The 230686-nt window shown below is 46.7% G+C and carries 222 protein-coding genes, 11 tRNA genes and 1 pseudogene (2 of these 234 only partly in view); 207 read left to right on the plus strand and 27 right to left on the minus strand.

From position 1 onward, the window contains the following. From L7H18_00255 to L7H18_00355, 21 genes are all read left to right on the plus strand, one after another. Window positions 1-775, plus strand: partial view of a class I tRNA ligase family protein gene (locus L7H18_00255; protein UMX47965.1) — the end only. It extends 2714 nt beyond the left edge of the window; 775 of the gene's 3489 nt are visible here — the last part of the coding sequence; the start codon falls outside the window, past its left edge; its stop codon occupies window positions 773-775. 168 nt (window positions 776-943) lie between these two features. Then, window positions 944-1963, plus strand: coding sequence for a hypothetical protein (locus L7H18_00260; protein UMX47966.1), 1020 nt, complete (start codon window positions 944-946; stop codon window positions 1961-1963). A 4-nt stretch (window positions 1964-1967) separates the two neighbouring features. Continuing rightward, window positions 1968-2681: a hypothetical protein gene (locus L7H18_00265; GenBank protein UMX47967.1), complete on the plus strand. Its 714-nt coding sequence runs from the start codon at window positions 1968-1970 to the stop codon at window positions 2679-2681. 8 nt (window positions 2682-2689) lie between these two features. Then, window positions 2690-3337, plus strand: a complete 648-nt coding sequence (gene recO, locus L7H18_00270; GenBank protein UMX47968.1) for a DNA repair protein RecO — start codon at window positions 2690-2692, stop codon at window positions 3335-3337. Between the two features lie 128 nt (window positions 3338-3465). Beyond that, window positions 3466-5142 (plus strand): hypothetical protein, encoded by a 1677-nt coding sequence (locus L7H18_00275; GenBank protein UMX47969.1) that lies wholly within the window; start codon window positions 3466-3468, stop codon window positions 5140-5142. A gap of 110 nt (window positions 5143-5252) precedes the next feature. Next, complete coding sequence (locus L7H18_00280; GenBank protein ID UMX47970.1) at window positions 5253-6644, plus strand: glycine--tRNA ligase; 1392 nt, start codon at window positions 5253-5255, stop codon at window positions 6642-6644. A 14-nt stretch (window positions 6645-6658) separates the two neighbouring features. After that, on the plus strand, window positions 6659-7267 hold the full coding sequence (locus L7H18_00285; GenBank protein UMX47971.1) for a prepilin-type N-terminal cleavage/methylation domain-containing protein: 609 nt from the start codon (window positions 6659-6661) through the stop codon (window positions 7265-7267). A gap of 4 nt (window positions 7268-7271) precedes the next feature. Then, on the plus strand, window positions 7272-7508 hold the full coding sequence (locus tag L7H18_00290; GenBank protein UMX47972.1) for a hypothetical protein: 237 nt from the start codon (window positions 7272-7274) through the stop codon (window positions 7506-7508). 6 nt (window positions 7509-7514) lie between these two features. Next, window positions 7515-8066 carry a type II secretion system GspH family protein gene (locus L7H18_00295; protein UMX47973.1) on the plus strand — a complete coding sequence of 184 codons (552 nt, stop codon included), beginning with the start codon at window positions 7515-7517 and terminating at the stop codon, window positions 8064-8066. Window positions 8067-8117: 51 nt separating this feature from the next. Next, on the plus strand, window positions 8118-9389 hold the full coding sequence (locus L7H18_00300) for an insulinase family protein (protein UMX47974.1): 1272 nt from the start codon (window positions 8118-8120) through the stop codon (window positions 9387-9389). Between the two features lie 5 nt (window positions 9390-9394). Then, the gene (locus L7H18_00305; GenBank protein UMX47975.1) at window positions 9395-10426 is read left to right on the plus strand and encodes an AI-2E family transporter; all 1032 of its coding nucleotides are present in this window, start codon (window positions 9395-9397) and stop codon (window positions 10424-10426) included. Window positions 10427-10469: 43 nt separating this feature from the next. Further along, window positions 10470-11156 (plus strand): 16S rRNA (cytidine(1402)-2'-O)-methyltransferase, encoded by a 687-nt coding sequence (gene rsmI / locus L7H18_00310; GenBank protein ID UMX47976.1) that lies wholly within the window; start codon window positions 10470-10472, stop codon window positions 11154-11156. A gap of 22 nt (window positions 11157-11178) precedes the next feature. Continuing rightward, window positions 11179-12627 carry a methionine--tRNA ligase gene (gene metG, locus L7H18_00315; protein ID UMX47977.1) on the plus strand — a complete coding sequence of 483 codons (1449 nt, stop codon included), beginning with the start codon at window positions 11179-11181 and terminating at the stop codon, window positions 12625-12627. Between the two features lie 772 nt (window positions 12628-13399). Next, window positions 13400-13798 (plus strand): hypothetical protein, encoded by a 399-nt coding sequence (locus L7H18_00320; protein UMX47978.1) that lies wholly within the window; start codon window positions 13400-13402, stop codon window positions 13796-13798. 25 nt (window positions 13799-13823) lie between these two features. Next, window positions 13824-14027, plus strand: a complete 204-nt coding sequence (locus L7H18_00325) for a hypothetical protein (protein ID UMX47979.1) — start codon at window positions 13824-13826, stop codon at window positions 14025-14027. A 204-nt stretch (window positions 14028-14231) separates the two neighbouring features. Then, window positions 14232-14483: a hypothetical protein gene (locus tag L7H18_00330; protein UMX47980.1), complete on the plus strand. Its 252-nt coding sequence runs from the start codon at window positions 14232-14234 to the stop codon at window positions 14481-14483. Between the two features lie 608 nt (window positions 14484-15091). Beyond that, entirely contained in the window at window positions 15092-16375 is a 1284-nt protein-coding gene (locus tag L7H18_00335; GenBank protein UMX47981.1) for an NAD+ synthase, read from the plus strand. Window positions 16376-16438: 63 nt separating this feature from the next. Continuing rightward, complete coding sequence (locus L7H18_00340) at window positions 16439-17395, plus strand: DUF475 domain-containing protein (GenBank protein ID UMX47982.1); 957 nt, start codon at window positions 16439-16441, stop codon at window positions 17393-17395. Continuing rightward, on the plus strand, window positions 17379-18218 hold the full coding sequence (locus L7H18_00345) for a TatD family hydrolase (GenBank protein UMX47983.1): 840 nt from the start codon (window positions 17379-17381) through the stop codon (window positions 18216-18218). The genes L7H18_00340 and L7H18_00345 overlap by 17 nt, the downstream gene beginning before the upstream one ends. A gap of 83 nt (window positions 18219-18301) precedes the next feature. After that, a tRNA-Ser gene (locus L7H18_00350) sits at window positions 18302-18387 on the plus strand. 301 nt (window positions 18388-18688) lie between these two features. After that, window positions 18689-19774 carry a Fic family protein gene (locus L7H18_00355; GenBank protein UMX47984.1) on the plus strand — a complete coding sequence of 362 codons (1086 nt, stop codon included), beginning with the start codon at window positions 18689-18691 and terminating at the stop codon, window positions 19772-19774. A gap of 302 nt (window positions 19775-20076) precedes the next feature. Here L7H18_00355 and L7H18_00360 read toward each other — a convergent pair whose 3' ends face one another. Continuing rightward, the gene (locus L7H18_00360; protein UMX47985.1) at window positions 20077-20217 is read right to left on the minus strand and encodes a hypothetical protein; all 141 of its coding nucleotides are present in this window, start codon (window positions 20215-20217) and stop codon (window positions 20077-20079) included. 115 nt (window positions 20218-20332) lie between these two features. Here L7H18_00360 and L7H18_00365 point away from each other — a divergent pair, with 115 nt between their 5' ends. From L7H18_00365 to L7H18_00540, 36 genes are all read left to right on the plus strand, one after another. Beyond that, entirely contained in the window at window positions 20333-20689 is a 357-nt protein-coding gene (locus L7H18_00365; GenBank protein UMX47986.1) for a hypothetical protein, read from the plus strand. A gap of 301 nt (window positions 20690-20990) precedes the next feature. Then, window positions 20991-23543 carry a cation-translocating P-type ATPase gene (locus tag L7H18_00370; GenBank protein ID UMX47987.1) on the plus strand — a complete coding sequence of 851 codons (2553 nt, stop codon included), beginning with the start codon at window positions 20991-20993 and terminating at the stop codon, window positions 23541-23543. A 67-nt stretch (window positions 23544-23610) separates the two neighbouring features. Next, a tRNA-Ser gene (locus L7H18_00375) sits at window positions 23611-23698 on the plus strand. Between the two features lie 102 nt (window positions 23699-23800). Further along, the gene (locus L7H18_00380) at window positions 23801-24151 is read left to right on the plus strand and encodes a hypothetical protein (GenBank protein UMX47988.1); all 351 of its coding nucleotides are present in this window, start codon (window positions 23801-23803) and stop codon (window positions 24149-24151) included. A gap of 94 nt (window positions 24152-24245) precedes the next feature. Then, the gene (locus L7H18_00385) at window positions 24246-25082 is read left to right on the plus strand and encodes a Bro-N domain-containing protein (protein UMX47989.1); all 837 of its coding nucleotides are present in this window, start codon (window positions 24246-24248) and stop codon (window positions 25080-25082) included. A 280-nt stretch (window positions 25083-25362) separates the two neighbouring features. After that, window positions 25363-25710, plus strand: coding sequence for a DUF1801 domain-containing protein (locus tag L7H18_00390; protein UMX47990.1), 348 nt, complete (start codon window positions 25363-25365; stop codon window positions 25708-25710). A 24-nt stretch (window positions 25711-25734) separates the two neighbouring features. Continuing rightward, window positions 25735-26046 carry an AraC family transcriptional regulator gene (locus L7H18_00395; protein UMX47991.1) on the plus strand — a complete coding sequence of 104 codons (312 nt, stop codon included), beginning with the start codon at window positions 25735-25737 and terminating at the stop codon, window positions 26044-26046. Between the two features lie 163 nt (window positions 26047-26209). Further along, window positions 26210-26719, plus strand: a complete 510-nt coding sequence (locus L7H18_00400; protein UMX47992.1) for a hypothetical protein — start codon at window positions 26210-26212, stop codon at window positions 26717-26719. 8 nt (window positions 26720-26727) lie between these two features. Next, the gene (locus tag L7H18_00405) at window positions 26728-27675 is read left to right on the plus strand and encodes a hypothetical protein (GenBank protein UMX47993.1); all 948 of its coding nucleotides are present in this window, start codon (window positions 26728-26730) and stop codon (window positions 27673-27675) included. Window positions 27676-27956: 281 nt separating this feature from the next. Next, on the plus strand, window positions 27957-28352 hold the full coding sequence (locus tag L7H18_00410) for a cupin domain-containing protein (GenBank protein ID UMX47994.1): 396 nt from the start codon (window positions 27957-27959) through the stop codon (window positions 28350-28352). Beyond that, on the plus strand, window positions 28291-29130 hold the full coding sequence (locus L7H18_00415; protein UMX47995.1) for a DUF4111 domain-containing protein: 840 nt from the start codon (window positions 28291-28293) through the stop codon (window positions 29128-29130). Before L7H18_00410 ends, L7H18_00415 begins: the two co-directional genes overlap by 62 nt. 59 nt (window positions 29131-29189) lie before the next feature. Next, on the plus strand, window positions 29190-29660 hold the full coding sequence (locus tag L7H18_00420; protein UMX47996.1) for a type II toxin-antitoxin system RelB/DinJ family antitoxin: 471 nt from the start codon (window positions 29190-29192) through the stop codon (window positions 29658-29660). Window positions 29661-29693: 33 nt separating this feature from the next. Beyond that, complete coding sequence (locus L7H18_00425; protein ID UMX47997.1) at window positions 29694-30224, plus strand: HD domain-containing protein; 531 nt, start codon at window positions 29694-29696, stop codon at window positions 30222-30224. 155 nt (window positions 30225-30379) lie between these two features. Beyond that, window positions 30380-30958 carry an HAD-IA family hydrolase gene (locus L7H18_00430; protein UMX47998.1) on the plus strand — a complete coding sequence of 193 codons (579 nt, stop codon included), beginning with the start codon at window positions 30380-30382 and terminating at the stop codon, window positions 30956-30958. A 9-nt stretch (window positions 30959-30967) separates the two neighbouring features. Then, a complete protein-coding gene (locus tag L7H18_00435) occupies window positions 30968-31555 on the plus strand; it encodes a nucleotidyltransferase domain-containing protein (GenBank protein ID UMX47999.1) in 588 nt (195 codons plus the stop codon). After that, a complete protein-coding gene (locus tag L7H18_00440; GenBank protein ID UMX48000.1) occupies window positions 31556-31963 on the plus strand; it encodes a hypothetical protein in 408 nt (135 codons plus the stop codon). Window positions 31964-32145: 182 nt separating this feature from the next. Continuing rightward, window positions 32146-32415, plus strand: a complete 270-nt coding sequence (locus tag L7H18_00445; protein UMX48001.1) for a zinc ribbon domain-containing protein — start codon at window positions 32146-32148, stop codon at window positions 32413-32415. Window positions 32416-32438: 23 nt separating this feature from the next. Then, window positions 32439-33221, plus strand: a complete 783-nt coding sequence (locus L7H18_00450; protein UMX48002.1) for a DUF333 domain-containing protein — start codon at window positions 32439-32441, stop codon at window positions 33219-33221. A 6-nt stretch (window positions 33222-33227) separates the two neighbouring features. Beyond that, window positions 33228-34205 (plus strand): hypothetical protein, encoded by a 978-nt coding sequence (locus L7H18_00455; protein ID UMX48003.1) that lies wholly within the window; start codon window positions 33228-33230, stop codon window positions 34203-34205. A 63-nt stretch (window positions 34206-34268) separates the two neighbouring features. Then, window positions 34269-34496, plus strand: coding sequence for a type II toxin-antitoxin system prevent-host-death family antitoxin (locus L7H18_00460; protein ID UMX48004.1), 228 nt, complete (start codon window positions 34269-34271; stop codon window positions 34494-34496). A gap of 2 nt (window positions 34497-34498) precedes the next feature. Continuing rightward, window positions 34499-34744, plus strand: coding sequence for a hypothetical protein (locus tag L7H18_00465; protein ID UMX48005.1), 246 nt, complete (start codon window positions 34499-34501; stop codon window positions 34742-34744). A gap of 44 nt (window positions 34745-34788) precedes the next feature. Further along, window positions 34789-35061, plus strand: coding sequence for a hypothetical protein (locus L7H18_00470; protein ID UMX48006.1), 273 nt, complete (start codon window positions 34789-34791; stop codon window positions 35059-35061). Between the two features lie 6 nt (window positions 35062-35067). Then, window positions 35068-35667 carry a ribonuclease H family protein gene (locus L7H18_00475; protein UMX48007.1) on the plus strand — a complete coding sequence of 200 codons (600 nt, stop codon included), beginning with the start codon at window positions 35068-35070 and terminating at the stop codon, window positions 35665-35667. 171 nt (window positions 35668-35838) lie between these two features. After that, window positions 35839-36552, plus strand: a complete 714-nt coding sequence (atpB, locus tag L7H18_00480; protein ID UMX48008.1) for a F0F1 ATP synthase subunit A — start codon at window positions 35839-35841, stop codon at window positions 36550-36552. Between the two features lie 85 nt (window positions 36553-36637). Next, on the plus strand, window positions 36638-36868 hold the full coding sequence (locus L7H18_00485) for an AtpZ/AtpI family protein (GenBank protein UMX48009.1): 231 nt from the start codon (window positions 36638-36640) through the stop codon (window positions 36866-36868). A gap of 29 nt (window positions 36869-36897) precedes the next feature. Beyond that, window positions 36898-37125 (plus strand): ATP synthase F0 subunit C, encoded by a 228-nt coding sequence (gene atpE / locus L7H18_00490; protein ID UMX48010.1) that lies wholly within the window; start codon window positions 36898-36900, stop codon window positions 37123-37125. 193 nt (window positions 37126-37318) lie between these two features. Continuing rightward, on the plus strand, window positions 37319-37825 hold the full coding sequence (gene atpF / locus L7H18_00495; protein ID UMX48011.1) for a F0F1 ATP synthase subunit B: 507 nt from the start codon (window positions 37319-37321) through the stop codon (window positions 37823-37825). Between the two features lie 92 nt (window positions 37826-37917). After that, window positions 37918-38316 carry a F0F1 ATP synthase subunit delta gene (locus L7H18_00500; protein UMX48012.1) on the plus strand — a complete coding sequence of 133 codons (399 nt, stop codon included), beginning with the start codon at window positions 37918-37920 and terminating at the stop codon, window positions 38314-38316. 101 nt (window positions 38317-38417) lie between these two features. After that, a complete protein-coding gene (gene atpA / locus L7H18_00505) occupies window positions 38418-39926 on the plus strand; it encodes a F0F1 ATP synthase subunit alpha (protein ID UMX48013.1) in 1509 nt (502 codons plus the stop codon). A gap of 5 nt (window positions 39927-39931) precedes the next feature. Next, window positions 39932-40804 (plus strand): ATP synthase F1 subunit gamma, encoded by an 873-nt coding sequence (gene atpG / locus L7H18_00510; GenBank protein ID UMX48014.1) that lies wholly within the window; start codon window positions 39932-39934, stop codon window positions 40802-40804. A 120-nt stretch (window positions 40805-40924) separates the two neighbouring features. Next, on the plus strand, window positions 40925-42286 hold the full coding sequence (gene atpD, locus L7H18_00515; GenBank protein UMX48015.1) for a F0F1 ATP synthase subunit beta: 1362 nt from the start codon (window positions 40925-40927) through the stop codon (window positions 42284-42286). Window positions 42287-42399: 113 nt separating this feature from the next. Beyond that, window positions 42400-42639: a hypothetical protein gene (locus tag L7H18_00520; GenBank protein ID UMX48016.1), complete on the plus strand. Its 240-nt coding sequence runs from the start codon at window positions 42400-42402 to the stop codon at window positions 42637-42639. Window positions 42640-42778: 139 nt separating this feature from the next. After that, window positions 42779-43420, plus strand: coding sequence for a DUF47 family protein (locus tag L7H18_00525; GenBank protein ID UMX48017.1), 642 nt, complete (start codon window positions 42779-42781; stop codon window positions 43418-43420). Window positions 43421-43442: 22 nt separating this feature from the next. Beyond that, window positions 43443-44435, plus strand: coding sequence for an inorganic phosphate transporter (locus L7H18_00530; GenBank protein UMX48018.1), 993 nt, complete (start codon window positions 43443-43445; stop codon window positions 44433-44435). 71 nt (window positions 44436-44506) lie between these two features. Beyond that, complete coding sequence (locus tag L7H18_00535; GenBank protein UMX48019.1) at window positions 44507-45136, plus strand: HAD family hydrolase; 630 nt, start codon at window positions 44507-44509, stop codon at window positions 45134-45136. A 74-nt stretch (window positions 45137-45210) separates the two neighbouring features. Then, a tRNA-Ala gene (locus tag L7H18_00540) sits at window positions 45211-45281 on the plus strand. Window positions 45282-45850: 569 nt separating this feature from the next. Here the strand turns inward: L7H18_00540 and L7H18_00545 are convergent. After that, complete coding sequence (locus L7H18_00545) at window positions 45851-46039, minus strand: hypothetical protein (protein ID UMX48020.1); 189 nt, start codon at window positions 46037-46039, stop codon at window positions 45851-45853. 899 nt (window positions 46040-46938) lie between these two features. Between L7H18_00545 and tnpA (L7H18_00550) the strand changes: the two genes are divergently transcribed. From tnpA (L7H18_00550) to ligA, 33 genes are all read left to right on the plus strand, one after another. Then, window positions 46939-47388, plus strand: coding sequence for an IS200/IS605 family transposase (gene tnpA, locus L7H18_00550; GenBank protein UMX48021.1), 450 nt, complete (start codon window positions 46939-46941; stop codon window positions 47386-47388). Window positions 47389-47481: 93 nt separating this feature from the next. Then, window positions 47482-47679 carry a helix-turn-helix domain-containing protein gene (locus tag L7H18_00555; GenBank protein ID UMX48022.1) on the plus strand — a complete coding sequence of 66 codons (198 nt, stop codon included), beginning with the start codon at window positions 47482-47484 and terminating at the stop codon, window positions 47677-47679. A gap of 9 nt (window positions 47680-47688) precedes the next feature. Then, complete coding sequence (locus L7H18_00560) at window positions 47689-48225, plus strand: SHOCT domain-containing protein (GenBank protein ID UMX48023.1); 537 nt, start codon at window positions 47689-47691, stop codon at window positions 48223-48225. Between the two features lie 154 nt (window positions 48226-48379). Next, window positions 48380-48943 carry a hypothetical protein gene (locus tag L7H18_00565; protein UMX48024.1) on the plus strand — a complete coding sequence of 188 codons (564 nt, stop codon included), beginning with the start codon at window positions 48380-48382 and terminating at the stop codon, window positions 48941-48943. A gap of 401 nt (window positions 48944-49344) precedes the next feature. Next, entirely contained in the window at window positions 49345-49851 is a 507-nt protein-coding gene (locus L7H18_00570; protein UMX48025.1) for a hypothetical protein, read from the plus strand. A gap of 71 nt (window positions 49852-49922) precedes the next feature. Beyond that, the gene (locus tag L7H18_00575) at window positions 49923-50465 is read left to right on the plus strand and encodes a hypothetical protein (GenBank protein ID UMX48026.1); all 543 of its coding nucleotides are present in this window, start codon (window positions 49923-49925) and stop codon (window positions 50463-50465) included. A 713-nt stretch (window positions 50466-51178) separates the two neighbouring features. Then, window positions 51179-52420, plus strand: coding sequence for a tRNA guanosine(34) transglycosylase Tgt (gene tgt, locus L7H18_00580; protein ID UMX48027.1), 1242 nt, complete (start codon window positions 51179-51181; stop codon window positions 52418-52420). A 101-nt stretch (window positions 52421-52521) separates the two neighbouring features. Further along, window positions 52522-52597 (plus strand) — tRNA-Phe (locus L7H18_00585). 183 nt (window positions 52598-52780) lie between these two features. After that, entirely contained in the window at window positions 52781-53083 is a 303-nt protein-coding gene (locus L7H18_00590; protein UMX48028.1) for a metalloregulator ArsR/SmtB family transcription factor, read from the plus strand. Window positions 53084-53086: 3 nt separating this feature from the next. After that, complete coding sequence (locus L7H18_00595; protein ID UMX48029.1) at window positions 53087-53788, plus strand: MTH895/ArsE family thioredoxin-like protein; 702 nt, start codon at window positions 53087-53089, stop codon at window positions 53786-53788. A gap of 10 nt (window positions 53789-53798) precedes the next feature. After that, complete coding sequence (locus L7H18_00600; protein UMX48030.1) at window positions 53799-54779, plus strand: permease; 981 nt, start codon at window positions 53799-53801, stop codon at window positions 54777-54779. A gap of 9 nt (window positions 54780-54788) precedes the next feature. After that, on the plus strand, window positions 54789-55292 hold the full coding sequence (locus tag L7H18_00605) for a nitrophenyl compound nitroreductase subunit ArsF family protein (GenBank protein UMX48031.1): 504 nt from the start codon (window positions 54789-54791) through the stop codon (window positions 55290-55292). Then, window positions 55289-56002 carry an aromatic aminobenezylarsenical efflux permease ArsG family transporter gene (locus L7H18_00610; GenBank protein ID UMX48032.1) on the plus strand — a complete coding sequence of 238 codons (714 nt, stop codon included), beginning with the start codon at window positions 55289-55291 and terminating at the stop codon, window positions 56000-56002. The genes L7H18_00605 and L7H18_00610 overlap by 4 nt, the downstream gene beginning before the upstream one ends. A gap of 389 nt (window positions 56003-56391) precedes the next feature. Then, window positions 56392-57807, plus strand: coding sequence for a transcription termination factor NusA (nusA, locus tag L7H18_00615; protein ID UMX48033.1), 1416 nt, complete (start codon window positions 56392-56394; stop codon window positions 57805-57807). A 30-nt stretch (window positions 57808-57837) separates the two neighbouring features. Further along, entirely contained in the window at window positions 57838-58773 is a 936-nt protein-coding gene (locus tag L7H18_00620) for a hypothetical protein (GenBank protein ID UMX48034.1), read from the plus strand. Window positions 58774-58892: 119 nt separating this feature from the next. After that, window positions 58893-59477, plus strand: coding sequence for an ATP-dependent Clp endopeptidase proteolytic subunit ClpP (gene clpP, locus L7H18_00625; GenBank protein ID UMX48035.1), 585 nt, complete (start codon window positions 58893-58895; stop codon window positions 59475-59477). Between the two features lie 159 nt (window positions 59478-59636). Continuing rightward, window positions 59637-60644, plus strand: a complete 1008-nt coding sequence (locus L7H18_00630) for a hypothetical protein (GenBank protein ID UMX48036.1) — start codon at window positions 59637-59639, stop codon at window positions 60642-60644. 208 nt (window positions 60645-60852) lie between these two features. Continuing rightward, on the plus strand, window positions 60853-64092 hold the full coding sequence (locus L7H18_00635) for a hypothetical protein (GenBank protein ID UMX48037.1): 3240 nt from the start codon (window positions 60853-60855) through the stop codon (window positions 64090-64092). A gap of 129 nt (window positions 64093-64221) precedes the next feature. Next, entirely contained in the window at window positions 64222-65748 is a 1527-nt protein-coding gene (gene rny / locus L7H18_00640; GenBank protein UMX48038.1) for a ribonuclease Y, read from the plus strand. Window positions 65749-65865: 117 nt separating this feature from the next. Beyond that, on the plus strand, window positions 65866-66075 hold the full coding sequence (locus L7H18_00645; protein UMX48039.1) for a hypothetical protein: 210 nt from the start codon (window positions 65866-65868) through the stop codon (window positions 66073-66075). A gap of 22 nt (window positions 66076-66097) precedes the next feature. Then, complete coding sequence (locus L7H18_00650; GenBank protein UMX48040.1) at window positions 66098-66919, plus strand: hypothetical protein; 822 nt, start codon at window positions 66098-66100, stop codon at window positions 66917-66919. Window positions 66920-67233: 314 nt separating this feature from the next. Next, window positions 67234-67398 (plus strand): hypothetical protein, encoded by a 165-nt coding sequence (locus tag L7H18_00655; protein ID UMX48041.1) that lies wholly within the window; start codon window positions 67234-67236, stop codon window positions 67396-67398. A gap of 6 nt (window positions 67399-67404) precedes the next feature. After that, window positions 67405-67761, plus strand: a complete 357-nt coding sequence (locus tag L7H18_00660; protein UMX48042.1) for a hypothetical protein — start codon at window positions 67405-67407, stop codon at window positions 67759-67761. Between the two features lie 8 nt (window positions 67762-67769). Continuing rightward, the gene (locus L7H18_00665) at window positions 67770-70616 is read left to right on the plus strand and encodes a hypothetical protein (GenBank protein UMX48043.1); all 2847 of its coding nucleotides are present in this window, start codon (window positions 67770-67772) and stop codon (window positions 70614-70616) included. A 10-nt stretch (window positions 70617-70626) separates the two neighbouring features. Beyond that, a complete protein-coding gene (locus L7H18_00670) occupies window positions 70627-70917 on the plus strand; it encodes a hypothetical protein (protein UMX48044.1) in 291 nt (96 codons plus the stop codon). 1 nt (window position 70918) lies between these two features. Next, window positions 70919-71098 carry a hypothetical protein gene (locus tag L7H18_00675; GenBank protein ID UMX48045.1) on the plus strand — a complete coding sequence of 60 codons (180 nt, stop codon included), beginning with the start codon at window positions 70919-70921 and terminating at the stop codon, window positions 71096-71098. A 22-nt stretch (window positions 71099-71120) separates the two neighbouring features. Beyond that, on the plus strand, window positions 71121-71414 hold the full coding sequence (locus L7H18_00680) for a hypothetical protein (protein UMX48046.1): 294 nt from the start codon (window positions 71121-71123) through the stop codon (window positions 71412-71414). Window position 71415: 1 nt separating this feature from the next. Next, window positions 71416-71601 (plus strand): hypothetical protein, encoded by a 186-nt coding sequence (locus L7H18_00685; GenBank protein UMX48047.1) that lies wholly within the window; start codon window positions 71416-71418, stop codon window positions 71599-71601. Between the two features lie 13 nt (window positions 71602-71614). Next, complete coding sequence (locus L7H18_00690; GenBank protein ID UMX48048.1) at window positions 71615-72052, plus strand: hypothetical protein; 438 nt, start codon at window positions 71615-71617, stop codon at window positions 72050-72052. 43 nt (window positions 72053-72095) lie between these two features. Beyond that, complete coding sequence (locus tag L7H18_00695; protein UMX48049.1) at window positions 72096-72611, plus strand: hypothetical protein; 516 nt, start codon at window positions 72096-72098, stop codon at window positions 72609-72611. A 257-nt stretch (window positions 72612-72868) separates the two neighbouring features. Beyond that, window positions 72869-73528: a prepilin-type N-terminal cleavage/methylation domain-containing protein gene (locus tag L7H18_00700; GenBank protein ID UMX48050.1), complete on the plus strand. Its 660-nt coding sequence runs from the start codon at window positions 72869-72871 to the stop codon at window positions 73526-73528. Between the two features lie 74 nt (window positions 73529-73602). Continuing rightward, window positions 73603-74046, plus strand: a complete 444-nt coding sequence (locus L7H18_00705; GenBank protein ID UMX48051.1) for a hypothetical protein — start codon at window positions 73603-73605, stop codon at window positions 74044-74046. A gap of 77 nt (window positions 74047-74123) precedes the next feature. After that, the gene (gene ligA / locus L7H18_00710) at window positions 74124-76184 is read left to right on the plus strand and encodes an NAD-dependent DNA ligase LigA (protein UMX48052.1); all 2061 of its coding nucleotides are present in this window, start codon (window positions 74124-74126) and stop codon (window positions 76182-76184) included. 60 nt (window positions 76185-76244) lie between these two features. On the opposite strand, the gene L7H18_00715 is transcribed toward ligA, so the two are convergent. Continuing rightward, a tRNA-Gly gene (locus L7H18_00715) sits at window positions 76245-76315 on the minus strand. 84 nt (window positions 76316-76399) lie between these two features. Next, a tRNA-Pro gene (locus tag L7H18_00720) sits at window positions 76400-76470 on the minus strand. Window positions 76471-76617: 147 nt separating this feature from the next. On the opposite strand from L7H18_00720, the gene L7H18_00725 reads away from it, so the two are divergent. From L7H18_00725 to L7H18_00740, 4 genes are all read left to right on the plus strand, one after another. Further along, window positions 76618-77616, plus strand: a complete 999-nt coding sequence (locus L7H18_00725) for a HAMP domain-containing histidine kinase (protein UMX48053.1) — start codon at window positions 76618-76620, stop codon at window positions 77614-77616. Window positions 77617-77772: 156 nt separating this feature from the next. Beyond that, window positions 77773-78153 carry a response regulator gene (locus tag L7H18_00730; protein UMX48054.1) on the plus strand — a complete coding sequence of 127 codons (381 nt, stop codon included), beginning with the start codon at window positions 77773-77775 and terminating at the stop codon, window positions 78151-78153. 9 nt (window positions 78154-78162) lie between these two features. Further along, window positions 78163-79944, plus strand: coding sequence for a GspE/PulE family protein (locus L7H18_00735; GenBank protein UMX48055.1), 1782 nt, complete (start codon window positions 78163-78165; stop codon window positions 79942-79944). A 214-nt stretch (window positions 79945-80158) separates the two neighbouring features. Then, window positions 80159-80989 carry a hypothetical protein gene (locus tag L7H18_00740; GenBank protein ID UMX48056.1) on the plus strand — a complete coding sequence of 277 codons (831 nt, stop codon included), beginning with the start codon at window positions 80159-80161 and terminating at the stop codon, window positions 80987-80989. A gap of 228 nt (window positions 80990-81217) precedes the next feature. Here L7H18_00740 and L7H18_00745 read toward each other — a convergent pair whose 3' ends face one another. Next, complete coding sequence (locus L7H18_00745; GenBank protein ID UMX48057.1) at window positions 81218-83998, minus strand: ADP-ribosylglycohydrolase family protein; 2781 nt, start codon at window positions 83996-83998, stop codon at window positions 81218-81220. 297 nt (window positions 83999-84295) lie between these two features. Here L7H18_00745 and L7H18_00750 point away from each other — a divergent pair, with 297 nt between their 5' ends. The 18 genes from L7H18_00750 (at window position 84296) to L7H18_00835 (ending at window position 98886) form a co-directional block, all read left to right on the plus strand. Continuing rightward, complete coding sequence (locus tag L7H18_00750; GenBank protein UMX48058.1) at window positions 84296-84916, plus strand: hypothetical protein; 621 nt, start codon at window positions 84296-84298, stop codon at window positions 84914-84916. A 41-nt stretch (window positions 84917-84957) separates the two neighbouring features. Beyond that, complete coding sequence (locus tag L7H18_00755; protein ID UMX48059.1) at window positions 84958-85602, plus strand: hypothetical protein; 645 nt, start codon at window positions 84958-84960, stop codon at window positions 85600-85602. Window positions 85603-85860: 258 nt separating this feature from the next. After that, on the plus strand, window positions 85861-86637 hold the full coding sequence (locus L7H18_00760) for a hypothetical protein (GenBank protein ID UMX48060.1): 777 nt from the start codon (window positions 85861-85863) through the stop codon (window positions 86635-86637). 32 nt (window positions 86638-86669) lie between these two features. Continuing rightward, window positions 86670-87239 carry a S26 family signal peptidase gene (locus L7H18_00765; GenBank protein ID UMX48061.1) on the plus strand — a complete coding sequence of 190 codons (570 nt, stop codon included), beginning with the start codon at window positions 86670-86672 and terminating at the stop codon, window positions 87237-87239. A 119-nt stretch (window positions 87240-87358) separates the two neighbouring features. Then, entirely contained in the window at window positions 87359-88204 is an 846-nt protein-coding gene (locus tag L7H18_00770; GenBank protein UMX48062.1) for a hypothetical protein, read from the plus strand. Window positions 88205-88246: 42 nt separating this feature from the next. Further along, window positions 88247-89473, plus strand: a complete 1227-nt coding sequence (locus L7H18_00775) for a type II secretion system F family protein (protein ID UMX48063.1) — start codon at window positions 88247-88249, stop codon at window positions 89471-89473. 42 nt (window positions 89474-89515) lie between these two features. Next, window positions 89516-91288: a prepilin-type N-terminal cleavage/methylation domain-containing protein gene (locus tag L7H18_00780; GenBank protein UMX48064.1), complete on the plus strand. Its 1773-nt coding sequence runs from the start codon at window positions 89516-89518 to the stop codon at window positions 91286-91288. Further along, on the plus strand, window positions 91281-92396 hold the full coding sequence (locus L7H18_00785; GenBank protein UMX48065.1) for a prepilin-type N-terminal cleavage/methylation domain-containing protein: 1116 nt from the start codon (window positions 91281-91283) through the stop codon (window positions 92394-92396). The genes L7H18_00780 and L7H18_00785 overlap by 8 nt, the downstream gene beginning before the upstream one ends. A 26-nt stretch (window positions 92397-92422) precedes the next feature. After that, window positions 92423-93952 carry a hypothetical protein gene (locus L7H18_00790; protein UMX48066.1) on the plus strand — a complete coding sequence of 510 codons (1530 nt, stop codon included), beginning with the start codon at window positions 92423-92425 and terminating at the stop codon, window positions 93950-93952. A 132-nt stretch (window positions 93953-94084) separates the two neighbouring features. Then, the gene (gene pilM / locus L7H18_00795; GenBank protein ID UMX48067.1) at window positions 94085-95296 is read left to right on the plus strand and encodes a type IV pilus assembly protein PilM; all 1212 of its coding nucleotides are present in this window, start codon (window positions 94085-94087) and stop codon (window positions 95294-95296) included. Window positions 95297-95313: 17 nt separating this feature from the next. Beyond that, on the plus strand, window positions 95314-95844 hold the full coding sequence (locus L7H18_00800; GenBank protein UMX48068.1) for a hypothetical protein: 531 nt from the start codon (window positions 95314-95316) through the stop codon (window positions 95842-95844). After that, window positions 95831-96385, plus strand: coding sequence for a hypothetical protein (locus L7H18_00805; protein UMX48069.1), 555 nt, complete (start codon window positions 95831-95833; stop codon window positions 96383-96385). Before L7H18_00800 ends, L7H18_00805 begins: the two co-directional genes overlap by 14 nt. Continuing rightward, a complete protein-coding gene (locus L7H18_00810) occupies window positions 96375-96701 on the plus strand; it encodes a hypothetical protein (GenBank protein UMX48070.1) in 327 nt (108 codons plus the stop codon). Before L7H18_00805 ends, L7H18_00810 begins: the two co-directional genes overlap by 11 nt. Window positions 96702-96785: 84 nt before the next feature. Then, window positions 96786-96857 (plus strand) — tRNA-Arg (locus L7H18_00815). A 90-nt stretch (window positions 96858-96947) separates the two neighbouring features. Continuing rightward, window positions 96948-97020 (plus strand) — tRNA-His (locus tag L7H18_00820). Between the two features lie 183 nt (window positions 97021-97203). Further along, a complete protein-coding gene (locus L7H18_00825) occupies window positions 97204-97677 on the plus strand; it encodes a hypothetical protein (protein ID UMX48071.1) in 474 nt (157 codons plus the stop codon). A gap of 249 nt (window positions 97678-97926) precedes the next feature. Beyond that, the gene (locus L7H18_00830) at window positions 97927-98304 is read left to right on the plus strand and encodes a helix-turn-helix domain-containing protein (protein ID UMX48072.1); all 378 of its coding nucleotides are present in this window, start codon (window positions 97927-97929) and stop codon (window positions 98302-98304) included. Between the two features lie 63 nt (window positions 98305-98367). Then, window positions 98368-98886: an ImmA/IrrE family metallo-endopeptidase gene (locus L7H18_00835; protein ID UMX48073.1), complete on the plus strand. Its 519-nt coding sequence runs from the start codon at window positions 98368-98370 to the stop codon at window positions 98884-98886. A gap of 198 nt (window positions 98887-99084) precedes the next feature. Here L7H18_00835 and L7H18_00840 read toward each other — a convergent pair whose 3' ends face one another. Continuing rightward, the gene (locus L7H18_00840; GenBank protein ID UMX48074.1) at window positions 99085-99426 is read right to left on the minus strand and encodes a hypothetical protein; all 342 of its coding nucleotides are present in this window, start codon (window positions 99424-99426) and stop codon (window positions 99085-99087) included. 133 nt (window positions 99427-99559) lie between these two features. Here L7H18_00840 and L7H18_00845 point away from each other — a divergent pair, with 133 nt between their 5' ends. Then, on the plus strand, window positions 99560-99820 hold the full coding sequence (locus L7H18_00845; protein ID UMX48075.1) for a hypothetical protein: 261 nt from the start codon (window positions 99560-99562) through the stop codon (window positions 99818-99820). A gap of 43 nt (window positions 99821-99863) precedes the next feature. Here L7H18_00845 and L7H18_00850 read toward each other — a convergent pair whose 3' ends face one another. Further along, complete coding sequence (locus L7H18_00850) at window positions 99864-100514, minus strand: hypothetical protein (protein ID UMX48076.1); 651 nt, start codon at window positions 100512-100514, stop codon at window positions 99864-99866. 159 nt (window positions 100515-100673) lie between these two features. Continuing rightward, a complete protein-coding gene (locus L7H18_00855; protein UMX48077.1) occupies window positions 100674-100907 on the minus strand; it encodes a hypothetical protein in 234 nt (77 codons plus the stop codon). A gap of 432 nt (window positions 100908-101339) precedes the next feature. Between L7H18_00855 and L7H18_00860 the strand changes: the two genes are divergently transcribed. From L7H18_00860 to L7H18_00870, 3 genes are all read left to right on the plus strand, one after another. Next, window positions 101340-101732 carry a hypothetical protein gene (locus tag L7H18_00860; GenBank protein UMX48078.1) on the plus strand — a complete coding sequence of 131 codons (393 nt, stop codon included), beginning with the start codon at window positions 101340-101342 and terminating at the stop codon, window positions 101730-101732. A 97-nt stretch (window positions 101733-101829) separates the two neighbouring features. Beyond that, entirely contained in the window at window positions 101830-102093 is a 264-nt protein-coding gene (locus L7H18_00865; GenBank protein UMX48079.1) for a ribbon-helix-helix domain-containing protein, read from the plus strand. Further along, window positions 102078-102440: a type II toxin-antitoxin system PemK/MazF family toxin gene (locus L7H18_00870; GenBank protein UMX48080.1), complete on the plus strand. Its 363-nt coding sequence runs from the start codon at window positions 102078-102080 to the stop codon at window positions 102438-102440. Before L7H18_00865 ends, L7H18_00870 begins: the two co-directional genes overlap by 16 nt. Window positions 102441-102471: 31 nt before the next feature. On the opposite strand, the gene L7H18_00875 is transcribed toward L7H18_00870, so the two are convergent. Both L7H18_00875 and L7H18_00880 read right to left on the minus strand, forming a co-directional pair. Beyond that, entirely contained in the window at window positions 102472-103053 is a 582-nt protein-coding gene (locus L7H18_00875; GenBank protein ID UMX48081.1) for a hypothetical protein, read from the minus strand. A gap of 295 nt (window positions 103054-103348) precedes the next feature. Next, a complete protein-coding gene (locus L7H18_00880; protein UMX48082.1) occupies window positions 103349-104632 on the minus strand; it encodes an ISNCY family transposase in 1284 nt (427 codons plus the stop codon). 185 nt (window positions 104633-104817) lie between these two features. On the opposite strand from L7H18_00880, the gene L7H18_00885 reads away from it, so the two are divergent. The 11 genes from L7H18_00885 (at window position 104818) to L7H18_00935 (ending at window position 113235) form a co-directional block, all read left to right on the plus strand. Then, on the plus strand, window positions 104818-105420 hold the full coding sequence (locus tag L7H18_00885) for an NYN domain-containing protein (protein ID UMX48083.1): 603 nt from the start codon (window positions 104818-104820) through the stop codon (window positions 105418-105420). Between the two features lie 191 nt (window positions 105421-105611). Further along, entirely contained in the window at window positions 105612-106742 is a 1131-nt protein-coding gene (locus L7H18_00890) for a Fic family protein (protein ID UMX48084.1), read from the plus strand. A gap of 289 nt (window positions 106743-107031) precedes the next feature. Further along, a complete protein-coding gene (locus L7H18_00895) occupies window positions 107032-108090 on the plus strand; it encodes a Fic family protein (GenBank protein UMX48085.1) in 1059 nt (352 codons plus the stop codon). A 179-nt stretch (window positions 108091-108269) separates the two neighbouring features. After that, window positions 108270-109043 carry a class I SAM-dependent methyltransferase gene (locus L7H18_00900; GenBank protein ID UMX48086.1) on the plus strand — a complete coding sequence of 258 codons (774 nt, stop codon included), beginning with the start codon at window positions 108270-108272 and terminating at the stop codon, window positions 109041-109043. 209 nt (window positions 109044-109252) lie between these two features. Beyond that, window positions 109253-109741 (plus strand): hypothetical protein, encoded by a 489-nt coding sequence (locus tag L7H18_00905; protein ID UMX48087.1) that lies wholly within the window; start codon window positions 109253-109255, stop codon window positions 109739-109741. A gap of 314 nt (window positions 109742-110055) precedes the next feature. Beyond that, window positions 110056-110448, plus strand: a complete 393-nt coding sequence (locus tag L7H18_00910) for a response regulator (protein UMX48088.1) — start codon at window positions 110056-110058, stop codon at window positions 110446-110448. Window positions 110449-110457: 9 nt separating this feature from the next. Next, a complete protein-coding gene (locus tag L7H18_00915; GenBank protein UMX48089.1) occupies window positions 110458-110655 on the plus strand; it encodes a hypothetical protein in 198 nt (65 codons plus the stop codon). 137 nt (window positions 110656-110792) lie between these two features. Further along, a tRNA-Gly gene (locus L7H18_00920) sits at window positions 110793-110864 on the plus strand. 164 nt (window positions 110865-111028) lie between these two features. Then, window positions 111029-111934, plus strand: a complete 906-nt coding sequence (locus tag L7H18_00925) for a DUF1795 domain-containing protein (GenBank protein UMX48090.1) — start codon at window positions 111029-111031, stop codon at window positions 111932-111934. 48 nt (window positions 111935-111982) lie between these two features. Beyond that, window positions 111983-112180: a hypothetical protein gene (locus L7H18_00930; GenBank protein ID UMX48091.1), complete on the plus strand. Its 198-nt coding sequence runs from the start codon at window positions 111983-111985 to the stop codon at window positions 112178-112180. Between the two features lie 17 nt (window positions 112181-112197). After that, window positions 112198-113235 carry a hypothetical protein gene (locus L7H18_00935; protein ID UMX48092.1) on the plus strand — a complete coding sequence of 346 codons (1038 nt, stop codon included), beginning with the start codon at window positions 112198-112200 and terminating at the stop codon, window positions 113233-113235. A 25-nt stretch (window positions 113236-113260) separates the two neighbouring features. On the opposite strand, the gene L7H18_00940 is transcribed toward L7H18_00935, so the two are convergent. Next, entirely contained in the window at window positions 113261-113896 is a 636-nt protein-coding gene (locus tag L7H18_00940; protein ID UMX48093.1) for a hypothetical protein, read from the minus strand. Between the two features lie 182 nt (window positions 113897-114078). On the opposite strand from L7H18_00940, the gene L7H18_00945 reads away from it, so the two are divergent. The 5 genes from L7H18_00945 (at window position 114079) to L7H18_00965 (ending at window position 128852) form a co-directional block, all read left to right on the plus strand. Then, window positions 114079-119022, plus strand: a complete 4944-nt coding sequence (locus tag L7H18_00945; GenBank protein ID UMX48094.1) for a hypothetical protein — start codon at window positions 114079-114081, stop codon at window positions 119020-119022. 88 nt (window positions 119023-119110) lie between these two features. Further along, the gene (locus L7H18_00950) at window positions 119111-122131 is read left to right on the plus strand and encodes a hypothetical protein (protein ID UMX48095.1); all 3021 of its coding nucleotides are present in this window, start codon (window positions 119111-119113) and stop codon (window positions 122129-122131) included. Between the two features lie 56 nt (window positions 122132-122187). Then, complete coding sequence (locus tag L7H18_00955) at window positions 122188-122928, plus strand: hypothetical protein (protein ID UMX48096.1); 741 nt, start codon at window positions 122188-122190, stop codon at window positions 122926-122928. Continuing rightward, window positions 122925-127187 (plus strand): M64 family metallopeptidase, encoded by a 4263-nt coding sequence (locus L7H18_00960; protein UMX48097.1) that lies wholly within the window; start codon window positions 122925-122927, stop codon window positions 127185-127187. Before L7H18_00955 ends, L7H18_00960 begins: the two co-directional genes overlap by 4 nt. 18 nt (window positions 127188-127205) lie before the next feature. Beyond that, window positions 127206-128852 carry a hypothetical protein gene (locus tag L7H18_00965; GenBank protein UMX48098.1) on the plus strand — a complete coding sequence of 549 codons (1647 nt, stop codon included), beginning with the start codon at window positions 127206-127208 and terminating at the stop codon, window positions 128850-128852. Window positions 128853-129025: 173 nt separating this feature from the next. Here the strand turns inward: L7H18_00965 and L7H18_00970 are convergent, their stop codons facing one another. Next, complete coding sequence (locus L7H18_00970) at window positions 129026-129502, minus strand: GreA/GreB family elongation factor (GenBank protein UMX48099.1); 477 nt, start codon at window positions 129500-129502, stop codon at window positions 129026-129028. Window positions 129503-129769: 267 nt separating this feature from the next. On the opposite strand from L7H18_00970, the gene L7H18_00975 reads away from it, so the two are divergent. The 8 genes from L7H18_00975 (at window position 129770) to L7H18_01010 (ending at window position 137346) form a co-directional block, all read left to right on the plus strand. Continuing rightward, the gene (locus L7H18_00975) at window positions 129770-130411 is read left to right on the plus strand and encodes an MFS transporter (GenBank protein UMX48100.1); all 642 of its coding nucleotides are present in this window, start codon (window positions 129770-129772) and stop codon (window positions 130409-130411) included. A 145-nt stretch (window positions 130412-130556) separates the two neighbouring features. Continuing rightward, complete coding sequence (gene polX / locus L7H18_00980; GenBank protein UMX48101.1) at window positions 130557-132299, plus strand: DNA polymerase/3'-5' exonuclease PolX; 1743 nt, start codon at window positions 130557-130559, stop codon at window positions 132297-132299. Window positions 132300-132515: 216 nt separating this feature from the next. Next, window positions 132516-133163 carry a DUF3800 domain-containing protein gene (locus L7H18_00985; GenBank protein UMX48102.1) on the plus strand — a complete coding sequence of 216 codons (648 nt, stop codon included), beginning with the start codon at window positions 132516-132518 and terminating at the stop codon, window positions 133161-133163. A 447-nt stretch (window positions 133164-133610) separates the two neighbouring features. Beyond that, window positions 133611-134057 (plus strand): NUDIX domain-containing protein, encoded by a 447-nt coding sequence (locus L7H18_00990; GenBank protein ID UMX48103.1) that lies wholly within the window; start codon window positions 133611-133613, stop codon window positions 134055-134057. Beyond that, window positions 134054-134977, plus strand: a complete 924-nt coding sequence (locus L7H18_00995) for a tRNA 4-thiouridine(8) synthase ThiI (GenBank protein UMX48104.1) — start codon at window positions 134054-134056, stop codon at window positions 134975-134977. The genes L7H18_00990 and L7H18_00995 overlap by 4 nt, the downstream gene beginning before the upstream one ends. Window positions 134978-135334: 357 nt before the next feature. Continuing rightward, the gene (locus L7H18_01000) at window positions 135335-135907 is read left to right on the plus strand and encodes a hypothetical protein (protein UMX48105.1); all 573 of its coding nucleotides are present in this window, start codon (window positions 135335-135337) and stop codon (window positions 135905-135907) included. 150 nt (window positions 135908-136057) lie between these two features. Further along, complete coding sequence (locus L7H18_01005; protein ID UMX48106.1) at window positions 136058-136906, plus strand: radical SAM protein; 849 nt, start codon at window positions 136058-136060, stop codon at window positions 136904-136906. Between the two features lie 65 nt (window positions 136907-136971). Next, entirely contained in the window at window positions 136972-137346 is a 375-nt protein-coding gene (locus tag L7H18_01010) for an MGMT family protein (protein UMX48107.1), read from the plus strand. Here L7H18_01010 and L7H18_01015 read toward each other — a convergent pair. Next, window positions 137290-137976, minus strand: coding sequence for a ComF family protein (locus L7H18_01015; GenBank protein UMX48108.1), 687 nt, complete (start codon window positions 137974-137976; stop codon window positions 137290-137292). The genes L7H18_01010 and L7H18_01015 overlap by 57 nt on opposite strands. Before the next feature lie 157 nt (window positions 137977-138133). Here L7H18_01015 and pilM (L7H18_01020) point away from each other — a divergent pair, with 157 nt between their 5' ends. The 30 genes from pilM (L7H18_01020) (at window position 138134) to recA (ending at window position 179167) form a co-directional block, all read left to right on the plus strand. After that, a complete protein-coding gene (gene pilM, locus L7H18_01020) occupies window positions 138134-139231 on the plus strand; it encodes a type IV pilus assembly protein PilM (protein UMX48109.1) in 1098 nt (365 codons plus the stop codon). Window positions 139232-139440: 209 nt separating this feature from the next. Further along, on the plus strand, window positions 139441-139968 hold the full coding sequence (locus L7H18_01025) for a hypothetical protein (protein UMX48110.1): 528 nt from the start codon (window positions 139441-139443) through the stop codon (window positions 139966-139968). 189 nt (window positions 139969-140157) lie between these two features. After that, window positions 140158-140787, plus strand: coding sequence for a hypothetical protein (locus tag L7H18_01030; protein ID UMX48111.1), 630 nt, complete (start codon window positions 140158-140160; stop codon window positions 140785-140787). Between the two features lie 47 nt (window positions 140788-140834). Then, complete coding sequence (locus tag L7H18_01035; protein ID UMX48112.1) at window positions 140835-141164, plus strand: hypothetical protein; 330 nt, start codon at window positions 140835-140837, stop codon at window positions 141162-141164. Window positions 141165-141215: 51 nt separating this feature from the next. Next, window positions 141216-142976 (plus strand): GspE/PulE family protein, encoded by a 1761-nt coding sequence (locus L7H18_01040; protein UMX48113.1) that lies wholly within the window; start codon window positions 141216-141218, stop codon window positions 142974-142976. Window positions 142977-143049: 73 nt separating this feature from the next. Next, on the plus strand, window positions 143050-143472 hold the full coding sequence (locus L7H18_01045) for a response regulator (GenBank protein ID UMX48114.1): 423 nt from the start codon (window positions 143050-143052) through the stop codon (window positions 143470-143472). Between the two features lie 143 nt (window positions 143473-143615). Continuing rightward, window positions 143616-144677: a type IV pilus twitching motility protein PilT gene (locus L7H18_01050; GenBank protein UMX48115.1), complete on the plus strand. Its 1062-nt coding sequence runs from the start codon at window positions 143616-143618 to the stop codon at window positions 144675-144677. A 154-nt stretch (window positions 144678-144831) separates the two neighbouring features. Continuing rightward, window positions 144832-146037, plus strand: a complete 1206-nt coding sequence (locus L7H18_01055; protein UMX48116.1) for a type II secretion system F family protein — start codon at window positions 144832-144834, stop codon at window positions 146035-146037. 97 nt (window positions 146038-146134) lie between these two features. After that, window positions 146135-146548 (plus strand): hypothetical protein, encoded by a 414-nt coding sequence (locus tag L7H18_01060; GenBank protein ID UMX48117.1) that lies wholly within the window; start codon window positions 146135-146137, stop codon window positions 146546-146548. A 140-nt stretch (window positions 146549-146688) separates the two neighbouring features. Further along, a complete protein-coding gene (locus L7H18_01065; GenBank protein ID UMX48118.1) occupies window positions 146689-147204 on the plus strand; it encodes a type II secretion system GspH family protein in 516 nt (171 codons plus the stop codon). A gap of 136 nt (window positions 147205-147340) precedes the next feature. After that, complete coding sequence (locus L7H18_01070) at window positions 147341-147811, plus strand: type II secretion system GspH family protein (GenBank protein ID UMX48119.1); 471 nt, start codon at window positions 147341-147343, stop codon at window positions 147809-147811. Between the two features lie 203 nt (window positions 147812-148014). Continuing rightward, on the plus strand, window positions 148015-148176 hold the full coding sequence (locus tag L7H18_01075; GenBank protein ID UMX48120.1) for a hypothetical protein: 162 nt from the start codon (window positions 148015-148017) through the stop codon (window positions 148174-148176). A gap of 25 nt (window positions 148177-148201) precedes the next feature. Beyond that, complete coding sequence (locus L7H18_01080; protein UMX48121.1) at window positions 148202-148633, plus strand: hypothetical protein; 432 nt, start codon at window positions 148202-148204, stop codon at window positions 148631-148633. A gap of 136 nt (window positions 148634-148769) precedes the next feature. Beyond that, complete coding sequence (locus L7H18_01085; GenBank protein UMX48122.1) at window positions 148770-148970, plus strand: NYN domain-containing protein; 201 nt, start codon at window positions 148770-148772, stop codon at window positions 148968-148970. A 200-nt stretch (window positions 148971-149170) separates the two neighbouring features. Then, window positions 149171-150010, plus strand: coding sequence for a prepilin peptidase (locus tag L7H18_01090; GenBank protein UMX48123.1), 840 nt, complete (start codon window positions 149171-149173; stop codon window positions 150008-150010). Between the two features lie 116 nt (window positions 150011-150126). After that, window positions 150127-150708 (plus strand): prepilin-type N-terminal cleavage/methylation domain-containing protein, encoded by a 582-nt coding sequence (locus L7H18_01095; GenBank protein UMX48124.1) that lies wholly within the window; start codon window positions 150127-150129, stop codon window positions 150706-150708. Next, window positions 150698-151258, plus strand: coding sequence for a prepilin-type N-terminal cleavage/methylation domain-containing protein (locus L7H18_01100; protein UMX48125.1), 561 nt, complete (start codon window positions 150698-150700; stop codon window positions 151256-151258). The genes L7H18_01095 and L7H18_01100 overlap by 11 nt, the downstream gene beginning before the upstream one ends. Before the next feature lie 115 nt (window positions 151259-151373). Further along, window positions 151374-153638, plus strand: coding sequence for a peptidoglycan-binding protein (locus L7H18_01105; GenBank protein ID UMX48126.1), 2265 nt, complete (start codon window positions 151374-151376; stop codon window positions 153636-153638). A gap of 3 nt (window positions 153639-153641) precedes the next feature. Continuing rightward, window positions 153642-156134 carry a fibronectin type III domain-containing protein gene (locus L7H18_01110; protein ID UMX48127.1) on the plus strand — a complete coding sequence of 831 codons (2493 nt, stop codon included), beginning with the start codon at window positions 153642-153644 and terminating at the stop codon, window positions 156132-156134. Between the two features lie 69 nt (window positions 156135-156203). Continuing rightward, window positions 156204-159059, plus strand: a complete 2856-nt coding sequence (locus tag L7H18_01115) for a hypothetical protein (GenBank protein ID UMX48128.1) — start codon at window positions 156204-156206, stop codon at window positions 159057-159059. Window positions 159060-159315: 256 nt separating this feature from the next. Continuing rightward, entirely contained in the window at window positions 159316-160392 is a 1077-nt protein-coding gene (locus L7H18_01120; GenBank protein ID UMX48129.1) for an FtsW/RodA/SpoVE family cell cycle protein, read from the plus strand. An 84-nt stretch (window positions 160393-160476) separates the two neighbouring features. Next, a complete protein-coding gene (locus tag L7H18_01125) occupies window positions 160477-162747 on the plus strand; it encodes a tetratricopeptide repeat protein (protein UMX48130.1) in 2271 nt (756 codons plus the stop codon). A 551-nt stretch (window positions 162748-163298) separates the two neighbouring features. After that, window positions 163299-166493 carry a DNA-directed RNA polymerase subunit beta gene (locus L7H18_01130; GenBank protein UMX48131.1) on the plus strand — a complete coding sequence of 1065 codons (3195 nt, stop codon included), beginning with the start codon at window positions 163299-163301 and terminating at the stop codon, window positions 166491-166493. Further along, window positions 166484-170248 (plus strand): DNA-directed RNA polymerase subunit beta', encoded by a 3765-nt coding sequence (gene rpoC, locus L7H18_01135; protein UMX48132.1) that lies wholly within the window; start codon window positions 166484-166486, stop codon window positions 170246-170248. The genes L7H18_01130 and rpoC overlap by 10 nt, the downstream gene beginning before the upstream one ends. A gap of 25 nt (window positions 170249-170273) precedes the next feature. After that, complete coding sequence (locus tag L7H18_01140) at window positions 170274-173498, plus strand: hypothetical protein (GenBank protein UMX48133.1); 3225 nt, start codon at window positions 170274-170276, stop codon at window positions 173496-173498. Between the two features lie 5 nt (window positions 173499-173503). After that, window positions 173504-174013 carry a hypothetical protein gene (locus tag L7H18_01145; GenBank protein ID UMX48134.1) on the plus strand — a complete coding sequence of 170 codons (510 nt, stop codon included), beginning with the start codon at window positions 173504-173506 and terminating at the stop codon, window positions 174011-174013. 142 nt (window positions 174014-174155) lie between these two features. Continuing rightward, a complete protein-coding gene (locus L7H18_01150) occupies window positions 174156-174620 on the plus strand; it encodes a hypothetical protein (GenBank protein ID UMX48135.1) in 465 nt (154 codons plus the stop codon). Between the two features lie 232 nt (window positions 174621-174852). Next, complete coding sequence (locus L7H18_01155; protein ID UMX48136.1) at window positions 174853-175347, plus strand: hypothetical protein; 495 nt, start codon at window positions 174853-174855, stop codon at window positions 175345-175347. Window positions 175348-175389: 42 nt separating this feature from the next. Further along, window positions 175390-177672 carry a DNA translocase FtsK gene (locus L7H18_01160; GenBank protein UMX48137.1) on the plus strand — a complete coding sequence of 761 codons (2283 nt, stop codon included), beginning with the start codon at window positions 175390-175392 and terminating at the stop codon, window positions 177670-177672. Between the two features lie 439 nt (window positions 177673-178111). Next, window positions 178112-179167: a recombinase RecA gene (recA, locus tag L7H18_01165; GenBank protein ID UMX48138.1), complete on the plus strand. Its 1056-nt coding sequence runs from the start codon at window positions 178112-178114 to the stop codon at window positions 179165-179167. A 71-nt stretch (window positions 179168-179238) separates the two neighbouring features. On the opposite strand, the gene rpsR is transcribed toward recA, so the two are convergent. The 3 genes from rpsR to rpsF all read right to left on the minus strand — a co-directional run bounded on the left by rpsR (window position 179239) and on the right by rpsF (window position 180814). Further along, entirely contained in the window at window positions 179239-179424 is a 186-nt protein-coding gene (gene rpsR / locus L7H18_01170) for a 30S ribosomal protein S18 (protein ID UMX48139.1), read from the minus strand. 159 nt (window positions 179425-179583) lie between these two features. Further along, window positions 179584-180090 (minus strand): single-stranded DNA-binding protein, encoded by a 507-nt coding sequence (locus tag L7H18_01175; GenBank protein UMX48140.1) that lies wholly within the window; start codon window positions 180088-180090, stop codon window positions 179584-179586. Between the two features lie 130 nt (window positions 180091-180220). After that, the gene (gene rpsF / locus L7H18_01180) at window positions 180221-180814 is read right to left on the minus strand and encodes a 30S ribosomal protein S6 (protein UMX48141.1); all 594 of its coding nucleotides are present in this window, start codon (window positions 180812-180814) and stop codon (window positions 180221-180223) included. Window positions 180815-180971: 157 nt separating this feature from the next. Here rpsF and L7H18_01185 point away from each other — a divergent pair, with 157 nt between their 5' ends. Next, entirely contained in the window at window positions 180972-182387 is a 1416-nt protein-coding gene (locus L7H18_01185) for a phosphomannomutase/phosphoglucomutase (protein ID UMX48142.1), read from the plus strand. A gap of 68 nt (window positions 182388-182455) precedes the next feature. On the opposite strand, the gene trpS is transcribed toward L7H18_01185, so the two are convergent. From trpS to L7H18_01220, 7 genes are all read right to left on the minus strand, one after another. Then, window positions 182456-183436, minus strand: a complete 981-nt coding sequence (gene trpS, locus L7H18_01190; GenBank protein ID UMX48143.1) for a tryptophan--tRNA ligase — start codon at window positions 183434-183436, stop codon at window positions 182456-182458. A gap of 144 nt (window positions 183437-183580) precedes the next feature. Further along, window positions 183581-185614: a ribonuclease J gene (locus tag L7H18_01195; GenBank protein UMX48144.1), complete on the minus strand. Its 2034-nt coding sequence runs from the start codon at window positions 185612-185614 to the stop codon at window positions 183581-183583. Window positions 185615-185813: 199 nt separating this feature from the next. Continuing rightward, a tRNA-Leu gene (locus L7H18_01200) sits at window positions 185814-185898 on the minus strand. 165 nt (window positions 185899-186063) lie between these two features. Further along, a complete protein-coding gene (locus L7H18_01205) occupies window positions 186064-186966 on the minus strand; it encodes a UTP--glucose-1-phosphate uridylyltransferase (protein UMX48145.1) in 903 nt (300 codons plus the stop codon). A 120-nt stretch (window positions 186967-187086) separates the two neighbouring features. Then, on the minus strand, window positions 187087-189045 hold the full coding sequence (locus L7H18_01210; protein ID UMX48146.1) for a peptide ABC transporter substrate-binding protein: 1959 nt from the start codon (window positions 189043-189045) through the stop codon (window positions 187087-187089). A gap of 128 nt (window positions 189046-189173) precedes the next feature. Next, a complete protein-coding gene (gene secG / locus L7H18_01215; GenBank protein ID UMX48147.1) occupies window positions 189174-189395 on the minus strand; it encodes a preprotein translocase subunit SecG in 222 nt (73 codons plus the stop codon). Continuing rightward, window positions 189362-189721 (minus strand): phage holin family protein, encoded by a 360-nt coding sequence (locus L7H18_01220; GenBank protein ID UMX48148.1) that lies wholly within the window; start codon window positions 189719-189721, stop codon window positions 189362-189364. Before L7H18_01220 ends, secG begins: the two co-directional genes overlap by 34 nt. Before the next feature lie 440 nt (window positions 189722-190161). On the opposite strand from L7H18_01220, the gene L7H18_01225 reads away from it, so the two are divergent. The 8 genes from L7H18_01225 (at window position 190162) to L7H18_01260 (ending at window position 197380) form a co-directional block, all read left to right on the plus strand. Next, window positions 190162-190458 carry a co-chaperone GroES gene (locus L7H18_01225; protein ID UMX48149.1) on the plus strand — a complete coding sequence of 99 codons (297 nt, stop codon included), beginning with the start codon at window positions 190162-190164 and terminating at the stop codon, window positions 190456-190458. A gap of 102 nt (window positions 190459-190560) precedes the next feature. Continuing rightward, the gene (groL, locus tag L7H18_01230; protein ID UMX48150.1) at window positions 190561-192204 is read left to right on the plus strand and encodes a chaperonin GroEL; all 1644 of its coding nucleotides are present in this window, start codon (window positions 190561-190563) and stop codon (window positions 192202-192204) included. Between the two features lie 98 nt (window positions 192205-192302). Next, complete coding sequence (locus L7H18_01235; protein ID UMX48151.1) at window positions 192303-192536, plus strand: type II toxin-antitoxin system HicB family antitoxin; 234 nt, start codon at window positions 192303-192305, stop codon at window positions 192534-192536. 1 nt (window position 192537) lies between these two features. Continuing rightward, a complete protein-coding gene (locus tag L7H18_01240) occupies window positions 192538-192762 on the plus strand; it encodes a type II toxin-antitoxin system HicA family toxin (GenBank protein ID UMX48152.1) in 225 nt (74 codons plus the stop codon). A 164-nt stretch (window positions 192763-192926) separates the two neighbouring features. Beyond that, window positions 192927-193325, plus strand: a complete 399-nt coding sequence (locus L7H18_01245; GenBank protein UMX48153.1) for a ParB N-terminal domain-containing protein — start codon at window positions 192927-192929, stop codon at window positions 193323-193325. A gap of 355 nt (window positions 193326-193680) precedes the next feature. Next, window positions 193681-195636 (plus strand): CehA/McbA family metallohydrolase, encoded by a 1956-nt coding sequence (locus L7H18_01250; GenBank protein ID UMX48154.1) that lies wholly within the window; start codon window positions 193681-193683, stop codon window positions 195634-195636. A 189-nt stretch (window positions 195637-195825) separates the two neighbouring features. Beyond that, window positions 195826-196392 carry a LemA family protein gene (locus L7H18_01255; GenBank protein ID UMX48155.1) on the plus strand — a complete coding sequence of 189 codons (567 nt, stop codon included), beginning with the start codon at window positions 195826-195828 and terminating at the stop codon, window positions 196390-196392. 91 nt (window positions 196393-196483) lie between these two features. After that, entirely contained in the window at window positions 196484-197380 is an 897-nt protein-coding gene (locus L7H18_01260) for a M48 family metallopeptidase (GenBank protein ID UMX48156.1), read from the plus strand. Between the two features lie 61 nt (window positions 197381-197441). Here the strand turns inward: L7H18_01260 and L7H18_01265 are convergent, their stop codons facing one another. After that, entirely contained in the window at window positions 197442-197924 is a 483-nt protein-coding gene (locus L7H18_01265) for a hypothetical protein (GenBank protein UMX48157.1), read from the minus strand. 286 nt (window positions 197925-198210) lie between these two features. Here L7H18_01265 and L7H18_01270 point away from each other — a divergent pair. The 12 genes from L7H18_01270 (at window position 198211) to L7H18_01325 (ending at window position 211699) form a co-directional block, all read left to right on the plus strand. Continuing rightward, window positions 198211-198298 (plus strand) — tRNA-Ser (locus L7H18_01270). 28 nt (window positions 198299-198326) lie between these two features. After that, on the plus strand, window positions 198327-199058 hold the full coding sequence (locus L7H18_01275) for a hypothetical protein (GenBank protein ID UMX48158.1): 732 nt from the start codon (window positions 198327-198329) through the stop codon (window positions 199056-199058). A 257-nt stretch (window positions 199059-199315) separates the two neighbouring features. Beyond that, window positions 199316-200488 (plus strand): S8/S53 family peptidase, encoded by a 1173-nt coding sequence (locus L7H18_01280; protein UMX48159.1) that lies wholly within the window; start codon window positions 199316-199318, stop codon window positions 200486-200488. Window positions 200489-200970: 482 nt separating this feature from the next. Beyond that, the gene (locus tag L7H18_01285; GenBank protein UMX48160.1) at window positions 200971-201354 is read left to right on the plus strand and encodes a DUF4870 domain-containing protein; all 384 of its coding nucleotides are present in this window, start codon (window positions 200971-200973) and stop codon (window positions 201352-201354) included. A gap of 167 nt (window positions 201355-201521) precedes the next feature. Further along, complete coding sequence (locus L7H18_01290) at window positions 201522-202760, plus strand: glycosyltransferase family 4 protein (GenBank protein ID UMX48161.1); 1239 nt, start codon at window positions 201522-201524, stop codon at window positions 202758-202760. Between the two features lie 123 nt (window positions 202761-202883). Continuing rightward, window positions 202884-204113 carry a glycoside hydrolase family 57 protein gene (locus L7H18_01295; protein UMX48162.1) on the plus strand — a complete coding sequence of 410 codons (1230 nt, stop codon included), beginning with the start codon at window positions 202884-202886 and terminating at the stop codon, window positions 204111-204113. 135 nt (window positions 204114-204248) lie between these two features. Beyond that, complete coding sequence (locus L7H18_01300; protein ID UMX48163.1) at window positions 204249-204563, plus strand: hypothetical protein; 315 nt, start codon at window positions 204249-204251, stop codon at window positions 204561-204563. 16 nt (window positions 204564-204579) lie between these two features. Then, a complete protein-coding gene (locus tag L7H18_01305; GenBank protein ID UMX48164.1) occupies window positions 204580-206403 on the plus strand; it encodes a glycogen/starch synthase in 1824 nt (607 codons plus the stop codon). A gap of 337 nt (window positions 206404-206740) precedes the next feature. Further along, a complete protein-coding gene (locus L7H18_01310) occupies window positions 206741-208558 on the plus strand; it encodes a hypothetical protein (protein UMX48461.1) in 1818 nt (605 codons plus the stop codon). Between the two features lie 352 nt (window positions 208559-208910). Then, a complete protein-coding gene (thrS, locus tag L7H18_01315) occupies window positions 208911-210710 on the plus strand; it encodes a threonine--tRNA ligase (GenBank protein UMX48165.1) in 1800 nt (599 codons plus the stop codon). Between the two features lie 121 nt (window positions 210711-210831). Next, window positions 210832-211281 carry an IS200/IS605 family transposase gene (tnpA, locus tag L7H18_01320; GenBank protein UMX48166.1) on the plus strand — a complete coding sequence of 150 codons (450 nt, stop codon included), beginning with the start codon at window positions 210832-210834 and terminating at the stop codon, window positions 211279-211281. A gap of 76 nt (window positions 211282-211357) precedes the next feature. Continuing rightward, window positions 211358-211699 (plus strand): hypothetical protein, encoded by a 342-nt coding sequence (locus tag L7H18_01325; protein ID UMX48167.1) that lies wholly within the window; start codon window positions 211358-211360, stop codon window positions 211697-211699. Between the two features lie 223 nt (window positions 211700-211922). Here the strand turns inward: L7H18_01325 and L7H18_01330 are convergent, their stop codons facing one another. Both L7H18_01330 and L7H18_01335 read right to left on the minus strand, forming a co-directional pair. Continuing rightward, complete coding sequence (locus L7H18_01330; GenBank protein UMX48168.1) at window positions 211923-212753, minus strand: metallophosphoesterase; 831 nt, start codon at window positions 212751-212753, stop codon at window positions 211923-211925. After that, a complete protein-coding gene (locus tag L7H18_01335) occupies window positions 212750-214300 on the minus strand; it encodes a L,D-transpeptidase family protein (protein ID UMX48169.1) in 1551 nt (516 codons plus the stop codon). The genes L7H18_01330 and L7H18_01335 overlap by 4 nt, the downstream gene beginning before the upstream one ends. Before the next feature lie 614 nt (window positions 214301-214914). On the opposite strand from L7H18_01335, the gene L7H18_01340 reads away from it, so the two are divergent. The 8 genes and pseudogenes from L7H18_01340 to L7H18_01375 all read left to right on the plus strand — a co-directional run bounded on the left by L7H18_01340 (window position 214915) and on the right by L7H18_01375 (window position 222075). Beyond that, window positions 214915-216627, plus strand: coding sequence for an ATP-binding cassette domain-containing protein (locus L7H18_01340; GenBank protein ID UMX48170.1), 1713 nt, complete (start codon window positions 214915-214917; stop codon window positions 216625-216627). A 188-nt stretch (window positions 216628-216815) separates the two neighbouring features. Next, window positions 216816-217382 (plus strand): hypothetical protein, encoded by a 567-nt coding sequence (locus L7H18_01345; protein ID UMX48171.1) that lies wholly within the window; start codon window positions 216816-216818, stop codon window positions 217380-217382. Between the two features lie 215 nt (window positions 217383-217597). Beyond that, the gene (locus L7H18_01350) at window positions 217598-217960 is read left to right on the plus strand and encodes a DUF4180 domain-containing protein (GenBank protein ID UMX48172.1); all 363 of its coding nucleotides are present in this window, start codon (window positions 217598-217600) and stop codon (window positions 217958-217960) included. 286 nt (window positions 217961-218246) lie between these two features. Then, window positions 218247-218399 carry a hypothetical protein gene (locus L7H18_01355; protein UMX48173.1) on the plus strand — a complete coding sequence of 51 codons (153 nt, stop codon included), beginning with the start codon at window positions 218247-218249 and terminating at the stop codon, window positions 218397-218399. Window positions 218400-218440: 41 nt separating this feature from the next. Then, a complete protein-coding gene (locus L7H18_01360; protein ID UMX48174.1) occupies window positions 218441-219316 on the plus strand; it encodes an SIMPL domain-containing protein in 876 nt (291 codons plus the stop codon). A 69-nt stretch (window positions 219317-219385) separates the two neighbouring features. Beyond that, a complete protein-coding gene (locus L7H18_01365) occupies window positions 219386-219916 on the plus strand; it encodes a hypothetical protein (protein UMX48175.1) in 531 nt (176 codons plus the stop codon). Between the two features lie 105 nt (window positions 219917-220021). Continuing rightward, window positions 220022-221263, plus strand: a pseudogene (locus L7H18_01370) (NAD(P)/FAD-dependent oxidoreductase). Window positions 221264-221454: 191 nt separating this feature from the next. Further along, the gene (locus L7H18_01375) at window positions 221455-222075 is read left to right on the plus strand and encodes a hypothetical protein (protein UMX48176.1); all 621 of its coding nucleotides are present in this window, start codon (window positions 221455-221457) and stop codon (window positions 222073-222075) included. 462 nt (window positions 222076-222537) lie between these two features. Here the strand turns inward: L7H18_01375 and L7H18_01380 are convergent, their stop codons facing one another. After that, complete coding sequence (locus L7H18_01380; GenBank protein ID UMX48177.1) at window positions 222538-222951, minus strand: four helix bundle protein; 414 nt, start codon at window positions 222949-222951, stop codon at window positions 222538-222540. Window positions 222952-223056: 105 nt separating this feature from the next. Here L7H18_01380 and L7H18_01385 point away from each other — a divergent pair, with 105 nt between their 5' ends. The 8 genes from L7H18_01385 to L7H18_01420 form a co-directional block, all read left to right on the plus strand. Beyond that, window positions 223057-223935: a reverse transcriptase/maturase family protein gene (locus L7H18_01385; GenBank protein ID UMX48178.1), complete on the plus strand. Its 879-nt coding sequence runs from the start codon at window positions 223057-223059 to the stop codon at window positions 223933-223935. A 171-nt stretch (window positions 223936-224106) separates the two neighbouring features. Next, window positions 224107-224559: a transcription elongation factor GreA gene (gene greA, locus L7H18_01390; GenBank protein ID UMX48179.1), complete on the plus strand. Its 453-nt coding sequence runs from the start codon at window positions 224107-224109 to the stop codon at window positions 224557-224559. 127 nt (window positions 224560-224686) lie between these two features. Continuing rightward, window positions 224687-225619 carry a hypothetical protein gene (locus L7H18_01395; protein ID UMX48180.1) on the plus strand — a complete coding sequence of 311 codons (933 nt, stop codon included), beginning with the start codon at window positions 224687-224689 and terminating at the stop codon, window positions 225617-225619. A gap of 219 nt (window positions 225620-225838) precedes the next feature. Continuing rightward, window positions 225839-226417 carry a sigma-70 family RNA polymerase sigma factor gene (locus L7H18_01400; GenBank protein ID UMX48181.1) on the plus strand — a complete coding sequence of 193 codons (579 nt, stop codon included), beginning with the start codon at window positions 225839-225841 and terminating at the stop codon, window positions 226415-226417. Beyond that, complete coding sequence (locus tag L7H18_01405; GenBank protein UMX48182.1) at window positions 226410-227144, plus strand: hypothetical protein; 735 nt, start codon at window positions 226410-226412, stop codon at window positions 227142-227144. The genes L7H18_01400 and L7H18_01405 overlap by 8 nt, the downstream gene beginning before the upstream one ends. 219 nt (window positions 227145-227363) lie before the next feature. Continuing rightward, window positions 227364-229133, plus strand: a complete 1770-nt coding sequence (locus L7H18_01410) for an efflux RND transporter periplasmic adaptor subunit (protein UMX48183.1) — start codon at window positions 227364-227366, stop codon at window positions 229131-229133. Between the two features lie 45 nt (window positions 229134-229178). Next, window positions 229179-229916, plus strand: a complete 738-nt coding sequence (locus L7H18_01415) for an ABC transporter ATP-binding protein (GenBank protein ID UMX48184.1) — start codon at window positions 229179-229181, stop codon at window positions 229914-229916. A 2-nt stretch (window positions 229917-229918) separates the two neighbouring features. Beyond that, window positions 229919-230686: the 5' portion of an ABC transporter permease gene (locus L7H18_01420; GenBank protein ID UMX48185.1), read on the plus strand. It continues 456 nt past the right edge of the window; only the first 768 of its 1224 coding nucleotides appear in the window; its start codon is at window positions 229919-229921; its stop codon lies beyond the right edge, outside the window.

The raw sequence follows: 230686 nt of genomic DNA on the forward strand, positions 1-230686 counted from the left end.
CGCGGCGCGGGCGCTTGAATCGTTTGCGATCAATGATCTGTCGTTGTGGTATGTGAGGCGGTCGCGCCGGCGTTTGCAGCAGCCGGTAAATCCGGCCGAGTTGAAACAGGCGGCCAAGATATTCGCCCATGTGCTGGCGAATTTGGCCAAAATCACCGCGCCGTTTACGCCATTTTTGAGCGAGGAAATCCATCAGAAATTAAGCGGCAATGATTTTGCCAAACCCAAATCGGTGCATTTGGAAGAATGGCCCCAAGTTTCGGAAAAATTAATCGACAAAAACCTTGGCGTACAAATGGCGCGGGTGCGCGAGTTGGTGGCCGCGGCTTTGGCCGAGCGCGCCAAGCGGGGCGTCAAGGTGCGCCAGCCGCTGGCAAAAATGATCGTTGCCGGAAAACCGCTGGATGAAGAATTGATCGGTTTGCTGGCGGGCGAAGTGAATGTGAAAGCAATCGAATTCAATCCGGAATCAAAGACGCCGATGGAATTCGACTGGACGATCACCCCCGCGCTGGAAGAGGAGGGCAATGTGCGGGAAACAATGCGCCAGATACAGGAATTGCGTAAAACCGCCAAGTTTACGCCCGGCGACAAGATCGTCATTTATGTCCAAGCGGAGGGAGAATTGAAGCTCGCGATCGAGAAAAATCAATCAATGATGGCCAAGGAAACCAAAGCCGTCGGGATCGAATTCGGAAAGCCGGCCAAGCCGGCCGCGCAAATCGAAGCCAAGGTCGGCGGCCGGCCGCTATGGATCGGCATTAAAAAATGTTAAACTAAAATAAAGAAATCCAAATATCGAATATCGAATATCGAAATTCAAAACAATATCGAAATTTGAATTTTCAAATATCAGAAACGAAGTTTCGTTTTTGTTTTGAACATTCTAATTTTGAAAATTAGAATTTGTTTCGGATTTCGTGCTTCGTGCTTCGAATTTTGAATGTTTGAACTTTTAATTTGGTCGGTTATATTTATTGTCGCGGCGGCCGCCTTGATTAAAGCGGCGGATTGGCTCGCGGCCGGCGCGCAAAGGCTCGCGGCCGGCGGCAGGGAGCCGGATCTCGCGGCGGCTTCGATTGCTTTGGCGTTGCCCGAATTGGCGCTGGCGCTGGCGGCGGTGACTTTGGGATTGCCCGAATTGGTGGTTCCGCTGGCGGTTGGCTCGACAATCGCCAATATTTTGCTGGTGGCGGGCGCGAGCGTTATGGCGGCCAAGGGTTTGCCGGTCAAGAAGGAATATATTGATTTGGACGCGCCGTTGCTGGCCGCGGCCGCGGCGATCTTTTTTACGGTTGCTTGCGACGGCGAAGTGAATCGGTTCGAGGGATTGTTGATGGCGGTGATATTTTTTGTTTATACGATTTATATTTTTTCCCGGAGCAACCGGACCGGTTTGACCCCGCGCGACATCATTACTCCCGCGGCGATAGCTTCAAGCGGCCAAAAATTGGTTGAGGCGGTGGGCGCGCGCTTTGACCGGGGATTTGAAATGATTAAAAACGCGTCCCGGCAAAATTTTTTCAAAGCTCTGTTTTTATCGCTGGCCGGCGCGGGATTGCTGGTCTTCGCGGCGAATGTCGCGATTAAGTCGCTGATAAGCGTTGCCGCGATCATTCAGATTTTTCCGGCAATGCTGGCGATGACGGTTTTGGCCGCGGCGACATCCTTGCCCGAACTTTTTTCAAGTTTGGCGACAATCCGGCGCAAGCGCTACGAAATGTCGCTGGGCAATGTTTTTGCCAGCAATACCGTGAATTTGCTTTTGGTGTGCGGTGTCGCGGCGATGTTTTTGCCCTTGCCTTTCGAGGGCGCGGCGTTAACGGTCGGTTTGCCGTTTTTGGCAATTTCGGTCGGTTTGCTGATAATCTCCTCGTTTTCGCGCAAAATCAACTTTGGCGAAGGCATAATGTTTTTGTTCCTGTATTTCCTGTTTATCGTGAAAATTTTTAATTTATTTTAAAAAGATGAATGAATCATATTCAAGCAAATTAAATTTCGGTTTAAGCGGCCAGTCAAAATCGGATAAAGTTTTAGGCAAGGGCGCGATTGACGAAGCCAATCCCCTTCGGAGCGAAGAGATAAAAGAAAAAGTTCGGCCGGGTTCTTCTTTATCCAACAATTCAATATTCAATCGCCGCGGTTCCATGGCGGCGGGTGACGCGGCCGCGACGGGCGGAAATGGTTTGGGAATCGGGCGACAGAGCGATCTTGACCGCGTTATATCCCGCGCGCGGGAAAACGCGGCGTTAAAGGCCGCAAAAATGGAAGCGGCCAAAAAAGCCGAAAAGGCGGAATCTTTAAAAGATAATTTAAAGAAATCGGGTGTTTTTACTGGAGGGGATTTCAACTCTACGGGAATAAAAAAAATAGGATCGGCGGTGGGCGAGAATTGGAAGAATGCCCTTCCTAATTCTTCCGTGGGTACAGGAGAAAAAACCAAAAAAACATTTGGAAGGATGTTTGGTGTCTCCAGTTCGGATGCGCGGGTGAAAAAAGATTTGTTGATAAAAATGGGTAAAGCGATAGAAGCGGGAAGGCGCGACGATCCGTCTTTGAAAGGATGGAGCGAAGAAGAAAAAAAATATGTTTTTAACAGTTCTGAAAGAAGGCGCGGCATATTGGGAGGCATTGGCGGCGCGCTGGGAGGAGAACACGCGAAGAGATGGAAAAATAATTAATTTATGGAATGTTCACGCATTATCGGACGCAGGGAGTGATTATTAAAAAAATCGATCGGGGTGAGGCGGATCAGCTTCTGGTTGTTTACACCAAAGATTTTGGCCGGGTCGAGGTGACGGCGCGGGGGATTCGCAAGATCACTTCCAAATTGCGTCCGGCGGTCGAATTCGCTTCCGTTGCCGAGATTGAATTTATCCAGGGGAAAACTTGCAAAACATTGACTGATGCGTTAATTATGAATTTATTGGCGGATTCGCGGAAAGATTTGCGAAAATCAGCCGCTTTGCGCCGGATATGCGGTTTTGCGGAAGAAACAATCAAGGATCGGCAAGAAGATTCGCGGATATGGGGATTGTTGCGTTCGGCGCTGTTTTTCGTTGAATCCGCCGATGCCGGATGCGCCGCGGCGATTTGCCACTATTTCGTTTGGCATTTGTTGGATGTGGCCGGTTGGCGGCCCGATTTTGGAGGCGAAGCTCGCTTTGACGGGCGGCCGGAGCCAAACGAGCGAAGCATCGGGGTTCAAACCTTGGCGCTGGCGAAATTTTTTTGCGATGCCAATATCGAGCGCGGCAGTTTGATGCGGCTGACCGACCGGCAAAACGATTTGTTGCTGGCGGCGGCGCGCAACCATTTGGCGGCGGTTACCAAATAAAAATAATTAAAAATTAAAAAATCAAAGATCAAAATGACAGTGCAAAATGTTAAAATGTCTGTATTTATAATTTTGTAATTTTACATTGTCATTTTTCATTTTGATATTTACATTTTAAATTAAATTCGATGAGTAAATTTTTAAAAATATTAATCGTTTTTACTTTGGTTCTGGCGGCCGTGGGCTATGGTTTTTGGCGCAAAAACATTTACTCCAAAGAGGAGTTGAAACTGGAAATGATGGGGCCCAAAGAAGCCCAGTTGGGGCAGGAAGTCGAATATGTGGTTAAATACAAAAACAACGGCCAGTTTCGGCTGGAAAATCCCACGCTGATGTTTGTCGCGCCGGATTTTTCGATAAAAGACAACAAAATATACACCCAGGAAGTGATCGATTCGAACAAACTCGGCGGCGCGATTTATCCGGGAGAGGAAAGAAGTTTCTCTTTCAAGGTGAGGCTCGTCGGCAAAGCGGGCGATGCCAAAGTGGCCAAAGCCACGCTTTCGTACCAGCCCAAAAATTTGACCGCGCGCTACGAATCAACCACCACTTCGACCACGGTGATGCAGGAGGTGCCGTTAAATCTGGATATGGATCTTTCGTCAACGGTGGAGGCCAACAAAGATTTTCATTTCAAAATCAATTATTTTTCAAATGTTGACTGGCTGTTGACCGATTTGCGGGTCAATATCGATTATCCGTCGGGATACGCTTTCTCGCAATCGACTCCCAAGTCGCTGGACAAGAATGAATGGAGCGTGCCGGTGCTCAACAAGAACCAATCCGGAACCATTGATGTGACCGGCCAGCTTTCGGGAAATTTGGGCGAAGGCAAAGTTTTCCGGGCGCGGATCGGGATGTGGAAAGACGGCCAGTATGTGCCGTTAAAAGAAATTGAGAGAGGCGCCAAGATCGTTAAACCCACGGTCGGTTTGAGGCAAACTATCAACGGCGAGGCCGATTACACGGCCAAGCCCGGCGAATGGCTTCATTACGAAGTTTATTACCGCAATATAAGCGACAGCGAACTTTACAACTTGGTGATGGTGGACAAGCTGGACGGCGATTTGTATGATTTTTCCACCATCAAATCCGATACCGGAAATTTTCAGTCGGGAGACAATTCCATCGTTTTTGATTGGAAGCAGAACAATCAACTGGCCTATTTGGCGGTTATGGACGAAGGTAAGGTCGAGTTTTGGATAAAATTGAAAGACGATTTGAGCCATTTGAGCCAGCCGGAACTGGATAACAAAGTGATGATCGGGCCGGCGCGGGAGGATTTTATCACCAAGATCAGTTCCAAATTGGAGCTGGCGCAGAGAGTTTTTTTCGGCGACGAGATATTCGGGAATTCAGGACCGTTCCCTCCGCAAGTCGGGTTGCCGACGACCTATACGGTTACTTGGCAGGCGAAAAATTATTATTCCGATGTGAGGAATGTTATTGTCAAAGCGGTTTTGCCTCCGGAAACGCAATTCAACGGCGGCAAAGTGTTCCCGGAGAACCAAGTGGGCAAGCTTGTTTATAATGAAGGCGCTCGGGAGTTGGCGTGGAATATCGGCGATATGACCGCGGGACAGGGATTGATTTCCAATCCGCTGAATATCTCATTTCAGGTTACGGTGACACCGATGAGCTCGCAGGCTTTGGGCAAGGCGGGGATCATCGGCGAAGCGATGATCATCGGCGACGACAGCTGGACCGACACCACATTGGAATCGAAAGTTCCGGCGGTGGATACCGCCTCGATTTCCGACCCGGGGATGTCCGAAGACAGAGGGACGGTGCAACCCAAGAACTAATTTAAAGTTGAAAAATCAAAGATCAAAATTAAGGAATGGTATATTGTTGAATTTCAAAAAACTCAACTCCGAAATTTTTTATTTTGATATTTAAATTTTTCATTTGGATTATGGATTACTTGCAAAATATAATTTCATTGGCCAAGCGGCGCGGATTTGTGTTTCCGTCCTCGGAAATATACGGGGGTTTTGCCGCGGTTTATGACTACGGCCATTATGGCACGCTTTTGAAAAACAACATTCGCGACGCGTGGTGGCGGCATATGGTGCAGTTGCGCGACGATGTCGTGGGTTTGGACAGCGCGATTTTTATGCATCCGACGACATGGCTCGCGTCCGGGCATGTGGACAGTTTCGACGATCCGCAAGTCGATTGCAAAAAATGCAAAGCCCGCTGGCGCGCCGATCATATTTTAGAGCAATTCGGCGTGTCGGCCGACAAACAGCCGCTGGAATTTCTCAATGCCGAATTGGACAAACTGCGGAGCGAAAAAAAACTCAAATGCGCCAATTGCGGGTCGACGGATTTAACCGCGGCAAAAAGATTTTCATTGATGGTCAAGTCGAATCTGGGATCTCCCACCGACGCGTTGAGCGAAGAAAATGTGGTTTATTTGCGGCCGGAAACCTGCGGCGGCATTTATTTGGAATATAAAAACACTGTTGACACGGCGCGGGTGAAGCTGCCGTTTGGCATCGCGCAAATCGGCAAGGCGTTCCGCAACGAGATCGTGGCGCGGCAGTTTATTTTCCGCACGCGCGAGTTTGAACAGATGGAGATGCAGTATTTTTTGCATCCGTCGATGATGAAAGAAAAATATGACGATTGGAAACAAACTCGTTGGAGCTGGTATTTAAATTATGGGATGGATGAAGGCGATATCCGCTGGTACAAGCACGAAAAATTGGCGCATTATGCCAGCGAGGCATACGACATTGAATATAATTTTAAAGCGCTGGGCGGATACAAGGAAGTGGAGGGTATCCACGCGCGCGGCGATTGGGATTTGAGCCAGCATTCCAAATTTTCCGGCGCTGATTTGAGTTATGCCGATCCTCAAAGCGGCGAAAAATTCATTCCCCACATTATGGAAACTTCCGTGGGTTTGAACCGGCTGTTTTTTATGTTTTTGGACAAAGCCTATACCGAAGAGGAAGTTAACGGAGAAACGCGCGTAGTTCTTAAATTCGACAAACGGCTCGCGCCGATTAAAGTTGCCGTGTTTCCGTTGTTGAAGAACAAACCCGAGCTTGTCGCCAAAGCGCGTGAAATTTATGAAGCGTTGCGCGAGGAATTTATGTGCGAGTTTGACGACTCCGGCAATATCGGCAAACGCTATCGCCGCCAGGACGAGATTGGCACGCCCTATTGTGTAACCGTGGATTTTGATTCGCTTGCCGGCGACGATGCCACGGTGCGCGATCGCGACACCATGGCGCAGGCGCGCGTTAAGACGAATTTGCTTGCCGATTATATCAAGCGCGGGTTATATTCGGAATAAAGAAAGGTTAATTTGTGCCGCGGGAAACCGGATTCGGCGAAGTCGGGTTTTGCGTGACCGCGGGGCGAGGGCGGATGTTCGAGCTTTTTGCCAAGTTAAAACCATGCAAGGACGGTTTTACCCTGATCGAACTTCTGGTGGTGATTTCCATCATCGGCACGCTGTCGGGGATGGTGCTGGTGGCGATGGGAGGTGTTCGGGCGCAGGCGCGGGACGCGCGGCGGGTGAGTGATATCACCCAAATCCGCAAGGCGCTGGAATTATATTATGCCGATAATAACCAATATCCGTCTTCGGGCGGAACCGGTGCGGTACAACCCAATACCGGATGGTCAAACAGCCGGGATGAAGTTTGGCATTCGCTTTCTTTGACGAATTCATTGGCCTATCAATTAAAACCTTATCTTTCTTTACCTCAGGATCCTTTAAATAGCGGGTCGAATTGGCAAACATATTATTATTCTTATTATTCAAGAAGTTATGGATGCGACCGCCAATGGTATATGCTTGTGTATAAGCTTGAAAAAATGCCGATGCAAAGCCCGGGAATAACCGCGTGCAATGGCACAACATTCAATTATTCAGGCACAATCACAGTCGGAATGCGCCAGAATAATTTTTAAAAATATGAACTCAAATCAAAATAAAGGCATTGATTTCAGTGATTATACCGCCAAGCCGCAAGTCGGGATTGCCGCTCCGCCGGATTTGGACCGGGGCGCGAAAAAGAAAAAAATTCAAATCGTTATTATTGTCGTGTGCCTGATTTTGACCGCTGTATTTTGGGGGTATTATTTTTACCGGCAGAATGCCAAAAATCAAACCGTTAATTACGATGTTTCCGGGGGGATGATTCCTGAATAAAGTATAATGCCGGATTTTTTTGCCAAGTTAAAAACAAACAAGAATGGTTTTACTTTAATCGAACTTTTGGTGGTAATTTCCATCATCGGTGTGTTATCGGGGATGGTGTTGGTGGCGATGGGAGGTACCCGGGCGCAAGCGCGCGACGCGCGGCGGATGAGCGATATGCGGCAGATTGTGCTGGCGCTTCAGATGTATCACGCCAAATATGAAAGATTTCCCGCGATTTCCGGCGACGCGTGTTGCGATGGCTGGGACCAGGGGCCGTGCAACGACGGCAATAACAATTCGTTCATCGGCGCGCTGGAAACCGAAGGATTGCTGGCGACTCCGGTTGATCCGGCGGGCGGCTCCGGAACCGGTTGCTACGGCTATCGTTATTATGTATATCCTGCGGGATATACGGGTTGCGACTTGGCGCGCGGGAATTTCTTTGTCTTGGGAATTACCGATATGGAAACCAGCGTTGGGCGGCATCCGGCAAGCCCGGGGTGGAATTGCCCGAGCCGGAACTGGCAGAATGAATTTGAGTGGGTTGCCGGCGCGTTTGAAAAATAAGCGTAAAAATTTTAAAGTAATACATTTGTTAATTATTCGGCGGTAAATTATATGTATAAAAAAACAACATTGCCCAACGGGTTGAGGCTGATCACGGTAAATTCCGCGAACACCGATACGGTAACGGTTTTGACGCTGGTGGGTACGGGTTCCAAATACGAAACCAAAGAGATCAGCGGTATCTCCCATTTTCTGGAGCATTTGCAATTCAAGGGCACCAAAAAGCGCTTGACGGAAATGGCTGTTTTTTCGGAAATTGACGGGCTGGGCGGCGTTGCCAACGCGTTTACTTCGCAGGAGATGACCGGTTATTACGCCAAGGTGCAAAGCAAAAAATTTGAAGCGGCGTTTGATTTGGTGGCCGATATTTTTCTCAATTCCACTCTGCCCGCGCCCGAGATCGAAAAAGAACGGGGCACGATTATCGAAGAGTTGAATATGTTCTACGACCATCCGATGCGCTATATTTGGACGGTTTGGAATGGCGCGCTTTACGGCGATCAGCCGGCCGGATGGGATATCGGCGGCACGATTGAAACGGTAAATCAAATCAGCCGCGATCAGCTTTTGGATTATCGCGACAAAAACTACGCGGCGAAAAACACGATTATTTGCGTTTCCGGCAACTTTGACGCCGTTGGCGCCGAAATCCTGGCAAAAAAATATTTCGGAGATTTTTCCGCCAAAGATCCGGCAAAAAAAATGCCGGTTCGCGAGAGCCAAAGCTCGCCCAATGTTTTGATCTATAAAAAAGATACCAACCAAACGCAGATCGCGCTGGGCGCGCGGGCGTTTGATTATTCCTATCCCAAGCGCTACGCGCTGGAATTGTTGGAAACGATTTTGGGAGGAATGTTTTCCTCGCGGTTGGCCGAAGAGGTGAGGTTTAAGCGGGGGCTGGTTTATGATGTGCACACCGAGCTGGCGATGGACTCCGATTCCGGATCATTGGCGGCAACGGCCAATTTGGACAGCGCGCGCCTTGACGAAGGAATCAAAGTGATTTCAAGCGAGTTTAAAAAAATCAGGGAGGTGAAAGTGTCCGCCGATGAATTGCGCAAAGCCAAAGACCACTATATCGGCAAAAGCTCGATTGTTTTGGAATCGTCCCATGCCAAGGGATTGTTCTATGGCGAGCAAGAATTGCTGGAAGGCCGGATATTGGAGCCCGAAGAAATCTATGAGAAAATAAAGCAAGTGACCGTTGATGATATTCAAGAGGCGGCGCGCGATATTTTCAAACCCGAAAAGTTAAATCTGGCGGTGATCGGACCCTACGACGGCAAATCAAGGTTTCAAAAATTGCTCGATAACGCTTTATAAAAATTATGTTTGGCATTGGCGAAAATAACCGGGCAGTCGATATTTCCTGGAGCGCGATCTTTAAGGCGGCTTTGGCTTTGGCCGTCGGTTACGCGATATATCTGGCGCGGGAAGTCTTGCTCTTGGCGCTTTTCGGGTTGATTATTTCCGTGCTTTTCAACCCCGCGATAGATTTTTTGTTGCGGCTGAAAATTCCAAGGACCGCGGCGACTTTGTCGGTTTATTTTTTGGTTCTGGGAGTGTTGGGGACGATGATATATCTCGCCGCGCCGTTTTTTATGATTGAAACCCAGCAGTTGGGCCAGTTGTTCCCGGTCTATTTCCAAAAAATCGCGCCGTTTTTGTCGGGATTGGGGTTCGTGATTTTTCAGAGCATGGACGCGTTCGTCGCCGCCGTCAGGGATTGGTTTGTCGGCGCGTCGTCAAGCATCGTCGGTTCGCTGGCGTCGGTGTTTGGCGGCATATTGGTGACTTTCACGGTTTTTACCATCGCGATTTTCTTCTCGCTGGAGGGAAAAGGAATTGAAAAATTCATAATGCTGGCGGTACCTAAAAAACACGAAAAAACCGCTTTGAGCTGGTGGGAAAAAGCGCAGGTGAAAATTTCGGGATGGTTCGCGGTGCGTTTGGCGGGAATGATATTCGTCGGTTCGTTCACCGCGCTTGCTTGTTGGGCGCTCGGAGTTCGCTATCCGATATTTATGGGTTTTATCGCGGGAGCGGCCGATATTATTCCTTTCGTCGGGCCGCTGGTCGCCGCCGCGGTGATCGCGCTGGCGGCGCTGATCGATTCATGGCAGAAAGCGGCGCTGGCCGTGGGAATTTTCGCGCTTATCCAGCAACTTGAAAACAATTTGATGATTCCGCTGTTGACCAAGAAATTTATGGAATTTCCCGCGATTCTGGTTTTGATTTCGATTTTGGTGGGCGACGCGCTTTGGGGTTTGGCGGGCGCGATTCTTGCGATTCCGCTGTTCGGGCTTTTATATGATTTTACCCGCGATTACCTGATGAGAAACAAAAAATTAAGCGAATAATTTCGGCCGCCGTATTTAAGTTAAGTTGCGTTTAATGAAAATTATGACGGGAATTTTATACATCGCGGCGACGCCGATCGGCAATTTGGGCGATATAACGGTTCGGGCGGTTGAAGCGCTGAAAAGCGCGGATTTGATATTGTGCGAAGACACGCGCGTGACCAAAGTTTTGCTTGATAATTATGAAATCGCAAAGCCGATGTTGAGTTACCACCAGCATTCGGACGCGGAAAAGACCGGCGAAATTTTAAAATTGCTCAAGGATGGAAAAAACTTGGCGTTGGTCTCCGACGCCGGTACGCCCGGTATCAGCGACCCGGGCAACCGGCTGGTGGAAGCGGCGGTGGAAGAATTCGGCGATAGCGTTAAAATCATTCCCGTTCCGGGCGCGAATGCCGCGATCGCGGCGTTGAGCGTTTCCGGTTTCGCCACGGACAAATTTATGTTTGCCGGTTTCCCGCCGGCGAAAAACAAACGCAAAAAATACTTTGAAGACCTGCTGGCAAACGAATTCACCGCGGTGTTCTACGAATCCAATTTCCGAATTTTAAAAACCCTGTCCGAAATCGACGAATTGAATCCCGACAAAACCCGTCGCATTGTTGTTTGCCGCGAACTGACCAAAACCTTTGAAACCATCTATCGCGGCACGATCGCCGAAGTGATCGCCAAAATCAAAAAAGACCCTTTGAAGGGCGAATTTGTCGCGGTACTTGAAGGGAGGCGTTAATTTTGATAAGGTTTTATTTATTATGGCTTCAAGATATTATATCACCACCACTTTGCCCTATGTGAACGCCAAACCGCACATTGGTTTCGCGCTGGAGATCATTCAGGCGGATGTTTTGGCGCGATGGCATCGCTCGCAAGGAGCAGAGGTGTTTTTCAATACCGGTACCGACGAGCATGGCGCTAAAATTTATCAACGCGCCGCCGAGCTTGGAAAAACCCCGCAGGCGTATTGCGATGATTCCGCGCGGCCGTTTTTGGCGTTAAAAGAAAAACTTGATTTGTCGTTTGATAATTTCATCCGTACCACCGACGCGCATCATATCGCGGCGGCGCGGGAGTTTTGGAAGCGATGCGACAAGAACGGCGATATTTACAAAAAAACCTATCGCGCCAAATATTGCGTGGGTTGCGAATTGGAAATTACCGATTCGCAACTGGTCAACGGCCGGTGTCCGATCCATCCCAATAAAGAAATTGAAATTATTGAAGAAGAAAATTATTTTTTCCGGTTTTCAAAATATGAAAAACCGCTTTTGGATTTTTATGAAAAAAATCCGGATTTTGTTTTGCCGGCGGGCCGTTTTAACGAGATCAAGAATTTTGTCGCCGGTGGATTGCGGGATTTTTCCATTTCGCGCGTCAAAGAAAAAATGCCTTGGGGAATCGCGGTTCCGGGCGATGAAAACCAGGTGATGTATGTGTGGTTTGACGCGCTGGCGAATTATATTTCTTGTTTGGGCTGGCCCGAAAATGAAAAGAAGTTCGCGGATTTTTGGGGGACAAAAGAAAATCGCAATGCCATCCAAGTGGCCGGCAAGGATAATTTGCGCCAGCAAGCCGCGATGTGGCAGGCGATGCTGATGTCAGCCGGGTTGCCTAATTCCAAACAGGTGTTCATCCACGGGTTTATCACCGCCAACGGCCAGAAAATGTCAAAATCATTGGGCAATGTGATCGATCCGGCGGAACTGGTGGATAAATACGGAACCGACGCGACGCGCTACTTTATGTTGCGCGAATTACCGCCCGACGAAGATGGCGATTTTTCCTATGAAAAATTTGAAGAACGCTATAACGCGGATTTGGCCAAAGGCATTGGCAATCTGGCCGCGCGCGTGACGGTAATCGCTCAAAAAATCGGCGCGCCAATGTCTGTGGAAACCGCGCTCAATCCGGAAGTGAAGGCCGAAATTGATATCGCGAAAAACGCGGTTGCCGCCGCGCTGGCGGAATATAAATTCAACGAAGCTTTGGCCGCGGTCTGGAAAGCGATCAATTTTGGCGACAAATACATAGAAAAAACCCAGCCGTGGAAAACCAAAGACACCGCGGCCGTGGGTGATTTGCTGTTCGCGCTTTCGCAAATCGAAAAAATGCTTGCGCCGTTCATCCCACAAACCGCGCAAAAAATCAAAAAACTGCTGGCGGGCGAAGCAACCGGCATTTTATTTCCGCGGTTGGAAGAGTGAGTTTGCGTCTTCAGTTTTCTTTTGGCAGATTGGGAATATAAATTCAATGGCAAAATTAACCGCGAAAGAAAAAGAAAAAATAATGAAACTGCGGTCTCAATTTCCGCGACAGCTCAATATCTCCGTCCACTGTTGCGAGGAGGGGGGTTGCGGCGCGGATAAATGATTCTCCGGGTTGTATAACTGAAGGAAATACTTTTTCAGAATTGATTGAAATGGTAAACGATTGTCTTTATACTTATTTTGGAATACCGTTAAAATATCTTGGGTTTATGCCGACCTATTTGCCGCGGATATAGAAATTTGCTAAAAAATGCAATCACTCACTGGGAAGTAAAATAGCGAATTTGGAGGTCAATCCTCGGCTTGCGAGAGGTTTGACCTCCAAATTCGCGCCAGCCCTTACCGCAAATTCGTTGAGGATTGACCTCAAAATGCAAGTTCTCGAGGTCAAACCTTAACAAATTTGCTCCCCAGTGAGGGGTTACAAAAAAATATCTTGACGCCAAAGAATAAATTTTGTATATATTTAAACATAATCGAGATTATATTCAAATATAACTTTTTCAAGGTGAACAATCCGGCCGCGTTAAACAATCCAAACTTTAACTTTTTCTTTAGCCCCTCTCGGAGTTCGGGAATTTTTCGTTTGCGCGGTTGATTTGAATTGTTGATAACGCTCAAAGCAAATGGCAAATTCTCGGACAACGAGATTTTTTGTTTTTATAAACGCTTGTTGCCTTATAGATCGTTTAAAATTTGGAGAATCGCTATGGAAATTGGAAAATTCCCGAACGCCATCAGGATGATGGCAGGTATAGAAGAAAATGAAACCGCGATAAACCGGCTTGGGGTTTTTGTTTTGTCGAACCCCGATATCTACAAAGAAATAGCTGGTTTATTCCGCGAAAAATGTATCGGCCTTTTCCGTGAAAATTATTGCTGTGCGGAAAAGTGGACTCTTCAAGGGGTAAGTGGGTACGGCAGCTTCATTTCTTTCGGGGTGGGCGAGAGAATAAAGAGGCAAGAGAAGCTTATTGATGAAGAGCTCAATGATTTTCTATGCCAGAAGAGAAAGTCCGGCGAAAAAGATTTGGCTGTTTATTATTGCACAAACGGCAATAAAGAACGCCATATTATTATCACGACAATAACATGCCCGCAGGTTTAATCCGCGGGCATCATTTTTAAAACTATTGGCAGCTTTTTCTGTTGAAGTTTCTGTTGAAGTTTCTGTTGAAATGTCTGTTGAAATCAAATTTCAACAGAAAATTTTTGCCATGTATGGTGATTTGGACAAGATGACCAAGGTTTACCATTCTGATATGGATGATATCTTGCAAATAAGGGAAAAATATCTCTTGGAAGCCGTTGCTTTGCTTGGTAGATCATTTGATTGATTTCAATTTATCGGCTAATCATTGACGCGGGTTTGGTGTTTTGGTATTATTTAAATACAAATTTATGAATTGCCAAACATGGGAAACGAATATTGTGTTGATGGCGGCGGCACTTCTTTCTTTTAAGGAGGGTCTTTTGTTTGGCAGGGAATAACGGAAAATCAACGAACAAATCCAAAACTCTCCGAAAGGAGGGTTTTTTGTTTGTTGCAAAGCGGAACTTTTACAAATAAATATTGCGGAGTGATGCGCGTGGTCGACGGGAAAAAAGATGAACAAAGAGTTTTTTGGACTAAGACATCAAAAAAGGACGAAGATTATTTGGGCGGAAGTTGCAAGGCGAGACATCCTGTTCTTTCGGGCCAGGATTGCGCTTACGGCGATCCCCGAGATAAGCCGCCCGAAAAAACAGGGTGGGGACATTGTCCGTATTCGCGGGAAAACGAAAATAAATAAAAATGGGGCAGTCGCTTGATCGCCCTTTTGTTTTGCTGTCTTGACGGGTTTGCATCGGTTTGATATATATTAAATATAAGAATATGAAAAACCAGAATCGACAACTGAATAGCAATGGATTGTTGTTGGTCAGCCTGGTCCTTATTATTAAGGAGGGCTTTTTATTTGGCGCAAGTTAAAGAAAATAAAATTTGTTCCAAATAAAAAGCCCTTCCGCAAGAAGGGTTTTTAGTTGTTTAAAAATATAAGACCGAGGTTATCACCGAATTGCGCTGAATCAATGATCCAGCATAGTTCGGTGGTAACCATAAAAATCTTTTCCAATGGATTACCCCCCCAGAGATATGGGGGGGTTAAGAAAGGCGATGGCGATAGCTATCGTGATGGAGATAGAGATGGCGATCACAAGGATAATCCTTTTTGATCGCTTATTTTTTATGTTGAGGTTTGACCTCAACACAACCTCAACACAACCTCAACAAATTGGCTTACTTTGTGTTTTATACGACAGGCGGGCGTTTTGCTTGAAAATTGGAACATTGAAAATTAATTGAAAATTGAAAATTGAAAATTGAAAATTTGCGCTCATTGGATTAGAATATAACATTATGGAAAATACAGATTATACCATCCCCAAAGGGAAGAAGGTGGTGTTTGTGGGGCGGTTCCAGCCGTTTCATAACGGGCATCTGGAGGCGATCAAGTGGATTTTGGGTCAGACGGGCGAGGTTAGCATTGTGATCGGCAGTATGCAGGAATACGGGCAGGCCAATAATCCGCTGGATTTCAAAGAGCGGAAAGAAATTTTGGAAGCGGCGTTAAAAGAAGCCGGGATCAAAAATTACAAGATTTTTGGGTTGCCGGATTTTCGCAATAACGCGGCCTGGTCAAAAAAGTTGTTGGAGGTCGCCGGACTTGACGCCGGCCGGGCGGTTTTAGTTTCTTTAAATGACTGGGCGCGGGAGAGCGCGCGCGAGATTGGCATCGAAATCGCGGATCATCCAATGTTTTTCGATAACTTGTCGGCCACGCAAGTGCGGCAAACCGTTGCCGCGGGTTTTGAATGGGATAAATTGGCGCCGGTCGCGGTTGCTCGCCATTTAAAAAATAACGGCGGGCTGAAAAGGATCGCCGACAGCCAAGTATTGCCCGAAGATAGAATAATCGGCTTCATTAAAGATAAAATGGCCGTGGCCGGATTGGAACGGTTGGTTTTGGGCGTTTCAGGCGGGATTGATTCGGCGGTAACCGCCGCGCTGTTGCAAAAGGCGTTCAAGAAAAAAATAACATTCGTCTGGATGCCGTTCGTGCGCAAGTGCCCGTTTGGGAAAAATGTGGCGCGTCTGGAAGAGGCGTTCAAGATCAAGGTTGAAAAAATCTATCTGGACAAGATGATCCAAACTTTCGTCAAGGCCTTGCCCAACGGCGGCAATTTGGTCTATGGCAATTTAAAGCCGCGGATTCGCATGGCCACGCTTTATTATTTCGCCAATTTAAGAAAGGGGATGGTGGTGGGTACCACCAATCGCACGGAGCTGGAAATCGGTTATTTCACCAAGTACGGCGACGGCGGCGTGGATATCGAGCCGATCGCCGATCTTTACAAGAGCGAGATATATGATATGGCCAAACGGTTGAAAATTCCTTCCGAGATCATCGAAGCCGCGCCCACGGCCGCGTTATGGCCGGGGCAGACCGATGAAAAAGAGCTTGGCTTGAGTTATTTTCAATTGGATACGGTGTTGAAGCTGTTGAGTCAGGGATTTCTTCCCGAAGAGGTTTGCCGCCTCACGAATACCGACGCTAAAAAGATGCGAAAGATCCTTGATCGGAAAAAGAATAACGCGCACAAGCTGGCGATGCCTCCGGTGTGCGTATTGAAAAGCGAATAACATTATTTTGCGGGGGTCTAACCCCTGCGATTACACAGGGGATAGACCCCAAAAATAGAAATTATGGATATTATCAATATTCTTTTGGTTGTCGGCGGCTTGGCGATTTTTGAGATCGTCAACAGTATCGATAACGCCATTATCAATGCCCATGTTTTGAAAACGATGAGCGTCAAATGGCGCAAGATTTTTCTGTTTTGGGGATTGATATTCGCGGTGTTTGTGATCCGCGGGGTTTTGCCGTTTTTGATCGTATGGATCACGGTGCCCGGGATTTCGATCGTTGAAGCTTTCCAAGCGATGTTTTCCGGCGCGCCGGAAGTCGTCGAGGCGATAAACGCGGGCAAACCGCTGATTTTGATGGGGGCCGGAGTTTTTCTTTTGCTTTTATATCTTCACTGGCTGTTCCTTGAAGAAAAATTGCCGCTGTTCGTGGTCGACAAACTGATCAAGCCGCATTTTGGAATATGGTTTTTCGCGTGCGCGGCGGTTTTGCTTACCGCTTTGCTTTATTTTGCCAAAGCCAACCCTTTATTGATGCTTTCGGCGGCGATTGGCAACGCGATGTTTTTTATTCTCTACGGGTTCCGCGAGCAAGCCGAAAAGGGAAGCGAACGATTGCTGGCCGGCGGCGGCGGGATGGGCGATCTTTCCAAATTCTTATATCTGGAAGTTTTGGACGCGTCATTTTCTTTTGACGGAGTTTTGGGAGCGTTCGCGTTCACGACATCGATTCCATTGATATTGATCGGCAACGGCGTTGGCGCGTTTGTGGTGCGGGAAATGACCATCAGAAGCATTGATAAGGTGGCCAATTACAAATTCCTGAAGAACGGCGCGATGACATCAATCGGGATATTGGGAGCGATCATAATTTTTGAGAGTTTCTCCGAGAGTTTGAAATTGGGTTTTGACATCCCCGACGCGGCCGCGCCGTTGATAACTTTCGCGCTGGTGGGCGTGGCATTTTGGGAATCCCATAAGTTATTAAAGAAAGAAAATCATGCCGCGGCTGGTTGACACTCACGCGCATTTGAATCTGGAGGTCTTTGACGGCGATCGCTGGCAGGTGATCGAAAATTCCTTGAGCGAGGGGGTTTTTATGATCAATGTCGGAGTCAACTACGCTTCGTCTTTGCGCGCGGTGGAAATCGCCGAAGATTCCGGCAAAGGGGTTTGGGCGGCGATCGGCTTGCATCCGGAAAATATCGACGACGATTTCCACCCCGATATCAAAGATTTCCGGCGGCCCGAAGACATCAAGGAACCGGCGTTTGATGCCAAACTTTATCGTAAGCTGGCGCGATCATCCCAAAAAATTGTTGCCATCGGCGAGATCGGTTTGGATTATTTGCATTTGCCCAAAGACCAAATTAAAGCGCCGCGCGTCCGCGACAAGCAGGCGGATATTTTCAAACGACAACTGGCGCTGGCCCGCGAACTTGATTTGCCCGCGATTATCCATACGCGCATCGCGCATAAGGACACGATCGGGATTTTGCGCGAATTCGCGGAATCGGAGGGAAGCGTTAAAGGCGTGATCCATTGTTTCACCGGCAACGCCAAAGAAGCGCGTCAGTATTATGATTTGGGATTGCATTTCGGATTGAACGGCATTATTTTCAAGCTCGATTTGAATGAGGTGATCGCAAAAATGCCTTTGGACCGGATTTTGCTGGAAACCGATTGTCCGTTTCTGTCCCCTTCGCGTGAAATCAAACGCAACGAACCGAAATATGTTTTGAATATCGCCGAGCGCGTGGCGCAAATTCGCAACGATTCGGTTGAAACCATCATCGAAGCCGCTACGGTAAACGCGAAAAAACTGTTTGGTATCGGTTGATTTTATTTTGATTTAAGCTATTATTGGAATTGTTCGAAAATTGATAATTGGAAATTGGAAATTCGCCGCGTTAGGCGGTTTTCGGAGGGATCGCATAGTGGCATTGCAAGAGGTTGCTAACCTCTGACGGTCTTAAAGCCGTCCGTGGGTTCGAATCCCGCTCCCTCCGCTTTCACCCGCCGTAGCTTTATGCGCTGGCGGGTTTTGCTTGAATCTACCGCGGGCGATAGCGGATAAGCCCGCTCATAAAAATAGAACTGCCGAGGAATAAGTGATGATGCGCAAAAAAGACTAAAGACTGGTTCTGACGGGATCGTGTTTTTGTTGGGTCTTGTTTAATCTTAATTGAGCGTAGCGAAATCAAGATTAAACAAGCACTCTTGTTGAATCTTACATAATCTTATATAGTTAAAATAGAAGATTAATTTTTTTATTTACTTTTAATTGCGAAATCATTATTTATTCAAAAAATGGAAAATAAATTTAATGTTCGTTTGGAGAATTTGCCGGCGGAGATTTGGCGGATGGTGAGCGAAATTGACGAGTACAAGGGCCGGTGGATTGCCGGGGCGCAGTTGAACCCGCAGGTGCTGGGACGCTTGAAACGGTCGGTTCTGATTACTTCCACCGGCGCTTCCACGCGGATTGAGGGCTCCAAGCTCTCCGACGAAGATATTGAAAAAATGATGCGAGGGATAGATATTCAAAAATTTGCCGATCGCGACAAGCAGGAAGCGCGAGGATATTATGAATTGTTAGAGAATGTTTTTAATTCTTGGCAATCGCTTAACTTTTCGGAAAACACCATCAAACATTTTCATAAGGAGCTTTTGAAGTATGTGGCCAAGGATGAGGGGCATCGAGGAGAATATAAAAAACAAGACAATAAAGTGATTATGGTTAACGGTGCCGGGCAGTCGGTTGGCGTTTTATTTGATACTACTTCGGTTCATTTGACGCCCAAGGAAATGCAGGAGCTGGCGGAGTGGGCACAGGTTGCGTTTAAAGAAAAGAAATATCATCCGCTTTTAATAATCGCGAATTTTATTGTTGAATTTTTGGCAATTCATCCATTCCAAGATGGAAATGGCCGGCTTTCCCGTGTTCTTACCAATTTATTGCTTTTGAAAAGCAATTATCAATACGCGCCCTATGTTTCTCACGAGAAACTTATTGAGGATAACAAACCGGAATATTATCTGTCGTTGCGGAAAAGCCAAAAAACATTTTTGTCTGCCAATGATTTAGCTATGGAGGATAAGACGCCAAAAGAGGATATTGCTTCTTGGTTGGAGTTTTTCTTGGGAATTATTTTGAAGCAATCGCGGATGGCGATTGATTTGCTTTCAAGGGAGAATATCGAAAAATTGCTCTCGCCCAAACAACTTAAAGTTTGGGAATATTTTCAGCAGGCAAACGAAGCGACGCCGGCTCAAATCGCCGCCGCCACCGGTATCGCTCGCCCCACGCTGAACCAATCGCTCGATAAACTTCTGCGTCTGAAAAAAATTGAACGCCTGGGCCAGGGCCGCGCCACTCGCTATCGCAAAATATAGTGAGCCGCGCAACGGGGTACAGATCATCCGGCCGGGTATTTATTAATAATCTTGGATTGCGAAACCCTTCAAAGCATTTGGATTTAATGGTTTCGTAATTCAAAGTAATAAACATTTAATTTGAGAGTGTAGAAAAACTATTTTCGGAACGAAATTTTCAGATTTCGAGCGAGAAAAATGAGGAAGGAGAAGGCATACTTGACTTAAAGTCTGCCGCCGACTGACGAATTTTTCGTAGCCGAAAGATGGAAATTGCAGTTGAAATATAGTTTTTCTACACTCTCAATTTAACTTTGGCTCGTTCATCTGCTTTGATAAAGTATCGTCCAAAACCATGATGGCTTTAATCCATTTCCTTGAAACTTAAACGCATTGAGGATAATATCCAAAACCTTGCGAACCCTATTTCTATTTTCAAGTGAAAGATTGTCAAATTTAGCCATATTTTTTCATTACTTTTTTATACCCGACTGGTTGAGGCAATCTTAATGGTTCCGTCGATTTATTTCAAGATTAAAGCAAATCAACCTTGACAATGACCAATAATTTGGTTAGGCTTTGGTCAGAAAAATTTTTGGAGGTATATTAGTGCCTTTTGTAGAAAATTCACAACAAGCAACCAAGGAAAGGGTTATGGAAGGAAGTATCAGCGATACCGCGATGGAGCTTATGAACAGACTTCACCTGCTTGGAAATGGAAGCACAGAAGAAGAACTTTCTTGGCTTTGCACCGCAATCAATAGTAAATACAATGAAGGTGACATAGAGAGTATTTACGGATTGCCGGATATTCTGCTCGCAAAAGTCATAGAGCATAATGATGGTAAACTTCTATCGTGCGCGGCAATTATTGCCAAGGCACTCCATTTGCCAGTCTTCGAAGCAAAAAAGGCTATTGAAGCATTAGAGGAATAAATTTATTTTAATTTATTTTCTTTTTTTTATACGCTTATTGGTCTAACAATTTCTTATTCATCAGGGACTTCCTTTTTTATCGTTTTATCTTATCGGGACGAGATTAAGTCTTTCCAGTTCTATACCGACTGTTTTCCAATCTACCGTTCTAAACTCATTCACTAACGCCCGCCTTCACCCCGCCGCCGCTTTATGCGAAAGCGGGCTTTGTTTTCAGAGGGTCTAACCCTCTGAAACCTTCTGAATTTTAAGTGAGGCGGTTTTGCTTTCGCGAAATCGTTTTTTATTCTAAAATGGAAAAATGGAAAATAATTTGAAAGATATAAAAGGGTTGTCTTCCCGGGAAGTTGAGGAAAGATTGAAAACCGATGGTTATAATGAAATACCGGCGCAGGGGAAGCGCGGATTTTTTGCGATATTCGTTGAGGTTTTGAAAGAGCCGATGCTTTTGATTTTGGTGGCCGCGGGAGCGATCTATTTCTTTTTGGGCGAGCCGCGGGACGCATTGATGCTTTCCGTTTTTGTGGTGTTTATCGTGGGGATAACTTTTTACCAGCAGCGCAAAACCGAGCGCGCTTTGGAGTCGTTGCGCGATCTTTCCAGTCCGCGCGCGCTGGTGATTCGCGACGGGGCGCCGCGCCGCATTGCCGGAAGAGAAGTGGTGGTCGGCGATATTTTGGTTTTGCGCGAAGGCGACCGGGTGGCCGCCGATAGCGCGGTTTTGGAGTCGGTAAATCTGATGGTTGACGAGTCGTTGTTGACCGGAGAATCGCTGGCGGTGGCCAAATCAATTTGGGACGGCAAAGAAGATGCCGCGGCGCATCGCCCGGGGGGTGACAGCCAGCCGTTTATTTATTCGGGGACATTGATTACCCGCGGCCACGGCTTGGCGCGGGCGCTGGCGATCGGCGCGGCGACGGAAATGGGCAAGATCGGCAAATCGCTTCAGGGGATTAAAGAAGGGGAAACTCTTTTGAGCAAGGAAACCGGGCGTTTGGCCAGGATATTCGGGATTATCGGATTGTCATTGTGTTTTCTGGCGGTGGTATTCCGATATCTTTCCAGCAATGAACTGCTTCAAAGCATTTTGTATGGCTTGACCATCGGAATGTCGATGTTGCCCGAAGAATTTCCGGTGGTGATGCTGGTGTTTTTGGCGCTGGGCGCGTGGCGTATTTCCAAGCGCAAAGTTTTAACGCGCAACGCGTCCGCGATCGAAGCGCTGGGCGCGGCCAATATTTTGTGCGTTGATAAAACCGGCACATTGACGCTAAACCAAATGCGGTTGCAGCAGTTATCGTCGGGCGTTGCCAACATCGATCTTGCCGAATATGAGAGCGGCGAAAAAGATTTGCCCGACCATTTTAAAAAATTGCTGGAATACGCGATGCTGGCGAGCCAGTCGGACCCTTTTGATCCGCTGGAAAAAGAAATAAAAAGGACGGGAGATTCATTTCTGTTCTCGGTTAATCGTTTGCAAGAATCATGGAAGCTGGTTAAGGAATATCCGTTTGCCGGAAATCTTTTGGCGCTTTCCCATGTTTGGGAGCCGGGTGACGGCGATCGTTATGTGGTGGCGGCCAAGGGCGCGCCTGAATCAATTATCGATCTTTGCCATTTAAGCGCCGCCAAGAAGGCGGCGGTTGAAGAACGGATGAAGCCGCTGCTTGAAAAAGGATTGAGATTGATTGCCGTGGCGGCGGCGAGCGCGGAAAAAACAAAATTGCCGGATTGCGGCCAGCATGATTTTGATTTTGAGTTCGTGGGGTTGCTTGGATTTTGCGATCCGATCCGGCCGTCGGCGGCGCGCGCGATAAAAGAATGTTATGACGCGGGAATCCGCGTGTGTATGATCACCGGAGATTATCCGGGAACGGCGCAGCACGCGGCGCGCGCGGTCGGGCTTAAAAATCCGGATGAATATTTGACCGGCGACGATCTTGGCAGTTTCAGCCATGAACAGTTGCATAAGCGTTTGAAAACAGTGAATATTTTCGCGCGCGTGGCACCCGAACAAAAAATGCTGATCATCAACGCGTTTAAGGAAGGCGGAGTTGTTATCGCGATGACCGGGGACGGCGTGAACGACGCGCCGGCATTGAAATCCGCCAATGTGGGCATTGCCATGGCCGAGCGGGGAACCGATGTGGCGCGCGAAGCCGCGGATTTGGTTTTGTTAAACGATGATTTCGCGTCGATCGTGGCTGCGGTGCGGATGGGCCGGATGGTTTTCGACAACATTAAAAAAGCGATCAGCTATATTTTCGCCGTGCACATTCCAATCGCGGGAATGTCGTTTTTGCCCGTGGCGCTGGGAATGCCGGTGGTTTTTTATCCGGCGCATATCGCGTTTTTGGAATTGGTGATTGATCCGGCGTGTTCGGTGGCGTTTGAAGCCGAACCCGAAGATGAAAATGTAATGAGCCGGCCGCCGCGAAAATTGGACGAGCCGCTGTTCGGCAGAAAAGAGATTTTGAGAAGTTTGATGCAAGGCTTGGGAGTGTTGGCCGCGGTATTTTTGGTTTTTCTTTTCGCCATCTGGTCGGGCCGGAGCGAAGGGCAAACGCGCGCGCTGGCGTTTTTAACCATCGTTATCGCCAATTTGTCATTAATCATTGCCAATCTTTCTTCCGGCAATCCGTTCAAGGTTTTTGCCAATGGCAACAAAGCGTTTCGATTCATATTCCTCGCCACTTTAATCACGCTGACTTTGGTATTGTGCGTTCCGGCGTTGCGAAGCATTTTCCATTTTGATCCGATCGCCGCTTCCGATATTATTCCGGCAATCGCCGCCGGCGTTTTGGGCGCTTTCTGGTTGGCGCCGTTGAAAATATTTTTTAAACGAAAATCTTGATTTTTAGCGTTTAAAATGGTTTAGTAAGGATGAAATGTTTTGTCGGCGCAAAGCCGCGGCAAGACGAGGAGGGTTGGCTGAGTGGCCTATAGCGCTGGTCTTGAAAACCAGTTGGGGGCAACCCCTCGGAGGTTCGAATCCTCCACCCTCCGCCATGACGATGTCAGCCTGTTTGCCTACGACGGATGCCGCGATCCGAATATTTTAGGAAAAATCGCTCTTTGGGCGATTTCTTAGTATAATCAAATTAAATATTTATGGGTAATGTATTAAAAAACAACCCAAAAGCATACTTGCAGATAATAACATTCGCAATCTTGCTTTTTGTTTTTTATAAACTGGGCTTCCCATCGTATTTTATTGTTGGGATGGGGATTTTTATTTTACTGCTCATTTTGTTAAAGGGAAAACTTTTTAATAAGATTGATTCTTTTTTGACCGCCAGATTGCCTTTTCTTTCCAAGCAAAGCCCGCGCGTTAAAAAGCTGATTATCGCGATTGCTTTTGTTATCGCGTATATTTTTTTGAAACAAATCGCCTTTTTTGTTTTGTCGCGGTTCGGGGTTGATGTTCAAAAAATAATAATGGATGGCGTTAATAATAATTGAAAAAGGTAATTGGAAAAATACCATGGCGGATTTTATTAAAACAATTTAGAATACCATCGTAATAAAATATTTATTCACGGCTAGCTTTGATTTTATGAATAAAGAGATTATAACAACAAAAATAGCGATTTTCCGAAAAAAAGAGATACGCAAAATCATTCATAATAACGAGTGGTATTTTTCAGTTTCTGATGTAATCGAGGCATTAACCGATACTGTCGATGTCAGAGATTACATAAAAAAAATGAGAAAGCGTGATGTTAAGTTGGATGATTACTGGGGGACAAATTGTCCCCTGCTTGGAATGATTGCGAAAGATGGCAGAAAAAGGAAAATTACCAGTGCGAATACAGAAGGAATTTTTCGTATTATCCAGTCAATCCCGTCTCCAAAAGCCGAACCATTCAAGCGTTGGCTGGCAAAAGTGGGATATGAAAGAGTGCGGGAAATTGAAGATCCGGAATTGGCAACCAAGAGAACGAGGGCGCTTTATAAACTCAAAGGGTATTCTGAAAGTTGGATAGAAAAACGAATGCGCGGAATTGCCATTCGCGAAGAATTGACGGATGAATGGCAAAAATGCGGCGTAAAAGAGCAAAAAGAATATGAGATTTTGACCGCCGAGATTTCCAAAGCCACTTTCGGCATGACTCCGAGTGAATATAAAAAGCTGAAGGGGCTAAAAAGACAGAATTTACGCGACCACATGAATGATCTGGAATTGATTTTTAATATGCTTGGTGAGCGGGTGACAACAGAAATATCGCAACAAGAAAATCCGGATACTTTTGTAAAAAATAAAAAAGTGGCAAAAAGAGGCGGTGGTATTGCCGGAAATGCCCGCAAACAAACAGAAAGAGAATTGGGCAGGCCGATTATATCAAAAGAAAACTATTTGCAAAAACCAGAAGAAAAGAAAAGGTTGAAATAAGAATCGATGCTTTGCCGAATTTAAATGGTCGCCAATAAATAATGATTTTTGTAAAAAATTAGTTTGCGAACAAGGGAAAATTTAGGTGGCAGGTATCGATTCCAATAAATTTCATTTATAATTCACTTAATAATAAACTTATAAAAAAAGTTGGTTCCGCGAATTGCGAACCCGTTACCGGCAAATCATTGACCTGGCAAATCACCGGAGCGGTGTTTTTATTATTGGCGTATTGTTAATTTACAAAAATATTAAAAAGCAAAAAATATGAACAAACAATATGGATGAAAAAGTAAAACAATACATAGATAAACAAAAATCTCCGCAAAAAGAGATTATTATGGCTGTCCGAAGAATATTTTTTAAAACCTTGAAAAATTGCGGGGAAAAATTTGGTTGGGGTGTAATTGTCCTATGCGGGGGCAAGTTTTATATTGCGGCCATGGAAAGCAGGGTGCATGTCGGTTTTTCCATCCTTGGCTTAGACAAGGAAGAAATTAAATTTTTGGAAGGAGGGGGCAAAACAATGAGACATATTAAAATTCCGGATTTAGCCAGCATTGACGAAGAAAAATTAAAAAAATTAATTAAATTGGTCGATAAAAATGCCAAGTGTGTTGAGTGTTGAAATTATTATTAATATAATTAAACTATGAATAAATTTTGTGGAAGCTGCGGAATGCCATTAACTAAAAAAGAAGATTTTGCGCAAGGAGACGAAAATTCAAATTTTTGCCTGTATTGCGCCAATGCGGACGGTAGCGTTAAAACTTGCAAAGAGATTTTTGAAGGCGGTGTTCAATTTTTTCTGAGTCAAATCGGCGGCGACCGAAAAATGGCGGAAAAAATTACCCGTAAAAATATAAGCGGATTGCCGTATTGGCAGAACAAAGATTGCCCGATTCTTCAGGGAGAAATGGCAACCGATGAAGAATTTGCCGAAGTAATGAAGAAATTGGGGTAAATGGAGGTTTGAATTTTAACCGCCGCGCAATTCGGAATGTTTTAAAGAAAAATCGCTCTTTGGGCGATTTTTTAGTACAATCAAGTTAAATGCGAATATATCCTATAAAAGATAAAGCATTTAACCAATCTAAATGGCGGATTTGATAAATTATAAAAACATTATGAGAAAAATCATTTTGGGAGCGGGGGTTCTGCTGGTTATCGGCGGGGCGGTTTATTTTGCCGGCAATTTGCCAAAATCGGAAAAAGAGCCGGACGCGGCGGCGGATTCGCGGTGCGTTCAAATATGCGATGAGGCAAAATCAATCTGCCCTTCTTTGACGCAATCCGCCGATTGCGCGGCCGAATGCGCCGGTTGGAGCGAGGAAGTGAAAAATAAAGTTGCCGCGGCCGGAACTTGCCAGGATTTATCCGGCATTCCCGAGCTGGTGTCGGTGTTAATTCCGGAAATGAACGCTCCCGAGCCGATAAATCCGAGCAATGATTGCGAGGCGGCGTGCGGCAGTTATGTTTCAAAATGTTTGAGCTTGGTGCCCAATGCCACCCCGGCATTGTTTGAAGAGGGGCAGTCGTCTTGCATGGACGAATGCGCCGGCTGGAACGCGGCAAAAGTGGAATGTATGATTTCCGCTTTTGATTGCGAGGCAATGACTGATGTTTGCGGGTTATAACCAAACTTATGGATAAAAAACTTTTAATCGGTTTGGGAGGGATTGCCGCGGCCGGGCTTATCGGCGGCGGAGTATATTTGGCGAGCAATGAATTTGATTTTCTCAAACAATCGGACGCGGAAGTGGAAGAAGAGCGCCGCCAAACCGCCCAAAAAATCGACAATCTCTATTTTGAAGAATTGAAAAACACGGAGCGATATTCTTTTTGCGTCGGCAAAGAAAAAATCACCGGCACCTACAAAAGCACGATTATGGGCGGCGAGCGAGGCGAGGTGAACTATTCTTCGGATGACATCAGCTTGTTTGACAAAGAGCAGAACAGGATTTATGTCTTGGGGCGGACGATTGATTATCAATATAACGGAGAGGCGCGATATGATGTTGCCCCCGGGGTTGGCACGGTCAAGATCAAAGAAAGCGGGCAAACAACCGAATATTACCAAAAAAACACCGCGCCTCTCCGCTTGGATTATTCGGCCAACACGCTTTTTCCCGCGCCCGAACGCAAACAAAAAGATTGGGTGGCGATTAATACTGATATGTTTGGCGCGGTGATGAGCGCGTCGGGAGAAAGAAATGAGAACGACCGGGGAGACGCCAAAACATTTTGTTTGCCGGTGAATTTGAATTCCCGATTTTTAGCCAGCGGTTTTTCGGCGGATTCCGCCAGGGTCATTTATAACGGCGATTGCGACACTCCGGCAGTCAACGACGGGGTGAGTTTTTCCGGCCGCTATAACTACACTTGCGATTTTATTGATTACGGGCAAGCGTTTGTTTTGATGGAAGATTATCGCGCCAAAGAATCCGCGTCCGCGCGCGCCCAAGACGCGTCTTTGGCGGAACAATTGGAAATGCAAGCCGAAGACGAGGAAAGCCGCCCCTCCGATGAGGAAATGCGCCAACGGCTTGAAGAATTGAAGCGCGAGATGCAAGCCGATGTGTCGGCGCAATAGAAACAAAACAGTAATCATTGGAACCCGTTTATTGAGTTTTGTATTTTAAGGGTCTATCCCCTGCGACTTCTCTTGAGGCTTTTGCGAATGGCGATGTTTATTTTGGATTCATTAGCAATCACAGCCAACTCTGTAAAAAATAAGATTATGTAATGAAACTATATAAAAATTGCGGATTTCGACAAACTATATATAGTTTGTCATTGGACAATTATAACGGGACGGGTTAGCCTTAAATAAAGGTCATAATTTAAAAATAATTAAAATTTAAAAACAAAAATATGAAAGGTTTTTCAATCAATATAGAAGACGCGGCAAAAGAAAATGAAAATTTTCGCAAGGTGCTTTATACCGGCAAATTCAGCCAGCTGGTGGTGATGAACCTAAAACCCGGCGAAGAAATCGGCGCGGAGGTTCACGAAACGCATGATCAATTTTTTCGCTTTGAAAAAGGGGAAGGCAAGGTAATAATTGATGATAACGAATACGCGGTGGAAGATGATTTTGCCGTGATCGTGCCCGCGGGCGCCAATCACAATGTGGTCAACACCGGCGGTGAGGATTTGAAACTCTACACGATTTATTCTCCCGCCGAACATCGCGAAGGAGTGGTTCATGCCACCAAAGAAGAAGCGGTGGCCGACGATGAACACTTTGATGGCGTCACTACCGAATAATTTCATTGTTCCATATCGCGATATTGGCGATTTGCCGGATTTTTTGGCGCAGGGCGTCCAAAATATCTTCGGTGGCGATTTGACCGGTTTTTATCTCACCGGTTCTTTGTCTTACGGCGATTTTGAACCGGGGCGCAGCGACATTGATTTGGCCGCGGTTTTGGAAAAACCGGCGCAACCCGATCAAATCGACAAAATCAGAAAATTGCATCAGGCGGCCGAACAAAAATTTAATCAATGGGCGGGAAGAATCGAATGTTCTTATGTTCCGCGATCGATGCTGGCCGAGGTTTTGCCGCCGAAAGAGCCGCGGCCATACTTTGGCGCCGGTATTTTTTATCCCGCCGCGCCTTACGGCAACGAATGGCTTATCAACCGGCATTTTCTTTACCAAAACGGGATCGCGCTTTTGGGGCCGGATTTTAGAACGCTGGCGGCGCCGGTGGCAACGGCGGATTTAAGAGAGGCGTGCGTTCGGGATTTGCGCGAAGAGTGGGCGCCCAAAATCAACGACGAGAATTTCTTGAATAACAGCCATTGCCAATCGTATGTTGTTTTGAATTTATGCCGGATTCTTTATGCCGTTGCCAACGGCGAAGCGGTTTCCAAAAAAGCCGCGGCCGAATGGGCAAAATCCGAATATCCGCAATGGAAAGATTTGGTAGAAACCGCCGAAAGCTGGGGTTATGGAATAGAAATGGAACGCCAAAATGAAACAATCGGGTTTATAAAATTTGCCGTCGCCAAAGCGAATCCGTTGAATAGCGGCAGTTCTTGACAATATTGAGTGGTGATATACAATGTAATTATATTGTATATATTATAATCAAAACCAATATGAGCGAGGTAATTAATTTTCGAGTTGATAAAAAAGTGAAAAGCGAAGCGCAAGCGATTGCCAAAAAAATGGGGCTTAATTTGAGCGATGTAATGAATCTTTTATTGCGCCAGATAGTTCGCGATAAAACGATTGAAATTAGACCAAGAGAATTGACTAAAAAAGTGAAATTGGCGGTGCATGTGCCGGTGGCGCACGCCGATGTTGTGCGCCGGGCGCTGGGGGTGGCGGGCGCGGGGAGGATCGGGAATTATGGTTTTTGCTCGTTTTCATGCCGGGGAACGGGGCGGTTTTGGGGAAACGAAAAATCCCATCCGGCCATCGGCAAGGCAGGCAAGCTGGAAACCGCCCAAGAAGAACGGATCGAAGTCACGGTGCCGCGCGCGATTTTGCAAGAAGTGATCGCGAAGATGAAATCCGTCCACCCTTACGAAGAACCCACATTCGATATTTACCCGATTGAAAACTGATTATGAACGGAATTAATCAACCAAATCAAAAAATTGATAAAAAAGGAATGTTTTGCGAATGGGAGCGAATGGTTTTACAGTATTCATTTGTTGGCGGTGGAAAAATTTGCCAAGGAGCTTTTGGGAAAATTGCCCAAGGCGGATAAAGAATTGGTGATGCTGGGGGTTTGGTTGCACGATTTGCAACGGGTGCGTGGAATAAAAGGTGATCATGTGAAAATTGGCGCGACAGAAGCGGGCAAGACCATGGAACAAATTGGATATGGGCAAGAAGCGATTGAGCGCGTTAAGGAAACAATTTTGGCGCATAGCTACGATGGCAAAGTCCGGCCCAAAACATTGGAAGGCAAGATTTTGGCGACCGCGGACGCGATGTCGCACTTTACCAATGATTTTTATTTGGAAATTGCGGTTATGGGTCGGCGTGATGTAAAAGGTTTCAAAAAATGGGCTTTGGAAAAAATAGAACGCGATTATCACAAAAAAATATTTTTCCCTTTTGCCAAAAAAATTGTCGCCAAACACTATCGTGCTTTGAAAGAATTTCTAACGATGGGAGGATGAGGTTTGTTTTCCGCTTTGTGATGAAAATATAGGATAACTTTTAATTACGAAACCGTTGAATTCAAATACTTTTAAAGGGGTCTAACCCCTGCGATTACACAGGGGATAGACCCCAAAATACAAAGCGTTTCGTAATTTAAGGAAATAAATTGGATATGGCGCAACAAACAAAAATCAAGGCGATACTTTTTGATTTTCACGGGGTGCTGGTTTTTCGGAAAAAAGATTACCGGCCGGATTCTGTGGCTGACGGGATTGATTCGATGATCGGCGATTGCGTTAATGACGCGGAATTCAAGGCGCGGGCGATGGGAAAATATGGATTGAACGAAAAAGAATTCCAATCGGTTTTGGATCGGATTGTCGACAAATATGAAAAATTTGCGGAATTATGGGAATTGTTGCCTCAATTGAGGAAAAAATACAAATTGGCGATAATCAACAACGGGACTTTTTTGACAGTGCCAAAATTTGACGCCAAATTTTCGATTTACGGCAGTTTTGATCTTTTCGTGTCGTCGGCGCTGGAAGGCGTGAAAAAACCGGATGCCAGAATTTTTTTGCCGACCGCGCAAAAATTGGGCGTTGTTCCCGAAGAGTGTTTGTTTATGGATGACACGAAAATAAATATCAAAGGCGCGGCGGCGGTTGGTATGGAAACGATATGGTGGGAGAACAAGGAAACCGGTTTCGAGAAATTTTTGGAAACCATAGGGGTTGACAAATTATTGTAATAAATTACAATGATTATTGTATATAATTACAATAATACCGATCCTATGATTTCTTTCAAATCGCAGATCGCGGTTAAAGTGTTGGGATATTTCTTTTTAAACCCCGAAAGCCGCCGTTATATCAACGAATTGGCGGATTTGCTGGCAGTTGATCCGGGGAATTTGTCGCGTAAATTAATTGAATTGGAAAAAGAAAAAATTATGGCCAGCGACCGGCGGGGAAACCAAAGATACTATTTTTTAAACAAGGATTATCCTTTGCTGCGGGAAGTAAAAAAAATGTTTGATGTCGATTTTGGATTGCCGCGCATCATTGAAAAAAAACTTGGGAAATTAAAAGGATTGGATCATGCTTATATTTACGGTTCTTGGGCCAAAAACGCGATGGATAAGGAAAGCGATATTGATCTTTTGCTGGTTGGCTCCCATTCTTCGTTGGAAGCCAAGAGGCGTTTGTTGCCTTTGCAAAAAGAAATTGGACGGGAAATCAGCGTGGTTGATATGGGCCAAAAGGAATTTAAACAAGCGATGGTCGAAGGCGATCCGTTTATTAAAAACATATTTTCGGATAAAATAATTGAATTGGCGACAAAGTAAATGTTTGAGCGTTTTAAATTCACCGCCGTACAGATCGCGAATTACCGCCGGTCGGCCGAACGCGATTTGGCAATCGCCCGCAAATCGGATATCTCCGAGGTTGCTTTCCGGTTTTCTTATGACGCGTTGTTGAAACTGGCCACTGCGATTTGCGCGTACAAATCTTTACGGGTGAAGGCGCGGCAGGGCCATCATATCGAGTTAATCAAGAAATTGGCGGAAATCATCGGCGATTCGGAAATCGAAGTTTTGGGAAACCAAATGCGGGCCAAACGGAATTGGGATTTGTATGGCGGCGGCGCGCTGATCTCAAAAAAAGAGGCCAAAGAATATTCCGATTGGATTGCCTTAATATTCGTCAAAGCCCAAGAATATTTTGATGGCAAAAACCAAAGGTTGGGATTATAAGATACGGTCGTTGTTGAAAGCGGGATTTTTTTGATATACTATTGATTAACTTGAATATCACTCAACCCTAAAATAAAGCTAAATTTAAGGGTTCGGCTATTCAACTTAATTAGAGAGGGTCAATAATAAAAAACATGAGTTTTTTGTTGTTCAAATAAACACAAACAAATAACTAAAAACAAATGGATATTGAACAAGTTAAAATTTGCCAGAGTTGCGGCATGCCGATGGAATCCGCGGAAGATTTCGGTCTCAATGCCGATGGAAGTAAAAACAAGGAGTACTGCCAATTTTGCTGGCAGGACGGTGAGTTTACCGCGAAAGTTGAATTGCCGGAATTTATTGACGCGCAAGTCAAGATCGCGGTGGAAAAAATGGGAATGGATGAATCCGAGGCCCGCGCCGTGGCCGAGACGACTTTGCCCGAGCTTGATCGCTGGCGCGCCATTTAGAATTTTTTTTAAAAAATAAATATATGAAGACAATATTTAAGGTTTTGGTTTTTGTTTTGGCGGTAATGTTGTTGGGGGCGTTGGCGATATTTTTCGCGCCCGGGAAAAACGCGCCGGTGGTTGAAGCGCCCGAACAAACGGGAAACGGCGGCGGCGATGCGGCCGCCGATGAAATTTATTGCAATCAATATGATCCCCAAGATTGCCCGCAAAAATGCGTTATTTGCCCGCCATGCGAGGTTTGCAGTTCAATCCAATGCCGCGCCAAAGCGTCTTGCGCGGCAATGGGTTTTGACGAAAATTGGTACAAGGAAAATGTAGCACCCGTTGAAAAACCGGCGCCGGATGGCGGCGGGCAAGCGCCGAATGCCGGCATGGCCAATCCGGCGTCGGTTTATTGTATCGATCAAGGCGGCAAACTGGAAATTCGCGAAGGCGGCGGCGGGCAATACGGCGTTTGCGTGATGCCCGATGCCACCGAATGCGACGAATGGGAATTTTTCCGCACGCAAAAATGCGGCGGAAGCGCCGGCGGCGATAATGGTTCGGCCGGCCAAACTTGCGGTCGGGAAAATTGCCACGGTTTGGAAATTGTTTGCGGGTCCAATCCGGCCGAAATTTGCACCATGGAATATCGATTGGGCGACAAATGTCTGCGTTATGTGAATTGCGGCATTGTTGACGGCGTTTGCCAAGAAATTAAGAACGCGGCGTTTGACGCGTGCAAAGTCTGCGTCCAAAAATGCGAAACCGATTTTGCCAACGACCCGCAAAAATCTTTTGATTGCGAAAGCAACTGCGAATAGAAAAATATGGAATATATCGACAGAATATATGGAAAAACGGAGATTAACGATCCGGCGGTATTGGAATTGGTCGGCTGCCCGACAATCCAGCGGTTGAAAAAGATCGACCAGGCCGGATACTTCACGCCTTTCTACCCGGGAACCGAACAAAGCCGGTTTGAACATTCGGTGGGGGTTTATTTGTTGTTGAAAAATTACGGTGCGCCAATCGAAGAACAGATTGCCGGACTGATCCACGACGCGTCGCATTCGGCGTTTTCGCATTGCGTGGATTATGTTTTGGCTGCGGGATCGGAATCCGAGCAAAGCCATCAGGATAATGTTTTCGATGAGTTCGTGCGGCGGTCGGAAATTCTGTCGATACTGAAAAAATATTCAATCGATCCGGAATATATTCTTGACCAAACCAATTTCCCGCTTGAAGAAACCGATTTGCCCGATCTTTGCGCGGACCGCATCGATTATTCCTTGCGCACCGCGCGGGTTTTCGGTGAAATCGAAAGCGCGGATTATTTTTTGGAGAATCTGGAAGCGGAAAAGCAAAAATGGGTTTTTAAAGACTTTGAAAGCGCCAAAGGTTTCGCGAAGATGTTTTTTAAAATGAACGCGAGGTATTATTCCGGTCTGTTTTCCGCGGTAATGTTCCGCGCGGTGGGCGATTATCTGCGTTACGCGCTGGAAAAGGGATATATCAACGAGGCCGATTTGTATTCCACGGATGAGGAAGCGCTGGCCAAGATCGCGCGGTTCCACGACAAGGACGGGGAATTGTCAAAATTGTTCGACCGGATGAACAATAAAATCGGATTCAGAAACGATCCCGCCGACTATGATGTCTTAGTCGCTTGCAAGTCGCGCGCGGTCGATCCGCTGTTTCGCGCGGATGGCATAATCAAAAGAGTTTCGGAAGCCGATGGCGAATGGAAAAAGATATTGGAAGCCGAATCCAAGCCCAAAATATATTTCATCAAATTCGACAAATGAAATGTTCTGATTGACATAAACTTTGGCATGGGGTAAATTAAAGTTAATCTTAAGATAAACTTTATGGAAACAAAAAATCAAATAATCGGCCTTAAAGAATTGCGCGAAAATACGGATTTTTATATTAACGCCGTTAAAAATGGCGGGTCTTTCGTCGTGGTCAGGAAGTCAAAGCCAGTTTTCAGAATATCCTCCGCGGATGAAGACGAGGGTTTATGGGAAACGGCGATTGATTTTACCAAAATCAAAAAGGGTGGTGTTCATATTGATGAAATTTTATCTCGCTTATAAATATGGTGGATAAAATTCGGAAAGCTTTGGATAAATTATCGTCCAAAGAAAGAAAAGCCATTGATGGGTTGCTGGTTAAGATGAAGAATGGGCAATTTGACGGTTTGGATTGGAAAAAATTGAAAGGACGGGATGGCATTTACAGGGTTCGGAAAGGCGAAATTCGAATAATTTACCGATTGGATGCAAGCGGCGGTATTGTTGTATTGGAAATTGGCAGAAGAAATAACAAGACCTATAATTTTTAATTAAAAAACATTTACGATTGGAATCTGTTTGTAAATTGAAATTTATGCAAGATATTCTGATTCAAGCGCTTACGCTGGCGTATGGAAGCACCGGGATTGTCGGGGTGGCGGCTTATTGGCCGACGATAAAAGACCTTTGGCGCGGGAAACCGAGCGCCAATGTGTCGTCTTATTTTATCTGGGTGGCGACAAACGGCATTACTTGGTTGTACGGATTGTTGATCTTGAAAGATGCTCCGTTCATTTTTGTTTCAAGTTTATATTTGTTTGCCAACGGACTCACATTATTTATGCGGTTAAGATTAAGAAAAAAGTAATTTATTATGGCCAAGAAGAAATTTTACGCGTATAAAGCGGGGGACGAAAAAGGCGTCACGGACAATTGGAACGAGTGCGCCGAGATTGTGGGCGGGCAATCGGGAGCGAGATACAAGTCGTTTGAAAGCGAAGGCGAGGCGCGGCGATGGCTGGACGCGGGCGCGGATTACGCGATCAAGCACATTGCTCTTGAGCCGGGGATTTATTTTGACGCGGGCACGGGCGGCGGCAACGGCGTGGAAATCAGCGTTACCGACAGCCGGGGGCACGGCTTGCTTCATCGGGTTTTGCCCGAAGACGAATTGAGCGCGCGCGGCCATTATCTGCTTGAACGCGGCCGGACGAACAATTTCGGCGAGCTTTTGGCGTGCAAATACGCGTTGCAAATCGCGCTGGAAACCGGGATGGAAAAAATTTTTGGCGACAGCAAATTGGTGCTGGATTTTTGGTCCAAGGGACATATTAAAAAAGAAATGGACGGCGAGACAATCGCGCTGGCTAACGAAGTCGCCAAATTGCGGCGGAAATTTGAACGGCTCGGCGGCCAAATCGGGCGAATTTCGGGCGGCGCCAACCCCGCGGATCTGGGATTTCATAGGGGGTAATTGGCAAAGGTTAAAAATTAACCGGAAATGATCGGATTTTGACCGAAGCGCGGCGGGTACGGGTCTAAAATTTGACTTTGATCGCAAGAAGCGGTAAATTTATATCATACCCGATTCGGCGGGTGTTTTTTTGAGGGTAAATAAAACAAGGGTTAGACCCTTGTTAAAAAGATGGAAGAAATATCCGTGGCGGCGCCGGTGTTGTTCGAGATTGCCGGCATTGCCGTTACCAATACGGCGTTTTGGATCGTTTTGATTGCTATCGGGCTGGCGGTTTTTTTCGCGTCGGTGTTCGGTAAAGCCAAGATCGTGCCGGGCAAGGTTCAGAACTTTTTGGAATTCATTCTGGAAACTTTTCTTGATTTTTGCGATTCGATCACCAATTCCCGGTCGAAAACTTTGCAGATATTCCCGTTCGCGATGACTTTATTTTTATTGATTTGGGCTTCAAATCTGCTGGAATTGGCGCCGGGATTGGGAGTTTTTCCGATTTTGCGTTCGCCCAGCTCCGATCTTAATTTTACATTCGGATTGGCGGCGTTGTCGATGTTCTATGTTAATTATCTGGCGTTGAGAAATTTGGGGCTTGTACCTTATTTGGGCAAGTTTTTTAATTTTAAGAGTCCGGTGTCGCTGTTTGTGGGATTGTTGGAATTGATGGGCGAATTTACCCGCATTATTTCATTATCAATGCGGCTTTTTGGCAATTTGTTCGCCGGAGAGGTGCTGTTGATGGTGGTTTCCAGCGGAATCCATTGGGCATTGGCTTATTTCGTTCCGCTGCCGTTTTTGGGGTTGGAAGTGTTGGTGGGATTTTTGCAGGCATTCATCTTTTCTTCGTTGATTGTGGTATTTTATTCCACGGCCACGGAAGCGCATGCCTGACAAATTAAAGTTTAAAATTAAAAATATAAAGACATTTTAAATTTTACATTGTAATTTTGATTTTTGATTTTTACATTTTAAATTTATGAATATGTTGGCGCGGGCGATGGCGGTGGGATTGGAGCTGGGATTCGCAATTGCGATTCCTTTGGTGGGGTTTTTGCTTTTCGGATTGTGGCTGGACCGCAGAATTGGCACAACGCCGCTATTTATGATAGTATTCTTGCTGGCGGGGCTGGCGGTGGTTGTTATCGAAGTGAAGCAGTTAATTTTGCCGTTTCTTGAAAAAAGGTCAAAAAAGAATGATAAATTATAAATTATCATTGATAAATTAAATAAAAAAATATGGAATTAGAAGTAATGAGACAGTTGGCCGCGGCGATTGCCATCGGCGTGGGTGCCATTGGGCCCGGTTTGGGCATCGGTTTTATCGGCCGGGGAGCTATGGAAGCTATCGGCCGCAATCCGGAAGCCGCGGGCAAGATCAGTACGAATATGATTTTGGCCATCGCGTTCACGGATGCCATCGCGATTTTCGCGCTGGTGGTGGCGTTGATAATTCGCTTTGTTTAATTGTTTTGGCGGAGTTTTATGCTCCGCGGTTTGCCGGTTAATTGGCGGGCAAACCATAGAGCGTAAGAATAATTTTCAATTTTCAATTTTCAATTTTCAATAAAATTACAATGTTCCAATGTCACAAACAAAATGCGAATCCGGTATTTTGTTTGGATATTGAATTATCGGAACATTCATTGAAAATTGGAGTTTGAAAATTGAAATTTGCAAGGTTATGGAAGGTTTAGGTATTGATCCAAAAATTTTGATCGGAGATATCGCCACATTCGTTGTTTTGGCGGTGATTCTTAAAAAATACGCTTATAAGCCGTTTTTGGCGGTTTTGGAGGCGCGCCGGAAAAAAATTGAAGAAGGCGTGGCCAAATCCGAAGAAGCTGAAAAATCGCTGGCCAAGATCCGCGGTTTGTCCGAGGAAGTGAAGGCCGCCGGGGAGAAAAAAGCCAAAGAAATGATTCTTGCCGCGGAAGCCAAAGCGCAAGAAAAAGCCAAAGCGATTTTGGCGGCCGCCGAAGAAGAAAAAAAGAATGTGATCGCCAATGCCAAGATTGTCATGGAAAAGGAGCGGACGCGGGCCGAAGAGAATCGCCAAAAAGAAGCGATGGATCTCGCTTTCGCGGTTTCGGAAAAGTTTTTGGCCGAGAAGATCACCAAAGAGCAGGACAAAAAGATTATCGAGCGGCTGGCCGCGGGATTGTAGAATTTAAGCAGCGATTGCGATAGTTAAAGGATAATAATCGGGCTCGTGTTGCAAGGGTCTAACCCTCGCGATTACACGAGGGATAAACCCTTATGAACAGCAAAAAGACAATTAAAATCTGGACTATGGTGCTGATCAAAGAGTGCGCGGGAAAAACCGCGGTTGAACAGAAAAAGATCATTTTGCGCCTGAAAGAAATTTTAAAGAGCAAGAAGCGGGGATATTTGCTGCGAAGGATCGTGCGCGACGCTTTGAACGCGATGAAAAAACAGGCCAGATTTGAAATCACCATGGCACATCCGCAATCGGCGGAAGCGGTTGGCAAACTGAAGGATAAACTGGCAAGCCGATTTGGCGGCGATGAGGACGCGGATGTGGATATTAATCCGGCGATCATCGGCGGATTCGTCGCCCGAACCGATCGGTATCTTATTGATGCCTCGGTCAGGGGATTTTTGGAACAATTGAAAAAAACTTATCAACAAGATTAAAAATCGGAGAATCAAAATGAAAAATGTCGGTATCTTAAAATTTTAACATTTCACACGGTCATTTTTCATTTCGGTTTTTACATTTTGAACTAAATATTATTATGGATAAAATTGAACAATTCAAACGCCAGCTCGAAGAGACGGAATTGTCGCCCAAGCTTGACGAGATCGGCGAAGTGGTTGAGGTGGGCGACGGCGTGGTTAAGGCGTCGGGTTTGCGAAATGTGGAGAATTTCGAATTGGTCGAATTCGAGCGCGCGAAGGTTTTTGGTTTGGCGATGAACCTTGAGGAATACGAAACCGGCATTATTGTTTTAGGCGACGATTCGGGCATCAAGGAAGGCGATATCGTGAAGCGCACAAAGAAGACGATTTCCGTGCCGGTGGGCAAAGAATTGGTTGGCCGCGTAGTCGATCCTCTCGGCCGCCCGATCGACGGCAAAGGACCGATCAACGCCAAAGAAGAATATTTGGTTGAAAGGCCCGCGCCGGGCGTCATTGATCGCCAGCCGGTGAAAACGCCGTTGCACACGGGGATTTTGGCCATCGACAGCTTGGTTCCGATCGGCCGCGGCCAGCGCGAACTGATTTTAGGCGATCGCGGCTTGGGCAAGACCGCCATCGCGGTCGATATGATTTTAAACCAGAAGAACGACAAGAATCGGCCGGTTTGTATTTATGTCGCCTGCGGCCAGAAGAAATCCAAGGTTAAGCGGATGGTGAAGATATTGGAAGATGCGGGCGCGATGGAATACACGATTGTGGTCGCGGCATTTGCCGACGATCCGGCGGCGTTGTTGTATTTGGCGCCTTACGCCGGTTGCGCGATGGGCGAGTGGTTTCGCGACAACGGCCAGGACGCGATAGCGGTTTATGATGATTTGACCAAGCAGGCTTGGGCGTGGCGCGAAATATCTTTGGTGTTGCGCCGGCCGCCGGGAAGGGAGGCGTATCCGGGAGATATTTTTTATTTGCATTCGCGCTTGCTTGAGCGCGCGGCGCGGATGTCCGCGGCGAAAGGCGGCGGTTCGCTGACCGCGTTGCCGATCGTGGAAACGCAGGCCGGCGATATTTCCGGGTATATTCCCACCAATGTCATTTCGATTACCGACGGCCAGATATTTTTGAGTCCGGCGCTGTTCTACAAGGGTCAGCGGCCGGCGATCGATGTGGGTACTTCGGTTTCCCGCGTGGGATCCAGCGCCCAGTTGCCGGCAACCAAGAAAGTGGCCGGGACTCTGAAGCTTGATTTGGCGCAATTTCAGGAATTGGAAAGGTTTTCCGAATTTACCGAAGAACTTGATCCGCAAACCCGCCAAATGCTGGAACGCGGCAAGCGCATGCGCGAACTTCTAAAACAGGCCGATCTGCAGCCGTTGCCGTTTGAAAAGGAAACGGCGATCATTTTTGCGGGAGTAAAAGGTTTTTTGGATGATATGCCTCTTGAGCGGTTGGCGCAATTTAAGATTGATTTGATCGCTCGCATCGAGGACGATTCCCCTGAAATTTTGAAAACTATCCGCGAAACCGAAAAACTTGAATCCGCCATCGAAGCCAAGCTTGAGGAAGTGATCAAGAATGTCAAGAAGACAAAATCGGAAAGTAAATAATTATTATGGAATTAAAGGAGATCCGCCTAAAAATCCAATCGGTTTCCAACATCTGGAAGCTGACCAGCGCTCTTGAAACTTTGTCGGCGCTGAAAATGAAAAAATCCCAGAAATTCGCTTTGCTGTCGCGGCCGTTTGCCCAAAAGGTGGGGCGGCTGGTGCGCCGGCTGGAACCGATGTTGAGAGACAGTGTTTCGCTGCGCAAAAGAAAATTGCGGACGGCGCTGGCGGTGGTGATCGCCAGCGACCGGGGTTTTTGCGGATCGTTTAACCAGAATATTTTAAAGACTGCCCAAATTGAAATTGAAAAACTTGAAAAGAAATCGGATGTCGCGGTTTTTCCGATCGGAAAGAAGGCGGTGGCTTTTTTCAAAAAGCGCGGCCGGAATTTCGATCAAAGTATGACCGGTATCGGGGATTACGGATCGCTGGAGGAAATAAAACCGGTTTCCGATTTCATAATCAGATCCTACATCGAAAACAAGTACCAGCGGGTTTACCTTGTATGGACCGACTTTATTTCCACATTCAACCAGAAGCCGCGGTCAATGCAGCTTTTGCCCCTGGAATGGAACGAACTTAAGGAATTCGCGCAGGAAAGCGACAAGGAAGCGATGGACACCGAAACCTTGATCGAGCCGTCGCCGCAAACGCTGGTGAAAGAAATTATTCCCCAACTGGTGGAATATTTGATTTACCAGTGCATTTTGGAAAGCAACGCTTCGGAACATTCGGCGAGGATGACGGCGATGCGCAACGCTTCGGATAATGCCCATGAGCGGGTCGGCGAATTGACTTTGGATTATAACAAGGCGCGCCAGGAACAGATTACCAATGAGGTCTGCGAAATTTCTTCGGCGAAAGAAGTGTTGGGTTAAATCAAAATGTAAAAATCAAAATGAAAAATGACAATGTAAAATTAAAAAATGAAAGGCTAAAAATTTTAACATTTTAAACCGTCATTTTTAATTTTGATATTTAAATTTTAAATTTATAACATGGCAAAAATAATTCAGATAATCGGTCCGGTGGTGGATGTGGAATTCGAGGAGAACAAACTTCCGTCGCTTGGTAACGCGTTGAAAGTGGCCGGCAAAAATCTTATTCTGGAGGTCCAGCAGTATGTGGGCGGCGGCGGCGTGCGCTGTTTGGCTATGGGCCCGACCGAAGGGTTGAGGCGCGGCGAGGAGGTAACGGATACGGGAAGCCCGATCACGGTTCCGACCGGAAAGGCGGCGTTGGGCCGGCTCTTTAATGTGTTGGGCGAACCGATCGATGAGATGGGCGCGGTGGTTAGCGAAAAACGCTATTCTGTTTTTAAGGAAGCCCCGAATTACTCCCAGCAAAAAGGCGAAGTGGAAATTTTGGAAACCGGGGTGAAAGCAATCGATCTTCTGTGCCCGATTCCGAAAGGCGGCAAGATCGGCCTTTTCGGCGGCGCGGGCGTGGGCAAAACGGTATTGATCCAAGAGCTTATCCGGAATATCGCCAAAGTGCACAAGGGCGTGTCGGTGTTCGCGGGCGTGGGCGAACGGACGCGCGAAGGCAACGACATTTATATTGAAATGAAAGATTCGAAAACTTTGGATAACACGGTGCTGTACTTCGGCCAGATGTCGGATCAGCCGGGCGTGCGTTTCCGCGTGCCGTTTTCGGCCGTGGCAACTTCGGAGTATTTTCGCGACGAGGAAAAAAAGGATGTTTTGCTTTTTGTTGACAATGTGTTCCGTTTTGTGCTCGCGGGTTGCGAAGTGTCGGCTTTGATGGGCCGCATTCCTTCCCAGACCGGCTACCAGCCGACGCTGTTTACGGAAATGGGCGCGCTTGAGGAGCGTATCACTTCGAACAAGGAAGGTTCGATTACTTCGATGCAGGCGGTTTATGTGCCGGCCGATGACTATACCGACCCGGCCGTGGTGGCAATCTTTTCGCATTTGGATTCATCGCTTGTTTTGAGCCGCCAGATAGCTTCGCTGGGTCTTTTCCCGGCCGTTGATCCCCTGGTAACCACTTCATCGATATTGAATCCCCATATTGTGGGCGAGCGGCATTATCGCGTGGCTTCCGGCGTGGCCCAGATTCTTCAGCGCTACAAGGAATTGCAGGATATCATCGCGATTCTGGGCGTGGAAGAATTGGCCGATGAAGACAAGCTGGTGGTGAGCCGCGCGCGCAAAATACAAAAGTTTTTATCACAGCCTTTCTTTGTCGCCGAGGCGTTCAGCGGCAAGTCGGGCAAATATGTCAAACTGGCCGATACCATCGAGGGTTTTGAGAGGCTGATCTCCGGCGAATTTGACGACCGCAACGAATCGGATTTCTATATGAGAGGCGCCATTGATGAAGTCGTTAATAGTTAAAAATTGAAAAATCAAAATGAAAAACGACAATGTAAAATTTAAAATGCATTTCATAATTTTACATTTTGAATTGTCGTTTTGATCTTTGATATTTATATTTTCAATCAATCAAAATGAAAGTCGAAATATTAACTCCGAAAGGAATGGAATTTTCCGGCGAGGCGAAAGAACTGATTTTGCCGACGCGCGAAGGGCAGATCGCGGTGTTGCCGCGCCATGTGCCGTTGATTTCGGTTTTAAAACCCGGCAAGATGAAAATCATTACCGCCGAAAAACGGATTGACAGGGAAATTGAAGGCGGTATTTTGGAAGTGGGCAAAAACAAGGCGGTGATATTATTGAAGAAATTCTAAGAAAACTTTTATATGGGAGAAATCGCGGCTAAATTATTGTTGCAAACTTTAATGGCTAAAATAAACAAAATTAGCGCAATTGGCGTTTATCAACCTAATTATTGAATCGGCCCCGCAAGGGCTGGTTTTTTGGAAGATTATGTTTAATTTATTTCCCAAGGACGGCGTTTTTTATCAGCTTTTTGAAAAACAAACCGAAAAAATAGATGAGGCGGCGAAACTTTTGAGAAAGCTTTTGGAAGAACCGGAGAAGTTGAATGAAATTTCTTTACGGCTGAAAGAATTGGAAATTGAGGCGGACAATGTGGGCCACGAGGTAATGGATCATTTGAGGAAAAATTTCATTACTCCCATGGAAGGGGAAGACATTGATCTCTTGCGGCAAAACCTCGACGATATAATGGATTTTATCGAAAGATCGGTTAATCGCATCGGTCTTTACCGCATCCGGCCGCCGTTTCCGAAAGAGATTGCCGAATATGTCGGCGTCATCAGCGGGGCGGTGGCCGAGATTAGCGAAGGAATGAAGGAACTCAAGAACATCAAGAAATTCGGTCCGTCGCTGCAAAAGCGCTGCGAGCGCCTCAACGAATTGGAAAATGTGGGCGACGATATCAATCGCAAGGCTTTGGGCGGATTGATGGGCATACAAAGCGTTTCTTGCGACAAATTGATGGAAGTTATCAAGCTCAAGGAAATATATGAAACGCTGGAAAATGCCATTGATTGTTGCGAAAATGTGGGCAATATGTTCGAATCGATCCTGATAAAAAATCAGTAAGACATAAGACCGTTTAAACATAATGGTGCTGGAAACCGCGTTCATTGTTTTTATCATTTTTACGGCATTGGCGTTTGATTTTACCAATGGCATGCACGATGCCGCCAATTCGATTTCGACGATTGTGTCAACGAGGGTATTGCCGCCCAAACTGGCCGTTTTCTGGGCGGCGCTTTTCAATTTTATCGCGTTCGCGATTTTTGGCACGGCCGTGGCGAAAACGATCGGTTCGGGAATGATCGATATTAAAACCGTGACCCCGCAGGTGATCTTTTGCGGTTTGCTCGGCGCGATCGGATGGAATATTTTCACATGGTTGAAGGGTCTTCCCACCAGTTCGTCGCACGCTTTGATCGGCGCCTACGCGGGCGCGGCGGTGGCTAACGCCGGGATGGAAGCGATTATTCCGGGCGGCTGGACAAAGACTTTGTTGTTCATAATTATGGCGCCGGCCATCGGTTTGGCGCTGGGTTATTTTTTCAAAGTGCTTTCGTCGTGGATCGCGTATAATCATTCGCCGGCCGGCGTGAGCAAATGGTCCCGGATATTGCAGTTGTTTTCCGCCGCGCTTTACAGTTTGGGCCATGGCGGCAACGACGCCCAGAAAACTATGGGAATTATCACCGGTTTGCTTTTCGTGGGAGGTTTTGTGCCGAGTTTGGATATTCCTTTATGGGTGGTTTTGAGCGCGCATGCCGCGATCGCTTTGGGGACATTGAGCGGCGGTTGGCGTATTGTGCGAACCATGGGAACCAAAATTACCAAGTTAAAACCGATTGACGGCGTGTGCGCCGAAGGCGCCAGCGCCATCAGTATTTTTTGGGCTACGCATCTGGGCGTGCCGGTGAGCACCACTCATGTGATCACCGGAGCGATTTCGGGCGTGGGCGCCGCCCACCGTATCACCGCGGTGCGCTGGAATGTGGCGTTTAACATTGTCTGGGCATGGCTGTTTACCATTCCCGGCGCGGCTTTGATCGGCGCGATCGCGTTTTTATTATTGAAGAATTTCTGAAGGTGTCTGAAAGGACAGCTTGCTTTGAAACTTGTTTTTTGGTATCGTGGTGATGTGCTAAAGTGGAACTAATGATAAAGCTTGTTATTTTTGATTTTTTCGGCACTTTGGGTTATTATGATTCCGCCGAGCATCGGCGGGTGTTTGAAAAGCTGAAAGAATTCAATTTGCCGGTTGACGAAGAAAAAGTTGTCGCGAAGCTGTCCGAAGTTTTGCCGGATTATTTTTCGCGCGCCGAAAGCTGGCAGGGAGTCGCCGACAAGATCATTCAGAAGCTGGGCATTGTTTTGGAACTTGACCGGCGCGAAACACTGGCCGCGTTTCTGGAAAGAAAATTGGCCTGCAAGCTGTTTTGCGATGCCAAAGAGGTGTTGAATCTTCCGCAGGATAAAGCGATTTTGACTTTAAGCGCTAAATTTCTGATCGACAGCATTTCCGCATTGCGCCATTTCGCGGTGTTTACGCCGAAAACCGCGGGCGCGGCTAAACCCGAACTTAAGGCTTTTTTGGCGGTACTGGCAAAAATGAAGGTCGATCCCGAAGAAGCGGTGATGGTGGGCGACAGTTTGGAAAATGACATTCTGCCCGCGTTGGCGCTGGGCATCAAACCGATATTGATCGATAGAAAAGGAGAGATTGAAATTGATAATCCGGCAATCACCAAAATTTCTTCGCTGAAAGAACTGAAAAAGTGTCTTTAGTTCGTATTTCGTTTTTAATTTTGATATTTGATATTTGAAAATTGGTTATTGAAAATTGCGCGTAATCGCGCCTTGGGCCCGTAGTACAGTGGTACCACGCGGCATTCGCATTGCCGAGACGCGAGTCCGATTCTCGCCGGGTCCACATTTCTGTTTCGGAGGGTAAATTTTCGCCCGCCCCGCCTTCGGCGGGGTTTTGTTTTGCCAATTTTTCGAGGGAAATCCACGGCATTTTCAATTCCACGGCGAGGGTTTGGTTTTGAATTCGGCGGTTCGATCCGATCTTTTCAAGAAATGCGCGCATTTCTTGAAAATCATTACCCAGAGCTAATTTTTCCGCTTGGTTTGCCTCTAAAACCCACTTTCGCGCGAGTTCGAGCCAACGATTGCCTTTTCGCTCAAAATCGGACAATTTTTCTTCAAAATCTTTTCTTTCGGCCATCAATTTGTTCTTTCGCTCCTGATATTCGGACAATCCCAAGCCGCCGTCCAGATAAGCGTCAGTCAGGCGGTTGATTTTTGCTTTTAAGGCCAAAAGCTGGCTTTGGAGATTTTGAGCGAAAAGTTCCGATGGTTGCTGGTTTTCGTTTTCCCATTGGTTCAATCTCTCCAGATATTTTTCGCGCCATTCATCGGGCAAAGAAATTTTTTGAACACAGCTCTTAACCTGTTCGGCCAATTCTTCCTCCCGCAAAAAGCGGTGCTGTCCGCAAGTTATCGTTTTGCTTTTGTGAGTGCAACGATAATAAATATATATCTTGCCGCTCTTTTTGGTTTTTCTTTCTGCGGTGATTGAATAGCCGCAATCTCCGCAAGCGGCAAAATTAAGGAAATAAAAGCCTTTGTTTCCGCGCTTTTTGCGGGGTTTGCCGTTATCAGCCAAAGCCTGCTGGATTTGATCAAAAAGTTTTTTTGAAATCATCGGCTTGTGCGATCCTTGATGTATTTCTCCGCGATAGCGGAAGTATCCGTAATAAAAGGGATTTTCAAGAATATGGCGGACGGAAGCTATATGCAAACGATTCCCGTTATGGCTGGTTAAACCAGCGGAAAACATTTTTTTCTGCATTGCCGTCAATGTATATTTTCCGGTAGCAAAAGCCTCCAAGCATTCTTTAACCTTTTTAAAAGTTTTTATATCAGGTTCAATGGTTCTTAACTTGGGTTCATTAAAATATCCCAAAGGGGCTTTTGCCGACAGTTCACCGCGCCGTATTTTTTGCCTTATGCCGCGCAAAATATTTTCTCGAAGATTATCTGTATAATATTTAGCCTGCCCAAAAGCCACGGAAAGCATAAATTTTCCTTGCGGCGTTGGCTCAAACCAAAAAGTAGGGAAGCGCAAAGCAACGATCTTGCCAATATCCACAAGATAAATGATCCGCCCGCCGTCAATGGAATTGCGGGCTAAACGGTCGGGGTGCCAAGCCAAAATGCCAACGCCGTTCGTTTTCTCGATCTTTGCGATCATCTCCCCGAACTTCTCGCGACCCGGAATCTTCGCGCTTTTGGCTTCGGTGATTTCTTCGACAATCTCAAAACCTTCTTTTCGAGCATATTCCCGTAGCTCGCAAAGCTGTGCCTCAATACTCATTATTTGATGATCTTCGTCTTCGGTAGATTTTCGGGCGTAGAGGTAAAATTTAAGATTGGACATAGGTTTTTAATGTGATAAACTGTATTTTAATAATGTTTTCACCCTGTCGGTCTTGCCGCAGGGAACAACTTAAGGGGGTGGTTTGGTAGGGGGATATCCCCCTACCATCACGCGCGAAAGCGCGTCCGTGTTACAATAAGCCAATATGGAGCAAGAAAAGCGGGATATCTGGCGTTGGTACCACAATGTTTCCGAATGTTATTACCACATCCAGATTACGGTCAAATATCGCAAAGCATTACTGAACGAAAAGGTGATTGCCGCAATTGTCGAGAGCCTGAAAGGATTTATGGAACGGTACGCCATTGAGATCAGCCATGTGGGATTCGACCAAGACCACGCCCATATTCTGGCAAGATTCCTGCCGAAGTATTCCGGCGGCCAGGTTATCAAAATAATAAAAAGCATTACCGCGCGCGAGGTGTTCCGGCAAGTTCCCGAAATTAAAAAAGAACTCTGGGGTGGAGAGTTCTGGACAGACGGCTATTATATCGCTACGATCAGCGCACGCGGTAATAGGAAAGTTATTGAGCGATACATTCAAAACCAAGGCAGACCAAAAGATGTGAGCCAGTTACGATTGTTTGAATTGTAGCTGCGAACGCCCTGCGGTCTTGCCGCAGGGTCATTTACAGCAGAAATAAAGTTGTCTATTATCAATTAAAATTCTACTACTTTAACTTAGTATATGTCAAACCTTGCCGAAAATTTAAGGCGGCTTAGAAAAGCCAAAGACTTAACCCAAGAAAAGCTGGCGCGGCTTGCCGATCTTACCAATAACACAATAATTAAAATTGAAGCTGGTAAAAACCAAAATCCAACGCTCGACACTCTCAAAAATATCGCCAAAGTTCTTGAGGTTAGCGTTGATGAATTAATAAAATAATTAAAAACTATGGACAATTTAATGCAAAATTTCGGCGATAGAGGCGAAAAAATATTGAAAGAAAATATTGTCAATAACGAGGAAAAAATATTTGTAAAACTACAAGGTTCATTCGGGGAAGGATTAGTAATCACAGACAAAAGACTTTATGTTTTAAAATGGGGATTTATGACAGGGAATCTTATAGGCGGAAGATGTAATGTTTTTGAGTTTGGCAATATTACAGGCATAGAGATTAAAAAAGGTTGGACTGGCACTTTTGAAGTATTAACGCCAGCGACTCAAAACACTCAAAAAAGTTATTGGGGCAAGGACAATAATAGTGCGATTAAAAGTGATAATATTGTTACTTTCCAACAGGATAAATTTAATCTTTTCCAAGAAGCTACAAAAATTGGCAGAGAAATGATAAGCAATTTTCATTCAAAAGGAAGTGTTAAAACCACTGATTATTCGGAATTAGAAAAATTAGCAGAGCTTAAAGAAAAAGGTATAATTACGCAAGAAGAATTTAATGCCAAGAAAAAATCTATTCTTGGGTTATAAATTAAAATAAAAAAATATGATGGACTCTTTATTTCGGATTTTATTTTATGTTTCATTTGTTTGTCTAATAATCGGCCTAATTAAACCAACCATTTTTTCGCGCTTCATAAAAGGAGGATCAACGAGAAAAAAAGTTCTGATAATTTTCGGAATTATGGCACTCGTTTTTGCTTTTTTGTTTGGGGTAACGACTGATACATCGAAAAATAATCAAGCGACGGAAAATACACAAAATACTTCCCAAACCGAAGTCAAAGAATCAAATATTGATGGATTGTCGCCAAAATTAGAGAAAATTGAAAATATAGAAGAAAGAACGGCGGCTATAAAAAAAGTAAAAACATCGGCAGATCAAGAGATGCTGGCAAGAATGGGATCGCTTATATCATTCATAGATGTTTATAAAAATCCTAAGGGCGAAGGAGCAATAGTTTGGATGGGGAGCATAGCGCGTCCTAATAGTGGCTTTATATATTTAATTTCGGATAGTTCTGTTTATGCAGTCAATGGAGATGCTTCTGTTTTGTCGCCTGATATACCATCATCTAAAAATCTCGCGTTTGAAGATTTAAAGGAAATAGGAGAAATGAGATCTTTGGATTATAAAATGCTCTTAGAGGCGTGTTTAAAAGACGTAGAAACATTAAAAGAAAACGGATTGGTTGAAAAAACAATCAAAGAGGCAGAAGATAAGTGTTATTTAAAATACGAAAAATAACCTTATAAAATCAGTAAAATTCAAAACCAAACCCTCGCCGTCGCATTGAAAGAGCCGTGGATTTCCCTCGAAAAATTGGCAAAACAAAACCCCGCCGAAGGCGGGGCGGGCGAAAATTTACCCTCCGAAACAGAAATGTGGTCTTTACTGAAAGAAGTTTGCACTTTCTACCAGCAAAATCCTGAATAGTTTGAGAATACCAAAACCCAGTCCAAAATGCCAGCTTCTGACCCCCGACTAAGCTCACTTCACCCTGTTTTGGAGTACCAACCCAGGGCTTCGCTCGCAAACCGGCAGCCGGCTTGGGAATCGGGCTTGGCACAACGCATTTTAGCCGAAAAGATGGGGGGTGAAGGGAAAAGAATTTTAAAATTATTTATTAAAATTTTAGCATTAAAATTATGGACACTGTATTAGCTTTTTTCTTAATTTTTCTTTCACTCGTTATTGGATTTGTCGTGCGCCATCTACTACCTTCATATTTTTCAGAGAAAGGGAAAAATTTAGCTACAAAAGAAGATATATCTGAAATCACTAAAAAGATAGAGGAAGTAAAAATGGAATTTTCCAGCAAATCTCATACCTTAATAAAGAAAAGAGAGAGCTATGAAAAAATATGCAATGGTATGCAGGTATTTGTCGTCGGTCAACCGCAAGATCAAGCCAAAAAGAATGAAATGCTGGAGGCATATTCTACGGCTTGGTTATGGGCAAATGATGATGTTCTGAAAAAATTAAATGAACATATTAATTTCCAATTGAAAAATAGCAGTTGCCCGGGATCGGTAGATCAAGCAGGCCTTAAAGAAAGTTATATAAAATGTATTTTGGAAATGAGAAAAGATTCAGGCTACAGTAATACAAATCAAAAATTATCTGATTTCCAATTCATTTCTTTTAAACCATAAGTCGAACGCTTTACTTTTTGTTAGAATTTGATAGTCTGGCAATTAGCAATTTAAGTATGAGGTGAGATTATATGACGGAAGAGAGGAGCGGCCTTAGAAACACATACCAAGAAGTTAAAGACGAAGATCGTCTTGAGCGTGGCTTAGAAAAAATAATTGACGGCCATTTGCTTATACAGCGGGAATTTCCCAATCCCGACCATCCAGAATCATCCTGCAAAGAGGTAGTTGTAATCTTTGAAACAAACCGCGGAATCCCTGTTGCGGTACAGGTAAAACTGGTAGAAAAATACCAAAAAGCGGGATGGCAACTAAAATTTGGCAAAGACTGGAGATCGGGCGGCCCTTGGGTAATCTGCAACTACTTGGAAAGCGATAATCGAAGGATGGCCAATACAAAGAAAATAATGGAAGGTGTTGGCCATAGAATGTCGCCGTGGGAAAAAGAGCAAGGAGGGCACAAATGTAAATGTACGGAGCTAGGTTGTGAGCTTGAGATATTTTTTAGAAAAGATCAGAGACCTGACCAATGGATATACTGGTGTGGCAGTTCTCCGGTGCAACGGCTTTTGAAGTGTCCCTGTACCGAAGAGGATACCATCGCCAACTTATAAGGAGAGGATTAAATTATAGACCTTTAGTCCTTTTTTATTTACCAAAAAACTCGTCATTCTAGAATGACGACTAAATGTCGAGTTAATGCCAACTTTTTGGCTCGAATTTTGCCTATTTTTTGGCGATATTTCAGCTACCCAAACTCTGCATTCCTTAGAATGCAGAGTGAATGCAGACTTTTTGCCCCTGTTTTGGAATGAATCCGGCCGTTCGGATTGGCAGCCGGCAGACCTGCCCAAAGGCACAGGCTATGATTTAACAACAGCAAGGCGTTGTTTTGCCAAGGTATGACCACAAACCAGTGTATTACCGCCAAAACAACGCCGTAGAAAAGGGCTCAAGCCTTGGCCTTACCGCTTGGGAATCGGGCTTAAAAACTTGTCATTTATAGAATGCCAACTCAATGCCAACCAAATGACAAGTTTTTAACTGCACAACGCACACCTTCACCCCCCATCTTTTCGGCTAAAATGCGTTGTGCCAAGCCCGATTCCCAAGCCGGCTGCCGGTTTGCGAGCGAAGCCCTGGGTTGGTACTCCAAAACAGGGCGAAGTGAGCTTAGTCGGGGGTCAGAAGCTGGCATTTTGGACTGGGTTTTGGTATTCTTAAACTATTCAGGATTTTGCTGGTAGAAAGTGCAAACTTCTTTCAGTAAAGACCACCCATAAGATAATTTGAAGATTGCACAGGTTAAACCTGTGCGATTGCGTATATGGCCGAGTTTAAATTTGAAATAATAAAACAGGATAAAAATTCGCGCGCGCGCGCCGGGGTGATCCATACGCGCCGGGGAGATATTGAAACGCCTTATTTTGTGCCGGTGGGGACTTTGGCGTCGGTGCGCGGTTTGGATTCATCCGACCTTGGAATGTTGGGCGCGCAATGCGCGCTGATCAACACTTACCATTTGCATTTAAAGCCGGGCGACGAAACGATCAAGAAATTGGGCGGAACTCATAAATTTATGAATTTTGATTTGCCCTTGTTTTCGGATTCGGGCGGCTTTCAGGCGTTCTCGCTGGGATTGGCGCGCGAGCACAACATCGGCAAGATCGGCGTTTTCCCGGAAGAAACCGCGAACAGTGAACTTCTCGGAAATTTTAAAAGGGTCCGACCCTTTTTAAAAGGGTCCGACCCTTTTAAAAAAAATCTGGTACGAATCACCGGCGGGGGTATTGAATTCCGATCAATCTATGACGGATCGCGGCATTTTTTCGATGCCAAGAAATCGATGGAAATACAATCAAATTTGGACAGCGATATCATTATGGCGTTTGACGAATGCACCTCGCCGCTTTCGGATTATGATTATACCAAGATCGCGATGGCGCGGACTCACGATTGGGCCGAGCAATCGCTGGAATACCACAATAAAGACCAGGCAATCTACGGCATAATCCAAGGCGGTTATTTCAAGGATTTGCGCGATATTAGCGCGAAATTTATCAATGATCTGCCTTTTGACGGGATTGCCATCGGCGGGTCGCTGGGAAAAACAAAAGCGGATATGCACGAAATTATTGATTGGGTGATTCCGCAATTGGATGTCCGGCCGCGCCATCTTTTGGGAATTGGAGAGATTGATGATATTTTTAAATCCGTGGAACAAGGAATCGACACTTTTGATTGCGTGGCGGCCACGCGCAACGCGCGGCGCGGCTGTTTGTTTGTATTGCCCGAATCGGGCGGAAGTTTGGCCAACAAATTCCGCCTCAACATTTCCGGCGCGAAATATAAAAACGACAGCGATCCGATTGACGCAAACTGCCATTGCCCGGTATGCGAAAATTACTCCCGCGCCTATTTGCGTCATTTGCACAACGCGCGCGAATTAAGTTATTTTCGCCTGGCGACGATCCATAATTTGTGGTTTATGCTTCGCCTGATGGAAAAAATCCGGGAAAGCATAGAAAACGGCAGATTCGCGGAACTGAAAAAAGAATGGTTGGGATAATGGACAAAATCAATAATTTTTGGTATGAATAATTTGTTTGAGGTGCGGTCGGGTTGATTTTTATCAGAAATTCATTAACCTATCGCTTATCGCTATTTGTCGCCGAGTTAGCCAAGTCGGTCACGGCGGATGACTGAAAATCATCAAATCTCGGTTCGATTCCGGGACTCGGCACCACGATTTCACTTTCCGGCACTTTGCCGGGCATGGAACTATTCTTGATAAGATTTTGCTTGCTCCTCTCCGGATTACCTCCGAGGGGCGGCGTTCGCGAATGTGCCACCGGGATCGGATTTTGGTTCCGCGTTTTTGGTTTGACGAACACCTCGGAGGTGATAGAATATCAATATAGATTGATATATGGAAACTCCCAAATGCTGCAAAGGCAAAAAGAAAACAAAGGAGATCGCTGGCGTTGCGGTCATTTTAAAATTGCTGGCCGAAGAAAACCGGCTGAAAACCCTTTGCATACTCCAAAACGGCGAATATTGCGCCTGCCAGATCATAAAGCACCTTGGCCTGCCTCAAAACCTGGTGTCGCACCATTTAAACAAGCTAAAAGAATCTGGCTTGATCCAAGGCCGCAAAGAGGGGGTCTGGATTCATTATTCGCTAACCGAGAAAGGCCAGCGCATAACCAAAGCCGTGCTTGAATTAAATTAGACTATGATAAAACTTTTAATCGAATGGAAGCATTTAAGCGTGAGCGGCAAAACTTGCCAGCGTTGTTCTGATACCGGCAAAAACATTATCCAGGTTTTGGAAGATTTAAAAAACGACTTGCAATTTAAAGAAATCAGTTTTGAATTTGTAGAAAAAGAGCTTTCAGCAAAAGAGATCAAACACTCCAACGAAGTGCTTTTCAACGGCCTGCCCATCGAAAGCCTTATATCCAACTCCAAGGCAGGGGAAAGCGATTGCCAATCTTGCGCCGATCTGGTGGGCCAGCCGGTAAAATGCCGCACAGTATGTTGCGAAGGGAAAACTCTGGAAGCAATTCCAAAAGAAGTAATCAAAGAGGCCATATTAAATTGGCTTAAGCAAAGCGATAATTTAAAAATCATGGAAAACAAAATCACTAAAATCGAAGTCATCGGTTCCGGCTGTGCCAACTGCAAGAAGTTGCACGAATTGGCGATAGCCGCGGCTAAAGAATTGAATATCAATGTTGAAATTGAATATTCCAATGATATTCAAAAAGCTCTTGCAATGGGCGTAATGCAATTTCCGGTGCTGGCGGTAAACGGCAAGGTCGTGCTTACCGGCCAGGCGGATCTGAAAAAGGTTAAGGACGCGTTAAGCAAAGAGGATAAAACCGACAACCAGTCTGGTTGCTGCCCCTGCGGCGGCGATTGCGGTTGTCTTTAATTAAGGCTTTATGGATATTTTTTACCCCATTCAAGCGTTTGCCGACCTGGCGGTAAACAACTGGCTTGGCATAACCAATGAATATTGGGCCAAGGCTTTAAACTTTTTTATTTACGACACTATAAAGATCGGCTTGCTTTTAGTGGCCATCAATTATTTGATGGCCATAGTGCGTTACTATTTTCCGGTAGAAAAAGTCAGGGATATTCTATCCAGCCGCAAGTGGTACGGTTTTGATTACCTGCTGGCCGCTTTGCTGGGAACGATCACGCCGTTTTGCTCCTGTTCTTCTATCCCGCTGTTTATCGGTTTTGTAAGTGCGGGCATACCTTTGGGCGTAACTTTTGCCTTTTTGATCGCTTCGCCATTGGTAAACGAAGCTTCGCTTTTTATCTTTCCTTCAATTTTTGGGCTGAAAATGGCATTGATGTATAACGCTCTGGGCATAATTGTAAGCGTTTTGGCCGGAATGGCGATTCAGCGATTGCGCATGGACAAAAATGTAAACCCCGAATTTTTAAGATTCAAAACTCAAAAGCGGGCGATTGAAGAAAACGGCGGCCAATCGATATCGATCAAAAAAAAGCTTTTGATCTGGTGGCGGGACGGAATAGGTGTTTCAAAAAGCATTTTTCCCTATGTTTTGCTGGGTGTCGGCATCGGCGCGCTGATCCATGGTTTCATTCCGCGCGATTTTGTGGAAAACAGCTTGGCGGTTCGGCAATGGTGGGCGGTGCCTTTGGCGACGATCCTTGGTTTGCCGCTCTACGCCAACTCGGTGAGCGTGATTCCGGTGATTGAGGCTTTGACGCAAAAGGGCGTGCCGCTTGGCACTTCGCTTGCTTTCATGACCGCCACCGTTACCTTATCCATTCCCGGCCTTTTGATACTCAAAAAAGCGATGAATTGGAAATTGTTGTCGGCTTTCGCGGTTGTTGCCACCATCGGCATTATGGCCATCGGTTATTTTTTCAACTGGATTCAGCCTTAAAAACAAGAAATGAGAAAAACAATCTATATCTTCTTAATAATTTTGGGCATTGGCGGAGTTTTGGGGTTGATGTCGGCAATACCCAAAAAAGACGCGGCCGGCGAACAATCGGCGAATTTTGATTCTGCGTCTAACCTCCAAAAAAACACCGGCAATATGTCGATTGCGGTCGCGCCCGCCCAAAAAGTGGAAGTTTTTCTGTTCCACCGTACGCAAAGATGTGCCACCTGTATTGCCATCGGCAAGTTAAGCGGCCAAACGGTTGAAGAAGAATTTGCCCCGGAAATTTTAAAAGGCAAAGTGGTATTCCTGGAGGTTAATGTCGATGAACCGCAAAACAAAGCTTTAGCCGAGAAATTCCAAGCCCGCGGTTCATCTTTGTTTATCAATGTTGTCAGGGGAGGAAGCGATAACATCCAAGAAGATATGGAGGTATGGCGGTTGACCAATGACCCGCAAGCTTTTAAAAATTATCTGGCAGGCAAGATCAACAGACTGCTGGGCAAACAATGATGGAATTTTTAAACGCATTTATGGATAATAGCTCGATTTCTGCCGTTACTGCCATCCTCTTGGGCGTCTTAACTTCGATCAGCCCTTGCCCGTTGGCAACCAATATCGCGGCCATTGCCTACCTTTCCAAAAATCTAAAAACTATCAGAGGCACTCTGTCCAATGGCATATACTATGCCCTGGGTCGGGCGGCTAGCTATACTTTGCTGGCCATTTTAATTTATTACGGATTATCGGCTTTTCAAGTTTCTAAATCCGTCCAGGAGTGGGGCGAAAAGCTTTTGGGCCCTTTGCTTTTGTTTATCGGCTTGGCAATGTTTGATGTGATAAAAATCAAGTTTCCCTCCGGCAACGGCCAACTGGAAAAAATAAAGTTTTGGCTGGCGGGAAAGGGAAGCCGGGGAGCCTTCCTCTTGGGCGCGATATTTGCCCTGGCCTTTTGTCCTTACAGCGCGGTACTCTTCTTTGGCGCGCTTATTCCACTGGTGCTAAAATCTTCCGGCGGCCTGCTTTTACCTTCTTTATTCGCCCTAGGTACCGGCTTGCCGGTTATTATTTTTGCCTTCTTAATCGCTTTTAGCGCGCAAAAGATCGGGGCAATGTTTAAAGTAATGCAAAGAATCGAAAAGATTATGCGCTATGCTGTAGCCATAACTTTTATTTCAGTCGGCATATATTATCTGCGTTTTGCGTTTCATGCCAATGGTTGACCATTAAAACTCGCGAAATATTTTTATAAAGGGTTCGACCCTTTGGATTATGTCTCGGGAATACTTGGGACGGGCGATAAGACTAGACCTTTGAAATGAGAAAACACCCCGAATGCTTTCTTGCCAGGGGCTAACCCCTGCGATTACACAGGGGATAGACCCTTAAAATACAAACCCCAGTGAGGGGTTACGCCGCGCGCTATTGACATTGAAAAATTTGAAGAGTATGATTAAGGCAGTCCGATGAAAATCGGACATTAGTTTTAATTAAAATGTAAAAATCAAAAATCAAAATGACAATGCGAAATTTAAAATTAGATAATTTTTAAATTTGTTCAATTTTTAATTGTCATTTTTCATTTTAATTTTTAAATTTTACATTTACTATCGTGGATCTAAAATCATTCGCGTCGGCGGTTAACCAGTTGGCGCAAGAAAAGGGGCTGGCGCCGGAAAAAATAATTGAAAGCATTGAAACCGCGCTGGCGGCGGCTTACAAAAAAGAATACGGCGAAAAAAGCCAGATAATCAAAGCCAAGCTTGATCCCAAAACCGGTCACGCGGATTTTTGGCAAGTGAAAACAGCAATGGATGATTCGATGATCTTTTCCGAGGAGGAATTGGAGGAGATGAAGACGGCGGCGAGCGAAGGCGGGGAAACTTATTCGAAGGAAAAAATCGGGGAAGCAAAATCCGTTCCCTTTGTCGAAGGCTCCGGCGAGCCGACGGAGAAGGTGAAGTTCAACCCGGAAAAACATATCATGATCGATGACGCAAAAAAGGACAATCCCGGAATTGCCGTCGGAGAAGAAATAATCATTCAATTGGAGGAAAAACAAGATTTTGGCCGGATCGCGGCGCAGACCGCCAAGCAGGTGATCATCCAAAAAATTCGCGAGGCGGAAAAGGAAACAATTTTCGCCGATTTCAAACTTAAGGAGGGCGAAATAATTTCGGGCGTGGTGCAAAGAATCGAAGGCCGGTCGGCGTTTATGGATATTGGCAAGACCACGGGCGTTTTGAACCGCGAAGAGCAGGTGCCGGGCGAATTTTACCGTCCCGGACAAAGGCTGAAGGCGTTTGTGCTCAAAGTGGAACAAACTTCCAAGGGACCGATTATCTTTTTATCGCGCGCTTATCCAAAGTTTGTTTCCAAGTTGTTTGAATTGGAAGTTCCCGAGATCGGTTCCGGACAGGTGTTGGTTAAATCGATCGCGCGGGAAGCCGGATCGCGGACAAAGATCGCGGTGGCGTCAACGATGGAAGGAATCGACCCGATCGGCGCGGCGGTGGGACAGCGCGGTACGCGCGTGACCGCGGTGATCAATGAATTGGGCGGCGAAAAAATCGACATTATCGAATATTCGGATGATCCGCAAAGATATATTATCAACGCTTTGTCGCCGGCGAAGATTATGGAGGTGAGGGTCTTGCCCAAGAATAAAGCATTGGCGGTGGTTCCCGACGATCAGTTGTCGCTGGCAATCGGCAAAGACGGCCAGAATGTTCGTTTGGCGGCAAAGCTGACCGGTTGGAAGATTGATGTGCGCAGTCCGGAGAATTTGAGCGAAGCATTAGCGCAGGCCGAGGAAGACGCTGAAGAAATCGTTATTGCCGACCGAACAGAAGAGAAAAACGAATCGGCTAAAACCGCGGTTTTGGAAATCGCCAAGGACGGAGAAAAAGATAAAGAAACAAAGAAAGCAAAAACCAAAAAACCCGCGCCGGAAGCTAAAAAGGAGAAAAAAGCCGCGAAGCCGGCCAAGAAAACAGCCGCGAAAGCAAAAAAAGCGAAAAAGGAATAATTTGCAACAGAAACGCAATTGATCAAAAAAATGAATAAAATTATTGTTACAAAATTACCCAAATCAAAAGTTGAAATCGCGGTTGAAGTTCCCGCCGAAGAATTCGCGATATTTTTCGATAAAGCTTTGGCTGAAATCGCCAAAGAGGCGGAGATCAGCGGTTTTCGGAAGGGCGCCGCGCCCAAGGAAATGGTGAAGAACAGAACGGGGGCGGCGAAAATTATGGATCGCGCCGCGAGTTTGGCCATCGAGGCGACTTTCCCGGCGGCGATTATTGAAAACAAACTGGAACCGCTGGGTTATCCGGAGGTCAGTATCACCAAATTGGCCGAGGGCAATCCTTTGGAATACAAAGCGGTTGTCGCGGTTTATCCGCACGCCGAATTGCCCGATTACAAACAGATTGCCGCGGGATTCAAATTGGAAGAAGTCAAAGTGACCGATGAGGACATCAAAAGGTTGAAATCGGAGAAAGAGCGGCATTTGCGCGAGCATTTGCGCGAGGATGCGCTTGAGGCGGTGGCGCAAAAAACCGCGATTGAGATTCCCGATATTTTGATTGAACGGGAAACCGAAAAGATGATGCGCCAGCTCAAAGAAAAAACGCCCCAAGTGCTGAATATGAGTTTTGACGAATACTTGAAAAAATTGGGCAAGACCGAAGACCAGCTGCGGGAAGGTATTGCCAAAGACAATGAGCGGAAAATAAAAAATTATCTGATTTTGCAGGAAATCTCCAAGCGCGAGAATATCGCGGCCAGCGACGGGGAAGTGGAGTCCGCGGTGGTTAAGGCTCTGGCCGACGAAGCCGCTTCCGCCGAGCCGGGAACCGCGGCGCGAAAGGAAGGGAACGGCGATGAAGACGCCAAGCCGGTTGTTGACGAGCAAATCAGGGAATATTATCGCGAAAACATCAAGACCGAGAAAACTTTCCAGTTTCTTGAAAGCAATTTCAAGAAATCCTAATTAAAAATGTAAAAATCAAAAATCAAAATGACAATGTAAAATGTTAAAATTATTTAACTTGGCATTTTACAATTTTTAATTGTCATTTTCCATTTTGATTTTTCATTTTTACATTAATTATGAATCTCATTCCCACCGTTATTGAAAAAACCCAATATGGCGAACGGGCCTATGATATTTACTCGCGTTTGCTCAAAGAAAGGATTGTGTTTTTGGGCGGCGCGGTTAACGATTCGGCGGCCAATTCGATTATCGCCCAATTCCTTTTTCTGGCGTCGAAAGACGAAAAAAAGGATATTCAGCTGTATATCAACAGTCCGGGCGGATCGGTGACCGCGGGGTTGGCGATTTACGACACGATGCAGTTCATCAAATGCCCGGTGGCGACGACTTGCGTGGGTATGGCCGCGTCAATGGGCGCGGTGCTGCTCGCCGCGGGCGCCAAGGGCAAGCGGTTTGCTTTGCCCAATTCCGAGATTATGCTGCACCAGGTTGCCGGCGGCGCCGAAGGCGTGGCCGCGGATATCGAGATCAACGCCCGACAGATATTAAAAATAAAGGAAGTGCTCAACGGCATTATCGCCCGGCACACGGGGCAAAAAATCGAAAAGATCACCAATGACACCGACCGGGATTATTATCTGACGGCCGCGGAAGCCAAGGACTACGGCATTATCGACGGAGTGATTAAAACCAAAGTATAGGGCGGAAATCATTGAATTATCAAAACAAAATTCGCCCAAAAGGCGAATTTTGTTTTGCGCGGTATTGTATAGTACTTGGCTTATTGTTTATAATTAAAAATATCAAAAACATTGAGTTTGCCGTTGGTACATAAAAAGGTCGAAATAAAATAAAAACATATGAAAATGTATTTAATTGCAACAATATGCGGGCTTTTAATGTGCGCCAGTTTGGTTTTTTTTGCAACAACCAGAGTATCGGCGCAGGCAATGACAGAGTCGCAACGGCTTCAATTGGAATCATTGGCCGGTTTAATCAGTAAAATGCAGAAACAGGCCGTTGATCTGCAAGATTTGGTGGACAAGGCAACCGTAAGAGAAACAAGTAGTGCCAATACGACCGCGTCTTCTGCCGCCGACGCAATTTGCGGATTGGCGGGAGAAGTGTTGAAAATGGATATTGTCGGCAGGTCGGGGATAAGCATATATACTAGCATCCGTGAATGTTGCGGGGGGTTGACCAAGCTTCCGATATATACAATAGATAATTTGGGCAATTGCAAATCCGTGGGTTCTAGCGTGGGAAATGGTTCTATGCAGACGAAAAATCCGTTAACAGGCGAATGGATTTCCGATTCAACTAATTTCTATTGGAGCAACCGTGTTTGCGCGAAAGTTGGCGATGGAGTTTGCGGGACAGGAGAAAACAAATGTAATTCTACGGATTGTAAAACTGCGACTACCGACGCGAGAGGCAATGAAACATGCTATGTTTCGAATGGCAGGAGCTATTTGAAAGGTAGCCATGCATCTTCAAGTTTTTATTATCCGTCTGGTTTTGATAGATGTTGTATCGGCAGAAGCCAGAACAATTGTACGACATTGAGTGGCGCATCGTCATGCAACGGAATCGCTTCCGTCAGGGGGTGCGATGTTGATTGCAAACCGATATTAAAGTGCGCCAGATTTGTTGCCAATGGTTCGGCCTGCAATATGAATTTAGATTGCAAATCCGGAAATTGCGCCGAAGGAGTGTGTTGCAACGATACGCAATGCGGGTGGGGACCTGGTTATGGGGGGGCAACTCTGGAATGCGTTAATGTCGGAGAGCAAAGATCCAGTGATTTATTTAGCGGAACTTGTATATTTTCGGATGAATATGGAACTGGAGTTTGGGTAGCCAATTAGATAACTTGGCAGGTGCTTTGCAAAAGAAAGGGTACCGCCCTTTCTTTTGTTATGCGGAGCTCTGTCTGCGGAGCTCTTTTCAAAAAAAGCGGATGTGTTATAATTTATTTAGGTTAGCAAAGTTTGCGTTTAAGCGTTTTTTTAGCACAAATCCATAACCGCATCGCGTCCGCTTTAATTCGCGAAAGCGCGACGTTGTCTGACTCCAATGTTTAAACCAATCACAATTAAGAAAATCTTTTTAACAGCGTTTTTCTTGGCGGTTGCGATTAGCATTTGGCAAGGACAAAATGGCATTTCCGTGTTTGCCGCTGATCCGCAGAGTTGTAGCGGTTGGGGGGATTATCGGGATGCTTGTCCATCGGGAACAAGTTGCAACAACTATGTCTGTTGCCCTCCGGGGTATTGCGGCTGGGGTAACGGGTTTGATTTTTCACGGGCTTGCGTTGCCAACGGCCAAACAATGGGGACTCATCGAAACAAAGCGATTTGCCGTAGCGGAGATTGGAAAACGCAATTGTACGGTTATGGATGCGAGCGCGAGGGTTACGAATGTGACAGCGGTACATGTCATGACGAGGGGTGGGATTTTCATTATTGCCGTGATTTTGAAGCCGTTGATCGGGGAGTTTCACAAAGTTGCGCCGACGGCGAAACCTGTCCCTCGGGTACGAGTTGTTATTATACGCAGCCCGGTAATCCCACAATTTGTTGTCCGCCGGGTTATGGTGCTTATGGCGGCGGGAACTTTGCCAAGACGTGCTTGGCTGCCGGCGAGATCCGGCAAAATATCTGGGCGCAGCAAAAGTTTAACGGCAGTACTTTTGTGATGCATGACACCGGAAGCTGGGGATGCCATGTACATGGCGTCTGCCCGGCGGGAACTAGTTGCCAGTTTATTAACGATGAATATCATTGCCTAGGTTCCGTTCCGATGCCCGCATCTTATTTCGCTAACGATAATTATATTTCTGGAATATATCCGGCGGGAACCTGCAAAAGCTGCTTGGCGCAGGGAAAAAATTGCGGCATTGTTTCGGATAGATGTGGCGGTTATATTTATTGCGGCGAGTGTGCGGCGGGATCGCAGAGTTGTGTTGATAATGTATGCACTACGGCTGGCGTGTGCGCGGGCGACAACAATGTGTCCGGCTGGGCGTGGTCGGAAAATATCGGCTGGGTAAGTTTTAACTGCGCGGATATAAACGCAAGTACGGGCGGCGGTAGTCCCAGCCCGGAGTTAGGGTTGGTTAGAATAGATTCTATATTAGGAATTACTCAACAGGTGGCGATGTCGGATAATGGCCAGTATCAAATTGTGTCAGGGGATTGGGAGTATAAGGAAGGGGAACAAAAGTGGACATTTTACACATCCAACGATTATGGTAAAACATGGATTAGGCAGGTTGATAATGCAGGTGCTTATCTGGTTTATGGCGATGCCGCGATATCGGATGACGGCCAATTCCAGATAGTGGTTGCCGGTAGTCGAGGGGTATCTTACGGTGAAATGTATATTTCCACCGATGGCGGTGAATCTTGGTCTAAAAACGCAAGTTATAGCAATATACCATGGTCATCGGTGGCGATGTCGGGAGACGGTAATTATTTAATCGCAACCAGTTATGATGGTTTTTATGTCTCGCTTGATCAAGGATTGACATGGTCGAATTGTATGCCTATAGGCAGTTGGTCTGGAGCGGCTTTATCAAGCAACGGCAAGTATCAAATTGTTACGGACGAGCATTTTCTTGGTTATAGATATTCTTCTGATTACAGCAGCGGGACTAAAGGTGGTTGCGGATTTGTTACCGGTGATTTTATTTTGGGACCGATAGAAGATTATATAGGAGATCGATCGGTGGCGATGTCGGATAGTGGCCAATACATTACTGTCGCGATGAATTCATCTACGAATAATTCCGATTATCTCTATGTTTCGTCAAATAACGGAGTTAGTTTCGAGAAAAAGGGGTTGGAAATAGGGTGGGATTCTGTGGCGATGGAAGATGATGGCAAACATCAAATAGCGGTTGGCGGACCAAGCGATAGGGAGTGGGGAAGTCGGGAAATATATGATTCGTTTGATTATGGCAATACTTGGACGAAAAGATCGGATGGCGCGATACCGTCCGGAACGAGAGTTGATGTCGCCGTATCCGCAGACGGAAGTTGTGAATTATATGCGTCAGGTAGATTATACAAAGTTGGGTGTGATGGTGCGGGCGGCGGGTCTGGGGCCGAAATATCTAACATTGATTATGGGGTGGATATTGACGAAGACACGGGTTATATGTCAGGCTATGCCTGGTCGGAGAATATCGGCTGGATATCCTTTAATGAATCGGATATCGCCGGATGTCCTTCGGGTGTTTGCAAGGCAAAAATGGCGACTGTGCCTTCCGACGGAAAATATGCGATAACCGGCTGGGCGCGGGTTTTATCGGTGAAAAACGAGCCGGCGAATAACGGCGGCTGGGAGGGATGGATAAAGCTTGACGGAACCTATATAGATTCCGTTGGCGATTTCCATGAATTCGCGTGGTCGGATATGGTTTTGGGGTGGTTGAGTTTTAACAGCGCCGATTGCGACGGCACCAGATGTACCGCGGTTGGATCATACAAGGTTCATGTTGATCTGCCGCCGAAAGCGAAAATAAGTTGTGGCGGAGATTGTCAAGGAGGGCTTTGCGACAGCGATCCGGTTTCGGAATGGGTGATGTACCAGCCGATCGGCTGTCCGGCCTGCCAATTTAGGGTTAAAAGCACTGAATTGTCAAGCGGAAACATAGCGTGCACGAATTGGAAATTGATAAATGCGAGCACCAATGCGGTGGAGTGGCAATCCAATGTCAGCGATCTGACTTTCCCGGTGGGCGTGCCGGTCGGACATTTTAGATTGCAGCTGACGGTGAGCGATGACAACAGTAATTCCGATTGCACCGCGGGAAGTTCTTCGACCGATACCCATTTGATATGGATAAAGCGCGAAGTTCAAGCGGGTTTTATGTGTTCGTTTGAAAGTCCGTATCCGACCGAAGATGTTCCCGAACCCGATCCGAATTGGATGGATTGCAACAGCAGCGCTTTCAAGAAATTGGCAAAAAACCAAACGGTGTATGTAACCGACGATCCGGCGAAAAGCATCCATTCGACGAAATCGGAAGGCGCGGGCAACATATCTTCGCGAAAGTGGACATTTACGATTGACGGGGCGGCTTCAAGCACCATCGGCACGACCGCCAGTTTCAACGCGGGAAAAACCAATAAGATCGATCTTAAAGTGACAGATGACAATCTTCCCGGGCAGGAAGGCTTCGGGCGGCAGGGCTGCATGTCGATTTCGGCCAATGCCAAATCGTTGCCCAAATGGCAGGAAGTCAGTCCGGTGGGGATGATCTGGAATTATTTGGTTGCCAGTATCTCAAAAGTTTTCGCCACTCTGTAGGGAAGAGAAGCGGTTTTCATTGAGCTGATTATAAATACCTCGCGAACCGATACGCGACAACGCAAAAGATTGTCCGCGGGCAGTTTTTGATTTGAAAAAGAACGGTTGTCGGTTTGCGGCGGCAAGAATATGGATGTAATTATGATAATTGAGTTTGTGTTCGTGTTGGCAACCGGCGCCACCATCGGGTATTATTCGCGCCAGGCGCTTGCCAAGAAACGCGCCGGCACCATCGAAAAAAACATTGCCGGAAAATTGGCCAAGGCTAAAATTGAAGCGCAAAAAATTGATCAGGAAGCGCAAACAAAGGCGCAAAAACTTTTGGAAGCGTCGCGTCAGGAAATAATTTTGCGCCAGCGGGAAATCGGCAAGACCGAGACATCGATTTTGAAACGGGAAAGCGTGTTGGAGCAGAAGATTGCCGAATTCGAAGTTGAAGAAAAGGAATTCCAGGAAAAAGTTAAAAAATTAAAATCGTTAAAAGAAACGCTTGACGAATTAAACAAGCAGGCGGTGGAAAATCTTGAGCGCACGGCCGGATTGACGAAAGTTGACGCCCATAATGAGCTTTTGGATACTTTGGAAAAAGAATACGCCAAAGATTTGTTGGAAAGAACCCGCAAGCTTGAAACCGAAGGTATGGAGCCGTTCAAGAAGCGCGCCCGGGAGATTCTGGTGGGCGCGATACAGAAATTCGCGCTTTCGCAGGCGCAGGAAGTGACCACTTCGGTGGTGAGTTTGCCCAACGATGACATTAAGGGCCGGATTATCGGCAAAGAGGGGCGCAATATCAGGACTCTTGAACGATTGACCGGGGTGGAAATAATTGTCGATGAAACACCCGAAACCGTGGTGATTTCGGGATTCGACCCCACGCGCCGGCAGATTGCCAAAATTGCGTTGGAGAAATTGATCCAAGATTCGCGCATCCAGCCGGCGCGGATCGAAGAAACCGTTAAAATAGCCGAAGAAGAGATTACCACGCAAATCAAAGAAGCGGGCGAACAGGCTTGTTATGATGTCAACATTCCCGATCTTAACCCGCGGCTGGTGCAATTGCTGGGAAGATTGAAATTTCGGACCAGTTACGGCCAGAATGTTTTGCTTCATTCCGTTGAAGTTTCGCATTTGGCGGCGGCGATTGCCGCGGAAGTGGGCGCCAATGTGAAAATCGCCAAGCGGGCGGGATTGTTGCACGATATCGGCAAGTCCGTCGACCAGCAGATTGAGGGGACGCATGTCGAGATCGGCGTTAAAATTCTTGAAAAATTCAATGTTGATCCGGCCGTGATTTCGTCGGTGAGATCGCACCATGAAGATTTTCCCTATGAAAGCATCGAAGGCGTGATCGTGCAGGCCGCCGATCAAATTTCGGGAGCGCGGCCGGGGGCGAGAAAAGATACGGTGGAAAATTATTTAAAGCGTTTGGGGGAGTTGGAAGGCATTGCCACCTCGTTTGGCGGCGTGGAGAAAGCTTGGGCGCTGCAAGCCGGCCGCGAAATTAGAGTGTTTGTCCGGCCCAAGGATGTCGATGATTGGGGCGCCAAAAAAATGGCCAAGGATATCGCCAAGCGCATTGAAGAAGAATTGCGCTATCCGGGCGAAATTAAAGTCAATGTGATCCGTGAAACCCGCGTTATCGAATACGCCAAATAATCGAACCGAAAGATATTCCAAAAGGCGGCCTCGCAAGGCCGCCTTTTATTAACTGCGCAACTTGAATTTTTTTATTGAGGTTGATAAAATGAAATAATTTTGCCGGTAATTTGCAATATGCGCGGAAATAAAATCATAATTATAGTCATTGGCGTTGTTTTTGCGGTTATGGCGGCAATCGGGTTTTGGGAGTATGCCGGCGGTTTTCTTGGCGGGAATGATCAAAAACCGCAATTTCAACCGTTGCCAAAAACCGAATCCGTTGAAAATGAAAACAAAAACAGCGGTTCCATCGATCTCGTCCGTCCGCCCTTCCTTGATGAATGATCGAGAAATTAAATTAAAAAATATGAAAATGAAAAATTTTTACCAGTTATTTGCCACGGCCGCAGTTCTTGGTTTTTTCGCCGCAATGCCGCAGGTTTCAAACGCCCAAACCGCGACCACAACCTTTCCGGTCGATCAGGCCGGCATCGCTGCCTATGTGAAACTCGGCCAATTGAGTTTGGATAATTTCGAGAACGCGAAAAATAACCTGTTTGATTATGTGGAAAATGCCGGAAGCGCTTACCTGATTGGCGTCAAAAAATATCCGGTTAGCGATATTGAGATTACCAACAATACGATTGATGTCCGCCTTTATCTTGGCGCCAACGGCTGGCTGGTGGCCTATCTTCCGAAAGACCAGGAGCCGAGCCGGATCGTTAATTGGCATTCGGGCCAGCCGTTGAGCAATACGATTCTGAAGGTTGCCGTTGACGACGCGGTCCAAAAAATCGGCGCGGCCGCGGCCGGGCCCGTGAACTACTATGATTTTGTCTATCCTGGTGCCAACAAAATGACTTTTGCCCGGCAAAACCTGAGCGATACGCTCGAAGGCGCCAATTCCGATTTGTCCAAAACAATCAGCATTTTTGTTCCCGGAACTTTGTTGCAAGCAACCTATGCCATCAAGAGTTATGCCTCGGAGTGGGTGCCGAACAACGGTCCCCGCGCAGTATTGAATTTGAACAATGAACAAGTTGCCGTTTGCAACCCCGGTTCTTTTGGATACGGAACCTATCCCGGCGCTTTGTTCGCTTCGAACGCGAACAACAGCATCGAGCTGGCGCGGGGCAGCGGCATAAGGTATGTTTCGGCAGCGACCGCGCTGATCTATAAAACAAATTAACCAAAAATGTCAAAGAAACAAAAAATCTGGTTTGCGGTATTTCTGGCAATGTTCGCGGTGCCGGAAGTGCTGTGGGGATTGGTGAATACATTTTTGTTTAAAATGTCATTGTTCCCGCCGCTTCAATCAAATAAGTTGAATGCTTTAATAGTTAGTATCGAATTTGTTGGTATTTTATTCGCTACCATTATTTCTTTTCTGTTTTATACCCCCCCAAATATTTTCTTAAGGGCCACGATAAGAATTGTTTTTTTGATTTTGTTGTTGTTAACTTTTTATCTTTTATTGTTTTCTTTTAATTTTAATCCGCAAATTTGAACAATGAACAAGTTGCCGTTTGCAACCCCGGTTCTTTTGGATACGGAACCTATCCCGGCGCTTTGTTCGCTTCGAACGCGAACAACAGCATCGAGCTGGCGCGGGGCAGCGGCATAAGGTATGTTTCGGCAGCGACCGCGCTGATCTATAAAACAAATTAACCAAAAATGTCAAAGAAACAAAAAATCTGGTTTGCGGTATTTCTGGCAATGTTCGCGGTGCCGGAAGTGCTGTGGAGTCCGATAGCGAATTTTTATTATGGTGTTATCCGGGACAGCAATCCTGGCAGTTATTACCACGAATTTCGTGATAATTTTTTGACAAATGGAGATAATACAGGAAGTCTAAAACTTGTCATAGTAACTCAATTTTTAGCTTTAATGGTTGTTTTTGTTATTTTAATAAAGTCTAAATTTAGCAATAGTGTTGCTAAAATAATTGCAATCCTATTATTAAGTCTTTTAATTTTTTGCGTTGGGTTTGTCACTTTGTTTATGATGAGTTTTAATCTCCAAATAGGTTGATTATACCCATGGAATTTAATCAGAGAATCTTTTTGTTTTTGGTATCGATTTGTTTGGTTTGCCAACCAATTTTTGCGTTTGATCAGGGAAGGATTAGCGATGCGGACGAAGAATGGTCAACGGATAGCGGTCGAATAGATCAATCTATCATCGATTCTTCAGGCGCAAATTTCAATTTATTCAATGAAGCGGTGATTTGCCACGCTGATGAGGTTTGGAGCTATGAGTTTGGAACAGTACCTAATGGCATGATCGATTCTTCAGACGCAAATTTTACTTTGCCCAACGAAGCGGTGATTTGTCATGCGGATGAAATCTGGAATAATGAATTGGCTGGTGTCCAGTTAAACGACGGTTCCGCGATTCAACAGGAAATAATTACCGGCGAGCAGGAGTGGGCGGAGAGCAGGTCAATTGACAAACAAGTTGTCATCAACGCCGGCGCGCGGCTGACGATCAAGAAGGGCGTGAAAATAACTTTTCAAAACAATGGCTCGATTCTGGTCAACGGCGATTTGCTGGCCAAGGGAACCGTGAAGAATCCCATAGTTTTCAATGGTATGAACGGATACGCCGGAAGAATAATCACCGTGGGAGAATCGGGCAAGGCCGATTTCAGAAACGCGGAGATTTCCACGAGCGCGATTGACGGCGGATTGCCGCCGCGGCAAACCGCGGTTTCGGTTTCCGGCGCGGGAATCTTGGAGATGCAGGCCTGTAACATCAACGGCAACGCGGCGGGAATCGAATTAAACCGCGTGAACGGCGGCAATATAAAAATCAATCGTTCGAAGTTTTTCAACAATATCGTTGATGTTGCCAATAATGATCCCGCCGCCGCAGTCTTGCCGGATTTCAAATGGAATTGGTGGGGAGATTCCGACGGACCCAATCAATCGCGCGTTACGGGAGTTGTCGATTCCGCCAACTGGGTCGCGGAAGAAAGCTTCCGCGACCCGGTAGTGGTGGTGCCGGGAATCCTTGGTTCGTGGATGAAGGATGGCAAATATGAAATTGATCCAGTGTTGCATTCTTTCGACGACTTGATCGCGCAACTGAAAGCCGCCGGTTATGTTGATGGCGTTGATTTATTTGAATTTCCCTATGAATGGCGTCAAAGCAATATCGACAGCGCGCGATTGTTGCGCGATAAGATCAATGAAATAAAAATCGAAAATAATAATTATCCCAAGATAGATATTGTTGCTCATTCCATGGGTGGACTGGTGGCGCGGCAATATATTGAATCCGCTGATTATCAAAACGATATTGATCAATTGATTACTATAGCAACGCCAAACAATGGATCGCCCGAAGTTTATTTAATACGGGAAGCGGGAGATTTAAAGCCGGGATTATTTGAATTTTTCGAAAAAAATGTTTTTATTCACGAAGCCAAAGAAAATGGATTTCCCGATGTTTTCCCTTATGTGCGCGCTCGCATATCTTCGGTTTCGCAGATATTGCCGATTTATGATTATTTATACGAATCCGATACGGGCGCGTTGCGTCAATATCCGGTTGGCTATCCTCGAAATGATTTTTTGGAGAATTTAAACCAAGTTGAAAAAATTAAAAAAATCAACGCGATAGAATATGATAAAATTATTGCCAATCTTAACGAGAGCAATAGCACAATTACTGGATTTTTCATTGAGCCGACCCAGCAATATCCCAAATGGGAGCATGGCTATCCGGTAAATTACGATATTTTGGCTGGTTCAAGAGGTATGATTAAAGGAGCTGGCGACGGCACCGTGCCAATTGAATCAAGCCAGAGCGCCAATGTTCCTCAAGACGAAATTCTTGTTGAGAATTCGGAGCACATGCACGCTATCAGCAATAGCCGCCAAGATATAATTGAATTTTTGCTTGGTTATCGTATGCCCGCGGTTGGCGTTGAATGGAAAATGCCGAATTTAATGCTGGTACAGGTTTTTTCACCAGTGGACATTCAGGTGGTTGCGGCTGATGGCAAATGGGTTGGCAAAAACATTTCCAATTTACCGGTAACCGATAGAATTGCCGAGGCGTATTATACCGGTTATGATGCGCAAGCGGAATTTATTGCCATTCCCAATCCGAGCGGCGAATATAAAATTATTACACAAGGCACAAACACCGGCGATTATTCCGTGGAAGCAACGGTGATTTCGCAAAATAACGGAAATGGCCAAGCCCAAGAAGCAACGACCACGATTCAAGGAATGGCGGTCTTGGGGAAAGTTGATCAAATGGAAATTGAAGTGAGCGATGGAAAAGTTATCGTTAATAGCGATATTTTAGCGCCGGTGATTAAAATAAACTTGCCGGAGAATGGTAAATCATATCTTAATAACCAAATTTTGCCGATAAATTATCAGGTAAGCGACAATAAAACCGCTACGGATACAATTGAAGTCGGTATTTTTTTGGACAATGCCACAACAACCGGCAATGTTATTGATCTTGCTTTCCAAAAAACAGGCGATCACGCGTTGAAAATTGAAGCAAAAGATGAGGCGGGCAATGCAACTTCGACCGTAGCCACATTTGAAGTGTCGGCTTCAATTGATTCGATCATCGCCAATATCAATCGTTACGCGGCTATGGGTTTGGTTAACAAGGCTGAAAAATCCATTTTGAATGTTCAAACGCAATTATTGAAAACGCAATTCCGCCTTTTGGAGCGAACCAAGAACAACCCCAGACTTTCAGTCAAGGCCAAGGCTCTTGCGGTTTCTATTATTAGATCAACAATCAATTCGCATATTGACATAATGATCAAAGGAATCAAGAAAACAACCGCTAAGATAATTGATGCGAATGCCGCATTTTTGCTTATTGATAACTTGAGGTATATTAAGATAAAATAATTATAAAAAAATGATGGATGATATTGGTTTGGGCAGGGCATTGGCGAATGCGGCTTATTTGTTTCTTTTTTCTACAGCGCTTATCGGAGTATTGATTTTTTTAAAATTTGGAAAGAGGTTGTTTGCTTTTTGGTGGGTGTCGGCGATGGCCAATATTTTTGCATTTTTATATCTTTTGGGCGGGTATGGCGATTTTGTCTATATGATGCAGATAGTTGCGATGATTGCGTGGCCGATAATCAATATTGCTTGGCTATTGGATTTGATTAGAGATTATTTAAAGAACAAAAAACACAAATAAATTGAAACAAAATAATTCTCTGCCAACAAAAACCAGATTGGCTTTGATAAAAACCGCTCGAATCGCGATCAACAAGCAAATTGATTTGCTGGTAAAAGAAATAAAAATGAGCGATAAGGGAATTGACGCGAAAATTATAAAACTGCTTATTGATTCGCTGGAGAATGTTAAAATAAAATAAAATTAACAATAATAAATAAAGTATGCTGGGAATATATGAAGGTATCGGCCGCATTTTAGGTATAGCGACTTATATTTTAATCTCTCTCTTTGCTTTAATCGGCGGTTTAATTTTTTGGTATAAGAAAAAAATTTCATGGGCTTTTTGGTGGCTATCGGCGATGGCCAATATTTTTGCATTTTTATATCTTTTGGGCGGGTATGGCGATTTTGTCTATATGATGCAGATAGTTGCGATGATTGCGTGGCCGATAATCAATATTGCTTGGCTATTGGATTTGATTAGAGATTATTTAAAGAACAAAAAACACAAATAAATTGAAACAAAATAATTCTCTGCCAACAAAAACCAGATTGGCTTTGATAAAAACCGCTCGAATCGCGATCAACAAGCAAATTGATTCGCTGGTAAAAGAGATTCAAAAATCGGCGGGCAAGGGGATCAAAATCGATATCGTAAATTTGTTGGTGGATTCGTTGAAATACATTAAAATAAAACCATAGCAATTTAAAATATATGAATTTATTGGGTTTTTATCCCGACAAGGAGTCTGATTTTAAATTTACGGTTTTTCTTTTTGCGATCGCGGCAATGGTTTCGATTTTTGTTCTTATAAAAACTAAGGATAGAATAAAGGCCGGCAAAACTTTTTCGGTTTTGGGCAATCTTGCGTTGTTGCCTGCCGGTTGCGCGGGAACATTATCGATTTTCGGCATGTGGTGGCTTGGACTTTTTGCGGTTTACATCTGGCCGATAATCAACATTATGCTTTTCGTAAAAAGAAAAATTCTGGCATTATTCCTATGTTCAACGGCACTGAATGTGTTTTTTGCATATGTTTTCTTCGATAATCCTCCTTATAGGCTTGGATTGTTCAGCGGTATTCTTTGGCCCGCAACCAATATCTTGCTACTGGCTTACATTCTAATCAAAAGGAAACGGAAAGGCGGATGAGGCAGTCTCGCGCGCATTAAAACAAGTTAAGATTGGAAACCAAATGAACAAAAAAATCAAAACCACTGTAATAGCCGCGGCCATTCTGGGATTGCTGGCGTTGATATGGTTTTTCGCCGCGGACTATCTGTTCGCGTTCATTCTTTCAAAGATTTTCCCGCCCGGCCCGCCGGCGCCGACAACGCAACTGCTTCCCTGCGACGGCAATCCGGCCAGCCAAGTGGAGTTGGGGTATCCTCATATTGGCGGTTTGACCGCGGAATTTACCACTTCGGGCGGCGAAATTTATGTTGTTGCGCGAAGGTATGAACACGGAATTTTGCTCCCGAACAGAGGGGGAACCGGTATTTATGTTGGGGTTTCTACTGAATTGCCGGTTTGGGATAAGCAAAGAAGCACGATAAGTAATGTTTACCAAGAGGTAACTGCTTTGGAAAAAGGCTACGCCGCATTAACTTTGCCCGCCGGCCGTTATTGGCTTTGGTCAAGCGCGGGCGGCGATATCGTGGTCTACAGTTGCGATCCCAATGGCGTGAGCGATCCCAAGCCGGTGCGGTAGGAAATAAATTTGTTTTGGTCGGAGTTGTTGGTTTTTATTCCGAAAACAAAAAAGTAAATGATGTTTTAAGTTTTTTACAAAGAGAGGGGGTGAACCCGCTTTTAGGCGGCTTTCCAAAATAACTTCCATACCATGCCCGCATCTTTGTTCCAGATTTAAAATTTCCTCGGTCGCAATATTTTCAATGTAGCGATCGCCACACCTCAAATATTGCTCGGTCGGAAATTTGAAATCTGGGACAAATCTGCGGGTAATATATGGAAGTTATTTTGGAAAGCCGCCTTAGGCTGTTGCGGCTCTTTTTTTTGGTGTATAATCGAATAATGACGGGTATTATAAAAAAAATTAAAAATCGCGCGGAAAATTTTTCATTGCCGGCCGCCCGCGGTTTCACGCTGGTGGAGATGCTGGTGGCGATCACGATATTTTCCATGTCTATGGGCGTGGTGATGGAATTATTTCTTCATTCAATGCGTATCCAGAGAACTTTGGTGGCGCACGCCCAGCTGATCAACGAGATGTCTTACAACTTGGAACATATCAGCCGCGGCTTGAGAATGGCGAAAAAAAGCGCGGATTCGGCTTGTTTGTCGGCGCCGGGAAAAAATTTTGAAATAACCGCTTCCGGCGTCAAATTTCTGAATCCCAAATTGAACGGCGGGACTGAATGCGTGGAATATTATTTGAGCGGCCAAACTTTATTTGAAAGGCGCGATGCCGGGGTATGGTCTTTTAATTTGCCGCTGACTTCGCCGGATGTCAAGGTGTTGTCTTTTTCCGCGGCGGGATCGGGCTGGTCCCAGGAAGATTTTTTGCAGCCGCGGGTTACGGTGTATATCAAGGCGCAGAGCAAGGAAAACGAGATTTTGGAAAATCAAATCACGGTGTCGCAGCGCGATATTGATATCAATGAATAAATTCGCGACAATTCGCCGGGGCGGCCTCGGTTTGTTTACCGGCGGCGGATTATATAAATTTACCGATCCAAATTATGTTAAATTTTGGCAAAAAAATTAATTTATTTTTGGAATTCAACCGCCGCAACGGCAGAAGAGGAATCGCGATTTATCTGGCCGCGGTGGTTCTGACGATAATCCTGGCGGTTGCTTTGGGGGTGAGCTTGCTGTCGGTTTACCAGTTAAAAAGTTTGAACGAGGCCGGAGCTTCGGTAGTGGCTTTTGCCGCGGCGGAAACCGGAGTTGAATGGTCCCTTACTTCGTGGATATCGGGTAGTTATCTGGACACGACGAATTACCAGTCGGCTTGTCCTTGGGACGCTGCAACATCAAAATATATTTGCGCCCGGAACATCGCGTTGGGCGACGCCAGTTATACCGTCGACGCGTCATTATGCGGTCCGGCCAACGAGTATTTGTGCGTCAGATCGCTGGGAAGCTATCGCAATACCCAGCGGGCGATCAGAGTCCAGATGTAAATTTTGATTCTTTTGGTTGATGGCGGGGTTAATACCCCGATCGCGGACTCGAATGGAAAATATAAAATTTATTTTGCATGTCTAAACAAGAAGCTAAAGAACGGATCGCGAAATTGGCCAGACTTATCAATCATTACCGCTACGCGTATCATATACTTGACAAGCCGGAAATTTCGGATGAGGCGCTTGATTCCTTGAAAAAGGAACTTTTTGATTTGGAGGCGCTTTGGCCCGATCTTGTTTCGCCGGATTCGCCGACGCAGCGCGTGGCCGGACGGCCTCTGGCGAAGTTTACCAAATACAGCCATAAATCGCCGATGATTTCATTTAACGACGCGTTTTCCGCGCAGGATATAAACGATTGGCTTGATCGCGCCAAGCGATTGTTATCGGACGCCGAAATCAAAAAAATCGATTTTTTTTGCGAGCCGAAACTCGACGGATTGGCGATAGAGCTGATTTATGAGAATGGCAGTTTGAAAGTCGGCGCCACCCGCGGCGATGGCCGTATCGGCGAGAATGTCACTCAAAATTTGAAAACGATCGAAGCCATACCCTTGCGTTTGCGTTCCGCCGATGAGATTGTCGCCGGATTGCGCGCGAGCGGATTGAAAAAAATGGCCGCCGCCGCGGGCAACGGATTGAAAGAAGTGATTGTGCGCGGCGAGGTGGTTATCACCGCGCGCGAGTTCGACCGGATCAATAAAAAACAAATGGAGAATGGTTTGCCGCAATTTGCCAATCCCCGCAATCTGGCCGCCGGATCGATTCGCCAGCTTGATCCGAAGATTACCGCTTCCCGCCATCTGGATTCGAATTGTTACGCGCTGGTTAGCGATTACGGACAGATTACCCACGAGGAAGAGCATAAATTTTTGGAGATTGCCGGTTTTAAAACAAACAATAAATTCAGCAAGTATTGCCCGGCGTTGGCCGATGTTTTCGCTTTCCATGAATATTGGTATAAAAATCGCAAAAATCTGCCCTATGAGATTGACGGTATCGTGGTGGCGATTAACGATAATGCCATTTTTAAAAAACTGGGCGTGGCGGGCAAGGCGCCGCGGGGCGCGATCGCGTATAAATTTCCGTTGAAACAAACAACAACGATCGTGGAAGATATTTTGGTGCAGGTGGGCCGGACCGGCGCGCTGACGCCGGTGGCGGTTTTGAGTCCGGTGGCCGTGGGCGGAGTGATGATTTCCCGGGCGACTTTGCACAACGAGGATGAAATCCGCCGGCTCGGGTTGAAGATCGGCGACACGGTGGTGGTGGGCCGCGCCGGCGATGTGATTCCGGATATTTTAAAAGTTTTGCCCGAATTGCGGACCGGCCGGGAGCGCGAATTTAGAATGCCCGAAACCTGTCCGATTTGCGGCGGACGCGTCGCGAAAAAAGAAAGCGAGGCGGTTTGGCGGTGCGCCAATCTTGAATGTTTCGCCGTTCAGAAAAGAAATTTGGATCATTTTGTTTCCCGGGCGGCTTTCAATATCGACGGCATGGGTCCCAAGATTATCGAACATTTGATTGACGAGGGCTTGATTCGCGACGCGGCCGATATTTTTAATCTTAAAGAAGGCGATCTTGTTCCTTTGGAACGGTTCGCGGAAAAATCCGCTAAAAATCTGGTGGAAGCGATAAACCAAAAAAAGCGGATAACTTTGCCGCGTTTTGTTTACGCTTTGGGGATTCGCAACGCGGGCGAGCAGACCAGCCGCGCTTTAAGCGACAGCTTTGGCAGTTTTGAAAAAATTAGAACCGCTTCTTTGGAGGATTTGCGGGCAGTGGCGGACATCGGTCCGGTGGTGGCGGAATCAATTCGCGAGTGGTTTGCCAAGCCTGAAAATTTGAGATTGATCGATAAGTTTTTTGATGTCGGGATTAAAATCGAGCCGTACAAAAAGGCGGATGGCAGATTGCGAGGCTTGAGCTTTGTGATTACCGGCACGCTTGAATCAATGAGCCGCCAGAACGCCAAGGACATTGTGCGCGAATTGGGTGGCGCGGCGGCGGAGACGGTGTCAAAAAACACCGATTATCTGGTCGCGGGCGAGAATCCCGGATCAAAATTCGCCAAAGCGCGAAAATTGGGAGTGAAGATTATCGACGAAAAAGAATTTAAAAAAATAACAAGTTGACCGTTGCCGGACTTTTGCGGCCGTATTGCCATAATTTGTTTCAAATTCGTTTTTTCAATGAGCGGGCAGCGGGATTTGCACCCGCGCCGAAACCTTGGAAGGGTTTCGTGCTGCTGCTACACTATGCCCGCCTTCGGTTTGCCGAAGCGAACCTTTGGCGAGGCGAAGCCCGCCGATAGGTTCGCGAAGGCGACCTTCGCGATTGTATTTTTTTGTCGGGGCGCCCGGATTCGAACCGGGACCAAATCCTCCCAAAGGACTCATGCTGCCGTTGCACTACGCCCCGCCTTCGCTGAAGCTACGGCGGACAAGCCCGTTTCATCCTTTGGGCGATATTTCTTCTTTCTCCATTATCCTATATCGTAATTGTTTTTGCGTCAACGGCGCGTTATAATAAACAATAAAACATAGACGACGCTAACGCAATTTCACAATGAATAAAATTCTTAAAGCGGCTATCGGCCAATTGGATATTATTGGCCAGTGCGGGAAATACAATGTTCCGTTAAGGCAATGTCCGCAATTTCTTTTTTTGGTGATGGGCGGCGTGATTGTTATTGCCGTGGTTGCCACTTATCTTGTCGGCATACGCTATGGCCAGATCGATCCGGAAATGATCGCTTTGATTGTTATCGGTCTGGCCACGGTGATGCTGGTGATTTCTTTTATTATCGTGCGCAGTTTTGAGCAGTTGGCCGAGGCCAGCCGTTTGAAGACCGAATTTGTCAGTATCGTGTCGCATCAGATACGCTCGCCGCTTACCAATTTAAAATGGATTGTCGAGATATTAATGTCGGGGATATTGGGAAAAATCGAAGGCAAACAAGAAGAATATTTCCGGATACTGAAGGAAAATTTGGAAAGGATGCAAACGCTCGTCAACGATCTTTTGACGGTGTCGCGAATCGAGGCGGCCGCGTTTGTTTTAAAAAGGGAAGAATTTTCAATGGAGAATGTGGCGCGCGATCTGATCGCGGAATTTGAACCAATCGCCAAATCATCAAACATTAAAATCGGGATGAACGCCGAACCCGGATTGCCGAAAATTTACAGCGATCCGTTTCAAATTCTGCAGGTTCTGGAAAATTTGCTGTATAATGCCGTGCGCTATATGGGTTTTTCTTCCGAAAAATCCGACGGCGAAAGAAAAGTGGAAATCAAACTCTTCCGCAAGGGAGACTATATTTATTGCGAAGTGCAAGACAGCGGCATTGGCATTCCCAAAGACGATCAAAAATATATTTTCCAAAAGTTTTTCCGCGCGGAGAATGTGCGGCGCTATCAAACCAGCGGTTCGGGCTTGGGACTTTATATTTCCAAGAGCATTATCGAAAGATCGGGCGGCAAGATGGGGTTTTCCAGCCGCGAAGGGTTGGGCGCCACTTTTTGGTTTAAACTGCCGGTGGCGGAAAAGAAAAATTCCAGGCAATAAAACAATATATCTTGAATTACGAAACGCTTTGCATTTGGGGTCTATCCCTTGCTGCCCGTCCCGAGTATTCCCGAGGGATAATCGCAAGGGTTAGACCCCTTCAAAGCATTCGTATTTAATGGTTTCGCAATCCAAAGCAATATAATTCTTACGATTATGAATAAAACAATATTATTCGTTGAAGACGAATCGGTAATGCAAAAAACCGTGAGTGAATTTTTGGGCGCCAAAGGTTATGATGTTATTTCGGCGCTGGATGGCGAATTGGGCGTAAATATGGCGCGGATCCGTAAGCCGGATTTGATTCTTTTGGATATTGTTTTGCCCAAAAAAAACGGTTTTGAGGTTTTAAAAGAACTTAAAAGCGACGAGGAAACCAAATCGATTCCGGTGATCGTGCTGACCAACCTTTCGCAGATGAGCGATATCGGCAAGGTTATGGAATTGGGAGTGACGACTTATCTGGTGAAAAGCGATCAGGGATTGAAAGACATTCTGGCGGTGGTCGATAAAACGCTCGGCGGCGCGCAAAATTAAATTTGTTTTATGAAAGTCGAACCACAGCAGCTTAAAGCGTTTATGCTTGACGCCAACTTGGTGACCGTTGAGCAATTTGATGATTGCGCCCAAGAAGCCGCCGCGAAAAACAAGCGGACGGAGGATGTTTTGATTGAGCGGAATTTGATTGACGCCGAACAGCTTTTGAAGTTGAAGGCCTACATTTTGGGTATTCCTTATGTCAATTTGGAGAAAGATATTATTCCTTTTGAAGTTTTGACTCTTATTCCGGAACCGATCGCGCGGGCGAACAATGTGGCGGCGTTCCGCAGGACTGCCGATTCGCTGGAGGTGGCGATGATCGATCCCGAAGATTTGCGGATCATTGAATCGATTAAAAAAACCACCGGACTGACGGTTTTGCCGCGCTTGACCAATCTTCAGGGGATGAAGAGCGCGATAATGCAATACCAAAGGACATTGGCGGCCGAAGTGGGCGATTTGGTGGGTGAACCCGGCGAAGTCGGGGGAAACGACGAACCCGGCGAGTTTAAAATGATGGATGAAGGGGCCGGCCGCGAGCTTGGCGGCGACGGCAATGAATTGAAGAAAGCCGCTCAAGATTTGCCGGTGATCAGAATCGTCGATACGCTGGTCAAACACGCGATATTGGAACGGGCTTCGGATATTCATATCGAACCAACGGAGAAAGAAGTAATCGTGCGCTATCGCGTTGACGGAATCTTGCGCGACGCGATGACCTTGCCGAAAAATTCGACCGCCGGGATCGTGGCGCGCATTAAAGTCCTGTCCAATTTGAAGCTTGACGAATGCCGCCTGCCGCAGGATGGCCGTTTCAAAGTGGAAAGCGACCAATGGAAATATTCTTTGCGCGTTTCAACTTTACCGGTTTTTTACGGGGAAAAGATCGTAATGAGGCTGCTCTCCGAAGGTACCAAGGCGTTTCCGTTGGAGCAACTCGGTTTTCGGGGCCGGGGCTTGGAAAAGATTAAGAATTCGCTTCAGAAAACAATGGGAATGATTCTGATGACCGGTCCGACCGGATCGGGCAAAACCACGACGCTTTATTCGATGATGGATGTCTTAAACGAGCCGGGAGTGAACATTTCCACCATTGAAGACCCGATTGAATATCAAATGCCGCGGGTGAACCAAACGCAAGTGAACGCCAAGATCGGATTGACTTTCGCGTCGGGTTTGCGCACTCTTTTACGCCAAGACCCGAACATTATTATGGTGGGAGAAATTCGCGACAACGAAACCGCGGCGCTGGCGATTAACGCGGCGTTGACCGGCCATTTGGTGTTGTCCACTTTGCACACCAATACGGCCGCCGGCGCCATCCCGCGTTTGATCGATATGAAAGCCGAGCCGTTTTTAATTTCGTCCACGATCGATGTGATCATCGCCCAACGCTTGATACGGTGCTTGGGCGATTCGCGGGAAGAGTATCGCTTGAAAGAAGCCGATGTCGAACATTTGAAACACTACTGCGATATTAGCCGGATTTTGGCGATGTTGAAGGACGAAAAAATTGTTCCGGCCAAAGCAACCTGGAAAAACATTCCTTTTTGGCGGCCTAAATCCGTCAAGGATTGCCCCGACGGGTATAAAGGACGGGTTGGTATCCACGAAGTTTTATCCGTGTCGCCGAAAATCAAGGATTTGATCGTGAAAAATTCAACCGCGGACGCGGTGCAGGCGCAGGCGGTGAAAGAGGGAATGGTGACGATGTTTGAAGATGGTTTTATCAAAGCCGCGCAAGGCAAAACTTCCATTGAAGAAGTTTTGCGCGTGATTACCGAATAATGCGATGGCATTTGTAACTGTTCACTGGGGAGCAAATTTGTTGAGGTCAACGAATTTGCGGTAAGGGATGGCGCGAATTTGGAGGTCAAACCTCTCGCAAGCCGAGGATTGACCTCCAAATCCGCTATTTTTAACCTCCCGGCGAGCGGTTACTGGCATTTGATTTGCATATTTCTGTTTACCTTTGTTATAATATAAACAGAGATTTGGTTTTTTGAAAGTTGTATTGCGGCGGAGAGCGGGCGATATTGTTTTGGAAATAATTTTACCTTGTTTCCGCCACATTAAAATAATGAAGAAAAATTATCGTTTGTCCGCAATTGTTTGCGCGCTGGCGGTGTCTCTGGCGATGTGCTTTGCGGTTGCGGCGTGGAACAGCCCCGATGGCACTCCGCCCGCCGACAATGTCGCCGCGCCGATCAACACTTCAAGCGCGGCGCAAACCAAAGCCGGCGATTTAAGTTTGGGCCATAATATTAATGTTACCAGCGACAGCGCGTCCGGCCGCTTTTGCCTGGCGGGGGAATGTTGCGCCACATGGGAAGAATGTTTTGGCGGAAGCGGCGGTTGCGGTTGCGATTCTTGGATAAATGCGGGTTGCGGCGCAGGAGGATGCAACGCGGACCGAATGTACCAAACCAGGACATGCAGTCCTTCGGGATGTGATTCCGAAACCCGTTGCGCGACGGACGGGTCTTGCGGGAGCGCCCCTTGCGCGCCGGATTGCGACGGCAAGGAATGCGGCGACGACGGGTGCGGCGGCGAATGCGGTTCGTGCTCCGGCGGATTGACATGTATTGGTGGTGATTGTTTTGATTGCGCACAAGCTTGCGCTAATCAAGAAGCGACTTGCGGCTGGATATCTGCGCCTTTCGGGTGCGGCGATAATTACTGCGGCGATTGCTCGTCGGGGATATGTCATGTGAATACTTGCTGGCCATATTGCAGCGAGCTTGATTGTTTGGAGATTATTCCGGGCGGAGGGCTGGATCAATGCGTTATTGGGGAAGGAGGAGGATTTAATGATGTAATTCTCTGCTTTTAATTAAAGCATTTATAATTCAATTCTGAATTATGAAATGCCAAAAATGAGTGTATAAAGTCCGGCCTTGTTTTTATATGTGTGGATTACAGCGAGCGCGTTAGCGGCGGTAAATGCATAAACAATGTATGCTTTTCATATTGCGATAGAACTTCCGGCGATATTTTCTGTCGATGGGTGGCTGAAGATTGATAAATTGTTTTAGGGACTATTTTTACCAAAGCATTGAGTTTATTGCAATATTGCCAGCTGTTTTTGCAATTCGGCAATCAATTGAATTATCAGTTGAATCAAGAGTTCTCTAATTTGAGCGATCTTTGCCAAAATTTCCTCACGCCCCATTTGCCGGTTTTGCATTTGCATTTGTTCTTGTCTTTGCAGTTCATAAATATCATCCGTTGGTTTTTCAAATTCGTTACTTTGGTCATTCACCATTTCCCCAAAATTTTTTAATACACATTTACCGTTGGAACAAATTTTTTTGGCCGCCGAACAGTCCGTATCGTCAATCCATAAAAAATTGCTGGCACAGGCGCCATTCATGCAGAATCTCTTTATAATTTGCTTTTGCGTCCATTCATTGCGGCAACGATAATTATCAGTAGTGGTATCAACACCGCAATTTTCCGCCAATTTTTCTTTGACACCGCATGAATTATACCAATAAAGATTACCATCTTCGCATTTTTGGTTTGTTTGCGGCGCGCAATTTTCGACGCATTTTCCGTTAGAACATGTTTTTTCGGTTTTACAAACGCCGCAATTTATCGTTTTGCCGCAACCATCGCTCCATAATCCGCATTTGTAATTTCCCAAACTCGCGCAAGTTTTGGGAACGCAAACGGTGGAACATTGGTTATTGGAGCATATCTGTCCGGGCGGACAATCCGCCGGCACCGACCACTCTAGGCAAGAATCCAAATCATAGTTATCGCAAATTTTATACGCGCTTCCGAAACATTGCATTGCTCCGAATGCGGAACATTCATTCGCGCAAGCTGCTTCCTTATGGTCAACTCCCCATACTTCAAGTTCGCCAATACTCACAAAATGAGCGCTCCCGCCCGCATCGCCAACAATACGAATGCCGTTGCCAACGATATTGTTTAAATTAAAAGTATAAGATTCAAAATTCGGTCCAAATAGGTTCTGATTATTCGTGTTTGGATACGAGGGAAACAGCGTTGCTTGCGCATCAATCCACGCGCCGTTTTGCAACACTTGAACTCGCAAGCTTCCGTTTGCAAACCATCCGCCATCCCAAAAATGTTTTCCTTCGGTAAAAATAATCTTGGAAAATTTTTTATTTTTGTTAAAAGTATATCCGTAATGCTCTTCATGAATAGCTCCATTACCGACAAAAGAATCATATTGAAGTTCAATGGCATCCGAAAAGCAATATCCCGGACAATACGAATCATTATAGCAAGCTTGCGACACGGTCGCAGTCAAAGGAGAAGGCTTAATCCCGTCACGAATGGTTTCAATATTTTTATTGCCTCCGCCCAAGGGACTGAAAACGCTAGCAATAATATTCCCTTGAGAAGCAATATTAACAGGAGTGCCACCAACGCTAATCGGTATTTTTTCCCATGTCGTATTCCCCTGCATATCGGTCACATAACAAACCGCTTCATAAGCACCGTTTTGAGCATATTGATGATTAACATTGGCTCCATTCGCATAAAAGGTATCGCCAAAAAACCATTGATAGCTTTTTATTCCATCGCTGTCGGCGGCTTGCGCATTGAAAGTAAATGTTCTGTTCCCAAGATCGGTCGCGTTAACGGTCAAACTAGGCTTCGAATTTGTAATTAGAGGCCATTGTTCAAGAATCGGAGGCACGATAACACTTTGATTTGGAAGATACCAAACACCGCCGCTGATTGTGCCGCCGGTTGTCGCCAAAGATTTGCGTGCAAGCTCCAGATTAACATTAATTGCATCATTGAATGTATAGCTTGTATTCGCAAACTTATTCCCCATAACATTGAGCGCGGATTTCCATTTATCCGGAATCGCTGAATAGCCCAAAAAATTACCCATTATACTACCGACAGTTGACGGATTGCAATCGCTATCTTGTCCGCAACGCATAGAAATACGCATTGACTGCTCAAAATCGCCATCGCCATATAGCAAGCCGATTAAGACATATGCGGCATTCAATTTGGCATCAATATTAAACACATTACTGATGCCTTGCGGGCAACGATCGTCTTGTCCCCATTTACTTTCAAGTAATCTCCAATTTTCTTCCCATGTCTTGCCCGCATTATTCCATGCAATAACATCTTCAATCACCTGCCTAAATTTACTGCCAACCGGCACTGCCTGTCGCCCCGCTTCAATAATCTCATTTACATTATTGGCCGTAAATGCTTTTGCGTGCATCGCGGCAACAAAAACACCTCCATACACGCCGTCTCCATAATTAATCATATGCCCCGCCCTCCAAGCAAGCTCAATTGCGGAATTAATCTGTCCGGGATTAATCATACCGGCAAAATCCGCTTCAATTTGCCAATCAATATCATCGGAGTGAGGCGTATTGCTATAATGCGCATTGTCAGGAACAATTATCCCTTTTTGCAAATTGGCGCGTGAAAAATAATTGGCATGGCACAATCCAAATGAAGTATTCAAAAACTCATTCCCAAAATCGCTCCATGTGGCATTAACGCCATATTTTTTCATCGCCTCCAAAAAGGGGATTTCAACATAAATATCGTCTTGATTGAACCCATTGTTTACCATTTCCGGCAACCAAGCGGGAATCTCGTATTCCGCCAGCACTCTGCCCTTCCCTTGGAATTCCGTAGGTGCGCCCCATGCCACACCAGCCATTTGCCCAACCCAACCTCCTTTGACTTTATCAATTATCGCAGATTCACTTAAAAAGACGCTACCGGCGAAACAAACAGAATCATTTTGATTGCCGTAACAGAAAAACAAAAACATCGCGCTCAATATAGAAAAGGCGAGCGTATAACCGTTGGTTTTTAAAAACATATTTTAAAAAATTATCTGAATTACGAAATGCCAAAAATGGCGCAAAATGAGTAATGCTGGCGGCAGTCGGTTGGCCGCTACTAACATACTTTATTTTACATCATTTCCACATTTTTTTCCACATTTTTGGCATTTCGTAATTCAAAGGTATGCACTTTGCGTAGTGTGCGATTTGCGCGTTTCTGTTTATTTTTGTTATAATGAAAACAGAGATTTGACTTTCTAAAAGTTGGGTGGCGGAGAGCGGGCGATATTGTTTTGGAAATAATTTTACCTTGTTTCCGCCACATTAAAATAATGAAGAAAAATTATCGTTTGTCCGCAATTGTTTGCGCGCTGGCGGTGTCTCTGGCGATGTGCTTTGCGGTTGCGGCTTGGAAAAGTCCCGATGGCACTCCGCCCGCCGACAATGTCGCCGCGCCGATCAACACTTCAAGCGCGGCGCAAACCAAAGCCGGCGATTTAAGTTTGGGCCATAATATTAATGTTGCCAGCGACAGCGCGTCCGGCCGCTTTTGCTTGGCCGGGGAATGTTGCGCCACATGGGAAGAATGCGCCACATTCGGTGGTAGTGGCGGTAGTTGCAAACTTGTACCGATAAGCGATGTCTTGGTAGCCGGTTATGATAAATATCGGTGTAAAGATGATTGCACATTTTTTTATTGTTCCTATAATTATTATTGGTGTCCGGCGAACAGTTGCGTTATAGGTTTGGGCGGTCTTGAATATTTCTTTTGGAGCAAAGCTTCCAGAAGATTATGCGCCGGAAACGGTTATGAGGTGTTCATAGAAGATAGCTCTCAATACAATGATACCGATGATTGCAGTCCGGATGGGGGAGCTCCGCTTAGTAATTTTACCGCGGGATCGGGAATATATGCTTGCGATAACGGGACATGGGTTAAAACCAGCGATTAGAAATGTTGGAGCAAAATACAGTTTCGTAATTTAAGATAATTATGAATCATCATTTAAAATTTTATGCGGTGGCGGTGTGCGCGCTAATTGCCGTTTTGGCATTGTGTTTTGTAGCCATGGCATGGAACAATCCCGGCGGCCCTTCGCCCACCGAAAATGCTGACGCGCCGATCAATGAGGGGGCGACCGCGCAAACGAAAGCCGGCGATTTAAATCTGGGCGGCAAACTGAATGTTGCCGAAGACAGCGCGTCCGGCCGCTTTTGTTTGGCCGGGGAATGTTGCGCCACATGGGAAGAATGTTTTGGCGTACCGACGCCTTCGACTTGTTCCTGTGGTAGTTGGGCGTTTGTCGGTCCCGTTTCCAATTGCGGCGTTGAGGATGTGAGTGTTAGCAGGCAAAGCCGGGACTGCTATCCCGATGGTTGCGATTTTGAAACGAGATGCGTGAGGACAAAATATGATCCGAGCCCGGCACCGGGAATTAGTTGCAGCGCGGATAACGAGTGCGGATTCGGAAGCGCGTACGGATATTGTTGCGATTCTCATGACGGCTGGTGCGTTCTTCGGGATCAGGAAACGATGAGCGATGCTGAATGGTGCGCTTATAGCGGCCGGGAGTGCGGGACATGGATTGCCGCTTGCGGCAGAAGCGTATACTGCGGAATCTGCAGTGAGGGAGAGTGATACTTTTACGGGGAATATTGCGCCAACTGTGGCGCGGAAGGGTACGAATGTGGCGAGTTTTGGGATCCGTACGAAGGTATAACGCGGGATTGCGGCGATTGTTCTTCCGGTTGCACGGGAATGCCATGGTCATGCAAATGCACCGGGCATGATTGTTCCGGTCCGGGATACAATTAATTGAAGAATAAACATTGTTATTATTTTAAAAGTCGCGCGGCAGTGCCATGGTGTTAGCCATTTTGAAAAAATGGTTCGCTCATGGCGGTGGTCGGGCGGTTGGCGATAATGGATCAAAAAAGGTATTTGTTGGCGGCGATTTGCGCGCTGGCGGTTTGCTTGGCGCTGTGTTTTGGTATTATGGCGTGGGATTCTCCCGGAGAAAATCCGCCGGACGGCAATGTTGCCGCGCCGATTAATTCCGGCGGCGACGCGCAATATAAAACCGGCGGTTTGGGCGTGAAGATCGGCGGCGCGATTACCTATTGGATTTCCCAGGCTGGCAATAATCTGGTGTTTAAGACCGGCAATGACTTTGCCACGGCCACCGAAACGGTGAACATCAATGCTGATGGCCGGATTGGTAATGTTTCTCCCGCAATTGACGATAACGATGTGGTCATCAAGGCTCAACTGGATGCTGCTGGCGGCGGCGGATCGGGCTATGGCACTTGCGACGGCGATCAGTTGTTCGTCAAATTCACCGCGGCAACATATACGGGAGATTTGGACGGCGTTGGCGGCGCGAATGCCAAATGCGCGGCGGAATACCCGGGTTACCATTTTTGCCAGAGCGACGAATGGAATGTTGCCGGACGCGCAGGATGTCTGCCGTTGGTTGGACAGTATGGCGCAATAAGAGGTTGGTGGAATGGTAATGTATCTTACCCGCCCAACGCTGATTGTGATGATTGGACCGATTCAACGATCACGAAACACTTATATGGGACTTATCTGAGTAGTTTAGAGGAGACTGGCAGTTGGGGAGCAAGCGTAACATTTTGTTCAGACCCATATTCTCTTGCATGTTGCAAATAGTTTTGGCGGCAGTTGAATTGTTTGCAAAATTCATGAAAAAAGTTTTAAAAATCGCGATTTTGATTTTGGTGTCGGCACTGGCGATAATCGCAACAATTGCTTTTTGGCCGCGCCGCGCCGCCAATCCCGAGTCGTTCGCGCCGCCTTGCGAAACCGAGCATGAGGTTTTTGTGATCCGCGGCGATTCGCTGGCGCCGGAATTCGCCGATGGCCAAGAGGTGAAGTTGTTGCCCCGGTATTATGATTGCCATTCGTTGTCGGCGGGCGACGCGGTGGCCTATCGCTGGGCGGGAAACAAAGACGCGCCGCTGGCCAAGATCGTGAAAGCCGTTGCCGGCGACCGCTGGCGAATGGAATTGATGCCGGAGCAAAATACCTACCAAATTGAGGTTAATGATCAATGGTTGAAAAATTCCGAAGGCGCGCCTTACCAAATTCCCGGGAAAAAGGCAAAAATGCTCTTGCTCTATGCCAATTCCTATCCGCGAATTCCCGAAGGCGCTTGCCTGATCTTGGGCAATGTTTTGGAGGGCTCCGACGATTCGGTGAAATTCGGCCTGGCGGCGCAAGAAAACATTGTCGGGAAAATCAAGCCGTTCTAAAATTTTAATCCGCGCCTTTAAAACAAAAAACAGAAAACATCGCGCTCGGCGCGGTGTTTTTGATTGCGCGGGGAAAGTAAAGTAATTGATAAATCGCGAGCGGTTGGTATAATCAAGTTATGGAGGAAAATAAAAAACAAAATTATATTTCTTTGGCCGGCGCGGCGAAATTATGTTCATATTCGGAACCCTATTTGCGGTTGCGCGCGCGGCAGGGAAAATTAAAATCCATCAAACTGGGCAAAAAATGGATGACCACGGCCGCGTGGCTTGATGATTATCAGGCGCGCGCGCAGGAATGGCGCGAAGCGGCGGAAGCCAAAAGGGCGAACGCGCCGGCCGCGGTTTTCGTGGCCGCGCCTTCGGAGCTGTCGGCGAATGTTGATTGCTCCGTTGCCGGCTTATCCGCCGAAGCATTGGCGAATGAGGAAATCGAACCTGTTTCTTCCGGGCGATTTCTTGAAGACGCAAAATCTTTGGAGCATATTTCCGACGGGGGGCAATTTTTGCCTTCGCGGAATTTTGTCGATACAAGCCGTGATCAAGCCGGCAAACCGGCCGCGGTTTTTTGCGCGGATGCCGGATCGCTTTTGCCGCCGCCGATTCCCAAAAGGCTCCGGGCAATACCGACATCGGGCCAAATTTATCCGCTTCCAAAACCCGAGCAAACGCGAATTGCCGAAATTTCGGATTATGGCTGGTTGGGAGCGTTGATTTCCGGCGCGGCCAGCGCGTTGTTGCTTTTTGCGCTTTTGAGCCAGTCCGGCGTTCCGAATATTATAAATTCCAATTTTGAAGCGGGCCAAGCCAGCGTTAGCCGATCGGTTTTCCCGGATTTCGGACAGAATGCCCCGCCGCCAAAAAATTTTGAGAATGTTTTTCCCGCCGCGCCGGAAAACTTTTCCGCGGGCGATCCGCTTGACGAATTGGTGGAGGCTATCGTGCGTTTTTTCTCCGGTTTTTAATTTTTTTATACCCCGTCAGCTTGCCGCGGAGTTAATACTCCGATGCAAGCCAGCAACCAAATGGCGCAATTTTCTTTTCAATCAAAATCAATCGACGGCAAAGAACAGAAAGGGGTTCGCGAGGCGGAAAGCGAAATTGAACTGGCGCACAGCCTCCGGCGGGAGGGTTTTATTTTAATCCGCGCGACGCCGGCGTCCGCCGCCCGCAAATTTCGCATCCCGACGCTTTCCTTTGGGGTAAGCCTCAAGGATAAAATGTTTTTTTGCAAAAATTTGCAAGTGATGGCTTCCGCCGGGCTTTCTTTGCCGCGCGCGGTTGGAATTTTGGCCGACCAGAGCGGCAATTCCGTTTTTCGCCGGACGCTTAATTCGGTCAAAGACGATATGATCCGCGGCGAAGCGTTTTCCGCGGCGATGGAAAAACATCCGAATGTTTTTTCGGATTTTTTGCGCAGTATGGTTAAAGTGGGCGAAGAGACCGGAACGCTGGAAAATGTTTTGGGAATCGCGGTTAACCAGATGGAAAAAGAATATTCGTTAAAATCAAAAGTAAAAGGCGCTTTGGTTTATCCAACTGTCATTCTGACCGCGATGGTTGGTATTGGTATGCTGATGCTGGCCACGGTCGTGCCCCAACTGGCGGCGACTTTCGCGGAGTTGAAAACCGAGCTTCCCATAACGACCAAGTTCGTGATTGCCGCGGGAATGTTCATGGAAAAATACTGGTGGATCGTGGCGGCCGTTTTCGCGGCGCTGGTCGCGGTTGCCGCGCGGCTGATAAAAACAAAACCGGGCAAGAAATTGTATGACGGCGTCGCGCTAAAATTTCCGGCGATAAATGTTATCGTGCGCAATGTCAATTCGGCGTATACTTTGCGCAATTTGAGCGCGCTGATCGGCGCGGGGGTTTCTTTGCCGCGCGCTTTGGAAATCACTTCGGGCACGGTGGGCAATGTCAATTACCAAAACGCGCTTTTGGGCATTGAAGAACGAGTCAAAAAGGGCGAAAAATTTTCCGCGGCCATCAAAATGTTTGACAATCTTTATCCGGCGACCGCGATCCAAATGATCGCCGTGGGCGAGGAGACCGGCGAAACCAGCAACATTTTGTTGAAGTTGGCGGAATTTTACGAAAATGAAGTTGACGAAGAAACAAAAAATTTCGCTTCGATCATCGAACCGATGCTGATGATCGTGATCGGCGCGGTGGTGGGATTTTTCGCGATATCAATGGTCCAACCGATGTACTCGATGATGGACTCGGTTTAAATAGATTTAAATTAACAAATGATTGGCCGAAATTCATTATTATTGGATAAAGCAAAACATTTAAGAGCAGGCAAGAATGGCTTTACTTTGATTGAGGCTCTGGTGGGAGTCGCGCTTTTGGGAATTGTTTTTTCCGGGATTTTCGCGTCTTACCGTTTGGGGATGAAGGTGGTTGGGTTGAGCAAAAATCGGATTGCCGCAACTTCGATCGCTAATGCCCGGATCGAAATGATCCGCAATCTTAATTATGGTTCCGTGGGCGTAGAAAACGCGGAATTGCCGTTTGCGGCGGGAATATTGCAACAAGCTTATTCGCAGACAATCGACAATGTCGAATTTATGATTTCAACGCAAGTGCGTTTTATATCTGACGCCGCCGACGGAACGGGCGTTTCCGATCCATGCAACCTTGATTTTAAAAAAGCCGATGTAACGGTTTCGTGGCAAGGCGTTTATCCGGGCAGCGTTAATTTATCGACCAATCTCTCTCCGAAAAACAAGGCGCAGGAAGCGCAATCGTGCCTTGATCAGCCCGGCGGCGTTCTGACGGTAACGGTTTTTGACGAGGGCGGAATTTTGGTGCCGTCGCCCAACATCTCGGTTTACAATCCGGTAACCAATAATTTGGTTGCCATCGCGGCGCCGGCTTCCGGGGAATATTCTTTTCCTTTGGCGATAGGCAATTACCGGGTGGAAACTTCAAAGACCGCTTACAGCGCCGCCCGGACATACAGCGCCGGCGGCGATGACGGAGTCGCGGTTCCCGACAGTCCCAATCCGACGGTTTTGGAAGGCGGTGAAGTGCCGTTGAGCCTTTCGATTGACCAAGTCGCGGCGATCTCTGTTGACGGCATTGCTCCCGACGGTCAAGATAATTTCGCGGACAGTTTTGACGATGCGGCATTAATATCGGCGTCGGATAACATCCAATTTTTGTCCGGAGATATTTTGTTTTCCGGCCCGCCATATTCGGCGAACGGATACGCGATTTCCAACGCGATCAATCCGGTCGATTTAACGGTTTGGGATGAATTAAGGTTTGACGATGATCGTCCGGCCGGGACAGGAATTCTCTATCAAGTTTTACATTACGACGGTTCCGATTGGGTTTTGGTTCCCGATTCGGATTTGAGCGGAAACAGCGCCGGGTTCGGCAATTCTCCGGTAAATCTGGCAGGGTTGGATAAGGGTAATTATCCGCAAATTAAAATTAAAAGCAATCTAACGAGCGGCGATCCTGACTTCACTCCGCGGATGCATAATTGGCAGGTTGTTTGGACGACGGCATCCGGCCCGGCGGTTCCGGGCGCGTTATTCCATATGAGAGGGGCAAAAACTATTGGAGAAGACGCCTTGGGGCAAAAGATTTACAAGTATTCGCAGGATCATGTTCTGGATGCCGCCGGCCATTTGGACATCTTTGGTATTGACGCCGATGATTATACTTTTTCGGTTGACCCGGTATCCGGGTTGAGTTTGATCGCGACCGATCCGGCGGTATTGCCGATTGGCGCTCCGGCCGGCGGCGCGGTTGCGGTGAAATTATTTTTGCGGCCGCAAAACGCGCTTTTGGCAACGGTTCAGAACAGCGCGACTCTCGATCCGATATTTTCCGCGGAAGTAAGGTTGTCGAATTCCGGAATCGGATACGATAAAATCCAATATACCGATCAAAACGGCCAAACATATTTCGCTCCGCTGGCCAATGGAGTTTATAATATTTCCGTTGGCGCGGCCGGTTACGCCGGAGCTTCAAGCACGGTTTCGGTGGCGGGGCTAAGCGATTTAACGGTTGATGTCAATCAGAATGAATAACACAAAAACGAGCGGCATAATTTCCAATTTCTTTCGCCGGGCGAGATCCTGCGCCGCGGGACGATTTTTGCGCCAAAGGCGCATCCGTTTCCGGCGGGCAATTTCCAACGGAAGAGGCGGTTTCACGATTATTGAAATGCTCGCGGCAATCGCGGTTTTCGGGTTGCTGATGGCCGCGATCGGGACGGCGATTATAATGATTTACCGAACGCAGGGATATGCCATGGAACAATCAATGGCAATCAGCGAAGCCCGCCGCGGCGTGGACATAATGGCCAAAGAAGTGAGGCAGGCTCGTTACGGAGAAAACGGCGCTTATCCGATTGAAAAAGGCGCGGGCAAGGAATTCATTTTTTACAGCGATGTTGACAATGACGGTCAAACCGAGCGAGTGCGCTATTATTTGGCGACCGTGAATTCCGGTTCTCAAACCAAAGAATGCCATTCTCATTCGCAATCCGGTTGGCCTTATTGGCAGTCCCCTGCGTGCAGTGTTGATTTCAGCGGTTTTCTGGCCGGGACTTTGAAATCGGCGCAAGTGAGAGTGTCCACCGAGGGATATTATGGTACGCCGAGCCGTTATGCCGCGCTTCGCGCCGATGGCGTGGAATTGATGAACAATATGTGCCAGAGCGGTTGTTCCGAATGCATCGAGGCTTGGCAGGGAACGCAGACTTTTGATGTGACCGCGGCGGCCGCGGATAATTCAATTCAATTCAATATAACCGGCAACGATAAATTGAAAGCGGTTTGCGATTGGATCGATCCCGATCACTCAATCAAGGCGAAATTCGAATTTTTCTTCACCGAAGAAATTCCGAGCGTCGGCAATGAATTGCGCCGGGGAGTAATCGAGCCTTCGGGCAGTCCGTCATCGTATCCGGCCAATCAAGAGCAATCAACCATTATAACTTCGTATGTTCGCAATACGCCGCCGATATTCACTTATTACGATAAAAACGGCGCGCAGATTATCGACGATCCGTCGATCCTTCATGACACCAAAATGGTGCGGCTTCATATGGTGGTTAACATCAATCCCAATCGCGCGCCGGATGACTACGAATTGGAGCAATATGTGCAAATAAGAAACCTTAAAGAAGAATGAGAAAAATTAAAAATATAAATATCAAAATGGAAAATGATAATTTTGGCCGGAAAGGAATTATCATTACTTATGTGCTGGTTTTCGGCGCGGTGTTTTTGCTGATGCTGGCCGGGCTTTTCGGATACATATTGTTGCAACTGCGCCAGTCTTTGCAGCGCGTCGCGTCAAGCGAAGCGCTGAATATCGCCGAGGCGGGAATAGATTATTACCGCTGGTGCGCCAATAATGAAGTGCAGGACGGCTGTATCGGAGAAAAAGATTATTATGACGGCAACGGCGTTTTGGCCGGGAAGTTTTTGATTGTCGCCAGTTCGACTTTGTCGTGCGGCAAAACAACCCAGCTGCAGATCACATCCAGCGGTTGGACCGAGCAATTCCCCGGCGTTAAAAGGAGTGTGCGGATAATTTATGGCCGCGAATCAGTGGCCAAATATTCTTATATTTTGAACAGCAGCGTGTGGATCGGCGGCGATCACGAAATAAACGGGCCCTATCATTCCAACGGCGGGATAAGGATGGACGGGCAGAACAAGTCGCTGATGACCAGCGCGGCTTTGCTTGTTCTCAACGGTACCACTACCGCGGAATGGATTTGCGATGGAACTTATGGCTGCGGTTCAACCGCTTGCTCGGCTTGGAATACCGATGATTGTTGCCCGGTTTCGCGCGGCTGTCGGATATCAAGCGGCAAATGCATTTGTCCGGGGATTTTTACCACGACCGCGAATTCAACGCCAAGCTTGTTTAAATTTCCGGTACCGCCGTTTCCTTTTGACGCGATCACGATGGATTTGGGCGACATTAAAAAAGCGGCTAAAACCGGCGGCGGAATTTATTTCTCGCCTTCGGTCAAAGAAGTTCCCGGGAGCAAGGGATATCATTTGGTGTTTTTGAGCAACGGCACGGTGCGGGTGTCCACGGTGAGGTCGCTTCATCCGGTTGACGGGTACAATAACGAAGAAGGCTGGCACCAGGATCGTTTTATTATCAGCAATGAAGATATTTACACCAAGGATTACGCCGACGGTGTTTACCCGATTCCCGCCGATTGTTCCGTGGTCTATGTGGAAGATAATTTGTGGGTTGAAGGAACGGTTAGGGGAAAAGTGGTGGTGGCCTCCGCCCATCTTAAAGATACCGGCGACACGGACCCCGATATCGACACGGATGTTATTTTCCCGGGTAATATAACTTATTCGAGTTATGGGGGTTCCGACGGGATGGCCGTGATCGCCGAAAATAACGCGCTGATAAGTCCAGCATCTCCCGAGAATATGGATTTGCACGCGATCATCGTGGCGCAAAAGGGAAGGTTTGGAAGAAACCATTATACCAACCGGGATTACCGCGACCGCGGCACTTTGAGCATTTACGGATCGGTTATCAGCAAGGGCCGAGTTGGAACGCAATGGGTGGATTCCGACAGCGGCCAGATGCTTTCCGGTTATTCCCGGCGCTACACTTATTTTGACCAGAACCAAGTTTATAATCCGCCGCCGTTCGTGGCAAGCATGAGTTCGGATTACAAGATTGTAAGCTGGCGGGAAATCGACTAAAATAAATGTAAAATTGAGAAATCAAAATGGAAAATGACAATGCAAAATTAAAGGTGTTGAGATTCCGACATTTTAACATTTTCAATTGTCATTTTAATCTTTGATATTTACATTTTCAATTTTGGTTATGATATGGTTGAATTCTTAAGTTTGTCAAAAGAAGCTTTCGGCTTGGAAATAACCGATACCGCCGTCAGAGTGATGAAGCTTGCTCGCCGGAAAGGAAAGCTGGCGGCGGTTTCGCTGGGATTGGCGGCATTGGAAAAAGGGATAATAAAAGAGGGCGTTATCCAGGACGGAGAAAAGCTGGCCGCCGCGATAAAAGCGGCGTTGGCCGGCGCGGCCGGAGAAAAAATCCGGACCCGCTATGTTGTCGTTTCCCTGCCGGAGAGCAAGGCTTTTTTGCAGGTGATTACGATGCCGAAATTGAAAGGCAACGATTTGCGCGCCGCGGTTGTTTTTGAGGCCGAAAATTACATTCCTTTGCCGCTGGAAAAGGTCTACCTTGATTTTGAGATTGTGCCGCCGGTTTTGGAAAGGCCGGATTGCTGCGAGGTTTTGATCGCGGCGATTCCCCGGGAGATAATCGATTCCCGCGTTTGCGCCATTGGCAAAGCGGGATTGATCCCGATCGTTATGGAGCTTGAATCGCAGGCGCTGGCGCGGATATTGTCCAAAGAAAAGGAGATGAAATCTCCCACGGTGATTATCCAGATTGGCGATGCCAAGACGATTTTGGCGGTCTACTCCGAAAATTCGATCAGATTTTCTTTCACCATACCGATTTCAAACCGTTATTTCATTGAAACGATAATGGATAGCGTCCAAGCGGACGCCGTTTGGGCCGAGCGTTTGAAAGTCGAATGCGGAATTGAAGAATTCGCGCGCCCGGACGGCGCGAAAAATTCCGAGGCCGAACCGGCCGGAGAGAAAAGAAAAATTTTTGAGGCGCTGGTTCCGGGATTGGTTGATTTTGTCCAGCAGATACAAAAATGCATTCGATATTATCAAACTCACGAAGATGCCGGTACCGGGTCGTGGAAAAAAAATTTTGACAAAGTTTTAATTTGCGGCAGCGGTTCGAACTTGAAAGGATTGGATGAATTTCTCGCGTTAAAACTTAACGCGCCGGTCTGGCGGGCGCAACTGCCGCTTGATTTTGATCGAGCCGGATTGAAAATTACGGATCAGTTTGCCGAGAATGAATTCGGATTCGCGGTCGCCGCCGGGCTGGCGTTGCGCGCGCTGGATCAAGCCGGCGGAGAAACGAAAACTATGCCGAAAAATAAAATACCGGCGCCCGAAAAAAATCTGCGCGGCCGGGTGCGCGTGAAATCAAAATAATTTTCGCCGTTAAACCGATGATTAATTTATTGCCCCAATACTGGCAAAACAAATTGCGCCAAGAAGAAATGTCCAAGATTGCCGCGATCCTCGGCATTGTGGCCGTATTCTCGCTGGTTTTGTTTATTTTTATGTTGGCGCTGGTGCGGGTTTTTTATTACGCCCAGCTTGAATCCGGACTGGTGGTTTTGGCGGAGAAGGAACGGCAAATGGCGATTTTTAATGTTGAAGAGATTGAAAAGCAAGCCGTTGACCGCGGCAATCTGGCTTCCAAGATCGCCGATTTTTACGCAAAGCAGATTAAGGTTACGGAAGTTTTCACCAAGGTGGCCGCGACCTTGCCGCCGGGAGTGGTTTTGTCAAAGTTTGGCTATGTATCGCCGAGCGTTTATTTGGAGGGGTATTCTCCCGACCGCGCCGCGCTGGTGATTTTCAAAGAAAATTTGGAAAAGCAAGCCGATTTTAAGAAAATGGTTTTCCCTCCCGAAAACTGGCTTACGGCGCGGGATATCAAGTTTGGCGTTAATTTTGAATATGCAAAACCTTAAAAACAAACCATTGATTGTTGCGGCGGTGTTCGCGGCAATCGTGTTGGCGCTGGTTTTTCTCGTTGCCGCGCCGTTGATCGCAAATATCAATAATGCCGGTTTGCGGATTGCCCAACAGCAAGTCAAGATTGACGACTATGACCGGCGCCTTTCGGATGTTCGCGAATTTATCGCGTTTAAAAAAGACGAAAAAATTAATTTTGAAAGAATGGAGAAAGTTTTTGTTGACAGCCGGATGCCGCTTGATTTCATAAATTTTCTGGAAGCCGCGGCCCAAGACTGCGGCGTTGGCATTAAATTTTCATCGTCAATGCCGCGGCAAGCCGTTAAGGGGGAATGGCCTTCGATTTCGATTGAAGCGGATATTTCGGGAAACATTTCCAATATCTTTCAATTTGTCGAAAAGATCGAGAACAGTCCCTATTTGCTGGCGGCGCAGAATTTCGAGATTAGCTCCAATTTGCCGGATGCCGCCGCGCCGGAATTATCCGCGAGCGGCGGCGGCAAGGCGCATATTTTATTGAAAGCTTATGCGGAATAACGATCAAAACAAATTCCAATCGGCGGTAGGGGCGTTTTTTAAAAAAATCGCGCTCAAGCCGTTTTTGGCGTTTTTCTTTTTGGCGGTGGTCGGCGCGGCGTTTTCAGCGTTGATTTTTTTAAATGTTCAGCGTTTGGCGACGGACATTGAAACAACGGCGATGGCGGATAAATCGTTTGGCGCGGTTAAAGCGAAGAAATTTCGCGATGTTTTTCTGGCGCTGGATCGGCGAAATGAGAGTATTGGCCAAACGCCCGCTTCGACCTATCCGGATGTATTTTTGCGCCCGGCCGGATTGACCGATTCCGAAAATTAAGCAATAATCCTTTTGCCGGCGTTTGTTTGCTGTTTATGGTTAGCCGGCGCGTTTTGCGTTTCCCTGTTTTTTTATTAATAAAACGCCCCTATAGCTTAATGGATAAAGCTACTGCCTTCTAAGCCGTAGATGCAGGTCCGATTCCTGCTAGGGGCACTGATTAAAAATTTTCAAATGAATACAAGATATGAGGCGGGCTGGATTTTTTGATTAAAATAAGGTATTATCGTTTTGTAAAGTTTTATGGTGGGCGTAGCTCAACGGTTAGAGTTTCGCACTGTGGATGCGAAGGTTGGGGGTCCGAATCCCCTCGCTCACCCTGCTAGAATTTGAAGCTAAAATTTAATACCCTCTACGGGAAATCCGAACCGCTTAACATTTGTTGAGCTTTTTGGTTTGGCAGCGAGTTGACAGAAATCTGTTTTCGTATAGTATTTTAGGGTAAGATCGTGAGCACATCTGCTCATAAAAAATAAGGTCGGATTATTAAGGAGAGGATACAGTGATACTGGATAAGAGTTTAATCCAAAAAGCGATTGAATTGGTAACGCCTGGTGCCGTTGCCATATTGAACAGCGAGGGGACTACATGGGGACCAAAGTTTGCTCATGGGTATGTATACGCAGAAGAATCTGGAGCCGGAGATGTTGAATTCCATTTCGGCGACATAACTGTTCCATGGGATTCAAAATGGGGCGAGCAAAAAGATTTTGCTTATGTTGCATGGAGAAAGCTCAACGCCGCATGGCGCGAGAAGAAATCAACAAGTGAGGTTGTTGCCCTTGATCCTTGGCGACTGCGAGAAAAGGAATTTCTCTATTCCGGAGGGGCATACAGATATGGAATTGCAGTAGGTGTATCAGGGGCCTTGGGTAGAACCGATGAAGCTCTGGCCGAGATGGTTCTTTCTGCGATCATTATGTTAGCAAGGATTGAGGCCGATAAGAGAATGGCTGAGCATAGGATGGAAATATAAAGTTTCAATAAAGGGCTTTGCCCGCTGGGGAATATCAACCTCAGTCTTTTTTTACTCACGCTGCTGTAGTCAAATAGGTTCGAACATCGTATGCCAGACGACCCAAGTTATTATATCGTCCCGTTGGAGGGCCGATTTTATCGAAATTATAACCAAAAGGATTATTTTCGGTTTTTAGTTAATTACGATTGTTGGTATTTACAAAAAATATAAATTGTGGTAAATTAATACTACACTAATTCCAAAAAAATGTTCAAAAATCTTAAAAAGTTTGGTCAACATTTGAAGGAGTTGCGAACCGAAAAGGGGCTAGGATTAAGGGAGTTTTGCAAAATAGTTGATTACGACCCAAGCAATTGGAGCAAAATTGAAAGAGGTATAATTGCTCCTCCGGCAGATGAAGAAATTTTGAGAAAGTGGGCGAAAGTATTGGGTATTTCGGGAAAGGAGGAGGCTTTGAGAGATTTTGTTGACGAGGCAAGCATAGCCCAAGGTATAATTCCCGAAGATATCCTTTCAAAGGAAAATGCAGTTGAGTATTTGCCCGCTTTTTTCCGTACCGTTCGTAATGAAAAGCCGACGAAGGAAGATATTGACAATCTTATCAACACAATAAGAAATGCATAGAGAAGGCTATGAAAAATACCGGTTGAAAAATTCAGGCAGAAAGTATGGGACGATACCATTCCGGTGGATATTGAGAGGATTGTTGAATTTGGCTTAAAAATAGACATAATACCTACGCCTGGATTGGCGAGATTGTCCAACGCGGACGCGCTCATCACTTCCAATTGGGAAGCGGTTTATATTGATAATGCGAAATATATGGACGAGCGTTATCAAAGCCGGATTCGTTTTTCTTTGGCCCACGAAATAGGGCATTTTATTTTACACAAGAAGCTTTACGGAACTTTCGGGATAAACGATATTACAGATTTTTATAAATTTTTTGAGCAAATTTCGACAATTCAATACGGATATTTGGAATCACAGGCAAATAAATTCGCCAATCTCTTATTAATACCTCGCGGCAAATTATCGCAAGAAAGGAATAGTTTTTTGCGGGACTTGGAGGCGATGGGGAATATGCCATCAATTGAAGATGAAAATGTGTTTAATTCATATTTAGCTATTCCTATGGCCAAAGTTTTCGGGGTATCAGAGAAAGTGGCAGAAATAGCGTTGGGCAATATAAGGGGAGAAAAGTAGAAAATAGGGTAAATGGGAAAGCGCCGTGAAATCAATAAGCTTTGATTTTTAATAAATATCTAAGAACTTGGACAAATAAAGGGGAATTTACAATAATTCCTTTACCGCGGCGATTTTGTAGCGCAAATCTTCCATATATGCCTCGTCTTGGAGGATTTTGATTACTTCGGTTATTAGAGCGGATGGTTCCTGACCCTGCTAAAAATTAAGTTCAAATTTGATATGCTGTTTTGTCGTTATCCATTCTTCGGGTTTGGCTTTGAGCTTGATTTTAAAAAATTTGATTTGGAAAAGCAAAATCATAAAAAATTGTTCGCCCTCGAATAGACCTATTCTTTCGCCCAATGCTTGGAAATTGTCGGTGATAAAATACCGCCAGCTACTTTCTTTGGAAATTTTGGGATTGAGATAAATTCGATTGTTTTCCGTGTCCGCTATTCCTAAAAGTTTCTTTTTAGCTTTCCACCTAACCAACGGACATTTCCCGCGCCTAAAATAAGGGTTCGCGAATTTTTGCAATAATCTGATTTTTGGTTTCATATTTTGTTGTTGTCCCGTTATGTATTTTTCCCATTTTATACTTTTTTTATAAATTAACAAAAATCAATAAATATAGAAGTCAAACTTGATAACAGGTAAAATTGAAGTTGACTTTTAAGCGTAATGTTATATTTTGATTATTAGCAATTTAGAGGTGATTTCTGTGGCATTTGAAGTTAAAGAAGGCGAAAGTTTTGCAGATGCTCTTAAAAGAGAAGTCCGCAACGGGGTGTTTGTTGAGATATGTGATGTGCAAAGAATGTGGGCGCAACAAAAGAATATCGCGCGGCGATATTTGTGCCCGTTGCCAAGAAAAACTCGTACGCAAAAAGAGAAGACAATAAATCTTCTCATTTTAATTTTTAATGATGAGCGATTGTCTGTTTTAAAATAAAAAAGACGATGGGCGAATTGATTTTATCTTCGCAACATCGACCTTATGCGTATTGTTCTATTGGGCTAAGGCAATTTGTTTTTGTAAATTCCAAATTTTGCAAATCAATTGCCAAATCCAGCATTTTTCTAAACTCTTGTAAATTCAATTTTCCTTTTATCCTTACCTCCATTTTTCTGCTTACGGCATTGTATATATGCACCTGCCAATCCTCAAACCCCGTAAGCCAGCAGTAGCATTGGGCTTGGAATGTTCCCGCTATTATTTGCCGTTCTTTGTTGCAAGGATAGCGGTAGGTTTTCAACTCCAAGGCTTCACCGGTATCAATGTTTAACTTGTCGGGCTGTCCCACAACTTTAATTCTTTGCCCGATATTCTTGCAATAATAATACCGGGGGAATATTTCATCCTGCTCGTATCCCAGGAGCCTGTGCAGTTCGTTTCCGTTCGGGATTGAACTTTCCGGCCTCCAAGTGGTGTTTAGCCACCAAGTTTCATCTCCGTTAAAGAACAACAGCTTTGTCGCTTCTCCCGCGGTTATTTTCCTTTCATTCGGCGCAATGTTTTCAACGCATATCCGTATTTTGCTTTTGATGACACCACACCCTTTTTGCCCGCTTATTTTTAGTGGCTTGTCGAATTTTAAATTTGTAAGCCACTGTATAATGGTGGCATAAATCGAACAATAAGGCAATTAAGTTTTTTTAAAAGGAATTAAGCTATATTGCGGCCAATTTTAGCTCGTTGATTGCCTTGATTTTGAACATTAGGCTTTCAATATAATTTCGGTCTTCCAGTATCTTCATTAACTGCGTTATAATACCATTTGGTACGCGACCCCATTTGCCCGTTATTATAACTTGCTTGTTTTCAAGCAAAGTTTGAAATAAAAGGGTAGGAGTAGCTTTAATGATTTTTTGGTAGCGATACCGCCGGCTTGTTTGAATATCGCCAGCGATAATACTTGGATGATCGGCAATGCCAATTTTCGACCGGTTTTGTTTGTGAGCTTGTCAATTTTTAATTGTTGTGAAAAAATACTTACCACCTTCCTGATTTCGTTGTAAAATGGAATTACAACTTTCATGTTGGTGTTGAGTCGGCGATTTACCGGTCGCCGGCTCTGGTGTCATTTTAGCATTTTTTAGGAGTTTCGTAATTCAAAGAAATTATGAAGAAGATTTTAATCGTTTTATTTTTATTGGTTGGTTTACACTTAATATACTTAATATGGTATTTTGGGGGCTATTTGATTCCAGATAGGGCCGATTGCAGTTTGTATAATTACGAGAGGTGCCCTGTTGGTTGCGAAGCGAGTTGTCATAGTAGCTGTAAAGCGTGTCTGGATAAAATTTGCGATTGTTCTTCCGGGACCGATGTTAGCATATTCCATTATTTTGGGTGGGGTGAATAATTAAGTGTTATGCACAGATTTTATCCTTTGAGAGATGATATTCAGAGTTGGTGCCATCTTTCTTAAAAGTCAAGGCGGTATGGATATTCTAATTTTTTAAAAAGTATGCAAAACAAAATCAATAAATTTGTTTATTGGGCGCCGCGAATATTATCAATACTGTTTATATTGTTTTTGGCGATGTTTTCGCTGGATGTTTTTGAAGAGGGCAGGAGCTGGCAGGAAATCGCCATTGCGTTATTTATGCACAATGTTCCGGTGTTGGCTTTGCTGGCGGTATTGATTATTTCCTGGAAGCGTGAAATCGTGGGCGGCGTTGCGTTTATCTTGGCGGGCATATTGTATATTGCGATGGTAGCGGCGGGTGTTTTGAAAAATGGGTTTGAGTGGTATATGGTTTCGTGGTTTTTAACAATTTCGGGGCCGGCGTTTTTGATTGGCGGTTTATTTTTGGTTGCTTGGCATAGAAAGAAGGATAAAACTATCAAAAAATCTTAACGGTGAAAATTGCAATATAAATTCTCATATTATAAGTTTCGCCGCGAAGTTATAATATGGGATTTGACTACACATTGATAATGTGTATAATTGAGGTATGGAAAATCAAAATAATTCTACAACTTATCAGCGGGTTGACATTACCCTTCCGAAGGAAACAGTCAGATTGCTTGAAAAAATCGCCAAGCGAGGCGATAGGAGCCGGTTGGTTGACCAGGCGATTCGTTATTTTGCCAAGGAAATGAGCCGAACTAATTTGAAAAAGCAGTTGAAAGATGGTGCGATAGTTAACGCTTCGCGAGATTTGAATTTGGTTGAAGAGTGGTTTTCAATCGATAATGAAGTATGCCCAAGCAAATAATTCCAAAACGAGGCGAGGTTTATTTGGTTAATTTTGACCCAACCATCGGTTCGGAAATCAGAAAAACGAGGCCGGCTTTGATTATTCAAAATGATATTGCCAATCGTTATAGCCCGATAACGATTGTCGCGGCGATAACTTTGCAAGTTGGGGAGCGGATTTATCCAACCGAGGTGTTGATAGAGTTCGGGCGGAGTGATTTAGGCAAGCGGTGCGTGGTTTTGTTGAATCAAGTACGGGCGATTGATAAACAACGATTAGTTAAAAGATTGGCGGTTTTTGATTCGGTTTTGATGGAAAAGATAAATCAGGCGTTGGAGATTAGCTTGGGATTAGTGGATTTATAAACAGAAAGAGAGGGTTGAATTACCTCTCTAATTATTGTTGCATAAACCAGGGCATCCCTACTCTTGCACTTGTTGCGTCCTCAAGGCCATTTCCGTCATCAAAAATTTCCTTTAATGTTAGTGGGAAATCTCTGATTAGTGGGAGGGGGCCGAGAAGATTTGTGAGCGAGAAGAACATTTCAGTTGTTTCCTCGTCAACTTTTACGGGAAGTCCAAGATTGTGTGCGTAGCTTGCCAGTTTGTTGACGCAATCCCATTGATGGAACCCTCCAAGAATTATCTCGGTTATATTTGAGATTTGGCCAAAGATAGATTCCGGGTTAGGGTATTTGCGATGTTGGGTATGTTCTTTGAAGGATAATCCTGCCGAAATTATGGTGTCTTCCGGCTCTATTGTTATCCAACTGGCGAGCAAATCTTTGTCCGGTTTGTTCGGCGCGTTTTCTTGACCGAATAAAAGCCAGACTATTTTGTATTTTTTCTTACGATACCGTGCGCGAATGATGTCGTTTAATCTGCGCACATCATATTTGCCGTTTCTGAATTGATAAAAATTACCTATCTCATTTTCAAAGAACGGCTTAATTGGATAGAGGAATAAGAAAACCTTCATCAAATTACCTCAATGGCATATTACACCATAATCATTCAAAATCAAGAATTGATGAAGCAGGTGCGAACATCGATTGCCAGACGACCAAGCTTCAAAAAGTCGCTCAGCGGGCGGTTTTTTGGCTGGATGGGCGTAGGCGGGGTTTAGAAAAACCAGAGTTGACACCATTTTCACGACACCATTTTTCGTGCGCCAAACCTGTCAAATACAAGTAGAAATGTCATACCCGGAATTTAAGTAGAAATGTCATACTTGACTTTTGTAGAATTAGTATTGTTATTTCCGGAAAAATATTTTAACAATTGATTTTTGCGATTTCAGCGGCGATTTGTTTGCGCCAAGGATGATCCGCCGGTGGCTTGGAGATGATTCTTTTTGCCGGTATGGCGGCAATCAATTCTTTGGCTTTCAACGGCTTGGCCGGCAGGATTTTGAAGTTTAAATATTTATCCCGCAGACGGATCGCCAGCGATCCGTCGAGCCGCTCTTCCATCAAAATTTCATCCTTGCGGCGCACGGTGGCGATCTGCTCTTTGGCGATCTGTATCCATTGGTTTTTGAACCTTATCGTGAAATCATTCTGTACCCGCCTTTGCGATTGGACGGAAAATATCGCGTCAAGATTTGAACTTTGAAAATCGGGCAGCTGCCGGTGCAGATCGTTTTTCTTTTTGGGAATCACCGAAAATCTTTGATTGAAATCCGGAATGAATTCTTCTTTTAAGAATTTGCTGGCCGCGGCGATATCGCTGATGCCGCGCAATCGCAATTCCTTGACCAGCCGGTCCTGCAAAGTGTCAAAGAGCCGTTCGATTCGGCCTTTGGCTTGCGGGCTGTTGGCGGTGATCAGGGTTATATCCAGTTCCCGGGCGGCTCTCTGAAACTGGGTGATCATTTCGCTGTTGTCTTTTGCATTTTTGTGATTGATCTTATATGTACTGAATTTATCCAGGTAGATGGCTATCGGTTTGCCTGATTCTTGGAGGTAGCCTTTCCAGAATTGAAACACATTGATGACGCTTTCGCTATCCGTGAATTCCGCCCGGGTGATCCGGCCGGTGGCATCGTCGACGGAGGCCAACAAACAAGATTCATCGCCGCGTTTCTCAAACCAGAAGTGGTAACAGCCGTCGAATTGTTCCAGCTCGCCCGGCGATTCTTTGCGTTCTCTTTGGCAGCGGAATTCCTGGTTTTGTTTTCTTGGTTTGGGCATCCAAATCTTTTTTGCGATCATTAAATTGCGCGTGGTCTGCTTGCCAATTTTTATTCCTTCAACCTCAACCAGTTTTTCATGCGCCAAGGTCGGGCCGAAATCAGGATACTTTTCTGAAATTATTTGTCCGGATTTTTCCCAGATTTTAAGATCGGTCTTATTGTTGCTTTGCTTGCCTCGCAAGCCGTGAATGATCCCATTGGCGCCTTTCTCCCGCACTTTGTTGCGCAATCGCTTTACCTGCCTTACCGACCGCCCCAGCTGCTTGGCCGCATCGCCCGGAGTGATTTCTTTGGCGATCAATTTTCTTATTACTTCATACCTGTCCAGCTCTTTTTGCGTCATCTTGAATAATTCTTTTTCCATATTGGTGGGTTATGTTTTATCCACCAATCATACCAGGTATGACATTTCTACTTGGACGCAAGTATGACATTACTACTTTTAAATGACATTCGTGCGCCAAACCTTGACAGAATGAGCCAAAAACTGGTATCTTTTAACTATCAACGCCCCGGCCAGCCGTAAGGTCCGCCGGGGTTTTCCTAAACATGGAAAGCATATTATTTGTCGATGGCCGCAATTTTATCAATAAGATTGAAGTTGTTTTGCGCGAAAATAAAATCAAGAGCATTGATTATTCTTTGTATAATTTTGGCGGGTTGATGGATAAAGTTTTGACGGGAATAAGAGTTGACCGCCGATTGTTCTATTTTGGAAAACTGGTCAAACATTCGGAAACTTTGGAGAAATCAGCCAAACTTATCGAAAACCAAAGAAAACTAAAAACCAGCTTGGAAAAGCAAGGTTTTGAAATTGTCATTGCCGGCAGGATTCGCGGCCATTTGGAAAAATGCCAAAAGGGACATGAAATGTTGGTTTTTAAGGAAAAGGGCGTGGATGTGAAACTTGCGGTTGATATGGTTACGTTGGCTTGCAATAATAAACTGAAAACAGCCATTGTTGGCAGTTCGGATTCTGATTTGCAGCCGGCAATCAGTGAATTAAAAACGCACGGTGTTGAAAGAATCTATCTTGGCTTTGAAACGGCTCCCAACAAGGGGCTAACATTTACCACCAACAGAACGATCCTTATTAGAAATTCCGAGGTTTTGGAATTTTTACCAAAAACCTTATTCTCAAAAGATAGTTAAACAGGCTCGAACATCGTTTGCCAGACGACCCTGCCAGAATTTGAAGCTGAAATCGACTTACCCTCTACGGGGAATCCGAACCCGCGAACATGCGTTGAGCGGTTTTGGGTATAGTTGGTGTGCTTTGCTTGACATAATGTATACTAAAGTGTTATATAGTATATATCTTAATGATCTAAGCATACTAACTTATGAAAATAGAGATAGGCAAGCTCCAAGGACAAAAAGAAGGATTTTCTGCCTTCGTTCCTTCTCAGTTTCCGCCAGAAGGTATTTTTGATTTAACCGCGTCCACTCTCATTAAGACTTCAGAGGCGGCGCGGTTAGTTGGAAAATTGGACGGTATTACTCATACGCTTCCCGATTTGGAGTATTTTCTAACGATGTTTGTTAAAAAAGACGCGGCATCGTCGGCGCAAATCGAGGGAACAAGAGCGACAATGATCGACGCCATTGAAAAAGCCGCTGGCGTGGCGACTTCGGAAACTGACGCCGATGACATTTTGTTTTACATTAAAGCTCTCGATTACGGAGTCGTGCGACTGAAGGAATTTCCGCTTTCGCTAAGATTGATAAGAGAAATCCACGCCCAATTGATGACTGGCGCCCGCGCAAGCCATTTTGCCGATCCGGGAGAATTCAGAAAATCACCGAACTGGATCGGTGGAACAACCCCATCGAATGCGTTATTCGTTCCGCCGCCAGTCGAAGAAATGCATCGGGCGCTCAACGATTTTGAAAAATTCCTTCATAACGAAAAATCAACTTTGCCGCTGGTCCATATTGCCATCGCGCACGGGCAATTCGAAACTATCCATCCTTTTTTGGATGGAAACGGAAGGACGGGCCGGTTACTGATTACTATGTTGTTGTGCCATAGAAATTTGCTGGAGCGGCCAGTGCTTTTCCTCTCCTCCTATTTCAAAAAGCACCAAAAAATTTATTATCAGAAGCTTCATGGTTACCATTACGGCGAAGTTGAAGAATGGATAAATTTTTTTCTGGACGGAGTGATTGAAACCGCTAACGAATCAATTGCCATATCAAAGTTGATAACCAAAATTCGTGGAAACGACTTAGAGAAAATACAATCGCTGGCCAAAAGAGAATCGGAGAGCGGAGTCAAGGTTCTTCGGAAATTATACGCGCAACCGATAGTGGCTTCGAAAACGATTATGGACTGGACCGGGTTTACCAGGGCGGGTGCACAGAAGCTGATCGACCGATTTGTGAAAATCGGAATTTTGGAATTAAAGGAAAACAAAACTGGCTACGACCGTTCCTATATTTATCGCGAATACACAGATGCGTTTTCGGCTTAGGGAAATAAATGGCGGGTTAAGGGGCGGGGTAATCGTTAAAGCGAATTTGACGCTGTATAATATTCCGTCAAACAGGCGCGAACATCGGTTGCCAGATGACCCCTTCTACGCTAAAGCTTCGAAGGGCAAGCTCTTCGACAAGTTCAGGCCTGCGGTCTGCCAATTTTGAAACTAAAATTTGCTATCCTCTGCGGCAAATCCGCGCTGATTTTAAGCTAGTTGTTTTGTTGCAGTTAGTTGCCTTAATCGTATCAAAATGATACGATTAAGGCATATAAATGATACGATTATGCAACAATTATCCCAAAAACAGCAAAAAATCCTTTCGATTTTGGTAAAAAATGGCAAGATGTCGTCTTCAGCTATTCGCGAGGCGTTGCTCAAAGCAAAAGAAAATGTGGCACTGATTACTGTTAAAAGAGCGTTATCGGAAATGGTTGATGCCGGGGTTATAATTGAGGCCGGCGGGGGAAGATCAACCGTTTATGGAATTGGTATTCCCGGCAGGGTATTTTTTGATATTGATGCAAGGGATTATTGCGCCGTTGAACCGGATTGGCGTTATGGGTTGAGCCGCTATAATTTTGATTTGTTTGCAAAGATGCCCACGGAAGTATTTTATGACGAAGAAAGGGCAAGGCTTGAGGCGGCGACAAAAACCTACAAACAAAGATCGCAAAATGTTACACCGGTAACGCAAAAAAAAGAATTGGAGCGGCTGATAATTGAGCTATCGTGGAAATCTTCAAAAATAGAGGGCAACACTTACACATTGTTGGAAACCGAAAAACTTATTTTGGAAAATAAAAAGGCAGTTGGCCGCAGCGAAAACGAAACCCAGATGATATTGAACCATAAAGACGCTTTTGATTTTGTTCGCCAAAACCAGCAGGAATTCAAAAAAATAAGCCGCGCCAATCTTGAAAAACTCCACTCGATTTTAGTGAAAGATATGGAGGTCGGTTTTGGTTTGCGCAAGGCGCCGGTTGGGATCACGGGCACCAAATACCAGCCGCTTGATAATATTTACCAGGTCGAAGAAGCGGTTAAGACGCTTTCCGCGGCGGCGGATAGAATGGAGAATATTTTTGCAAAGTCATTGCTGGCGGTTTTGGGCATAAGCTATGTTCAGCCGTTTGAAGACGGCAACAAGCGCACCGGCCGCTTAATGGCCAATGCATTGCTTTTATCCCACAGTCTGGCGCCGCTTTCGTATCGCAGCGTCGACGAAACGGATTACCGCCAGGCAACAATAGTATTTTACGAACTCAATTCGATGATACCTTTCAAAGAGATTTTTATCGGACAATGCGAATTTGCGGCCAATAATTACGCGCTTGGATTATAAGAACAAATGCGAACATCGTATGCCAGACGACCCCGGTAGGGGATGATTTTGTGTCATTGGAAAAAAATTGCTAATTGGCGGTTTTTAATTTGGTTTTGATGGAAAAAGTAAATCAAGCTTTATAAATGAACTTGGGGTCGGTGGTTGATTTATAACCTTTTGGGGTTTATAAAATTAATATGGCTAAAGAGAATAAATTAATAAATGAATCCAACTTAAGATTGATTTGCGAATTGCATTTGGGGTTGGAGCGGCAGGGGCCGGGCAGTCCTGAAATGACTATCAAGGCATTGAGCTTTGTGGATAATCTTGATAAAAATTCGCGGGTGGCGGATTTGGGTTGCGGAACCGGCGGGCAGACGATGGTTTTGGCGCAAAATATTGACGGGAATATCACCGGCGTGGATTTTTTCCCCGGTTTTATAGATATTTTTAACGACAATGCCAAAAAATTAAATCTTCAAGGAAGGGTGAAGGGGATTGTCGGTTCAATGGAGAATCTTTCTTTTCAAAAAGAAGAATTTGACTTGATATGGTCGGAAGGGGCGATTGCCGGGATTGGTTTTGAGAAAGGGTTAAATTATTGGAGGGATTTTCTAAAAAAAGACGGCTATGTTGCTTTAACTTACGAGTCGTGGTTTACCGATGAACGCCCGGCGGAAATTGAAAAGTGGTGGGTTGATAATGTTCCTGAAATAAGCACGATAGGAAATAATATTTCAATAATGCAAAAATCGGGATATATTCCTGTTGCCGCATTTATATTGCCCGAAAATTGCTGGACGGACAATTATTTTGTCCCGCGGGAAGCGGCGGGAAAAGCGCTTTTGGAAAAATACGCCGGGAACAAAACTGTGGAAGATTTTATCGCAAATATGAGATACGAAGCGGAATTGTATTCAAAATACAAGCAGTATTACGGATATGTTTTTTATATCGGGAAAAAGATTTAACGGCTTTCCAAAATTGGTGGAACTCAATTAAAATTTCTCAGAAGCAAGACACCTGCGAACCACACATGCTATAATTAAAGATAATAATAACTTTACATTACGAAACCATCGTTTTTAAATGTTTTGAAGGGGTCGCACCCCTGCGATTACACAGGGGAACGACCCCAAAATGCAAAGCGTTTCGTGATTCAAAATAATAAATAAAAAATATGGAAAAAAAGATATTCGCGGTTGTTTTATTTTCGTTTTCCTTGTTTACATTTTCGCCGTTGGCGGCGAACGCGGCGTGTTCGCAGGTGGCGGGGAAAACATATTATAGCGATAGCGTGAGTTACTTTAAGGATTCGGCGTGCCACCAAGAAATGAGTGCGGCCGATGTCGAGGCGGCGGGCGTTGGTTATATTTCCACGGGAAGCGCGAATTGCAAATATAATATTTCAAAAAAACAATATACCGACGGCACTTCTTTTTTTCTCAATAATAAATGTACCGATGAAGCCGCGCCGGGAGAAACCGCGGCCGCGCCCACGACTCAAACCGTGACTGCCCAAACCCAAACCCAAACGCAAGCGCAGGTTGCGGTCGCTGACGCGACTCAATACGCGCAAATGAACCAGAGGATCGCGGCGCTTGAAAATCAAGTAAAAATTTTAATGCAAATTATCACGCAGGTCTTGGCGCTGTTGGCGAATAGATAAAAGGGAAGCATTGCGCTTGTTTTATGCGCGAGTTGCCCGACGGCGTGTATATTTTTGATTAAGTTCTTGTTATAATGGGTCTGTCGCCGAATTGGCTTCAACCGCGATTTCCATTTTTCGGCTGCAAAGAATTCATCATTCGTCGCCGGATTTAGCTTAAATATGCCTCCTCATTCTTCATTCTTTTCGCTCGAAAACTGAAAATTTCGTTCTGAAGCTAATTCGGCGACAGACCCATAATGAACGCGGGAGGGCGCCGCATCAAAATCGGCGGTTGCGATTTTGCCGGTTTGCCGTAACAAAATCAAATCAATATGAGCGAAACAAAAAAAGTTTTGGTCATTGACGACGAAATCGTTCTGCTTGATCTTTTGAGTTCAAAAATAAGCCAAAACGGTTTTTTCGTGATCGAGGCGCATGACGGCGACGAGGGCTTGCAAAAAGCGCTGGCCGAACATCCCGATCTGGTGTTGCTGGATATTATAATGCCCAAGATGGATGGCATCACAATGCTGAAGAAACTGCGAGAAGATCCTTGGGGAAAAACGGCACGGGTGATCATTCTTTCCAATTTGAATACCGCCGAGGCGGTGGAAAAATCTTTGGCCAACGGCGCTTATGATTATTTGGTGAAGATCGACTACACGCTTGACGATTTGGTGAGGATTGTTAAAAAAAGGCTTGAAAAGAAAAGGGATTCCCGATGATCAATAAATATGGAAGAAGATATTCAAAAAAAGTTGGAAGATCAAGGCAAAAAACTCGACGATATTTACAATTCGGTCGAGAAAACGAGAAAATATTTCTTGTGGATACTTGTCGTAACCGCGGTTATGATAATTTTACCTTTGATCGGTTTGGCAATCGCGATCCCGCAATTTTTGGACGCATACGCCGCCGCGCTGAATTTTTAGCATCTTGCCAAGTCGGGATTTGACTTTCAGCCTTTTTTGCGGTTAAATAGAGCCGTGTTTGATTTTGATGTCGGAATTTATGATTTTTTGAAAATTGGAAATTAGAAATTGAAAATTGTCCCGCCGCGGCGGGACTCGCGGGCGTCGTATAGTGGCTATTATGTGACCTTGCCAAGGTTAAGACGAGAGTTCGATTCTCTTCGCCCGCTCAAATTTAAGAGCCGCTCTTGCAAGAGCGGCTCTTAAATTTGAGCGAGGTTTTTGTTTTTCGTTCGGTTGGTGTTTATTTGACAACGGCTTTTTTGTTTGCGAAAATGAATCAATGGGGATAGTGTTTTTTGTTGAATAATTAATATTCCCGAAAAATTCATTTATGAATAAAGAACTCGTTGATTATATTAAGCAACAAATAGAAATCAATGTTCCGAAAAATAAAATAACAAACATTCTTTTAAAGCAGGGCTGGCACCAATCGGAGATTGACGACGCGTTTCTCGCGGCTGGCGCCGGGATCAACAGTCCGGAAGGGTCGGGCGCCGGCGGGTTTGAAGACGGCGGGTTTGATGATCCCGACCAAGATAAAAACGGGGTTGGCTCGAGCCGAAAGATGATTTTCACGGTCGCGGTCGCGCTGGCGGTTTTGGCGATTATCGCGGGGATCGTGGTCTTTTCTCCGTTTGGAGATAAAAAGGAAGAAACGGCGCCATCGGGCGCGGGGACGACGACCGATGCGGGCGCCGGCGACACTGCGGCAAATCAACCCGCCGCCGGCGAAGAAACGGAAGTTGGCGCCGAGGTTTTGACTTTAATCAAAGAACTGAAAACATCGATACAGCCGCCGTCCGGCTGGGTCGCGCGCGAAGGCACGATACGCTCGCGGCCTTTGGCGGCTTTTTTCAAGGCCGTTCCGGAGAAAGACAGTTCCGGAAAAACGATTTTTAATGAAAACATAAGCGTTACTCTGGACAATTTCGGATCGGCCGGCGTTGGCGACGGGGCCGCGTATATCGCCAAGTCCAAAACAACGCTTCAGGCAAAGATAGAGAATTACAAGATGTTGACGGAGCGCAAGGTAAACTTGGGAGACGGTTCCGAGGCAACGCTGATTAACAGCTCTTTCACGCAAAACGGGCTTGATTTGAAAAATATGCAAATGTTCGCCGTTAAAAATGACAATGTTTACATAGTCACCGGCGTGGCGCTGGCTTCGAATTGGGACAAGGAAAAGGATATGATCGGAATGGCGATAATGTCGTTCAAATTTCCGTCCGGACAATAATTTTTTGGCTTTTAACGAGACCCCTTTCGCAGAGGGGTTTTGATTTTTATGGCAAATAAAAATGATATGTCGGACCTGGTGCGTTTTTTTTCCGCGCTGGCGGGAATCGTGATCGTGATGACTTTCATTTTGTCGTTTGGCTATGTTGTCGCGGATAAAAAATACGGTAAAAACATCCGCTATTGGAAAGCGTGCGTTTCAAGCTATATTAACCAGCAGTGGTATCAGGCGAAGAGCGCAAAGTGATTTTTGTCGATAATCATATGGGGAAAACAATATATATTGTCGGGATCGGCGGCCGGACCGGCGCGATGTTTTGCCGCGAACTGCAGGGCGCGGCGCGGATCATCGGCGTGGGTATGGATCGCGAAATCGAGGCGATCAACAATGGGAAAATTAAAACGCGGAGAGGCGCGGGCCAGCCGGAAATTTTAAAAACCGAAATTGTCCGATCCGCGGATTTTGCCGTGGCGGCCGAATTGAATCCTCCCGATTTCATCTGGCTGGCGACCAAGAATCCGGTGATCGAGACGGTTAAATTTTATTACCGTGGTTTTAAAGGCAAAGAAAAATTGCCGGCGCTGGTTATTTCGCAGAACGGATTGTCGGCAATCAACGACGCCAGAGCCGGTTTGTTCGAAGTGTTGGGACAAGCGGCCGACCGAGTGCGGATCATCCGGGTGAGTCTGATCAACGGAGTCGATCTTCGGGCGGAGGGGGGTGTTCTCGCCGAAACCGCGGCGAGCCCGAATGGGACATCCGTTATAAGTTACAAAATTCCGATTAAGCTCGGTTTTGGCGTGATCGACGGCAAAAGTTTTGATTTCAAGGAGATTTTGCTTGCCGGCCGGATTAAAGCGCGGGAATTTCCGGGGGCGGAAGTTTTTGAAATGGAAAATTCAAAATTGTTCACGAACTTGATCGGCATGGCGGCCGCGGTTAACGGGATGGATGCCGGCCAAGGGTTGCGCGACAAGAAAGTTTTTAAAGAGGAAGTCGCGGCGCTCAAAGAATATGTTTTGGCGATTAAAAAATCCGGCGGCGGGTTTGTCGGTGATTTTTGCGGTTATCCGATCAAATTTTTGGCTCAAATGATGTTGTGGCCGTTATGGTTGCTTTTGCCTTGGCGCGGCTTGCTGGCGGATATCGTGGCCAAAGGCCGCAACCGCCCCAAAGACCTGTCCGAAATCGATTACTACAACGGCGAAGTCGCGCGGCTGGGCAAGCGCGCCGGCGTGCCCACGCCGATGAATGAAGAAATAATTGCAAAAGCCAAAGAAATTAACAATCAACGCGCGTAAATAAAAAGATGGTGGCCGGATGTGGTCACCAATCTGGATCGTAATCAATCCTCTCGAAGACATCATTAAACATGTAGTCTTCGTCGTAACCCAGATATCTGGGTACGCGAGGCATGCAAGATATTCTAGGCAATCTTTGATCAAAGTCGATGATGTAATTTTCACCTTTGGCTTTGCACTCAACCCACATATGCCCTTGGTGGGTTGTTTTGTTGTAGCCGCGGACTACCATTGCCGGATAGCCTTTGGCAATCAACAGGGAGCACATGAAGGTTGACAGATCATTGCAATCTCCTTTTAGGGTAGTCCCTGTTATGGCTACTTCCTGCCAATATTCGGCACATTCGGGATACACATCCCGATCGCTGGCGTATGCGATATTAAGTTGGCGGCCGGTTTCATTAAAAAAGAAACCTTCTCCTATTTTAAATGTAACTCTTGCCGCGAACCACCGGATTATTGGATCATCCGGTTGGATATATTTGCTATATCCGGTGGTATAACTCTTTATCCATGGAGCGCAGTCTTCCCTGTAACTTACGCTTTGATCATGCGGTGCGGTTTCATATGAGGAACTTGCTTCAACCGCAAAGACTATTATTATTGCTACAATTGTCGCGAACAGTTTAACATTAATAATGAATTCCCCCTTTGTAATCAACTGGTATTCTTATAAAATAACTTTATTAATTTGTCAAATTTTTTTGGAAAAATTTGCGGTTCAAAAATTGTTGCAAACTTATTCACAAACTTATTCACAATTGACATTGCGTTTTAACTTTGGGAAAATAAAACAATGAACTTTGTTTTCTAATTTTTAATTGGAATTATTTCCAAAACATTATGGACATAAAAAATCTCGCTAGTCATTTTCCCGCTCATGTTAAAACAGTTGCTTTTTTTGTTCTTCCGCTGGCAATGGCTTTTATTATTTTTAATATCGTGGTGCATGCCGCCGATTCAGACTGTACGAATTTGTGTGATAATGAAAGGGTGGATAATGTTCTGAAATGGACTTGTAGCGAAGGCGGGTTCAGCGAAACCGACACTATCAGGTCCAGGGCTTGCGATAAATTAAAAGCAGATTTATCCAAGGCGGAGACAGCCGCGCCTGCTTCAACGGCGGTTACGGCAAAATCAACGGTAGATTTAATAACAGAGGTTAATAAAGAGGTTTATAAAGATGAATTGGCCGAGGCTCGTTCCCAGTTTGCGGGTTCGTCTTCAAGCGCGGCCGGCGGCGCGAGTGTAGCAGATTCTCAATCTGGCGCGGGAAGCGGTTGTTATGATATGATCGGCAGAAGTTGCGTGGATGTTTGCAGGGAGGCAGACACTGATTGCGGCCAAAAACGCTGCGTGTGCGATGCCAATGGTTTTTTGACGGGAGAGGAGATGTATTGCAAGGGTGCTAGCCATAGATGGACTTTGAGGCAAAGCAGCGACTGTACTGCGGACCAGAATTTGGATCAGGTTTCCGGCGGCAATCCGGCGGCATCTGGCAGCCCAAGCAGCACGGCCAATAGTTCGGCGGCAAATATTCAATGTAGCGGCGCGTGCGACAATAGGGCGGGCCACACTTGCGGTTGGCAGGTAAGTACGCAGCGGCATTGTTATTGCGATCCGAACGATAAATCTAAAGGTGAAAACGGGACATTCCACCTTGATACCGACTTGACCAAATACTGCACTTATTGTGCGTGGGATTCCGCGGCTTGCAATTGTCTCTACACTTTTGCCGATGGCACGACAAAGAAAACGCTGGCTTTTGGCGCGGCGGTGTGCGAGGAGAGCGGTAAATCGCAGAATTTCAGCATGGTTTGCAAGGGCGGGGAAATTGAAGGAGGAGACGGCTGTTTGAATCAGGTTTGCAACAGTTCCAATCCGCTTTGCTATAACGATGGCAATACCGAAACTTGCAACAAACTGGACGAAGCGATCATCGCGGTGGCGGGCGGAAAAGATTATATTACCAGTTCGTGTTCGGAAAAAGAAATAGAAAAAAGAGAAAAGTTCAAAGCCGATAATAGCTATTGCGCGGATAGCGAGGTGTTGCGCGACCAAATGAACATTGTGATCGGGAAAGGTATTTTTTCATCGGTTTTAAACAATGCTTCCGCGATAAATAATTTGGCGCAGGGAGACGCCAAAAAAATCGCGTGTTCGAACACAAATCTCACTTCTTGCGAGAAGAGCGATGATAAAACCAACGAATACCAATGCGTGAACAGCGGCGGTTGCCGGCTTTGGAATTGGGTTACGGGCGGCGGCAAATTATGTTCGGTTAAAAATCCCGATACCGGAACAAACTGCACTTCTGTTAAGGACGGGGGGGACAAGTGTTATAAATATATTGAGCTTGTGGCAGGCAATAATTGCGTAGGTATAGGCAAAAATGAAGGCAAAACAACCCTATCCGGCGAATATAGTTGCGGGGGCAAGCCCGAAACCGCCGATAAATCGTATTTGTGCGCCAACGGCGAATTCACCGAATCAGAAAATTGCGCCTCAAAAGGCGGCTGCGAACCGGCGACCGGCAAATGCCGCGGTGATTATTCCGAACAATGCAAGGCCGGGACTTTCCCGTGCGATAAAAACGAAGAATGCGATGCGTGCGGAAGCGATTATGAATGCAAGATTTCGTCTTCGTCGGGCGGTTCGGCGTCAGGTTATACCAACGCATATAACGACGCAGATTATACCGCCGGCGGCAAGAAAGGCGTTTGCCGAAAGAAAGACGGCATAACCGGCGAGTGCAGTTTCAGCGTTGACGCGGGAACTCCCAGCGCCAGCAGTTCGAAGTGCAAAACCGGGTCAAGCTACGGCGTATATGTGCCGTTCACGGTCGATACCGAAGGAGAATGTTCGGGTATTAATTGCACAGTGGCCAACGATTTTGACAACACTTCGGTAACCGCCACGCAATCGGGAGGATCAAGCTGGTACGCGTGCGCCAAACCGCAATCAAGTTCTTCGAGTTCGGACGGGTCAAAAGGAGATAATCCGAGCAGACTGAATTTCACGATTTCCTGCACCGACGGCAAAAAAACTTCCCAAGATACCGCCAGTTGCGCGTTTCCCACCGCGGATGACAATAAATTCAAACAAGCCGAAGAAGATGAACAAGCCAGCACGACCGAGGACAAGGCCAACGAAGAGGAGCAGAAAAAACAGGATGGCACCGCGCCCAAAGTAACGGTGAACAGCCCCAAAGACACGATTTCGACCAAGACCGCGGAGTTGAATGTGACCACGGATATCGGCGCGACCTGCAAATATATGGACAGCAAGAACGGATCGTTCTCGGCGTCCAATTTTTCCGGCAACGGCATGGCGATGAGCGGATCGGGCGGCACGACCCACACGGTTACGCTGGGCAATCTGACCGAAGGAACCGCCGATGACTGCAAATACAACCATACGATCGTCGTGCTTTGCAAGAACAGCAAAGCTTCATCGAACGCGACATCCGGCGCGATCGGTTCGGGCCAGACATCGTTTACGGTCGATCTCTCCAAGAACGCCGAAAACGCGCCCAAGGTGGCGAACGGGATGAGCTCGGGAAAAATCACAATTGCCAATCCCATATTAAAGGTTAGCACCGATCGGCCCGCGGATTGCGAATATAAAGAAGGCGGCAGTTTCACTTTCAGTTCGGGTAAAAAATTCGATTCCACCGGCAATTACAACCATACCGCGCAATTGAGCGGCTTGACCGGCAAAGATTACGATTATTATGTGATTTGCAAAGACAAGGAAACCTGCGCGAAGAGTTCCGCCGATTTCAAAGTTGAGTTTACGGTCGATCTGGCGCTTGATCCGGCCAACGCGCCCAAGATTACCGCCACCACGCCCGCGACCCAGACGGTGGCCAATCCGACATTGTCGATAACCACGGAAAAAGCGGCCACCTGCCAATACAAGAAAGATGCCACTTTCACTTATGGCGATTCCTCCGCGACCCAGTTTACCACCGATGGCGACTTGGGACACACTGTGCTGTTGACGGCATGGCCGGACGGCAAATATACTTTTTATGTGGCGTGCAAAGACAAAGCCACGGGCGCGGTGAAAACTTTGGAGCAGGCGATTGTCACCACATTGGATCGGGGGCAGGGAGCGCCGACAATTGTCAGCGTTACTCCGGAAATCCAAACCGTGGATAACCCGGCGCTGTCGGTGACAACCGATATTCCGGCCACCTGCCAATACAAGAAAGACGCCACTTTCACTTATGGTTCCGGCACCGCGCTTGAAAGCGCCGATGGTTACAGCCACAAAATCTCTATTGCCGGTTTGGCTGACGGCACGCACACTTTTTATGTGGCGTGCAAATCGAAAGACGCGAGCGGAACGGCAAAAACAATGGGAAACCCGATTGTAACCAAGCTTAGCCGTACCGGGACGGTGCCGGTGATCACCAATACCACCGCCGGCAATCAAACCACGAATTCGCCCACGCTTTCGGTGAACACTTCCGCGGCCGCCACTTGCCAATATAAAGAAGGCGGCGATTTCACTTATGGCGGCGGCACTCAATTTATTACCGACGGAAGCACAAACCATAGCGCGCAGTTGGCCAATATCGCCAACGGCCAGCATACTTATTATGTGGTTTGCAAAGATACCGCTTCCGGGAATACCAATCCTTCCGGCGCGCAAATTGTTTTCACGGTTAACACTACGACCGGCGCGCCGGTGATTTCCAACACCACGCCCAACAATCAGTCCGCCGGCGCGGTCACGCTTCTCATAACCACTTCCGCGGCCGCCACTTGCCAATATAAAGAAGGCGGCGAATTCACTTATGGCGGCGGCATTCAGTTTACCACCGATGGCGGAACCGGCCATAGCGCGGTTTTAGGCAATCTTGGCGACGGCGCGCACACTTTTTATGTGGTTTGCAAAGACACGGCGACGGGTGCGACTAACGGTTCGCCGGCGCAAGTGATCTTTACGGTCACATCGGCGGCAACTTGCGCCGATTTATCGACCAACGACAAGCAAAATGACAATGATCGCAATGTTGACAACGAAGACGAATCGGATTCGGATTATTTGTGGCGCTCGCTGGAAGCCGGCACCCGCGATAAATTTACCAAAGTCGACTGGTATGCCGGGTATCAGTTCACAACCGAAAAAGACGGCCAGGTTACCCAACTCTGCGGTTATTTCGATGACGGCAGTTCCAACAAAGTGAGCTTGTACGGCGCTTCATATGCCGAATTGGCCAGCGTGCAGATTTCCGGAACAGGCGACTGGAAATGCGCCAGTATCAGCCCGGTTCCGGTTAAAACCGATAAACGGTATTATGTGATTGCGCGGGTGAAGGATGGTCCGATTTACTATGAATATAAATCCGGATTACTGCCGCGCGATAACGATAACGCCACGGTTGAAGCGGGCATCCGGCAATTGGCCGGCGAAAAATTCGGCAAAGATATTAAAAAATACGACTATATGGTGTTCGGGCTGGTTGACGCCAAAATAAAATTCACATCCGAAAGCAATAAAGGGCCGGAGGTCGATACCGCCATTCCCGTGGGCACGATTTCGGGAAACGACACAATGATCTCGGTGGCGACCGATATCGAAGCGACTTGCAAATTCAGCCGCGAGGATGTTGAATACGCGGATATGAAATACTCTTTCGCCAAGACCGGCAACAAGACGCACGAACAAAAGGTTTGCAGTCTCGACGACGGCCCTTTCACTTTCTATATTCGCTGTAAGGGCGAGACCGGGACCAACGACGCGTCGACTTTGATCCAGTTTGAAGTGAGCGATTAGATGTTTGAGATTCGCGATAAGGCCGGCCCCGGCGTATTTAACGGGGCCGGCCTCCGAGTCGTATAATTTGAATTCATTAACAAAAATTATGCCATTATCATTGTTTTCAATAAACCAAAAAAGCATTTTAGCTTTATTGTTGGGCGGATTGATTGCCTTGACCGCCGGCGCGGCTTTGGCCGCGGATTTGGTTTGGATGCCGGATTGGATTGAAAATAATGATCTTAATTTTGGCGGTTTTTCCAATTTTATCGACGCGGCGGCCGGAGCCGGATTAACCGAAGACGAAACAAGAGCGATGATAGTGGCGCTGATCAATTCCAAATTCGGCGAAGAAGATTTTCTAACGGTGTTGCGCGAGAGCAATGCTTCAGCCGCTGGCAAACTGGCGGCTTTGGCAACTGCTGATCCTACATTCCAACAGCTTCTCGATGGTATTGACATGTATGCCAAAACATCCGAAGGCAAGAATGATCTGAAAAAAATTCAAGACCAACTTGCGAATAATACAACAGGTAATACAACAGGCAATACTGAGAGCAAAGCTCAAGCAATCAAAGATTATCAGGCAAAAATAGACACCGGCACGGCAACGGAAAAAGACAAAGAGGCCTATATCGCGGCTTTGAAAGCGTCGGGAGACACGATCGTGACCGATCCTTTGACCGGCAAATCATGGGCTTATTCAAGTTACGATCCTTCCGATCCGAAAAATGAAAAAGGAAAAAATGTGATTGATACCGCGGCGCAATTCTCGCTGGACACCGGTTACGACCCTTGTCTTGACGGTTTTATGGTTGGCGGCGGCGATGAGGGCGGGGGAAGCGGGAGCGGGAGCGGGAGCGGATCGGGCAATGCTTCGGTAGTTTGCAATACTTATATTTATAATGATTGGGGGGCTTGCGCGGGAGGAACTCAATCGCGGACCATTTTTTCCAAGGGGCCTTCGGGATGCACCGACACTTCTTCGGCGCAGTTGACGCAATCGTGCGCCGTTTCCTGCACTTCCTACACCTACAGCGATTGGAGCGCGTGTTCCAACGGCAGTCAGAGCCGGACGATTAAAACTCAATCGCCGGCAGGATGCACGAATACTTCTTCGGCGGATTTGACCAATGATTGCACCGGGAATGACGGTACAGCTTGCACTTCCTACACCTACAGCGATTGGAGCGCGTGTTCCAACGGCAGTCAGAGCCGGACGATTAAAACTCAATCGCCGGCGGGATGCACAAATACTTCTTCGGCGGATTTGGCGCAGTCATGCACGGTTCAGACAGCTGTGTGCGCTTCATATACCTACAGTGATTGGAGCGCGTGCGTGAACGGCGGCCAAACCCGGTCAATGATTTCGCGGGTGCCGGCGGAATGCACCGATACTTCTTCGGCGATATTCACGCAATCCTGCGGCGTCGCCCAGCCGCCGATAGTCGCCAATACCACGAACGCGGTTCAAATCAGCTCCAATCCGGTTTTGTCGGTAACCACCAATCAGGCGGCGGTTTGCCAATATGCCGAGGCGGGCGGTTTCAGTTATGGCAACGGCGCAACCTTCAATACTACCGGCGGGTACAACCATAACACCGGCTTGAACAATGTTAATAGCGGCCAGCATACTTTTTATGTGATTTGCAAAGACAATGCCACGGGTGGCATCAGTACGGTTTTGAAAATAGATTTTAATGTCGATCTTTCGTTGGACCCGGCCAGCGCGCCGGTAATCGTTAGCGCGACTCCGGCCAAACAAACCGGCTCCAATCCGGTTTTGTCGATAACCACCGACCGGCCGGCGGCGTGCCAATATAAAAAAGACGCCGTTTTCGCGTATGGCGCGGGCGTTTCAATTTCCACGACCGATAATTATAGCCACAGCGTTTCGATTTCTTCGCTGGCGGACGGCAGTTACAATTTTTACGCGGTTTGCAAAGATAAAACCACCGGGGCGGTAAGCGCGGCGAAACAAATATCGACCGCGATTGACCGGAGCGGCAACAATCCCGCCGCGCCCGCGCTTGTTAACAACACGGATACCTATCAAACGGTTAATAATCCGATATTGGCGGTGTCCACGGACAAAGCCGCGGTTTGCCAATACGGTTCCGGCAGTTTTACTTACGGCGCCGGCATCCAGTTTGCGACCGATGGCGGCACCAGCCATAGCGTTCAACTGTCCAATATCGCCAATGGCCAGCATACTTATTATGTGATTTGTAAAGATGCCGCGACCGGAGCGGTCAGCAATGCCGGATATCAGATTATTTTCACGGTTGATGTTCTCGATGGCGATAATTGCGCCGACCTTTCGTCCAATGACCGCAAGAGTGACTCGAACCGTTCCAATTCCGGCGGCGGGAATGCCAATTCAAGCTATCTTTGGCAATCGGTTGAAACCGGCACGCGGGAAAGATTCAGCGATGTTGATTGGTATGCCGGTTACCAGTTTACTCCGGAAAAAGACGGGCGGATTACCCAGTTATGCGGTTATTTTGACAGCGGCGCCACCAATAAAGTTTCCATATACAACGGTTCCTACGCCGAGATTGCCAGCGCCCAAGTGGCCGGCAATGATTCGTGGAAATGCGTTGATATCAGCCCGCTGGAAATAGACGCCGACAGCCGTTATTATGTGATCGCGCGAGTGCAGAATAATCCGATTTATTTTGAATATAAGTCCGGAATGTTGCCGCGCCAATCCGGCGATGCCATCATTGAGGCCGGGGTCAGGCAGACGATTATCGATCAGAAATTTAAGACTGATGTGGTTAAATACGATTATATGATCTTCGGCTTGGTGGATGTGAAAATTTCTTATGATCCGGCAAGCAATTCCGGTCCGGCAATAAGCTCGGTGGGTCCGGTGGGAACGATTGACGGTTCAAGCGCCACGATATCGGCGCAAACCGATCGGCAATCGTCATGCAAATTTGATCGGGAAGATGTTGTTTATTCTTCGATGAAATACGCCTTTTCAAACAGTTCGGCGGGTAATTTCAGCCAAAAAGTGTGCGGGCTGGAAAGCGGCAATTATACCTTTTATGTGCGGTGCAAAAATGACGCGGGAAACGAGAATAATGTATCCAAGATCATACAATTCAGTATCTCGCGATAACTGATTCGTGTTTCGTTCGCGATCCGGCCAACCCGCGTTCGCGCGTTTCAACCGAAATGAAAATCTTTAAAGCAATTTTATTTCTGATTATCTTTACGATCGCGGCCGGCTTTCCGGCAAAACCGGCTTGTCGCGCGGATGATGCGGCGGCGAAGGCGGGCGTTGCCGATTCCAAAACGGAAAAAAGCTATAATTTGGATTTGAGCTACGATAACGGCCAGCTTTCGGTGAAAGGTATCACGGTGGAAAATTTCCGCGCGCCGGACCGCCGCGTCCAACCCCAGGATGGCTGGATTTGCGATATTGTTTCATCCGGCGGCCAGCTGATATATTCTTTCAGATTTTCCATTCCGGATATAACTTGCCGCGACCAGCCCGGAACGGCGGGCAACTTGGAAGGCGGATGCCAGGCGGTTGCCGCAAAGGATTTTATTTTGATCGCGCCTTATTATTCCAACGGCGCGAAGATTGTCGTTTATTCGCCCGAGGGCAACGAGGTCTTTGGCATTGATACGGTCAAGTTCGCGGATTTGTGCGGAGATGATGTGTGCCAAGCGGGCGAGAATCGCCTGACTTGCGCCAAAGATTGCCGTTCCGGAGTGAAAGACGGCGTTTGCGATGGAATCGCCGACGGTACTTGCGACGCGGATTGTTCGGAAAAAACCGACAGCGATTGTTCTCGCGGTCCGCAAGGAGTGTTGATTTATTCATTGATTGCCGCGGTTCTGGGGTTGGCTGTTTTAACAAGCTTTATCATCTGGCGGATAAACAAAAGAAAAAACAGTGATTTTATATGATTAATTTATTTTGGCGATTGTTAAAATTAAAATATCTCGCCCGGCGATTATTGTCCGCGGCGTTGGTATCCGCGATTATTGCCGGCAGTTTTCCGGTCGGAATGTCGGAAGTCCGGGCGGCTTTGCCGCAAGGAGAAAAAGAATCTTTGTCCGGCCAGGCCGGAGGCGATTACCTTTGGCAGTCGCTGGAAGCCGGCGATTTGGGAGGAATTGAAAACACATCGCAATACGCGGGTTGGCGTTTTTCGGCGTTGAAAGATGCTTATGTTACCGAGCTTTGCGGCTATTTCAAGGGGGTTTATTCGGTGAATTTGTATGACGGCGCGTATAATCTCAAGGCCAGCGGCCAGATTACCGGTTACGAACAATGGAATTGCGCTTCAATCGCTCCGATCGCGGTTTTCAAGGGCGAGAAATATTATGTCGTCGCCGAAATTTTGAACAGTCCGGTTTATTACCGGAGCGGCGCTTCGATGTTGCCGCGGCAGAATAAAGAGGCGATAATCGAAAGCGGAATAACGCAGAGAATCAATCAGCCGTTCGGATCGGATATGAAATCGGATGACAGTCGGGTTTTTGGCATGGTTGATGTAAAAATCACTTCCAAGCAGGAAGCGGAAATTTTGATTAAAAAAGCGGGCGCCAGTTTGGCGCAAGCGGTGAGCGGCGCGGCCGGAAACGAAGCGGCCGGTAATTTTTCCGCCGTTGTGCGTAATTGCGCGCATGGAAAATGCATCGCTTGCGCCGCGGAAAGCTGCCGGATTGAAAGCGACGAACAGTCGAAAGATCAGAAAGAAAATACTTTTATTCAGATTTGCGCCAAAGGAAATTGCTGGAGTTGCACCAATGAAAATTGCGCCAAAACCGATGCGGCGGGATTTGTTAAAACCGGTTATTCATTCAAGAATTGCAAGAACAATAAATGCATAAATTGCTTAAACGGCCAATGCAATGTTACCGGTGGCCAAGAGCCGACTTATTATAAGTGGGATGCGGCCGGCGGCGGAATGGATGGCGGCAGTTTCTTTATGGATACCGGTACGGGCGGAAGCGGCGGCGGGGGTTCGGGCGCGTGGGAAAGTTATTATGGCGGTAATTATTCCGGCGACGCTTTTGGCGGCGGCGGAGGAGGAGGCTTTGACGCCAAAGCCGCGGCAGTGGCGCTAGTTAATCATGCTTTCACTGACCAGGATTTTATTGACGCGTTGTTGGCTTATATGGCGGCCGCCAAAGAAGAAGGAATTACCAATACAACTCCGACTTACGGCCAGCTTGCCGAGTTTATCAATCGTGCCGCGGGCGAAACACTGATAGACACAGATTCGGTTTCCGTTAAAGAACAATCAACGGTGAGTTCGGCAATCGAGACAATGGCGCCGATCTATTCGGCTTTTAGCATGACAAAAACCGATCCCAAAACCGGCGCGCTTGTGGTAACTCCCGGAAATCCGGAAACCGCGGCTTCCACTCGGGCATCCAGTTTGACTACCGGTTGGGGTTCCAAGATGAACGCGCCGGTGGCAAAAGACGCCGACGGAAAAGAAATTTATGTCGCGGTAAATGTGGGAGAAGAGGTTACGGCCGGCAGTTCGTTTTCGGTCCCGTTGTATGTTTTGGAAAACGGCAAAATTGTTTCAAAGGGAGTAACCGGTTACAGCGTCAAAAATTCCGCGACCGCGCCTCATTCTTCCGAGGAAGCCAACGCGATAAACGCGAATGGCGGTATAGTATATGTTCCGGTGAGGGAATCGACGCCTGCCTATGGGCTTTTGAATTCCTCAACCGCGGCGACATTTACCAATAACGGGAAAAAAGCGGCCGGCGGCGGTGTTTCGCAGGTGGCGGCCGGTTTGCCGGCCAACGCGATTGTCGTTGACGCGCCTTCGGTTTCGGATAATTCTTCAACTCAAGGCGCGACGGTCGCGTCATCGGTGATTTCGGACTGGCTGCCGACCGGGTCGGCGGATAAGACCGCGGCGGCAACAACCAAAACCGGCGGCGCGGCGGCAACGGTTTATGTTCCGAAAGTTGTTGCGGCATCGCCAACCGCGATTGCTTCGGCGGATGGAACGGCCAAGATCGAATCCGATCCGCAAACCGTGGCCGATAATTCTCGAAAAATTATCGATGAAATAAAATCGCAAATGAGCGAAACCGTAGTGGACGAATCCACCGGTGAAATTGAAATTATTCCTCCGGCAAGCGAAAGAACCAATGATTTGATTTATGCTTGGGGTTCAAACACGCTTGGGCAGGCGGTGGGCCAAATCGAGGTAACGGCCAACGCGGATGGAACGCCGATAAACGCATCAACCGTAATCGCGCACCAGGCGATAACATATTCCCCGGCGGCGGTTCGGACGATTACTGAAGGCGGCGAAGCAAAGACATCATTGGTTTATGCCGCTCCGACAACCTATTATTTGACTGAAGAAGATGTCGCGTCGATTAAAGCGGGAAATGTTCTTTATGCGCCGGTAGTCGCGGCCGAGCCGCTTAGTTTGAATTCCGGAATCGGATCGGAGTTTCAACCGGTGGAGAAAACCGGCAACGCGAACACATTGACCACCGGCGCGCCCGGACATTCTTTCCAAGCAACGGCTCAAGTGTCGGATTCTTCGGCCGGCGGCGCTCAACAAAATGATACGGTTTCCGATACGGCGCGGGCGATAGAAAATACCGGCGGGTTGTCTCTCGTTGACAGTCAGAAAAATTTTTTGGACGACGGCAACGAGATACCGTTAAGCACGGAGATATTTTATAGCGACGCGGTAAATTGGCTGCGTTTGCCGTCCGGTTCAATTAAAGATTCTTACGAAACGATTGCCGCGGCGGATTACCGGCGGGCGGGGTATTTTGAATTCAGAGACGCCGGTTTGTCTTTTAAAAAAATAATTTCCAAATCTTCCGGTTCGGCGGCCGCGGCAGTCGGCGATCTGTCGGCCGGAAGCGGCGATGCTTCCGCGGCCGGCACCGCGGCCAAATCCAAAAATAAAGGGCCGTTCGTGATTGGTTACGATCCGGTGATTACCGGCAATCAGATGCCGGAAATTTCCGTCAAAACCGACAGAAAAGCGGTTTGCAAGGCCGCGCCCTATGATCTCGAATATGGTTTGATGTGGAATATATTGGAAACTGCCGATGGCAAAAACCATCAAAAGAAATTTACCGCGCAGTTAAACGAGGGAACATATACTTTTTATGTCCGCTGCAAGGATGAAGCGGGAAATTTAAATATGTTTTCCCAAAAAATTGTATTTACGGTTGATAAAAGTTTTGACGAAAAAATTGCTTTTAACGAGGTGCCGCCAACCATAAGTTCCGCGGGCGCGCAAGTTCTAAATTCCAATGCCAAGATATCGGCGAACATCAAGAGCGGGGTGCCGGTGGACGGAGTCGAAGCGCGGGTGCGCGACCGAAACGGCCGTTTTGTCGCGGCGTTTATTTTGGCGGATGGCGGCAACGGCAATTGGAATTATGACTGGCAAAATGTTGCCGGCATCGGCGCGGGCGAATACAAAATTGATATATTCGCGAAAGACGCGTCGGAAAATTTTTCCGAGCAAAAAAACGCCGTTGCTTTTACCGTGGCGGCAACCGCCGCCGGCAATTGCAAAGATATGAAAATGGGAGGTTCGTTCGCGAAAAAGATCGATGTGGTTTTCGTTCCCTGCGGTTATGGAAGCGATCTGGTTTCTTTTGAAGCGGATGCCGAACGCCAGATTGAACAGTTTTCCAAATTCGCGCCGGTTGCCCAAAATATCGATAAATTCAATTTCCGCGCGGTGGAAGTTTCCGGTCTTGATTGCGCCGATGATTTGAAGGATAATATGGATAAGGATGCCGAAATTTTTCGCCAAGTCGCGCGGCCTTGCCTGCCGGACGCGGTGATGGTTTTGAAAAAAAATTCCCAAGGATCGGCCCACGGCATTTCTTTGGCGGGCGCGGGAATAGGGTTTGTTTCGGCTCAAGCGCCGACCGCTTCCATCCATGAACTCGGACACGCTTTTTTCAATTTGAACGATGAATACAGTTATGGTTGCACTTATACCGATATGTCAAATTCTCCAAATTGTTCCAATGAACCGAAATGCGAAAAATGGAAAGATTTGGCGGGCGCGGGGTGCTATTCGGGGTGTACTTGCGAGGGTAATTACCGATCGTCAAACGATAGCGTGATGCTTGATCCGTCGCGGGCCACGCAGTTCAGTCCGGCGGCCAGCCGCCAAATTTTAAAAATACTGACTGTTTTTGAATAATCATAAATAACCAAAATTATGCCATTGATTAAATTTGTTTCGATTAAAAAATGCGCCGCGTATTTGTCTTTGGCGGGGCTCGCCTTGGGGATTTTGGTTTTTGGGATCGTTCTCGCCGACAGCGGCCCGGTTTTGAAGAATGTGAATCCGCAAGGCACGGTGACATCTTCAAGCGTTAAAATAACTTTGGACACCGAAGATCTCGCGCGTTGCCGGTATTCGACCAGTGACGGCGGTTATGACAGCATGGGAAACAATCTCGATACTCCGGACGGGTTATATCATTCGGCGTTGCTGGGAACGCTTAACGCGGGGCCTTATACCTATTATGTCCGCTGTAAAGATTTTGAAGGCAATGCCAATGGTTCAAGCGCGGTCGTTAAATTTACGGTGGGGAATATCTCTTGCGTGGGCGAAAATTGCCCCACGACCACGCCGTCGTCGGGCGGCGGTACGGCACCGGTTCTTTCCGGATTGTTGCCGTCGGGGACGACTTATAATTCCTATGTCACTTTGTCGGTGAAAACCAATGAAGCCGCCAATTGCCGTTATAGCTGGTATGACAAGGCTTTTGATGATATGACCTTGGTGTTTTCCACCTCGGATCAAAAATACCATACCGCGACCGCGTCTTTATCCAACTACGGTTATTACACTTATAATGTCAGGTGCCGCAATACCGCGGGAAATGTGAACCAGGTGGCGGGAAAAATTTCTTTCCGTTACGCCAATAAAAATCCGGTCGTATCCACTCCGGTTGTCACCGCGCCCAAAGATACCGCCGCGCCTGGGATTTCCAATTTGTCGCCTGCCGGGGATGTTAACGCGGCCAGCACCACCATTTCTTGCGTTACCGATGAAACGGCGACATGCAAATACGATACTTCCGATACCAGTTATGATTCAATGGCCAATACGATGGATGGCGCCGGAAGCAAAAATCACAGCAAGATCGTGGCGTTGGACGCGGCCGGTCGCTACACTTACTATATCCGTTGCAACGATAAATCCGGGAATAAGAGCGATAGCTCAAGCCAGATCGGTTTCAATTATGTCGCGCCCGTCAAGGAAGGTCCGGCGATTTCCAATCTTCAGCCGACCGGCGCGATCTATCAAAGCAATGTGGCGTTAATCGTGACAACCGATAAAGCCGCGGATTGCCGGTATTCGGACAGCGACGCGGATTTTGAAGCGATGCATGATTCATTTTCCACCAACGACGGTTCGCTCCATCAGGCAACGGTTAATTTGGATAACTACGGAACATACGCTTATTATGTGCGTTGCCGCGATACCCAAGGCAACGCGGATGACCGGTCCGAGGTGATCAATTTTGAATACAAGAATCCGAATCCGGATGAAATTATTGGCGAAACCCCCGACGAAATCCAGCCCACGCCGCCCGCGGAAGCGACATGCGCGGAAACGAAGAACGGGGACAAAGACGGGGTATGCGACACAACCGCGGATTGTATTTGTGATTTGGATTGTCCGGTAAGCGGCGACGACGCGGATCCCGATTGCGCGAATGTCGCGCCGGCGCCGGCAAACAACGGCTGGATCGCGATCATTCTTATCGGATTGGCGCTATTGATTATTATCATAATAATTATTGCGGTCATTAAAAGGAGGAGCGCCGGCGAGGAAGATGTGGAATTGCCGTAAATAATTTAAAATTTAAAGATCAAAATTAAAAATTTTAGCGTCCCTTCCGTAGCAGGAAGGGACGCTAAAATTTCATCTTAATTTTACATTTTGATTTTTTAATTTTTAATCAAAAAACCGCAGATAATTTCAATATCGGCGTGTTTTTTAAATCTAATCGCAGAAGCATCGGCCTATGAGATGTTGTAGGCGATTTTTTTGATTTTGCAATTTATTTTTCCGGACGGATCAATTTTAATCAAGTCGCCGGTTTTTTTACCAAGCAATATTTTCCCAACCGGAGATTCGTTGGAAATCATTCCTCGGTCGGGATCGGCTTCAAGCGTGCCCACGATAGTGAATTTGCTGTCTTTGCCGTTGATGTTTACCAATACGGTCGCGCCCAGTCCAACCGAGGCTTGCGCGGTTTTAGCCGGATTTTTGATGATGCTGGCGTTTTTAAGAATGGCTTCAATCTCGGCCAGCCTGATGTCGAGCAGTCCGAGATCTTCCTGCAGGGCGATATATTCCGGATTGACATCTTCGGAAACCAATATCGCCGGAGCCTCGCCTTTGGTTTTTGAAAGCTTTATTCGCTTGAGTTCCTCGTATTCCTTCTTTATTTTTTTAAGTCCTTGGCGCGTCAGATAGAAATTTTTTTCTTCGAGCATGGCCTTGTGCCTTCGCGGGCTTTTTTGCCCGCGATCAAAGATTACTGGCAAAAAACGCCGCGCGCGGGCTTTTCAAAAAATTCCCTCGAGATGGGGAAATTTCATACGCGGATTGAATTTCATTTTTCTGTTATTATTATTCTATGCCTAGCCTTTTTTTTGTCAACTTGTCCCTTGCCGGCGGCGGAAGGGACAAGTTGACTGCCGAATGCGCGGTTGTTAGGCTATAAATAGCGGTTGCCGCAAACAGGATTAACCCGGTTTAGAATGATTAAATTCAAAGTTAATCGAATTATCAAATTTTTGCTTTTGTCGGATTTTGTTTTCTGGAGCGGTTGGGGTTTGGTCGCGCCGATATTCGCGATTTTTATCGTTGATAAAGTCGTGGGCGGGAATGAATTCGTGGTCGGAATTTCCACCGCGATCTACTCGGCGCTTTCGGCGCTGTTGAGAATTCCGTTGGGATTGTTTTTGGACAATCAGCCGCATGAAAGATCCGACCTTTGGTTTGCCATAACCGGATTGTGGATCGCATCGTTGAGTTCGCTGTTCTTCGCGTTCGCGTTCTTGCCGTGGCATATTTATGTTTTGCAAGCGATCCATGCGACCGGCATGGCAATGAACCTTTCGGGTTGGACCGCGCTGTACACTCGCCATATCGATAAAGGCCGGGAATCGACCGAATGGGGCATCAGCGCCGTATCGGTGGGCGTGGGCGCCGCGCTGACCGCGGTTATCGGCGGATGGATGGCCGCCAATTTCGGTTTTAAAGTGGTTTTTATATGCGTGGGAATAACCGGTTTTCTCGGTTCGGCAATGCTGTTGTTTATTTACCGCCAGATACAAAAAGGCTCCGGCCACGGTTTGTATTTCAGTTTGAAGGAATTGGCGCGGAAAGCCGGAGAATAATTTTATAATTTCTTTGGATTACGAAACGCTTTGTATTCGGGGTCTATCCCTCGCGCCTGTCCCGAGGCTTTTGCGAGGGATAATCGCAAGGGTTAGACCCCTTCAAGGTATTTGAATTTAATGGTTTCGTAATTCAAAGTAATTTATGCCAAACAATCAGCTGGCCAAAATTTTTTATGAGATTGCCGATATGCTCGATGCCGACAATACGCCGTTTAAGCCGTTTTCTTATCGCAAGGCCGCCCGCGCTCTGGCCGATTTGAAAGATGATGTCGCCGAAATTTATCGGCGCGGCGGTTTGAAGGCGATTGAAGAAATTCCGGGAGTCGGCGCCAGTATCGGCGCGAAAATAGAAGAATATATTCTAAAGGGCGGAATTGATTATTACGAGGCGCAAAAGCGCCGCTTGCCCGCGGATTTGAGCGAAATCGCCGCGGTGGAGGGGCTGGGCTTCAAAAAAGCCAAGGTTTTATATGAAAAATTGGGCGTGAAAAATTTGGCGGATTTGGAAACCGCGGCGCGCGCCGGAAACATCGCGCCGCTGTTCGGGTTTGGCGAAAAATCCCAAGCCAATATCTTGCAGGGGATTGAATTCCGCAAATCGTCCGGCGGCCGGTTTTTGCTGGATCAAATCTTGCCGCGAGCGCTGGCGGTCAAAGATATTTTGGAAAAACACGGCGGCTTGGCGCGGGTGGAAATTGCCGGATCGCTGCGCCGGCGCAAGGAAACCATCGGCGATATCGATCTTTTGGCCGCGATAAAGCCGGGCGCGGACGCGGCCAAGATTATGGATTTTTTCACCGCCCTGCCCGAAATTGAAAAAATCTGGGCCAAAGGGGCGACGAAATCGTCGGCGAGAACAAAATACGGTTTTGATATGGACTTGCGTTTGGTGCCGCCGGCGTCTTTCGGCGCGGCGTGGCAGTATTTCACCGGCTCAAAGGATCATAATATCGTTTTGCGGTGCATCGCCAAAGAAAAAGGATTCAAGCTTTCCGAATACGGGTTATTCCGCGGCGCGGAAATGATCGGCGGCGCAAACGAGGAAGAGATTTATCAAAAATTGGGATTGGAATGGATTTGTCCGGAATTGCGGGAGAACCGCGGCGAGATTGAGGCCGCGCGAAATCATAATTTGCCCGATTTGATCGGCGATCGCGGTTTGCGCGGCGATCTTCATTGCCATTCGGATTGGAACGGCGGCGACAATTCCATTGAAGAAATCGCCGCCGCCGCGGGCGCGATGGGCTATGAATATGTCGGCATTGCCGATCACACGAAATTTTTGAGAATTGAAAACGGACTTGATGAAGCGGCGCTGGCGCGGCGCAATCTCGCGATTGACGCGCTCAACAAGCGAAACGCCGGTATCCTTGTTTTGAAAGGATGCGAGGCCAATATTATGGCCGACGGAACGATTGATATCGCCGACGAATCGTTGGCCGAACTTGATTTTGCCATTGCCGGCGTTCATTCGGGTTTAAAAATGAAACGCAAAGAAATGACGGCGCGGATCATTCGCGCGATGGAGAATCCCTGGGTTGATATCATCTCGCATCCCACTGCAAGATTGCTCAAAAAACGGCCGGAGTGCGAAATTGATTTTGACGCGATTTGCGCCGCGGCGGCGGCGACCGGCACGATTTTGGAAATAAATTCCCATCCGGATCGTCTGGATCTAAACGATCGGCATATCCGCATCGCCGCGGCGCGCGGAGTGAAAATGGCAATCAATACCGACAGCCACGATGTTTCCCATTTGCGGTTTGCCGAATTCGGCATCGCGCAGGCGCGGCGCGGCTGGGCGGCCGCGAGCGATATTGTTAACGCCTTGCCGTGGCCGGAAGCAAAGAAAATCTTGAAAAGAAACCGAAAAAGAGTAAATTAAACGGCAGGGAGCGTGCCGGGATTTAAATCATAGATGAAAATACTTTATATTGACGAATCCGGGGATACAGCGCCATTGTTTCAAGAGGGGAGCAGAATTTTGGTTTTGACGGGGTGTATCATTGATGAAAACGACAAAAGATAAATTGACGCGCGCCTGCGCGGAATAAAGATAAAGTTTTACCAGAATACGGAAATTGAATTTAAATCTAATTTTTTGCGCTACGCAAATCCGAAAATTAACAATCCAAAAATAAATTCGCCGATAAAGCTGTTTGACCAAGCCCAATATGACGCGTTGCAAAAAGAAATTCAGTTGTTTTTAAAAGAAATTCCGGTTTCTTTGATTTCGGTGGTGATTGATAAAAAAGGTTATTGGACAAAATATCCGTCTCAAAATCCCTACCATGCGGCTTATATTTTTCTTTTGGAAAGATTCCAAACTTACCTGAACTGTGAAAATGCGGCTGGAATTTGCATTATTGATCCGCGCGAGGGAAGAGTGGTTGATAAAAGAAACATAGATAAAGAATTAAACGATATCCATCGGCTTCTCCAGTGGGAGAAGGGCGGATTTTGGAAGCCGTGCCCAAGAATTATTGAAAAAGTTTTATTTTCCGATTCATCTCTGACAACTGGGATTCAAATTGCCGACTTATATTGTTATCCTGTTTACCATATTTTTCAATATGACAAACAAGGGAAAGAATATGATTGGTTCAACGGAATTACTAAACCTAAATTTTACTATCATTTAAAACGCATCGAATCAACAAACCTGAAACAAATCGAACCGGTTATCGATGGCACGGGATTAAAATTTTTTCCGACTGAAACAAAAAAGGACTTCCGATTTTATCAGTAGTCCGCTTTTGATGGGCGAGGTCTTTTGCCTCCTCGACCAATTATATTTTAACATAGAGAGTAATTTATTGTCAAATTTATCTTTAAACTTATAGTATTGCATCAAAATTTTCCGACAAATCCTTATGAAATTCTTGATCCGGCAATCCGGTGGTTTTTGGCGGATGATAATTCGCGCGACAAGGACGATGAAAAGCGGTTGCCGCCGCTGTGGCATTGTTAACGCCTTGGAAGCAAAGAAAATCTTGAAAAGAAACCGAAAAAGAGTAAATTAAACGGCAGGAGCGCGTTATGATTTTAAATTTGCGAAATTGTCTTGAACCGCGAGACGCTTTGCATTTTGGGGTCTATCCCTCGCGCTTGTCCCGAGGCTTTCGCGAGGGATAATCGCGAGGGTTAGACCCCTTCAATGCATTTGAATTTAATGGTTTCGTAATTCAAAAGAAATATGAAATTTGAAAAATCCGCCGGAGCGATAATTTTTCGCGATGATAACGGGATCAATAGATTCCTGCTTTTGCGTTATCCGGCGGTTTGCCACCGTTCGGGCCGGGATTATTGGGATTTCGTGAAAGGCCATGTGGAAGCGGGGGAAAGCGAATTGGAAACGATAATACGCGAAGCCGAGGAAGAAACAGGATTGCGCGACTTGGAATTTGTCCCGGGTTTTTCGCAAAAAATGGAATATTTTTTCACCTTTAAAGATCAAAAGATTTTCAAGATCGTTAATTTCCGTTTGGCGCAAACATTTTCAAAAGACATTGTTTTGTCTGATGAGCACAATGATTTCGCTTGGCGGCCTTATGATGAAGCGTGCGCGGCGTTGTCGTTTGGCAATGCCAAAACGGTTTTAAAAAGCGCGAATGATTTTTTGGAAAAATTAAAAAAATTATGAGAAAGACAAAAGCGCTGGCGCTGTTTTCCGGCGGATTGGATTCAATGCTGGCGGCCAAGATTTTGGAAGCGCAAGGGATTGCCGCGGTTCCGATTTGTTTTGAGAGTTGTTTTTTTTCTTGCGCCGCGGCGCGCGATTCCGCGGCGGCAATCGGAATGAAACTGCGCGTTGAGGATATTTCCCGGCCGCACTTGGAAATCGTGAGAAATCCGGCGCACGGATACGGCGGCGCGATCAATCCGTGCATTGATTGCCATTTGCTGATGTTAAAAACCGCCAAGGCGATAATGGACAAAGAAGGGTTTGATTTTGTGGCCACGGGCGAAGTGCTGGGCGAGCGGCCGATGTCGCAGAACAAGCAATCGCTGGATACCGTGGAGCGGGAATCGGGCTTGTCCGGAATTTTATTGCGGCCGTTGTCGGCCAAACTCTTGCCGGAAACCGTGTCGGAAACAAACGGCCTTGTCGATCGCGGCCGATTGTGTGATATTTCCGGCCGGTCGCGCCGGCCGCAAATGGAGATGGCCAAGCAATTCGGCATCATTGATATTCCCCAGCCCGGGGGCGGTTGTATTCTGACCGAAACCGATTACGGCCAAAGATTGAGAAAACTTATTTCGATAAAACCCGATTTTGACGGTTCGGACGCGAAAGTTTTGCAAAACTGCCGTCCCGTCTGGGAAGGCGATGTTTTGTTCGCGGTCGCGCGTAACCAAGCGGATTGCGCCGCGCTGAAAGGCCTGGCCAAGCCCGGCGATACCATATTCGAGCCGCAAAACTTTCCCGGCCCGGTTGTGCTGGCGCGCAATTTCGGCGCAGAGGCGGGGCAAGAAGAAATTGAGCCGTTGGGGAAAAAATATTTATTGCAATACTCCAAAAAAGCGCCGCAAAATCCGAAAATTTCAGTAACAATGATTTAAAAATATCGATGTTCTCATATTGGGTTTGTTGCCGAATTGGCTTCAACCGCAATTTCCATTTTTCGGCGGCAAAGAATTCATCATTCGTCGCCGGATTTAGCTTAAATATGCCTCCTCATTCTTCATTCTTTTCGCTCGAAAACTGAAAATTTCGTTCTGAAGCCAATTCGGCGACAGACCCATATTAACTTGAATATCACTCAACCCTGGAATAAAGCTAAATTTAAGGGTTCGGCTATTCAACTTAATCAGAGAGGGTCGATAGCATCAATTTTTTAATCCATATATCCCGAAGATTTTAATATCGATGTAATTTTTGCGATCGCAAGATTTACATCGGAATGTTAGAATATTGTTATGGCTGGGGTTAAAAGAAATACCGTAAAAACTATTTTGAGATATTTGCTTACGATGGGGCTGATCGCCGTGGCGGCGACAAATCCGAGGTTCGGTCCGTCGCTTTTGCGCGCGGCAATCCGGGATTATAAATATAAAAATAAATTTAAGAAAAATAATCCGAAAAATTTTTACAGCGCGTTTGCATATTTGCGAAAGAAGGGACTGATTCATATTGAATATAAAGGCCAGCAGATGTATTTTTCGCTGACCGAGGAGGGTAAAAGGCGTGCCGGAAGATATAAGGTTGACGATCTTAAAATTGAGAAATCAAAGAAATGGAACGGCAAATGGCACATATTGATTTTTGACATAGAGGACAAGCAAAAAATAAAAAGAGAGGCATTGCGGGGGAAATTAAAAGAATTGGAATTGTACCAATTACAAAAAAGCGTTTGGGTTTACCCGTACAGCTTTGGAAAGCAAATCGGGCTTTTAAGGGATTTCTTCGGTTTGACGGACAAAGAGATGAAAATTATCATCGCCGATAGCATAGAAAATGATAAACCGATCCGCGATTTTTTCAAGGTCTGATATTTTCCAATCATTTTTAGCTTTTTGAAGTCAAAAATTTAAAAAACCATTCAGATGTAATTTTTGCGATCGCAAGATTTACATTGGAATGGTTGAGGATGAATCAGGTTATAAAAAAGATTTAATACGAAATAAAGTTATGTTCAAGCTATGAAAACAAATGAGATTTGGGTTAAATCGGCGCTGACAAAATCTCGGTTACCAGATGCGGATTGGGTGGTTAATCCGTATATCGGTTGCGCTTTCGGTTGCAAGTATTGTTATGCGGCGTTCATCGGCCGCTGGAAACATCCGGATGAAACTTGGGGCGAATTTGTTGATATAAAAACCAATGCGCCGGATATTTTGAAAAATGAACTGGAAAAATCAAATAAAAAATTTCAAAGCAAAGATTTTGGTTCCATATTTTTTTCGTCGGTGACCGACCCTTACCAAGGCGCAGAAAATAAGCATAAAATTACTCGGAATTGCTTGAAAGTTTTGGCAGAATTCGGCTATGAGGGTAAAATTTCAATTTTAACCAAATCGCCGTTAGTTTGCCGAGATATTGATATTTTTAACAGCTTCAAGAATGTAGAGGTTGGTCTGACGGTAACTTCGCTTGACGATAATGTGGCGCGATTTTTGGAAGGCAACGCGCCGCCGGTGTCCTTGCGGATAGATGCTTTGAAAACATTGCATGACTCCGGAATTCCAACCTATGCGTTTGTCGGGCCGCTTTTGCCTTATTTCACCGCAAGAATCGATAAGCTTGAGGAGATTTTCAGCGGTTTGAAGAATGCCGGCGTAGATAGGGCGTATATTGAACATATCAATTTATCGTCCAAAATCAGAGATCGACTTTTTAATCATTTGGCGAAAACTCCGGATTTGATTCCGTATTTTAAAAAAGCGCAAACTGACGATTATCGCAAAAATTTGGAAAGAGCAATCTATCCGCTGGCGGAAAAGAATGGCGTTAAGATTATCGGCGGAAAGGTGATATTGCATGGCCGTTAAAAATTGAACCGATGTAATTTTTGCGATAGCAAAAATTACATCGTAATTATCAAATATTTTGATTTATGGTTATGACATTTAAACAAAAAGTTTTTGCCGCGGTTAAAAAAATTCCCCGGGGTGGGACATTGAGCTATAAACAGGTGGCCGAAATGGCGGGAAGTCCTTTGGCCTGCCGGGCGGTGGGAAATATTTTGCGTGCCAATTATGATCCGGCGATTCCCTGCCACCGGGTTGTCCGATCCGACGGCAAAACCGGCGGTTACAACCGCGGCGCGGAAGCGAAGAAAGAAATATTAAAGTCGGAGTGTGGATTTTGCAGGGGCGTTCCGTGTAATCGCCCGGATTGGCATTTCAACGCGGGCGAAAACATGGTTTCGCCCCTACGAATTGGTGCGCGCGATGGCAACGCCGATGACTTTCGCCGCGCCCGCGCGTGATAGGACGCGGGCGCATTCGTTGATGGTCGCTCCGGTCGTAATCACATCGTCGACGATGAGCACCGGTTTATTTTTGAAAGGAGCGTTGTTCGCGCAAGCAAACGCTTCTTTTATATTTGTCAGGCGTTCGGCTTGTCCCAGATCGGCTTGATTTTTTGTTTCCAAAACCCGCGCCAGACAATTTCCCGCGACCGGAGCATCCAAAAGGCGGCCAAGTTCGCGGGCGATAATATCGGCTTGGTTGAATCCGCGCCAGCGCAATCTTTTTTCGGCCAGCGGCACGGGCACGATAACAAATTCGCGAAGATTAAAATTTTGTTCGGCGAGTTTGAAATGGCCGGCGATCAGTTCGGCCAGCGGGCATGCCAATTCTTTGCGGAAGGGCTCGTATTTCAATCCGCGGATCATTTTTTGGACATACTTGTTTTCATAGCCGCAGGCCGCGAAAATATCGGCCAGATATTTATGATTCCGGTCGGGCCGATGCACGCGGGAAATATCAAACAGCGTTTGGCAATCGGCGCAAAGAAGATCGCCGTATCTTTTGCAGATAAAACAGCGCGTCGGAAAAAATATTTCTTTGGCTTGTCCGCCGATGCTTTTCCACAGACTGTTTCTTTTGTTTTGCATTTGGTTGTATGATATAATTATAATATGTAATTCAAAATGGAAAATCAAAATGCGCATCGCATTTTAAGATATAAAATTTTTTAATCTGATTTTTCATTTTTCCCGCCATTGCGGGATGCGCGCGGGGCGCAGATATTTAATTTTTAAATTTTTTCCCGTGTTGCCAAAACTTTTCGCGAAAAAATTTTTAGGCATCGATATCGGCACTTCGTCGATCAGGTTGGTGGAACTTGAGAAATCCGGCCAGGTGTTTGGTTTATCCAATTACGGCCAGATAGATATTGATCAGATCGAGAGCGACATCCCCAAACTGTCAAAGAGGGCGGTGTCGGTTTTTTCCACCGGCGAAATCGCGGAAATGATTCAGGCCGTATCGGCCGCCGCCAAGATTCACACGCGGCAATGCGCTTTTTCCATTCCGGATTTTTCAACTTTTTTCACCGCTTTTTGTTTGCCGCCGATGACCAAAAAAGAACTTCCCGAGGCGGTGATGTATGAAGCGCGCCAGCACATTCCCTTGCCGGTGGAGAGCGTGAATATCGATTGGCAACTGGTCGGAGGCGTACCGGGATCGTCCGAAAAACTGGAAGTTACCGTGGCGGCCATACCCAATGAGATTATCGCCCAATACCGCGAAATTGCCGCGAAGGCAAAATTGGAAGTGGTGTTGATGGAAGCGGAGATGTTTGGTTTGGCCCAAGCTTTGGTCCCCAAAAAAGAAGAGCGTTGCGTTTGCCTCATTGATATCGGCTCTCAAAGCACGGTTTGCAGCTTGGTTGAAAAGCAAATATTGAGATATTCCCACAGTTTTGACCGGGGAAGCGGTTATTTGACCGATGAGCTTGTGCGGCGCTTGCCGGTAAACCATGAAGTTGCGATAAGAATCAAAGAAAATTACGGGTTGAAAATGATTTCCATGATTGAACCGGGAATCAGGGAAAGGGTCAAGGCCGACTTTCGCGACGCGCTGTTGCCGATTTTTCGGGAAATCGAAACAATGTTTGGCAGTTATCGGAGATTTTCCAATTCCGAAGTCGTTAAAATAATACTTTCGGGAGGTATCGGCGCGAATATGGAGATAAAAGATATTTTTGCCGATTATTTTAAGAAAGAGGTCGAGATCGCCGATCCGTTCAAAAACATTGATCATTCGGCCGCGATTGAAAAAAATTTGAAGAGTATCGGTCCGGTTTACGCGGTTGCGGCCGGGATGGCCCAACGAGGATTGGAATTTTCCAAACGGCGCAAAAAATAATTTGGCAGTCGCGCCCGATTTTTGGCGGTCCGGCGATTCATCGCAATTAATTTTTATAAATTACTTTGAATTACGAAATCATTAAATTCAAATATTGTTGAAGGGGTTTAACCCTTGCGATTATCCCTCGCGAAAGCCTCGGGACAAGCGCGAGGGATAGGCCTCGAATACAAAGCGTTTCGTGATTCAAGAAAATTATTTTTAAAAATATGGATATATCAACTAAAAAAAAATCAGGATTTTCTTTGGAAAACGCGGCATTTTATATTTCGCTGCTGTTGTTCGCGGCGGTTGTCGGCGGATTTTTTTACTTGGGCCATCTGATTACCCAAAAAGAAGGAGAGTTTGCCGAAGCCAGTGTTCAAGCCGCCAAAATAAAAACCGAGGGACAAAAGAATTTGGAAGACAAGATGTTGCTTTTCCGGCAGAAGTTGGATGATTTTTCCAATATTTTGGCCAATCGGAAAATCAGCACCGGATTTTTTGGCAAACTCGAAAGCGCGGTTCTGCCGGAAGTATATTTTTCCGATTGCGAGCTTGATTTGGATAAGATGACCGCCGGTCTTTCGGGCCACGCGGATAATTTTCAGGCGCTGGGGCAGCAAATAATGTTATTCGAAAATTCCAAAAACAATATTAAAAAAGTGAATCTCGGAAAAGTCGATATCAATAAAGAGGGAGGTATTGACTTTGATGTCAGTTTTGAAGTCGCTTCAGGCATGGTCGCTTCAAAGTGACCGGCTTGAATTTTCCTTCCAAAAAGTTGATTTTGCCGCGCGGCGGCAATAAAAAAATACATTGATGCCGGGGTATTAACCCCGCCATCAACCAAAGGATGTTTCCTTTGGAATCCTCATTCTTTTTGTCCCCCGCGGCAAGTTGACGGGGTATAAAAAGAATAAACTTAAAAATATAATATATTTCATATGTCAAGAAATTATTTGGAAGCGTTCGTGGTTACCGTTATCGCTTTGGCCTTGGGGTATTTTATGGTTTTGCCCAAATTCGGTGAATTGCAAAGCGTCAAGCAGAGATTGGAGGAGAAAAATGTCGAAATCCAAACCCGCCAAAATTATTTTGCCAGTCTGGAGAAAATGTCGGATGATTTGGACCGGCATTCGGACGGTTTGAAAAAAATGGAGACGGCCTTGCCGGCCAATCCCGATGTGCCGGCGTTCATGAATTTCGCGCAGGCGACCGCGATGCAGTCGGGGTTGATATTGAAAAGTATCGATTATTCCGGGCAGAACAAAATTTCGGACGCCATGACGCTGTCGGCCGAAGAATTTGTGGACGAAGAAGCCGCGCCGTCCGCTTATCTTTTGCGCGATTACGGCATTTCGGTGACACTTTCGGGAAGCTATGCCAATTTTAAGGATTTTCTGTCCCGGATTGAAAATTCCAGCCGCATGATCAAGGTGAATTCGGTTGGCGTGAGCACAGAAAAGGAATCATCTTCGGAAGAGCCGCGGTTCAAGGCCGATAAGACCGGAGAAACCGGCGAGGTTCTTGAATATACGGTGGAAATGAAGGCTAATTATTGCGAGCAGCCCTAAAGGTTCGTATTTTCTTTAATCTTTTCAATCAATAACCATTACTTAATATGGCAATTACTTTTGAAGAAAAAAACAATAATGTCAGAAATATCGCAATCGTCGCGGTAATCGCGGTATTTTTAATCGTGGCGGGAATTTTCGCGTGGAAATCAATTCAGGAACCGCCGGTTGTTAATTTGATTCCGGCGGAGAGCGCGATTCAAATCAGAACCGAGATATTGGACGATCCGCGGCTTGCCGCGCTGGAGCTGTTTCCCGAAATACCGCCGGCCGCCGCGCCGGCCGTCAGGGACAATCCTTTCGTAAAGAATAAGGCTCAATCGGCGACAAGCACATTCGTTCTTGAAAATCAACCGTCCGAAAATATCGCGCCATAACGGATTCGCGGCAAAGAAACCGCAGATTCAGTTTAATTTTTGAGTTGGAAAATGTCATTTTTAACCAAACAACTTATTATCAGTAAAGCAATCACCCAGGAGCAAGCGGTCGCGATTGAAACGGATTTAAGAAATAATCCCGCCAAAACCGAAGAAGAATTGTTATTGTCGAGCGGGTTGATTGAAGAAGGAAAGCTGTTCGAATTGAAAAGCCAGGTTTTGGGCATGCCTTTTGTTTCCAGTCCGCCCGAGGATCTTTCTTTGGAAGTGTTGCAAACCATTCCCGAGGAAACCGCCAAATTCTACCGGATGATACCTTTGGGCGAAAAAAAATCCGAGGTTACCGTCGGTATGGTTTATCCCGAAGATTTGAAGGCGCAGGAAGCGCTCAAATTTCTGGCGCGGAAAAATGATTTTGCCTACCAGGTGGTTTTGATAACGCCAAAAATATTCAATGCCCTTTTGGGAAAATACCGCGATTTAAAAAAAGAAGTCGGCAAGGCGCTGGAAGAGTTCAGGGAAGAGGAAGAGACCGAAACGGATACTTCGCGCCGTCCGCAGTTTGAAACGATGTCGAATGTTGAGGACGCGCCGATCGCCAAAATCGTGAATGTTGTTTTGCGCAACGCGCTTGACGGAGCGGCGTCGGATATTCATATCGAGCCCAGCCGCACCAAATTGCGGGTGCGTTTTCGGGTGATGGGCGAGCTTTATTCTTCGATATTTTTACCGTTGAACATTGCCAACGCGGTGTTGGCGCGCATCAAAATAATGTCGAATATGAAAATTGACGAGAATCGCGTGCCGCAGGACGGCCGTTTTTCAATGAAGATTGATTCCAAAAATATTGATTTTCGCGTGTCCACGCTGCCGACGGCTTTGGGGGAAAAAGTGGTAATGAGAATCCTTGATCCGGATGCCGGATACAAAACATTCGAAGATTTGGGGCTTGACGGGAGGAATCTTGAACTGGTCAGAAAGGCGATTGATGAACCGTTCGGCTTGATTTTGGTTACCGGCCCCACCGGATCGGGCAAGAGCACGACTCTTTACGCGGTTTTGCAGGAAGTCAACAGCGACAAGATCAATATCATCAGTTTGGAGGATCCGGTGGAATATTTTTGCGACGGCGTGAACCAATCGCAAGTCCGGCCGGAGATCGGTTTTGATTTCGCTTCCGGTTTGCGCAGTATTTTGCGCCAGGATCCGGATGTGATTATGGTTGGTGAAATCCGCGACGAAGAAACCGCGCTTTTAACGATTCATTCGGCATTGACCGGCCATTTGGTGCTGTCAACGCTCCATACCAATGATTCTTTGGGCGTGGTGCCGCGCCTCGTTGATTTGAAAGTGCAATCATATTTAATTCCTTCGACCCTTACCCTGGCGCTGGCTCAGCGTTTGGTGCGGCGGCTTTGTCCGGATTGCAAGAAAAAAGTCGAAGCAAAAGGGTTTTTAAAGGAAAAAATTATTGATGAGTTCAAGGATATTCCGGCCGCGTCGCGGGTTGATGTCGAATTGGGGGATCCGATCTATATTTGGGAGCCGGTTGGCTGTCCCAAATGCAATCGACAGGGATTTTCGGGCCGGGTTGGTATTTTTGAAACGCTGGAAATGACTCCGGAATTGGGCGAAATAATATTAAAAGACCTTTCCGGAACCGCGCTTAGCGCGGAAGGAAAACGCCAGGGGATGACAACGATGCGCCAGGACGGAATTTTAAAGGCTTTAAGAGGAGTGACCACGATTGAAGAAGTTTTGAAAGCGACCGAAGAAGACGCGGTGCCGGTGGTGATCGAACCCAAATCGTAATTTCGATTTTTCTTTCCATTGTTTCGCCGAATGCGCTATACTTATATTAATTGGATGGCCGCAAATAAAAAATATGCCGATAAAAAATAACGAAAAAAATAACGAAGGAAAAAGAATTCTTGTCGTTGAAGACGATCCGTTTTTGTCCGATATTTACAATACCAAATTGAAACAAGGCGGATTCGATGTCGATTCGGCGATGACCGGAGAGGAGTGTTTGCAAAAACTGAATTCCAAGAATTACGATTTGATGCTGCTTGATATCGTATTGCCGCAACTGGACGGATGGGAAGTGATGGCGCGCGTCAGGGAAATGCGGCAGAAAAACCCGGATTCCGATCTTAATCGTTTGAAAATTATTATTTTATCCAACCTCGGGCAAAAAGAGGAGATTAAGAAAGGATTGGAGCTTGGAGCCGACGGTTTTATGATCAAGGCGCATTTCACTCCCAGCGAAATCGCGGAAGAAATAAACAAAACATTAAATATAAAATGAAATTGAAGAATTGGTTCGGCGGACGGTTTTACCGAACCGATAATGTTAGATTCTCGGAGTTGAAATTTTGCCGAACGAAATTTTAACGATATATTTTTTCCCCGAATTTTGATTTTTGATATTTACATTTTAAATTCGCGATTATGGATTATTCCCAATTACTTGAAAAATTTCTCGCGGTTACGGTGCAAAAAGAAGCGTCCGATCTTCATATGTCGGCCGGATATCCTCCCATCATCCGCGTCAACGGCGAGTTGTGGGCGATTCCAAAAGAGCCCAATCTTTCGCCGCGCGACAGCCAGGGGCTGGCGTTTGCCATGATGACTCCCGAACAGCAGAACCAATTTTTGAAGTTCAAAGAAATCGATTTTTCCTACGCGTTTCAGGGCAAAGAGCGTTTCCGCACCAATATCTTTTTCCAGAAGGGATGCATATCGTGCGCTTTGCGGTTGATTCCGACCAAAATACGCACATTGAAAGAACTTAATCTGCCGCCGGTTTTGCAGAAATTCGTTGAAGCGGAACAGGGTTTCGTTCTGATCACCGGCCCGGCGTCGCACGGCAAGTCTACCACATTGGCGGCGTTTATCGACGCGATCAATCATTCGCGCTGCGATCATATAATTACCATCGAGGATCCGATCGAATACTTGTTTACCCCGGATGCTTCCGTGATCGAGCAAAGAGAGTTGAATTCCGACACCTATTCGTTTTCAATGGCGTTGCGGTCGGTTTTCCGCCAGGATCCGGATGTGATCATGATCGGTGAAATGCGCGATGTGGAAACGATTTCCACGGCGCTGACCGCCGCGGAAACCGGCCATTTGGTGTTCGCGACATTGCACACGAATTCGGCTTCGCAAAGCATCCACCGCATCGTTGATTCGTTCCCGGCCGAACAGCAGGCGCAAATCCGCGCCCAGCTTTCCTCTTCGCTTTTGGGAATTGTATCCCAGCGGCTGATTTTATCGAACAAAGGAGGCATGGTGCCCGCCTGTGAAGTGCTTTTCAATAATTTTGCCGTGGGCAATCTTATCCGTGAAAACAAAATTCACGAAATTCCGCTGGTCATCGAAACTTCTTCGAAGGACGGGATGATTTCGCTTAACAAATCGCTGGCCAATCTGGTGAAAAACGGCGACATTTCACTGGAAAAAGCGATATCGCATTCTTTGAATCCGCAGGAGTTGGAAGCGTTAATCTAAAAAATTCGAAGCACGAATGTCGAATATCGAAACAAATTTAAAATTCGAATGTTCAAATGTCCGAAACGAAATTTAAAATTCGTTTTAAAATTTCGAAATTTGAAACTTCAGATTTGTTTCGATATTCGATATTCGATATTCGAAATCTGAAATTATGAGGTTCGTATATCAAGCCAGGTTGAAAAACGGGGAAGTCAAATCCGGGGTGATGGAGGCTGATTCGGTGCAGACCGCGGCCGAGATTTTGCGCCGCGACGATCTTTTCGTCACATTCCTGAAGAAAGAGGATCAGAGCCTCGCCAAAAGATTTCATTTTTTCGAGGGGGTTTCGGGAAAAGATGTCGCGATTTTTTCGCGCCAGCTGGCGGTGATGTTTCACGCCAATGTGTCGCTGGTCGAGTCTTTGCGGGTTATCGGCGCCCAGCTTGCCAACCAGAATTTTCGGGAAAAGATTCTAAAGATTTCCCAAGTCGTCGAGGCGGGATCGCCCTTGTCGGCCGCCTTGGCCAAATATCCGGATATTTTTTCGCCGTTTTTCGTCGCCATGGTGCGCGCCGGCGAGGTTTCGGGCAACCTTTCGGAACAGTTCAATTATCTGGCCAATTATCTTGAAAAACAATATTATCTGGAAGGGAAAGTGAAGGGCGCCATGGTTTATCCGATCGTCATTCTGGTGGTGATGGTGGCCGTGCTGTTCCTTTTGGCCTATTTCGTGATGCCGAGTATGGTGGAAATGCTGACCAGCGCCGGCGTTGAATTGCCGCCGCTGACCCAGTTTGTGATTGCCGCCACGAATTTCATCCGGGGTATCGGGGGAGTTTTGGCATTGCTCGCGGCGATCGCTTCGGTGGTGGTCATCATGAGGGTTTCCCGGACGAAAAAAGGCAAAGAATTTTTTGATCGTCTGGCGCTGCGCATTCCAATATTCAACAATCTCACGAAAATGCTTTGCGTGAGCCGTTTCGCGGACAATCTTTCCACGCTGATCACGGGCGGAATTCCGATCACCCAGGCTCTGGAAATTACCAGCACGATCGTCGGGAACACGGTTTACCGCGATGTGATTATGAAAACCTGCGACGGGGTGCGCAAGGGGCAAACGATTTCTTCGATACTCTTTAATTATCCCGAACTCTTTGCGCCGATGTTTTCACAAATGATCCTCGTGGGCGAGCAAACCGGTTCGCTGGATAAAAGCTTGCTGGTTATGGTGTCGTTTTATGAAAAAGAGACGGAGCGGTCGATTGACAGTATGCTGATACTTATCGAACCGATAATGATCATTGTCCTCGGTTTGGTCGTGGGCGGAGTGGTGGCGTCGGTGATGATACCGCTTTATTCGTCGATGGGAGCCGCCTAAAACAATTTCTATCTTGCAATCTACCGCGTAAATTTGATAAAATAAACGAACCGCGAACCGGTGCGGCCGCCAGAAGCGGCAACCGGCGCGGCCAATTATGAAAACAAACAAAAATCGCTTATCAGCCGATATCGATTGGGGAATGAATTCTGTTTTTATCGTGCCGATTTTGGTGGTTTTTTTTGGCGTCGTCATAACCGCGCAGATGGCGGCGATCAAGCTGGTGGGCGGATTTTTTTACTCCAGAGAAGTTGACACGCAAAATGTTTTAAAAAACAGCCGCAGTATTGAAATTCCGGCAATTTCCCGCTTGAGTCCGCTTTCCGAATTTTCAATGTCGGGATCGGACGGACGGATAGTTTCCGGCGCGGATATTCTTGAATTCTTGCCCGCGGATATTTTTGTTTTGCCGTTTGCCGCCGCCGCTTTGTTTTTGGCGCGGCGCGGGGAAACGGTTGCCGAATTTATTTATGAGAGCGATTGTATTCGGATTCGTCCGCCGATAGTTTGATAAATCCCTTTTTGTTTTTTCGGAATTTATCTAAAACTAAAGCGAGATTGTTGAATAATTGTTTTTGGACAATTTTAAACTTGACGGTATCGGCAAATTGGCCAAGTCCAATAATTATCCGGCGATCCGGGAATAATCATATGTTGATAGCCAATAAAAAAAACGGTTTGCCAAGGCAAGGTTTCACCCTTATTGAATTGCTGGTGGTTATCGCCATTATCGGCATTTTGGCCGGTATGGTGCTGGTGTCGATGGGCGGCGCGCGAGCCAAAGCCCGGGACGCCAAAAGAATGTCGGATATGCGCCAGCTGGTTTCGGCGCAGGAGATGTATTACGGCGAGGCGGATATGTATCATCCCGCGGCAAGCGGCATGGCTACGGGAACGATTTCTTATTTGGGTAATGTTTACATGAGGATTCCGGCGGATCCGGGCGGACACGCGACTCAAATCGCGTGCGGAACCGCCGACAGCAAAGGCTATTATTGCGCGATTGCCAATACCGCCAGTCCTGCTACCCGCCAGCAGTTTTGCTATTACGCTCGGTTGGAAGGCGAATCGAAATATTACACCGCGTCCCACGGCGGCAATGTTAAAAGAACCGCCGGCGTGGGTATTGCCGTGCCCACATTGGCCAATTGCAATACGGCCAATTAGTCAGTATGGGTGAAACCTATTTGATAACGATAATGATAGTGATAGAATAATAAAAGGTCGAACTATCCGGCAATAAATAGTAAATATTTATTGCCATTGATTGAGAATGTCAGTTTAAAAAAAATTATAAAGAATTATGACAAATCGCAAAGAGGGTTTCACCCTTATTGAATTGCTGGTGGTTATCGCCATTATCGGCATTTTGGCCGGCATGGTGTTGGTGTCGATGGGCGGCGCGCGGCAAAAAGCCCGGGACGCCAAAAGAATGTCGGATATGCGCCAATTGCTTTCGGCGCAGGAGATGTATTACGGCGAAAAGGACGCGTATTATCCGGTATTGACGGACAATAGCGTGGCTACGGGAACGATTGCCAACGGCACTACGGTTTATATGACTGTTCCGGTGGATCCGGGATCTCCTGCCAGTGCTTGCACTGCCGGTACCACTGCCAATGTTTACTGCGCGATGGCAAACACCGGCGACCTGCAGAAGTTTTGCTATTTCGCGCGTTTGGAGGGCGAGGCGAAATATTACACCGCGTCCCAAGGCGGCAATGTCAAGAAGACCACAAAACCGACTTTGGCCACTTGCAATACGGCGGACTAGCCAAGGAATCGAACACAGAGAATCGGCGAGTTTCGCCGATTTTTCGTTACGCGGCCGTTGTGATAAAATAAATTCGTCGAATGATTTTTCCAAGATGTCTTGAATTATGAAACGCTTTGCATTCGGGGTCTATCCCTTGCGTAATCGCAAGGGTTAGACCCCTCTAAAGCATTTGCATTTAATGATTTCGCAATTCAAAGAATATGGATATTTTATTTTGGTATGTTTTTGTTTCGATATTCGCCGTCGGTATGATTGTCGGCAGTTTTTTGAATTGCTTGATCTGGCGATTGCATAATAATGAAAGCGCGCGGGGAGGGTTGACTTTGCAATTACTGTTTGCGCAATTAAAATACAGACAGTAACACTATTTGTATTTGAATGATACGGATGGAAAATAAAAAAATTGCATCATACGCTTTTATTGACGCTTCCAATCTGTTCTATGGCGGGGAGAAAAGTTTGGGTTGGAAAATAGATTACGAAAATCTTTTTGAATATTTAACGGAAAAATATTCAGTAAGAAAAGTTTTTTATTTTGGCGGCGCGGAAATCCATAAATTCAATTTTGACTATTTAAAAAATGATACCGTGCCGATTGCCGAATTGAAAAAATATCTTAAAAATGAAATCAAAACCGGCGGCAGTAAGTTAAATGAAGCGGATATGATATTATTAAGCCGGCATTTGCAGAGAGTTAAGTTCTATTCCAAGCTTGAGTCTTTTGGATATGAATTGCGGCTTAAACCCGTAAAATTATATTATCACGATAGTAGTACGGTTAAAAAAGCGAATTGCGATGTTGATATGGCCTTTTATTGAGTGCAATACCTCGGGGCTTTGCCCCGGGGTGCACCAAGAGGATTCCAAAGGGGTGCCCCCTTTGGTCGTCGTGCGGGGTTCATACCCCGCTCGACGAAATACATTTGGAAAATATATTTTTGATTTGATGAAGGAAATGAACAATTTTGATAAAGCGATCATTCTTTCCGGCGATGGCGATTTTTTACCGGTTTTGAAATATTTGAAAGCGTGCGGCAAGGGAATAACCATATTATCCCGCGGCCCGAGAACCGCGCGCGAAATTCGGCAATTTGCCGGTTCTGATTTCAGGGATTTTACCAGGCTGGAAAGAATATTGAAGTTTGACGGGAAATAAACTACCGCGCGTCGTCAGGGTATTCTTGCGGAAAAGTTTGTTTCCCCGCCATTCATCCCCGGGGCAAAGCCCCGAGGTATTCTGGCGGGTAAATAACAAAAAGCGGACATGCGAAATATCCGCTTCACGTTTAGTAAGCATATACTATCATTCGACAAGACATTGTCAATAGCGAGCGTAGCAAGCATTGTATAAACATTATGGATTTTATTTTTTGGTATGTTTTTGTTTCGATATTCGCCGTCGGTATGATTGTCGGCAGTTTTTTGAATTGCTTGATCTGGCGATCCTATAATAACGAAAGCGCGCTGGCCGGCCGGTCGTATTGCCCGAATTGCCGCCATAAACTGGCGTGGTTTGATTTGGTTCCTTTGTTCAGTTTTTTATTTTTGCGCGCCAAATGCCGTTATTGCGAAAAACCGATATCGTGGCAATATCCTTTGGTTGAGTTGGCAACCGGAATTCTTTTCGTCGCCGCGGCGCGGGCGTTCGCCTCCGGGATTTTTAACGGTTATCTGCCGGTGATTTCCGCGCTTGAGCTGTTGGCGTATTGGGCGATTTTGTCTTCGCTGGTTGTGGTGTTTGTCGCGGATTTGCGCTGGTATTTTATTCCCGACGGCGCGATCGCCGCGGGGATTTTTGGCGCCGCGGTTTTAACGATCGCGCGATTTTTTGAAAGCGATTTTATTTTTCACCGATTCGATTGGAACATAATTTTCAATCCGCTGTTGTCGGGGCTGTTCGCCGCGCTGTTTTTTCTGGCGATATTTTTGTTTTCGCGCGGAAAGTGGATCGGCTTTGGCGATGTCAAATACGCGCTTTTGATGGGATTGGCGCTTGGTTTTCCCGAGACTTTGCTGGCGCTGTTCCTTGCGAATTTTTTTGGTGCTATAATAGGTTTAGGATTGATCGCGGTTCGGCGCAAGAAGATGTCGTCGGAGATTCCTTTCGGGCCGTTTCTGGTTGGCGGAACGCTGGTCGCGCTGTTCTTTTCCGGTTCGATACTGAATTGGTATTTGTCGATAGGGATGCATAATTAAAAATTTAAAAATCAAAATGAAAAACGACAAATTAAAATATTAAAATGTCGAATTTCAATTTTGTCATTTTCCATTTTGATTTTTACATTTTGCATTAAGCTTCATAAATAGGCGCGATGGAAATATTACACATAAAGCAATTTGCCGGGGCAATTCGCTCAAAACGAGGGTTCACCTTAATTGAGCTGATTACGGTAACCGCGATCATTTTGGTTATCAGCGCCATCTCCATTCCCAATTACCGCCAGGGCGGCCGCCAAACGGCGCTGGATATGCAGGCCAATCGGTTCGCGCAGGATTTGCGGCGGATTCAGGAATGGTCGCTGGCGGCGCATCAGGTGGGCGGCCAGGCAAAACGCGGCTACGGAATATCTTTATCCCAAGGAAACGGCCCGTACATAATTTATCTTGACGACGGCAATAATGGCGGGTCGATTCTTCCCGGCAACGGGAAATATGACGCTTCTTTCGATACCGTTCAGGAAACTATCGCTCTTGACGGCAAAATTGAAATCGCGGCGTGCGTACCGGCGTGCGCGGCGACTCCGGCCAGCGTCGAATATATGCCGTCCAATTCGGCGACATGGATAAACGGGATTGAAAGCCAGCCGACCCAGCAGATTAATTTTCGCGTAAAGAATACTTCAATGATTCGTTCGGTGATTGCGAATAAAGCAGGATTGATCTATGTCCAATAATTGTCCGAGAAAAACAAATAACCGATGTTTCGGGTTCACGCTTATCGAGGTGATGACGGCGCTGACCATAATTATGGTGGGCATTGTGGGTGTTTACGGGCTGGTCAATCAAACTCTTTCCGCGTCAAAAGCCGCGTCAATGCAATTAACCGCGGCTTATCTGGGAAAGGAGGGGGTCGAGATCGTCAGAAACATTCGCGACGGCAATTATTTAAAATCGCTTAATGGCGAGCCGGGTTATGACCAAGATCGCGGTTGGATGAGCGGACTGGCATCTTCCGGGAGTCCGGACAATGTTAATTGCAGTACTGGTTGCGGCGCGGATTATTCGATGCAATTGCTCAATCGGGATTATGACGCCGTGCCGCTCAAATTTGACGGCAATTTCTATAATTATTCAACGGGCGGCGACACTCCCTATAAAAGAATTATCACCGTGAATCATAGTGGCGGCGATTTTTTGGAAGTTATTGTCCGCGTTGACTGGATTGAACATGGCCGAAATCATTCGATGACGGTTCGGGAAAATCTTTACGATTGGTGGGATTAGCAAGACGCCGCGCCCGTTTCGGCGGTTGTGGCAATTTTAAAATTTATTTATAATAAAAACAGCGCGGTTTGATTTGTCCGTCCGGCCGCGGGATATTTTAATTTTAATTTAAAAAATGAATAAAAAAACATTGTTGAATTCTGTTTTGGCGATTTCTTTGGCGGCGTTGCTCTTTGGAACGAATGTCGTTTCGGTCAATGCTTCGGCCACGAAAGCCAATTTGGAAATTTGCGCTTCCGCCGGCGAATGTATTTCAGGCAATTGCAATAGTTTGATTTGCTGTCCTTCGGGCACTTGCGGATGGGGCGATGGAGTTAATTTTGTCCGCGAATGCGTTGCCAGCGGCCAAATTCGAGAAAATTCCTGGGCGAGTTTGATTTGCCGTTCCGGGATATGGAAAGTGCGGTTGAATGGCTGGGGTTGCAATAATTCGGCTTGGGGCGGTTGCGATGAGGGATGGTGCCAAACTTTCGGCGATGCCGGTTTTTGCCGAAGTTGCGCTTTTGACTCTGGCTTGGCTCAAGGTTGTGCCAACGGTGAAGCATGTCCTTCGGGAACTTTATGCAATAATACGGTTTGCTGCCCTTCGGGTACTTGCGGTTATGGAGACGGCCTTGTTTTTGGTCGCCAATGCGTGGCTAGCGGCGAAATAAGAGAAAATCTTTGGGGCCGGCAGATATGCCGCAACGGGGTTTGGAAGACCTTGGTGGGCGGCTGGGGTTGTGATGTTTTTGGGGAGTGCGAATCCGGAAGTTGCCAGGAGATTGGCGGTTACCATTATTGCATATCTTCCTTGCCGTTTTCTTCTGCGTACACTTCAACCGCTTACAATACGGGAATGTATTGCCAGGGGACTTGCCGTACTTGCGCGTCAGAGGGCAATGTTTGCGGCAATATGAGCGATAATTGCGGCAGTACAATTAATTGCGGCACATGCACCGGTGGCCAGAGTTGTTACAATAACCGTTGCGTTTTTTGTTTGCCGGGAACTGTTTCCGGGTGCAAAGTATGTAAATCCGATGGTAGTGCTTGGCAGGATGACGATGCCAAATGTTTAACCAACCAAATCTGTTCTTTGGGGGTTTGTATGGCCCGTAGTAGTTCCGATAGTCTCTACATTGTTTCAATTGCCATTGCCAACGGCGGCGCCGCCGGATACATCGATATCGGCGATACCATCAAAATTACTTTCAGCAAAGCCATCGATCCGGCTTCAATCAACAGCGGCCTTTCATCGGGAAGTTATGTTTCCGGCGTCTCTTCTTCCCAGATCGGCGGCGTGAGCGTTTCTTCGACGGGCATAGTGAATATTAACGGCATCGCCCTTTTTGATACGGGAACGGTGGACGATTCCGGCACTTTCACTTCCAAACTGGCGCTTGATTCCGCGGGGAAAGTTTTGACCGTAACACTGACGAGCGGCAATGCCATTAGAGTCGTCAGCGAGAATTATAGCGGTACCGTTCAGTTCGGAAATACGGTGAAAGATACCAACGGCAACGCAATGGCAAGCGATGCGGCCATCGATGATCCGATCGGAGGTTCCGCCGGCACGCTTTCCATTTCTTCCATTGCCATTACCAACGGCGGCGATAAAAATTACATTGATATTGGCGATACTGTCAGAATCGCTTTTAGCGAGGCCATCGACCCGGCTTCAATCAGCGGCGGCCTTAATGAAGGCGATTATGTTTCCGGCGTTTCTTCTTCCCAGACCGGCGGCGTGAGCGTCTCTTCGACAGGCATCGTGACCATCAAAAATATCGCTGTTTTCGACGCTGGTTCGGTGGATGATTCCGGCACTTTCACTTCCAAGCTGGCTTTGAGTTCCACCGGCAAAATTTTAACCATTACGCTGACCGGCGGTGGCAATATCAGGATTGCCAATGAGAGTTTCGGCAGTGCCAGCCAGATTGGCGGTACGGTGGAAAATGTCGATGGCAACGCGATGGAAGAAAAAACTTCCATCGGCAAGCCCGCGGGCGGGTTTGGGGAAGAAGGCAGTATCGGTGCCAGCGGCGACCTTTCCGTGCTTTATGCCCAGATTGAAGCCTTGAAAGCTGAAATTACGGCTTTGCAAAAACAGTTGGCGGCGATGGGGACAACGGGAACCGGTTCTTATTCTTGCGCCGGAATCACCAAATACCTTTATTACGGGATAACCGATCCGGAAGTTTCTTGTTTGCAAAATTTTTTGAAATCGCAAGGTTACGCGGTGTTGGCAACCGGTACCTACGATTTAGCCACTAAAGCCGCCGTCAAGCAGTTTCAGGAAAAATATGCTCGCGAGATACTTGCTCCTTACGGATTAACCTCGGGTTCGGGCAATGTGGGCAATGATACCCGCGGCAAGATTAATCAGCTTATGGCGGTAAAATAATAAATGGCGCCAGTTCGAAAATTATTTGATTTTGAAAATTTCAATAAAAAAACAGCGGGGGCGGTTTTGGCCGTTGCCGCGGTTTTTTGTTTCGCGTTTTTCGCCGCCGCGCGGGCCGAAGAAGATTGCGTTCCCAATTTCGTCCATAGCCGCTATGAGTGCGGCGACGCGGAAAAAGACGGTTGTAAAGGAACTTTGAAGGATATTTGGTGCGATACGGCTTGCGGCTCCGGTTGTACGGTTCATTCGCAAACCGCGTGCCAAGGATGGCAAAAATGCGACGCGGGCAAAGGGTCTTGCGCTTGCGCCGGATCGTGTTTGGCAAAAAAAGAATATCAAGCAAAAAACGACCGATATTACGATAAACCGTTTTGCGATCATGGCAAACCGCCGGATGCGTGTGGCAATAATGGCCCCGACGACCGCACTATGCCGCTGAAATTCGATTGGGAAAACAACGCTCTTTTTGGCGGCGCGGGCAATATTCAATCCTATACGATAGAAATTGACAACGACAATTACCAGCTTCAGCAGGAAGGCGAATTCAAGAAAGTTTTGCCTTATGACCATTTTGTTTCGACGATCGACGGCGGAACCTGTTTTTTTAATTCTTCTTCGGAGATAACTTGGCGGGTTAAGCCGTGCTGCAAGGCCGATGGAACGGAATGCGGCAGTTATAAAGACTTCAAATTTTCCACGACCTCGGCACCGGAATTGATTGCTCCTTATGACGCGGATTGGGTATATGGCAAATGCACTTCATGGATATATAATCCCACGCCTCCGCCGCAGTTATGCCAAAATGTGCTGCAATCCGAACCGGGCGATTGGGTTCTGCGGTGCCAGCCGTTTTGCGTTTCGAACAGTTATTCTTTCAAGGGGATGCAATTAAGGTGGTGTGCGGCCAAATTACCGGCCGAATACCAGACATCGGATAAAGTGGCATATGCCAAATCGTACAAGCTGATGGTTTTATCCGATGAAAAAGAGAAAAATGCTCTGAAATGCCATCCGCTTTTGAGTTCAACCGGCAAATGCAAAGCTGAAGATGTTATTGTCGACCCGCAATTGCCGGATAATTCGGTTGTTAAGTATCCGGAGCAGAGCCGCCAGCATTTCGCGCTTTTCACGCGCGATCGGCTTTATGACTGGTCGGTGCAAACTTGTTTTGACGATATTGCCTATAAATGCGGCGGCGGCAGTCAATCATGGAAATTTACAACCAAGATCGAATTGATCGGAGTTCCGGGAGCGGTTTCGCCCAAAAACGATCCGAACGGAATTGAACCGGTGGGCTTGCCGCTGGCGATAACATGGACTATTCCGGACGGCGCGAATTCATTCGTTTATCAGGCTTCTTTTTTACCGGGCAGCAAAAAAGTCGACTGGCCGACGGTTCCGAATGAAAAAATGAATGCCAATGAAAAAAAATTATTCGATGCGGATAATTTAAAGCCCGACACGGAATACAAGTGGCGAGTTAAAGCTTGCGCTTATTTCAATTCTTCCGATTGCGACAGCTGGTCCGAATGGTTTGTTTTCCGTACCACGGGCCGGCCGCCCAAGCCCGAAACGATGAAAGTCGAAGGCAATGTCCCGGCGATTTTTTCCTGGGAAGCGGTACCCGGCGCGAAATCCTACAATTTCAGCCTTTTCAAATCCAGCGGCGAAACCAAAACCGCGCTTTTAAACGATATTGAATTTTTGAAAAACCCGAAATACACTCTTGGGTATCCCGACATTGGCCAGGCGCAAAGTTATTCGTGGAAAGTCCAGACCTGCGCTCATTCCGATGGCACGGTTTGCGGCGCGTGGAGCGGCGAAAAACCGTTCACCGCTTCCGAGCTGCAGGGGGCGGCCGATTTGAAGCCCGGGGCCGGTTCCACGGTCTGGGCCGATCAAGTATCGCAAAATATATCCTGGGGAGAAGTTAAGGGCGCAGTTGCCTACCATTATGTTTTGGAATTTGTTTCATCGGCGGAAAAGCAAGAATGTGTTCAGGAAAAGATCGACAAAATAATTTCGCGGACATCGGATGTCGCGGAATTAAAATGCCTGGGCGGTTACCGTTTGGCGGTGCGGCCTTGCGCCGATGCCGGATGCGAAAGCTCCGGTCCGGAAAGCGAAACAGATTTTATTTTGTCCCAGCATATTCCGGAAAACAAATCCGCGTTCGCGCTTTGCGGCGTCGGTTATGATGATCCGCAAACCGCTTGGAACGATCGGGAAGCTTGTCAGCCCAAGCATTTGCTGCTGCTGGCAAAAGTTTTTATTGATTTTCTGCTTTTTAAATTATCGGTGTTTCTTTTGCCGATTCTGGCATTGATCACGGGCTTGATTTTCTATTCGCCGCTGGGCGGTCAGGATATCATGGGAAAAATCAAAATGATGTGGAAAGCGATCGGCATCGGTTACGCGCTTATGATTTTTGCCTGGATTATCGTCGGAATTTTAATGCAAATCGCCGGTTTTTCCGGGAGTTGGTGGAGGTTGTAGTGTAGTTCTGTTATGATATCTTTTTAATTCTAAAAATAGGTTTCGGTTTATAAACTTGTATGAACATATATGATTAGACTTGGAAAAAATATAGGATTTGCCATTTTGATTTCCGTGCTTGCAATCGGCGGTTGTTGGCACTTTTTCAACTTTCAAAATGATTCCTTGGTTGAGGCTGACAGCTTGCAGGGTTGCGCCAGCGGTGAAGCCTGCCCTTCAGGTACGGCTTGCAACAATACGGTCTGTTGCCCGTCCGGTTATTGCGGTTGGGGCGATAATGTTTATTTTGTCCGCGAATGCGTTGCCAGCGGCCAAATTCGAGAAAATTCCTGGGCGAGTTTGATTTGCCGTTCCGGGATATGGAAAGTGCGGTTGAATGGCTGGGGTTGCAATAATTCGGCTTGGGGCGGTTGCGATGAGGGATGGTGCCAAACTTTCGGCGATGCCGGTTTTTGCCGAAGTTGCGCTTTTGACTCTGGCTTGGCTCAAGGTTGTGCCAACGGTGAAGCATGTCCTTCGGGAACTTTATGCAATAATACGGTTTGCTGCCCTTCGGGTACTTGCGGTTATGGAGACGGCCTTGTTTTTGGTCGCCAATGCGTGGCTAGCGGCGAAATAAGAGAAAATCTTTGGGGCCGGCAGATATGCCGCAACGGGGTTTGGAAGACCTTGGTGGGCGGCTGGGGTTGTGATCTTTTTGGGGAGTGCGAATCCGGAAGTTGCCAAAAGATTGGCGGTTACCATTATTGCATATCTTCCTTGCCGTTTTCTTCCGCGTACACTTCAACCGCTTACAATACGGGAATGTATTGCCAGGGGACTTGCCGTACTTGCGCGTCAGAGGGCAATGTTTGCGGCAATATGAGCGATAATTGCGGCGGTACGATTTATTGCGGCGATTGTTCTTCCGGCCAAACTTGCGCTTCCGGCCAATGCGTTTCTAGTTGTGTCAATGATTGTTCTTCCAGCGGCGCCAAGCAATGCGGCGGCAACGGTGTCCAAACCTGCGGCAATTACGATGCCGACAGCTGTTTGGAATGGAGTGCGGCGGTTGCCTGTTCTTCGGGACAAATCTGTGCGTCCGGCCAATGCGTTTCTAGTTGTGTCAATGATTGTTCTTCCAGCGGCGCCAAGCAATGCGGCGGCAACGGTGTCCAAACCTGCGGCAATTACGATGCCGACAGCTGTTTGGAATGGAGCGCGGCGGTTGCCTGTTCTTCGGGACAAATCTGTGCGTCCGGCGTTTGCGTTGCCAGTAGCGACGATTGTACCGCCGAGTATTCCAAAAAATGTTATAACGGCAATGTTTATTGGTATGATTCTTGCGGAGTTCGCGGCGATGTTTACCAGAATTGCGGTAATAGCGGGTCGACCTCAAATTATCAATGCGGCGGTAATTGGCTTCAGCAGGAAACCGTTGTTAGAGATTGCGCCGCCGGCGCGTGCACTCAAGATTCATCATGGAATAATGTTCAGGATTGCGCTTTGAGCGGCAAGATATGTAAAAATGGCGTTTGTATTGCCGCCTGTGTCAATGATTGTTCTTCTAGCGGCGCCAAGCAATGCGGCGGCAACGGTGTCCAAACCTGCGGCAATTACGATGCCGACAGCTGTTTGGAATGGAGCGCGGCGGTTGCCTGTTCTTCGGGACAAATCTGTGCGTCCGGCGTTTGCGGCGTTAAAGACGCGCTTGCGCCTGTAATTTCAGGTTTGGCGCCTTCGGGGAAAGCATACAATTCCAGCGTGGTTTTGGTTGCGACCACCAACGAGGCCGCGGATTGCCGTTATAGCTGGTATGATAGAAGTTTTGACCAGATGACTTTACCGTTCAAAACTTCAAACAAGCTTTATCATTCGGCGCCGGTATCTTTGAGTTCTTACGGCAAGTACACTTATTATGTGCGTTGCAAAGACGCTTTCGGCAATGCCAATCAGATACCAAGCAAAATATCGTTTGATTATGTTTCGGCAACCGGTGCCGCCACTATTGCCGCGCCAAATATTCAAGCGTCTTCAACTGTTTCATCCACCGCGGGTCTCGCGGATAAAACTCCGGCGGCGATTTCCGGTCTGGCGCCATCGGGCGCCATCACCAATGCCACGACCGTTATTTCTTGCGTTACCGGCGAAAAAGCGACTTGCAGGTACGATATTGCCGATACGGATTACGATTCGATGGAAAATACGATGGATACCGCCGCCGGCGTTCATCAGAGCAAAACAATAACATTGTCCAGTCCCGGAAATTACAATTACTATGTCCGTTGCAAAGACGCGGCGGGCAACAAGAACGCCGATTCGGTTAAAATCAATTTTGATTACGCGCCAGCTTCAAAAGTTCCGCCGGTAGTTTCCGAATTGCAACCTGCCAGCCCGGTTTATCAGAAAAGCGTAATGCTGACGGCGGTTACCGATAAGGCGGCTCAATGCCGCTGGTCAACCCGGGATCAGGATTTTGACGCGATGCCGGGACAATTTTCGGCAACCGATGGCCAAAACCAGCAAGCGATAGTGGATTTAAACGATTACGGCCGATACGATTATTATGTGCGGTGCAAAGATGACGCGGGCGGCAAGGCCGCGGTTTCTTCGGTGATTAGTTTTGAATATAAAAATCCGGAGCTGGAAGCCGCGGTTTTAAATGAAGTCGCCATTCCCGCTCAACAAGAACCTGTCGCTTGCGGAAAACCGGTTGCCGGCGCCAGCGACGGCGCTTGCAGCGCCGCGGTTGATTGTGTTTGCGATCCGGACTGCTCGGCCGGCGGCGGCGATGATCCTGATTGCGCCGCCGCGGCTGATAATTCAAGCGCCGCCGGCAATTTGTTGATTATCGCTATTCCGGTTGTCCTGATCGTTGTTGTCGTCGCGTTGATCGCGGCGGTGAAAAAAAGACGCGGCGGGGAAGACGGCGGCGAAGAAAACTAAAAAAAGATCCGTGTTTTTCAGGCGTTTGTTTTTGCCATACCCTCTTGCGAATGAGAGTTTGAGGTTTATTCTTTTTATACCCCGTCGGCTTGCCGCGGGGGACAAAAAGAATGAGGATTCCAAAGGAAGCATCTTTTGGTTGATGGCGGGGTTAATACCCCGACATCAATGCATTTTTTATTTTTGGCGCTTGTTGGTTTAATATGGAGGGTATATGAATTTTATAATTGCCCATTTTAAGCGGTTTGATTGGATTATGGCTTTCGCGGCTGTTTTTTTGGCGTCGATCGGCCTGTTGTCGCTTTATAGCAGTTCGCTTCATTCCGGAGATTTTACCAATTTCAATAAACAGCTGGTCTTTTTGGGGATCGGATTCGTTCTGATGCTGGCAATGAGTTTTTTTGACTGGCGGATTTTTCGCGAAAATTCGGCGATTATTTTGGCGCTTTATTTTTTGTCGGTGGCGGCGCTGGCCGGGCTGTTTTTTTTCGGCTCGGACAACCGCGGCGTGCGGACTTGGTACGACCTTGGGTTGGTCACGCTTGATCCGATCGAGTTGTTGAAACCCGTACTTTTGATTTTGCTGGCGAAATATTTTTCCAGCCGCCATGTGGCGATGTACCAGATCCGCCATACTTTGCTTACCGGAGCGTACATAGCTTTGCCCGCGGCGTTGATATTTTTTCAGCCGAATCTTGGGCCGTGTTTGGTGATTCTCGGCCTTTGGGTCGGGATGCTGGCGATTTCAGGAATAAAGTTGCGCCATTTTTTATTGTTATTTTTGGTTTTTTTGGTCACTTTCGTCCTTGGTTGGATGTTTTTGATGAAAGATTATCAGAAAGCGCGGCTGATGAGTTTCTTTGTTCCGTACGATCCGTTGGGGGTGTCGTGGAGCCAGAACCAGACCAAAATCGCGGTGGGAACCGGCGGGTTGCTGGGCAAGGGTATCGGCGGAGGATCGCAAACCCAGTATGGTTTTCTGTCTGAACCGCAAACGGATTTTATTTTTGCCGCGATCAGCGAAGAATTCGGCATTGTCGGGATAACCGTGCTGTTGTTGCTGCTGTTGGCGTTGATATGGCGCGTTACGCGCGCGGCGGCGCGGGCGCGGGATAATTTTTTTCGGCTTTTCGCGGCCGGTTTTGCGACTTTGTTGCTGGTTGAGGCGGCAATTCATATTGGCGTGAATATCGGATTTTTACCGATTATCGGCCTGCCTTTGCCGCTGGTCAGCTATGGCGGTTCCAATCTCGTTGCCACTTTCGCGGCGCTGGGGATTGTTCAAGGAATAGTTTCTTGCTCCAAAACCGACATTGAAACGGAGAATCGATAAGCAACGGGTTTTCCACAGGCCGTCGGGTTGTGTTTGTCGCCGACAAAGAATATAATATCAATATCAGTGTTTTAAAAATACAATATGTTAAAAATTATTCCCAAAATCGTTGTTTATCTGGCTTTGTTTTTGATACCGTTGTTCACGCTGCCGTTCACGGGAGACGCGCTTGATTTTCAGAAACAGTTTTTGCTGTTCACTCTTACCGGCGCGGGAATTTTCTTTTGGATATGGAATGTTCTAAGCGAAAAGAAGCTGGATATCAATCTTAATCCTTTGCATTTTTTCGCGGCCGGTTCCGTGGTCGTGATCTTGATTTCGAGCATCTTTTCCTTATATAGTTACGGGAGTTTGTGGGGCGCGCCTTTGCCGGTGGCGGAAAGTTTTGTCACGGCGTTGAGTTTTATATTTTTATATTTTTTGATCGTCAACAATTTTAAAAAGATCGAAACATATAATTTAATCGCGGTTGCGACGATTTCGGCGACAATCGCGGCCATATACGGTATTTTGCAGGCGTGGGGGGTTTATTTGTTGCCGTTCTTGAGCTATACCAAAGAAGCCTCGTTCAATACGATCGGAACGGCCAACAGTCTGTCTCTTTACGCGGCGATAATCTTGGCGACGATTTTCCCGCTTTTGTTTGTCAAAAAAAATCCTTACCGGCGCTTAATGGCCGTTTGCACCGGATTTTTGTTTTTCGCGCTGGTGTTTTTCAACGGCGTTATCACTTACTTTTTCCCGGTAAAAGCCGGGAGCGGCGGCTATGAGCTTTCGTTGGCGCCGTGGATCGTGCTGGCGGTCAGCGGGTTGGCGACATTTGTTTTTTCCGTCAGCGATCAAAAATTTTTGACCAAAAATTCGCGCGCCAAGAGCGCTTCTTTCGCGGTGCTGTTTGTGGCGCTTTTGTTTCTTGTTTTCAATATTTTCGCCAAAGATATGGTTTTTGGAGTCCATGGATCGTCGATGAAGGCGATAAAAGCGCAAACGGCCGTGGAACTGGCGTTGGATTCGCGCGCCTCGACGGATATCGCGATCAATGTGTTAAAACAGTCTTCGCAGGTATTTTTTCTGGGGTCCGGTCCCGGAACTTTCATTTATGATTATGTAAAATTCAAACCCCAGGATTTAAACCAGGATAATTTCGCTTGGAATATAACTTTCTTTGCCGGGTCTTCCGAGATGATCAATCGGCTCGCGACCACCGGATTGCTGGGCATAGTCGCTTTGCTGTTGATCGTGGTGTTCTGGACCATAGAAGCATTCCGCACGCTGACCGGGGAAGACGATGACGAAGGATTGCCGCTGGCGGTTTTTGGCGGTTGGCTGGCGATTGTGGTGGCAATGTTTTTCTATCCGTTCAATTTCAGCTTGGCAATGCTTTTTTGGGTGTTTATGGCAATGATTATTGTGATGGACGAAGAAAAGATGGTGTCGTTGCCGTTAAAATCGGTGCGGATGAATTACGCGATAACTCTGACATTTGTCGCGATATTGGTGTTGGAGCTCGGATTGTTGGTTTGGACTTCAAGGCGCTATTACGCCGAAGCGGAATATCTGTCGGCGGTCAAAGCTTTGCAAAGCAACAACCTTGCCGGCGCCATCAAGAGTCTCGAATCGGCGGCCAATTCCACCGATCGCTTGCAGGACAATTATTTAACCGGATTATCGCAAATATATTTGGCGCAGGCGCGCGAAGAATTGAACAAGCAGGATGCCAAACCCGAGGACGCGATGAAAGCCGCTTCTCCCTATATCCAAACCGCGGTTAACGCGGCAATGTTAAGCACCGATACGGCCAATCCGAACAATTCGACTAATTGGGCGGCTCGGGGCTATATTTACCGCCAATTGGTCGGGATTAGCGACGGATTTGATATTTGGGCGATCAATATGTACCAAAAATCCATCAGTTTGGAACCGAACAATCCTTCGCTGTGGACCGAGCTCGGCCAGGTATACATATTGAAAAAAGATTTGGACAAAGCCAAAGACAGTTTTAACCGGGCTATAATCCTGCGTCCGCAATATATTGATCCTCATTACTACTTGGCGTTGATTCACGACCAGCAAAACAACAAAGAGGAGGCGATCAAAGAATTGGAAATCGTGGCTCAGCTTTTGCCCGCTACGGATCAAGCTTCGATCGATAATGTTTCCAAGGCCATTGAAAATTTGCGGCAAGGCAATTCGCTTGGCGGCCAGTCGGCCGATCAAACCGCGAACGGGTTTCAAGCGGAAACAATAGTCCCGCAGGACGGTTCGGATTCCGCTTCGACCACTAATCCTGGAGCCGCGGGCGAGTCTGAATTCGTTCCTTTTGCGCCTTCCGGCGATAATCCGGTACAGCCGTAACCCAATCGCTCGCAGGGGATAGGCCCTTGCCGGCGAATCGCGGATGCAAAATTAAAGGGGCCAATCTTCGCATTAACGAGGGATATTGAAATCAGATTTAGAAACCGCGCTAAAAGTGCGAAAATTAAGGAATCAAATGATTTCAATGATTCCCATCACCGGTGCGGGTTCATAGTGTGATGTGAATAGGCCCTTTAATTTTAGGTTTCGGCGAATGGCCACGCGACAAAATTGACAGATTTTGATTCATCTGCTAGAATTATAAGTTGTTGGAGCCCGATTGCGTCAGTTAATTAAATTTTCCGCCTTGATCGCAATTAATTCATAAATTTTGGACAAAAGCATACCCCGTAATTCAAGAGGGTATTTTTGCTTTTTTGTTGCGTCTTAGCCTCGTTTTTCTGTTTTTCAGTGGAATTTTAGTGAAAATTTAAAATTTAGAAATCAAAAATCAAAATGACAATGTAAAATTGAAAAATTATTCAATTCGATGATTCTCAATTTTAAAATGTAATTTTCAATTTTGATATTTTATTTTTTAATTTATTATTATGGCGGCGCTTAAAACAAAAAATTTCGGCAAAGCAAATGTATCGCTGCCTTTGCCGTATTTGCTCGTGCTTCAAAAAGAAAGCTGGGATATGTTCTGGGGAAACGATTTAAAAGAGCTTTTTACCGAGATTTCGCCCATTCGCGATTACACCGGCAAAGAGCTTGAGCTTTGGATCGAGGATTTTAAACTCGACGAAACCAAATATAAAAACGATCTTGAAGCGCGGATGAACAATGATTCCTATGAAGCGTCGATCCGGGTTAAGGTCAGGCTGGTTAATTTAAAAACCAAGGAATCCAAGACGCAGGAAATTTTTCTGTGCGATTTTCCGTTAATGACCGAAAGGGGAACCTTTATCGTCAATGGCGTGGAGCGCGTTTGCATTTCCCAGTTGATCCGTTCGGCGGGCGTGTTTTTTTCGGCGCAAAACATCGGCGGAAAAAACTTTTTTGGCACTAAAATTATTCCCAATCGCGGTTCCTGGCTGGAGTTGGAAACCGCCCATACCGGCTTTATCGGCGTGAAAATCGACCGCAAGCGCCGCGTTCCGGCGACGACTTTGTTGCGAGCCTTCGGCATTGACAACGACAACGCGATCAAAGAGCTTTTCGCCGATGTTAACAAAGGCGAGGTTGATTTTATCGAGGAAACCATTAAAAAAGATCCGACCCACAACCAGGCCGAGGCCTTGGTGGAAATATACCAGCGTTTGCGGCCCGGAGATCTGGCCACCGCCGACACGGCCAAGGAATTGATTTGGAATATGTTCTTTAATTTTGAACGGTATGACCTTTCCAAAGTGGGGCGCTGGAAGATGTGGAAGCGTCTGCCGCAACTCAAAGCCAAAGACAAAACCGGCGATAAAGTTGAAATGAAAGACCGGGTTTTAACCGTGGACGATATCGTCGCGGTGATCAAAGAAATTATTCGTTTGAACAACGATCCTTTGGCAAAACCCGACGAAATCGATCATTTGGGCAATCGCCGCGTGCGGACTTTGAATGAGCTTTTGGTTAACCGCCTGCGGTTGGGTTTTATGAGAATGGAGCGCATCATCAAAGACCGGATGTCGACTTTGGAAGTTGTCGATTTGTCGCCGATGCAGTTGATCAACCCCCGGCCGGTGATGGCGGTGATCAAGGAATTTTTTTCCAGTTCGCAATTATCGCAGTTTATGGACAACGAAAATCCGCTGTCGGAACTTGAACACAAACGCCGTCTGGCGGCAACCGGCCCGGGCGGTTTGACCCGCGAACGCGCGGGATTTGAAGTGCGCGATGTCCAGCCTTCGCATTACGGCCGCATTTGTCCGATCCAAACTCCGGAAGGCCCCAATGTGGGCTTGGTGGGCTATTTGGCGTCTTACACCAAGATCAATAATTTCGGTTTTCTGGAAACGCCGTATTATAAAGTTACCAAAGGCAGAGTGACCGATGAACTGGTATATATGACCGCGGACGAAGAAGAAAAATACAATATCGCCACCGCGATCGCGCCTTTGGACGAAAAGAACAATATCATTCCCAAAAAACTGGAAGCCAGAATGAAGGGCGAACCGGAAATTTGCGCCAAGGAAGATATTGATTATATTGATGTTTCGCCGCAGCAAATTCTTTCGGTGGGTACTTCGCTGATTCCGTTTTTACAGAACGACGATGCCAACCGCGCGTTGATGGGTTCTAATATGCAGCGGCAATCGACGCCGCTGGTTAAGCCCGATCCGCCGCTGGTGATGACTGGCAGCGAGGAAAGGATTGCCCATGATTCGGGCCATATTTTGTTGGCCGAGGGCGCGGGCGTGGTCACCGAAGTTGACGGCAGCCATATCACCGTCAAATACGATGACAAGGAACTGGGCGAAAAAACTTATTATTTGAGAACATTTTTGAGAACCAATCAATATACTTGTTTCCATCAGAGCGCGATTGCCAAAAAAGGCAAAAAAGTGAAAAAGGGCGAAGCGATGTGCGATGGCGGTTCGATTGTCAACGGCCATCTGGCTTTGGGCCACAATATTCTGGTGGCGTTCACTTCATGGCGCGGCGGAAATTTTGAAGACGCGATTTTGCTTTCGGAGAAATTGGTCGCCAACGACAAATTCACCACGATCCATATGGAGAATTTCGCCTGCGATGTGCGCGAAACCAAACTGGGTCCGGAAATGACCACCTATGATATCCCCAATGTCTCCGAGGAAAAACTTAAAGATTTGGACGAAGAAGGAGTGGTTCGTATCGGCGCCGAAGTCAAGCCCAATGATATTTTGGTGGGCAAGATTTCGCCCAAGGGCGAACAGGAGCTGACCGCCGAAGAGCGTTTGTTGCGCTCGATTTTCGGCGAGAAAGCCAAAGATGTAAAAGACACTTCGTTGATGATGGAACATGGCAAGCGCGGCCGCGTGGTGGGAGTTAAGGTGTTTTCGCGCGAACAGGGCCACAAGCTTGAGCCGGGCGTGATCAAAAGGATCGAAATTGAAATCGCGGAATTGAGAAAAGTGCGCGCGGGCGACAAGCTTGCCGGACGCCACGGGAACAAAGGCGTTATTTCGCGCGTTTTGCCGATAGAAGAAATGCCCTATTTGGAAGACGGCACGCCTGTGGATATGGTGTTAAATCCGATGGCGGTGGCGTCCCGTATGAATTTGGGACAGATTTTGGAAACGCATTTGGGTTACGCGGCGCATGAATTGGGTTATCACGCGGTTACGCCGTCGCTTTCCGGCGCCAAGGAATCCGATATCAAAGTGGAATTAAAAAAGGCCGGATTGTCCGAAGACGGCAAGGAAAAACTTTTTGACGGCCGGACCGGTTTGCAGTTTCCGGGAAAAATTACCGTTGGTTACATTTATATGATGAAACTTATCCACATGGTCGAGGATAAGATACATACCCGCAGTATTGGACCGTATTCGCTGATCACGCAGCAGCCTCTGGGAGGCAAAGCGCAGTTTGGCGGCCAGCGGTTCGGTGAGATGGAAGTGTGGGCTCTTGAAGGTTACGGCGCGGCATTTACCTTGCAGGAAATGCTGACGATCAAATCCGACGATATCGCTGGACGCGCGGCTACTTACGAGACCATTCTTCGGGGAGAAGAAATTAAACATCCAAACATACCGGCAGCGTTTAATCTTATGGTCAGCGAACTCAAATCGCTGGGGTTGAGCGTCGAGGTAAAAGAAAAACAATGCGAGTAGAAGACTTACAATCGATCCGAATTAAGCTGGCATCGCCCGAGGAGGTAATTTCCTGGTCGCATGGCGAGATTACCAAACCCGAAACCATCAATTACCGCACTCAGCGGCCGGAAAAGGATGGCTTGTTTTGCGAGAAGATTTTTGGTCCCGAGCGCGATTATGAGTGTTATTGCGGCAAATACAAACGAGTGCGCTATAAGGGCATAGTTTGCGATCGTTGCGGCGTTGAAGTTACCAAAAGCAGCGTTCGCCGCGACCGGATGGGCCATATCAAACTGGCTTGCCCGGTTTCGCATATCTGGTTTTTGAGGGGCGTGCCGTCGCGCATCGGACAGGTTTTGGATCTGCCCATGTTGCAGTTGGAAAAGGTGATCTATTTCGCGTCGTATGTGATTATCACCGTTGACGAAGAGGAAAAGAAAAGTATCGCCGCGCAGATTGAAGCGGAATTTAACGAAAAAACAAAAACCCAGAAAAAAATACTCGGTTTGGAAAATTCGCAAAACACGGCAAAAGACGATAAAGCCGCGCAAAAAGAACTTCAGGGGGCGCTGGAAGAATTGCGCGACGCCCGCGACCGGGCCAAATCCGAATTGAACAGCATTCAGTTTATGCGCGTGATTTCGGAAGCGGAATACCGCAATTTGTCGTTGAAATACGGCCAATGTTTTTCGGCCGGTACCGGCGCGGAAACCATTCGCAAACTTTGCGAGAAAGTCGATATCGACAAGACCATCGAGGTTTTGAAAAAGAAACTGGAAGAATCTTCGCCCGAAGAAAAACGCAAGATATATATCAGGTTGAAACTTTTGCAGGGGATACAGCAAGCCGGAATCCGTCCGGAATGGATGCTGATCACCGCGTTGCCGGTTTTACCCGCGGATTTGCGCCCGATCGTCCAACTGGATGGCGGCCGCTATGCCAGCTCGGATTTGAACGATCTTTACCGCCGCGTGATCAATCGCAACAACCGTTTGAAATATCTGCAGGAGATCGGCGCGCCCGAAGTGATCGTGCGCAACGAAAAAAGAATGTTGCAGGAAGCCGTGGATTCGCTGATCGATAACGGGATGAGAAAAGGCACCACGACGCAGGCAACCACCGGCGGCCGCAGGCTTTTGAAATCCTTGGCCGATATGCTGAAAGGCAAACAGGGCCGGTTCCGCCAGAATCTTTTGGGCAAGCGCGTGGATTATTCGGGCCGTTCGGTTATCGTGGTCGGGCCGCATTTGCGTTTGAACCAGGTGGGCATTCCCAAGAAAATGGCGCTGGAATTGTTTAAGCCTTTTGTCATCCGCCGCATTTTGGAAAAAGAAATGGCGTTTAATGTGCGCGGCGCGTCGCGTTTGATCGAGGCCGAGACCGACGAAATCTGGGCGATTTTGGAAGAAGTGGTAAAAAATAAATTGGTGTTGATCAACCGCGCGCCGACTTTGCATCGTTTGAGCATTCAGGCGTTCAATCCGGTTTTGATCGAGGGCGAAGCTTTGCAAATCCATCCGATGGTCTGCAAGGCGTTTAACGCTGATTTTGACGGCGATCAAATGGCGGTTCATCTGCCGTTGTCGGAGATGGCCCAAAAAGAAGCGCGCGAAAGGATGCTTTCGAGTTTGAATTTGCTCAAGCCCGCCAAAGGTACGCCCGTAGTCACGGTTTATCAGGATATGGTGCTGGGTTGTTATTGGCTGACCACCCAAGTGCCCGGCGCCAAAGGCGAAGGCAAAGTCTTTGCCACGCCCGGAGAAGCGATTTTATACTATGAATTTGGCGAAGTTGATTTGCGCGCCAAGATCAAAGTGCGCGACATCAAGCCGTCGGCGCCCGGGTTTATCGAGACCACCGCGGGCCGCATTATCTTTAACCAGACTTTGCCCGATGATTTCCGTTATGTGAATCAAATGGTGAAAGTTAAGGATTTGGAGAGCATTGCCGAAGATATCATTCGCAAATACGACACCGCGACCACCGAGGATACTTTGGATTTGATAAAGGAACTCGGTTTTGAATACTCAACCGTGTCCGGGATTTCATGGGGCATGGATGATTTGCATGTTCCGGTGGAAAAAGCCGGCATCGTCAAAGACGCGGAAAAGGAAGTGGAGAAAACCGAGGACTATTACGCCAAAGGCCTTCTTTCCCGCGATGAAAAGAAAAACAAGATCATCGATATCTGGTCAAAAGCCAAATCGACAATCGAGGCTTTGGTGCCGAAAACTTTGTCCAATACCAGCTCGGTATACCAAATGATCGACGCGGGCGCGCGCGGTTCATGGTCCCAGCCGGTACAAATGGCGGGTATGAAAGGTTTGGTGGTTGATCCTTCCGGCGATATTATCGAACTGCCGGTGAAGAATTCCTACAAAGAAGGTTTGGATGTGTTGGAATACTTTAATTCCACTCATGGCGCGCGCAAAGGCACGGTGGATACGGCATTGCGCACTTCAACCGCCGGCTATCTGACGCGGCGCTTGGTTGATGTGGCGCATGAAGCGATAATCTCCGAAAATGATTGCGGCGATACCGAAGGTTTTGATGTGCTTTTCCGCGACTCCGAAGAGATCGGCCAAAATTTTCTTTATAAAGTTGTCGGCCATGTTTCGATGGAGAATATCAAATCTTCCAAGACCAAGGAGATGATTGTCAAGGAAGGCGAATTGATCGATTGGGAAACCGGCCGCAAATTGATTGACGAGAATATCGAGAAGATTAAAGTACGCTCGCCTTTGTCGTGCAAATCAATTCATGGTCTTTGCCAGAAATGCTACGGTTGGGATTTGGGCAACAACAAGATGGTGCGTATGGGCGAAGCGGTTGGCATTATCGCGGCCCAGTCCATTGGCGAACCGGGAACTCAATTGACAATGAGAACATTTCATACCGGCGGCGTGGCTTCGGGCGCGGATATTACTTCGGGTCTTCCGCGCGTGGAAGAAATTTTTGAAGCGCGCATTCCCGGCGGCAAGGCCGAAATTTGTCCGGCGGACGGCACAGTTCTCGAGATAATCTCCGAAAAAGGACAAAATAAAATTATCAAGATCAAGATAAAATCCAAAGACGCGGCCAAGGATGCGAAAGAAACCAAAGCTTCCCGCGAAGCCAAGGCGGCTGAAGCGCAGAAGGCGGCCAAAGAAGGCCAGCTGCCCAAAGGTTACCAGATTATTGATTTTTCGGCGCCTTCAAATGTCAATGTTTTGGTGAAAGCGGGCGACGAAATCAAGAAAGGCCAGCCGCTTTGGGAAGGCAGTTTGGATTTAAAAGAATTATACAAATTTGTCGGCAAAGATGTGGCCCAAAGATACATTCTCAAGGAAGTCCAGCGCATTTACAGTTCGCAGGGCGCGACCATCCACGACAAACACATAGCGGTGATTATCCGCCAAATGTTCTCGCGGGTGAAGATCAAAGACCCGGGCGACAGTTTGTTCACTCCCAAGGAAGTGATCGAAATCAAACAGGTGCTTGAGGCCAATGAAATACTTGCCAAACAAGGCAAAAAATTGGTGGAATTCGTGCCGGTGCTTTTGGGTGTTTCCAAGGTGGCGTTAACGACCGGTTCATGGTTGTCATCGGCATCGTTCCAAGAAACTTCGCGCGTGTTGATCAAGGCCAGCCTTGAACGGTTGGAGGACAAACTCGACGGTTTGAAAGAAAATGTGATCATCGGCAAGCTTATTCCGGCGGGCACGGGTTTTCATTATCAAATCAACAAAGACGCGGCCCAAGCCGCGGCGCGGGAAGAAGCGGGCAAAGAGTAATTGTGTGATTTTCATAATTCTGCGTATGAAAAGAAACGCCAATCGCCATAATCGTTTTTTAAATTTTGGATTGGCCGCGCAAGCGGCCATTTTGGCGTTGGTGCTGTTGTCGGTATCGTTCTTGCCGCGCGTTATTTTTGCCGCCACATTCACCGTTGCGCCGGATAGCGAATACCAAACCATCCAATCCGCGATTGGCGCGTCGAGCAATGGCGATACGGTTTTGGTTGCGCCCGGAGTTTACCGCGAGAATGTGGCTTTCGGGGGCAGGATTATTTTAAAAGCTGAAAATGCTGCGCCGGGCGCCACGGTTATCGAAGCCGTTGATCCCGCCGTGTCGGCGATCACGGCGGCGGGTCCGGCTGAAATCAACGGCTTTACCATCCGCGGCGCGACCAACAGCGCCGGCATCCGCTTGAATTACGGCGCTTGGGAAGCCAAGATTAGCAACAACATCATCGAATCCAATCTGGATGGAATATATATCGTGAACTATGGTTCCGGCAATTCCGAAATCACCCGCAATATCTTCCGCGACAATACCGGATATGACATCAATCTGCCGGCGGAATATAACTCGTCGGCTGGAGTGAGTACTCAAAGCGCCGGCAACATTATCTATCTGAATGATTTCTACGGCACGCTGTATCCCTACCAAGACTATGTCAATTACTGGAATTCGCAAGAAGAGCTTGGCTATAAATATCAAAACAAAATTTATCGCGGCAAACCGGGCAATTACCAGCCCCAATGCCAAACGGAAGATCCGGACGGCGACGGCATTGGCAATGCCGCTTGCCCGATCGGCGGCTACACCGACAGTTTCCCGCTGGTCCAACCGTTTGAAAATTACGAGATTGCCGGCGGCAAAGACAAATTCGTCTATGTCGCTTTGGGCGATTCCTACCAATCCGGCGAAGGCGCGGGGAATTCCATTGAGGGCGCCGAAGAATATCTTGCCCGCGGGTACGAGCAAGGCACCTATACCGACACATTGATTGCCGGCGACAATTCTTGCCATCGCGCTCTGCAAAACTATGCCAAAATCAACAAAAACAAATTCCATCCCGAATTGAACGACGAAGATATTGTTTTGATCGATTTAACCTGCAGCGGCGCAAAGATTGAAAATGGAAGCCAGCCGCCGGTGATCGGCGATATGGCCGCCGATCAAATTGCGCCCGATTCACAGCTTCAACAAGCATTGAACAAACTGAATGACGCCGGGTTAACTCCTGCTGATGTGGACTTGGTTACCGTTGGCATGGGCGGTAACGGTGCCGGATTCGTAGAAATTATCCAAGCTTGTCTTTTGCCCAATATCTTGCGCAAAGCGTTACAGGAATATCCCAATCCTCCGGCGGAGATCAAAACTTTGGTGGATATGTTTGCTTCGTGCAAGAATATTGACGATAATTTATTTGACAGCAATGCCGCGATCAACGCGCTTTATGCCAAAGAAGTTTGGGCGCAAAATAAAATTTTGCAAACTTTTGCCAAGGCCCGCGTGATTCAAGCGGATTATCCCGACATTCTTCCCCGAAACACCAAATCGCTTTCCTATTGCGGGGGTTTGCGCAAAGAAGACATCGGCTATGCCCGCGGGAAAGTGAATGCCATCAATGAAAAAATCAATCAAGCAAAGCTTGCGGTTGCGCAAAGCAATCCGCGGCTGGAGCTGGCAAGTTTGCAAAGTTCTTTGGGCGGCAACGCTCTTTGTCCGGCCAATGCCGCAACCGCGTTGGCAAATGGCGTCAAAGAAGCCAACCTTAACGCCGAAATCAGGCGACTGCTCAATCTTGACGGCAACGGCGACGCGCAGTCCCGCGCGCTGATTGATAACTTGTTGGCGGCGTATAATTCTTGGAAGCAATGCTTGGGTGTTCACTTGAATGTATTTGACGGTGGCGCGGATTGCGATACGGGAGAGGCGAAAAGGCAGCTATATTATTATTGGCAAAACATAGAGCAGTATTTGAAAGATAGACTTAATAATAAATTATTACCTAATTTTATTGAGCCAGAGCAAGTTAGCAGTGAGAATAGTGAAATACGCTATGATCGCTCAAAAGGATTATTCCATCCCAATGCCAAAGGTTATGATGTTATCGCTTGCAATATTCTGGCCGCGTACAACAAAACCGGCGCGGAGGATTGCTTGTCCTCCTCGGGCCAAGCGGTGATGGACGCGGTTAACGGGGTTTTGATTAACAATGTCCCGATCGATATTTTACCCGGGCAAATGATGAGCCTCTATTTGGGCGGCTTCACTTCGGGCGCGATTGTTCCAATAGTGATTCTTTCCGAGCCCCAAAAAATCGGAGAAGCGACTGCCGATGAAAACGGGATTATTGACACGGAAATTCTATTGCCCGAAATGAGTCCCGGCGCGCATACGATTGTTTTGGAGAGTCAAAATGACGCAGGGGCGGGCATTGCCAAGCAATTTCGGGTGAATTATCCGGGATTGCCGCGCGCGGGAGAGAGTTATGGCATTTATTTTGACAATGTTGCCGCCGGCGCGGGAGAAGAGATTAACATTATCTACGGCGGCGCGGATTTTGGCAGTTTGACTTCCGACGAAGACGGCGGGGTCTTCGTGGAATTGCCGGTCTTTGAAGGCCAAGAGCTGTTTCAAGCAATGGCAAAAAATCAAACCACGGGAGAAGTTTTGCAAACAAGCGCCGAAGTTGAAAAGCCGCGCCAATCCTTGCGGTCGCTTGCCGTCAAAACCGCTTTCATCAAATGGCAAAAAGCGAAAAATAAAAATCAAGAATTTGCCATTGCCGGGCAATTTGAATTGCCGCGAGATTTTTCAAAAGACAATTTGGCGAAAAACATAGAGTTAAAATTGATTTTTTCCGGCGGTAAAACTGCCGTTGCCAGTTTAAGTTTCAAAGAAAACAATATCTTTTGGAAATATGAAAAATTGGCCGCCGCGCAAAATCTGAAAATCAGCCGCGCGATTGTCTATTGGTCGCCGGAGAAAAAGTTCTGCGGCAACAGCAAAATTTGCGCCGCCGCGCTCAAAAACAAAAATTGGTTCTATCTGCAAGGCGAGCTGGAAAATCTCGGCTTGGAAATTGATAAAACCGGCGAGATGGAAATTGAGATTGTCCTGCCGGCAAGGATCGCCGACTTGGCCGGCAGGCAAAAATTGCCGATGAAAAAAATCGGCAATCAAAGATTTTACAATTCCGCTTGGCCGTTGAGTTTTTGGCCGCAAAACTTGGAAAGTTTCTATAAATAAAAAATATGAACAAAAAATTAAAGGTGGTTTTGCGCATTATTCTGATAGTAATTGCGGTGGTGACGGTTGTCGCGATGATTGTGTTGTTGGCGATGTTTAATCAGTTAAAACAGGGAGTAATTACGCCTTTAGCACCACTAGGATTAGAGACCTTGCCTTGCGAGCCAAAGAGCCAAGTTGAGCTTGGTTCGCCATACACCGGCGGAGAAACTGCTGAGTTTTCAACAAGCGGAAGTGATTTATATTTTATCGCGAGGTATTTTCATCATGGCGGTATTTTGGATCTTAAAAAATATACAACAGGGGTCTATGTTGGGTTATTAGAAAAAAAACCAATATGGGATACTCAAAGAAATATAATCAGCAATATTTCTATGGAAATTAATTTTAGTGAAGGGTATTATGGCACATTAACTTTGCCTGCCGGCCGTTATTGGCTTTGGTCGGGGTCGGGGGACATTGTGATTTATAGTTGCGAGGAGGGCGGGGTGAGCGATCCCAAGCCGGTGCGGTAGGAAATAAATTTGTTTTGGTCGGGGCGGTTGGTTTTTACGCCGAAAACAAAAAAGCAAATGATGTTTTAAGTTTTTTACAAAGAGAGGGGGTGAACCCGCTCTTAGGTATTCGCGGGAAAATAAAACAATAATCAAATAAAATATGTTTTTATCAATTGATCCGGACATAGATATCAAAGCCGCCTTTGTTTTGTTGATTATCTGCGGTTTTTTCGCCGCGTGGCTTTTGAAGAAAACAAAAAATGTGTTTGTTTCGTTGGCGATGCTGTCGGTTTTTGCAGATTCTATTTTTTTGTTGTATGGGGATTCAATGATATATGGTGTTTATTCAATTGAATGGTTATTTAGCTTTTCATTTTTTGTTTGGCCAGTAATAAATACGATATTGGTACTTTTTTTAGTCAAAAATAAACTTTTTATTGTTTGGTGGGTTTCTTTCGCGATAAATTCAGTCCTTGCTTCCTCTTTCGCTTGGCGGATACCATTTTATTGGTTTACTTTATTTGCTTTAAATATTTGGCCGATGGTTGATTTTATTTTGTTTGCAATTATCGCAGCTAAGCTTTTGCATGATCCAAACAAGTTTTTAAATCTTTCAAAGAAGTGATTTTGTTTTTGGGTCTGTACTACGCATTTAATTAGTCTACTTGATTTATGGACTATGGAGGCAGAAAAGTAGGGGAAAAGTTGGGGAAATTTTATTTTTATTTTTGTATTAGTAGGGGTATTGATTTGCTGGTAAAAGAGATTCAAAAATCGGCGGGCAAGGGGATCAAAATCGATATCGTAAATTTGTTGGTGGATTCGTTGAAATACATTAAAATAAGATTGGGAATAAAATGAACAAAAAAATCAAAACCACTGTAATAGCCGCGGCCATTCTGGGATTGCTGGCGTTGATATGGTTTTTCGCCGCGGACTATCTGTTTGTGTTCATTCTTTCAAAGATTTTCCCGCCCGGCCCGCCGGCGCCGACAACGCAACTGCTTCCCTGCGACGGCAATCCGGCCAGCCAAGTGGAGTTGGGGTATCCTCATGAAGGTGGGCCAGTTGCGGAGTTCGTTACATCCGGTGAACCAATATATGTTATTGCGCGGCGATTTGAACATTCTGGGATATTTGGGTCATTTAGAGGATCTACTGCCATCAATATAGGGAATGTAGCTATTTTGCCGTCATACGATGAAAGGAGGAATACTATTACTAATTCATTTAAAAATATAAGTATAAAGGAGAAGGATTTTGGCGAGGTTGATTTGCCTGCCGGCCGTTATTGGCTTTGGTCAAGCGCGGGGGCGATATCGTGGTCTACAGTTGCGATCCCAATGGCGTGAGCGATCCCAAGCCGGTAAAATAATTGTTATTAAACTTTGCGTATGAAAAGAAAATCGAATCGAAATCATAAAAAAAATAATTTTCATTTTGAGCTGCCCGCTTCAATCAAATTCCCCGGCCAAACCGGGCGGTGGGCGGCGGGTATCGCGCTGATTGTTTTGGCGCTGGTTTTGGCGTTGGGATTTTTTGGGCTCGCGGGCATGGTGGGCAATTGGTTCGTCGCGATGCTGGCGGCGGCGGCGGGCGGCGCGGTGTTTGCCTTGCCTTTTGTTTTGTTCTTCGCCGGGATAATTTGTTTTTCCCGCCGGCAGGAACATTTCGCGGGACCGCTGGTTTTGGCCGGAATTCTATTTTTGTCGGGATTGAGCGGGTTGTTGGCGAATTATGACATTACCGCCCGCAACGGCGGCAATATCGGTTATTATTTGGCATTGCCGATGTACAACCTGTTTGGTTTTTGGGTGGCAATGATTTTTTATGCCGGAGTTCTGGCCGCGTCCGCGTCGATTTTTTGGTGGCTTTTGGGACAGCCGATGCCGGATTTTTCAAAATTGGAGTTTAAAGTTTCTTCGGCAAAAAAAGAAAAGCGGCCGGTTTTGGCGAATGCCAAAAATCCGTTGTCGACGAGCGGCATTTTTAGAAACCAAAAAACCGATACCAAAACGACAATCAATTTGCCCAAATTCACCAAATTTGATGTCAAGAAAACGGTTACCAAGAACGATAAAAGCGAAAGCGGGGCCGGGCAAAAAGCCGCCGGGGCGCGGAGCGCGCTGATTGCCAAGCTGCAGTATAAAACTCCGTCGATCGATCTTTTGGACAAGCGCGATTCGGCGCCGCTGGCGGGCGATACGGCCCAGAACGCGGCGATCATCAAAAAAACTTTGGAAAATTTCGGTATTCCGGTGGAGATGTCGCCGGAAATTATTGTCGGTCCGTCGGTAACGCAATACGCGCTAAAGCCCGCCGAGGGCATTAAGCTTTCCAAGATTACCGCGCTTTCCAACGATCTTTCGCTGTCGTTGGCCAGTTCTTCCATCCGCATCGAAGCGCCCATTCCGGGCAAATCTTTGGTCGGAGTTGAGGTTCCGAACAAAAGCCGCGCGGGCGTGGGTTTGCGCGACCTTATTTCCAACGACCAATTCCAGCAGTCGCCTTCCAATTTATTGCTTGCTTTGGGCAAGGATATTTTGGGCAGTCCGATCTATGCCGATATCGCGCGCATGCCGCACTTGCTGGTGGCGGGCGCGACCGGCACGGGCAAAACCATATTCTTGAATAGCGTGTTGACGGCATTGCTGTATCGCAACCCGCCGGAAATGTTGCGCTTGATTTTGGTTGATCCCAAACGCGTGGAAATGCGCGGTTATAACAAACTGCCGCATCTTTTAACCCCGGTGATTTTCGATGTGAACAAAACTATCGGCGCGCTCAAGTGGGCGATCGCGGAAATGGACCGCCGCTTTGATATTTTGGGCGAAAAAGAATCGCGCAATATCGGCAGTTATAATGAAAAATGCGCCAAGGACGGCGACGAACCTTTGCCTTATATCGTTTTTGTGATTGATGAAATGGCGGATTTGATGGCCACCAAGGGCAAGGAAATCGAAGCCGGGATCGTGCGATTGGCGCAAATGGCGCGCGCCGTGGGCATCCATTTGATTGTGGCGACCCAGCGTCCAAGCGTGGAAGTGATCACCGGTTTGATCAAGGCGAATATCACTTGCCGGGTGGCGTTTCAAGTGGCGTCGCAAATCGATTCACGCACGATTTTGGATATTTCCGGCGCGGAAAAATTGCTGGGTGCCGGCGATCTGTTGTTTATGTCGGCCGAGTACCCCAAGCCGAAACGGATTCAGGGACCTTATATTTCCGAGAAAGAAAGCAAAAAAGTTTTGGACTGGATCAAGGAGAACAATCCCCAGCCGGAATTCAAGATCGAAGACGGTGTTTTGGAAAGCTTGGTTATGGGCGAGGCCGGCCGGGAATACAACGGCAATGGCAGTATGTTCAATGTTACCGAATCCACCGGCGAAGGGTTTGGCGATGATCCGATGTATGAACAGGCAAAAACAGTGGTGGTGCAGGCGCGCAAAGCCTCGGCGTCGTTTTTGCAGCGCCGGTTGCGCGTGGGTTATGCCCGCGCGGCAAGATTGATCGACTTGCTTGAAGAACGGGGAGTGGTTGGCGCCGGCGATGGCGCCAAACCCCGCGATGTCTTGGTTTCCGCGATTGACGCGGGAATACAAACTCCGGGAGGGATGTCGGGCGATGTCAATGATATCGAAGGCGGCCAAAGCGATGACGGCTGGCAGAAAGTTTGATTTGTATTCGACTTTGAATTACAAAACTAGCGTTTGGGGAAATTTGACTTCAGCTTTTGGGAAGTCAATTTTCACCAAACGCGGCGGTAACCGCGCGAATTCTGAAATCAAATTTCCACGATTACATTGAAAATTGATTTCAAAATTCGCTTTGCATGATTTTCCAATTTCAAAACGGGCGCCCGCCCGTTTTTTGATTGGAATAAAACAAAAAGAGGAAATCTAAATTTTATCATCCGACATATAAATATTTTTAATCATTTACAACAGGTTCCTCGACAAATGTATATCATAAAAAACTACTTTTGTCAAGATTGGTGGATGGGCAAATAATCGGTATAATCAATGATACTGCGACTTACCGCGGCACATTTTAGCGTAAAATATTACCTAATTATTTCGAACATTCGAGTTTCGAATATTCGAACATTGAAAAACTATGGCTTTTAAAAAACAAAAACTTTCCGAGAGCGACAAAGTGCTCGCGGGACGATCCGAAAAAAGAAAAAGTTTGCAGGCGGCGCTGGATGATATTCGCGAGAAGTTCGGCGAGGGCGCGATCATGACATTGAAAGATGTCAAAGCGGTTGATGTCGATGTCATTCCCACCGGCTGTATTTCCCTTGATATGGCTTTGGGCGTGGGCGGAATTCCGCGCGGCCGCGTGATTGAGATCTATGGTGGCGAGTCAGCCGGGAAAACCACATTGTCTTTGCATATTCTGGCCGAAGCGCAAAGAAAGGGCGGAGTGGGCGCGTTTGTCGATGCCGAACACGCGCTGGATCCGGAATACGCGCGGCGCATTGGCGTCAATGTTAACGATCTTTTGATTTCCCAGCCGGATTCGGGAGAGCAAGCATTGCAAATAGTGGAAACTTTGATGAAATCCGGGCAGGTGGATATTATTGTTATTGATTCGGTGGCGGCGCTGACTCCGCGCGCGGAAATCGACGGCGAAGTGGGCGATCAACAGATCGGGCTGCAGGCGCGGTTGATGTCGTCGGCGTTGCGCAAGTTTTCCGCGATCGCGGCCAAAACCAATACAATAGTTATTTTCATCAATCAGACGCGGATGAAGATCGGCGTAATGTGGGGAAATCCCGAAACCACGCCGGGGGGAATGGCGTTAAAGTTTTACGCTTCGGTTCGCATTGAATTGAAACGGATCGGCCAGTTGAAACACGGCGAGGAAATTATCGGCAATCGCGTGAAAGCCAAAATCGTGAAGAATAAAGTGGCGCCGCCATTCAAGGTGGTGGAATACGATATTTATTACAATGAAGGCATTTCGCAATTTTCCGATGTGATTAATACCGGTTTGAGTTTGGAAGTGATTAAAAAGAGCGGCACATCGATAATGTTCGGGGAACAAAAGCTGGGGGTGGGCATGGAACAGTCAAAAAAATTTTTGCGCGAAAATCCCGAAGTTTTGGAAAAGATAAAATCCGAACTGAAAGTCAAGATTGACGCCACTTTTGACGATTTCAAAGAATAGAGATTGCAAGATTTATGAACACACCGAAAAACGCCCGCTTTAGCGGGCGTTTTTCAGCGTGAAAGTTTGGATTATGGAAGCAGGGCCAGGAAGCGGGCGCGTTTCACTTCGCGCGCAACCATTCGCTGGTGCGTGGCGCACACGCCGGTTTTCTTTTTGGGTTTGATTTTTCCCATTCCGGAAGTGAAATGCTGGAGGGTCTCGGTGTCTTTGTAGTTGATTTCTTGAATATTTCTTTGGCAAAAATAGCAAGCCATAATTTTAGGAAAATTCGAAGCACGAAACTCGAATATTCGAAACAATTTTCAAATTATCAAATGGCCAAATTTTCAAAATGAATCCGTTTGAATATTTGGAAATTTGAACATTCGAATTTGTTTCGGATTTCGAACATTCGGATATTCGGATTTAGCAGTTTAGAAAGGGATGTCCTTTACATTGATGTCGCCGTCTTCTTCGATGATCGGGATATCGGTTTCCTCGGGCGCGGATTTGGCCGCCGGATTTGCTTCGCCATAACCTTGGGCGGAGGCGGGTTTCTGGTTGTAATTCGCCGGTGTTTGCGGAGATTGATAGCCGCCGCTTGATTCATTGTTGCGCGGGCCCAATTGCATCGATTCGGCGATGATTTCGGTGCGATAGCGTTTATTGCCCGCCTGATCTTGCCAATCCCGCGTTTGGAGCCGGCCTTCAAACATTGCCAGAGATCCTTTTTTCAGATACTGTCCGGCGATTTCCGCCAGCCGTCCAAAGAGAACCAGATTGTGAAATTCGGTTTTTTGCTGGCGCTGGTTGGTGTTTTTGTCGACATAGAACCGGTCGGTCGCCAGACCGAAATTCGCCACTTGCTGGCCGCTGGGCATGACTCGGATTTCCGGATCGCGCGTGAGCCGGCCGATCAAGAATACTTTGTTTAGATTCATCAAATTAAAATCAAAATGTAAAAATCAAAATGAAAAATGACAATGCAAAATTAAAAATTATTAAATTTTAAAATTTGCCCATTTCACATTTTAAATTGTAATTTTGATTTTTGATTTTTCAATTTACAATTTACTTTAGGATTTCGTCCAGTTTTTCCTCAATGTCGCGCAATTCGGCTTTGATTTTTGTCCGGCGTTTGGGTTTGGCGGGTTTCGCTTCTTCGGAAGCGGGTTTTTCTTCCTTGGTTTCTTCTTTGGGAATTTCGATTTTTTCTTCCTTGGTTTCTTTAATTTCTTTTTCCGCAATTTCCGCCGCGGGTTTTTCCGCCTTTTTTTCTTCCGCCGCGGGGAAGCTTTGCGCTACGGTTGTTTCGATTCCCGCGGACGCGGTTCTTGCCGCGGGCCGTTCGCGCCGCGGTTCTCTTTTCAGCTTTTCCGGGTCATACCAAATTACCAAGCCGCGCAGTATTTCGGGGATCGTGTCGGTTTCTTTTTTAAAATCAACCGCGAACGCCGGTTCGCTCTGAAATAGGATGGTATTAACATAGGCCGCATCTTGTTTTTTAATGCGGTAAGCCAGCCTTTTTTTATAGGATTTGGGCAGGTCGGTGACAGTGCCGTTTTTGGCGGTTATCAGCGCGACCAACTTATCTTGAAGCTTTTTGGCCTCATCCTCGGGCATATCCTGCCGGGTCAGGTAAGTGAACTCGTAATGCTTCATCATATTGCTTTTTTCGGCCATCTGTTAATGGGTCCGGCGTATTTTTGTTGTCGCCGGAGATGGCTTTGATTATAAGCATATATTAGCAACAAAATTCGGATTAGTCAATGTTGGCCACTCTCGGTATTTTTGGTAAAATATAACATAAAAATAAATTCTTATGATTAAAGATAATATCTTTCGAGGTTATGATATTCGCGGTACTTATCCCGACGAGTTGAATGAAAACGCGGTTTATTGGACTACCAAGGCATTTTGCGAGCTTTACCCCGCTTTGCACAAGGTAGTTTTGGCGCGCGATCCTCGTCCCAGTTCGCCGGTGCTGGCCGATGCCGCCCGCAAAGCGTTTTTAGAAGCGGGAATGGAAGTGATTGACTTGGATATCGCGCCGGATCCGTTGTGGTATTTTTCCATATTTCATTATAAATATGATGGCGGTTTGATGATTTCCGGGTCGCATAACCCTTCGCATCATAACGGGCTGACTTACCATGCAAGAAAAACCGCAGATGTCGCCAGCGAGGAGCTGATGGGTGAATCATTGCAGGAGTTGAGATGCTTGGCGCAATCTTTGGAAACAGAGGGTGCAACGGGAAATCCGACGGGGAAAGTTGTCAAAACCGATGTCTCTCAAGAATATATTGATTATATTGCTTCAAGAATAAAAATCAGCCGACCGTTAAAAATTGTTTTGGATACCGGCAATGGCGCGTGCGGTTACTTGCCGGAAAAAGTTTTCAAGCGTCTTGGTTGCCATGTGGAAACAATGTACGCCGATTTTGACGGAACCTTCCCGCATCATTTACCCGATCCGTATGTAGAAGCCAATCGCAAAGATTTGGAAGCCAGGGTTTTGGAAACCGGCGCCGATATGGGTTTTATATATGATACGGACGGCGATCGGGTGGGTATTATCGACAATCGCGGTCGGGCGGCCAATGGCGATGACACTTTGTTGATTTTGGCGCGGCAGGCCGTGGCGCGGAAAAACGGGCTGGTGGTGCATTGCATGCGCGCTTCCAAAGCGCTTATTGACGATATGAATCGCCTTGGCGCGACCACAATGTTTTCGGTTTCGCACCATAATGCCATTCGCGAAAATGTAAAAAAATTCAACGCGGTTTTTGGCGGCGAAATAACTTTTCACTATGCGTTTCCGCAGGATTATTATTTGGTGGACGATGCGATTTTCGCTTCCATTAAATTGGCGCAAGTCGCCGCCGATCAGCCGGATTTTGCCGCGTATGTCGATTCACTGCCGCGTTATAGCGCGAGTCCGGAATTGAATGTCGATTGCGCCGATGATGTGAAATTCGGCGTAATCGCCAATTTGCAAAAATATCTGCGCGACAATGATTATGATTTTATCGATGTTGACGGTGCGCGCATAAATTTTGAACATGGCTGGGCGCTGGCAAGATGCTCTAACACCGCGCCGGTGATCAAATGCAAATTTGAAGGCGAAACCTCCGAAGCCCTGCGCGAAATCGAGCAAACTGCCCTGCCGATATTTAAAAATTGCGGCATTCCCATCACCGAAAAAGATTACCAAACATTGAAATTGATTGAAAAATAAGCCACAGGGGTTCAACCCCTGTTAGACTGTTGGTTATGAGAAACGCCCGGTTTGAGGGCGTTTTTTGATTAAGATATTAAACCCATGGCGGTTTTTACTTCGTGCATGGTTTCGCTGGCGAGAGTTTGCGCTTTTGCCGCGCCTTTTTTTAATATGTCGTTTATATAAACTTGGCGCGTCATCAGCTCGTTGCGCTTGCGGCGCAGCGGCTCCAAATAATCAATCAGCGTTTGCGCGGTTATTTTTTTGAATTCGGAATAGCTTTTTCCTTTAAATTCCTGTTCCAGCCGGCTTACCGGTAAATTCCGTATCAGCGCGTTGATCGCCAAAAGGTTTGAAATCCCCGGCTTTTTCTTGGAGTCGAATTTAATAACTTTTTCGGTGTCGGTAACCGCGCTTGTTATTTTCTTCCGGATTGATTCGGGTTCCTCGAACAGGCCGATGCATCCTTTGGGATTGCCGGTCTTGGACATTTTCTTTTCCGGCTCGGCCAGCGACATTACTTTGGCTCCGGTTTCGGGAATTATTGATTGCGGTTCCTTTAAAATTTTTCCGAATTGGTTGTTGAAATAACGCGCGATCGCGCGGGTTAATTCAACATGCTGTTGCTGGTCTTTGCCGATCGGCACCCCGTCGGTTTTATAAAGCAGGATGTCGGCGGCCATCAGCAAAGGATAATTGAACAATCCGGCGTTTACATACTCGGGATGCTGTTTTGATTTGTCTTTGAATTGCGTCATCCGCTTTAATTCGCCCATGGGCGTCACGGTTCCCAAGAGCCATGCCAATTCGCAATGTTCTTTGACCGCGGATTGCGTGAACAAAACGCATTTGTCGGGATTCAACCCGACCGCCAGATAATCCACGGCCAATTCGAATATCCGGGATTGCAATTTTCGCGGATCAAAAGGCGTGGTTATCGCGTGCAAGTCAACCACGCAAAATATCGATTCGGCTTGATTTTGCAAATCGATCCATTGCCTGATCGCGCCCAGATAGTTTCCCAAATGAATGTCGCCCGTGGGGCGAATGCCGGAAAAAATTCTCATAACAATTTTCAATTTTCAAGATCCAATTTTCAATGAATGATTCAATGTTTCAATGAATCAAACGGGATGCGCGGCATTTCGTTTGGAAATTGATTCATTGGAAATTGATTCTAAATTGAAAATTGTAAATTGAAAATTATGATTTTAGATTTCAATGATGACCGGTAAAATCATCGGCCTTCTTTCCGTCCGCGTGAACAGAAAATCGCCGATCTTGTTGCGGATATCGTCTTTGACATAGCTCCAATTTACCGCGCCGTTGGCACTGGTGGCTTTATCGATGATTTCCACGGTTTTGCGCCGAGTTTCTTTCAGCAGGTCTTTTGATTCGCGCAGATAAACAAAGCCGCGCGAAATGATATCGGGAGATCCTTTTACTTTGCCGGTGAGCCGGTCGATGACGGTTACGATCACGAACATACCGTCATGCGCCAGCACTTGCCGGTCGCGTAAAACCACTTCGCCGATATCTCCCACTCCCAAACCGTCGACCATAATATACGAGGCCGGGACATTTTCTTTTTCAAGGATTATCTGGCGCGGGTCTACCGTGACCACTTGGCCGTTTTCCGCGATTACGATACAATTGTCGGGAATTCCCACCGAACGCGCAAGATCGGTATTGGCCACCAGCATCGAATATTGGCCGTGGATCGGCATAAAGAATTTGGGCCGCATAATGCGCATCATCTCCGTCAATTCTTCCTGTTGGGCATGGCCGCCGGCATGAATATCCATCATTTTATAATGGTATACTTTGACGCCTTGGCGCAAAATTTCGTCTTTCAGATTTTGTACCGTGCGTTCGTTGCCGGGAATCACCGAAGACGAGAAGATCACCGAATCGCCTTTTCTGAAGCGCAGAAAGCGATGTTCGCGATTGACGATTTTCATCAATACCGCGTCGGCTTCGCCTTGGGCGCCGGTGCAGATCACGGTTGACCGGTCGTCGGGATAGTTGTCGACTTCGCCTAGCTGGATAAAAGTATTTTTATTGGCGTGGATGTATTTTAATTGGCGGCAAACTTCGACATTGTTTTTCATTGAATAACCGTCAATGGCAACTTTGCGCCCGTATTTTTCCGAAAGAAAAATAAGCTGCTGGATGCGGTTTAGCAGGGATCCGAAAGTGGCCGCGATGATCCTGCCTTTTGATTCTTGAAATATCTTTTCCAGATTTTCGAAAATTTCCTTTTCCGACAACGAATGGCCCGGTTCTTCGGCGCCGGTTGAATCGGAAAGCAGAAGCAATATGCGGCGGTTTCCGATATCCCGCAGGCGTTTGAAGTCGGTGGGTTTTTCGTTCACCGGGTTGCTGTCGAACTTGAAGTCGGAAGTATCGATAATATTGCCCACGGGCGTTTGCACGAATATCCCGAAATTGTCGGGGATGTTGTGGTTCAGCCGGAAAAATTCCACGGTGAATGGCCCGAGCGTCGCGCGCGTGCCGTCATGAGCTTCTTCAATATCCATTTTTGGCAAACCGGGGAAATCGTCTTGGCGTTTCATAATGATCGCTTTGGTGAGCGGAGAGGCGATCATCCTCAATCCCGGATGCCAGATTTTATCGATGATGTAGGGCACGGCGCCGATATGGTCATAATGGCCATGCGTGAAAACAACGCCGACAATATTTTTCGTTTTGTTTTTCAGATAATCGATATTGGGAATGATATAGTCGATCCCGGGCATATCTTCGCCGGGCATTCTGAATCCCATGTCCAAAATCAAAATTGAGTTCTCGTATTCCAGCAATGTCATATTGCGGCCGACTTCTCCCAACCCTCCCAGAGGAATAACGCGCAGAGTTTTGCCGCCGGCGGGCCGGAGAGGCGTCGGAGGCAAATTGCCGCCCGGTTGAATTTGCCGCGGCGCGAATCGCCGCCTTCGAGAATCACGATTCCGGTTTTGCCGCGGGTTGCGTTTTAAAACCGGTTCGGTTTCTTTTGGCGCGAATACCGTGTCGTTTTGGGAAGCGTTTTCGGCTTGTTGCCGCCGCGGCGCGACGGAAGTCTGTTTTAGTATTCTTTCAAGCGCGCCGTCAAGCTCGTTGGCGGGAAGTTTTTGTTTCTTCGGCGGCATCGGCGGGCGGTTTTGGCCGCGCGCTCTTTGGTTGGCCGGATTGTTTCGGCCGTTTGATAAATTATCCGAGTTAACGGAATTTTGTGAGAAATCCATTTCTAAAATGTTAAAGATTGGCGTTTCGCGGGCGCGATGAGTGCATTGCGTTTCGCGGAAACCGCTTATCTTTTTAATTATACTAAGTTCTGCGCGAGAATTGGTATTAAGGAAGTTTTCCAAAGACAATCGGCGTCTTTTATGGAATAATACCGAATGTTGCGCGGGACATTTTGTGTCCTTTGCGCAACGCTTAGCGTGGTGCGGGCAGGAGGGGTTGAACCTCCATGATGTTACTCACACGGCCCTGAACCGTGCGCGTCTGCCAATTCCGCCATGCCCGCGAGAGCCCTTCGCCCGAAGGCGAAGGAATTTTCAATAAACAATTTTCAATTTTCAAACAAATGCGAATAACGCGTTTCGTTTGCCTTATTGAATCATAAGCAAAGCTTGATTTCGTTTTGCTCAATTTGAAAATTCAATGAAAATTAAAAATTGTAAATTGAAAATTAATTGAGCTTCAGGTTCTTGATGTATTCCCGGATGTCTTCCGAATAATCCGGGTGGTTGAGGGCGAACTCAATCACGGTTTTTAGGTATTCGGTCTTGTTGCCGGTGTCATAGTATTTTCCGTTTTTGATTTCGCAGGCGTACATCGGATAGCCTTCTTGTATCAGTTTGTTGATCGCGTCCACCAGCCAGATTTCGCCGCCTTTTGACGGTTGAAGATTTTCAATGATGCCAAAAACTTGCGGAGGAAGAATGTAGGCGCCGTGGGTGGCCAGATTGGAAGGCGCTTCTTCGGGCAAGGGTTTTTCCACGATTTTTTTAATTCGGAAAATACCGTCTTCAACTTTTTCCATATCCGCGATGCCATAGCGGGTTACATCGTCTTTGGATTCGATGCGGACTCCGGAAATAACTCCGCCGCCGTATTTTTCGTGCACATCGATGATTTGCCGCAGGCGGGGAGGATTGGCCGTGATAAATTCGTCTCCCCACATCACCGCGAAATATTCGCCGCTGATGACCGGTTTTGCGGCCAACACCGGCATGGCGTTGCCGTAGTAATCGCTCTTTTGCCGGATATATAAAAAGTTTGCCAATCCGGCGATGTCTTTAATCGTTTGCAAAGCTTTGGTTTTGCCTTGAGTTTCCAAAAATCTTTCCAGATCGCTTGATCGGTCAAAATGGTCTTCGATGGCTCGCTTTTGCCATCCGGTGATAAGAATCACATCTTTAATGCCGCTGGCGACCGCTTCTTCGACCACATATTGAATCACCGGTTTATCGATGATCGGCAACATTTCTTTGGGCATTGCTTTGGTGGCGGGCAAAAAACGGGTGCCCCAACCCGCGGCCGGGATTACCACTTTCGTTATTTTATCTCCGGTATTGTTTTGTTTTTGCATATTGTTTTTTCGCAACGCAAGTTTCCCTTATGAAGGGGAATCAATCTTTGAGATTTTTTCAACCGCGATTCTCGGCTGATTTGAATTATTTGATAATAACATATTTTAAAGAATTTGCAACTATTTCCAAATCCTTTTTGTGTCGGTATACCAGTCGGCGATGCCGGCGAAGCGTTGGCCCGGGCCGGTGATGATGCCGGTTTTCACTCCTTTGACATCTTTGGAAGCGATGAAAATATAACTTGGATTGTAAAGGAATATCGCGGGTTCTTCTTTGGCTATCATATCCTGGAAAATACGCAGTTTCTCTTCGCGCGCGTTTTGGTCGGTTAGGCCGCGTATTTCTTCCAGAAGCTTATCGGCGTCTTTGTTTTCGTATTGCGCGAAATTTAATCCCGGATCGGCTTTTTGGCTGGAATGCCAGAAAGGGTACGGGTCGGGGATCGTGCCCAGCGCTTGTCCGAAAAGCAAGGCTTCGTAGGCGCGCGGTTTGACGCTGTCGCGTTCGATATTGGCAATATCCACCGCGTTGATATTCACGGTTACGCCAATTTTGGCCCATTGGTTTTTGATGATTTGGGCCACCGCGTTGAACGGCTCTTGTTTGGCGATAGTTAAGGTTATGTTTAATTGCGCGGTTGTGTTGCCCGAAGGGAAACAAACCGCGTTTAATTTCTCGCGCGTGGCAAGCTTGACTTCGCCGGTGGCTTTCTCGATCTTTTGCGGATCAAGAATGTCGGCGCGGTATTTTTCTTGGAATAATTTAACCGCTTCCAAGGTTTGATCGCCGAAATTGCCGTTGGCTTCCAAAGAGGGCATTACTTCGCGGGCCAGGCATTTTTGCAGTTCTTTTACATCGGAGTTCAAGTTCGTTCCTTTTACCAGCGTTTTGTTGAATTGAAATGCCGGTTGCCGGCTGGTGTTTTTCGCCCGCAAACCGTCCGATCCCTGTTTGTAGCCGGCATCGTCAAGGATTTGGTTCGCTTTTTGAATGTCGTAATCATAAACTGTTGCCGGAGCCGCGAGAGAATATATATCCGTTGGCACGGGCGAATCAACGGTTGCGCCTTTGCCGCCCAAGGCATTGGTCAGTATCTCGTTTTTATCGGTGGCGTAAGCCAATGCCGCGCGCACCTGCGCGTCTTCAAGAACTTTGTTGGCGTCGGGGTTGAAAAATATCGCGAAATAGCGCGGCATTGAATAATTGAAAGAATTCGCGCCCGCCAGTCCGGAGACGCCGATATCCGCGGAAGGGACGAAGCCTTGCACGCGCCCGCGCTTAAAGGCCGAGACCAGATCGGCGTAATTGTCAAAGAAAACAAAGGTTATCTTTTGCAGGTTCGATTTTTGGCCGTAAAATTTGGGATTTCTTTCCAATTCGATTGATGTGGCCTGGCCGTCTTTGGCAAGATTCAGTTTTTTAACGAGGTATGCTCCGGAAACTACCGGATTCAGATTGAACGGCGAAAGCGGAAAATTATCCGAATTGGCGGCGGTCCAAATATGCGAGGGAATGAGCTTGAGAGTGCAATTTTCCAAGAAAGAAGCGTAAGGATTTTTCAATTTGAGGCGGAAGCCGGTGTCGGAAATTTTTTCGGTTTCCACGCCGATCCATTGCGGCCGCAAAGGACTTTTATAGGCCGGGTCCTGGATGGTTTTGATGGTATAAATCGCGTCTTCGCTGGTAATCGGCGCGCCGTCGGACCAATAAAGGTTGTCTTTTAATGTGAATTCATAGGTTTTGCCATCATCGGAGATATTATAGTCGGCCAATCCGCTCGTGATTCGGCCGTTTGAATCGTATTCCAGCAATCCGGCAAAAAGCAGGCGCGCGATATCCTGGTCGGCGCTGTATGAATCCGAATAGACCGGATTCAAAAAACGCGGTTGGCCCACAATGCCTTCGATGTAACTGCCGTTATCGGCGGCGACAGTCATTGTGCGGTTGGCGTACAAGGCCGCGGTTAAAGTTATCGCCGAAGCAACCGCCAAAAACGCAAAAATAAAAAACGCCGGTTTTTCTTTGCGGGAGAGGATTTTAAAAAATTGCTTCCATTGAACGAGCGAAGGAAACTTCATTAATTCGCTTCGCAATTTTCAATTTTTCCGCCAAAGGACGGGTCCGCCTCCGGCGGACAATTTTCAAACAAAATACAAATTCGCATTTCGTTTGATATATTGAATCATTGAAAATTGGAGTTTGAAAATTATTTTTGGAACAGGTTGTAGATTGCCAAGCCGATGAAAACGACCGCCAGGGCGATGGTGGCGCGGAATATCTTTTTTTGGATGCCGCGCTGGGTCGAATAAGCGCCGCTGGATTGTCCGAACGCCGAACCCAAGCCCGCGCCGCCGCGCTGTTGCAGTAAAACCAAGCCGATGATGGCCGCGGAAATCACGATTTGAACGATGGCGATAATATTGTCCATAAAATAGAATTAAATATCATTATTGTCAGGGTCGCGGCCAAAAGCGGCCAAATTCCTTGAATGCGCAATTCCGGCACCAGGGCGTCGGCCAGCCAAACCATTGACATATCTATTACTAAACTAAATAAATTTAAAGTCAAGATTCGCAGGGGCAGCGACAACAATTTCAAGATCGGCGCGATTGCCAGATTCAGCAGGGCGATGCAAAATCCGGCAAACAGCAAAATTTGCCATTCGCCGCTATATTCAATGTTTGGCACGAACCGCGCCGCGACATACAGTCCCATCCCGCTTCCGATTGTGTAAGCGATCAATTTTCCCAACATTTAATTTGAATTGAGGTCGTTCCCCTGCGAAGCTTGGCGTAGCAGGGGTGCGACCTCGGCAAACTGTATTTTGAATTCCGTATCATTCTTCCATTCTACCAAACCCTACTGAATTGGCAATAAAAAATGTAAATCATTTTGACAAGAATTTGACAAACAATTTGGGAAATTATACATAGATAGTACGGATTATCAGTCGAAGGTCGCGATTGATAATCGCAAACATTAAAACAATTTTCAATTTTCAAACTCCAATTTTCCCGCCAAAGGACGGATCCGCCTCCGGCGGACAATGAATTTCCAAATTGAGCGTAGCGAAATCAAGCTTTGCTTATTTTCAATGAATCAAACAGAATGCCAATTTAAATTTTGTTTGTAATATTGGAATTTGGAACATTCATCGAAAATTGATAATTGGAAATTGAAAATTATCCAGAATTATGAAAATATCTCCGTGCGCCGATAATATATTGATCGAATCGATCAAAGGCGAAGAAAAAACCAAATCAGGCATATTTTTACCGGAAACCGCTTCAAAGGAACGGCCCGAACAGGGCAAGGTGATTGCCGCGGGTCCGGGCAAAAAAAATAAAAAGGGCGAAATAATCCCTGTTTCAATAAAAGTGGGCCAGAAAGTTTTGTTTTCAAAATACGGCCCCAACGAAATCAAAGTCGACGGCAAAGAATATTTGATCGCCAAAGAAGACGATATACTTGCGATAATCGAAGAAAATTAAAAATGTAAATATTAAAGATCAAAATGACAATTAAAAATGTAAAATTTATAATTTTTACATTGTCATTTTCCATTTTGATTTTTCAATTTTACATTAACTACTGTGGCTAAAGAAATAATTTATTCCGAAGTGGCTCGTAAAAAATTGAAGATCGGTTCCGACAAATTGGCCAACGCGGTGAAAGTGACTTTGGGTCCCAAAGGCCGCAATGTGGTTTTGGGCAAGTCTTACGGTTCGCCGGTGATTACCAATGACGGCGTTTCAATCGCCAAAGAAATCGAACTGGAGGATGCCGCCGAAAATTTGGGGGCGCAGATTGTTAAAGAAGCCAGCGAAAAAACCAATGATATGGCCGGCGACGGCACCACGACCGCGTGCGTTTTGGCGCAAGCGCTCATCGGCGAGGGCTTGAAAAATGTGACCGCGGGGGCAAACCCTCTGGCGATCAAGCGCGGCATTGATAAAGGCGTGGAAGCGGTAGTGGCCAATTTGAAGCAAATGTCCAAACAGATTTCCAAAAAGGAAGAAATGGCGCAGGTGGCCACGATTTCGGCGGAGAGCGCGGAGCTTGGTAATTTGATCGCCGAAGTGATGCAAGAGGTCGGCAAGGATGGCGTGGTGACGATCGAGGAATCAAAAAATCTTGATATCCGCAAGGAGATTGTCAAGGGTTTGCAGTTTGACCGCGGTTACTTGTCCGCGTATATGGTGACCGATACCGAACGCATGGAAGCGGCGCTTGAAGATCCGTATATTTTGATCACTGAAAAAAAGATTGCGTCTTTGCCCGAACTCTTGCCGATTTTGGAAAAGATTGTCCAAGCCGGTAAAAAAGAATTGGTTATTATCGCCGATGAAGTCGAGGGCGACGCGCTGGCGACTTTGGTGGTCAACAAATTGCGGGGAATTTTCAACGCTTTGGCGGTGAAGGCTCCGGGATTCGGCGATCGCAAGAAAGAAATGCTGGCCGATATCGCCGCGGTAACCGGCGCGACGGTGGTTTCCGAACAACTGGGGATGAAATTGGAAAATGTAACGATCAAGGATCTGGGGTCGGCGCGCCGCGTGGTCGCGGGAAAAGATAAGACCGTGATCGTGGAAGGCAAAGGCGACAAGGATTTGATTGACGCCCGCGTCAAGCAGATCAAAAACGAGATCACCAAGACCGAATCGGATTTCGACAAAGAAAAATTGCAGGAGCGTTTGGCCAAGCTTTCCGGCGGCGTGGCGGTGATCAAAGTTGGCGCGGCCACGGAAATTGAGCAAAAAGCCCGCCAGCACAAAACCGAGGATGCTTTGAACGCGACGCGCGCGGCCGTGGAAGAAGGCATTGTTCCCGGCGGCGGCACGGCATTGTTGAATTGCGTCAAAGCTTTGGACAAAGTCCATGTGGATGGCGAGGAAGCCATCGGTATCAATATTTTGCGCCGCGCGCTGGAGGAGCCGATCCGCCAGATCGCCAATAACGCGGGCGTGGAGGGCGCGGTGGTGATCGAAAAGATTCGCCAAAGCAACGGCGCGGTCGGATTCAACGCGGCCAAAATGATATATGAGGATATGCTGGCGGCTGGCGTGGTTGATCCCACCAAAGTGGTGCGGGCGACCATTCAGAACGCGGCCAGCGCGGCTTCGGTTCTTCTGACCACCGAAGCGATGGTGATTGAAAAACCCAAAAAGGAAAATCCGATGCCCGGCGGCATGCCCGGAATGGGCGGCGGCATGGGAGGAATGGATATGGGTTATTAGAGAAATAATCATTGATAAATTATCATTGATTGGCGCAAACGCCCCCGCAAGGGGGCGCTTGCTTTTGACAAGCTGGTTAAAAGTGTTAAATTCAAAATATGAAACAGATGTTGCATTATAATATTATTTTGCGGCCCGAGCCGGAGGGCGGTTTTACGGTGTTGGTGCCGGCATTGCCCGGGTGCGTCACCTATGGCAAGGATTTAGACGAAGCGCGGCGAATGGCAAAAGAAGCGATTGAATTATACATAGAAGATTTAAAGGCGCATAAAGATGAAATTCCCAATGGCAGGGATTATTTGATCTCGTCTTTGGAAATCGTTTCCGTCTAATATGGCCAAACTACCCGCGATTACCCCGAAAAAGCTGATAAGCATATTGGAGAAATCCGGCTTTGCGGTGAGTCGCGTTTCGGGCAGTCATGTTATTTTGAATCGTCCGACTGACAAAAGAAGGATAATCGTGCCTTGCCATACGAAAGATTTGCCGAAAGGAACATTGATGTCAATTTTGCATGAGGCGGGAATTGATAAAGATCAATTAAAAGATTTGGTTTAAATAAATATGGAAATTTTGATCAATCAAGATTTTTGTTGCCGCGGCTTCACTTTTATCAAAAAGCGGCGTTTTGTGAATGTAAAGCGTAAAGCGTGAAACTCAAAGTTCAATATTCAAAGTTTATTCATCGCCGCCCGGGAGCGGTTTTTAATTTTATTCACACAATGCCCAAATATCAAATCAAAAACATTGCCGCCGGTTTGTTGAAACCCCACGAAGAAATTTGCCCGATTCATTCGCGAAACTTGCTGGCTCAAATCAAAAAAGACCGATGCCTCAAAAATCCGATAATCGTCGACAAAGATACGATGGTGATTTTGGACGGCCATCATCGTTATAATTTGTTGAAACTGCTGGGTTGTAATTTTATTCCGTGCTGTTTGGTTGATTATCAAGCCCCGGAGATCGGCGTTTCCTGCTGGCGCGAGGGTGAAAAAATCAGCAAAAAAGAAGTTCTTGCCGCCGGCTTATCCGGCAAGCTGTTGCCTCAAAAAACTTCTCGCCATATCATTCCCGACCGCCCCATCGGCATGGATATCGCGCTTTCGGAATTGAAATTGTGACCGTTCGCCGGGATGCGGGTTTTCGTATTTCAAAAGGGTCTATTCTTGCTGCCCGTCCCGAAGCTTGTCCCGAGATTAACGAGGGATAGACCCTTGAAATCCCGTCCCCGGCGAATCGTTGCTTGAAATTACCTTTACAATCCGTGGCCTTATTATAAAGTAAAGATGGAGGTAATTACTTTAAATTATGGGATTGGTCCGCAGTGAAAAATTTTGAATTGGAATCGCGTCGGAAAAAATTTTGAAATATACTTGGCAAAAAGTATGTTGAAAATTTTTTTCAACGGCACAACCCAAAATAAAATTTTGTAGTGGGATTGATTTCGTAATTCAAAGGAATAAGATGATTTTATTTATGCGCTCGCTGTTTTTGCTATCGTTGGTTTTTTTTGGGTTTTCGGCGCTGAATGCCGATGCCGCCAGCGGTTATTTTATCAAGGTAAACACCCACACCCATACGGCATGGGATAATACTAATGGTTACGGGTCCGATGGGCGAAACACTTTGGCGGAAATGGTTGATGCTTACAAATCAAAGGGATATAATTTGCTGGTGATCACCGATCATAATTCCTATGATGGAACAAAAACAAGCAGTTTGACTCAAGGTTATTTTGTAAATCGGGTCAATCCTTTTACGCCTTGCGATTCTTACAGCGATCCGGCGAACAAGTTTTTGTGCATCAGCGGCGAAGAGCTGACTCCCGGCATTGGAGTTTTCGGCGATCATGCTCATCATGCCTTATTGGTGGGAGGAAAAAAACCATGGACAAATTTCGATGATAACGCGGATAATATCAAGAAAGCTTTCAGTTCGACGATATCTCAAGGAGGTTTTGCGGTTATTGCCCATCCAAGCTCAAAAAATCCGCTTTATGATCACAAAGGATTCAAGTTGGCGGACAATGAAACATATTGGACGCTTCCCGAATTAAAGAGTTTTGATTATACCGCGATGGAAATTAGCGCCACTACATCTGTCGCGTGGTGGGACGAGGTTCTGAAGTCCAAGCTTGACAGAAAAGTTTTTGGAATTCTTGGCGACGACGCGCACAGCGCGGCGGCGGCGGGGAAAAAATGGATACAGGCGTATGTGGCGGAATTGTCAAAAGAAGCGTTTCTAAACGCGGTCAATCAGGGATACTTTTATTCTTCTACCGGGCCAAGTATGAATAGCGACGCGTTTTCATTTAAATGCGACAATGGCACAACTTACAATATGGGCCAAACCATTGGAACCATTGAATGCGGTAAAGGAAAATTCAAAGCCGGCGTGGTTGCCAGTGCCTCAAACGCTTTCGTTAAAAATATCAAAATCATTAAAAACGGAGCGGTGATTTATAATAAAACTGATTGCCCAAAAGCTCAACAGTGTTCGTTTGAGTTTCCTCAAACAATAAAGGATGCCGCTTATTACCGTATGGAAGCCACGGATTCGGCGGGTAAATCATTATGGAGCAATCCAATCTGGTCGGTGGTTGAGTCCGCCCGTGTTGCCGTGTGCGCCAATGATTGCGCTTCCGGTACCAAGCAATGCAGCGGCAACGGCGTCCAGACCTGCGGCAATTACGATACCGACAGCTGTCTGGAATGGTCTTTGCCAACCCCTTGCTCCTCCGGCCAGATTTGTTCCTCGGGTTCTTGTTCCGCCGCCAGTTGTACCGGAGAATGTTCCGAATCCGGTACCAAGCAATGCAGCGGCAACGGCGTCCAGACCTGCGGCAATTACGATACCGACAGCTGTCTGGAATGGAGCGCGGCGGTTAATTGCGCTTCCGGCCAGACCTGCTCCCAGGGCGTTTGCGTTGCCGCGTGCGCCAATGATTGCGCTTCCGGTACCAAGCAATGCAGCGGCAACGGCGTCCAGACCTGCGGCAATTACGATACCGACAGCTGTCTGGAATGGTCTTTGCCAACCCCTTGCTCCTCCGGCCAGATTTGTTCCTCGGGTTCTTGTTCCGCCGCCAGTTGTACCGGAGAATGTTCCGAATCCGGCGCCAAGCAATGCAGCGGCAACGGCGTCCAGACCTGCGGCAATTACGATACCGACAGCTGTCTGGAATGGTCTTTGCCAACCCCTTGCTCCTCCGGCCAGATTTGTTCCTCGGGTTCTTGTTCCGCCGCCAGTTGTACCGGAGAATGTTCCGAATCCGGCGCCAATAGCAGCGATTATGATATCGATAGCGCTGATCAGGTTTGTCCCAACGGCGTTTGTTCAAATTTGGATTATATACAATCGCAGATCAATGTGATACAAAAAGCAATCAGCCGGCTCTTTGACCTGTTGGCAGCATTGAGAGAGGGCCGTTAATTTTGGCAGGGGAATCTTGATTATCATTTACAATTTTGAATTTTATTGTAGAGTAGAATTACAATAATAAAAAAATACATTGATGTCGGGGCATTAACCCCGCCATCAACCAAAGGATGTTTCCTTTGGAATTCTCATTCTTTTTGTTCCCCGCAGCGAGCTGACGGGGTATAAAAAGAATCAAAAAATATGGATATTATCACAATCGGTATTTTGGCGGTCGCGGCGGTTTTTTTCGTGTGGCTGGTTTCGGCCTATAACGGTTTGGTGGCGTTGAAAAACCGCGCCAAAGAAGCGTGGGCCGATATTGATGTGCAATTAAAACGCCGGTATGATTTGATTCCCAATTTGATGGAAACCGTGAAGGGTTACGCGGCGCACGAAAAACAAGTGTTGGAAAATGTCACCGCGGCCAGATCCGCGGCGATGGACGCCAAGACGCCGGAAGAGAAAATCGAAAAAGAAAACGCGCTGTCGCAAACCTTAAAGAGCCTGTTTGCCGTGGCGGAAAACTATCCCGATTTGAAAGCATCGGCGAACTTTTTGGAACTTCAGCGCGAATTGTCCGATACCGAAGACAAAATTCAGGCGGCGCGCCGGTTCTATAACGGCAATGTGCGCGACTTCAATATCAAGATCGAAAGCTTTCCGTCAAATATCGTGGCCGGCATATTCAGCTTCAAGCAAATGGCGCTGTTTGAAATCGCCAACCAAGCCGAACGCGAAGCTCCCAAGGTGAGCTTTGAGCAGAAATAAAACTTTTAATGTTTATAATTTCTTCGCGCTGTTTTTATAAAAAAACGGCGCGGATTTGTCTTGTCGGAGAATTTCAATTTTTCATTTTTTTATGGCTACCATATACACCCATGCGGATGAAAATATCAGAAAAACATGGTTGTTGCTAACCTTCTTTTTTGTTTTTCTCATCGGTTTGGGATGGCTGTTGTCGCAGGCGCTGGGGGATTCGGGCTTTCTTTATGTCGCGGCGGCGATCGCGGTGTTTCAAAGTTTTTTCAGCTATTGGTTTAGCGATAAAATCGTGCTTTCAATGGCGGGCGCGCGCCCGATTGAAAAGCGCGATAAACCCGAACTTTATCGAATCGTGGAGAACCTTTGCATTACCGCCGGTTTGCCTTTGCCCAAAATTTATATCATTGAAGAAGCCCAGCCCAACGCGTTTGCCACCGGGCGCGACAAAAATCACGCCGTGGTGGCGGTAACCCGCGGCTTGCTGGAACGGCTTGATAAGCCGGAATTGGAAGGCGTGATCGCGCACGAATTGTCGCACATCGGCAACAAAGATATGCTTTTGCAAACAATCGTGGTGATTTTGGTGGGCGTTGTCGCCATTATTTCAGACCTGTTTTTTCGCGTCAGTTTTTGGGGCGGCGGGCGGCGCGACGATCGCGGCAATGCCGGTTTGGTAATGCTGGCGTTTGGAATTATCGCCGCGATTTTGGCGCCGCTGGCGGCAACGATGATCCAGCTGGCGATCTCGCGCAAACGCGAATTTTTGGCGGATGCAAGTGCCGCGCTGTTAACCCGCTATCCCGATGGCTTGGCAAGCGCTTTGCGAAAAATTTCGGCCGATCCCAATCCTCTGCGCGCGGCCAAAGATTCCACCGCGCATTTATACATTGCCAATCCGTTTCGCGGCAAGCAAAAAAACTGGTTTTCCAAATTGTTTTTGACCCACCCGCCGGTGGAAGACCGCATCAAAGCGCTCACCGATATGGCAATCTAGCGAAAATCAAAAATCGCATAGGTGAAACCTATGCGATTTTTGTTTTAACTGTCTTGCTTGCTTAATTAGCTTTGGCGATGATGGCGGTGTAGTTTTTGCCGTAGGCTTTGGCGCATTTGGGGCAAGTGGTGTACCACATATACATTTTCTCGATTTTCAATCCTTTTTCTTTGGCGAAATTTTCAAAATCTTGGCACCATTTGCCGGTGTCTTTGAAATCGCCTTCATAGACTTTGCTCAAAAATTTCCCCGACAAAACAATATTCTCCGCGTCCGGGACGGCTTTATCCACGGCAACATACAAATCCATATTCCATTTTGAGGTATGGTCCGAAAGCGCCAGCCAATCCGGAGCTTTCGCGCCGGCTTTGTCTATTTTTGCCATCAGTTTCATGATGACGCCGCCGAAATTTACCGGCATATAAAATAAAGTGAAAACCTTGCCTTTGATGAATTTTTTGTCTTGCCACTCAAAAACTTTGCCGTCCCATGGTTCGGGATTGAATTTGGGACAGCACCCGGTTTCTTGAATTTCGTTCTCCATATTTTTACCTTGCTTATATTCTTTGAATTACGAAACGCTTTGTATTTGGGGTCTATCCCTTGCGTAATCGCAAGGGTTAGACCCCTTCAAGGCATTTGAATTCAATGGTTTCGTAATTCAAGATTATATTGATTGTTTGAATTGCTCGACTTTTAATTGATTTTAACTCTTTTTTCGTTTATAGTATATCCGTATCGCGCCAAAAACTGATTTTTGGATGGGAGATATGCAAGCATGATTTAAATCGTATTTAAGTACGATTTAAATATAGTGAATATATTTTTTTGGAGGGGTCGCATAGCGGCCGAGTGCGCGCGCTTGGAAAGCGCGTATACCGCAAGGTATCGCGGGTTCAAATCCCGCCCCCTCCGCCAAGATTACCAAGTTTGAAGAAAAAACATTATGTCGGAATATGTAATTTCAAAAACTGAAATTAACCGAAGAAAAAAAGCTTATGCCACATTATCGATTAGCTTGATTGTTGGCCAAATTTTGGCATCGATGATATTAGATTTCCCAATCACTATCGTTAATTATTTTTACTTTATCATAGCGTTCTTTCTATTGGGTGTGTTATCTTTTAGATCGCTTAATTTTCTATTGCACGCTAAAATCGTTTTGTCTACTCAACTGCTTGAGAGAATAAACAACAAAACAATTGAAAGATTTATAATAGCAAATATTGTTAGAGTAAAAATTAAGAGAACAACTAAAAATACTATCAGGGAAATTTATATTTGGCTTCGAGATGGAAAGAGTGTATTTATTTCTGCCATTGAAAATTTTGAGCAATTTAAAGATGATCTAATAAGCAAGCTTGATAAAAATGTTGCCGTAAAGGAAATACACGAACCAATTTATTTCGATCATCCATTGTTTTATTCAATTCTTGGTTTGCCAATTAGCTTTATTGGCATATATCTTATTAAGTTAATCACAAATTTTGATTACGCGAAAATTGGGATAGTTTTACTTACTTTTTTGGTTTATTTATTTGCGGTTGGTATTTATTTTATTTATGCAAAGCCTATCTCAAAAAGATATGGCGAACAAACACGAATAATAGATTTTTTACTTGGGGCATTTATGGTTTGTTCAGGGATTATGTGTATTGTCCTTATCAAAATGGCATAGGATAGTGTATATAATCAACAAATTTTAATCGCAAAGTTTGGCACCTCAAAATATTCTGGTTTTTTTTGGTAAATTAGTCTTAGTTTTCGTATAATCAAGTCAAGAGTCCGAATATTGAATCGTTTTATCGGTTCAAACTTCCGGACATCGCCACCGCCAGTAGTTTTGAAAAGTAGCAGTGAAAAAGACCTTATTCTACCGCTACTTTTCTAAAACGAAATTTGATAAAATGAGTTAACCCTAAAGGGATTCGAACTATGGAAAAATTTGAACAACAAAACAATCCAGAGACAATTTCTAAATTCGAAGATTTTAGAGGTTTAGATTTGTCTGGAAAAGATTTAAGAGCGATACCAGTTGAGGTTTTAATAACTGCCGATTTTGATACACAAACGACATGGCCAGAACAAAATAAATTACCGGCTGGTTTTAATCCAGAAAAAATAATTGATGAAGCAAAAAATCCTGGGCTTGGAATAGGTGGGTTACATCAAAAAGGAATAGACGGTCGAGGGGTTAGAGTTGCTATCATTGATCAGACTTTGTCATCCGAAACAGGAGAGTTCGTAGCACATTCAGAGTATGCTACAAACATTATTGATTATAAAGAATATGGTGACGCAAAAGACGAAAGTGTAAGCATGCACGGCCCCGCTGTTGTTAGTTTGTTGGTAGGAAAAACATGCGGAGTCGCATCGAGAGCTGAACTTTTTTACAGAGCTACACCGTCAGGAAGAGATTTTGATCACAAAGCGGATGCATTGTTCGATATCATTGAATTCAATAGAACACTTCCTCCTAAAGATAGAATTAGAGTAGTAAGTTGCTCGGTAGGTTATATGGAAGAAAAACCGGAACCGGGTTTGAAAAGATGGATTGAAGCTATTAAGAAGGCCGAGACAGAAGGCATTATAGTTTCCGATGTTGGTGATAGAACTGGTGTTGACTACATAGGAGGTGGAACGAGTGATGATAAAAATGACCCAGAGAACTACAGTCGAGCATTGTTTTCGAAAGATCAAGGAAACGAGGAGTTGGATAAAGTTTTTGCGGAATCTGACGGAGGTGTTGACTTGATTTTGAGAAAAATAAGAGAAATAAAAAAGGATGAAGTTTCAAATATCCCTGATTCGGTTTTGAGAGAAAAAATACAGAAAGCCGTGGAGGACAGAGGAAAAGAAATAATAATTCCATGTGACTACAGAACAATGGCGTCTAATGAGGGGTCGGAAGAATATATGTATAATGGAAAAGGAGGAATGAGCTGGGCTGTCCCATTCTTATCGGGTCTATTTGCGTTAGCTTTTCAAGTTAATCCCAACCTTGCAAAAGAGGAAATTGCAGACGCAATAAATACAACTGCAAGTGTAAGCAAAAAAGGATTAAAGGTAGTTAACCCAAGGGCGTTTATTGAAGCTATTCAAATATAGCCGATTGTAGCGATTATAGACTTAAATTCACTTTGTGCACCGGAAGTTGGGAAAAATCACACTTCCATCGCATATTGTTGATATTAGTAGATTTTTTGAGCAAAAAGAGGAATTTCGTACCATTCTGGCTTTTCTCTGTAAATTTTCCTTAATTGCCATATACTCTTATCAAGATTACTGAAGTCTAACCGTCTTATCGGTTCAAAGTTGCGGACATCGCCCCCGCCAATAATTTTGCGGACAAAATTTGCGGTAGTTGGCAATCGGCGGTTTGCTTGTGGGCGCTTGCCGCCATTGGCGCGGTCGCGCGGGGCGCGGGAAAGGCGGTTGCCGAGATCTCAACGAGACAGCCGTTGCTTGAAAATCCGCGGACCGATATTGTTATTGGTTTTTTTGTTTGGAATGGGTTAAAATCAATCAAAAGCGATAAGCGATGTTCCGAGGTGTTCCGGCGGATAAATAAAAAATAATAATAAAAAATTATGGAAGAAGAAAAAGAGCCAAAAACAGAAAAAGAAGCGGCCGCGGCCATGGGCGGCCAATCCGCGGAAGCGAAAAAAATCGCGCCAAAGGAAAAGAATACGGGGATGGCAATGGTGGCTTATATCGTGTTTTTCATTCCTTTGCTCACCGAAAGCAAGGACGATCCGTTCGTGAAATTTCATGTCAAACAGGGATTAACGCTGTTTGTGGCGTGGATTGCCATGGGCTTTGCGAGTATGATACCGCTCATCGGCTGGACGCTGGCGCCGTTCTTGAGTTTGGCGATGCTGGCGCTGATGGTCATCGGGATAATGAACGCCAACAAAGGGGAGAAAAAGCCTTTGCCGCTGATCGGCAAATATGCCGACAATTTTAAAATCTGATTTATTAGACCTACTGCGTAAATATTTACGCAGTAGGTCTAATATTTTTTTGAAAAACCCGCGATTGTTATTTTTCGCGGATTTTTTGTATAATAATAATGCGTGCTGTGCCGCGAGTTTTTGCTTAAAGTAATTATAAAATGGTTTTCGCCCTCCCCAAAATTTTAATGTTCGGTTGGGAATTTCCGCCTCACAATTCCGGCGGATTGGGTGTGGCCTGCCAAGGTTTGACCGGCGGTTTGGCGTCGTTGGGAGCAAAAATAACTTTTGTTTTGCCCAAAAAAATCAATTGCCAGCCGGCGCCGTGCCGCTTTGTTTTCGGGGATGCATGGACCGGCAAAAAAAGATATTTGTCCGGAGTTGATATGATCGCGGTTAATTCGCCGCTGTCGCCCTACCTGACCGCGGAGAGTTATTCGCGGGAGATTGATCGCTGGGGAGAAAAAGATTTCACGCCGCGGCATTCAATCTGGCGCGAAGATTTGGTGGGGGAAGCGATGCGCTACGGCGAGATTGCCGAAAATATCGCGCGAGTCGAAGATTTTGATGTGATCCATTGCCATGATTGGCTTTCTTTGCCCGCGGGGATGGCCGCCAAAAGGGCTTCGGGCAAGCCGCTGGTGTTCCATATCCATGCCACCGAATACGACCGGGTGGGCGAAAACGGGTTGAATCGCGACATTTGCCTTATCGAAAAACGGGGGTTTGAAATTGCCGACGCGGTGGCCGCGGTGAGCGATTATACCAAGCGGCGTGTTGTCGACTGCTATGGCGCCGCGCCGGAAAAAATCACGGTGGTGCCCAACGCCGTCAATCACGCGGAATACGCGCCGGCGGTTTCCGACGAATTTTTAAAATTGAAAAAAAACGGCAAAAAAATCGTGTTGTTCGTGGGGCGGCTCACATTCCAAAAGGGGCCGGATTATTTTTTGAAAGCCGCGCGCGCCGTGGCGCGGATTGATAAAAGCGCGATGTTTGTTTTTTCCGGATCGGGAGATATGGAGCGGTGGCTGATCGAAGAAGCCGCGCGGCTGGGATTGGCCGACCGAGTGGTTTTTGCCGGATTCTTGCGCGGCGCGGATTTGGCGCGTCTTTACAAAGCCGCGGATTTATATGTGATGCCGTCGGTGTCCGAACCGTTCGGGCTCACTTCGCTTGAAGCGCTGGCCAGCGGCGCGCCGATATTGGTTTCGCGTCAGTCGGGAGTGGGAGAAATGGTTTCCAATTGCTTGAAGTGCGATTTTTGGGACACAAATCAAATGGCGGCAAAAATTCTGGCGGCATTGCGCTATTCGGCGCTGGGCGAAGAATTGCGCCAAAACGGATTGGTTGAAGTTAAAAAATTCGACTGGGTCGATTCGGCAAAAAAATGCTTGGGAATTTACCAAAGCGTTATGACCGCTTAAAATTAAAAGTTGAAAAATCAAAATGTAAAATGACAATGTAAAATAAAAAATTACAAAATCAGAATTCCGCCAGGAATTCTACCTTAATTTTTAATTTTGATTTTTACATTTTCAATTTGAAGCGTGCCCAATATTTGTCTTTATCTTCACACCCATCAGCCGCGGCGATTGAAAAAATTCTCGGTTTTCGACATTGGCAATCATGGCGACTATTTCGATCACGAGAACAACCGGCGGATTTTGGAAAAAGTCGCGCGCAAAAGTTATTTGCCGGCCAACCGGATGTTTTTGGATTTGATCCGCAAATCGCGCGGGCGCTTCAAATTGAGCTTGAGCGTCACCGGAATTTTACTGGAGCAATTGGAGGCCGAGTTTCCCGAAGTTTTGAAAAGTTTCAGGGATTTGGTGGAGACGGGTTGCTGCGAATTGGTTTCGGAAACCTATTACCACTCTTTGGCTTCGGTTTATTCCGCGGATGAATTCCGCCATCAAGTGGCGTTGCAGAACAATGCTTTGGAAAAACATTTTGATTTCGCGCCGAAATTTTTTCGAAATACGGAATTGGTGTATAATAATAATATCGCCGCCATGGTGGAGCAAATGGGGTTTTCCGGAATGTTGGCCGAAGGGTGGGATGAGATTTTGCAATGGCGTTCGCCCAATTTTTTATACAAGGCTAAAAACGGTTCTTTGCGCCTGCTGGCGCGGAATTACAAGCTTAGCGATGATATCGGGTTCCGTTTTTCCAATCGCGAATGGAAGGAATGGCCGCTCACGGCGGAAAAATACGCCGAGTGGGTGAATCTTTTAAACATTGATTCGGGCGCGCAAACATTGAATCTCTTTATGGATTATGAAACATTCGGCGAACACCAATGGGAAGAGACCGGGATTTTCAAATTTTTCAAAGCGCTTTTCTGGAAGATTTCGGAAAATCCGCGCAATCGATTCGTTTTGCCGTCGCGGCTGATCGAGGAAATCCAGCCGGTCGGAGAATTGGATTTTCACCGTTTGGTTTCCTGGGCGGATATGGAGCGCGATTTGAGCGCGTGGAACGGCAATAAAATGCAGCAGGCGGCGCTGGAAAACACATACGCGCTGGAAAACACCATTAAGGAAACAAAGGATGAGGCGCTGTTGGACGAGTGGCGCAAACTGCAAACCAGCGACCACTTCTACTATATGTGCACCAAATGGTTTTCCGACGGCGATGTGCACAAATATTTCAATCCGTACGAAAGTCCCTACGAATCGTTTATCGCGTTTATGAATATCCATAATGATTTAAAGATTAAGGCGGAAAAAATTTTGGAGTCAAAAAAGGTCGAACAAGCAAGCATGGTTAAAAATTGAGAAATCAAAATGTAAAATGACAATTTAAAATTGAAAATTACGCGCTCGGACATATTCGTCTCTGGCGATAAAAATCAAAATTCCGCAAGGAATTTTACCTCAATTTTTAATTTTGATTTTTGCATTTTAAATTTTATGATTAAAACAGCTCCCAAAAAAAAGTTGCCGTCGATGATCACCGATGTCGAACCGGAAAAAAGTTTTTGGCTAAGCGACGGCCGCACTTTGAAAAATCTGAAAGAATTGGCAATCGCTCTTGAAACAATGGACGAGTCGGTTTGGAATTATCATGTTACCGCCGAAAAGAACGATTTTGCCAATTGGATCGAAGAGATATTCGGGCAAAATTTGTTGGGTTCGTCCATTCGCAAGGTGAAGAGCCCGCGCACCGCCGCCAAAAGGATACAAAGCAAGCTCGAGATACCCAAGTTCTGGTCGTTTTTAATGTAAAAATTTGAGCTATCTTATGAGAGAAACAAAAAAGGCGAAACTTTTGCCGCAAGCTGATTTGTTGTTGGAAATTTCCTGGGAAGTTTGCAACAAAATCGGCGGCATCAACACGGTTTTGGCAACCAAGGCTGTGCAAATGGTCAGGCACTACGGCCAGGACTATATTATGATCGGTCCGTATTTCGCGCAAAATTCAAAATATCAATTTGAAGAGAAAACTCCCGAAGGCGATTTAAAAGAGATATTCGACAATCTTGAGGGACAGGGAATCCATTGCCGTTTCGGCCGCTGGCTGATTGACGGCGATCCGCAGGTGATTCTGGTCGATTTCCAAAGCCTTTGGCCCAACATCAACGGCTACAAGCGGGAACTTTGGGATCATTATAAAGTCGATTCGATGGAGTCCGGTTTTGAATTTGACGAACCGGTGGTCTGGGGTTACGCGGTGGCCAGGCTGGTTGAGCAGATGAAGTTCGCGCGCAATGGCAAGAAAACCGTTGTTCATTGCCATGAATGGCTGGCCGGCGCCGCGCTGCTTTTTGCCAAAAAGTTTTGTTCCGACTTGGCGTCGGTGTTTACCACGCACGCGACCACTCTCGGCCGGAGTATGGCTTTCAACGGCGTGGACATTTATTCCAATATCAATAAGATCGATTCTTTCAAAGAAGCCTATAATTATCATGTGCAGGCCAAACATCTCTTGGAAAAAGCGGCGGCCAACGCGTGCACGGTTTTTACCACGGTCAGCGAGATCACCGGCGTGGAATGCGAGTATTTTCTGGGCCGGATGCCGGATGTTTTTTTGCCCAACGGTTTGGATGTGAGCGGTTATTTGAGTTTTGAGGAAGCGGCGATAAAACACCGCATTCAGCGCGCCCGCATTCGGGAATTCCTTTTCTATAATTTTTTCCCGCATTATGTTTTCGATTTGAAAAATACGCTTTTCTATTTTATGATGGCGCGTTACGAATACCATGCCAAAGGCATAGATTCTTTTATCAAGGCATTGGGAGATTTGAACCAAAAATTAAAGGCGGAAAAAAGCCGCAGAAGCGTGGTGGCTTTTTTGTGGGTTCCGGCGAAGACCAACGGCGTGAACCCCGATCTGATCGAAAATCGGGGCAATTATTTCGATGTTAAAGAATTTGTCGAGGAGAATTCCGGCAATTTGGTTGAAAATTTTTTATATTCGCTGTTTGCCGGCCGGGATTTGAAGGATACCGATGTTTTTGACGACGATGAGCCGCACCGCGACCTTGAACGGCGTTTGAAAAAAACCCGGCGCACCGGCGATCCTTTGGTTTGCACCCATAATTTGGAGTATCGCGACGACGAGATATTAAAAGGTTTGATTGCCGCGGGCTTGGAAAACAAAAAAGACGACCGGGTGAAAGTTGTTTTTTATCCGGCTTATTTGACCGGAACCGACAAGCTGTTGAATCTTAATGTTCGCGAGGCCATTCAAGGATGCCATTTGGGGGTTTTCCCGTCATACTATGAGCCGTGGGGGTATACTCCGCTTGAAGCGGCCGCCGAAGGCGTGCCGGCGATCACCAGCGATTTGAGCGGCTTGGGCAGATTCATAAAGCGATTGCCGCGCGACAAGCAGAATCCGGGAATATTTATCGTCAACAACGACGGCAAGAGCGAAGCCGAGGTTGACGCTCAATTGGGCGATATTCTTTACGATTACGCGACTATGCCGCAGAAAGACCGCGTAGCCAACAAAATCAACGCCCGCGAAATGGTTAATAATTTTGATTGGGAGGATTTGGCGGAAAATTATGTGGCGGCGCACAATAAATCATTGGAGAATGTAAAATTGAAAGATCAAAATTAAAAATGGCAATTTAAAAATTTAAAGTTTTTGAATTCGAATATTTTAACATTTTTAACTGTCATTTTAATTCTTTTTATACCCCGTCGGCTCGCCGCGGGGGACAAAAAGAATGAGGATTCCAAAGGAAGCATCCTTTGGTTGATGGCGGGGTTAATGCCCCGACAGCAATGTATTTTTTTATTGAGTGCAATACCTCGGGGCTTTGCCCCGGGGTGCACCAAGAGGATTCCAAAGGGGTGCCCCCTTTGGTCGTCGTGCGGGGTTCATACCCCGCTCGACGAAATACATTTGGAAAATATATTTTTAATTTTTGATATTTACATTTTAATTTTTGATCGTGCAACTTATTCATAATTTCGGAAAAAAAACAATAAGGAAAACTGTTGATGCGCCGGGCGGCGGAAGTTTGATGCTTGCCCGCGGCGGCAGTTATCTGTGGACCGGAATCAAACCGGCCAGCCGTTACCAAGGCTGGTTTTTCGGATATAACGGCAATAAACTCATGAAAATAATCGACGATGTCCGGATCGAGAACGACAATCCGGGAACCGGAATCGAAAATAATTTTTGGAATATCAAAAAAATCGGTGAAAATTCGATTCAAACTTTTTTTCTTCCGGCCGCGAATTGTTTCGCGTATGAAGCCGGCCGGCCGGCGCGGATAGAATTTTTTTTGGATGTAAAAGAGCCCTACCAAAACCCGGATATTGGCCGGAATCACGAAATTTGGCAAGAAGACGGCGCGATCCTGATTTGTTATCGCGAGGGGAAAAGTTCCGGTTTTCCCGAAGTTTTTATCGCCGTTCTCGGCGATATAACGGCCGCGGAAATAAAGGAAGAATGGATTTTGCGCGATTACGGATTTGATCGCGGCCGCGGATCCGCGCCTTGGGAGAGATGGGTTTTCAAGCCCGCGGCAATTACCGCGGCAAAATTGGTTTTCGCGGTTGGTTTTTCAAAAGATGAAGCGATAAACGCCGCGCGAAAAAATTGGCGCGACTTTGAAAAATTCAAGAGGGAGGCGCAAAAAAAATACGGCAACATCAAGGCATCCGCAAGTTTTTTGGGATTGTTTCCCGGAGGGAAACCCCCTATCGGAGAAAAAGAGGCGGCCGAATTTTGCGCCCAAAATGCTTTGGAAACGCTTTACGCCCGCATCGGCGCGGTTGTCGGTTTGCGCGCCGGTCTGCCGTGGTTTTTCCAGTTTTGGCAGAGGGACGAAGCGGTTTCGCTGAAAGGTTTGAGCCAATTTGACCGGAAAACCGCGCTTGAGATATTTTGGCGGCAGATGGGCGAATTAAAGGCGAATGATTTTCATTTTGATACCGCCGACGGTATCGGCTGGTTGTTCCTGCGCGCATCCGATTTTTATCGGTCCGGCAAATTCAATATAAAAGAAATCGCCGCGGTTCGCGAATGTCTAAACAATTCGATTGAGTATTTTCTTAAAAATAACGCGCGCGGCAATTTGGCGATAAACTTGGCCGGCCAAAAAACTTGGATGGACAGTTTGGACAGAACCGGCGCGGCGATTGAAATACAATCATTGCGGCTCAATATGTACGCACTGGCCGCGGATTTCGCGGATGATAAAAAGCAAGAAGAATATTATTTGAGTTTGGAAAGCAAGTTAAAGCGGGATGTCAAAAAACTGTTTTTCGACGGAAAGAATTTCGGCGACCGGTTCGATACCGACAAAGACAAATTGGATTTGACGATTCGGCCCAATATATTTTTGGCGGCCTATATTTATCCCGGCCTGCTTTCAAAAAAAGAATGGAGCGTTTGTTTTGCGGTCGCGCTGGAAAAGCTGTGGCTTGATTGGGGCGGTTTGTCCACGATCGATAAAAACGATCCGCGGTTTTGCGGCCGCGACACCGGAGAAAATCCCGCGGCCTATCACAACGGCGACAGTTGGTTTTGGATCAACAACATTGCCGCTATCGCGATGGCTCGCGTCGATAAAAAAAAGTTTAAAAATCACATAGAAAAAATTTTTGAAGCGAGCAAAAACGACATATTATGGAACGGCGCCATCGGTTGTGCCGGCGAAATCAGTTCCGCGGCAATCTATGAATCCGCCGGTTGCCCCAATCAAGCCTGGAGCAACGCCACTTTTTTGGAGCTTTACCGTTATGTTTCCGGAAAATTTTGACAAAATTATGGCGGGAGTGTAGGATTAGAACACAATCGAATATTTGCCAAAAGGCGATCGGCGCGGCCACCAACCGGGCTGTCCGAACATTCATCGGGCAATCGCAAGATCCAAACTTTGAGGCAAAAAACAAGATATTCCAATTGGAATAATTTATCCTTCGTTTACTCAGGATAAATTATTTCGCGTTTTGCTTGGAATAATTTAGGTGGAACCGCGGGAACAAAAACCTCGCCCTAATGCTGAATTCAATGATTTAGCGTTGGGGCGAGGTTTTTACATAATTATTCCTTGAAAGGGTCGAACCCTTTTTAAAAAGGGTTCGACCCTTTCAAGACCATCAAATAAAAATATGAGCAAAAAATACGATATTGGAGTTATCCGCCATTCTCTGGCGCATATAATGGCGGCGGCTGTTAAAAGCATATATCCGGAGGCGAAGTTCGGAATGGGCCCGGCGATCGAAAACGGCTTCTATTATGATTTTGATTTGGGCCAAAACAAGCTGTCGCCCGAAAGTTTAAAGGAAATCGAGGTCAAAATGAAAAAGCTGATCGGCGGCGGGGTTAAATTTGAAAGAAAAGAAATTGCCATTGACGAGGCCAAAAAGATTTTTCGCGATCAACCGTTCAAATTGGAAATCGCGGCCGATTTGGAAATTCAAGGCGAAAAAGAAGTTTCGGTTTATCAAAGCGGCGAGTTTGTCGATTTGTGCCGCGGGCCGCATGCGGAAGCGGCCAATGATTTGCCGATTGACGGGTTCAAATTGACAAAGATCGCGGGCGCGTATTGGAAGGGCGATGAAAAGAATCAAATGCTCACTCGCGTTTACGGCGCGGCGTTTGAAAACAAAAAGGAATTGGATGATTATTTAAAAAATCAAGAAGAAGCGGAAAAGCGCGACCATCGCAAGCTGGGCAAAGAGCTGGATTTGTTCCATATTGATGAAGATGCCGGATTGGGATTGGCGCTTTGGCATCCCAAGGGTGCGATGTTGTGGCGCGTGATCGAAGATTTTTGGTATGACCAGCATTTGAAAAACGGATATGATTTGGTCCGTTCGCCTCACATTGGCAACCGCCGGTTGTGGGAAAAATCCGGCCATTGGGGTTTTTATTCATCAAGCATGTATCCGGCGATGGAAGTGGGCCAGTCATTAGAGGATTTGAAAGCCGGCAAAAAAGTTGAAGAATCCGAACAATATTTGCTCAAGCCGATGAATTGTCCGTTTCATGTCCGGATTTATAAAAATGATTTGCATTCGTACCGCGAATTTCCGTTTCGTTGGGCCGAGTGCGGCACGGTTTATCGCTTTGAGAAAAAAGGCGAGCTTTCCGGATTGACGCGGGTGCGCGGTTTTACGCAGGATGATGCGCATATCATTTGCCGCAAAGACCAGGTTAAGGATGAATTAAAGCGCGTGGTTGATTTTATTGAATTTATTTACGATTCATTCGGTTTCAAGATGGATTCGGTTAATGTCTATCTTTCGTTGCGCGATCCGCAGAATAAAGAGCATTACGCCGGCGACGATGAAGGCTGGGAATTTACCGAAAGCGTTTTGTGCGATGTGGCAAAAGAGAAAAACCTTAATTTCAAAGAGGAATTGGGCGAGGCGGCGTTTTACGGGCCGAAATTGGACTTTAAGATCAAAGATGCCCTTGGTCGCGAGTGGCAATGCTCAACTTTGCAATTCGATTTTAATTTGCCGGAAAGATTCGATATGTTGTTTGCAAACCAAAAAGGAGAGCAGGAAAAACCGTATATGTTGCACCGCGCGCTATTCGGTTCGTTTGAAAGATTTATCGGACTGTTGATTGAACACTATGCCGGTGCGTTTCCCGTTTGGCTGTCTCCGGTTCAGGTGAAAATTTTATCGGTGGGAGAAGCGCATATTGAATTCTGCCAAAAACTTGCCGATGAATTCAGGCAGGCGGGCATCCGCATTGAAGTTGATTTTGCCGATGAAACTTTGGGCAATAAGATCCGCAAAGCCGCGGGCGAAAAAGTTCCCTATGTTTTGGTGGTGGGCGATAAAGAGATGCAATCTGAAGTGTTAGCCGTGCGCGACCGTGGTGCCAAAACCGCCCGCGCCATTTCCAAATCCGACTTCATCTCCGAAATTTGCGCCAAAATCCAATCCCGCAATTAAATTTGATAATGTTTTCACCCTGTCGGTCTTGCCGCAGGGAACAACTTAAGGGGGTGGTTTGGTAGGGGGATATCCCCCTACCATCACGCGCGAAAGCGCGTCCGTGTTACAATAAGCCAATATGGAGCAAGAAAAGCGGGATATCTGGCGTTGGTACCACAATGTTTCCGAATGTTATTACCACATCCAGATTACGGTCAAATATCGCAAAGCATTACTGAACGAAAAGGTGATTGCCGCAATTGTCGAGAGCCTGAAAGGATTTATGGAACGGTACGCCATTGAGATCAGCCATGTGGGATTCGACCAAGACCACGCCCATATTCTGGCAAGATTCCTGCCGAAGTATTCCGGCGACCAGGTTATCAAAATAATAAAAAGCATTACCGCGCGCGAGGTGTTCCGGCAAGTTCCCGAAATTAAAAAAGAACTCTGGGGTGGAGAGTTCTGGACAGACGGCTATTATATCGCTACGATCAGCGCACGCGGTAATAGGAAAGTTATTGAGCGATACATTCAAAACCAAGGCAGACCAAAAGATGTGAGCCAGTTACGATTGTTTGAATTGTAGCTGCGAACGCCCTGCGGTCTTGCCGCAGGGTCATTTACATTTTTAGCTATCGCTAAAATTATCAAATCAAAAAATTATGGAACATATTTTTCATTTGCCCGGAAATTATTCGTTTGAGAAAGTCGGCCATAAAGGGACAACATTTCAATCAAAATTCCTTACGGATAAAATTGAATTTTCGATTATTGAAACTGAAGCCGGGCATCAAACAAAGATCATTCAAAAAGAATGTATTTTTGCGTATTATATTCTGGAGGGCGGCGGAAGTTTTGAGATCGGCGGCGCGGTTGAAAATTGCGGCGCTGGCGATTTGGTTATCGTGCCGGCGGGGATGCCGTTCGCCTATTTGGGCAAATTAAAAATGCTTTTGGTTTGTTCTCCCTGGTGGTATCCTGAACAAGAAGCGATGGTAAAATAACAATACCTTGTATTGATATTGATATTGATGTAAACATTCCAACATTCTTGAGAATGTGAGAATGCCGGTAATCGCGGATATTGATATTTTGCAGTCTGCGGGATATTGAAGTGTTGGTTTTTGTTTTGTGGGAAACGCAGACCCGGAGAAAATTTGTGCGGATTGGACAGATAGGCGAAAGTTTTGCAAAAGGCGATAATTTTAAACGGAAACGGTCACAGGTTTATTTTTCCAGAATAATGACATTGATTTGCGGGCGGGCGAAAAAACGCAGAGGCAGGATGGTGGCGCCGATGCCGTTGGTAACGATAATGGTTCGGTTCGGTTCTTCGTATATTCCTTGACCGTATTTGTAGTTATGCCGGTGCGCCAAGTTTGCCATCGATAGCCCGAATAAGGTTACTTGCCCGCCATGGGTGTGCCCGGCCAAAAGCAATTTGGCGCGGTTGTCGGTATATTCCTCGAAATAAGCGGGGTCATGACTAAGATAAACCGTGAAGTCGGCGGCGTTGGCCATGGCGGCGGCGCCATCGGGCGTGCCGTACCAAGTTTCGTCGGTGCCGGCGACGGTGATCGCGCGGTTGCCGATGGCGATGGCGCGGTTCTCGTTGACCAAGGGAACGATTTTGGCGGCCAGCATTGCTTCAATAATGTTATTTTTGCCGGCTTCGATATCGTGATTGCCCAAGACGCCGAATTTTCCCAGAGGCGCGGCCAGCTTGGCGTATTCCGCGAAACAGGCGGTAGTGTTTTTGCCGTCGCGGCTGACATAATCGCCGCCGAAGAGGATGATGTCGGGGGCCAGAAGATTAATCCGTTCGACGATTGAACCAAGGCGCTTGGGATCGAAATACTCGCCGCAGTGCGTATCGGAGATAAAGACGATCTTTTTGCCGGAGAATTCCAAAGGGAGATCGTTGTTTTTGACAGTGATCGCCTTTATTTCCACCCGGTAGGTTTCCAGATGGGCATAGACGATAAACAGCGCCGCGATCGCGGCGGCAAGAGCCAATTTCTTTTTTTGGCGCTTTAATATTTTTTGGATTTTTTTCATTCGTGATTGTGGACCACGGTGCCGGTGCCGTGGCCGGAATTCGGTTTTTCGCGGGCGAAGACGCCCTTTTCGCCTTCGGGCAGTCGCGGCAGAGTGTTTTCGAAAATAAATTTGGCGTCGCCTTGCGTCATATTGGTGCAACCCGCGGATTGCACCGTGCCGAATCTATCGTGCCAATAGGTGCCGTGGATCGCGTAGTCGTAATTGTAATACATTGTCCAAGGAATGTTTTCCAGGTTATATTGGTAGCTATGCAGGGGCGGGCCGCCCTGCATTTTTGCTTTGGCCAGTTTGTACCATATTCGATAGGTTCCGGTTTGGGTGGGGTTTTCGGATCGTCCAGGCGAGATGTAGGTGGCAAATGCCGGTTTATCATAATCAAAAAGGGTGAGGATTTTTTTTGTCAAATCGACATCAATCCATTTTTCCCCGATTCCGACTTTTTCTGGAATAGAAAATTTTTGCGGCGGCAGGGGTTGCGCCATTGGCGTCACATAATCGGAAAACACATAGGCGCCCGCGTACATTCCGCCGTCGATCTGGTACCAAAGATTTTTACCGTCCACCCAATCTCCGTAAACTTCTTTCAAAACTTTCACGCGGTTTGCCGATGACAGTGTGCCGATTTTGTCGGAAGTTATCGCGAAACCTTTTCTCACGGCAACGCCGTTGCTGTTAATCTGGCCCCACCAGCCAAGATATTTGAAACGGTCTTTCCCTAACGCCGCCGCGCCGGGAATCTGGCCGGTAAAAGTCCAAGTACTGACAGTGGTGCGGTTTTGATTGTCGGTAATGATCGCTTTCACGGTGTAATCGCGGTCGATTTCCAATGTTTCGTTGAATGAAAAATGATAATTGTTGCCGTTCGCCGCGGTTGCGGCAAAGTTCGCGGGTTTCCCTTGAAAAAGAACCGATGCGTTTTTCAGCGGGCCGGACAGCGCCGCGTCAAAACTGATCGGGTGCAGGGCGGGAAAGGCGGCGGAGTTGTCGGCCGGTTTCTGATTGGAAATTATCGGGTAATCTTTGGTTGCCGGCTCCAGAACGATTATTGCCCGGGAGTTTTGAATTTCCATCCGCGCCGGCAGATAAGCGCCTTTGCGGTTGATTTCGATGACCAGATTGCCGTCTTTGATATCGCAGTTGATTGAGTCGATGAGCGGGCTGTCGACGATCTCTTCATAGTTGAATTGTCCGTCAATCTCGGAAACATCGTTAAAAGTGATCACGGTTTTCGCCTCCGAAGCGATTTCCTCAATTTTATGCGCGGGCATATTTTCGATTGCCGGTTCCGCCGGTTTGAATCGTAAGGATATCAGATTGCCGGTTTCCCGGGAATAGCCGCAGGCGATGGGCGAAACGATGTATGATCGCGGCTGTCGGGGAATATCGGTTTCATAGTCGCGCGGCAGGGGGAGTGCCGCCCACCAGACGGCGCCGAAGATCAAAACGGCGCCGGCCGCGGCAATGCCGATTCTTTCTTTCCGGCCGATATGATATTTAAGGCGGGCCAGTTTGTCGCGGATTTTCGTGGTGCGCGGATGTGCCATTATGGTAATTATTTGGTTATCATACTATGAATTGCCGTTAATTCAAAAACGCGCCGAAAGCGCGTCTTTGAATTGTTCTCCTCCGCTATGGGCGGAGAAGCCGGAAAATAAAGAAAAAAATACCATAAGTATTCTTTTCTTTATTCATAGGTGCGTTCTTTGACCCGAAAGGTTCAAAGGATGCGCATATAAAGTAAAGAGCTCTTATAAAATGATTATATCATCATTGGTTTTCGCGTAAAGTAACCCCTCACTGGGGTTTGTATTTTAAGGGTCTATCCCCTGTGTAATCGCAGGGGTTAGACCCTGGCAAGAAAGCATTCGGGGTGAATTTCAAGGGTCTAACCCTCGCATTAACGAGGGATAGACCCTTGAAATTCCGTTCCCAGTGAGGGGTTGCCGCGTAAAATATTGCTTTTTCCATTTTTTTATTTTATAATAATAATTGTTGGCAAAATAATATGAAAATATTTTTCGATTATCAGGAAACAAAGTTGACGATGTGACCGCAGGGGATTAACCGGCCGTTTTAAAGACGGTTTGTTTGCTTGAGTAAGCAATTGTTAATACCCCTGTTTTTTTGTTGGCAAGCGGCAGAAAATCGGGCGAAATTCATGAAAAAAGATAAAATAAAAATCACGCCAAAAGAGACTTTGGCCAAGAAAATCAATATTCCGAAAAATTTGGGAACAAATATCGGCGTCAACGCGGGCGATCCTTTGGTGATTATCAAGGATATTTCAAAAACCTATGGCAAGGAAGAGCTGTTTTCGGCCGCGCGCATGCGCGTAATGCCGGGTGATCGGATCGCCATCGTGGGCGCCAACGGTATGGGCAAGACCACATTGTTGAAAATTATTATCGGCATCGAGGACGCCGACGAAGGTTCGCGCGAATTGCATCGCAATGCCCGCATCGGTTATTTGCCGCAGGAAACTCATTGGGATTCGCTGCAAAACACCGTGTTCGACGAGATACATTCGGCCAGTCCCAAAATGCGCGATTTGATTTCGCGCAAGAATGACTATGAGGCAAAAGAGAAATTGAGCCGTCTTTCCGAAAGCGAAGTCGCCGATTATTTAAAACTTCTTGAAGATTACAAAACGGCCGACGGTTATCGCTATGAGGGCTTGATCGAGCGATTGTTGATCGACTTCGGTTTTGCCAAAGAGGCGTGGACCCGGACCGTGGCCACTTTAAGCGGCGGGGAGCGCACCAAGCTGGCGCTGGCCAAAGTGGCGCTGATGAACCCGAATATGATCATGCTGGATGAACCCACCAACCATTTGGATATTGAAACTTCGGAATGGCTGGAGAATTTTTTGATCCATTGGAACAAAGCGATTGTTTGCGTTTCGCATGACCGCTATTTTCTGGACAAGGTGTGCGGCAAGACCTATGAACTGACCAAAAACGGCTTGGAAAAATACCAGTGCCGGTATTCGGAATATGTCGCGGAAAAAGAAGAACGGCGCGCGAAACTGGAAAAAGATTACAAAATCCAACAGCATTATTTGAAGGAACAGCAGGAATTCATCGACCGTTTCCGCTACAAGGCGACCAAGGCGAGCGCCGTGCAGAGCCGTATTAAAATGCTGGAAAAAATGGATAAAATCGAACTTCCCAAGGAAACGGCCAAAGACATCAAAATACGCTTTGACGCGGGCGGCAAACTTTGCCGCAGCGTGCTGAAATTCGACGGTATCAGCATCGGTCCCGAAGAAAAACCGTTGTTTTCATTGGGTGGCAAGCTTGAAGTTGAATGGGGCGATAAAGTGGGCATTATCGGCAACAATGGCATGGGTAAATCGACTTTACTCAAAAGCGTGCTGGGCAAAATGCCGCTTTTAAAAGGCAAAATCACTATCGACAGCCGCGCGATCATCGGTTATTACGCGCAGGCGCACGAAGAGCTTGATCCGGACAAAATAATTCTGGACGAAGTGGCGTCAAAAACTCCGGAAACCGAGGAAAAAATCCGCAGCGTTCTGGGCGCGTTGCTGTTCTCGCCCGCGGATGTCGAGAAAAAACAAATTCGCTGTCTTTCGGGCGGAGAACGCGCGCGCGTGGCTTTGGCCGAGCTGATTTTGCAAAAGGTGAATCTTTTATTGCTTGACGAGCCCACCAATCATCTTGATTTGCCCAGCAAAGAAGTGATTACCAAGGTATTCAAAGAATACAAAGGCACCATTCTGCTGGTGAGCCACGACCGCTATATTCTCAATGAAGCCTGCAATTACATCTGGGATGTGCGGGACGGCAAACTGACCGGTTACATCGGCAACTACGATGATTACAAATACCACCTTGCCCACATCCAAAAATAATCCGCATTCTTTCAGAAATAAGCCGCGCCGCCGCCGCGGTTTTTGGGTTGCGTTTGGCGCGACAATTTGTTAGTTTGAGGCTGGTGTTGCGAATATGGATAAAATAGATGAATCGCGAAATATAATTTTCGGTAAATTGTAATAAAAAATATAACCCGGGTTGAGCGATAATAAAAAATAAAAATCATATGAAAAAATTGCAAAGAAAGCAAATTGTGGCCGTGGCGATTATGATATTTTGCGCGGCGTGCGCCGGAGTCGGCGCGGTCTACGCCAACGAATCGGCGATGAGAGGCAAAGACCTCGCGGCGGCAATCGCGCAGAAATTTAATTTGGATGAAGCCCAAGTGCAGGCGGTGTTTGACCAGCAACGCGAAAAAATGCAAGCCAATCGCGAGGAAATGGAAACAAAACGCCAAGAGCAATTCGAAAGCCGTTTGGACAAATTGGTTTCCGAAGGAAAATTGACCGAAGCGCAAGCGGCGGCAATCAAAGCCAAGAAAGCGGAATTGGAAACCGCGCGGGAAGCCGATAGAGGCGAAAACAGGACTGAATTTAAAAATATGACCGAAGAAGAGCGCAAAGCGGCAATGGAAGAACAAAAAACCAAAATGGAAGCGCAGCGCGAAGCTTTGAAGCAATGGGCGCAAGGCAATGGAATTTCCGAAGAATATCTGCCCATGGTCGGTATGGGATTTGCCGGCGGCGGGCATGGTCGCGGGGGCCACGGTTTTGGCGGATCAATACCGGAATAAGCGGTTTTAATCGGTTGTCGATAAAATGGAAAAAGGCCGATGGGAGAACGGCCTTTTTTCATACGACAAAACATGGGATTGATCGCGTTCGCCGCGCCATTCCGAGATTGAAAATAATGGGGGGAATTGTTATTTTGGATGAAGCGGCGAGATAAATGCGGAATCAATTATCTATCTTCCGGGGGCAAGCTCCGAAAGCTGTCGGATTCGCAAATATGAAAATTATAATTTATGAAAAATGCGGGGACAAGATCGGGCAGGCGGCGAGCGATGAAATAATTGTTAACAACGAGCGGGACGCGCTGGATTTGATGGTCGATCCACGATTGCGGGGCGCGCGGAAAATAATCATCGGCCGGAAAAACATCATTCCGGGATTTTTTGATTTGAGCACGCGCATTGCCGGCGAAATCTTGCAAAAATTCGTTACCTATCAAGTCAAACTGGCCATCGTCGGTGATTTTTCCGATGCCAGCCCAACCCTCAAAGACTTCATCTACGAAAGCAACCGCGGCACCCAAATTTTTTTTGTTGACGACATCGAAACCGCAAAGAACAAGCTTTTTGCGGCGAAATAAAAAAGGATGTTTCCTTTGGAATCCTCATTCTTTTTGTTCCCCGCAGCAAGCTGACGGGGTATAAAAATAATAAAAAAAGACCATTTCGGGATTCTTAAGGAAGGGAGGATAACAACCGCTCACCGGGGAGCAAATTTGTGGAGGTTTGGCCTCAGCTTTTGGGAGGTCAATCCTCAACGAATTTGCGGCGATGAATGGCGTGAATGCGAAGGTCAATCCTCGGCTTGCGTATCGCCGGCCGCGATAATCTGCTATAATCAAATTAACAAATTATAATTTGAAAAATATGAATCTAAAAGTTATTTCTAAAGAGAGGGAAACGAATTGGATGTATGTCGCGGTGGTGCTGGTGTCGGCGGCGATAACCGGCGCGTGGTTGATTTCATACATTAACAGCGATCCGGTTCAGGGAGCGGTTGATGTCGGATATGTTCGCTAAAGGTCGGTATTTTCAATTCTAAAATTAATTAATAATCAAAAATGGAAAATCAAACAAACAATATGTATTGCGGAAATTCAAAGATCGGCAAAGCGATCGTCGCGGTTTTGCTGGTCGCGCTGTCGGTTTATGTTCTGGTTCTGGCGTTCAACGCCGCCAAGGCCAGCAAGTATGTTGGCCGCGACGCGGCCGCGCAGAGCACGATTTCGGTTTCCGGCAACGGCGAAGTTTATAAGGATCCCAATTTGGCGGTGATGAATTTTTCAGTGGTGAGCTTTGCCAAAACTGTGGACGCGGCGATGGCCGACAATACCAAGAAAATGAACGCGATTATTGACGCGGCGAAAAGTTTTGGCGTAGCCGAGAACGATTTGCAAACCACGGGATTCAATGTCGCTCCGCGTTATGATTATGTCAAAGAAGCCGCGGCGCCGGTTTCAATTTCGGCGCCGGAGGCCGGATCGGTCGCCGGATCGGATGATATGGCGGTTAGCCGGCAGGTTTATTATCCGTCCGGGAAACAGGTTCTTTCCGGTTACGATATCACCCAGACGCTGACCGTAAAAATGAGGGATTTGACAAAAATCGGCCAGATTATCCAGGAGTTGACCGCGGCGGGCGCCAATCAGGCGGGCAATTTGCAATTTACGCTCGATAAACCCGATGAGGCCCAAGCCGAAGCGCGCAAGATCGCGATTGATAACGCCAAAACCAAAGCGGAAAAATTGGCGAAGGATTTGGGCGTGAAATTGGTGCGGATATTGAATTATAACGATGGCGGTTACGCTCCGGTTTACCAGTTGAATTACGCGGCCAAGGATATGGGGGCGGGCGAGGAAAGCGTGCCGTCGCCCAATATTCAGACCGGCCAAAACAAAATTACCGTGAATGCAAACATCACCTACGAGATTGAATAGTTTGTTTCGAATCAAAAACCATCCTTTCAATAAAGGGTGGTTTTTTGTTATTATGGGCAAATGAGCACAATGATCGGAAGAGTCGATTCAAAAGGTTTTTTAAAGGCGATATTTTTTTCATTGGCCGCGGTTTATTTTATTTATTGCGCGGCGGACCGGCAGGGATTTCATTTTTTTGACAATGTCGATTTGGTGGTGCATGAAGCCGGACATGTTTTGTTTTTTCCATTCGGCGAATTCTTGAATGTCGCCGGCGGAACGATTCTGCAATTGCTGGCGCCGATGGTTTTTGTTTTATATTTTTTGTTCAAGCGCGATTTTTATTCAGTCGGAATTGTTTCATTTTGGCTTGGCCAAAGCTTTGTCAATGTGGCGCGCTATGCCGCGGACGCGGTTGAAATGAATTTGTCTTTGCTGGGCGGCGGCAATCACGACTGGAACTTTTTGTTGGCGCAAACCGGCGCGCTGGCGGAGGCGCAAACGGTATCAAACGCATTTTATTACGCGGGTATTGCAATTATTTGCGCCGGGATTATCATCGGATTATCGAATATTAAATACCATAAGGATGGCGAGGGCCGGCCGGGAAAAAATAATTAGACAAATTTTGGAAATAATATCTTGGATTTGGCGATATTAATTTGGATTACGAAGCCCGTAATTCAAAGCGATATTAATAAAAAAATGGCGGATAATAAAAATAATTATGATGTGGCGGTGATCGGCGCCGGGCCGGCCGGAATGATGGCGGCGATCAGTGCCGCCGAAATCGGGGCAAGGGTGGTTTTGATCGAGAAAAACGAAACTCCGGGCAAAAAACTTTTGTTGACCGGCGGCGGGCGATGCAATTTGACCAACCTTGAGCTTGATTTGCGCAAACTGGTCGCCAATTATGGCGAAACCGGCGCGTTTTTGTTCCACGCGTTTTCCGAGTTCGGCCCAAAGGACAGTGTTGAGTTTTTTAATAAGTTGGGCGTGGAAACCATGGTTGAAAACAACCGGCGAGTTTTGACCGGAAGCGGCAAGGCTGACGATGTTTTGGAAGCTTTGGTCGGCCGGTTAAAAAATCTGGGGGTGGAAATGATTTACGGCCGCAAGGTCGCGACTATCAACAAAAAAGATAATTCGATTTCTTCAATTATTATTGCCGGCGGCGAAACTATCGGCGCGAAAAATTATATTATTGCCACCGGCGGGAAATCATATCCGGGCACCGGTTCCACGGGGGACGGTTATGACTGGGCGCACACCTTGGGCCATAAGATCATTAAATTGGCGCCGGCGCTGGTGCCGGTGAAGATCAAAGAACCGTGGGTAAAGGATTTGGCGGGAATAAGCTTGAAACGCGCCGGTATAACCGTTTTCCGGAACCAAAAGAAAATAATTTCGGACGCGGGCGAGATTTTATTCACCCATTTCGGTTTGAGCGGCCCGGCGATTTTAAACATCAGCGCCGGAATCGGGGATTTGCCGGGAAAAAGCGAAGTAGTGATCTCTTTAAATCTTTTGCCCGCGTTAAACCGCGACGAATTGGAGAAAAACATTCTGGAAAATTTTCAAAACAATCCCAATAAAATTTTGAAAAATTGTTTGGCGGATTTTATTCCTTCGGGATTATCGCCGGCGATCGCGCAGATTGCCAACGCGAATCCCGCCAAGACGGTTAACGATGTCACCAAAGAGGAGCGGCGGCGGTTGGTTGAGGCGATGCGGGATTTGCGTCTGACGGTATCCGGATTGTTGGAAATCGAGACCGGAATGGTGACCGCCGGCGGGGTGGAGCCGGAAGGAATCGACGATAAAACAATGCGTTCCAAAACCATCAACAATTTGTTTTTCGCCGGCGAGATTATCAATGTCCATGGCGTAACCGGCGGTTTTAATCTTCAACAGTGCTGGTCAACCGGGCGCTTGGCGGGGGCGAGTGCAAGTGCGAATATTAAATAAATGTAGTCTAACCCTTGACAAAATATAATAATAGGTGTTTAATGATTGCATTGTTCTTAATATAAACTTGCTATCGGCCATAGCCAAAAGTCCCTTGATAGAGATCGGGATTCCTGGCTATGGCCGCAATGGTTCATAGCTCTGCCTCGGATTAGAGGAAAAATGCCCGAGTCAGGGCAGGGGAGAAAAAAATGAGTCAAGAATTCGCATCCGCCGGCCTTACCGCCGGCCAGTTGAACGCAATAGTGAAAATGCTTGGCGGCCACGACAAGGCTTTGGCCTTCCTTCGCGGCGAGATAACAGTTTCTGCCTCTCGAAATTGGCGGGAGGAGGGCGGCGTGATTTATTTCACCGTCACTTCTGATGGCACGACCGGGGCACAGTGGATTGAACGCCTTGAGAGTAAAGAATTTCGTGTCGGAAGCTACGCCAAAAGCGTACTTCTTTCATCGGCTTTCAAACCGACCAGCGGCGTGACGACCGAGGTCGCCGTCCTTAAGGGAGAACGCTTTGAGGATGACGAGCGGATTACCAAGAATATCCGCGCCGAGGGCGATAAGCGCAAATTTGGGAAGCCGAATGCCGAGGTTGTGTGCCTGATTTGTGAGATGTTCACGGATGAGGAGATCGAGGCCATGGGGCTTTGGTGGATCGTGGTAATGCACGAGCCCATCAAAGATTCCGATGGCGATCCGAGCCTCCTTGGCGCGTACCGCTATGGCGATGGCGTCCGGCTGTACGCGTATTGGGACAAGCCCGGCTACCGGTGGGATCGCGGCGGCGGGTTCGCGCTCGCCGTTTCGCAAGTTTAGATTTTGGGACTTATGGTCTTTGAACTTTGGTTTTTTGACCCTTAGTCCTTATCCCTTTTTCGATCTGTCGGAATTGGGATTTTTTAATAAAATAATGATATACTCAATTTTGGCAGTAGGTGAATGTGCGAGCGGTTAAGGCTTCTCGCCGCCGAACCCAGTATCCATGCGTCGGGAATATTCGCGGTTACGGCTGCGGATAGGGCGGCGCATGCAGAAACTTCAAAAAAGAAGATACTTGGCGCGAGATATTAAGGCATTGCGATGCCGGATTCGATTCAATCCCAAGAGTATTCAAGGGGTGGTGGCATAGGCGATATTTCGCGCAATTCCGATGGCGATCCAAACCTCCTTGGCGCGAACCGCAATGACGATGGCGTCCGGCTGAACGCGTATTGGGACAAGCCCGGCAACCGGTGGAATCGCGACAACGGGTTCGCGCTCGCCGTTTCGCAACTCTCTTCATTTCTCCCCCGTTTTCACGGGAGAGTTTTGTTTTGATAGCTGTCCGTTCCAGCCGCCAAGCATCCTGCCGGCTTCGTCAAGCTTCACGGAAAGCGCGATGTATTTTTTGTTATCAAGCGATTTGGTTTCCCAGAGAATCATAAGAAGTACGCGAAGCGTATCCATTTTTTTGATTGCCAGTCGGACATATGGATGCTTTTCTTCTCGCGAAAGAAAACTGGCGGCCGCGATCGCTTCTATTACTTCAATAAACAATGTATCAATGCGCTGGCCCAGAGAGTAGCGATGTGTTTTGGGTAATTCCTGATAAAATTTGTACCATAAAAGATACGATTCTTTCACCTTGCCCAAAACCGGTAAAATTCGCGGTGGCGGTACTTCATGGATATGTCCAGAATTCAATATCAACATACATATAATCATATCATTTCGCTCGAAAATTTGCTTGAAGCGTGGACGGAATTTGCAAAAGGAAAACGATCGCGCGCGGATGTTCAGGGTTTTGAGCGAAATCTCATGGCAAATATTATTTCGCTTCACCGCGCGCTTGCGGCGAAAACATACGCCCATTTTGTATATCGAATCTTTAAGATATCCGATCCGAAGCCGCGCGTTATTCACACGGCAAGCGTTCGGGATCGGCTGTTGCATCATGCGCTGTACCGGAAACTGGCGCCGTTTTTTGCTAAAACTTTTATTGCTGATTCAAATTCCTGCCAGATGGGCAAGGGGACGCATCGAGCTCTTCGTAGGTTTAATAAATTTATCAATGTTGTTTCCAAAAATAACACCAAAACGGTTTGGGTGCTTAAATGCGATATAAGAAAATTTTTTGCAAGCATCGATCAGACAATCTTGTTAGGCATAATGGCGCAATATATTCCAGACAAGAATATCCTTTGGCTTGTTTCGGCCATTGTTGGAAGTTTTTATTCAAGCACCAAAGGCAAAGGTCTTCCTTTGGGTAATTTGACATCCCAACTTTTATCCAACATTTACATGAATGAATTTGACCAGTTTGCGAAGCACCGCCTCAAAGCGGAGTTTTATCTTCGTTATGCCGATGATTTTGCCGTTCTTTCGGGGAACCGAGCATATGTTGAAAACATTTTACCGTTGATGCGAGAATTTTTAGGGCAAAAATTGAAGTTATCTATGCATCCAGATAAGGTTTTTATACGGACCGTCTTTTCGGGTATTGATTTTCTCGGTTGGGTTCATTTTCCGGATCATCGGGTTTTAAGGACAACGACCAAAAAGAGAATGTTTGAAAATATCAGAATAAAAAATGGTAAATTTGAAACAATTCAGTCATATATCGGGCTTGTTGGTTATGGCAATGGTTGGAAATTGCGGCAAGAAATTGAAAACCAACCGTCCCAGCGCCGAAATTGAAACCGCCCTTTTGGCCGTCCCGCTGCCAAAGTTGCCTTGCCTTTTGACAGCAGTCCCATTGTCCCTATACCCCCAATGGGACATGCCATAACTTCGGGCAACATCGGTAACGGGACGGTCGGGAGCGGGATGATCAGTTTACAAAATTCGCAAAAGTTATAATATGACGATATGGAAAATTATTTAACGCCCGAGGGGCTGGAAAAGCTCAAGAAGGAATTGGATACTTTGGAAAATGTTACCCGGCGGGAGCTGGCGGAAAAATTGAATTACGCCATTTCATTCGGCGATCTCAAGGAGAATGCCGCCTATCATCAAGCCAAAGAACAGCAGGGATTTTTGGAAGGCCGGATTTCGGAATTAAAATCAATCATTGGCGGCGCGCGCGTGGTTGACCATACGGATTCCGATCATATCCAGATCGGATCCACCGTGGTTCTTGCTTGCGGCGCGGCGCGGGACGAATACCAAATTGTGGGGCCCGACGAAGCGGATATTTTTAGCGGTAAAATCTCTTATAAATCGCCCCTGGGCGATGCGATTTTCGGCAAGCGCGCCGGATGTAAAATTATTTTGGAAACGCCCAAGGGGAAAATGGAATACGAAATTTTGAAAATAAAGTAATCATAAAATCATAAAATCATAAGATCATATGGATGTTTCCCGCAATCTTGCGGGATTTGTTTTACAATTTTTTACAATAAATGGTAATATAAAATTATATTAAGCATATTGAATAATATTTATTTCAATGGAACAACAATTGTTAGAGTACATTGAACAAGAGATCAAAAGAGGCGTTGCCGAGCCGATGATTAAAAAAGCTTTGCGCGAAGCCGGATGGGGCGATTCATTGATTGAAGAGGCGTTTGTTTCGCTACGGGCTCCGGTTTCTCCGGCGTCCGAACCGGTTTTGCCCGAATCGGAAGCGCCGGCGCGGGAAGAAGCAATTTTGGAAGGCGAGGATGATGCCGTTATCGTCGGCAAAAAGAAGCTGAACAAGCCGTTGGTTATCGTTGCTTCGGTGTTTGGAGCGATGATTTTGATTGTAACCGCGCTGGTTTCATATTTCAGCCTTTCAACTCCATCGCAAGTTGCCGAGGAACCGGCCGCGCCGGCGGAAGAACCGGCCCAAGTCGAAAATCCGTCGGTGAAGGTGGTTGTTGAAGAACCGGCCGGACCGGCGGAAGAAGATGGCGTAAATCTCATTCCCGCGGCGGCCACGACCACTGTCGCCACAAGTACTGTCGCCACGACCACTGTTGCCACGAGTACCGCCGCGGTTCCCGATTTGTCAACATCGGCCGGCAGGGACGAACAAAGAAAATTGGATATGCAAAAATTGGTTGACGCGCAAAAAATATGGTATCAGACAACCGCCAAATATTATACTTGCGGCTTGAAGGCCGGCGATTGCGGAGGCAGGAAATACGGTTATCCGGAGCAGATCGGCAAAAGTTTGCCGATCGCCCCGCTGGATCCTCTGGCCGTGCAATATCTTTCAAAAGCGGCGGTTTGCGGCAAAGATTATGTTTATTGCGGACTTAACAATTCATCGTATTCGCAATTTTTCTGCTATTACGCGAAACTTGAAGGCGGCGACTTTTATACTGCATCGCATAACGGCAATTTTCAGCGAAGAACCGCGCCCAAGATCTTTGAAGAATGCGGAGCCGCGAATTAACGGGATAAATCCGATTATTGAAAAACTATGCCTTGCTTATCCGTCCCGAGGCGGTTCGCGAGGCATTTTTTTGAAATAAAACCAAGACCGGGTTGTAATAGTTTAATTACGGTCAATTTTTGAATTAGGAATAAGGAAGTTATTTATGGAAGCTTCCCAAGCTTCGGTTCCGTCAAACAGCATTTGTTTTACAAATCAATTATTTAACGGCATTCATATATGGAGGAGTTAACCGATGAAGAAATCGCGCGGCGCGCGCAGAAAGGCGATGCGGAGTCGTTTTCCCTGTTGGTGGGGCGCTACGAGAAGAAAATCACCCGCTACGCGAGAAAGTTTCTTTCGCATCCCGATGATGTGAAAGATATCGTGCAGGATGTTTTTGTGAAAGCGTATGTGAATATCAACAGTTTTGACGCTTCCAGAAGATTTTCTCCATGGATATACCGCGTGGCGCACAATGAATTCGTTAACGCCTTAAGAAAGAAAAAATCGGAAAAAATATCTTTCATCGATTTCGATGTTTTTTTCCCGCATCCGACGGCCAAAGAGACCGCCGACAGCGATGTTGAGCGCATTGATTTGCGGCGGATGCTTGATTCTTATCTGGAAAAGCTGCCCGTGAAATATCGGGAACCCTTGGCATTGTATTATTTTGAAGAAATGGATTATCGCGAAATTTCCGATATAATGCGGCTTCCGGTTTCAACCGTGGGCGTTCGCTTGCAGAGAGGAAAGGCGATGTTGAAGAAAGCGATGATCAAGAAAAATCCAAACATAAAAGATAATTTCCATGGATAACGGCGAACAAAAAAAATCTATCAGCGAATTGGTTGTCGCCGCCGCGAAAAGCGGGAAGCTCAAAATGAGGCCCAAGTGGCATTTCGTTTTGCGCGCCGTTTTATGGCTGGCGGGAACAATGGTCGCGGCGCTGGCGGTGCTCTATCTTTTGAGCTTATTCTTCTTTATCGCGCGCGAAACCGGTATTTGGGTTGCGCCGATTTTCGGTTGGCGCGGCATTTTGATATTTTTAGTGTCGATTCCGTGGGTATTGGTTTTGAGTGTGTTGTTTTTCATTGTCATTTTGGAAATATTGGTGCGCCGCTATTCTTTTGCTTATCGTCTGCCTTTGCTTTATTCGGCCATCGCGATTTTGCTGGTCGTGGTCGCGGGAAGCGTTATCGTCGCCGGTACGCCGCTTCACGGAATACTTTCGCATTGTTCGCCCGAAATGCCTTTCCGCGGGGATGATCCCGCGGGAATGGCGGGGCACCCTTGCGGCACCGGATTTTACCGCGATCTCGGCCCGCGCCGTTTCGATAGTATTCATAGCGGGGTGATCGGTGAGATTTCGGAAACCGAATTCGTGATTGTTAACCGCCAGCGGGAGAATTTGCGCGTTATCGTCACCAAAAAAACGCGCTTGCCTTTCGGAGAAAACTTTTCGGTGGGTGATACGGTCGTGGTCATCGGCAACCGCCACGGCGATCAAATCGAGGCTTTCGGGGTTAGTCGCGTTAAGAATTAAAGAATAGACCTACTGCCCAAAGATTTCCTGCTGTGCCGCGCCTCTTTTGGCTGCGAAAAACTCATCAGTCGGCGGCAGACTTAGTTTAAGTATGCCTTCCTCGCTTTATTAAAAACGAGACTGCGAGCAGACCTTCTTCGTTTTTCTCGCTCAAAAGATACGCGGCTCGCTACGAAAATCTTTAGGCAGCAGGTCTAATAAAAAACAAACATCAAACCAATGGCAAATATAATTTCGGCGATCAAGCGGCATAAAAAAATTTCTTTTGTTATCTTCGTTATTATTCTGGCCGCCGGCTATTTTCTTTTCGGTTCGGGCAATAAAAGCGCCGGCGCGACGGTTTATACTTATGGAACGGCGTCCAAGGGGAATATCGTGCAATCGGTTAGCGGTAGCGGGCAAGTGGCGGCCAGCGATCAAGTCGATGTGAAATCTCAGATTGCGGGAGATATCGTCGCGGTGAATATTGTTGAAGGACAATCGGTGAGGCTTGGCGATATGCTGGCGAGAATTGATTCGACCGATGCGCAGGCGGCGGTTGAAGTGGCGCAAGCGAATTTGGAAAACGCCAAATTGACTTTGCAACAGGCCAGCCAGAATAATTCGCAATCTTTGGCGCAAGCACGGCAGGCGCTTCAGTCGGCAAAAGATGATCTGGCCACGAGCCAAAGCGACTTGTCCAAGACTTACGAACAGGCTTTTAACGCGATTGTATCCGCGTTTGCCGATTTGCCGGCGGTAATGTCGGGATTGAGCGATATTATGTCCGGTTCGAGCGATATCGTCGTCCAAAGCAGCGGCACTTATCTGGATTATTACCAGTACCAGATAAAATCTTACGGTTCTTCCGTTTCATCATTGCTTGATGTCAGTTCGACCTATGCGATTGCCAAGAACGACTACGACAGTGTTTTGAAAGAATATAAAAGCGTCAGCCGTTATTCTGATCCGGAGGCGATTTCCAAAATGGTGGATGACACATACGATGCCACGAAAAAAATATCCAATGCCACCAAGGCGCTTATTAATCTGATTCAGCAATATCAGGACGCGGCATCAAAAAATAACAGCCAAGCGCAATCATTTTCAACCACGCATCTTAATAGTTTGAACGGTTACGCTTCCCAAGTTAACGCGGATTTGCTGAATATGATTTCGATTCAGCAATCGATTAAGAGCGCGTCGCAGAGCGTGGAAAGCGCCAAAAACACAGTTGATCAGAAAGCCCAATCGCTGAATACGCTGGAGAGTTTGACGAATCAAATCAGCGATCAGTCGCAGCAATTAAGCGTTTCCCAAAAAGAAACCGCGCTGGCCGATGCCAAGAAAACCTTGAGCGATTATACCATCAGGGCTCCCTTTGACGGATTGGTGGCGACGGTTGATGTGAAAAAAGGCGATACCATCAGCGCCAATGCGACGATCGCGACGATTATTACCAACAACCAAATCGCCACGATTTCGCTGAATGAGGTTGATGCCGCGAGCGTTAAAGTCGGCCAAAAAGCGACACTGACATTTGATGCCGTAACCGATTTGACGCTGACCGGCCATGTGAGCGCGATTGACGCTATCGGCACTGTCAGTTCGGGCGTTGTCAGTTATGGCGTAACGATCGCTTTCGACACTCAAGATGATCGGGTTAAACCCGGGATGAGCACGACCGCCGCGATTGTCACCAACATCAAGCAAGATGTTTTGCTGGTTCCCAACGCCGCGGTTAAATCGAACTCCGCCGGCAATTATGTGATGATGCCCGCCCAGACGGTTGACGGCGCGGTTAGCGGCAGTTCCGAAGACGGCGTTATTGTTAAACAGCAAGCGGTTACCGCGGGTTTGGCCGATGATAATTATACCGAAATTACCGACGGTCTGGTTGAAGGGGATACCGTGGTGATAAAAACCGCGACGCAGGCCGCGGCCAAAACATCGGCCGGCGGCGGTTCGGTTCTATCAGGATTCTTTGGCGGCGGAGGCGCACCCAGATAAGTAAATGAATTTGATTAATCGGCCTGTTTTCGGGCCTTAATAATAATGATTGAATGTAAAAATATCACAAAAATCTATAAAACCGGAACCGTTGAAACTCAAGTGTTAAAAGGATTGTCATTCAAGATTGACGATGGCGAATTCGTCGCCATTATCGGGCCATCCGGTTCGGGCAAGTCGACCTTGATGCATATTATCGGGATGCTGGACACGCCAACCAGCGGCGAGTATTTTCTTGACGGACGGGATGTTTCCAAATTCAGCGACGACCAACTGGCGGAAATCAGAAAAAATAAAATCGGTTTTGTTTTCCAGTCATTCAATCTTTTACCGCGAGCCACGGTTTTGCGCAATGTGTGTTTGCCGCTGGTGTATTCGGGGGTGGAAAAATCCCGGCGCGAAAAGCGCGCCAAAGAATCATTGGCAAAGGCCGGATTGCCCGAAGAGTATTACACTCATTCTTCCAACCAGCTGTCGGGCGGGCAAATGCAGCGGGTGGCGATTGCGCGCGCTCTCGTCAATGATCCATCGATAATTTTTGCCGATGAACCGACAGGCAATCTTGATACCAAAACCGGAGAAATTGTTTTGGATACATTTGGCAAATTGAACGAAGATCATAACCACACGATCATACTCATAACTCATGAGCGCGAGGTGGCCGAATACGCCCGTCGTATTATTACCGTGCGCGACGGTTTGATAGTTAATGATTCGCTTAATAATAACCGTCGGACATCAATGAATGCGGATAATTCTCGTTCAGCTAAATCAAAATTATAACCATGAAAATAACCGATTTATTAACGGAAACATTTTCCGCTTTGCTGGCAAACAAAGTCCGGTCGGGTTTGACGATCTTGGGCATTGTCATCGGCATTGGTTCGGTGATTGCCATGGTTGCCATCGGTCAAGGGACACAAAGTTCGATTACTTCCAGTATTCAGTCGCTGGGGTCGAATTTACTTATGGTGCAGCCCGGGATGCAGCGAAGTATCGGATCGCAGGTTCGGGAACAGCGGGGCTCTTCGCAAACGCTCACTCTTGCCGATTCCAAAGCTATCGCGGAAAATATATCTTCGGTTAAAGCGGTGGCGCCGCAGGTTTCAAGCCGCAGCCAAGTGACCGCCAAGGGTACCAATACCAATACCCAAGTTTACGGCGTAACCGAAGAATACGCATCCGTGCGCAGCGTTTCGGTTGCCAGCGGAGAATTTATTACCGTTGCCGACGACGGCAATTTGGCTAAAGTGGCGGTGCTCGGGCCAACTACCGCGACAGATCTTTTCGGCGAGGACAGCGATCCTGTCGGCCAGACGATTCGCATAAATAAAATCGATTTCAAGGTTGTCGGAGTAACCGTGGCCAAGGGCGGCAGCGGTATGTCCAATCAGGATGATGTGGTCTATATTCCCTTGGCGACCGCGCAGCGTTTTTTGACCGGGAACACTTATGTCGGAACCATTAATGTGGAAGGCGTCGATTCAAAATCGCTGGACCAATTATCAACCGATATTACCGATTTGTTGTTGCAGCGCCATAAAATTACGGAT

Source organism: Candidatus Nealsonbacteria bacterium DGGOD1a, assembly GCA_022530585.1.
In the GTDB taxonomy this organism is placed as follows: domain Bacteria; phylum Patescibacteriota; class Minisyncoccia; order Minisyncoccales; family UBA5738; genus UBA5738.

Bases quoted from the DNA above. Each gene is read 5' to 3' on its own strand.
- L7H18_00260 (UMX47966.1), top strand. From the start codon at position 944: ATGTTTGAACTTTTAATTTGGTCGGTTATATTTATTGTCGCGGCGGCC.
- L7H18_00265 (UMX47967.1), top strand. From the start codon at position 1,968: ATGAATGAATCATATTCAAGCAAATTAAATTTCGGTTTAAGCGGCCAG.
- recO (UMX47968.1), top strand. From the start codon at position 2,690: ATGTTCACGCATTATCGGACGCAGGGAGTGATTATTAAAAAAATCGAT.
- L7H18_00275 (UMX47969.1), top strand. From the start codon at position 3,466: ATGAGTAAATTTTTAAAAATATTAATCGTTTTTACTTTGGTTCTGGCG.
- L7H18_00280 (UMX47970.1), top strand. From the start codon at position 5,253: ATGGATTACTTGCAAAATATAATTTCATTGGCCAAGCGGCGCGGATTT.
- L7H18_00290 (UMX47972.1), top strand. From the start codon at position 7,272: ATGAACTCAAATCAAAATAAAGGCATTGATTTCAGTGATTATACCGCC.
- L7H18_00295 (UMX47973.1), top strand. From the start codon at position 7,515: ATGCCGGATTTTTTTGCCAAGTTAAAAACAAACAAGAATGGTTTTACT.
- L7H18_00300 (UMX47974.1), top strand. From the start codon at position 8,118: ATGTATAAAAAAACAACATTGCCCAACGGGTTGAGGCTGATCACGGTA.
- L7H18_00305 (UMX47975.1), top strand. From the start codon at position 9,395: ATGTTTGGCATTGGCGAAAATAACCGGGCAGTCGATATTTCCTGGAGC.
- rsmI (UMX47976.1), top strand. From the start codon at position 10,470: ATGACGGGAATTTTATACATCGCGGCGACGCCGATCGGCAATTTGGGC.
- metG (UMX47977.1), top strand. From the start codon at position 11,179: ATGGCTTCAAGATATTATATCACCACCACTTTGCCCTATGTGAACGCC.
- L7H18_00320 (UMX47978.1), top strand. From the start codon at position 13,400: ATGGAAATTGGAAAATTCCCGAACGCCATCAGGATGATGGCAGGTATA.
- L7H18_00335 (UMX47981.1), top strand. From the start codon at position 15,092: ATGGAAAATACAGATTATACCATCCCCAAAGGGAAGAAGGTGGTGTTT.
- L7H18_00340 (UMX47982.1), top strand. From the start codon at position 16,439: ATGGATATTATCAATATTCTTTTGGTTGTCGGCGGCTTGGCGATTTTT.
- L7H18_00345 (UMX47983.1), top strand. From the start codon at position 17,379: ATGCCGCGGCTGGTTGACACTCACGCGCATTTGAATCTGGAGGTCTTT.
- L7H18_00355 (UMX47984.1), top strand. From the start codon at position 18,689: ATGGAAAATAAATTTAATGTTCGTTTGGAGAATTTGCCGGCGGAGATT.
- L7H18_00360 (UMX47985.1), bottom strand. From the start codon at position 20,217: ATGGCTAAATTTGACAATCTTTCACTTGAAAATAGAAATAGGGTTCGC.
- L7H18_00370 (UMX47987.1), top strand. From the start codon at position 20,991: ATGGAAAATAATTTGAAAGATATAAAAGGGTTGTCTTCCCGGGAAGTT.
- L7H18_00380 (UMX47988.1), top strand. From the start codon at position 23,801: ATGGGTAATGTATTAAAAAACAACCCAAAAGCATACTTGCAGATAATA.
- L7H18_00385 (UMX47989.1), top strand. From the start codon at position 24,246: ATGAATAAAGAGATTATAACAACAAAAATAGCGATTTTCCGAAAAAAA.
- L7H18_00390 (UMX47990.1), top strand. From the start codon at position 25,363: ATGGATGAAAAAGTAAAACAATACATAGATAAACAAAAATCTCCGCAA.
- L7H18_00395 (UMX47991.1), top strand. From the start codon at position 25,735: ATGAATAAATTTTGTGGAAGCTGCGGAATGCCATTAACTAAAAAAGAA.
- L7H18_00400 (UMX47992.1), top strand. From the start codon at position 26,210: ATGAGAAAAATCATTTTGGGAGCGGGGGTTCTGCTGGTTATCGGCGGG.
- L7H18_00405 (UMX47993.1), top strand. From the start codon at position 26,728: ATGGATAAAAAACTTTTAATCGGTTTGGGAGGGATTGCCGCGGCCGGG.
- L7H18_00410 (UMX47994.1), top strand. From the start codon at position 27,957: ATGAAAGGTTTTTCAATCAATATAGAAGACGCGGCAAAAGAAAATGAA.
- L7H18_00415 (UMX47995.1), top strand. From the start codon at position 28,291: ATGCCACCAAAGAAGAAGCGGTGGCCGACGATGAACACTTTGATGGCG.
- L7H18_00420 (UMX47996.1), top strand. From the start codon at position 29,190: ATGAGCGAGGTAATTAATTTTCGAGTTGATAAAAAAGTGAAAAGCGAA.
- L7H18_00430 (UMX47998.1), top strand. From the start codon at position 30,380: ATGGCGCAACAAACAAAAATCAAGGCGATACTTTTTGATTTTCACGGG.
- L7H18_00435 (UMX47999.1), top strand. From the start codon at position 30,968: ATGATTATTGTATATAATTACAATAATACCGATCCTATGATTTCTTTC.
- L7H18_00440 (UMX48000.1), top strand. From the start codon at position 31,556: ATGTTTGAGCGTTTTAAATTCACCGCCGTACAGATCGCGAATTACCGC.
- L7H18_00445 (UMX48001.1), top strand. From the start codon at position 32,146: ATGGATATTGAACAAGTTAAAATTTGCCAGAGTTGCGGCATGCCGATG.
- L7H18_00450 (UMX48002.1), top strand. From the start codon at position 32,439: ATGAAGACAATATTTAAGGTTTTGGTTTTTGTTTTGGCGGTAATGTTG.
- L7H18_00455 (UMX48003.1), top strand. From the start codon at position 33,228: ATGGAATATATCGACAGAATATATGGAAAAACGGAGATTAACGATCCG.
- L7H18_00460 (UMX48004.1), top strand. From the start codon at position 34,269: ATGGAAACAAAAAATCAAATAATCGGCCTTAAAGAATTGCGCGAAAAT.
- L7H18_00465 (UMX48005.1), top strand. From the start codon at position 34,499: ATGGTGGATAAAATTCGGAAAGCTTTGGATAAATTATCGTCCAAAGAA.
- L7H18_00470 (UMX48006.1), top strand. From the start codon at position 34,789: ATGCAAGATATTCTGATTCAAGCGCTTACGCTGGCGTATGGAAGCACC.
- L7H18_00475 (UMX48007.1), top strand. From the start codon at position 35,068: ATGGCCAAGAAGAAATTTTACGCGTATAAAGCGGGGGACGAAAAAGGC.
- atpB (UMX48008.1), top strand. From the start codon at position 35,839: ATGGAAGAAATATCCGTGGCGGCGCCGGTGTTGTTCGAGATTGCCGGC.
- L7H18_00485 (UMX48009.1), top strand. From the start codon at position 36,638: ATGAATATGTTGGCGCGGGCGATGGCGGTGGGATTGGAGCTGGGATTC.
- atpE (UMX48010.1), top strand. From the start codon at position 36,898: ATGGAATTAGAAGTAATGAGACAGTTGGCCGCGGCGATTGCCATCGGC.
- L7H18_00500 (UMX48012.1), top strand. From the start codon at position 37,918: ATGAACAGCAAAAAGACAATTAAAATCTGGACTATGGTGCTGATCAAA.
- atpA (UMX48013.1), top strand. From the start codon at position 38,418: ATGGATAAAATTGAACAATTCAAACGCCAGCTCGAAGAGACGGAATTG.
- atpG (UMX48014.1), top strand. From the start codon at position 39,932: ATGGAATTAAAGGAGATCCGCCTAAAAATCCAATCGGTTTCCAACATC.
- atpD (UMX48015.1), top strand. From the start codon at position 40,925: ATGGCAAAAATAATTCAGATAATCGGTCCGGTGGTGGATGTGGAATTC.
- L7H18_00520 (UMX48016.1), top strand. From the start codon at position 42,400: ATGAAAGTCGAAATATTAACTCCGAAAGGAATGGAATTTTCCGGCGAG.
- L7H18_00525 (UMX48017.1), top strand. From the start codon at position 42,779: ATGTTTAATTTATTTCCCAAGGACGGCGTTTTTTATCAGCTTTTTGAA.
- L7H18_00530 (UMX48018.1), top strand. From the start codon at position 43,443: ATGGTGCTGGAAACCGCGTTCATTGTTTTTATCATTTTTACGGCATTG.
- L7H18_00535 (UMX48019.1), top strand. From the start codon at position 44,507: ATGATAAAGCTTGTTATTTTTGATTTTTTCGGCACTTTGGGTTATTAT.
- tnpA (UMX48021.1), top strand. From the start codon at position 46,939: ATGGAGCAAGAAAAGCGGGATATCTGGCGTTGGTACCACAATGTTTCC.
- L7H18_00555 (UMX48022.1), top strand. From the start codon at position 47,482: ATGTCAAACCTTGCCGAAAATTTAAGGCGGCTTAGAAAAGCCAAAGAC.
- L7H18_00560 (UMX48023.1), top strand. From the start codon at position 47,689: ATGGACAATTTAATGCAAAATTTCGGCGATAGAGGCGAAAAAATATTG.
- L7H18_00565 (UMX48024.1), top strand. From the start codon at position 48,380: ATGGCACTCGTTTTTGCTTTTTTGTTTGGGGTAACGACTGATACATCG.
- L7H18_00570 (UMX48025.1), top strand. From the start codon at position 49,345: ATGGACACTGTATTAGCTTTTTTCTTAATTTTTCTTTCACTCGTTATT.
- L7H18_00575 (UMX48026.1), top strand. From the start codon at position 49,923: ATGACGGAAGAGAGGAGCGGCCTTAGAAACACATACCAAGAAGTTAAA.
- tgt (UMX48027.1), top strand. From the start codon at position 51,179: ATGGCCGAGTTTAAATTTGAAATAATAAAACAGGATAAAAATTCGCGC.
- L7H18_00590 (UMX48028.1), top strand. From the start codon at position 52,781: ATGGAAACTCCCAAATGCTGCAAAGGCAAAAAGAAAACAAAGGAGATC.
- L7H18_00595 (UMX48029.1), top strand. From the start codon at position 53,087: ATGATAAAACTTTTAATCGAATGGAAGCATTTAAGCGTGAGCGGCAAA.
- L7H18_00600 (UMX48030.1), top strand. From the start codon at position 53,799: ATGGATATTTTTTACCCCATTCAAGCGTTTGCCGACCTGGCGGTAAAC.
- L7H18_00605 (UMX48031.1), top strand. From the start codon at position 54,789: ATGAGAAAAACAATCTATATCTTCTTAATAATTTTGGGCATTGGCGGA.
- L7H18_00610 (UMX48032.1), top strand. From the start codon at position 55,289: ATGATGGAATTTTTAAACGCATTTATGGATAATAGCTCGATTTCTGCC.
- L7H18_00620 (UMX48034.1), top strand. From the start codon at position 57,838: ATGAATAAAATTATTGTTACAAAATTACCCAAATCAAAAGTTGAAATC.
- clpP (UMX48035.1), top strand. From the start codon at position 58,893: ATGAATCTCATTCCCACCGTTATTGAAAAAACCCAATATGGCGAACGG.
- L7H18_00630 (UMX48036.1), top strand. From the start codon at position 59,637: ATGAAAATGTATTTAATTGCAACAATATGCGGGCTTTTAATGTGCGCC.
- L7H18_00635 (UMX48037.1), top strand. From the start codon at position 60,853: ATGTTTAAACCAATCACAATTAAGAAAATCTTTTTAACAGCGTTTTTC.
- rny (UMX48038.1), top strand. From the start codon at position 64,222: ATGGATGTAATTATGATAATTGAGTTTGTGTTCGTGTTGGCAACCGGC.
- L7H18_00645 (UMX48039.1), top strand. From the start codon at position 65,866: ATGCGCGGAAATAAAATCATAATTATAGTCATTGGCGTTGTTTTTGCG.
- L7H18_00650 (UMX48040.1), top strand. From the start codon at position 66,098: ATGAAAATGAAAAATTTTTACCAGTTATTTGCCACGGCCGCAGTTCTT.
- L7H18_00660 (UMX48042.1), top strand. From the start codon at position 67,405: ATGTCAAAGAAACAAAAAATCTGGTTTGCGGTATTTCTGGCAATGTTC.
- L7H18_00665 (UMX48043.1), top strand. From the start codon at position 67,770: ATGGAATTTAATCAGAGAATCTTTTTGTTTTTGGTATCGATTTGTTTG.
- L7H18_00670 (UMX48044.1), top strand. From the start codon at position 70,627: ATGATGGATGATATTGGTTTGGGCAGGGCATTGGCGAATGCGGCTTAT.
- L7H18_00680 (UMX48046.1), top strand. From the start codon at position 71,121: ATGCTGGGAATATATGAAGGTATCGGCCGCATTTTAGGTATAGCGACT.
- L7H18_00690 (UMX48048.1), top strand. From the start codon at position 71,615: ATGAATTTATTGGGTTTTTATCCCGACAAGGAGTCTGATTTTAAATTT.
- L7H18_00695 (UMX48049.1), top strand. From the start codon at position 72,096: ATGAACAAAAAAATCAAAACCACTGTAATAGCCGCGGCCATTCTGGGA.
- L7H18_00700 (UMX48050.1), top strand. From the start codon at position 72,869: ATGGAAGTTATTTTGGAAAGCCGCCTTAGGCTGTTGCGGCTCTTTTTT.
- L7H18_00705 (UMX48051.1), top strand. From the start codon at position 73,603: ATGTTAAATTTTGGCAAAAAAATTAATTTATTTTTGGAATTCAACCGC.
- ligA (UMX48052.1), top strand. From the start codon at position 74,124: ATGTCTAAACAAGAAGCTAAAGAACGGATCGCGAAATTGGCCAGACTT.
- L7H18_00725 (UMX48053.1), top strand. From the start codon at position 76,618: ATGAATAAAATTCTTAAAGCGGCTATCGGCCAATTGGATATTATTGGC.
- L7H18_00730 (UMX48054.1), top strand. From the start codon at position 77,773: ATGAATAAAACAATATTATTCGTTGAAGACGAATCGGTAATGCAAAAA.
- L7H18_00735 (UMX48055.1), top strand. From the start codon at position 78,163: ATGAAAGTCGAACCACAGCAGCTTAAAGCGTTTATGCTTGACGCCAAC.
- L7H18_00745 (UMX48057.1), bottom strand. From the start codon at position 83,998: ATGTTTTTAAAAACCAACGGTTATACGCTCGCCTTTTCTATATTGAGC.
- L7H18_00750 (UMX48058.1), top strand. From the start codon at position 84,296: ATGAAGAAAAATTATCGTTTGTCCGCAATTGTTTGCGCGCTGGCGGTG.
- L7H18_00755 (UMX48059.1), top strand. From the start codon at position 84,958: ATGAATCATCATTTAAAATTTTATGCGGTGGCGGTGTGCGCGCTAATT.
- L7H18_00760 (UMX48060.1), top strand. From the start codon at position 85,861: ATGGCGGTGGTCGGGCGGTTGGCGATAATGGATCAAAAAAGGTATTTG.
- L7H18_00765 (UMX48061.1), top strand. From the start codon at position 86,670: ATGAAAAAAGTTTTAAAAATCGCGATTTTGATTTTGGTGTCGGCACTG.
- L7H18_00770 (UMX48062.1), top strand. From the start codon at position 87,359: ATGGAGGAAAATAAAAAACAAAATTATATTTCTTTGGCCGGCGCGGCG.
- L7H18_00775 (UMX48063.1), top strand. From the start codon at position 88,247: ATGCAAGCCAGCAACCAAATGGCGCAATTTTCTTTTCAATCAAAATCA.
- L7H18_00785 (UMX48065.1), top strand. From the start codon at position 91,281: ATGAATAACACAAAAACGAGCGGCATAATTTCCAATTTCTTTCGCCGG.
- L7H18_00790 (UMX48066.1), top strand. From the start codon at position 92,423: ATGGAAAATGATAATTTTGGCCGGAAAGGAATTATCATTACTTATGTG.
- pilM (UMX48067.1), top strand. From the start codon at position 94,085: ATGGTTGAATTCTTAAGTTTGTCAAAAGAAGCTTTCGGCTTGGAAATA.
- L7H18_00800 (UMX48068.1), top strand. From the start codon at position 95,314: ATGATTAATTTATTGCCCCAATACTGGCAAAACAAATTGCGCCAAGAA.
- L7H18_00805 (UMX48069.1), top strand. From the start codon at position 95,831: ATGCAAAACCTTAAAAACAAACCATTGATTGTTGCGGCGGTGTTCGCG.
- L7H18_00810 (UMX48070.1), top strand. From the start codon at position 96,375: ATGCGGAATAACGATCAAAACAAATTCCAATCGGCGGTAGGGGCGTTT.
- L7H18_00830 (UMX48072.1), top strand. From the start codon at position 97,927: ATGTTCAAAAATCTTAAAAAGTTTGGTCAACATTTGAAGGAGTTGCGA.
- L7H18_00840 (UMX48074.1), bottom strand. From the start codon at position 99,426: ATGAAACCAAAAATCAGATTATTGCAAAAATTCGCGAACCCTTATTTT.
- L7H18_00855 (UMX48077.1), bottom strand. From the start codon at position 100,907: ATGAAAGTTGTAATTCCATTTTACAACGAAATCAGGAAGGTGGTAAGT.
- L7H18_00860 (UMX48078.1), top strand. From the start codon at position 101,340: ATGCAAAACAAAATCAATAAATTTGTTTATTGGGCGCCGCGAATATTA.
- L7H18_00865 (UMX48079.1), top strand. From the start codon at position 101,830: ATGGAAAATCAAAATAATTCTACAACTTATCAGCGGGTTGACATTACC.
- L7H18_00870 (UMX48080.1), top strand. From the start codon at position 102,078: ATGCCCAAGCAAATAATTCCAAAACGAGGCGAGGTTTATTTGGTTAAT.
- L7H18_00875 (UMX48081.1), bottom strand. From the start codon at position 103,053: ATGAAGGTTTTCTTATTCCTCTATCCAATTAAGCCGTTCTTTGAAAAT.
- L7H18_00880 (UMX48082.1), bottom strand. From the start codon at position 104,632: ATGGAAAAAGAATTATTCAAGATGACGCAAAAAGAGCTGGACAGGTAT.
- L7H18_00885 (UMX48083.1), top strand. From the start codon at position 104,818: ATGGAAAGCATATTATTTGTCGATGGCCGCAATTTTATCAATAAGATT.
- L7H18_00890 (UMX48084.1), top strand. From the start codon at position 105,612: ATGAAAATAGAGATAGGCAAGCTCCAAGGACAAAAAGAAGGATTTTCT.
- L7H18_00895 (UMX48085.1), top strand. From the start codon at position 107,032: ATGCAACAATTATCCCAAAAACAGCAAAAAATCCTTTCGATTTTGGTA.
- L7H18_00900 (UMX48086.1), top strand. From the start codon at position 108,270: ATGGCTAAAGAGAATAAATTAATAAATGAATCCAACTTAAGATTGATT.
- L7H18_00905 (UMX48087.1), top strand. From the start codon at position 109,253: ATGGAAAAAAAGATATTCGCGGTTGTTTTATTTTCGTTTTCCTTGTTT.
- L7H18_00910 (UMX48088.1), top strand. From the start codon at position 110,056: ATGAGCGAAACAAAAAAAGTTTTGGTCATTGACGACGAAATCGTTCTG.
- L7H18_00915 (UMX48089.1), top strand. From the start codon at position 110,458: ATGGAAGAAGATATTCAAAAAAAGTTGGAAGATCAAGGCAAAAAACTC.
- L7H18_00925 (UMX48090.1), top strand. From the start codon at position 111,029: ATGAATAAAGAACTCGTTGATTATATTAAGCAACAAATAGAAATCAAT.
- L7H18_00930 (UMX48091.1), top strand. From the start codon at position 111,983: ATGGCAAATAAAAATGATATGTCGGACCTGGTGCGTTTTTTTTCCGCG.
- L7H18_00935 (UMX48092.1), top strand. From the start codon at position 112,198: ATGGGGAAAACAATATATATTGTCGGGATCGGCGGCCGGACCGGCGCG.
- L7H18_00945 (UMX48094.1), top strand. From the start codon at position 114,079: ATGGACATAAAAAATCTCGCTAGTCATTTTCCCGCTCATGTTAAAACA.
- L7H18_00950 (UMX48095.1), top strand. From the start codon at position 119,111: ATGCCATTATCATTGTTTTCAATAAACCAAAAAAGCATTTTAGCTTTA.
- L7H18_00955 (UMX48096.1), top strand. From the start codon at position 122,188: ATGAAAATCTTTAAAGCAATTTTATTTCTGATTATCTTTACGATCGCG.
- L7H18_00960 (UMX48097.1), top strand. From the start codon at position 122,925: ATGATTAATTTATTTTGGCGATTGTTAAAATTAAAATATCTCGCCCGG.
- L7H18_00965 (UMX48098.1), top strand. From the start codon at position 127,206: ATGCCATTGATTAAATTTGTTTCGATTAAAAAATGCGCCGCGTATTTG.
- L7H18_00970 (UMX48099.1), bottom strand. From the start codon at position 129,502: ATGCTCGAAGAAAAAAATTTCTATCTGACGCGCCAAGGACTTAAAAAA.
- L7H18_00975 (UMX48100.1), top strand. From the start codon at position 129,770: ATGATTAAATTCAAAGTTAATCGAATTATCAAATTTTTGCTTTTGTCG.
- polX (UMX48101.1), top strand. From the start codon at position 130,557: ATGCCAAACAATCAGCTGGCCAAAATTTTTTATGAGATTGCCGATATG.
- L7H18_00990 (UMX48103.1), top strand. From the start codon at position 133,611: ATGAAATTTGAAAAATCCGCCGGAGCGATAATTTTTCGCGATGATAAC.
- L7H18_00995 (UMX48104.1), top strand. From the start codon at position 134,054: ATGAGAAAGACAAAAGCGCTGGCGCTGTTTTCCGGCGGATTGGATTCA.
- L7H18_01000 (UMX48105.1), top strand. From the start codon at position 135,335: ATGGCTGGGGTTAAAAGAAATACCGTAAAAACTATTTTGAGATATTTG.
- L7H18_01005 (UMX48106.1), top strand. From the start codon at position 136,058: ATGAAAACAAATGAGATTTGGGTTAAATCGGCGCTGACAAAATCTCGG.
- L7H18_01010 (UMX48107.1), top strand. From the start codon at position 136,972: ATGGTTATGACATTTAAACAAAAAGTTTTTGCCGCGGTTAAAAAAATT.
- L7H18_01015 (UMX48108.1), bottom strand. From the start codon at position 137,976: ATGCAAAACAAAAGAAACAGTCTGTGGAAAAGCATCGGCGGACAAGCC.
- L7H18_01025 (UMX48110.1), top strand. From the start codon at position 139,441: ATGGATATATCAACTAAAAAAAAATCAGGATTTTCTTTGGAAAACGCG.
- L7H18_01030 (UMX48111.1), top strand. From the start codon at position 140,158: ATGTCAAGAAATTATTTGGAAGCGTTCGTGGTTACCGTTATCGCTTTG.
- L7H18_01035 (UMX48112.1), top strand. From the start codon at position 140,835: ATGGCAATTACTTTTGAAGAAAAAAACAATAATGTCAGAAATATCGCA.
- L7H18_01040 (UMX48113.1), top strand. From the start codon at position 141,216: ATGTCATTTTTAACCAAACAACTTATTATCAGTAAAGCAATCACCCAG.
- L7H18_01045 (UMX48114.1), top strand. From the start codon at position 143,050: ATGCCGATAAAAAATAACGAAAAAAATAACGAAGGAAAAAGAATTCTT.
- L7H18_01050 (UMX48115.1), top strand. From the start codon at position 143,616: ATGGATTATTCCCAATTACTTGAAAAATTTCTCGCGGTTACGGTGCAA.
- L7H18_01055 (UMX48116.1), top strand. From the start codon at position 144,832: ATGAGGTTCGTATATCAAGCCAGGTTGAAAAACGGGGAAGTCAAATCC.
- L7H18_01060 (UMX48117.1), top strand. From the start codon at position 146,135: ATGAAAACAAACAAAAATCGCTTATCAGCCGATATCGATTGGGGAATG.
- L7H18_01065 (UMX48118.1), top strand. From the start codon at position 146,689: ATGTTGATAGCCAATAAAAAAAACGGTTTGCCAAGGCAAGGTTTCACC.
- L7H18_01070 (UMX48119.1), top strand. From the start codon at position 147,341: ATGACAAATCGCAAAGAGGGTTTCACCCTTATTGAATTGCTGGTGGTT.
- L7H18_01075 (UMX48120.1), top strand. From the start codon at position 148,015: ATGGATATTTTATTTTGGTATGTTTTTGTTTCGATATTCGCCGTCGGT.
- L7H18_01080 (UMX48121.1), top strand. From the start codon at position 148,202: ATGGAAAATAAAAAAATTGCATCATACGCTTTTATTGACGCTTCCAAT.
- L7H18_01085 (UMX48122.1), top strand. From the start codon at position 148,770: ATGAACAATTTTGATAAAGCGATCATTCTTTCCGGCGATGGCGATTTT.
- L7H18_01090 (UMX48123.1), top strand. From the start codon at position 149,171: ATGGATTTTATTTTTTGGTATGTTTTTGTTTCGATATTCGCCGTCGGT.
- L7H18_01095 (UMX48124.1), top strand. From the start codon at position 150,127: ATGGAAATATTACACATAAAGCAATTTGCCGGGGCAATTCGCTCAAAA.
- L7H18_01100 (UMX48125.1), top strand. From the start codon at position 150,698: ATGTCCAATAATTGTCCGAGAAAAACAAATAACCGATGTTTCGGGTTC.
- L7H18_01105 (UMX48126.1), top strand. From the start codon at position 151,374: ATGAATAAAAAAACATTGTTGAATTCTGTTTTGGCGATTTCTTTGGCG.
- L7H18_01110 (UMX48127.1), top strand. From the start codon at position 153,642: ATGGCGCCAGTTCGAAAATTATTTGATTTTGAAAATTTCAATAAAAAA.
- L7H18_01115 (UMX48128.1), top strand. From the start codon at position 156,204: ATGATTAGACTTGGAAAAAATATAGGATTTGCCATTTTGATTTCCGTG.
- L7H18_01120 (UMX48129.1), top strand. From the start codon at position 159,316: ATGGCTTTCGCGGCTGTTTTTTTGGCGTCGATCGGCCTGTTGTCGCTT.
- L7H18_01125 (UMX48130.1), top strand. From the start codon at position 160,477: ATGTTAAAAATTATTCCCAAAATCGTTGTTTATCTGGCTTTGTTTTTG.
- L7H18_01130 (UMX48131.1), top strand. From the start codon at position 163,299: ATGGCGGCGCTTAAAACAAAAAATTTCGGCAAAGCAAATGTATCGCTG.
- rpoC (UMX48132.1), top strand. From the start codon at position 166,484: ATGCGAGTAGAAGACTTACAATCGATCCGAATTAAGCTGGCATCGCCC.
- L7H18_01140 (UMX48133.1), top strand. From the start codon at position 170,274: ATGAAAAGAAACGCCAATCGCCATAATCGTTTTTTAAATTTTGGATTG.
- L7H18_01145 (UMX48134.1), top strand. From the start codon at position 173,504: ATGAACAAAAAATTAAAGGTGGTTTTGCGCATTATTCTGATAGTAATT.
- L7H18_01150 (UMX48135.1), top strand. From the start codon at position 174,156: ATGTTTTTATCAATTGATCCGGACATAGATATCAAAGCCGCCTTTGTT.
- L7H18_01155 (UMX48136.1), top strand. From the start codon at position 174,853: ATGAACAAAAAAATCAAAACCACTGTAATAGCCGCGGCCATTCTGGGA.
- L7H18_01160 (UMX48137.1), top strand. From the start codon at position 175,390: ATGAAAAGAAAATCGAATCGAAATCATAAAAAAAATAATTTTCATTTT.
- recA (UMX48138.1), top strand. From the start codon at position 178,112: ATGGCTTTTAAAAAACAAAAACTTTCCGAGAGCGACAAAGTGCTCGCG.
- rpsR (UMX48139.1), bottom strand. From the start codon at position 179,424: ATGGCTTGCTATTTTTGCCAAAGAAATATTCAAGAAATCAACTACAAA.
- L7H18_01175 (UMX48140.1), bottom strand. From the start codon at position 180,090: ATGAATCTAAACAAAGTATTCTTGATCGGCCGGCTCACGCGCGATCCG.
- rpsF (UMX48141.1), bottom strand. From the start codon at position 180,814: ATGATGAAGCATTACGAGTTCACTTACCTGACCCGGCAGGATATGCCC.
- L7H18_01185 (UMX48142.1), top strand. From the start codon at position 180,972: ATGATTAAAGATAATATCTTTCGAGGTTATGATATTCGCGGTACTTAT.
- trpS (UMX48143.1), bottom strand. From the start codon at position 183,436: ATGAGAATTTTTTCCGGCATTCGCCCCACGGGCGACATTCATTTGGGA.
- L7H18_01195 (UMX48144.1), bottom strand. From the start codon at position 185,614: ATGGATTTCTCACAAAATTCCGTTAACTCGGATAATTTATCAAACGGC.
- L7H18_01205 (UMX48145.1), bottom strand. From the start codon at position 186,966: ATGCAAAAACAAAACAATACCGGAGATAAAATAACGAAAGTGGTAATC.
- L7H18_01210 (UMX48146.1), bottom strand. From the start codon at position 189,045: ATGAAGTTTCCTTCGCTCGTTCAATGGAAGCAATTTTTTAAAATCCTC.
- secG (UMX48147.1), bottom strand. From the start codon at position 189,395: ATGGACAATATTATCGCCATCGTTCAAATCGTGATTTCCGCGGCCATC.
- L7H18_01220 (UMX48148.1), bottom strand. From the start codon at position 189,721: ATGTTGGGAAAATTGATCGCTTACACAATCGGAAGCGGGATGGGACTG.
- L7H18_01225 (UMX48149.1), top strand. From the start codon at position 190,162: ATGAAAATATCTCCGTGCGCCGATAATATATTGATCGAATCGATCAAA.
- L7H18_01235 (UMX48151.1), top strand. From the start codon at position 192,303: ATGAAACAGATGTTGCATTATAATATTATTTTGCGGCCCGAGCCGGAG.
- L7H18_01240 (UMX48152.1), top strand. From the start codon at position 192,538: ATGGCCAAACTACCCGCGATTACCCCGAAAAAGCTGATAAGCATATTG.
- L7H18_01245 (UMX48153.1), top strand. From the start codon at position 192,927: ATGCCCAAATATCAAATCAAAAACATTGCCGCCGGTTTGTTGAAACCC.
- L7H18_01250 (UMX48154.1), top strand. From the start codon at position 193,681: ATGCGCTCGCTGTTTTTGCTATCGTTGGTTTTTTTTGGGTTTTCGGCG.
- L7H18_01255 (UMX48155.1), top strand. From the start codon at position 195,826: ATGGATATTATCACAATCGGTATTTTGGCGGTCGCGGCGGTTTTTTTC.
- L7H18_01260 (UMX48156.1), top strand. From the start codon at position 196,484: ATGGCTACCATATACACCCATGCGGATGAAAATATCAGAAAAACATGG.
- L7H18_01265 (UMX48157.1), bottom strand. From the start codon at position 197,924: ATGGAGAACGAAATTCAAGAAACCGGGTGCTGTCCCAAATTCAATCCC.
- L7H18_01275 (UMX48158.1), top strand. From the start codon at position 198,327: ATGTCGGAATATGTAATTTCAAAAACTGAAATTAACCGAAGAAAAAAA.
- L7H18_01280 (UMX48159.1), top strand. From the start codon at position 199,316: ATGGAAAAATTTGAACAACAAAACAATCCAGAGACAATTTCTAAATTC.
- L7H18_01285 (UMX48160.1), top strand. From the start codon at position 200,971: ATGGAAGAAGAAAAAGAGCCAAAAACAGAAAAAGAAGCGGCCGCGGCC.
- L7H18_01290 (UMX48161.1), top strand. From the start codon at position 201,522: ATGTTCGGTTGGGAATTTCCGCCTCACAATTCCGGCGGATTGGGTGTG.
- L7H18_01300 (UMX48163.1), top strand. From the start codon at position 204,249: ATGATTAAAACAGCTCCCAAAAAAAAGTTGCCGTCGATGATCACCGAT.
- L7H18_01305 (UMX48164.1), top strand. From the start codon at position 204,580: ATGAGAGAAACAAAAAAGGCGAAACTTTTGCCGCAAGCTGATTTGTTG.
- thrS (UMX48165.1), top strand. From the start codon at position 208,911: ATGAGCAAAAAATACGATATTGGAGTTATCCGCCATTCTCTGGCGCAT.
- tnpA (UMX48166.1), top strand. From the start codon at position 210,832: ATGGAGCAAGAAAAGCGGGATATCTGGCGTTGGTACCACAATGTTTCC.
- L7H18_01325 (UMX48167.1), top strand. From the start codon at position 211,358: ATGGAACATATTTTTCATTTGCCCGGAAATTATTCGTTTGAGAAAGTC.
- L7H18_01330 (UMX48168.1), bottom strand. From the start codon at position 212,753: ATGAAAAAAATCCAAAAAATATTAAAGCGCCAAAAAAAGAAATTGGCT.
- L7H18_01335 (UMX48169.1), bottom strand. From the start codon at position 214,300: ATGGCACATCCGCGCACCACGAAAATCCGCGACAAACTGGCCCGCCTT.
- L7H18_01340 (UMX48170.1), top strand. From the start codon at position 214,915: ATGAAAAAAGATAAAATAAAAATCACGCCAAAAGAGACTTTGGCCAAG.
- L7H18_01345 (UMX48171.1), top strand. From the start codon at position 216,816: ATGAAAAAATTGCAAAGAAAGCAAATTGTGGCCGTGGCGATTATGATA.
- L7H18_01350 (UMX48172.1), top strand. From the start codon at position 217,598: ATGAAAATTATAATTTATGAAAAATGCGGGGACAAGATCGGGCAGGCG.
- L7H18_01355 (UMX48173.1), top strand. From the start codon at position 218,247: ATGAATCTAAAAGTTATTTCTAAAGAGAGGGAAACGAATTGGATGTAT.
- L7H18_01360 (UMX48174.1), top strand. From the start codon at position 218,441: ATGGAAAATCAAACAAACAATATGTATTGCGGAAATTCAAAGATCGGC.
- L7H18_01365 (UMX48175.1), top strand. From the start codon at position 219,386: ATGATCGGAAGAGTCGATTCAAAAGGTTTTTTAAAGGCGATATTTTTT.
- L7H18_01375 (UMX48176.1), top strand. From the start codon at position 221,455: ATGAGTCAAGAATTCGCATCCGCCGGCCTTACCGCCGGCCAGTTGAAC.
- L7H18_01380 (UMX48177.1), bottom strand. From the start codon at position 222,951: ATGTTGATATTGAATTCTGGACATATCCATGAAGTACCGCCACCGCGA.
- L7H18_01385 (UMX48178.1), top strand. From the start codon at position 223,057: ATGGCAAATATTATTTCGCTTCACCGCGCGCTTGCGGCGAAAACATAC.
- greA (UMX48179.1), top strand. From the start codon at position 224,107: ATGGAAAATTATTTAACGCCCGAGGGGCTGGAAAAGCTCAAGAAGGAA.
- L7H18_01395 (UMX48180.1), top strand. From the start codon at position 224,687: ATGGAACAACAATTGTTAGAGTACATTGAACAAGAGATCAAAAGAGGC.
- L7H18_01400 (UMX48181.1), top strand. From the start codon at position 225,839: ATGGAGGAGTTAACCGATGAAGAAATCGCGCGGCGCGCGCAGAAAGGC.
- L7H18_01405 (UMX48182.1), top strand. From the start codon at position 226,410: ATGGATAACGGCGAACAAAAAAAATCTATCAGCGAATTGGTTGTCGCC.
- L7H18_01410 (UMX48183.1), top strand. From the start codon at position 227,364: ATGGCAAATATAATTTCGGCGATCAAGCGGCATAAAAAAATTTCTTTT.
- L7H18_01415 (UMX48184.1), top strand. From the start codon at position 229,179: ATGATTGAATGTAAAAATATCACAAAAATCTATAAAACCGGAACCGTT.